Annotated in this window: 198 protein-coding genes, 3 tRNA genes, 1 pseudogene and 4 riboswitches (1 of these 206 only partly in view); of the genes and pseudogenes, 90 read left to right on the forward strand and 112 right to left on the reverse strand. The window is 67.9% G+C overall.

All coding sequences use genetic code 11. The annotated features are described in order from the left end of the window. Together ssb and ACTWJ5_RS03850 are read left to right on the forward strand one after the other, a co-directional pair. Positions 1-98, forward strand: partial view of a single-stranded DNA-binding protein gene (gene ssb / locus ACTWJ5_RS03845; RefSeq protein ID WP_249917947.1) — the 3' end only. The gene continues 400 nt to the left of window position 1, outside the view; only the last 98 of its 498 coding nucleotides appear in the window; the start codon falls outside the window, past its left edge; the stop codon is at positions 96-98. A 979-nt stretch (positions 99-1077) separates the two neighbouring features. Further along, on the forward strand, positions 1078-1275 hold the full coding sequence (locus ACTWJ5_RS03850; protein WP_043273424.1) for a hypothetical protein: 198 nt from the start codon (positions 1078-1080) through the stop codon (positions 1273-1275). A gap of 42 nt (positions 1276-1317) precedes the next feature. Here ACTWJ5_RS03850 and ACTWJ5_RS03855 read toward each other — a convergent pair whose 3' ends face one another. From ACTWJ5_RS03855 to ACTWJ5_RS03950, 20 genes and pseudogenes are all read right to left on the reverse strand, one after another. Further along, a complete protein-coding gene (locus ACTWJ5_RS03855) occupies positions 1318-2553 on the reverse strand; it encodes a hypothetical protein (RefSeq protein WP_444437483.1) in 1236 nt (411 codons plus the stop codon). A gap of 357 nt (positions 2554-2910) precedes the next feature. Further along, positions 2911-3867, reverse strand: a complete 957-nt coding sequence (locus tag ACTWJ5_RS03860; RefSeq protein WP_444437484.1) for a PDR/VanB family oxidoreductase — start codon at positions 3865-3867, stop codon at positions 2911-2913. Next, on the reverse strand, positions 3864-4301 hold the full coding sequence (locus tag ACTWJ5_RS03865) for a RidA family protein (protein ID WP_444437485.1): 438 nt from the start codon (positions 4299-4301) through the stop codon (positions 3864-3866). Before ACTWJ5_RS03865 ends, ACTWJ5_RS03860 begins: the two co-directional genes overlap by 4 nt. Further along, a complete protein-coding gene (locus ACTWJ5_RS03870; RefSeq protein ID WP_444437486.1) occupies positions 4298-5329 on the reverse strand; it encodes a Rieske 2Fe-2S domain-containing protein in 1032 nt (343 codons plus the stop codon). Before ACTWJ5_RS03870 ends, ACTWJ5_RS03865 begins: the two co-directional genes overlap by 4 nt. A 19-nt stretch (positions 5330-5348) precedes the next feature. Then, positions 5349-5570 (reverse strand): recombinase-like helix-turn-helix domain-containing protein, encoded by a 222-nt coding sequence (locus ACTWJ5_RS03875; RefSeq protein ID WP_116426063.1) that lies wholly within the window; start codon positions 5568-5570, stop codon positions 5349-5351. A 1-nt stretch (position 5571) separates the two neighbouring features. Next, the gene (locus tag ACTWJ5_RS03880) at positions 5572-5889 is read right to left on the reverse strand and encodes a hypothetical protein (protein ID WP_061560595.1); all 318 of its coding nucleotides are present in this window, start codon (positions 5887-5889) and stop codon (positions 5572-5574) included. A gap of 9 nt (positions 5890-5898) precedes the next feature. Continuing rightward, positions 5899-7041, reverse strand: a complete 1143-nt coding sequence (locus ACTWJ5_RS03885; protein WP_444437487.1) for an FAD-dependent monooxygenase — start codon at positions 7039-7041, stop codon at positions 5899-5901. A gap of 11 nt (positions 7042-7052) precedes the next feature. Beyond that, positions 7053-8021: a VOC family protein gene (locus tag ACTWJ5_RS03890; protein ID WP_444437488.1), complete on the reverse strand. Its 969-nt coding sequence runs from the start codon at positions 8019-8021 to the stop codon at positions 7053-7055. Further along, positions 8018-9505, reverse strand: coding sequence for an aldehyde dehydrogenase (locus tag ACTWJ5_RS03895; RefSeq protein WP_444437489.1), 1488 nt, complete (start codon positions 9503-9505; stop codon positions 8018-8020). Before ACTWJ5_RS03895 ends, ACTWJ5_RS03890 begins: the two co-directional genes overlap by 4 nt. Positions 9506-9515: 10 nt before the next feature. After that, on the reverse strand, positions 9516-10319 hold the full coding sequence (locus ACTWJ5_RS03900) for an aspartate dehydrogenase (protein WP_058071795.1): 804 nt from the start codon (positions 10317-10319) through the stop codon (positions 9516-9518). A gap of 10 nt (positions 10320-10329) precedes the next feature. Then, entirely contained in the window at positions 10330-12012 is a 1683-nt protein-coding gene (locus tag ACTWJ5_RS03905) for a thiamine pyrophosphate-binding protein (protein ID WP_116426058.1), read from the reverse strand. Then, a complete protein-coding gene (locus ACTWJ5_RS03910; protein WP_444437490.1) occupies positions 12005-12802 on the reverse strand; it encodes an SDR family oxidoreductase in 798 nt (265 codons plus the stop codon). The genes ACTWJ5_RS03905 and ACTWJ5_RS03910 overlap by 8 nt, the downstream gene beginning before the upstream one ends. After that, entirely contained in the window at positions 12799-13620 is an 822-nt protein-coding gene (locus ACTWJ5_RS03915) for an IclR family transcriptional regulator (RefSeq protein ID WP_058071792.1), read from the reverse strand. The genes ACTWJ5_RS03910 and ACTWJ5_RS03915 overlap by 4 nt, the downstream gene beginning before the upstream one ends. A gap of 4 nt (positions 13621-13624) precedes the next feature. After that, the gene (locus ACTWJ5_RS03920) at positions 13625-14461 is read right to left on the reverse strand and encodes an alpha/beta fold hydrolase (protein ID WP_444437491.1); all 837 of its coding nucleotides are present in this window, start codon (positions 14459-14461) and stop codon (positions 13625-13627) included. 19 nt (positions 14462-14480) lie between these two features. After that, on the reverse strand, positions 14481-15014 hold the full coding sequence (locus tag ACTWJ5_RS03925) for a cupin domain-containing protein (RefSeq protein ID WP_444437492.1): 534 nt from the start codon (positions 15012-15014) through the stop codon (positions 14481-14483). A gap of 12 nt (positions 15015-15026) precedes the next feature. Continuing rightward, complete coding sequence (locus ACTWJ5_RS03930; protein WP_444437493.1) at positions 15027-15788, reverse strand: SDR family oxidoreductase; 762 nt, start codon at positions 15786-15788, stop codon at positions 15027-15029. Between the two features lie 10 nt (positions 15789-15798). After that, positions 15799-16572 (reverse strand): ABC transporter permease, encoded by a 774-nt coding sequence (locus ACTWJ5_RS03935; protein WP_043315312.1) that lies wholly within the window; start codon positions 16570-16572, stop codon positions 15799-15801. 16 nt (positions 16573-16588) lie between these two features. Beyond that, on the reverse strand, positions 16589-17587 hold the full coding sequence (locus ACTWJ5_RS03940; protein WP_444437494.1) for an ABC transporter substrate-binding protein: 999 nt from the start codon (positions 17585-17587) through the stop codon (positions 16589-16591). Between the two features lie 20 nt (positions 17588-17607). Beyond that, positions 17608-18450: an ABC transporter ATP-binding protein gene (locus ACTWJ5_RS03945; protein ID WP_152623772.1), complete on the reverse strand. Its 843-nt coding sequence runs from the start codon at positions 18448-18450 to the stop codon at positions 17608-17610. Positions 18451-18893: 443 nt separating this feature from the next. Then, positions 18894-19025 (reverse strand): annotated as a pseudogene (locus ACTWJ5_RS03950) (hypothetical protein); the annotation flags it as partial. A 166-nt stretch (positions 19026-19191) separates the two neighbouring features. Between ACTWJ5_RS03950 and ACTWJ5_RS03955 the strand changes: the two are divergent. Genes ACTWJ5_RS03955 through ACTWJ5_RS03965 form a run of 3 tightly spaced genes read left to right on the forward strand, consistent with a single transcriptional unit; the run spans position 19192 to position 24310 of the window. Continuing rightward, positions 19192-22410 (forward strand): toxin VasX, encoded by a 3219-nt coding sequence (locus ACTWJ5_RS03955; RefSeq protein WP_444437495.1) that lies wholly within the window; start codon positions 19192-19194, stop codon positions 22408-22410. Then, on the forward strand, positions 22407-23351 hold the full coding sequence (locus ACTWJ5_RS03960; RefSeq protein ID WP_084301974.1) for a hypothetical protein: 945 nt from the start codon (positions 22407-22409) through the stop codon (positions 23349-23351). Before ACTWJ5_RS03955 ends, ACTWJ5_RS03960 begins: the two co-directional genes overlap by 4 nt. Then, the gene (locus ACTWJ5_RS03965; protein ID WP_253408753.1) at positions 23348-24310 is read left to right on the forward strand and encodes a hypothetical protein; all 963 of its coding nucleotides are present in this window, start codon (positions 23348-23350) and stop codon (positions 24308-24310) included. The genes ACTWJ5_RS03960 and ACTWJ5_RS03965 overlap by 4 nt, the downstream gene beginning before the upstream one ends. A gap of 223 nt (positions 24311-24533) precedes the next feature. Here the strand turns inward: ACTWJ5_RS03965 and ACTWJ5_RS03970 are convergent, their stop codons facing one another. From ACTWJ5_RS03970 to cobG, 7 genes are all read right to left on the reverse strand, one after another. Next, positions 24534-26975 (reverse strand): TonB-dependent siderophore receptor, encoded by a 2442-nt coding sequence (locus ACTWJ5_RS03970; protein WP_444437496.1) that lies wholly within the window; start codon positions 26973-26975, stop codon positions 24534-24536. Between the two features lie 297 nt (positions 26976-27272). Then, positions 27273-28250 (reverse strand): FecR domain-containing protein, encoded by a 978-nt coding sequence (locus ACTWJ5_RS03975; RefSeq protein WP_444437497.1) that lies wholly within the window; start codon positions 28248-28250, stop codon positions 27273-27275. Beyond that, entirely contained in the window at positions 28247-28747 is a 501-nt protein-coding gene (locus ACTWJ5_RS03980) for a sigma-70 family RNA polymerase sigma factor (RefSeq protein ID WP_249917928.1), read from the reverse strand. Before ACTWJ5_RS03980 ends, ACTWJ5_RS03975 begins: the two co-directional genes overlap by 4 nt. Positions 28748-29029: 282 nt before the next feature. Continuing rightward, a complete protein-coding gene (gene cobJ, locus ACTWJ5_RS03985) occupies positions 29030-30673 on the reverse strand; it encodes a precorrin-3B C(17)-methyltransferase (RefSeq protein ID WP_249917927.1) in 1644 nt (547 codons plus the stop codon). Then, positions 30673-31416 carry a precorrin-2 C(20)-methyltransferase gene (locus tag ACTWJ5_RS03990; RefSeq protein WP_167361003.1) on the reverse strand — a complete coding sequence of 248 codons (744 nt, stop codon included), beginning with the start codon at positions 31414-31416 and terminating at the stop codon, positions 30673-30675. Before ACTWJ5_RS03990 ends, cobJ begins: the two co-directional genes overlap by 1 nt. Continuing rightward, complete coding sequence (locus ACTWJ5_RS03995) at positions 31413-32039, reverse strand: precorrin-8X methylmutase (RefSeq protein ID WP_249917926.1); 627 nt, start codon at positions 32037-32039, stop codon at positions 31413-31415. Before ACTWJ5_RS03995 ends, ACTWJ5_RS03990 begins: the two co-directional genes overlap by 4 nt. Continuing rightward, on the reverse strand, positions 32032-33360 hold the full coding sequence (gene cobG, locus ACTWJ5_RS04000) for a precorrin-3B synthase (protein ID WP_444437498.1): 1329 nt from the start codon (positions 33358-33360) through the stop codon (positions 32032-32034). Before cobG ends, ACTWJ5_RS03995 begins: the two co-directional genes overlap by 8 nt. A 91-nt stretch (positions 33361-33451) precedes the next feature. Further along, positions 33452-33634: riboswitch (cobalamin riboswitch) on the reverse strand. A gap of 77 nt (positions 33635-33711) precedes the next feature. Here cobG and cbiE point away from each other — a divergent pair. The 3 genes from cbiE (at position 33712) to ACTWJ5_RS04015 (ending at position 36614) form a co-directional block, all read left to right on the forward strand. Continuing rightward, complete coding sequence (cbiE, locus tag ACTWJ5_RS04005; protein WP_444437499.1) at positions 33712-34914, forward strand: precorrin-6y C5,15-methyltransferase (decarboxylating) subunit CbiE; 1203 nt, start codon at positions 33712-33714, stop codon at positions 34912-34914. Further along, positions 34911-35639 (forward strand): cobalt-precorrin-6A reductase, encoded by a 729-nt coding sequence (locus ACTWJ5_RS04010; protein ID WP_444437500.1) that lies wholly within the window; start codon positions 34911-34913, stop codon positions 35637-35639. The genes cbiE and ACTWJ5_RS04010 overlap by 4 nt, the downstream gene beginning before the upstream one ends. Before the next feature lie 351 nt (positions 35640-35990). Then, positions 35991-36614: a glutathione S-transferase family protein gene (locus tag ACTWJ5_RS04015; protein WP_058071834.1), complete on the forward strand. Its 624-nt coding sequence runs from the start codon at positions 35991-35993 to the stop codon at positions 36612-36614. A gap of 7 nt (positions 36615-36621) precedes the next feature. Here the strand turns inward: ACTWJ5_RS04015 and ACTWJ5_RS04020 are convergent, their stop codons facing one another. Next, complete coding sequence (locus ACTWJ5_RS04020) at positions 36622-37305, reverse strand: vWA domain-containing protein (RefSeq protein WP_249920172.1); 684 nt, start codon at positions 37303-37305, stop codon at positions 36622-36624. Continuing rightward, positions 37287-38288 carry an ATP-binding protein gene (locus ACTWJ5_RS04025; RefSeq protein ID WP_249917922.1) on the reverse strand — a complete coding sequence of 334 codons (1002 nt, stop codon included), beginning with the start codon at positions 38286-38288 and terminating at the stop codon, positions 37287-37289. Before ACTWJ5_RS04025 ends, ACTWJ5_RS04020 begins: the two co-directional genes overlap by 19 nt. A 160-nt stretch (positions 38289-38448) precedes the next feature. On the opposite strand from ACTWJ5_RS04025, the gene ACTWJ5_RS04030 reads away from it, so the two are divergent. Beyond that, entirely contained in the window at positions 38449-38583 is a 135-nt protein-coding gene (locus ACTWJ5_RS04030; RefSeq protein ID WP_009617212.1) for a hypothetical protein, read from the forward strand. Between the two features lie 275 nt (positions 38584-38858). After that, complete coding sequence (locus ACTWJ5_RS04035) at positions 38859-39956, forward strand: 3-deoxy-7-phosphoheptulonate synthase (RefSeq protein ID WP_256514164.1); 1098 nt, start codon at positions 38859-38861, stop codon at positions 39954-39956. Between the two features lie 504 nt (positions 39957-40460). Here ACTWJ5_RS04035 and cobN read toward each other — a convergent pair. Together cobN and cobW are read right to left on the reverse strand one after the other, a co-directional pair. Then, the gene (gene cobN / locus ACTWJ5_RS04040) at positions 40461-44192 is read right to left on the reverse strand and encodes a cobaltochelatase subunit CobN (RefSeq protein ID WP_444437501.1); all 3732 of its coding nucleotides are present in this window, start codon (positions 44190-44192) and stop codon (positions 40461-40463) included. A gap of 100 nt (positions 44193-44292) precedes the next feature. Continuing rightward, on the reverse strand, positions 44293-45345 hold the full coding sequence (cobW, locus tag ACTWJ5_RS04045) for a cobalamin biosynthesis protein CobW (RefSeq protein ID WP_253389955.1): 1053 nt from the start codon (positions 45343-45345) through the stop codon (positions 44293-44295). A gap of 92 nt (positions 45346-45437) precedes the next feature. Continuing rightward, positions 45438-45628: riboswitch (cobalamin riboswitch) on the reverse strand. Between the two features lie 99 nt (positions 45629-45727). On the opposite strand from cobW, the gene ACTWJ5_RS04050 reads away from it, so the two are divergent. Together ACTWJ5_RS04050 and cobM are read left to right on the forward strand one after the other, a co-directional pair. Beyond that, a complete protein-coding gene (locus tag ACTWJ5_RS04050) occupies positions 45728-46132 on the forward strand; it encodes a cobalamin biosynthesis protein (protein WP_074982052.1) in 405 nt (134 codons plus the stop codon). Between the two features lie 45 nt (positions 46133-46177). Then, positions 46178-46927 (forward strand): precorrin-4 C(11)-methyltransferase, encoded by a 750-nt coding sequence (gene cobM, locus ACTWJ5_RS04055; RefSeq protein WP_444437502.1) that lies wholly within the window; start codon positions 46178-46180, stop codon positions 46925-46927. Between the two features lie 532 nt (positions 46928-47459). Here cobM and ACTWJ5_RS04060 read toward each other — a convergent pair. The 3 genes from ACTWJ5_RS04060 to ccoG all read right to left on the reverse strand — a co-directional run bounded on the left by ACTWJ5_RS04060 (position 47460) and on the right by ccoG (position 50575). Beyond that, a complete protein-coding gene (locus ACTWJ5_RS04060; protein WP_009617223.1) occupies positions 47460-47582 on the reverse strand; it encodes a hypothetical protein in 123 nt (40 codons plus the stop codon). Between the two features lie 95 nt (positions 47583-47677). After that, the gene (gene mapR, locus ACTWJ5_RS04065; RefSeq protein ID WP_444439524.1) at positions 47678-49087 is read right to left on the reverse strand and encodes a GntR family transcriptional regulator MpaR; all 1410 of its coding nucleotides are present in this window, start codon (positions 49085-49087) and stop codon (positions 47678-47680) included. Between the two features lie 75 nt (positions 49088-49162). Then, complete coding sequence (ccoG, locus tag ACTWJ5_RS04070) at positions 49163-50575, reverse strand: cytochrome c oxidase accessory protein CcoG (protein WP_444437503.1); 1413 nt, start codon at positions 50573-50575, stop codon at positions 49163-49165. 303 nt (positions 50576-50878) lie between these two features. Between ccoG and ACTWJ5_RS04075 the strand changes: the two genes are divergently transcribed. From ACTWJ5_RS04075 to ACTWJ5_RS04090, 4 genes are all read left to right on the forward strand, one after another. Then, positions 50879-52549, forward strand: a complete 1671-nt coding sequence (locus tag ACTWJ5_RS04075) for a nitrite/sulfite reductase (RefSeq protein WP_444437504.1) — start codon at positions 50879-50881, stop codon at positions 52547-52549. Next, complete coding sequence (locus tag ACTWJ5_RS04080; protein ID WP_444437505.1) at positions 52546-53094, forward strand: DUF934 domain-containing protein; 549 nt, start codon at positions 52546-52548, stop codon at positions 53092-53094. Before ACTWJ5_RS04075 ends, ACTWJ5_RS04080 begins: the two co-directional genes overlap by 4 nt. A gap of 140 nt (positions 53095-53234) precedes the next feature. Further along, on the forward strand, positions 53235-54119 hold the full coding sequence (locus ACTWJ5_RS04085; RefSeq protein ID WP_009617230.1) for a sugar nucleotide-binding protein: 885 nt from the start codon (positions 53235-53237) through the stop codon (positions 54117-54119). Next, positions 54112-55050: an NAD-dependent epimerase/dehydratase family protein gene (locus ACTWJ5_RS04090; RefSeq protein WP_444437506.1), complete on the forward strand. Its 939-nt coding sequence runs from the start codon at positions 54112-54114 to the stop codon at positions 55048-55050. The genes ACTWJ5_RS04085 and ACTWJ5_RS04090 overlap by 8 nt, the downstream gene beginning before the upstream one ends. On the opposite strand, the gene ACTWJ5_RS04095 is transcribed toward ACTWJ5_RS04090, so the two are convergent. The 10 genes from ACTWJ5_RS04095 to ACTWJ5_RS04140 form a co-directional block, all read right to left on the reverse strand. Beyond that, complete coding sequence (locus tag ACTWJ5_RS04095) at positions 55051-55407, reverse strand: SirB2 family protein (protein WP_009617233.1); 357 nt, start codon at positions 55405-55407, stop codon at positions 55051-55053. It abuts the gene before it with no gap. A 6-nt stretch (positions 55408-55413) separates the two neighbouring features. Continuing rightward, the gene (locus ACTWJ5_RS04100) at positions 55414-56421 is read right to left on the reverse strand and encodes a hypothetical protein (RefSeq protein ID WP_301499991.1); all 1008 of its coding nucleotides are present in this window, start codon (positions 56419-56421) and stop codon (positions 55414-55416) included. Further along, entirely contained in the window at positions 56418-58952 is a 2535-nt protein-coding gene (locus tag ACTWJ5_RS04105) for a fimbria/pilus outer membrane usher protein (protein ID WP_444437507.1), read from the reverse strand. Before ACTWJ5_RS04105 ends, ACTWJ5_RS04100 begins: the two co-directional genes overlap by 4 nt. A gap of 21 nt (positions 58953-58973) precedes the next feature. After that, positions 58974-59732, reverse strand: a complete 759-nt coding sequence (locus ACTWJ5_RS04110; RefSeq protein ID WP_444437508.1) for a fimbrial biogenesis chaperone — start codon at positions 59730-59732, stop codon at positions 58974-58976. A gap of 216 nt (positions 59733-59948) precedes the next feature. Further along, complete coding sequence (locus ACTWJ5_RS04115) at positions 59949-60476, reverse strand: fimbrial protein (RefSeq protein ID WP_444437509.1); 528 nt, start codon at positions 60474-60476, stop codon at positions 59949-59951. Between the two features lie 988 nt (positions 60477-61464). Continuing rightward, the gene (locus ACTWJ5_RS04120; protein WP_444437510.1) at positions 61465-62184 is read right to left on the reverse strand and encodes an OmpW/AlkL family protein; all 720 of its coding nucleotides are present in this window, start codon (positions 62182-62184) and stop codon (positions 61465-61467) included. A 135-nt stretch (positions 62185-62319) separates the two neighbouring features. Next, positions 62320-62847: a DUF3299 domain-containing protein gene (locus tag ACTWJ5_RS04125; RefSeq protein ID WP_444437511.1), complete on the reverse strand. Its 528-nt coding sequence runs from the start codon at positions 62845-62847 to the stop codon at positions 62320-62322. Between the two features lie 9 nt (positions 62848-62856). Next, positions 62857-64122, reverse strand: a complete 1266-nt coding sequence (locus ACTWJ5_RS04130) for an ABC transporter permease (RefSeq protein WP_444437512.1) — start codon at positions 64120-64122, stop codon at positions 62857-62859. A gap of 2 nt (positions 64123-64124) precedes the next feature. Further along, positions 64125-64832 carry an ABC transporter ATP-binding protein gene (locus ACTWJ5_RS04135; protein ID WP_444437513.1) on the reverse strand — a complete coding sequence of 236 codons (708 nt, stop codon included), beginning with the start codon at positions 64830-64832 and terminating at the stop codon, positions 64125-64127. 8 nt (positions 64833-64840) lie between these two features. Beyond that, positions 64841-65407: a DUF2796 domain-containing protein gene (locus ACTWJ5_RS04140; protein WP_444437514.1), complete on the reverse strand. Its 567-nt coding sequence runs from the start codon at positions 65405-65407 to the stop codon at positions 64841-64843. 134 nt (positions 65408-65541) lie between these two features. On the opposite strand from ACTWJ5_RS04140, the gene ACTWJ5_RS04145 reads away from it, so the two are divergent. Continuing rightward, positions 65542-65904, forward strand: coding sequence for a hypothetical protein (locus ACTWJ5_RS04145; RefSeq protein WP_058071846.1), 363 nt, complete (start codon positions 65542-65544; stop codon positions 65902-65904). Positions 65905-66233: 329 nt separating this feature from the next. Here ACTWJ5_RS04145 and trxA read toward each other — a convergent pair whose 3' ends face one another. The 3 genes from trxA to ACTWJ5_RS04160 form a co-directional block, all read right to left on the reverse strand. Then, a complete protein-coding gene (trxA, locus tag ACTWJ5_RS04150) occupies positions 66234-67103 on the reverse strand; it encodes a thioredoxin (protein ID WP_281686024.1) in 870 nt (289 codons plus the stop codon). A 218-nt stretch (positions 67104-67321) separates the two neighbouring features. Beyond that, positions 67322-67981 carry a class I SAM-dependent methyltransferase gene (locus tag ACTWJ5_RS04155; protein WP_444437515.1) on the reverse strand — a complete coding sequence of 220 codons (660 nt, stop codon included), beginning with the start codon at positions 67979-67981 and terminating at the stop codon, positions 67322-67324. Further along, entirely contained in the window at positions 67978-68424 is a 447-nt protein-coding gene (locus ACTWJ5_RS04160; protein WP_444437516.1) for a YbaY family lipoprotein, read from the reverse strand. Before ACTWJ5_RS04160 ends, ACTWJ5_RS04155 begins: the two co-directional genes overlap by 4 nt. Positions 68425-68587: 163 nt before the next feature. Between ACTWJ5_RS04160 and nrdR the strand changes: the two genes are divergently transcribed. From nrdR to ACTWJ5_RS04220, 12 genes are all read left to right on the forward strand, one after another. Next, the gene (gene nrdR / locus ACTWJ5_RS04165; protein ID WP_024128042.1) at positions 68588-69052 is read left to right on the forward strand and encodes a transcriptional regulator NrdR; all 465 of its coding nucleotides are present in this window, start codon (positions 68588-68590) and stop codon (positions 69050-69052) included. Further along, positions 69049-70149, forward strand: coding sequence for a bifunctional diaminohydroxyphosphoribosylaminopyrimidine deaminase/5-amino-6-(5-phosphoribosylamino)uracil reductase RibD (gene ribD, locus ACTWJ5_RS04170; RefSeq protein ID WP_444437517.1), 1101 nt, complete (start codon positions 69049-69051; stop codon positions 70147-70149). The genes nrdR and ribD overlap by 4 nt, the downstream gene beginning before the upstream one ends. 114 nt (positions 70150-70263) lie before the next feature. Further along, positions 70264-70429: riboswitch (FMN riboswitch) on the forward strand. 176 nt (positions 70430-70605) lie between these two features. Next, complete coding sequence (locus tag ACTWJ5_RS04175; protein WP_061560627.1) at positions 70606-71268, forward strand: riboflavin synthase; 663 nt, start codon at positions 70606-70608, stop codon at positions 71266-71268. Between the two features lie 14 nt (positions 71269-71282). Next, on the forward strand, positions 71283-72377 hold the full coding sequence (gene ribBA / locus ACTWJ5_RS04180) for a bifunctional 3,4-dihydroxy-2-butanone-4-phosphate synthase/GTP cyclohydrolase II (protein WP_256514188.1): 1095 nt from the start codon (positions 71283-71285) through the stop codon (positions 72375-72377). Between the two features lie 101 nt (positions 72378-72478). Then, positions 72479-72955 (forward strand): 6,7-dimethyl-8-ribityllumazine synthase, encoded by a 477-nt coding sequence (gene ribH, locus ACTWJ5_RS04185; protein WP_043273459.1) that lies wholly within the window; start codon positions 72479-72481, stop codon positions 72953-72955. Then, positions 72952-73431 (forward strand): transcription antitermination factor NusB, encoded by a 480-nt coding sequence (gene nusB, locus ACTWJ5_RS04190; protein ID WP_370311033.1) that lies wholly within the window; start codon positions 72952-72954, stop codon positions 73429-73431. The genes ribH and nusB overlap by 4 nt, the downstream gene beginning before the upstream one ends. Before the next feature lie 14 nt (positions 73432-73445). Beyond that, a complete protein-coding gene (gene thiL / locus ACTWJ5_RS04195; protein ID WP_253389969.1) occupies positions 73446-74405 on the forward strand; it encodes a thiamine-phosphate kinase in 960 nt (319 codons plus the stop codon). Between the two features lie 5 nt (positions 74406-74410). Further along, entirely contained in the window at positions 74411-74926 is a 516-nt protein-coding gene (locus ACTWJ5_RS04200; protein WP_074982003.1) for a phosphatidylglycerophosphatase A family protein, read from the forward strand. Between the two features lie 84 nt (positions 74927-75010). Continuing rightward, positions 75011-75658, forward strand: a complete 648-nt coding sequence (locus ACTWJ5_RS04205) for a retropepsin-like aspartic protease family protein (protein ID WP_074982000.1) — start codon at positions 75011-75013, stop codon at positions 75656-75658. 262 nt (positions 75659-75920) lie between these two features. Then, positions 75921-76544 (forward strand): GTP cyclohydrolase II, encoded by a 624-nt coding sequence (gene ribA, locus ACTWJ5_RS04210; protein WP_444437518.1) that lies wholly within the window; start codon positions 75921-75923, stop codon positions 76542-76544. Then, positions 76541-76957 carry an MFS transporter gene (locus tag ACTWJ5_RS04215; RefSeq protein WP_444437519.1) on the forward strand — a complete coding sequence of 139 codons (417 nt, stop codon included), beginning with the start codon at positions 76541-76543 and terminating at the stop codon, positions 76955-76957. Before ribA ends, ACTWJ5_RS04215 begins: the two co-directional genes overlap by 4 nt. Then, positions 76957-77757, forward strand: a complete 801-nt coding sequence (locus tag ACTWJ5_RS04220) for a cobalamin-binding protein (protein ID WP_444437520.1) — start codon at positions 76957-76959, stop codon at positions 77755-77757. Before ACTWJ5_RS04215 ends, ACTWJ5_RS04220 begins: the two co-directional genes overlap by 1 nt. Before the next feature lie 330 nt (positions 77758-78087). Here the strand turns inward: ACTWJ5_RS04220 and ACTWJ5_RS04225 are convergent, their stop codons facing one another. Next, positions 78088-79101, reverse strand: coding sequence for a zinc-binding alcohol dehydrogenase family protein (locus ACTWJ5_RS04225; protein WP_444437521.1), 1014 nt, complete (start codon positions 79099-79101; stop codon positions 78088-78090). 9 nt (positions 79102-79110) lie between these two features. Further along, on the reverse strand, positions 79111-79404 hold the full coding sequence (locus ACTWJ5_RS04230) for a putative quinol monooxygenase (RefSeq protein WP_064581873.1): 294 nt from the start codon (positions 79402-79404) through the stop codon (positions 79111-79113). Positions 79405-79506: 102 nt separating this feature from the next. Here ACTWJ5_RS04230 and ACTWJ5_RS04235 point away from each other — a divergent pair, with 102 nt between their 5' ends. Then, positions 79507-80409 (forward strand): LysR family transcriptional regulator, encoded by a 903-nt coding sequence (locus tag ACTWJ5_RS04235; RefSeq protein ID WP_444437522.1) that lies wholly within the window; start codon positions 79507-79509, stop codon positions 80407-80409. A 3-nt stretch (positions 80410-80412) separates the two neighbouring features. Here the strand turns inward: ACTWJ5_RS04235 and ACTWJ5_RS04240 are convergent, their stop codons facing one another. Then, positions 80413-81726, reverse strand: coding sequence for a bifunctional DedA family/phosphatase PAP2 family protein (locus ACTWJ5_RS04240; RefSeq protein WP_444437523.1), 1314 nt, complete (start codon positions 81724-81726; stop codon positions 80413-80415). Beyond that, the gene (locus ACTWJ5_RS04245; protein WP_253389975.1) at positions 81723-82442 is read right to left on the reverse strand and encodes a DNA-3-methyladenine glycosylase; all 720 of its coding nucleotides are present in this window, start codon (positions 82440-82442) and stop codon (positions 81723-81725) included. The genes ACTWJ5_RS04240 and ACTWJ5_RS04245 overlap by 4 nt, the downstream gene beginning before the upstream one ends. Before the next feature lie 63 nt (positions 82443-82505). On the opposite strand from ACTWJ5_RS04245, the gene ACTWJ5_RS04250 reads away from it, so the two are divergent. After that, the gene (locus ACTWJ5_RS04250; protein WP_444437524.1) at positions 82506-83360 is read left to right on the forward strand and encodes a class I SAM-dependent methyltransferase; all 855 of its coding nucleotides are present in this window, start codon (positions 82506-82508) and stop codon (positions 83358-83360) included. Between the two features lie 183 nt (positions 83361-83543). Here ACTWJ5_RS04250 and ACTWJ5_RS04255 read toward each other — a convergent pair whose 3' ends face one another. After that, on the reverse strand, positions 83544-84770 hold the full coding sequence (locus tag ACTWJ5_RS04255; RefSeq protein WP_444437525.1) for an alpha/beta fold hydrolase: 1227 nt from the start codon (positions 84768-84770) through the stop codon (positions 83544-83546). Positions 84771-85088: 318 nt separating this feature from the next. Between ACTWJ5_RS04255 and ACTWJ5_RS04260 the strand changes: the two genes are divergently transcribed. The 18 genes from ACTWJ5_RS04260 to ACTWJ5_RS04345 all read left to right on the forward strand — a co-directional run bounded on the left by ACTWJ5_RS04260 (position 85089) and on the right by ACTWJ5_RS04345 (position 103928). Further along, positions 85089-86354: a glutamate-5-semialdehyde dehydrogenase gene (locus tag ACTWJ5_RS04260; RefSeq protein WP_249917893.1), complete on the forward strand. Its 1266-nt coding sequence runs from the start codon at positions 85089-85091 to the stop codon at positions 86352-86354. Continuing rightward, complete coding sequence (gene nadD / locus ACTWJ5_RS04265) at positions 86354-87016, forward strand: nicotinate-nucleotide adenylyltransferase (RefSeq protein ID WP_249917892.1); 663 nt, start codon at positions 86354-86356, stop codon at positions 87014-87016. The genes ACTWJ5_RS04260 and nadD overlap by 1 nt, the downstream gene beginning before the upstream one ends. Positions 87017-87027: 11 nt before the next feature. After that, positions 87028-87381: a ribosome silencing factor gene (gene rsfS / locus ACTWJ5_RS04270; RefSeq protein WP_009617292.1), complete on the forward strand. Its 354-nt coding sequence runs from the start codon at positions 87028-87030 to the stop codon at positions 87379-87381. Positions 87382-87387: 6 nt separating this feature from the next. Further along, complete coding sequence (gene rlmH, locus ACTWJ5_RS04275; RefSeq protein WP_009617293.1) at positions 87388-87855, forward strand: 23S rRNA (pseudouridine(1915)-N(3))-methyltransferase RlmH; 468 nt, start codon at positions 87388-87390, stop codon at positions 87853-87855. A gap of 15 nt (positions 87856-87870) precedes the next feature. Further along, entirely contained in the window at positions 87871-89757 is a 1887-nt protein-coding gene (mrdA, locus tag ACTWJ5_RS04280) for a penicillin-binding protein 2 (protein ID WP_249917891.1), read from the forward strand. A gap of 50 nt (positions 89758-89807) precedes the next feature. Continuing rightward, positions 89808-90911: a rod shape-determining protein RodA gene (gene rodA, locus ACTWJ5_RS04285; protein WP_099049098.1), complete on the forward strand. Its 1104-nt coding sequence runs from the start codon at positions 89808-89810 to the stop codon at positions 90909-90911. A gap of 21 nt (positions 90912-90932) precedes the next feature. After that, positions 90933-91955 (forward strand): lytic murein transglycosylase B, encoded by a 1023-nt coding sequence (mltB, locus tag ACTWJ5_RS04290; RefSeq protein ID WP_099049029.1) that lies wholly within the window; start codon positions 90933-90935, stop codon positions 91953-91955. Continuing rightward, on the forward strand, positions 91952-92983 hold the full coding sequence (locus ACTWJ5_RS04295; protein WP_061560640.1) for a septal ring lytic transglycosylase RlpA family protein: 1032 nt from the start codon (positions 91952-91954) through the stop codon (positions 92981-92983). The genes mltB and ACTWJ5_RS04295 overlap by 4 nt, the downstream gene beginning before the upstream one ends. Positions 92984-93072: 89 nt before the next feature. Beyond that, positions 93073-94233 (forward strand): D-alanyl-D-alanine carboxypeptidase family protein, encoded by a 1161-nt coding sequence (locus tag ACTWJ5_RS04300; protein WP_253408805.1) that lies wholly within the window; start codon positions 93073-93075, stop codon positions 94231-94233. 196 nt (positions 94234-94429) lie between these two features. Continuing rightward, positions 94430-94720, forward strand: a complete 291-nt coding sequence (locus tag ACTWJ5_RS04305) for a DUF493 domain-containing protein (RefSeq protein ID WP_444437526.1) — start codon at positions 94430-94432, stop codon at positions 94718-94720. After that, positions 94720-95382: a lipoyl(octanoyl) transferase LipB gene (lipB, locus tag ACTWJ5_RS04310; protein WP_261746991.1), complete on the forward strand. Its 663-nt coding sequence runs from the start codon at positions 94720-94722 to the stop codon at positions 95380-95382. The genes ACTWJ5_RS04305 and lipB overlap by 1 nt, the downstream gene beginning before the upstream one ends. Then, positions 95379-96362, forward strand: coding sequence for a lipoyl synthase (lipA, locus tag ACTWJ5_RS04315; RefSeq protein ID WP_074981957.1), 984 nt, complete (start codon positions 95379-95381; stop codon positions 96360-96362). Before lipB ends, lipA begins: the two co-directional genes overlap by 4 nt. Before the next feature lie 394 nt (positions 96363-96756). Then, positions 96757-97296 carry a fimbrial protein gene (locus ACTWJ5_RS04320; RefSeq protein ID WP_074981956.1) on the forward strand — a complete coding sequence of 180 codons (540 nt, stop codon included), beginning with the start codon at positions 96757-96759 and terminating at the stop codon, positions 97294-97296. 49 nt (positions 97297-97345) lie between these two features. Beyond that, a complete protein-coding gene (locus ACTWJ5_RS04325; protein ID WP_261746990.1) occupies positions 97346-98077 on the forward strand; it encodes a fimbrial biogenesis chaperone in 732 nt (243 codons plus the stop codon). Between the two features lie 5 nt (positions 98078-98082). Further along, entirely contained in the window at positions 98083-100632 is a 2550-nt protein-coding gene (locus tag ACTWJ5_RS04330) for a fimbria/pilus outer membrane usher protein (protein WP_261746989.1), read from the forward strand. A 33-nt stretch (positions 100633-100665) separates the two neighbouring features. Then, positions 100666-101664 (forward strand): fimbrial protein, encoded by a 999-nt coding sequence (locus ACTWJ5_RS04335; RefSeq protein WP_249917884.1) that lies wholly within the window; start codon positions 100666-100668, stop codon positions 101662-101664. Positions 101665-101672: 8 nt separating this feature from the next. Further along, the gene (locus tag ACTWJ5_RS04340; protein WP_249917883.1) at positions 101673-102659 is read left to right on the forward strand and encodes a fimbrial protein; all 987 of its coding nucleotides are present in this window, start codon (positions 101673-101675) and stop codon (positions 102657-102659) included. 243 nt (positions 102660-102902) lie between these two features. Further along, positions 102903-103928 (forward strand): fimbrial protein, encoded by a 1026-nt coding sequence (locus tag ACTWJ5_RS04345; protein ID WP_249920170.1) that lies wholly within the window; start codon positions 102903-102905, stop codon positions 103926-103928. 43 nt (positions 103929-103971) lie between these two features. Here ACTWJ5_RS04345 and ACTWJ5_RS04350 read toward each other — a convergent pair whose 3' ends face one another. The 11 genes from ACTWJ5_RS04350 to leuS all read right to left on the reverse strand — a co-directional run bounded on the left by ACTWJ5_RS04350 (position 103972) and on the right by leuS (position 118412). Continuing rightward, entirely contained in the window at positions 103972-105276 is a 1305-nt protein-coding gene (locus tag ACTWJ5_RS04350) for a lytic murein transglycosylase (protein ID WP_436278230.1), read from the reverse strand. A gap of 77 nt (positions 105277-105353) precedes the next feature. Beyond that, positions 105354-105644 (reverse strand): hypothetical protein, encoded by a 291-nt coding sequence (locus ACTWJ5_RS04355; protein WP_009617320.1) that lies wholly within the window; start codon positions 105642-105644, stop codon positions 105354-105356. 134 nt (positions 105645-105778) lie between these two features. After that, complete coding sequence (locus ACTWJ5_RS04360) at positions 105779-106948, reverse strand: hypothetical protein (protein WP_444437527.1); 1170 nt, start codon at positions 106946-106948, stop codon at positions 105779-105781. Between the two features lie 62 nt (positions 106949-107010). Continuing rightward, the gene (locus ACTWJ5_RS04365; protein ID WP_444437528.1) at positions 107011-108294 is read right to left on the reverse strand and encodes a purine-cytosine permease family protein; all 1284 of its coding nucleotides are present in this window, start codon (positions 108292-108294) and stop codon (positions 107011-107013) included. A 231-nt stretch (positions 108295-108525) separates the two neighbouring features. Next, on the reverse strand, positions 108526-108678 hold the full coding sequence (gene arfA / locus ACTWJ5_RS04370) for an alternative ribosome rescue factor ArfA (protein WP_043313745.1): 153 nt from the start codon (positions 108676-108678) through the stop codon (positions 108526-108528). Between the two features lie 82 nt (positions 108679-108760). Next, positions 108761-109717, reverse strand: coding sequence for a helix-turn-helix domain-containing protein (locus ACTWJ5_RS04375; RefSeq protein ID WP_256514207.1), 957 nt, complete (start codon positions 109715-109717; stop codon positions 108761-108763). A 105-nt stretch (positions 109718-109822) separates the two neighbouring features. Continuing rightward, positions 109823-111904 (reverse strand): caprolactamase subunit alpha, encoded by a 2082-nt coding sequence (gene capA / locus ACTWJ5_RS04380; RefSeq protein WP_444437529.1) that lies wholly within the window; start codon positions 111902-111904, stop codon positions 109823-109825. A gap of 10 nt (positions 111905-111914) precedes the next feature. Then, positions 111915-113588, reverse strand: coding sequence for a caprolactamase subunit beta (gene capB, locus ACTWJ5_RS04385; protein WP_253390096.1), 1674 nt, complete (start codon positions 113586-113588; stop codon positions 111915-111917). A 449-nt stretch (positions 113589-114037) separates the two neighbouring features. Further along, a complete protein-coding gene (holA, locus tag ACTWJ5_RS04390; protein ID WP_009617330.1) occupies positions 114038-115075 on the reverse strand; it encodes a DNA polymerase III subunit delta in 1038 nt (345 codons plus the stop codon). A 39-nt stretch (positions 115076-115114) separates the two neighbouring features. Next, positions 115115-115729 carry an LPS-assembly lipoprotein LptE gene (locus ACTWJ5_RS04395; protein WP_009617331.1) on the reverse strand — a complete coding sequence of 205 codons (615 nt, stop codon included), beginning with the start codon at positions 115727-115729 and terminating at the stop codon, positions 115115-115117. A 61-nt stretch (positions 115730-115790) separates the two neighbouring features. Next, positions 115791-118412, reverse strand: coding sequence for a leucine--tRNA ligase (gene leuS, locus ACTWJ5_RS04400; RefSeq protein ID WP_261746985.1), 2622 nt, complete (start codon positions 118410-118412; stop codon positions 115791-115793). Between the two features lie 237 nt (positions 118413-118649). Here leuS and ACTWJ5_RS04405 point away from each other — a divergent pair, with 237 nt between their 5' ends. Both ACTWJ5_RS04405 and ACTWJ5_RS04410 read left to right on the forward strand, forming a co-directional pair. Continuing rightward, positions 118650-119078 (forward strand): hypothetical protein, encoded by a 429-nt coding sequence (locus ACTWJ5_RS04405; protein ID WP_444437530.1) that lies wholly within the window; start codon positions 118650-118652, stop codon positions 119076-119078. 50 nt (positions 119079-119128) lie between these two features. After that, a complete protein-coding gene (locus ACTWJ5_RS04410; RefSeq protein WP_116422758.1) occupies positions 119129-119890 on the forward strand; it encodes a YdcF family protein in 762 nt (253 codons plus the stop codon). A gap of 204 nt (positions 119891-120094) precedes the next feature. Here ACTWJ5_RS04410 and lnt read toward each other — a convergent pair whose 3' ends face one another. From lnt to miaB, 5 genes are all read right to left on the reverse strand, one after another. Next, positions 120095-121627 (reverse strand): apolipoprotein N-acyltransferase, encoded by a 1533-nt coding sequence (gene lnt / locus ACTWJ5_RS04415; protein WP_256514217.1) that lies wholly within the window; start codon positions 121625-121627, stop codon positions 120095-120097. 350 nt (positions 121628-121977) lie between these two features. Then, positions 121978-122817 (reverse strand): HlyC/CorC family transporter, encoded by an 840-nt coding sequence (locus tag ACTWJ5_RS04420; protein ID WP_253408823.1) that lies wholly within the window; start codon positions 122815-122817, stop codon positions 121978-121980. Between the two features lie 21 nt (positions 122818-122838). Beyond that, entirely contained in the window at positions 122839-123300 is a 462-nt protein-coding gene (gene ybeY, locus ACTWJ5_RS04425) for an rRNA maturation RNase YbeY (RefSeq protein WP_116422755.1), read from the reverse strand. Further along, positions 123293-124309: a PhoH family protein gene (locus ACTWJ5_RS04430; RefSeq protein ID WP_074981917.1), complete on the reverse strand. Its 1017-nt coding sequence runs from the start codon at positions 124307-124309 to the stop codon at positions 123293-123295. Before ACTWJ5_RS04430 ends, ybeY begins: the two co-directional genes overlap by 8 nt. A 90-nt stretch (positions 124310-124399) precedes the next feature. Then, positions 124400-125740, reverse strand: coding sequence for a tRNA (N6-isopentenyl adenosine(37)-C2)-methylthiotransferase MiaB (gene miaB, locus ACTWJ5_RS04435; protein ID WP_116422753.1), 1341 nt, complete (start codon positions 125738-125740; stop codon positions 124400-124402). Positions 125741-125872: 132 nt separating this feature from the next. Between miaB and ACTWJ5_RS04440 the strand changes: the two genes are divergently transcribed. Next, positions 125873-126205, forward strand: coding sequence for a DUF1820 family protein (locus ACTWJ5_RS04440; protein WP_074981912.1), 333 nt, complete (start codon positions 125873-125875; stop codon positions 126203-126205). Between the two features lie 189 nt (positions 126206-126394). Here ACTWJ5_RS04440 and ACTWJ5_RS04445 read toward each other — a convergent pair whose 3' ends face one another. From ACTWJ5_RS04445 to ACTWJ5_RS04460, 4 genes are all read right to left on the reverse strand, one after another. Next, on the reverse strand, positions 126395-126940 hold the full coding sequence (locus tag ACTWJ5_RS04445; protein ID WP_444437531.1) for a tetratricopeptide repeat protein: 546 nt from the start codon (positions 126938-126940) through the stop codon (positions 126395-126397). Between the two features lie 215 nt (positions 126941-127155). Continuing rightward, on the reverse strand, positions 127156-128439 hold the full coding sequence (gene hemL / locus ACTWJ5_RS04450) for a glutamate-1-semialdehyde 2,1-aminomutase (RefSeq protein WP_074981908.1): 1284 nt from the start codon (positions 128437-128439) through the stop codon (positions 127156-127158). A 56-nt stretch (positions 128440-128495) separates the two neighbouring features. Further along, positions 128496-129119: a thiamine phosphate synthase gene (thiE, locus tag ACTWJ5_RS04455; protein WP_249917873.1), complete on the reverse strand. Its 624-nt coding sequence runs from the start codon at positions 129117-129119 to the stop codon at positions 128496-128498. Between the two features lie 19 nt (positions 129120-129138). Beyond that, the gene (locus ACTWJ5_RS04460) at positions 129139-129936 is read right to left on the reverse strand and encodes a hydroxymethylpyrimidine/phosphomethylpyrimidine kinase (RefSeq protein WP_074981904.1); all 798 of its coding nucleotides are present in this window, start codon (positions 129934-129936) and stop codon (positions 129139-129141) included. A gap of 180 nt (positions 129937-130116) precedes the next feature. On the opposite strand from ACTWJ5_RS04460, the gene ACTWJ5_RS04465 reads away from it, so the two are divergent. The 5 genes from ACTWJ5_RS04465 (at position 130117) to deoC (ending at position 137393) form a co-directional block, all read left to right on the forward strand. Then, entirely contained in the window at positions 130117-132504 is a 2388-nt protein-coding gene (locus ACTWJ5_RS04465) for a 7TM diverse intracellular signaling domain-containing protein (protein WP_444437532.1), read from the forward strand. A 130-nt stretch (positions 132505-132634) separates the two neighbouring features. Then, complete coding sequence (locus tag ACTWJ5_RS04470) at positions 132635-133282, forward strand: TetR/AcrR family transcriptional regulator (RefSeq protein ID WP_116422748.1); 648 nt, start codon at positions 132635-132637, stop codon at positions 133280-133282. Beyond that, the gene (locus ACTWJ5_RS04475) at positions 133279-134928 is read left to right on the forward strand and encodes an acyl-CoA dehydrogenase family protein (protein WP_444437533.1); all 1650 of its coding nucleotides are present in this window, start codon (positions 133279-133281) and stop codon (positions 134926-134928) included. The genes ACTWJ5_RS04470 and ACTWJ5_RS04475 overlap by 4 nt, the downstream gene beginning before the upstream one ends. Positions 134929-135074: 146 nt before the next feature. Beyond that, on the forward strand, positions 135075-136550 hold the full coding sequence (gene amn, locus ACTWJ5_RS04480) for an AMP nucleosidase (RefSeq protein ID WP_074981895.1): 1476 nt from the start codon (positions 135075-135077) through the stop codon (positions 136548-136550). An 84-nt stretch (positions 136551-136634) separates the two neighbouring features. After that, positions 136635-137393, forward strand: a complete 759-nt coding sequence (gene deoC, locus ACTWJ5_RS04485) for a deoxyribose-phosphate aldolase (protein WP_444437534.1) — start codon at positions 136635-136637, stop codon at positions 137391-137393. Positions 137394-137803: 410 nt separating this feature from the next. On the opposite strand, the gene ACTWJ5_RS04490 is transcribed toward deoC, so the two are convergent. After that, entirely contained in the window at positions 137804-138859 is a 1056-nt protein-coding gene (locus ACTWJ5_RS04490) for an MBL fold metallo-hydrolase (RefSeq protein ID WP_444437535.1), read from the reverse strand. Between the two features lie 95 nt (positions 138860-138954). On the opposite strand from ACTWJ5_RS04490, the gene ACTWJ5_RS04495 reads away from it, so the two are divergent. Next, entirely contained in the window at positions 138955-139563 is a 609-nt protein-coding gene (locus ACTWJ5_RS04495; protein WP_116422742.1) for a pseudouridine synthase, read from the forward strand. 7 nt (positions 139564-139570) lie between these two features. Here the strand turns inward: ACTWJ5_RS04495 and ACTWJ5_RS04500 are convergent, their stop codons facing one another. Together ACTWJ5_RS04500 and ACTWJ5_RS04505 are read right to left on the reverse strand one after the other, a co-directional pair. After that, positions 139571-139774, reverse strand: a complete 204-nt coding sequence (locus tag ACTWJ5_RS04500) for a DUF2788 domain-containing protein (protein ID WP_009617380.1) — start codon at positions 139772-139774, stop codon at positions 139571-139573. A 483-nt stretch (positions 139775-140257) separates the two neighbouring features. After that, the gene (locus tag ACTWJ5_RS04505; RefSeq protein ID WP_009617381.1) at positions 140258-140737 is read right to left on the reverse strand and encodes an Lrp/AsnC family transcriptional regulator; all 480 of its coding nucleotides are present in this window, start codon (positions 140735-140737) and stop codon (positions 140258-140260) included. 443 nt (positions 140738-141180) lie between these two features. On the opposite strand from ACTWJ5_RS04505, the gene ACTWJ5_RS04510 reads away from it, so the two are divergent. Then, positions 141181-142380 (forward strand): DUF6515 family protein, encoded by a 1200-nt coding sequence (locus tag ACTWJ5_RS04510; protein ID WP_444437536.1) that lies wholly within the window; start codon positions 141181-141183, stop codon positions 142378-142380. Here ACTWJ5_RS04510 and ACTWJ5_RS04515 read toward each other — a convergent pair. The 3 genes from ACTWJ5_RS04515 to ACTWJ5_RS04525 are packed head-to-tail and all read right to left on the reverse strand — an operon-like array spanning position 142373 to position 144199. Then, positions 142373-143263, reverse strand: coding sequence for a cation diffusion facilitator family transporter (locus ACTWJ5_RS04515; protein ID WP_370311036.1), 891 nt, complete (start codon positions 143261-143263; stop codon positions 142373-142375). The genes ACTWJ5_RS04510 and ACTWJ5_RS04515 overlap by 8 nt on opposite strands. A gap of 2 nt (positions 143264-143265) precedes the next feature. Then, entirely contained in the window at positions 143266-143781 is a 516-nt protein-coding gene (locus ACTWJ5_RS04520) for a DinB family protein (protein WP_074981884.1), read from the reverse strand. Position 143782: 1 nt separating this feature from the next. Then, complete coding sequence (locus ACTWJ5_RS04525; protein WP_256514227.1) at positions 143783-144199, reverse strand: polyribonucleotide nucleotidyltransferase; 417 nt, start codon at positions 144197-144199, stop codon at positions 143783-143785. A gap of 168 nt (positions 144200-144367) precedes the next feature. On the opposite strand from ACTWJ5_RS04525, the gene hrpB reads away from it, so the two are divergent. The 4 genes from hrpB (at position 144368) to ACTWJ5_RS04545 (ending at position 150565) form a co-directional block, all read left to right on the forward strand. Next, positions 144368-146887, forward strand: a complete 2520-nt coding sequence (gene hrpB, locus ACTWJ5_RS04530) for an ATP-dependent helicase HrpB (RefSeq protein ID WP_444437537.1) — start codon at positions 144368-144370, stop codon at positions 146885-146887. Positions 146888-147005: 118 nt separating this feature from the next. After that, positions 147006-147662, forward strand: coding sequence for a paraquat-inducible protein A (locus ACTWJ5_RS04535; RefSeq protein WP_043273518.1), 657 nt, complete (start codon positions 147006-147008; stop codon positions 147660-147662). Then, complete coding sequence (locus ACTWJ5_RS04540) at positions 147649-148269, forward strand: paraquat-inducible protein A (RefSeq protein WP_009617390.1); 621 nt, start codon at positions 147649-147651, stop codon at positions 148267-148269. The genes ACTWJ5_RS04535 and ACTWJ5_RS04540 overlap by 14 nt, the downstream gene beginning before the upstream one ends. Next, positions 148262-150565 (forward strand): PqiB family protein, encoded by a 2304-nt coding sequence (locus ACTWJ5_RS04545; RefSeq protein ID WP_074981880.1) that lies wholly within the window; start codon positions 148262-148264, stop codon positions 150563-150565. The genes ACTWJ5_RS04540 and ACTWJ5_RS04545 overlap by 8 nt, the downstream gene beginning before the upstream one ends. Positions 150566-150965: 400 nt before the next feature. Here the strand turns inward: ACTWJ5_RS04545 and ACTWJ5_RS04550 are convergent, their stop codons facing one another. From ACTWJ5_RS04550 to mksB, 5 genes are all read right to left on the reverse strand, one after another. Next, positions 150966-152525, reverse strand: a complete 1560-nt coding sequence (locus ACTWJ5_RS04550; RefSeq protein ID WP_074981878.1) for an ABC transporter permease — start codon at positions 152523-152525, stop codon at positions 150966-150968. Then, complete coding sequence (locus ACTWJ5_RS04555) at positions 152525-153532, reverse strand: iron ABC transporter substrate-binding protein (RefSeq protein ID WP_043313692.1); 1008 nt, start codon at positions 153530-153532, stop codon at positions 152525-152527. Before ACTWJ5_RS04555 ends, ACTWJ5_RS04550 begins: the two co-directional genes overlap by 1 nt. A 122-nt stretch (positions 153533-153654) precedes the next feature. After that, on the reverse strand, positions 153655-156492 hold the full coding sequence (gene mksF / locus ACTWJ5_RS04560) for an Mks condensin complex protein MksF (protein ID WP_061560658.1): 2838 nt from the start codon (positions 156490-156492) through the stop codon (positions 153655-153657). Continuing rightward, entirely contained in the window at positions 156489-157208 is a 720-nt protein-coding gene (mksE, locus tag ACTWJ5_RS04565) for an Mks condensin complex protein MksE (protein ID WP_444437538.1), read from the reverse strand. Before mksE ends, mksF begins: the two co-directional genes overlap by 4 nt. Beyond that, the gene (mksB, locus tag ACTWJ5_RS04570) at positions 157198-158475 is read right to left on the reverse strand and encodes an Mks condensin complex protein MksB (protein ID WP_009617402.1); all 1278 of its coding nucleotides are present in this window, start codon (positions 158473-158475) and stop codon (positions 157198-157200) included. The genes mksE and mksB overlap by 11 nt, the downstream gene beginning before the upstream one ends. A gap of 191 nt (positions 158476-158666) precedes the next feature. On the opposite strand from mksB, the gene ACTWJ5_RS04575 reads away from it, so the two are divergent. From ACTWJ5_RS04575 to ACTWJ5_RS04615, 9 genes are all read left to right on the forward strand, one after another. Then, positions 158667-159272 carry a hypothetical protein gene (locus ACTWJ5_RS04575; RefSeq protein ID WP_009617406.1) on the forward strand — a complete coding sequence of 202 codons (606 nt, stop codon included), beginning with the start codon at positions 158667-158669 and terminating at the stop codon, positions 159270-159272. A 160-nt stretch (positions 159273-159432) separates the two neighbouring features. Beyond that, on the forward strand, positions 159433-160497 hold the full coding sequence (locus tag ACTWJ5_RS04580; protein WP_058071550.1) for a hypothetical protein: 1065 nt from the start codon (positions 159433-159435) through the stop codon (positions 160495-160497). A 14-nt stretch (positions 160498-160511) separates the two neighbouring features. Beyond that, positions 160512-161057 carry a DUF6160 family protein gene (locus ACTWJ5_RS04585; protein WP_444437539.1) on the forward strand — a complete coding sequence of 182 codons (546 nt, stop codon included), beginning with the start codon at positions 160512-160514 and terminating at the stop codon, positions 161055-161057. 43 nt (positions 161058-161100) lie between these two features. Further along, the gene (locus ACTWJ5_RS04590) at positions 161101-162120 is read left to right on the forward strand and encodes a DUF6160 family protein (RefSeq protein ID WP_074981871.1); all 1020 of its coding nucleotides are present in this window, start codon (positions 161101-161103) and stop codon (positions 162118-162120) included. A gap of 106 nt (positions 162121-162226) precedes the next feature. Next, positions 162227-163036 (forward strand): energy transducer TonB, encoded by an 810-nt coding sequence (locus ACTWJ5_RS04595; protein WP_444437540.1) that lies wholly within the window; start codon positions 162227-162229, stop codon positions 163034-163036. After that, positions 163033-163485: a ribosomal protein S18-alanine N-acetyltransferase gene (gene rimI / locus ACTWJ5_RS04600; RefSeq protein ID WP_074981865.1), complete on the forward strand. Its 453-nt coding sequence runs from the start codon at positions 163033-163035 to the stop codon at positions 163483-163485. Before ACTWJ5_RS04595 ends, rimI begins: the two co-directional genes overlap by 4 nt. 163 nt (positions 163486-163648) lie before the next feature. Next, the gene (locus ACTWJ5_RS04605) at positions 163649-164893 is read left to right on the forward strand and encodes a C69 family dipeptidase (protein WP_444437541.1); all 1245 of its coding nucleotides are present in this window, start codon (positions 163649-163651) and stop codon (positions 164891-164893) included. A gap of 66 nt (positions 164894-164959) precedes the next feature. Next, complete coding sequence (can, locus tag ACTWJ5_RS04610; RefSeq protein ID WP_256514231.1) at positions 164960-165604, forward strand: carbonate dehydratase; 645 nt, start codon at positions 164960-164962, stop codon at positions 165602-165604. An 87-nt stretch (positions 165605-165691) separates the two neighbouring features. Next, positions 165692-166687 (forward strand): isocitrate/isopropylmalate dehydrogenase family protein, encoded by a 996-nt coding sequence (locus ACTWJ5_RS04615; RefSeq protein WP_444437543.1) that lies wholly within the window; start codon positions 165692-165694, stop codon positions 166685-166687. Between the two features lie 2 nt (positions 166688-166689). Here ACTWJ5_RS04615 and ACTWJ5_RS04620 read toward each other — a convergent pair whose 3' ends face one another. Then, the gene (locus ACTWJ5_RS04620) at positions 166690-166884 is read right to left on the reverse strand and encodes a hypothetical protein (protein WP_009617424.1); all 195 of its coding nucleotides are present in this window, start codon (positions 166882-166884) and stop codon (positions 166690-166692) included. A 534-nt stretch (positions 166885-167418) separates the two neighbouring features. Between ACTWJ5_RS04620 and ACTWJ5_RS04625 the strand changes: the two genes are divergently transcribed. The 3 genes from ACTWJ5_RS04625 to ACTWJ5_RS04635 all read left to right on the forward strand — a co-directional run bounded on the left by ACTWJ5_RS04625 (position 167419) and on the right by ACTWJ5_RS04635 (position 168929). After that, the gene (locus ACTWJ5_RS04625; protein WP_444437544.1) at positions 167419-167664 is read left to right on the forward strand and encodes a FitA-like ribbon-helix-helix domain-containing protein; all 246 of its coding nucleotides are present in this window, start codon (positions 167419-167421) and stop codon (positions 167662-167664) included. An 88-nt stretch (positions 167665-167752) separates the two neighbouring features. Next, positions 167753-167983: a type II toxin-antitoxin system Phd/YefM family antitoxin gene (locus ACTWJ5_RS04630; protein WP_444437546.1), complete on the forward strand. Its 231-nt coding sequence runs from the start codon at positions 167753-167755 to the stop codon at positions 167981-167983. Positions 167984-168092: 109 nt separating this feature from the next. Continuing rightward, a complete protein-coding gene (locus ACTWJ5_RS04635; protein WP_444437548.1) occupies positions 168093-168929 on the forward strand; it encodes a hypothetical protein in 837 nt (278 codons plus the stop codon). 80 nt (positions 168930-169009) lie between these two features. On the opposite strand, the gene ACTWJ5_RS04640 is transcribed toward ACTWJ5_RS04635, so the two are convergent. Beyond that, positions 169010-169086, reverse strand: a tRNA-Met gene (locus ACTWJ5_RS04640). A 1177-nt stretch (positions 169087-170263) separates the two neighbouring features. Between ACTWJ5_RS04640 and ACTWJ5_RS04645 the strand changes: the two genes are divergently transcribed. Further along, positions 170264-171127 (forward strand): integrase domain-containing protein, encoded by an 864-nt coding sequence (locus tag ACTWJ5_RS04645; protein ID WP_444437550.1) that lies wholly within the window; start codon positions 170264-170266, stop codon positions 171125-171127. Positions 171128-171178: 51 nt separating this feature from the next. Here the strand turns inward: ACTWJ5_RS04645 and ACTWJ5_RS04650 are convergent, their stop codons facing one another. The 17 genes from ACTWJ5_RS04650 to ACTWJ5_RS04730 all read right to left on the reverse strand — a co-directional run bounded on the left by ACTWJ5_RS04650 (position 171179) and on the right by ACTWJ5_RS04730 (position 197927). Continuing rightward, a complete protein-coding gene (locus ACTWJ5_RS04650) occupies positions 171179-172894 on the reverse strand; it encodes a GmrSD restriction endonuclease domain-containing protein (RefSeq protein WP_444437551.1) in 1716 nt (571 codons plus the stop codon). 14 nt (positions 172895-172908) lie between these two features. Next, on the reverse strand, positions 172909-173688 hold the full coding sequence (locus ACTWJ5_RS04655) for an HNH endonuclease (protein WP_444437553.1): 780 nt from the start codon (positions 173686-173688) through the stop codon (positions 172909-172911). Beyond that, complete coding sequence (locus ACTWJ5_RS04660) at positions 173685-175628, reverse strand: chromosome partitioning protein ParA (RefSeq protein ID WP_444437555.1); 1944 nt, start codon at positions 175626-175628, stop codon at positions 173685-173687. Before ACTWJ5_RS04660 ends, ACTWJ5_RS04655 begins: the two co-directional genes overlap by 4 nt. Positions 175629-175634: 6 nt before the next feature. After that, positions 175635-180125, reverse strand: coding sequence for an Eco57I restriction-modification methylase domain-containing protein (locus tag ACTWJ5_RS04665; RefSeq protein WP_444437557.1), 4491 nt, complete (start codon positions 180123-180125; stop codon positions 175635-175637). Positions 180126-180149: 24 nt separating this feature from the next. Then, positions 180150-182933, reverse strand: a complete 2784-nt coding sequence (locus ACTWJ5_RS04670; RefSeq protein WP_444437558.1) for a helicase-related protein — start codon at positions 182931-182933, stop codon at positions 180150-180152. A gap of 6 nt (positions 182934-182939) precedes the next feature. Beyond that, positions 182940-188213 (reverse strand): DEAD/DEAH box helicase, encoded by a 5274-nt coding sequence (locus ACTWJ5_RS04675; protein WP_444437560.1) that lies wholly within the window; start codon positions 188211-188213, stop codon positions 182940-182942. A gap of 9 nt (positions 188214-188222) precedes the next feature. Next, the gene (locus ACTWJ5_RS04680) at positions 188223-189323 is read right to left on the reverse strand and encodes a Fic family protein (protein WP_444437562.1); all 1101 of its coding nucleotides are present in this window, start codon (positions 189321-189323) and stop codon (positions 188223-188225) included. A 260-nt stretch (positions 189324-189583) separates the two neighbouring features. Next, the gene (locus ACTWJ5_RS04685) at positions 189584-190795 is read right to left on the reverse strand and encodes a tyrosine-type recombinase/integrase (protein ID WP_444437564.1); all 1212 of its coding nucleotides are present in this window, start codon (positions 190793-190795) and stop codon (positions 189584-189586) included. A 194-nt stretch (positions 190796-190989) separates the two neighbouring features. Continuing rightward, positions 190990-192090: a redox-regulated ATPase YchF gene (gene ychF / locus ACTWJ5_RS04690; RefSeq protein WP_074977355.1), complete on the reverse strand. Its 1101-nt coding sequence runs from the start codon at positions 192088-192090 to the stop codon at positions 190990-190992. Positions 192091-192114: 24 nt separating this feature from the next. After that, positions 192115-192699 carry an aminoacyl-tRNA hydrolase gene (gene pth, locus ACTWJ5_RS04695; RefSeq protein WP_009617433.1) on the reverse strand — a complete coding sequence of 195 codons (585 nt, stop codon included), beginning with the start codon at positions 192697-192699 and terminating at the stop codon, positions 192115-192117. A gap of 40 nt (positions 192700-192739) precedes the next feature. Further along, positions 192740-193351 (reverse strand): 50S ribosomal protein L25/general stress protein Ctc, encoded by a 612-nt coding sequence (locus ACTWJ5_RS04700; RefSeq protein ID WP_116422722.1) that lies wholly within the window; start codon positions 193349-193351, stop codon positions 192740-192742. A 106-nt stretch (positions 193352-193457) separates the two neighbouring features. After that, entirely contained in the window at positions 193458-194399 is a 942-nt protein-coding gene (locus tag ACTWJ5_RS04705) for a ribose-phosphate pyrophosphokinase (RefSeq protein ID WP_024128138.1), read from the reverse strand. Positions 194400-194483: 84 nt separating this feature from the next. Then, positions 194484-194558 (reverse strand) — tRNA-Gln (locus ACTWJ5_RS04710). Between the two features lie 58 nt (positions 194559-194616). Further along, positions 194617-194691: transfer RNA gene (locus tag ACTWJ5_RS04715), tRNA-Gln, on the reverse strand. 32 nt (positions 194692-194723) lie between these two features. Continuing rightward, on the reverse strand, positions 194724-195572 hold the full coding sequence (gene ispE, locus ACTWJ5_RS04720) for a 4-(cytidine 5'-diphospho)-2-C-methyl-D-erythritol kinase (protein ID WP_253408892.1): 849 nt from the start codon (positions 195570-195572) through the stop codon (positions 194724-194726). 1 nt (position 195573) lies between these two features. Then, positions 195574-196197 carry a lipoprotein insertase outer membrane protein LolB gene (gene lolB / locus ACTWJ5_RS04725; protein ID WP_444437568.1) on the reverse strand — a complete coding sequence of 208 codons (624 nt, stop codon included), beginning with the start codon at positions 196195-196197 and terminating at the stop codon, positions 195574-195576. 8 nt (positions 196198-196205) lie between these two features. Beyond that, on the reverse strand, positions 196206-197927 hold the full coding sequence (locus ACTWJ5_RS04730; protein WP_074977361.1) for a tetratricopeptide repeat protein: 1722 nt from the start codon (positions 197925-197927) through the stop codon (positions 196206-196208). 189 nt (positions 197928-198116) lie between these two features. Between ACTWJ5_RS04730 and hemA the strand changes: the two genes are divergently transcribed. The 6 genes from hemA to ACTWJ5_RS04760 all read left to right on the forward strand — a co-directional run bounded on the left by hemA (position 198117) and on the right by ACTWJ5_RS04760 (position 203488). Further along, positions 198117-199385, forward strand: coding sequence for a glutamyl-tRNA reductase (gene hemA / locus ACTWJ5_RS04735; RefSeq protein ID WP_074977363.1), 1269 nt, complete (start codon positions 198117-198119; stop codon positions 199383-199385). Next, entirely contained in the window at positions 199382-200464 is a 1083-nt protein-coding gene (gene prfA / locus ACTWJ5_RS04740) for a peptide chain release factor 1 (protein WP_253408899.1), read from the forward strand. The genes hemA and prfA overlap by 4 nt, the downstream gene beginning before the upstream one ends. Before the next feature lie 6 nt (positions 200465-200470). Beyond that, positions 200471-201301 carry a peptide chain release factor N(5)-glutamine methyltransferase gene (prmC, locus tag ACTWJ5_RS04745; RefSeq protein ID WP_074977367.1) on the forward strand — a complete coding sequence of 277 codons (831 nt, stop codon included), beginning with the start codon at positions 200471-200473 and terminating at the stop codon, positions 201299-201301. Next, positions 201295-202050 carry a molybdopterin-synthase adenylyltransferase MoeB gene (locus ACTWJ5_RS04750; RefSeq protein WP_253408901.1) on the forward strand — a complete coding sequence of 252 codons (756 nt, stop codon included), beginning with the start codon at positions 201295-201297 and terminating at the stop codon, positions 202048-202050. Before prmC ends, ACTWJ5_RS04750 begins: the two co-directional genes overlap by 7 nt. Next, positions 202043-202837: a glutamate racemase gene (murI, locus tag ACTWJ5_RS04755; RefSeq protein WP_058071534.1), complete on the forward strand. Its 795-nt coding sequence runs from the start codon at positions 202043-202045 to the stop codon at positions 202835-202837. Before ACTWJ5_RS04750 ends, murI begins: the two co-directional genes overlap by 8 nt. Positions 202838-202963: 126 nt before the next feature. Further along, entirely contained in the window at positions 202964-203488 is a 525-nt protein-coding gene (locus ACTWJ5_RS04760) for an acyloxyacyl hydrolase (protein ID WP_074977370.1), read from the forward strand. Positions 203489-203911: 423 nt separating this feature from the next. Here the strand turns inward: ACTWJ5_RS04760 and phrB are convergent, their stop codons facing one another. The 4 genes from phrB to ACTWJ5_RS04780 form a co-directional block, all read right to left on the reverse strand. Then, the gene (gene phrB / locus ACTWJ5_RS04765) at positions 203912-205339 is read right to left on the reverse strand and encodes a deoxyribodipyrimidine photo-lyase (RefSeq protein ID WP_444437572.1); all 1428 of its coding nucleotides are present in this window, start codon (positions 205337-205339) and stop codon (positions 203912-203914) included. Then, a complete protein-coding gene (locus ACTWJ5_RS04770; RefSeq protein ID WP_444437574.1) occupies positions 205336-206286 on the reverse strand; it encodes a MerR family transcriptional regulator in 951 nt (316 codons plus the stop codon). The genes phrB and ACTWJ5_RS04770 overlap by 4 nt, the downstream gene beginning before the upstream one ends. Further along, positions 206276-207235: a YbgA family protein gene (locus tag ACTWJ5_RS04775; RefSeq protein ID WP_444437576.1), complete on the reverse strand. Its 960-nt coding sequence runs from the start codon at positions 207233-207235 to the stop codon at positions 206276-206278. The genes ACTWJ5_RS04770 and ACTWJ5_RS04775 overlap by 11 nt, the downstream gene beginning before the upstream one ends. Before the next feature lie 117 nt (positions 207236-207352). Then, on the reverse strand, positions 207353-208336 hold the full coding sequence (locus tag ACTWJ5_RS04780; protein WP_009617460.1) for an NAD(P)/FAD-dependent oxidoreductase: 984 nt from the start codon (positions 208334-208336) through the stop codon (positions 207353-207355). Positions 208337-208603: 267 nt separating this feature from the next. Here ACTWJ5_RS04780 and ACTWJ5_RS04785 point away from each other — a divergent pair, with 267 nt between their 5' ends. After that, entirely contained in the window at positions 208604-209527 is a 924-nt protein-coding gene (locus ACTWJ5_RS04785) for a TIGR01777 family oxidoreductase (protein ID WP_444437578.1), read from the forward strand. A 9-nt stretch (positions 209528-209536) separates the two neighbouring features. Beyond that, complete coding sequence (hemH, locus tag ACTWJ5_RS04790) at positions 209537-210562, forward strand: ferrochelatase (protein ID WP_444437579.1); 1026 nt, start codon at positions 209537-209539, stop codon at positions 210560-210562. A 292-nt stretch (positions 210563-210854) separates the two neighbouring features. Here hemH and ACTWJ5_RS04795 read toward each other — a convergent pair whose 3' ends face one another. Further along, a complete protein-coding gene (locus ACTWJ5_RS04795) occupies positions 210855-212996 on the reverse strand; it encodes a methyl-accepting chemotaxis protein (RefSeq protein WP_074977384.1) in 2142 nt (713 codons plus the stop codon). A gap of 192 nt (positions 212997-213188) precedes the next feature. On the opposite strand from ACTWJ5_RS04795, the gene ACTWJ5_RS04800 reads away from it, so the two are divergent. Further along, a complete protein-coding gene (locus tag ACTWJ5_RS04800) occupies positions 213189-214010 on the forward strand; it encodes a M48 family metallopeptidase (RefSeq protein ID WP_249917845.1) in 822 nt (273 codons plus the stop codon). A 79-nt stretch (positions 214011-214089) separates the two neighbouring features. Beyond that, positions 214090-215073: an NAD-dependent epimerase/dehydratase family protein gene (locus tag ACTWJ5_RS04805; RefSeq protein ID WP_074977386.1), complete on the forward strand. Its 984-nt coding sequence runs from the start codon at positions 214090-214092 to the stop codon at positions 215071-215073. Positions 215074-215541: 468 nt separating this feature from the next. Here ACTWJ5_RS04805 and ACTWJ5_RS04810 read toward each other — a convergent pair whose 3' ends face one another. The 5 genes from ACTWJ5_RS04810 to ACTWJ5_RS04830 form a co-directional block, all read right to left on the reverse strand. After that, positions 215542-215985 carry a ketosteroid isomerase-related protein gene (locus tag ACTWJ5_RS04810; protein WP_009617468.1) on the reverse strand — a complete coding sequence of 148 codons (444 nt, stop codon included), beginning with the start codon at positions 215983-215985 and terminating at the stop codon, positions 215542-215544. A gap of 86 nt (positions 215986-216071) precedes the next feature. Next, positions 216072-216653 carry a TMEM165/GDT1 family protein gene (locus tag ACTWJ5_RS04815; RefSeq protein WP_116422710.1) on the reverse strand — a complete coding sequence of 194 codons (582 nt, stop codon included), beginning with the start codon at positions 216651-216653 and terminating at the stop codon, positions 216072-216074. A gap of 67 nt (positions 216654-216720) precedes the next feature. Further along, positions 216721-216871: riboswitch (yybP-ykoY riboswitch) on the reverse strand. Between the two features lie 39 nt (positions 216872-216910). Further along, a complete protein-coding gene (locus ACTWJ5_RS04820; protein ID WP_444439528.1) occupies positions 216911-218314 on the reverse strand; it encodes an amino acid permease in 1404 nt (467 codons plus the stop codon). A gap of 187 nt (positions 218315-218501) precedes the next feature. Further along, entirely contained in the window at positions 218502-219506 is a 1005-nt protein-coding gene (locus ACTWJ5_RS04825; protein WP_444437582.1) for a methyltransferase, read from the reverse strand. 41 nt (positions 219507-219547) lie between these two features. After that, positions 219548-220510: a 2-hydroxyacid dehydrogenase gene (locus tag ACTWJ5_RS04830; protein WP_249917841.1), complete on the reverse strand. Its 963-nt coding sequence runs from the start codon at positions 220508-220510 to the stop codon at positions 219548-219550. Between the two features lie 225 nt (positions 220511-220735). Between ACTWJ5_RS04830 and ACTWJ5_RS04835 the strand changes: the two genes are divergently transcribed. The 4 genes from ACTWJ5_RS04835 (at position 220736) to ACTWJ5_RS04850 (ending at position 225353) form a co-directional block, all read left to right on the forward strand. Then, positions 220736-221365 (forward strand): LysE family translocator, encoded by a 630-nt coding sequence (locus ACTWJ5_RS04835; protein ID WP_043273604.1) that lies wholly within the window; start codon positions 220736-220738, stop codon positions 221363-221365. A gap of 231 nt (positions 221366-221596) precedes the next feature. Next, positions 221597-222313, forward strand: a complete 717-nt coding sequence (locus tag ACTWJ5_RS04840) for a gluconate 2-dehydrogenase subunit 3 family protein (protein WP_074977397.1) — start codon at positions 221597-221599, stop codon at positions 222311-222313. Next, positions 222310-224088: a GMC family oxidoreductase gene (locus tag ACTWJ5_RS04845; RefSeq protein WP_249917840.1), complete on the forward strand. Its 1779-nt coding sequence runs from the start codon at positions 222310-222312 to the stop codon at positions 224086-224088. Before ACTWJ5_RS04840 ends, ACTWJ5_RS04845 begins: the two co-directional genes overlap by 4 nt. 11 nt (positions 224089-224099) lie before the next feature. Beyond that, positions 224100-225353 carry a cytochrome c gene (locus tag ACTWJ5_RS04850; RefSeq protein WP_074977403.1) on the forward strand — a complete coding sequence of 418 codons (1254 nt, stop codon included), beginning with the start codon at positions 224100-224102 and terminating at the stop codon, positions 225351-225353. Positions 225354-225389 lie beyond the last annotated feature (36 nt).

The following is a 225389-nucleotide window of genomic DNA, read 5'->3' on the forward strand; positions in this document are numbered from 1 at the left end:
CGCAACAGGCCCCGCGCCCAGCGCCGCAACAGCAGGCCGCCCCGGCCCCGCAACCGGCCGCCGACTACGACAGCTTCGACGACGACATTCCGTTCTAAGCGTCGGACAGGTCCGAAAAAGCCCGGCATTCCCTTTGGGGATGCCGGGTTTTTTCATGCCTGCAGAGCGTCGGCTGTCTTGCCGTGCTCTTCGTAGGAGCGAGCTTGCTCGCGAACCGCTTCGGCACGGGATCTGTTCGCGAGCAAGCTCGCTCCTACGGGAAGCCGTGCCGGCTCGGCCTGCAATCCGCGCCGGGATGTCCGGCTATCGCGGACAAGGTCCGCTCGAGGAAACTCCATGCCTCACAGCAAATTGTAGGAGCGGGCCCTGCCCGCGATTTCGCGCGCAGGGCGCGCTCCTACATGGGAATGGCGTGGGTTGGGCAGCGTAGGAGCGGATCTCATCCGCGATCCGCTCCGGGACGTCCGGCTATCGCGGACAAGGTCCGCTCCTACGAGGAAACTCCATGCCTCACAGCAAATTGTAGGAGCGGGCCCTGCCCGCGATATCGCGCGCAGGGCGCGCTCCTACATGGGAATGGCGCGGGTGGGGCAGCGTAGGAGCGGATCTCATCCGCGATCCGTGCCGGGGTGTCCGGCTATCGCGGACAAGGTCCGCTCCTACGAGGAAACTCCATGCCTCACAGCAAATTGTAGGAGCGGGCCCTGCCCGCGATATCGCGCGCAGGGCGCGCTCCTACATGGGAATGGCGCGGGTGGGGCAGCGTAGGAGCGGATCTTATCCGCGAATCGTGCCGGAACCTCCGGCTATCGCGGACAAGGTCCGCTCCTACGCCCGCCGGCGAACACAACACCCGTAGGATGGGTTGAGCGAAGCGATACCCATCGCCATCGCCGCATGGGGTTCGCAGGCTCAACCCATCCTACGAAAGCGCCCCGGCGCGGTGGGCAAGACAGTTGCTCTCGCGTTCCCCGCGCTTTTCGCAAAAAACCTTTGCTGATTCGGCTGTTTCGTTAGCTGGCTAATTAAGTGATTCTGGCTCCGCCTTGATGCAAGTCAAACAACGGAGAAGAACCGATGAGCGTAGTTGTCACTGAGCGCGACGAAGACCACAAATCCCGCGAATTCCGTGCCCTCGGCCGGCGCTGCTGGGATGTGCACCAGCAGGGCCTGTTGGTCGGCGTGTTCCACAGCGAGCAGGAGGCCCACGCCTACCGCGAGAGCCTGGAGCAGGACGAGACGCGGCGCCATGCCCAGGCGGCGGAGCGCTTCTGAAGACCGACGGGGCCAGGCGCCGGCCTGGCCCCGCCGCCCGGCTCAGAAGTAGTAGCCGATGTTCAGGTTGGTGCGGAAGTACCAGTCGTTGCTGCCCGAGGAGGTGGTCGAGGTCCAGCCCGTGCCGTTCTCCGCGCCGCCCCAGGGGTTGGCGTTGCGCGCCCAGGTGAAGTCCAGCCAGGCCATCACCGGCAGGGCGAAGAACTGGATGCCGGCGGTGTACATCTGCGAGTCGTCCCAGCCGCTCTTGTCCTTCCACAGCCGGCTGTAGTCGTTGTACAGCTTCACCTTCTTCACCGGCCCCAGCCAGGGTGTGGCGAGGTCGTAGCCGACGTTGAGCCCGCCGATGCTGCCCTTGGCCGCCACCAGGAAGGCCGGGGTCAGGCCGTTGCCGCCCATGAGCACCGAATCGTCGCTGACGCCGCTGGGGTTCTTCGGGTCGTATTCGTAGCGGATCGCCTGGCTCGAGATCGTCCAGGGGCCGTTCTTGAACACCCCGTGGGCGCCGGCCGCCCAGAAGCTGCCGTTGTCGTCGGTGGTGGCGTTGTACAGCCGCGAGGCGGCCAGGGAGGCACCCAGCTCGTTGTTCCAGTCGCCGGCCTGGAAGCTGCGCGCCAGGCGCAGGTTGACCTGGTCGCGCTTCTCGTTGTCCTGGCGGCCGTGCAGCGCCGGGATGGCGTTGTCCTTGAGGTCCGCGTAGCGCCCGACTTCCGGGGCGTAGCGGATGCTCGACGGCAGCATGCGCGGGTAGTAGGCGGCCTGGAAGTCCCAGTCGCTGTCCTTGTAGCCGTACTTCAGGCCGGTGCCGGTATTCACGCCGAAGCCGAGGAAGAACGGGATGTGGTAGCTCCAGCCGAACTGCGGGTAGGGCAGCAGGCCGAAGGGCCTGGCCGGCGCGCCCACCTGCAGGTCGGAACGCTCGTCGAAGCGGTAGCCGAGGTAGGCGCGGTCCACCGCGCGCTTGTTGCGGTCCTGGAACCAGTAGCCGGCGTCGAGGCTGAACTGCTGGTAGCGGCCCTGCACGTCCAGGCGGAAGGTGTCGAACAGCCAGCGCGCCGGGCGGTTGATGCTGCTGTCCCAGTCCTCGTAGCGGTAGTTGGCGCGCAGCGCGCCGCCGACGTCCAGGCTGGCGTCGCCGTCCTCGCTGCGCCAGGAGATGTGCGGGAAGGGCTTGTTCTGCATGCCCTGGCTGATGGTCGGCGCCGGGCCGGGCTCGGTAGCGAAGAGCAGCGGAGCGTGTGCCAGCGCGAATGCGGCCAGCAGGGTGGGTCTCAACATGGAAGCGTCACCTCGGAAAAGGCAGCCTCGGAAGTGGGCCTGCAGGGCCGCACGCAGCTTCACGAAGGCTGGTCGTTTTTGTTTCTTGTATGAATCAACGTTTCAATTTCCTGCCCGAGGAGAAGAGCAGTTTCCATGCCATGGATAGGCGGCTGTTTTTCTATATATTTCCTATTTATATCAATGTGTTATGGGTGAAACGCGAGCGTTTGAACCACCCGTGAAACGCCCCCGGAGCGGTGTTACGCGGATGCCCAGGCGTGGGGGCGCGAGGGGCGAATCCGGTGCGTTGGGAAACGCCGGCAGAAACGCAAACGGCAGCCCGGGGGCTGCCGTTCTGCGCAAGGCGAGGGAAGGCTACAGGTCGAGCACCAGGCGCCGGCTGCGGCAACCGGAAACGCAGACCATCATCGACTGGTTGGCCGCGCGCTCGGCCTTGGTCAGCACGCCGTCGCGGTGGTCCACCTCGCCTTCCAGCACCTTGACCTCGCAGGAGCCGCAGACGCCCTCGCGGCAGCTGTAGTCGAGGTCGCAGCCCTGCTCCAGCAGCACGTCCAGCAGCACCATGCCGGCTTCCATGCGCAGGTGCTTGCCGCTCTTGCGCAGTTCCACCTCGTAGCTGTCCAGGGCGTCTTCCGCGGCGGCCTGTTCGACGGCGGCGAAGCGTTCGATGTGCGCGTTGGGGTAGCCCAGGGCCTCGCAGGTGCGTTCGAAGGCGTCGAGCATCGGTGTCGGGCCGCAGCAGTAGAAGTGCGCGTCGGCGGAACGGCCGGCCAGGTAGGCGGCGAGGTCCGGCGGCAGGCCTTTCTCGTCGTCGAAGTGCAGTTGCACCCGGGCGTCCAGGCCGCGCAGTTCTTCCAGCAGCGCGGCCTCGCGGCGCGAGCGCGCGCAGTAGATCAGCTCGGCGGAGCGGCCGAGGGCGAGCAACTGGCGGAACATGCAGTAGATCGGCGTGATGCCGATGCCGCCGGCCACCAGCACGCTGTGGCTGGCGCCGGCGTCCAGGGCGAAGTTGTTGCGCGGCGCGGATATCTGCAGCTGGGTGCCGACGCGCAGGTTGTCGTGCACCCAGCGCGAGCCGCCGCGGCTGTTGCGGTCGCGGAGGATGCCGACCACGTAGCGCCCCTGGTCGCTCGGCGAGTTGAGCAGCGAGTAGCTGCGCACCAGGCCGTTGGGCAGGTGCAGGTCGATGTGCGAACCGGCCTCGAACGGCGGGAACCGGGTGTCGCCCCAAGGGCGCAGTTCCACGCTCATGATGCCTTCGGCCTCGTGGCGCAGGGTGTGCACCAGCGCCGGGATGGTTGCGTTGCTCATGGCTGTACCTCGGCGGTGCGCAGGTCGACGTCCAGGCGCGCGCTGGCCTCGATCTCGACGCGCAGTTCGGGGAACACCAGGCCGCTCACTTCCACCAGGGTGGAGGTGGGGTAGCAGGCCTGGCCGGCGAAGAAGTCGCGGCGGGCGCGGCCGACTTCGTCCTTGGCGGCGATGTCGGTGACGTAGACGGTCAGCCGGTAGAGGTTGCCGATGTGCCCGCCGGCGGCCTCGACCAGCGCCCGGCACTTGCCCAGCACCAGCAGCGTCTGCTCGTAGACGCCCAGCGGCGCGCCACGCTCGGCGGCCTCGCGGGTGGCGGGATGCCCGGTCATCCCGGACATCACCACTTCGTTACCGATGCGCAGGGCGTTGGACCAGCTGGCGCCGGGCGCTTCCGCCAGCGCCTCGGCCCGTACCCGGACGACTGCGTTCATAGCTGCGTGGCCTCGATCAGTTCCAGCTGCTCCTTGGCCTTGCTCTTCAGGTAGCGGCGGATGCGCACCACGCCCAGGTCGTGCTGGTAGAGGTTCTCGCGCTGGTTGGCGTCCGGCTCCATGTGCTCCAGCAGCACCCGGTCCTGCTCCAGCACCGCCCAGTGGCGGGCTTCCAGGCGGTTCTTGTAGAGGAAGCGCCAGGTGTCGCGCTGCCAGCCGGTGAGCGGCCGGCAGCGCCAGTGGAACACCGCGCACAGCTGCGGGCTGCTGGGCGTGTAGCTGCCGACGATGGTGAAGTTGCCGCCCGGGCCGCCGGTCTTCGGGTAGGGGATTTCCAGGCGCAGCCAGTGGCAGCCGTTGTCGACGAACTCGGTCCAGTCGAAGTTCACCCCGCGCTGGCCTTCCTTCTCGAAGAAGAAGCCCTGCTCGGTGTCGCGGGTGACGAACTTGGCGCTGGCCGCGCCTTCGCTCATGGAGTGGGACATCTTGTGCAGGTAGGTGCCGTGCATCGGGTCCATGACGTTGTCGATGACGTAGCGGTAGTCGCCGCGCCACTCGGTGTAGCAGATGAAGCTGCTCCACTCGGGCGAGGTCAGCTGCTCGGGCAGCACCAGCTCCGGCGGGCTTTCCAGGTGCGCGTCGGCGGCGTTGTAGAGGAAGATCGCGCCGGCCGCCTCGCGGACGTGGAACATGCGCGTCGGGCGGCTGCCCTCGAGCTTGCAGCCGGGGCTGCCGGGGACCTTGGTGACGGTGCCGTCGCAGCGCACTTCCACGCCGTGGTAGGGGCACTGCAGGCGGTCGCCCAGCACCGGGCCGAGGGACAGCGGCGCGCCGCGGTGCGGGCAGTGGTCCTCCAGGGCGTGGACGCTGCCATCGTTGTCGCGCCAGAGGGCGATCTTGTAGCCCAGGCGGCGGATGGACAGCGGCTTGTCGCCGAGCAGTTGCGAAGGCAGGACGGGGAACCAGAGGTTCTTCAGGCCATTGGCCAGGATCTTCTCGACAGGATCGACGGTCAGTTGCGCGGTCATTTTTCTCGTTCCTCGCCCGTTATTCGCCCAGGCGGGCCATCAGGGTCTTGTAGGCGTCTTCGGTCCACTCGCCGCGGGTCAGCGGGCAGGGCGGGCCGGCCAGGTTCAGGTGCTCCAGCAGGCTCGGCAGGTCGTGCCTGCCGGCGGCGTAGGCGCGCTCGATGGAGTCGCCCAGCAGGTCTTCGAAGGGCGTGCTGGGGCGGCTGCGCGACTGGTGCGTTTCGTTGTAGGGCTCGGTCATTTCATTGGCCTCCATTGCGGACCCGTTCGCGGATGCTTTCACGCACCGGGACGAAGTCGTAGGTCGGGTAGCATTCGCTGCGGAACACGCCCCAGGCGGAGCGCTCCAGTTCGACGTTGACGCGCGGCAGCAGCGCCGGCGGCAGGCGCAGGGTGACGATCTGGCCCAGGCCCATGGCCACGGTCCAGGAGACGATCTCCACGCCTTCGCCGGGGAAGCGCTCCCACCAGTCCATCTTTTTCATGTGGGCCTGGATGTCTTCCAGGTTCTTCGACTGATCGTGGCGCAGCAGCACGGTCAACAGCAGGGTTTCGCTCATGTTCGTTCCTCAGGCCGCGTGGTCGGCGTGGACGGCCCAGGCGTCGTAGCCGTAGACCCAGTCGGCGTTGCCGCCGGCCTTGAGCCACTGGTTGCCGCGCGAGCCGATCTGGATCTGGCTGGTGCGCTCCAGGCGCGCGTCCTGGTAGGCCCTGAGCGCCGCCGGGACGCCGGCCGGGGCGCTGACGCCGGCGAGCATGCGGCCGAGCACCACGGCGTCCTCGATGGCCTGGCCGGCGCCCTGGGCCATGAACGGCATCATCGGGTGGCAGGCGTCGCCGAGCAGCACCAGGCTGTCGCGGGTCCAGTAGGGCAGCGGGTCGCGCTCGTAGAGGGCGGTCTTGAGCACCTCGTCGCAGGCCTCCAGCAGGGCGCGGGCGTGCGGGTGGTAGTGGGCGTAGCTTTCGCGCAGTTCCTCGACGCTGCCCTGGGTGGTCCAGCTTTCCAGGTGCCAGCTGTCCTGGGCGGTGGTGGCGAAGATGAAGATGTCGCGGCCGCGGTTGAGCGGGAAGGTGACGATCTGGCTCTGCGGGTTCGGCCCCCACCACTTGGTGAAAGCCTGGATGTGCGGCACCTGGGCGACCTTCACCGCCGGCACCACGGCGCGGTAGGCGACCACCCCGGTGAAGCGCGGGTGCTCCTCGCCGAACAGCGCGCTGCGCACCACCGAGTGGATGCCGTCGGCGCCGATCAGCACGTCGACGCGATCCTGGCCGCCGTCGGCGAACTCGATGTGCACGCCGTCGGCCTCCTGGCGCACGACCTGGGCGCGCCGGGCGAAGCGCACGCGCTCCAGGGGAAAGGCTTCGGCCAGGGCGGCCAGCAGGTCGGCGCGGTGGATGGTCAGCTGCGGCGCGCCGTACTTGCGCTCGGCGGCGTCGGCCATCTCCAGGCGCGAGGTTTCCTCGCCGCTGTCCCAGGTGCGGCTGATGCGGTGGGTCGGCCGCGCCGCGCTGGCGCGCACCGCCTCGCCGACGCCCAGGCCGTCGATGGCCTTGACCGCGTTGGGCGTCAGGTTGATGTCGGCGCCGACGCGCAGGAACGCCTTGGCTTGTTCGTACACCACGACGTCGTGGCCGGCGCGCAGCAGGGCGATGGCGGCGCACAGGCCGCCGATGCCGGCGCCGAGCACGCCGATCTTCAGCTTGGACATGGGCTTTCTCCTCAGCTCTTGTTCTTTTCGGTCAGGAATTTGCCTTGCGGGCCCTCGGCGCCTTTCTGCCGCCGGGTGACGCCGTCCAGGCCGCCGGCGATGGCCCATTCGGCGAACACCGTGGGGCCCGGCTCGAAGCTGCGCGGCTGCCAGTCGCCGGTCAGCTGGTCCTCGTCGGCGTAGTACTCCACCAGGGCGCCGGCGGGGTTCTTGAAGTACCAGAAGAACGCCGAGGACACCGGATGGCGGCCCGGGCCGATCTCGGTGTCCCAGCCGCAGCGGGCGATGTGCATGCCGCCGCCGAACACCTCGTTGATGTCGCGCACGGTGAAGGCGACGTGGTTCAGCCCGGCGCGCGGCGCCGGCAGCTGGAGCATGAACAGGTCGTGGTGGCCGCCTTCCTCGGCGGTGCGCAGGAAGGCGCCGCGGCCGGGGTAGCGGTCCGAGGTCTGGAAGCCGAAGGCTTCGCGGTAGAAGGCTTCGCAGGCGTCGACGTCCTTGACGAAGAACACCACGTGGCCGACTTCCACCGGGGTGGCGCGCTCGTAGACCGGGCTGGGCTTGTTGATCCGCGCCTTGCTGTTCCAGGTGTTGTGCGCGCCGCATTCCTCCAGCACCAGTTCGCGCTTGCGGGTGACCTGCAGGCGGATCGCCAGGCCGTTGGGATCGGTGCAGCCGATGCGCCCGCCGCCCTCGACGAAGCCCGGCGCCGCGGCGATGCGGCTGGCATAAAGCGCCAGGTCGTCGGCGCTTGCCACGCCCCAGACCACCTCGCGCACCGTCGAGCCGGGCTCGATGGCCGGCGGCAGGCCGGGCCTGTCCAGGGCGGCGACCACCACGCGGCAGCCGTTGAGGGTTTCGAAGACCACCTGGTCGGCTCGCTCCTCGACCAGGCTCAGGCCCCAGTCCTCGAAGAAGCGCCGGCAGCGCGGCAGGTCTTCCACGCCGTAGGTGATCTCGTCGATGCCAAGTACGCTCATGCTGTCGCTCCGGCCCAGGCGATGGGCTGCTGGTTGAGGCCCCAGTACAGGGCTTTCTGCTCCATGTACTGGAGGATGCCCAGGCGCCCCTTCTCGCGCCCCAGGCCACTGTCGTTCCAGCCACCGAAGGGGGTGGCGATGGAGAATTGCTTGTAGGTGTTGATCCACACGGTGCCGGCCTGCACGGCGCGGCCCAGGCGCCAGGCGCGCTGGAAGTCGCGGGTCCAGATGCCGGCGGCGAGGGCGTAGACGCTGTGGTTGGCCTGCTCGATCAGCTGGCGCTCGTCGTCGAAGGGCAGGGCCGCCAGCACCGGGCCGAACACCTCCTCCTGGCACAGGCGCGCGTCGTTGCGCAGGCCGTCGATGATGGTCGGGGTGTAGAACCAGCCGCGCTCGTACTGCTGCCCTTGCGGGCGGCGGCCGCCGGCGAGCAGGCGGCCGCCCTCGGACAGGCCGAGGTCGACGTAGCGCTCGACGCTCTCGCGGTGGCGCTCGCTGATCAGCGGGCCCATCTGCGTGGCCTCGTCGGCCGGGTCGCCGAGGCGCAGGCGCTCGGCGCCTTCGACCAGGCGTTGCAGGAAGCGTTCGTACAGCGGCCGGGCGACGAACAGCCGCGAGCCGGCGATGCAGGATTCCCCCGAGCTGCTGAAGATGCCGTAGAGCACCCCGGCCACGGCGTGGTCGAGGTCGGCGTCTTCCAGGACGATGGTCGGCGACTTGCCGCCCAGCTCCATGGACACCGGCATCATCTTGTCCGCGGCGATGCGCGCGATGTGCTTGCCGGTGCTGGTGCCGCCGGTGAAGGACACGCGCTTGACCAGCGGGTGGCGGGTGATGGCGTCGCCGATCAGCGAGCCCTTGCCCGGCAGCACGCTGATCAAGCCGGCCGGCACCCCGGCCTGGATGCACAGGCGCGCCAGGGCCAGGGCCGCCAGCGGGGTGATCTCCGCCGGCTTGATCAGCACCGCGTTGCCGGCGGCCAGGGCCGGCGCCAGCTTCTGCGCCTCGGAGGCGATCGGTGAGTTCCACGGGGTGATGGCGGCGACCACACCCATGGGCTCGTAGACGCTCATGCTGAGGAAGTCGCCGCGCGAGGGGCTGATGCTTTCCTCCAGGGTTTCGCAGGCCGCGGCGAAGAACTGGAAGGTGCCGGCGGCGCTGGCCACCAGGGCGCGGGTCTCGCGGATCGGCTTGCCGTTGTCCAGGCGCTGCAGTTGCGCCAGTTCCTCGGCGTGCTCGCGGATCAGCTGCGCCACGCGGTACAGCACCGTGGCGCGTTCGTGGGGCTTGCGCTGCGCCCAGCCGCTGCCGAGGAAGGCGCGCTGGGCGCCCTGGATGGCTTCTTCCACGTCGGCCAGGCCGGCGGCGTGCAGGCGGGCGATGGGCGAGCCGTCGGCCGGGTAGTGGCTGGCGTACAGGTCGCCGCCGCCCAGGCGCCACTGGCCGGCGATGCAGATGGGTTGGATTGCGTCGAGATCGAGCATGGCGCTGTCCTCAGATGGAGACGGCGTGGGCGTGGTTGCCCAGCGCGCGGACGATGCTGAGCACGGTCAGCATCGAGGTCTTGGGGTTGGCCGCCAGCGGCTTGCCGCGCAGGGTCATCTCGAATTCGCCGAAGGCGCCGCGGGCCTGGTAGTGGTGCACGTTCTCCTCGCTGGTGGGGTCGGCGATCAGGCGCACGCGGGTGGCGTCCAGGCCCAGGCCGGCCAGCGACAGGGTGGCGGCGACGTTGGCGTTCTTCGGGTAGCGCGAGGAGGCCTCGCGGGCGCTGCCCTCGAAGATCACCGTGGGCTCGGTGAGGCCGTCGAGGTCGAAGCGCTCGTCGGCCGGCGTGCCCTTCCAGGCGCGGCTCGGCTTGCGCCCGCTGTAGACCACCGAGTCCAGCCCGGCGACCTTGGCCGCGGCCAGCGCGTCGATGCCGCCGATGGCCCCGGAGAGCAGTTCGACCTGGGTGCCGCCGCGCCGCGCGGCTTCTTCCAGGCGCGCGGCCAGGCCGTCTTCGGAGAGCGCGCCGATGGACACCAGCAGGCACGGGATGCCGCGTTCCAGGGCCGGGATCACGTGCTCGGCCAGGGCCGCGTGGCCGGCGCACTCCACCAGCAGGTCGGGGCGCCGTGCATAGTCCAGGGTTTCGACGACGCGGGCCTGCGCGGCGATACCGGCCAGGCGCTGGCGCGCCTGGTCGAGGTGGCCGGCCGGGACCACCACCTGGTCGAGCGCCAGGTCGCGGTCGTCCTTGAGCATTTCCAGCACGCTGAGGCCGATGGCGCCGCAGCCGATCATGGCGATGTGCAGCATGGCGGGGTCCTCAGGCCGTGGCCTTCTGGTGGCGGGTTTCCATGTTCGGCGGGCCGGCGAACTGCTTGGCGAAGTTGCCCACCGCGCACATGTCCACTTCCAGCAGGAAGGGGCCGTCGGCGGCATAGGCGCTTTCCAGCACGCCGGCGAAATCCGCCAGGTCCTTGACCAGCGCGTGGCGCAGCCCCACCGACTCGGCCAGGCGCGCGTAGTCCGGGGTGTGCAGGTCGACGTAGCAGTGGCGGCCGCCGTACACGGCGTCCTGGATGTTGCGGATCACGCCGTAGCGCTGGTCGTTCATCAGCAGGATCACCACCTTGGCCTTCTCCTGCACCAGGGTGGCGATCTCGCCCAGGTTGAGGATGAAGCCGCCGTCGCCGCACAGCGCGAAGACCTTGCGCTGCGGCGCGTTCTCCGCTGCCGCGATGGCCGCGCCTATGCCCATGCACAGGCCCTGGCCGATGCCGCCGCCGAGGGCGTGGATGCCGGCCTGGGGGTGGAACAGGTGGATCAGGCGGTTGCCCCAGATGCTGTTGGACAGGGTCACGTCGCGCACCCAGGTGAAGTCGCGGCCGGTCATGCCTTGCAACTGCTCGACCATCGAGGCGTAGGGGCCGAGTTCTTCCAGCAGTTGCGCGCGCGACTGCTCGCGCACCTGGCGCAGTTCCTCGGCGAAGCCCGGCTCGACCTTCAGCCGGCCCTCCAGGCGCTCGGCCAGGCCGGCCAGGGCCAGCGCCGAGTCGCCGCAGATGAACAGCTCGCTGTTGTAGCAGCGGCCCTCGATGGCCGGGTTGGCGTCGATGCGGTAGGTCACCGGCGGCAGCTTCAGGGCGTACTTGAAGGTCTCGTTGCTGCGCAGCCGCGAGCCGGCCACCAGTAGGGCGTCGCAGCCTTGCAGGAAGGCTTCCACCCGCTTGTTCTGGGAGAAGGCACCGAGGCAGCGCGGGTCGTCCTCGTTGACCACGCCGCGGCCCTGGGTGGAGGTGATGACGCCCACGCCCAGGTCCATCAGGCGCTTCACTTCGCGGCCGGCGTGGCGCGCGCCGCCGCCGAGCCAGAGCATCGGCCGGCGCGCGCTGGCCAGGCGCTCGGCGACGCGGTCCAGGGCCTCGGCGGTGGGCGCGGCGACCGGCACCGGCAGCGGCGCCAGGTCTTCGGGCATGGGGATGTAGGCGGACTGGATGTCGATCGGGATTTCCACGCTGACCGGGCCGGCCGGCGCGCTCAGGGCGGTCTGCACGGCGAGCTTGAGGGTGCTCAGCGCGGTCTCGGCGCTGCGCACGCGGAAGGCCGCCTTGGACACCGCCTTGAGCATGGCCAGCTGGTCGCGGGCCTCGTGGATGTAGGCCAGGTCCTGGTCCAGGTAGGGCGTCTCGATCTGCCCGGTCAGGTGCAGCAGCGGGGTGCCGGCGGTCAGCGCCTCGACCAGGGCTCCGGCGGCGTTGCCGGCGGCGGTGCCGGTGGAGGTCAGGCACACGCCCAGGCTGCCGTTGGCGCGGGCGTAGGCGTCGGCCATGTTGGTGGCACCGGCCTCGCCGCGGGCCATGACGAAGCGGATGTTGCCGCGCACGGCGAAGGCATCGAGGATCGGCATGTTGTGGATGGAAATCACCCCGAAGGCGGCCTTGACCCCGCACTGTTCGAGGAAGGCGGCGATGGCGGCGCCCACGGTGACCGAGTTTTCGTTACGCATGGCGGGACAAGCCTCCGGATACATCGATGTGGCTGCCGGTGGTGTAGGCCGACAGCGGTGAAACGAGGAACAGCAGGGCGTTGGCGGCTTCGCGCGGCAGGCCCAGGCGCCCCAGGGGAATCTGTTTGCTGTGCGCCAGTTGCGCGGTCCATTGCGCCCAGTCCAGCTCGCGTTCCTCGCGGGCTTCGAAGCGCCGGCGCCACTGGCCGGACTCCACCAGGCCGATGAGGATGCCGTTGACGCGGATGCCCTTCGGGGCGAACTCGACGGCCAGCGAGCGCACCAGGTTCTTCAGCCCGGCGCGGGCCGCCGAGGTGCAGACCATGTGCGGCTCCGGCTGGCTGGCGAGCAGCGAGTTGGTGCAGACGATGGCGGGGTCCGCCTGGCCTTCCAGCTGTGCCAGGAAGGCGCGCACCGGGTGGATCACCGAGAAGAACTTCAGCTCCAGCTCGTCGCGCCAGGCTTCGTCGCTGGTCTGCGCGAAGGTGGAAACGCGGCCCTGGCCGGCGTTGCACACCAGCATGCTGGCGGCGCCCAGTTGCTGTTGGCAGCGCGCGGCGAAGTCGCGCACCTGGCCGGCGTCGAGCACGTCGCAGGGGGCGGCCAGCAGGCGCGCGTCGGGAAAGCGCTGGCGCAGATCGGCTTCGGCTTGCGCCAGGCGCCCGCTGTCGCGGCCGCAGAAGGCCACGGCGGCGCCGGCTTCCAGCAGCAGTTCGACGGTGGCCAGGCCGATGCCGGAGCTGCCGCCGGTGACCACGGCGACGCGGCCGCGCAGGTCGCACAGGCTCATGAATGCACCCTCTGCAGCGACAGGACGTTGGGGTTGGGCATGTGCCCGAGCAGGCCGGAGAGTTCCTCGGCGCTGTTGCGCACCTGGCGCACCAGCGGTTCCAGCAGGTGCTCGGCGATGCGCGTGGCGGGGATGGTTACGCCCATGGCGGCGCAGACCCGGCCGGTGTGGTCGCGCACCGGCGCGGCGACGGTGGAGATGCTCGCCTCGAAGAAGCCTTCGCTCAGCGCGTAGCCGCGCAGGCGGTCGTTCTGCACCAGGTCGAAGAGTTCCTCGGTGCTGCGCGGGGTGCCCTCGGAGAAGCGCTCCAGCTGCTTCTCCGGGTACAGCTCGCGCAGCGCGGCGAGGTCCAGGTCTTCCAGGAGGATACGCCCGAGCACGGTCGCGTGGGCCGGCAGGCGGGTGCCGACGTTGACCGCGCTGGTGAGGATCGACGGCGGCGAGATCTTCGCCACGTAGACGATGTTGCGGCCGTCGCGCACCACCAGGTTGCAGGAGTAGCCGATGGCGTCGCACAGGCGGCGCAGGATCGGCTGGCCCAGCTCGGTGAGTTCCAGCGAGGCCAGGTATTCGAAGCCCAGGCGCAGCACCGCCATGCCCAGGCGGTATTCGTTGCCGCTGCGGGTGACGAAGCCCAGGGCTTCCAGGGTGGCCAGCAGGCGGAAGATGGTGGTGCGCGGCAGTTGCAGGCGGCGCGCCAGTTCCGGGGCGGTGAGGGTGCGGTCGTGGCGGGTGAACTCGCCCAGCAGCGTCAGGCCGCGTTCCAGCCCCGGAACCATGTAGCGTTCCTGGTTTTCGGTGAGGGTGTCGGTACTCATGGTTTCAGTCCTTGTCGAGGAAGCGGACGAGGTGTCCGGCCAGGGCTTCGGGGCATTCGATGGGGCTGGCGTGGCCGGCGCCGGGGACGAGCTGGAAGGGCGCCGCCAGCGCCGCGGCGACTTCACGGCAGGCGGCCGGCGGGGTGATGCCGTCCTCGCTGCCGCACAGCACCTCGACGGGCATCGGCGGGCGGCCCAGGCGCAGCAGGTCGTCGCCGCACAGCAGCTCCACCGCCTGGCGGTAGCCGTGGGGCTTGAGCCGCGCCATGTTCCAGCGCACCCAGGCCAGCGCCTCGGCGCTCGGGCTGGCGCCGAGCATGGCCGGGGCGCGGCGTTCGGCGAGGCCGGCGATGCCCTCGCTGGCCAGAGCGGCCAGGCGCCGGCTGCGCACCGCTTCGCCTTCGGCCGGGCGCGCGCCGTAGCCGCGTGCCGGGCTCAGCAGCAGCAGGTGGGCAATGCGTCGCGGCTCGGCATTGGCCAGAGCGAGGGCGGTCAGTGCGCCCAGGGAATGGCCGAGCAGCACGCAGCGCTGCACATCCAGCGCGTCCAGCAGCTCGCGCAGGCGCAGCATGTAGGCTTCCGCCCGTGGCGCGGCTTCGGCCAGCGGTGTGGATTCGCCGTAGCCGGGGGCGTCCCAGGCGATGAGCCGCGCGCGCGCCTTCAGGCACTGCGCCAGCGGCAGCCAGGAGGCCGAGCCGGAGCCGATGCCGTGCAGCAGCACCAGCGCCGGGGCATCGGCCGCGCCGGCCTCGCGCCAGGCGCTGACGACCTCGCCGCGGCGCACCAGGCGCTGCGGGAAGTCGCGTTCCAGGTCGGCCTGCCAGGCGGCCGCCGTGCTCATCGCCGTCATCGTCCGGCCCTCAGCGCTTGATGCTGGCCAGCGGGTGCTCTGGCGGGTAGGTCGGGGTGATCGGCTTCTTCGCCCCGAGCATCACGCACATCAGCGCGTCCTCGTCGCCGATGTTGATTTCCTCGCGGTACACGCCCGGCGGCACCGAGATCACGTCGCGGTCGCCGAGGATGGTCTCGAAGCGCTCGCCGTCCTTTTCCAGGATCACCTTGAGCTTGCCGCGCAGGACGAAGAACACCTCCTCCACGTCGACGTGCAGGTGCGGCGGGCCTTCATGCCCGGCCGGGATGACCATGGTGGAGAAGGTGAAGTGCTCGGACGGGATGGTGTTGTTGTCGGCGTTCACGCCGGTGCCGCCGGTACCGATGTAGCGCATCTGCGCGCGGCGGTACTTGGGGTCGTAGTCGGCCTGGAACTTCAGCGCGTTCCAGTCGTACTGGCGGGTGGAGTAGCGCGCGATGCGCGAGTTGCACCACTGCTCGAAGCTGGCGTCGGCCGGGCGTTCCCAGCTCTTGGGTTGCGGTTGCAGGTTGAGATCGGTCATCGGTTTTTCTCCTCAGAGCATGACGAACCCGCCGTTGACCGGCAGAGTCTGGCCGGTGACGAAGCGGGACAGGTCGGACAGGGCGAACAGCACGGCGCCGCTCACGTCCCCGGGCAGCTGCGCGCGCTGGATGGCGCGCTGGCGGCGGTACAGTTCGTGGCGCTCGGCGGGGACGTAGGCGGTGGCCTCGACCTCCACCAGGCCGGGGGCGATGGCGTTGACGGTGATGCCGTCGGCGCCCAGCTCGCGCGCCAGGGTGCGCGTCATGGCGATCAGCGCGCCCTTGCTGGCGGTGTAGGCGAGCAGGTTGGGCGCGCCCCACAGCGGGGTGTCGGAGGCCAGGTTGACGATGGCGCCGCGGCCGCTTGCGCGCAGCGCCGGCAGGCAGGCGTTGGTCATCAGCCAGGCGCCGCGCACGTTGACCTGCATGACCAGGTCCCAGGTGGCGATATCCAGCGCCTCGCCGGGCTTGCCGCCGGAGTTGGTCACCGCGGCGTTGTTGACCAGGCCGTCGAGGCCGCCGAGCCGTTCCACGGCGGCCTCGACGCAGGCTGTGATGGAGTGCGGTTCGCGCAGGTCGAGGGCCAGGCCATCGACCGGCAGCCCCTGCTCGCGCAGGTTGGCGGCGGCCGCCTGGACCTCGTCGCCGCGCACATCGGCGATCGCCACGCGGGCCCCGGCGCGGGCCGCCGCTTCGGCGAAGGCCAGGCCCAGGCCGCCGGCGCCGCCGGTGATGAGCACGCGGCGCCCTTGCAACAGGTTGCTTGCAGTCATGGGTGCGTCCTCAGGCGGTGGCCAGGTTGGCCTTGGGCAGGTAGTGCAGGACGCGCTTCTCGGCCCAGACCACCGCGGCGTAGGCGAGCACGCCGATCAGCGTCAGCGCGACTATGGTGACGAACACCCCGGCGGTGTTGCCCTGGCCCTCGGCGTCCACCAGCAGGAAGCCCAGGCCCTTGTTGCCGCCGACCAGCTCGCCGACGGTGACGCCGATCACCGCCAGGGTGGAGGCGATGCGCAGGCCGGAGAACAGCGCGCTCATCGCCGAGGGGAACTCCACCAGGCGGAACAGCTGCCAGCGGTTGGCGCTCAGGGCGCGGACCAGGTTGATCATGTCCGGGTCGACGGTGCGGATCGCCGAGAGCACGTTGATCATCACCGGGAAGAACACGATGAGGATGGCGATGAGGATCTTCGGGTACACGGTGTAGCCCAGCCACATCACGAACAGCGGGGCGAAGGCCACCTTGGGGGCGATCTGCAGCGCCAGGATGTACGGCGAGAGCATGGCTTCGGCCGACGGCGACAGGCCCAGGGCGACGCCGATGACCACGCCCAGCAGGGCGCCCAGGGCGAAGCCGACGATGATCTCCAGGGTGGTGATCAGGCTGTGCTCCAGCAGGTTGCCGGCCTGCCACATGGCCACGGCCTCCCGGGCCACGCGGGTGAGGTTGGGCAGGACGAACTCGGGCATGCCGAGCAGGCCCGGGCCCCATTGCCAGAGGGCGAGGAAAACCACCAGCAGCGCCAGGCTGCCGGCGCTCGAACGGGAAAGCGTCATGTGCGACTCCGGGTGCTTACTGTTGCGCCAGGCGGGCGGCGTTGGCCTCGACGAAGCGGTTGGTGTAGAGCTCGGCCAGCGGGGTGGCGCGCGGCACTATCTTTTCCTCGACGTAGAAGCGCGAGACCTTGGCCAGGCGCTGCTCGTCGATGTGCCCGGGGACCGCCTGGCCCGGGTACACGTGCTCGTCGTAGAGCCGGAAGATGCGCTCCAGCGAGGCTTCCTTGCCCTTGTAGGCCGGCACGGCGGCGGCGAAGGTGGCGGCGGCGCCCTTGGGGTCGGCCATGATGTCGGCCATGCCCTTGAGGGTGGCGCTGACCACGCCCTGGACCACGTCCGGGTGGTTGGCGATGGCGTCGTCGGAAGCGAGGATGGCCTGGGCCATGCTCTCGAACACCTGGTCCTGGGGCAGCAGCTTCGCCTTCAGCCCGGCGTCCTCGGCGTTGACGAACCAGTCCGGCACCCCGGCCATGGCCTGCGCCTTGCCGGCGGAGAACAGCTGCCAGACGCCGGCCGGGCCTGCGGCCTGGATGTCCACGTCGTCGCGGCCCAGGCCGGCCTTGCGCAGCGAGGCGAGCAGGGCGTAGTAGGTGGTGTCGGAGTAGGACATCACCGTCAGGGTCTTGCCCTTGAGCGCCTTCACCGAGTCGATGCCGCTGTCGGCGCTGGCCGCCAGCAGGGTCACGCCGCCGCCGCCGAGCACGGCCACGGCCTTCACCGGCACGCCGTTGGCGCGCACCACGATGGGCGTGTCGCCGATGGCGCCGCCGACCAGGGCGTTGCCCGAGCCGATCTGCTTGGCCACGTCGACGCCGCCCTTGCCGGCGAGGAAGGTCACCTTGAGGTTCTCGGCCGCGTAGTAGCCCTTCTGCTGGGCGATGACCCAGGGCGCGAAGGCCGGCGAGCTGGGCGGCGCCGGCAGCAGGTAGGTGACCTCGGTGGGCGCGGCGCTGGCGCCGCAGGCGCACAGGGCGAGCAGCGGCCCGGCGAAGCGGGAGAGCAGGGTGTTGCGCATGAGCGGGTCCTCGTGCGGGGTCAGTGGAGAAGGTCGTCGCCGACTTTCAGCAGGTCCATCAGGCGCCCGACCAGGGGGCCGGCGCCGGGCAGCTTGCGGCGTTCCAGGGGGTTGTCGCGGTGCGGCAGGTCGACCTCGATCTCCTCGATGATGTTGCCGGGGCGGGCGCTCATGACCAGGATGCGGTCGGAGAGGGCGATGGCTTCCATGAGGTCGTGGGTGATGAACAGCGCGGTCTTCTGTTGCTCGTAGAGCATCTGCGCCAGGTCCTGCTGGAGGATCATCTTGGTCTGCGCGTCGAGGGCCGAGAACGGCTCGTCGAGGAACAGCACCTGCGGGTCGATGGCCAGGGTGCGGGCCAGGGCCGCGCGCTGGCGCATGCCGCCGGAGAGCTGGAACGGGTAGTGGTCGCCGAAGCCGGCCAGGTGGCACTTGTCGATCAGCCGCTCGGCCACCGCGCGCCGCTGCGCCGCGGCCACGCCCTGGATCTCCAGGCCCAGCTCGACGTTGCGGCGGATGCTGCGCCAGGGCATGAGCAGGTCCTTCTGCAGCATGAAGGCGACCTTGGCCACCGGCTTGACCACCCGCTCGCCGCCGACGAACACGGCGCCTTCGCTGGGGGTATAGAGGCCGCTGCCCATGTTCAGCAGGGTGCTCTTGCCGCAGCCGGAGGGGCCGATGATGGAGACCACCTCGCCCTTGCGGATGCTGAAGTTCAGCCCGCGCACGGCGAAGGGCGCATCGCGCTCGCCCTTCTTCGGGAAGCACTTGCCGACGTTCTCGAAGACGATCTCCACGTCGGCCGGCCGCGCACCTTCCTGGCGACGCATGGAGTCGGTTCCCCGTTCTACGACGGCGTACATCTCTTGGGTGGCAGCCATGTTCCTCATCTCGCTTTGTTTCATATACGGTGCGTTGATTTATGCATGAACAATGCCACGTGATTTTTCTCTCGGAGTCTTTTGTTTATTCCTTATTAATCAAATAGTTGTGCGTTTCCGCTGTGAAACGTCCGATTGTTTCACCCATGAAATGGTTTTTCGAAGGCACTGGGAAATTTCTGCACAGCGAGGTAGCAGATCGGTTGCGGGTGCTACCTATCAGTGCGCCATCAGGGGAGGCGCGGCGGGAAGGCGAGGGGGACTGTGTAGGAGCGAGCTTGCTCGCGAACAGGACCAGCCGGCTGACTGCGTGGCCCTTCGTTCTGCCCAACGGTCCCCTCTCCCTGAAGGGCGGGGGCCGTCCGTGCATGGGGGAAGAATCGAGTACGCCGGCCAGCCCGGCAGGCGTCTGGCCGGGTCTACGTTTACAAATGCGCCTTGGCGCACTCCACCAGCACCGAGCACGGCCTCCCTTGCAGGGTCATATGCACGCGGTGGGGGAAGTCCTTGAAGCGCTTGGTCAGGTAGGCCAGGCCGGAGCTGGTGGCCGACAGGTAGAGCCTCCTGCCTCTACTCACCACGTTCAAACCCGGGTCGGTACCCAGCCCAATCCACCCCGGATTTTTCACGCACCAATACGGGCTCAAGCCGACTTCACCTCCCCTATTCGAACTGCTGCCATGCCGGGTTATCCCGCCTCGGCGGTTCGTATAGGAGCGCTTCATGATCAGCAACCCCAACCGCCTGCACGGCATGAGCCATGACGACGCCCGCAACCCGATAGCCAGTTGCCCGGCGCGCCAGAACGAGCTGTACGTCGTCCCGGCGCGCTACGCCCTGGCCGAGCACCCCGCCCGCCACGCCAGCCTGCAACCGGCCGTGCGTGCCAGCAGCCACCCCATGGCCCTGCGCCGCCTGCGCGGTGGCTTCCTCTACCTCTGGCATGCGCAGGGGCCGCTGCAACGCTATGCCGTGGCCGCCGACGGGTTGCTGCAGGCGCAGCCGCTGACGGCCGACGAGAGCGTCCTGCTGCACGGCAGCCAGGCCGGCTTCGCCCTGGACAAGCGCCGCGATGCCTGGCTCCTGTACAGCGAAATCCCCCTCGGCGCAGACGCCTGCGCCCAACTGGCGGAGGCCGGCATTCGCCAGCGGCGCATGCGCCACGTCGCCCTGGGCGAGGTCGCCCTGCGCCTGCAGGCACCGCACTGCCCCCCGCTCGACGCAAGTGAAACGCTGCTGGCCGAACTGATGCCGGAGGTCCGCGAACGCGTTCTGGCCAAGGAACATGCGCAGAACCGCGAGGCGGACAAACGACGGACCCGGGAACTGGCCGAGCGGATGAACGCCGCCCCCACCCAAGAGAACGTGCGCGCCTATATCCACGCCATGGAGTGGTACAACGCCCGCTCGCAAGCCGCCATGCGCCACCCCCAGGCCGAGCGGGAAGACGCGCCGGGCGCCTGGAGCGCCCAGGTGTGGGAAGTGCCCGCCACCTCGGCGTGGCTGGACAGCGCACGCAGCGAGGCCGGGGAACTGCATGCGGTGCTCGCCGCGCTCGACGACGACCTGGGCGTGCTGCGCGACCTCAACCACGAGCAGGAACAGCTGGAAGCCCGCCACGAAGCCTGGATGGCCGACAACAACCTGCGCCAGAACGTCGGCGGCTTCATCCGCAGCCTGGTCCGCGAGGACGGTGGCGAGCTGGCCAGCCTGCTCAATTACCGTTACCGCGAACACGATATCCAGCTCACCCCCGAGCAGGGCGAGCAATTGCTCGCCGCCCAGGCGCCCCTCAAGGCCCTGCTGGACGAAGAGACCCAGGTCAACGTCCACGAGCGCCAGCGCATCGGTCACGCCGCCGCCGACGAACGCATCGCGGATATCGCCCGCCGTCGCGAACAACGCCTGGCGCCGCTGCGCGCCTTCATCCCCGCCGAGTTGCAGCAGCAGGTACAGGACATCGTGCGCGACTACCGCCAGGACAAGGCCAGCCAGCTCGCCGGCGGCCGGGCCAGCGCCAAGGTCGCCGAATACATCGACCTGGAACGCATGGATCGCTGGCTGGACGAGCAGGCCCCGGCGCATTTCCGCCAGGTCGAGGCCCGCCATGCCAGCCTCTATGCCGACCGCCAGGCCTTCCTGCCGCGCCACGACCTGGGCAGTTGGTTCGTCGAGCACGACAACCCGCAGCACCAGTGCTGGCTGGACGAACTGGCCGACGCCTGCCTCAGCGCCCAGTGCCATCGCCGCCAGGGCGTCGAGCAGTTCGGCGACTTCCTGCGCGCCAAGGACGGCGGCGTCTTCCGCTTGCTGTTCCTGGGCTGGAGCCCATCGCTGGAAGCGGCGGTGAACAACACCGCGCGCCTGGGCGAGCTACAGGCGGCGCTCGCCCAGGACAACCTGAGCGCCACCCACGAGACACTGACCCACCTGCTCGGCGCCGCGACCGTACAGGCGCTGCAGCGCCTGGCCAGCGACGTCGACGGCTACTGGAGCCTCACCGTGGCCCGCCTGGGCGCCGTGCTGCTGGCGCTGCAGCAGAAGGGCGTCCTGCCGGGGCAATGGCTGGGCACCCTGCTGGTCACCCGCCTGAGCGCCGGCGCCCCGCTGGTCCGAACCCTGAACAACGGCGTGGCCACCTGGCGCCTGCTCGGCCAGCAGGCGCAACAGCTCGGCCAGTGGGTCAACAACACCGCCCAGGCCATCGGCCAGGGCCGCGCCGCCGGCATCCTGCAAAGCCCCGCGGTGCAGAACAGCGGCGGCTTGCTGCCGCTGGCGGCGCTGCTGGTCAACGCGCTCAATGCCGAGAGCTACCTGGCGCAGGCCCATGCCCTGGAGCGGATGGATACCCAGCGCCGGGCCGAGAGCATTTCGGCCACGCTCTATGCGGGGGCGGCATTGGTGGCGGTGGTGCAGAATTGGGTGATTGTTGGGCGGGGGGTGCAGGAATTTACCTTGACCAAGGGCCAACTCTCGTTTGTTGCACCAACCCTGACGCTGTTTGGTGGATTTGTTGGCTTGTTGTCGCTTGGTGCTTCGGGGACAGAGTTTTTCAGCCTTGGCCGCCAGGTAGAGGCGGCCCAGAGCAGTATCGATCCTTGGATAGAAATCCGTCGGTTGGCTGTGGCGGGGCAGATCACCGCTTATGGCGCCCAGGCCACCCTGGGGCTCGGTTTGACTTTTCTACGCTTGGCCAAGCGCATTGATACGCCCACAGCCATCCGCCACTTCCGCCTGGGCATGGGGCCGATCAATCTGTTGCTGCTCGCATTGGGCGGAGTCTACCTTTTTGCATGGTGGCGGCAATCCACACCGCTGCAGCAGTATCTGGCCAACTGCTGCTGGTCCAAGGCTCGCGCCGGCAATACCGATCCCATTCCCGCCGAGCAGCAGCAACGGGAGTTCGACCAGTTGCTGATACTGCTTTACCAGCCACGCGTCAGCGTGGACAGCAAGTCCCAGCGGGTGCCCGGCTCCCTGGGCGACACCGTCAGCCTGGAAGCCATCCAGCGCCTGACCATCGACTTGCCGGGTGCCGAGCCGTCCAGTGTCGAACTGGAGTTGGGCCTGATCGGCAGTCCCATACCCGACCACTTCCGCATGCTCCGCAGTAACGACCAGCCCAACCTGGATATTGGCGATCTCTGGCTGGAGCGCAGCCAATGCACCTGGATACCGGCGGACCAAGGCCAGGGCCTGCGCCTGAGCGGCGCCTTCCGCCAGGCCCAGGTGCGCCTCTCGCTACGCCTGCGCTACCGCAACCCACTGGTGGATCTGGCCGGCATCACGACCATCGGCGGAAGACAGGGCGTGGCCTATGTTCTGACGGCGGAAAATGCACCTGTCACATTGCGTCCCGGCGAACCCACCCCGGAACTGGACCGTGCGCAAACCTACCGCCTGACTGGTGAGAGCCACCTGCATCCCAAGGAAACTCGATGACACTTCCCCCCGCCGGCAGCCAGAAGAAGGGCCTGTTCTCCCGCGAGGACTATCTGGCGCCACCGGCCATTCCCACCGGGCAACCCCCAAGGGATGTGCTTAATACCATCTGGCGCAAGAACGAGGTGTTTCTTGATATTGGCGAGTACAGCATTGGCTCGTTTGTGATGATTGCGTGGCCTATGATTCTCCTGTTGCTGGCTATGGGGGTGCCATTTAGGGAGTCGTTGCCCGAGTTTTCTCTGTTCATCCTGGTAGCTGGTCTGATCATTGTCGGAATTCCTTCCTCGTTCGTGCTCTATAGCCTGACCCAACCTGTCCCTCCACCTACCCGCTTCAACCGCCAACGCCGCGAAGTCTGTGTACCACAGAAGGATGGCAGCTACTGGATAGTGCCCTGGGAAACCGTGGTGGCGCAGGCCATTGCCATGGACTCGGTGGGGCGCCATGGCAAGACCACCCAAGGCATGCTGGTGGTGGGCTTCAAGAACCCGGACCCGAATGCGAAGGAAGGCGAACGGGATTGCAGTATGGGGTTCAGTTGTGGTGGCGGTACTACGGCGATGTGTCTGTGGGAGTGCATTCGCAGTTATATGGAGATCGGTCCCGAGGCGGTGCCTAAATGCCATTTCGAAGGAGAGAAAACCGGTAGAAGTCTACTGGGTTGGTTCTTGAGCATCATGGGCGATGCCATTCGTTCCCTATTGAAGGGAAACGTCAAGTCCGCGCTCAAGGACGTTTTCTTCACCTTCTTTCTAGGCGCTCCGCTAGGTTTTTATCTACAGGAGCGAAAGCTGATCCCCCCTCCCGATCTGACCGACCCCGCCATAGTCGAATGGTCCAAACCCCTGCCATCCGAACAATGGGCCAAACGCTCCCCTGAGTGGGACGAAGCCATTCGACAATGTGAGGCGGAGTTAGCAGGGAAGGCTGCGACGTGACCTTGCCACCCGCAGGCAGCCAGAAGAAGGGCCTGTTCTCCCGCGAGGACTACCTGGCGCCACCGGCCATTCCCACCGGCCAGCCCCCAAGGGATGTGCTTAATACCATCTGGCGCAAGAATGAGGTGTTTCTTGATATTGGCGAGTACAGCATTGGCTCAGCAGTAATGATGGCTTGGCCGATGGTACTTATTGGTATTTTCTTCGTTCCATTGCCTTCTTTTGACGACTCACTGGACTTACAAATTGCTCTTGGGTTCGCAATCTTTTGCCTATGTGTATTTCCTATCTTTTTGTTGATCTACGTATTGACCCAATCTCCTCCTCCTCCCACCCGCTTCAACCGCCAACGCCGCGAAGTCTGTGTACCACAGAAGGATGGCAGCTACTGGATAGTGCCCTGGGAAACCGTGGTAGCGCAGGCCATTGCCATGGACTCGGTGGGACGCCATGGTAAGACCACCCAAGGCATGCTGGTGGTGGGCTTCAAGAACCCGGACCCGAATGCGAAGGAAGGCGAACGGGATTGCAGTATGGGATTCAGTTGTGGTGGCGGCACAACGGCAATGCGCCTGTGGGAGTGCATGCGCAGCTATATGGAAATAGGGCCGGAAGCGGTGCCGCTGGAAAATGACCTGGAAGGCACACGAAAACTATTGGGAGGGCGGGGAGCCATCTGGGGAAGTATCTGGATGTTCTATGCCGGCATAAAAAAGCACTTACTCGCCAAGGAGTTCGGTAAAGCACTATGGCTGATATTTACGATTGTCGCCTTCGGGACCCCCTTGGCAGCTATGCTGCAAACCTGGAAGCTGGCGCCGCCTCCCGATTTGACCGACCCCGCCATAGTCGAATGGTCCGCCCCCCTGCCACCCGAACAATGGGCCAAGCGCTCCCCTGAGTGGGACGAAGCCATTCGACAACGTGAGGCTGAGTTGGCGGGAGAGGCTGTGACGTGATACGCCCCATTCCACCGAGCAGCAGCGGGAGTTCGACCTGTTGCTGATACTGCTTCACCAAGTTCCCTGGGCGATACCGTCAGCCTGGAATCCGCTCGCTCCTACGAGGGAATGGCCGCCCTCACCCCAGCCCTCTCCTGCGCGTCCGGTCCTGGGGAGGGAGTGCGGCGGGCGCGGAAGAGGGCTGGGGTGAAGGGCCGCCCGCTGGGCGGGCGGCTTGGGCTCAGAACTGGTAGTTGACCGTGGCGGTGACGTTGCGCTTCTCGCCGAAGTAGCAGTAGTCGAGGTTGTAGCAGGAGGCCACGTAGTCCTTGTCCAGCAGGTTGTTGGCGTTGAGGCTGACGTCCAGGCCCTTCATGCCCAGCTTGCCGAGGTCGTAGCCGATGCGGGCGTCGACCAGGGTGTAGTCGGGCACGCGCAGGGTGTTTTCCTTGTCCGCCCAGGTCTCGCCGACGTAGCGGGCGCCGCCGCCGATGCTCAGGCCGTCCAGCGGGCCGGCGTCGAAGGCGTAGTCGGCCCAGACCGAGGCCATGTGCTTGGGCGCCTGGTTCGGGGTGTGGCCCTGGTTGCCGTCCAGCGCCTTGCTGTAGGTGATGTCGGTGTAGGTGTAGCTGCCCAGCAGCTTGAGGTTCTGCGTCGCCTGGATGTGCGCTTCCAGTTCCAGGCCCTGGGAGCGGATCTCGCCGACCGAGGTGTAGAAGTTGTCCTGCGGCTCCTTGGTGGCCACGTTCTCCTGGGTGATGTGGAACAGCGAGGCGGTGTACAGGCTGGCGCTGCCCGGTGGCTGGTACTTCAGGCCCAGTTCCCACTGCTTGCCCTCGGTGGGTTCCAGCGGGGTGCCGTTCTGGTCGGAGTAGGCGTTGGGGTTGAACGACTCGGAGTAGCTGACGTAGGGCGCGATGCCGTTGTCGAACAGGTAGAGCACGCCGGCGCGGCCGGTGAATTTCTTCCAGTCGTCGTCGGCCTTGCTGCCGCTGCTGCGGTTCTTGTCTTCCACCGTCACCCAGTCCTGGCGCATGCCCAGGGAGAAGCGCCAGTTGTCCAGGTCGATCAGGTCCTGGGCGTAGACGCCGGTCTGCTCCAGGCGGCGGGTGTGGTTGTCGTCGGGGTAGTAGCTGATGGCGGCGTTGCCGTAGACCGGGTCGAAGGCGTTCAGCGGCGCCACCGAGCCGGAGGACCAGTCCACCGAGGTGTGCCGGCGCTGGTAGTCCAGGCCCATCAGCAGGGTGTGCTGTGCCGCGCCGGTGGCGAATTCGGCCTGGGCCATGTTGTCGATGATGTAGGCCTCCAGGCGCTCGCGGGCGCCGGAGAAGTAGCGCGTCAGCTCGTTGCTGTCCGGGGCGGTCCAGCCGTAGCCATAGACTTGCGCCAGGCTCACGTCGGACTCCAGGTAGCGGAAGTTCTGCCGCGCCGACCAGACGTCGTCGATGCGGTGCTCCAGCTGGTAGCCGAACATGCGCTGGGTGCGGTCGAAGTCGTCGATGCTCGGCTCGCCGTCGAAGAAGTCGCGGTCGATCTTGCGGCCGTTGTGGTGGTACAGCGCGCCGTCGGCCGGCACGCCGCTGTGGTAGCCGCCGTTGGGGTCGTGCTGCAGGTAGCCCTGGAGGGTCAGGGTGGTGTCGTCGCTGAAGTCGATGGCCAGGCTCGGGGCGATGGCGTAGCGCTCTTCCCTGGTGTGGTCGAACTGGGTGTCGGCGCCCTTGCCCAGGCCGACCACGCGGTAGGCGATGCGTTTCTCCTCGTCCAGCGGGCCGCTGAAGTCGAAGCCCAGCTCGCGCTGCTTCATGTTGCCGACGCTGGCGGTGACCTGGTGGTAGTCCTCGTACAGCGGCTTCTTGCTGGTCAGCGCCACCAGGCCGCCGGGCAGGCTGCGGCCGTAGAGCACCGAGGACGGGCCCTTGAGCACGTCGATGCGTTCGAGGAAGTACGGGTCGACCTGCATCGAGCTGAAGGTGCCGCTGTCGCCCATGGCCTTGAGGCCGTCCAGGTAGATGTTGTCCACGCTGTTGTCGGCGAAGCCGCGCATGACGATGTAGTCGTAGCGGTTGGAGGCGCCGACCTGGCCGGTGAAGATGCCGGGGGTGTAGCGGATCGCCTGCTGCACGGTCTTCGAGCCCTGGTCCTGGATCTGCTCGCGGGTCACCACCGAGACGCTCTGGCTGGTTTCCAGCAGGGCCTTGGAGGTCTTGGTGGCGATCTGGCTGTGGGTGGCCAGGTAGCCGTCCTCGCTGCCCAGCGCGTTGCCCAGGGCGAACACACTGGTGGAGGGCAGGGCCAGGGCGTCCTTGGGCCCGGCGGCGCGCAGCACGTAGCTGCCGTCGCCTTGGTCCTCGGCCTGCAGCGGGGTATCGGCGAGCAAGCGGGCCAGGCCCTGGTCCACCGAATAGGTGCCGTTGAGCCCTTCGGATTGCAGCCCGGCGGTCTGCTGCGGGGTGGCCGAAAGGGTGATGCCGGCTTCGCGGGCGAAGCTGTTGAGCACCTCGCCCAGGGGCCCGGCGGGAATGGCGTAGGCGCGGCTGCGGGTGACGCTGGCGGCGTCGGCGGCCCAGGCAGTCAGGGGCAGGGCGCTGCCCAGGGCGGCGCACAGCAGGGCGCCACGCACGGCGATGGAGAGGCGGCTGGCGGGAGAGTTCAGGGCGGATGATCGAGCCGGGACTGCACGCATGGAGAGGTATCCGTCAGGGCGGGAAATGGGAGGGTTTATCTCCATGCCGGCCGATGATGGAAAACCCGACAAAAATAATTCTCATCCGCGAAAAAGTTTCCGATGGCGCCCATGCGGCTCTTCGTAGGAGCGAGCTTGCTCGCGAACAGCCCCGGCACCGATCTCCAACCCGTCGTCCCCGCGAACGCGGGGATCCAGAGTCTCTGGGTTCCCGCGTTCGCGGGAATGACGGGGGAAGGTGCGGTGCGAAGCGAGTTCGCGAGCAAGCTCGCTCCTACAGGTACAGGGGAGTGCGGTTCAGGTGCGGGCTTCGACGGTCACCCACCAATCGCTGCGACGCATGACGCGTACCGGCAGGGTGCGCGGCAGCAGGTCGAGGAGTTTGTTGGTGTCGTCCAGGCGGAATACGCCGGACAGGCGCAGGTCGGCCACCAGCGGGTCGCAGCCGAGGTGGCCGTGGCGGTAGCGGGAGACTTCGGCGAGGAAGTCGGCCAGGCGCATGTCGCGGCTGACGATCAGGCCGTCGGCCCAGGCGCTGCTGTCCATGCTGCTGGCGGCCAGCGGGGTGGCGCCGTTGGCGTCGACCAGGTAGCGCTGGCCGGCCTCGGCCACCGTGCTGGTCTGGCCCTGGCGGCGCGGGGCGATGGCCACGGCGCCCTGCTGTACGCTGAGCAGGGTGTCGCTCGCGTTCTGGCGCAGCACGAAGCGGGTGCCCAGGGCTTCGAACAGGCCGTCGCGGTTGCGCACGCGCAGCGGCCGGGCGGGGTCCTTGGCGGTGCTGACGAGGATTTCGCCGCGCTGCAGGACCAGCAGGCGCTGCTGCGGGGCGAAGAAGACGTCGACGGCGGTGTCGGTGTTCAGTTGCAGTCTGCTGCCGTCGGCCAGGACGAAGCGCTTGCGTTCGCCGATGCCGCTGGCGTAGTCGGCGCTCCAGCGCTGCCAGGGGCCGAGGTCGCGGCTCAGCCACAGGGCGGAGCCGCCCAGGGCGACCACCGAGAGCAGTTTCAGGGCCTGGCGCCGTTGCAGGCGCTGGCTGCCTTTCTCCAGAGTTTCCAGGGCCACGCGGCTGCCCGGCACGCTCTGCAGGCCGCTGCGCAGTTCCTGGTTCAGCGACTGCACGCGTTGCCAGGCCAGTTCGTGCTCGGCGTGCTGGGCGCGCCAGTGGGCGCAGGCTTCCTGCACGGCCGGGTCGGCGCCGCCGGAGAGGCGCAGCATCCACTGGATGGCCTGCTTGACCACTCGGGCATCGGGTTGCAGTTCGGCGGTGGCGTTCATTCGGCGTAGCGCGCCTGGTAGCAGTGGAACAGCGCCTCGGCCACGTAGCGCTCCACCGAGCGCACGGAAACCCCGAGCCGTTCGGCGACCTGCCCGTGGGGCAGGCCCTCGCACTGGGCCAGCAGGAAGGCGGTGCGCACCTTGGGCTTCAGGCCGTCGAGCAGGCGGGCGATGCTTTCCAGCAGTTCCAGGAGCATTTCGCGGGTTTCCGCCGAGGGCGCTTCCGCCTCCGGCAGGTGGGCGATGGACTCCAGGTAGGCGCGCTCCAGCTCCTCGCGGCGCCAGTGGTCGATCACCAGGCCGCGGGCGATGGTGCGCAAGAAGGCGCGCGGGGTGCGCAGCTCCAGCAGCTCCTGCTTGAGCAGCACGCGCAGGAAGGTGTCCTGGGCCAGGTCGGCGGCATCCGCGGCGTTGCCCAGGCGGCTGCGCAGCCAACCGTGCAGCCAGCCGTGGTGGTCGCTGTACAGCTGGTCGATGTCGAGGGTGGAGGAGGCCATGGGCGCCGGGAAAGATGAAGAATGATAATTCGTCGCATTTTCATCAACGCACTGGCCATTTGCAAGCGGGACGCGGGCGGGTCTTCCTGTAGGAGCGAGCTTGCTCGCGAACATTCCCTGGCACCTCAACTCTCCCCTGTCATTCCCGCGAACGCGGGAACCCAGAGACTCTGGATCCCCGCGTTCGCGGGAATGACGGGGAAGGTGTGGTGTGAAGCGGGTTCGCGAGCAAGCTCGCTCCTACGAAAAGCCGAAAACCCAAAAGCCGGGAAACGGAAATCCTCAGCGATACCACCGCGGCGTATACACCCAATCACCACCACCGGCCCGGGGGAAGCGGCGGGTGAGCGACGAACCGATGATCACCAGGGTGCGCATGTCCACCATCTCCGGCTGCAGCTCGCCGAGGGTGAGCGTGCGCAGCGCCTCGGCCGGGCGGCCTATGTCGCGGCCGAGCACCACCAGGGTTTCCGGCGCGCGGTGTTGGCGGACGATTTCCAGGGCGCGGCCCAACTGCCAGGGGCGGGCCTTGGAGATGGGGTTGTAGAAGGCCATGGCCAGGTCGGCGGCGCCGGCGTGGTCCAGGCGCTTTTCGATGACTTCCCAGGGCTTGAGGTTGTCCGACAGCGAGATCAGGCAGAAGTCGTGGCCCAGCGGCGCGCCGGCCTTGGCTGCGGCGGCCAGGGCGGCGGAGACGCCGGGCAGCACTTCCAGTTCGACGTTGTGCCAGTCGGCATCGCTGCTTTCATGCAGCGCTTCGACCACTGCTGCGGCCATGGCGAACACACCCGGGTCGCCGGACGACACCACCACCACCCGCCGGCCGCTGGCGGCCAGTTCGAAGGCGTGGCGGGCGCGCTGCATCTCCTCGCGGTTGTCGCTGCAGTGGCGCACCTGGTCCGCGCGCAGCGGCTCGGCCATCTTCACGTAGGTCTCGTAGCCGAGCAGGTCCTGGGCTTCGTCCAGGGCGCGGCGCACTGCCGGAGTCATGTGCTCGGCGGCGCCGGGGCCGAGGCCGATCACGCTCAGGCGCCCGCGTGGGCGGCCGATGCCGGCGGCCTGCTCGGGGGATTCGGCGAGGCGCAGGTGGATGCCATCCTGCGCCGCCGGCAAGGCTTGCTCATCGATGAAGCGCAGCGGCACGTCGAGCGCCTTGGCGGCCTCGGCCAGGCCTGCATCGGCCATGTACCGGCGTGGGGCGAGCAGCGCGGCCAGGGCAGCTTCCGCCAGCCCGGATGCGCGCAGGGCCTGGCGGACCCGCTCGGCAAGGTTGTCCACAGGCACGGCGATTTCCGCCAGCACCCGCCGTGGGTGGATCAGCAGTTCGTCGCGCTGCGCCGGGCGTGCCTCGCAGGTCACCCGCACGCTGCGCCTGGCGTCCTCGGCCAGCGGCAGGCGCGCTGCGGCCAGCCAGGGGGCGTCGCCGTCGATGCGCAGGCTTTCGCCGCCCAGCAGGTCGGCGACGAAGCGCTTGCCCTGCTCGATGTCGGCCAGGGCATAGCCTGGCGGCGGCTCCAGCAGGCAGGTGCCGAAGCGCAGTTCGCCGCTGGTGGTGATGGCCGGTGCCACGTCCAGCGCGGCGGCGATCTCCCGGGCCAGGCGGTTGACCCCGGCCAGGCCGCCGAGCAGCGGCACCACCGCGCTGCCGTCCTCGGCCACGGCCAGCACCGGTGGCTCCGCACCTTTTTCCTGCAGCGCCGGGGCCAGGCTGCGGATGACTATGCCGGCGGCGCACAGGGCGATGATCGGCGTACCGCTGCGATAGAGCGCGCGCAGGCTGTCGCCGAAGTCCTGGTAGCTTTCCTCGGCGCCGTCGACGCGGCCCAGCAGGCCGTGGATGCGCGCCTGTGGATAAAGCGCCTGCAGGCGCCGGGCGGTGGCCAGGGCGCTGGCGCCGAGGATGACGATGGCGGGGGAGGCGTTCATCAACCGCGCCACCTCTGCCCGGGGATCACCACCATGGAGAAGTAGGGCGAAGCCATCGGGTCCACCTCGTCCAGCGGCACGATGCGCTGCTCGCGCATCGTTGCCCGTTCCACGTAGTGCGCGCCGCCGTCGCGGCCCAGTTCACGGAGCACGCGGCGGACTTTGTCGAAGTTGCGCCCGAGCTTCATCACCACCGCCGCGTCGGCGGCCGCCAGGCGCTGCTTCAGCTCGTCCTCCGGCAGCACGCCGGAGAGCACCGAGAGGCTCTGGTTGCGGTACACCAGCGGCACACCGAGCACCGCCGCGCTGCCCAGCATGGAGCACACGCCGGGCACCACTTCGGCCGGGTAGCGCTCGGCCAGGCGGTCGTGCAGGTACATGTAGGAGCCGTAGAAGAACGGGTCGCCCTCGCAGATCACCGCGACGTCGCGGCCGGCCTCCAGGTGGCCGGCGACCTGTTCGGCGGCGGTGTCGTAGAAGTCGCTGATGACGCCCTCGTAGGTCAGCGGCGGCTCCAGCTTCTCGGTGGTCACCGGGTACACCAGGGGCAGGCGCTGCTGGCTCGCCCCCAGGTGCTGCTCGATGATGCCGAAGGCGTTGCCGCCGTGGCCGGCGTGGTGCTTGGCCTTGGCCACGAAGTAGGCGACCACGGGCGCGGCTTGCAGCAGGCGCAGGGCCTTGAGGGTGATCAGCTCGGGGTCGCCGGGGCCGACGCCCAGGCCGAGCAGGCGGCCGGTCATCATTCCACCTCCGTGGCCAGGGCGTTCACCGCGGCGGCGGCCATGGCACTGCCGCCGCGGCGGCCGCGGACGATGACGTAGGGCACGCCGTGGCTGTCGGCGGCGAGCAGGTCCTTGGATTCGGCGGCGCCGACGAAGCCCACCGGGAAGCCGAGGATCAGCGCCGGTTTCGGCGCGCCGGCGTCGAGCATTTCCAGCAGGTAGAACAGCGCGGTGGGGGCGTTACCGATCACCACCACGCTGCCTTCCAGGTGTTCGCGCCAGTGCTCCAGGGCCACCGCCGAGCGGGTGTTGCCCAACTCGCGGGCCAGGGCCGGGACGTCCGCTTCGTTGAGCGTGCAGATCACCTCGTTGGCCGCCGGCAGGCGCGCACGGGTGATGCCCTCGGCGACCATGCGCGCGTCGCAGAGGATCGGCGCGCCCGCCGCCAGGGCCGCGCGGCCGATGGCGCCGGCGCCGGGGGAGAAGCGCAGGTCCTGCACCACGTCGACCATGCCGCAGGCGTGGATCACCCGCACGGCGAGCTTTTCCAGGTCGGCGGGAATGGCCGAGAGATCGGCCTCGGCGCGGATGGTGGCGAAGGACTGGCGGTAGATCGCCTGGCCGTCGCGGATGTAGTCAAGCATCGGGTAGGGCTCCGGGATCGCGCAGCCGGTCGGCCGCGGCGTCGAGGGTCAGGTCGCGCGCCAGCGGCTGGCCGAAGCCGGCGTGGCCGGGGGCGCGGCGGTAGAGGTCGTAGCGGCCGTCGGCGACGGCCAGCAGGGTCAGCGGCGCCACGTGGGCGGCGGCGCAGGAGCGCGGGCAGCCGCACAGGTGCACGCCGGCGGGCAGCGGCGCGCTCAGGCGTTCGGCCAGGCGCAGGGCGTCGGCCTTGGTGTCGGCCAGGCCGCGGGCGCAGCCGGCCGAGCCGCTGCAGGCCAGCAACCGGGACAGCGGCTGTTCGGCCGAGGCGATCAGGCCCAGGCTGTCGAGTGCGGCGAGCACGGCGCTGGCGCGCGCGGCCGGCACGTTGGGCAGCAGCAGGCCCTGCCAGGGCGTCAGGCGCAGGCTGCCGTCGCCCTCGCGTTCGGCGAGGTCGGCCAGCTCGCGCAGCAGTTCGCTGTGCAGCCGGCCGAGGACGAAGCCTGCGCCGACGCTGTACAGGCCGCCCTGGCGCTGTGGGCGGATGCCCAGGTGGGCGAAGGGCTCGACGGCGGCGCGGCGCCAGTCGGCCACGTCGTGTTGCAGCGGCAGGTCGAGGCGCGCCAGCAGGTCTTGCGCGGGAACCTTCGCCAGCAACTGACGCATGCGCGAAACGCCCTCGCCGGCCAGGTCGAGGAATAGGTTCAGCAGGGCCTCGACCAGGGCCGGCACCTGTTCGCTGGCGATGGCGGCGAGTGCGGGTCTGTCCTGCGCGCGCAGCGGCGGGCAGCCGGCCAGGCCGAAGGCGAAGCGCCCGGCGTCCATGGCCGACAGCCAGATGTCGTGGGGGTGTTCGAGCATCGCCAGGGATTCGCCGCCATCCAGTTGCAGGGCGAACTTGGGCGACAGGCCGTGGAAGCGCGGCTCGTCCTGCAGCAGGTCGAGCAAAGTGGCGGCCAGCGGCGAGATGTCCAGGGCCTGGGCCGGGTCGAGGCCGGCGGCGGGGCTGAGCAGCAGGTTGCGCACGTCGTCGGCGGCGGCGACCCGCGGGCCCTGCCCGGCCTGCAGCAGTTCGGCGGAAAGCGCTGCGCCGGCGCCTTCGTGCACGCCGCGGATCTGCAGGTTGGCGCGGTTGGTCGCCTCCAGCACGCCGTCGGCATGGCGTTCGGCGGCGCGGGCGATGGCCCTGGCGCCACTGGCGTCGAGGCGCCCGCCGGGCAGCTTGATGCGGCAGATGCCGCCATCGCCGGAAGCGACCACGCGCAGCAACCCCGGGCAGGGCGACGGGCGGATTTCGACAGGGGGGACGGGCGGCAGATTCGGCACAGGGTCACCATGGCTGGGTCGCGGTGACCTTGCGGATCGCCCCTGATTAGGAGGATCTACAACATCGATACACCCCGCTCGATGCTTGCACGCGCGACTGGTCCCGTCGGCAGGTCTCCTGGCTGGCAGGTCGTCGCCCGACGCGGCCTTCCCGGTCTCCCAGTGGCCAATGACGCGTGGACTCGCTGCTTACAGTTGCGGGGGCAGCCGCGCTGGGATGGTCCCGCGCGTTCCCTCTTCGGCCCTGATGGGCACCGACGAAGGCTGTATTATGCCCGCTTTGCCCGACCCCTTGAAAACCCTGCCCGTCGGAACGCCGGCGGCGCAGTGTCGCAACGCAGAGGAACCCCCATGACGCCCTGGCTGACCATCGTCGGCATCGGCGAGGACGGCTATGCCGGCCTCGGCAAGACCGCCCGCCGCGCCCTGCTGGCGGCCAGCGACGTGTTCGGCGGCGAGCGCCAGCTGGCCCTGCTGCCGCCGTGCATCGGCGCGCAGCGCAGGCGCTGGCCGAGCCCCTTCGACATGGCGCCGTTGCTGGCGCGGCGCGGTACTCCGACCTGCGTGCTGGCCAGCGGCGACCCGCTGTTCTTCGGCGTGGGCGCGAGCCTGGCGCGGCAGCTGCCGGCGGCGGAAATGCGCGTGCTGCCGGCGCCATCCTCGGTGAGCCTGGCGGCGGCGCGGCTGGGCTGGGCGCTGCAGGACGTGGAGCTGCTGTCGCTGGTGGGCCGCCCGCTGGCGGCGCTGAACGCGCGCCTGCATCCGGGGCGCCGCCTGCTGGTGCTGTGCGCCGATGGCCGCAGCCCCGCAGCGGTGGCCGCGCTGTTGCGCGAACGCGGTTTCGCGCCGAGCCGGCTGAGCGTGCTGGAACACCTGGGCGGCGAGCGCGAGCGGCGCATCGACGGCCTGGCCGTCGACTGGTCGCTGGACGAGGCCGCCGCGCTCAACGTACTGGCCATCGACTGCGTGGCCGGCGCCGATGCCCGGCGCCTGGCGCTGACCCCCGGCCTGCCCGACGACGCCTACCGCCACGATGGCCAGTTGACCAAGCGCGACGTGCGCGCGGTGACCCTCGCGCGCCTGGCCCCGGAGCCGGGCGAACTGCTCTGGGACGTCGGCGCCGGCTGCGGCTCCATCGGCATCGAGTGGATGCGCGCGCACCCCGCTTGCCGGGCCTTCGCCATCGAGGCCGAGGAAAGCCGTCTCGGGCACATCGCCCACAACCGCGAAGCCCTCGGCGTGCCCGGCCTGCAACTGGTGGCCGGGCGGGCGCCGGAAGCCCTGGAAGGCCTGGAGGCGCCGGATGCCATCTTCATCGGCGGCGGCGTCACCGTGCCGGGCGTGCTGGAGTACTGCTGGGATTGCCTCAAGCCCGGCGGCCGGCTGCTGGCCAACGCGGTGACCCTGCAGAGCGAGGCGGCCCTGGTCGGCTGGCGCGAACGCCACGGCGGCGAGCTGGTGCGCCTGCAGGTGGCCCAGGCGCAGCCCCTGGGTGGCTTCGACACCTGGCGCGCGTCCCTGCCGATCACCCTGCTGGCGGTGCGCAAGCCGTGAGCGGAAAACGCATCCTGCTGCTGGGCGGCATCGGCGAGGCCCTGGCCATCGCCCGCCGCCTCGGCCCCGGCCACCTGTACAGCTTGGCTGGCCTGGGCAAGGTGCCGGACGACCTCAACTGCCAGGTACGTGTCGGCGGCTATGGCGGCGCCGAGGGCCTGGCGGACTTCATCGCCGGGCAGGGCTACGACCTGCTGCTCGACGCCACCCATCCCTATGCCGCACAGATCAGCCGCAACGCCGCCTGCGCCGCGCAGCTGGCCGGCGTGCCCTGCTGGGCCCTGCGCCGACCGGGCTGGCAGCCCGGGGCCGGTGACGACTGGCGCGAGGTGGAAGGCTGGGCGCAATTGATCGCGGCGCTGGCGCCGTTCGAGCGGCCGCTGTTTACCCTGGGGCGCGAGCCGCTGGAGCACCTCGGCGAGATTCCCGAACATCAGTTCTGGACCGTGCGCTGCCTGCAAAGCCTGCCCGGAACCGAGCGCGCCGAGGTGCTGGGCGCGCGCGGGCCGTTCAGCCTGGAGGGCGAGCGCGAGCTGTTCGCGCGCCTGGGTACCGACGTGCTGGTGAGCAAGAACAGCGGCAGCCAGGCCACCGAGCCGAAGCTGCAGGTGGCGCGCGAGCGGGGCGTGCCGGTGGTGGTCCTGGCGCGGCCGGAATTGCCCGAGGTGGATCGGCGGTTCGACAGCGTCGAGGCGTTGTGGACGGCGTTGGAGCCGCTTCTGTAGGGCGTATAACCGTTCGCGGTTATACGCCGATACACCTATGTCACATCCCACGCCCAGCTCGATCCAGGCGCCGCCGGGAACCAAGGCCAGGCGGCGGATAACGCCGTAGGCGTTATGCGCCCTACGCCGAACCATGACGTAGGGCAATAAAGCGGAACGCTTTATCCGCCGATTGGCCGGGGTGCGCTCGCGCATGAGAGCCCCTCTCCCCAGCCCTCTCCCGCAAGCGGGAGAGGGGGCCGTTCGGTGTGGGCGGGGTGTCCGGCGTCAGCCGGCGCGATCGACGCGTCGGGGGGCGCCGGCGTATAACCGCGAACGGTCATACGCACGACGCGAACAGGGAGTGGCGGAATGTTGCGAATCCTCGGCAAGGCCTCATCGATCAACGTGCGCAAGGTACTGTGGACCTGCGCCGAGCTGCAGCTTCCCTACGCCAGGGAAGACTGGGGCAGCGGTTTCCGTGCCACCGACTCGGAGGAGTTCCTCGCGCTCAATCCCAATGCGCTGGTGCCGGTGCTGGTGGACGGCGATTTCGTGCTCTGGGAGAGCAATGCCATTTGCAGTTACCTCGCCAGCCAGTACCCGCGCGACGAGCTGCTGCCGTCCGCGCCTCGCGAACGGGCGCTGGTGGAGCAGTGGATGGGCTGGCAGGCCACCGAGCTGAACAACGCCTGGCGCTACGTGTTCATGGCGCGGGTGCGCAACAGCCCGGCCCATGCCGATGCCGCGGCCATCGCGGCGAGCGAGCGGGAATGGGGCCGGCTGATGGCGCTGCTCGACCGCCAGCTGGAGCGCACCGGCGCCCATGTCGCCGGCGAGCGTTTCAGCCTGGCCGACGTCGCCATCGGCCTGTCGGTGCAGCGCTGGTTCATGACGCCGATGCAGCGCCCCGAACTGCCTGCCGTGGCCGCCTATTACCAGCGGCTGGGCCAGCGTCCGGGGTTCTGCGAGCACGGTTGCAACGGCCTGCCCTGAGCCTGCTTCAGCGCAGGGGCAGGTCGCCGATGGCGCGGTATTCGGCGCCGAGGTTCGCGGCCAGTTGGCGGGCGCGGCCCAGGCGCACCGGGCCGCTCTCGATGTCCACCAGCAGGCTGGCGCAGGGCAGCGGCGCCAGGAGCGGGCAGTCGCTCAGGCGGCCATCGGTGACGATCAGCAGGCGCTGGCGTTCGCCGGGCTTGTGGCGCTGGCGCTGCTGCAGCCAGTCGGCGGCCTGGGCCAGCGCCTCGGGCAGCGGTGTGCCGCCGCCGGCGCCCAGTTCGCGTAGCCAGTCGCGCAACTGCGCCGAAGCCTTCTGCCCCTGCCACAGCCAGCGCGGCTGCCGCCCCGCGGCGTGCAGCACGGCCAGGCGTGCGCGTTGCCGATAGGCCTGCTCGAAGACCTCCGCCAGCAGGCCCTTGGCCTGGCCCAGGGCGCCGTGCCGGCGGGTGCTGGCCGAGGCGTCGACGATCACCAGCCAGAGTTCGCGGGGCTTGGCGCTGCGGGCGCGCAGCACCAGTTCGTCACGCCTCTTCGGGCGTCCGCGCAGGAAGGTGGCTGGCCAATCGACGCGCGACTGTGCGCCGTGCCGGCGGGCGCCGCTGCGGCCGCCGGCGAGTTGGCCGGGTGTGGGGCTGGCATCCGCGCCTGGGGCCGGGCGCGGGCGGATGCTCAGGGCTTTTTTGGCCAGCCCGGCAGTTCGCGGGTGGCGCCGGTGGGCACGGCGCGGGGCGGCAGTTCGCCCCACTGGCCTTCGTTTTGCGCGCCTTGTTCGGGCTGGTTGGCGGCTGGGGCCTGGGGTGCCTGCGGCTGCGCTGGTGGTGGCGGCGCATGGCGGCGGCGGTGGGCGAGGGCGAAGGGCTCCAGGGCGTCGATATCTTCCGTCTCGATGCGCTCGGCGCCGCGCCAGGCGGCATGGGCGCGGGCGCCGCGCAGCCAGACCAGGTCGGCGCGCAGGCCGTCCACCCCGGCGGCGTAGCAGCGCTCGGCGATGGCCTGCAGCGCGGCGTCGTCCAGGGGGATGCCGGGAAGACGCTGGCGGGCCTGGGCGCAGCGCTGGCGCAGGGCGTCCTGCTCGGCCTGCCAGTGGCCGAGGAAGGCCTGTGCGTCGGCGTCGAAGGCCAGGCGGCGGCGGACGATCTCGGCGCGCTCGGCCGGCGGCGGCGTGCCGCCCAGTTCGACCTTGAGGCCGAAGCGGTCCAGCAGTTGCGGGCGCAGTTCGCCTTCCTCGGGGTTCATGGTGCCGATCAGCACGAAGCGCGCCGGGTGGCTGTGGGACAGGCCGTCGCGCTCGACGTGGTTGACGCCGCTGGCGGCCACGTCCAGCAGCAGGTCCACCAGGTGGTCGGGCAGCAGGTTCACCTCGTCGACGTAGAGCACGCCGCCGTCGGCGTTGGCCAGGATGCCCGGGGAGAAGCGCACGCGGCCTTCGCCCAGGGCGGCGTCCAGGTCCAGGGTGCCGACGATGCGTTCCTCGCTGGCGCCCAGGGGCAGGGTGACGAAGCGCCCGCCGTCGAGCAGGTCGGCCACGCCGCGGGCCAGAGTCGACTTGGCCATGCCGCGCGGGCCCTCGATCAGCACCCCGCCGATGGCCGGGTCGATGGCGGCCAGGCACAGCGCCAGTTTCAGGTCGTCGGCGGCGACCACGGCGGCGAGGGGGAAGTGCGGTTGCATGGGCGTTACCTGCGGAGTGCTTGGGCGGGCTTGCTTGAAAGGCGAATGGTAGCGAAGCCGGCGCGGCCGGGCGAGGCGCCGTCGATGAAGGCGATAGGAAAGGATGATTGAAAGCCCCGCGCCGATGCGGTAGCTTGGCCGGCATCTTGTGGAGATAACCATGCCGTCCAGCCTGTCCATCCAGTCCCTCGCCCGCCCCGGTGCCCTCGGCTCCGCGGTCGTTCGCGCGCAGGTGCTGGCCGCTGCCGCCGGTTATTTCTTCTATGGGTATTGGTTTAGCCACAGGCGCGCCTGATACCCCACAGGCGCCCTAGCAAGCAGGGTCGCCAACCAGACAGTTTCACGAAACCCCGGTCGGCAACCCGACCGGGGTTTTTGTTTTTCCGGCCCACAAGGCCAAAGCCGTTCAACCAGAGGATCGAAACATGACCGCTTACACCACCTACCGCTATTACCGCACCTCCGACTGGCGATTTAGCAGCCGTACCGCTGCCACACCCGAACTACTCAGTCGAACACTCAGATAGCGCCGCGCGCGGCCATGACCGCGCCGGCCAAGGATGCCAGTCCATGAATTCCTCCGTTTCCGCCCTGATCCGCAACGACCTGCCGCAGTCCGCCGAAGTCCTCGAACTGCCGCGCCCCTCCGCCCGCCGTCGCGAACAGCCGCTGCCGAGCCCCGCCGAACTGCGCCAGCGCCTGCCGCTTTCCGCCGCCCTGGCCGAACGCGTACAGCACGACCGCCAGGCCATCCGCGCCATCCTCGACGGCCGCGACCCGCGCCTGCTGGTGGTGGTCGGCCCCTGTTCCCTGCACGACGCCGATTCCGCCCTCGACTACGCCGAACGCCTTGCCGCCCTGGCCCCCGAAGTCAGCGACCAGCTGCTGCTGGTGATGCGCGCCTACGTCGAGAAGCCGCGCACCACCGTCGGCTGGAAGGGCCTGGTGTACGACCCGCGCCTGGACGGCAGCGGCGACATGGCCGAGGGCCTGGCGCTGTCGCGCCGGCTGATGCTGGACATGCTCGAACGCGGCCTGCCGGTGGCCACCGAGCTGCTGCAGCCGCTGGTGGCCGGCTATCTCGACGACCTGCTGGGCTGGGCGGCCATCGGCGCGCGCACCAGCGAATCCCAGGTGCACCGCGAGTTGGTCAGCGGCCTGGACCTGCCGGTGGGCTTCAAGAACGGCACCGACGGCAGCCTCGGCATCGCCTGCGACGCCATGCGCTCGGCGGCGCACCCGCACCAGCACTTCGGCATCGACGGCCTGGGCCGCCCGGCGCTGGTGCAGACCCTCGGCAACCCGGACACCCACCTGGTGCTGCGCGGCGGCCACGGCGGGCCGAACTACGACGTGGCCAGCGTGCGCGCGGCCCGCGAGGGGCTGGAGAAGCAGGGCATCCCGGCACGGATCATGGTCGATTGCAGCCACGCCAACAGCGCCAAGGACCCGCTGCGCCAGCCGGCGGTGCTGGCCAGCGTGCTCGACCAGCGCCTGGGCGGCGACGCCTCGCTGCGCGGAGTGATGCTGGAGAGCCACCTGTTCGACGGCTGCCAGCCGCTGAAGGGGGAGCTGCGTTATGGGGTTTCCATTACCGATGGATGCCTGGGGTGGAACGGGACCGAGGCGTTGTTGCTGGATGCGGCGGGGCGGTTGCGGCGGGGGTAATGGGCTCGGCATAGGGCGTATAACGCTCCGCGTTATACGCCGTTTATCCGACGTTTCCGTGTGCTCCGGGGGTTGTTACGGAGCCGCTGTTTGGGGGGCGCTTCGGGGTCGACCGGGAGGCCGGGCATGAGGTGGGTGTATCGGCGTATAACCGCGAACGGTTATACGCCCTACGTTACTGGATCCGGCGGGGGTGAGGCTTGTAGGAGCGAGCTTGCTCGCGAACGGTGCCAACCGGCTGCTCTGATGCTGTGCTGGGCGCCTTTCCCTCTCCCCAGCCCTCTCCCTGAAGGGAGAGGGGGCTAGTCCGTGCCGAGAATGGATTTGGAGTCAGCCGGCGACTTCGTACTAGCCGGCTAACTCAGGAATACCCACGCACTCCGAACGGTCCCCTCTCCCTTCAGGGAGAGGGTTAGGGAGAGGGCGCTCTCATGCCAGGCACCGGCATGGTCGGAAAACTCCGTTCGCGAGCAAGCTCGCTCCTACGAAGAGCCAGCGCGCGCCTCACTGCTCCTCGCTATCCACCAGAATGTTCTCCAGCGCCTCACGATACTCACCTGGCTCCTGCCAAAGCCCACGCTGCTGCGCCTCCAGCAGGCGTTCGGCCATGTCGTGCAGGGCCTCGGGGTTGTGGCGCTGGATGAATTCGCGGGTGTCTTCGTCCAGCAGGTAGGCGTCGGCCAGTAGCTGGTACTGGTGGTCTTCCACCAGTTCGCTGGTGGCGTCGAAGGCGAACAGGTAGTCCACCGTGGCGGCCATTTCGAAGGCGCCCTTGTAGCCGTGGCGCTTCATCCCGGCGATCCATTTCGGGTTCACCGCGCGGGCGCGCAGCACGCGGCCGAGTTCTTCCTTCAGCGTGCGGATGCGCGGGTTGTCCGGCTGGCTGTGGTCGCCGTGGTAGCTGGCGACGCGACGGTCCTGGATGACCTCGGCGGCGGCGAGCATGCCGCCCTGGAACTGGTAGTAGTCGTTGGAGTCGAGGATGTCGTGCTCGCGGTTGTCCTGGTTGTGCAGCACCGCCTGCAGGCCGTCCAGGCGCTGGGCGAAGCGCTCGCGGGCCGGGGTGCCGTCGTCGCCGGCGCCGTAGGCGTAGCCGCCCCAGTTGAGGTAGGCCGCGGCGAGGTCGGAGCGGCTTTCCCAGCTGCGTTCCTCGATTACCCCTTGCACGCCCGCGCCGTAGGTCCCGGGCTGGGCGCCGAAGATGCGCCAGCCGGCCTGGCGCCGGGCTTCTTCCTCGGTCACGCCGCTGGCTTGCAGCTGCGTGCTTTCGGCGCGCACGCGGGCGGCCAGGGGGTTCATGTCTTCCGGCTCGTCCAACGCGGCCACGGCTTGCACCGCGGCGTCGAACAGGCGGATGAGGTTGGCGAAGGCGTCGCGGAAGAAGCCGGAGACGCGCAGGGTCACGTCCACCCGCGGGCGGTCGAGCAGGCTCAGTGGCAGTATCTCGAAGTCTTCCACGCGCTGGCTGCCGGCCTGCCACACCGGGCGCACGCCGAGCAGCGCCAGGGCCTGGGCGATGTCGTCGCCGCCGCTGCGCATGGTCGCCGTGCCCCACACCGAAAGGCCGAGTTGGCGCAGGTGGTCGCCGTGGTCCTGCAGGTGGCGCTCCAGCAACCGGCTGGCGGACTGGAAGCCGAGGCGGTAGGCGGTGGGCGTGGGCAGGTTGCGCACGTCCACGGTGAAGAAGTTGCGCCCGGTGGGCAGCACGTCCAGGCGCCCGCGGCTGGGCGCGCCGCTGGGGCCGGCGGGGACGAAGCGGCCGTTCAGCCCGGCGAGCAGTTGGCCGATTTCGTTGGCGCCGCAGGCATCCAGCAAGGGCGCCACGTTTTCCCGCAGTTGCCGGAGGACCAGCGCGCTGGCTTCGCCGGGGCCGTCGAGGTCCTGCTCGATCAATTGCAGGGCCAGCAGTTCCAGGCGCTCGCGGGTGTCGCCGTTGCTGCGCCAGGGTTCGTCGCTGACTTGCCGGAGCACCTCGGGGCGCGGACCATCCCAGGCTTCGGCAAAGTTGCTGTCCAGCGGGTCGCGGCCCAATTGCAGGTCCGCCGCCAGGGCGCGCAGCAGGCTGGCGTTGCCGCCCTTGCCGTCGCCACGGGGGATGCGCACCAGCGACAGCAGGGTATCGCGGCGCAGCTGGCCCGCCGGCGACTCGCCGAACACGTGCAGGCCGTCGCGGATCTGCGATTCCTTGAGGTCGCAGAGGTAGGCGTCCAGCTGCGGCAGCCAGCTGCCTTCGTCGTCGTTGAGTTGCAGGCCCAGCTCGCGGTCCAGGGCGGCGGCGCGCACCGCGTCGAGGATTTCCCCGCGCAGCTGCACGGCGCGGCGCGGGTCCAGCAGCGAGGCGTCGTAGTACTCGTCGGCCAGGCGCTCCAGGTCGCGCAGCGGGCCGTAGTTCTCGGCGCGGGTCAGCGGCGGCATCAGGTGGTCGATGATCAGCGCCTGGCTGCGGCGCTTGGCCTGGGCGCCCTCGCCGGGGTCGTTGACGATGAACGGGTAGAGGTTCGGCAGCGGGCCGAGGATCGCGTCCGGCCAGCACTCCTCGGACAGGCCCACGCCCTTGCCCGGCAGCCATTCGAGGTTGCCGTGCTTGCCGACGTGGATCACCGCATCGGCGCCGAAAGCCTCGCGCAACCAGAAGTAGAAGGCCAGGTAGCCGTGCGGCGGGACCAGCGCCGGGTCGTGGTAGATGGCCGCCGGGTCGAGCTGGTAGCCGCGCGCCGGCTGGATGCCGACGAAGGCCAGGCCCAGGCGCAGGCCGGCGACCATCATGCGCCCGTTGCGGTGCATCGGGTCCTGCTCGGGCTCGCCCCAGCGCTCGCGCACGGCGCGCTGGTTGGCCTCGGGCAGGCGCGCGAAGCAGGCCAGGTAGTCGGCCAGCGCCAGGCTCTGGGCGCAGGGGCGCAGGTCGAGGTTGTCGAGGTCGTTGCTCACCCCGCCGAGCAGGTTGTGGATAAGCGCATCGCCAGTCTCCGGCAGGCCGGCCACCGGGTAGCCCGAGGCTTCCATGGCGCGGAGGATGTTCAGCGCCGCGGCGGGCGTGTCCAGGCCGACGCCGTTGCCGATGCGCCCGTCGCGGGTCGGGTAGTTGGCCAGGATCAGCGCCACGCGCTTGTCGGCGTTGGCCTTGCGCGCCAGCAGCACCCAGCGCCGCGCCAGCTCGGCGACGAAGTCCATGCCCGGGGGGTGCGCCAGGTAGCAGACCACGTCGCTCTGGCTGCGCTCGCTGCGCCAGGCCAGGCCCTTGAAGCTGATGGGGCGGGTGATCAGGCGGCCGTCCAGCTCCGGCAGCGCCACGTGCATGGCCAGGTCGCGCGGGCCCAGGCCCTGGGCGTTGGCGCGCCAGAGTTCGAGGTTGTCCAGCGAGCAGATGGCCTGCAGCACCGGCACGTCGCGGCGGAACGGGCGGGCCTGGGGCGCGTCCGGGTTGGACTGGGCGAAGCCGGTGGTGTTGATGATCAGCTCGGCGCAGGCCTCGTCCAGCAGGGCCTCGACCTGTTCCAGGCAGGCTGCTTCCTTGAGGCTGGCCACGGCGATCGGCAGCGGGTTGAGCTGCTGCGCGCGCAGGCTGGCGCAGAAGGTGTCGATGAAGCCGGTGTTCGCCGCCTGCAGGTGGGTGCGGTAGAACAGCAGCGCCGCCACCGGCCAGCCGGGGTTCCATTCGGCCTGCCAGTGGGCGAGGGTGGCTTCAGCGTGGCCGGGATGGTGCAGGGCGACGCGGGGCAGGGCGCGCGGTTCGTTCCAGGGATAGGCGTGGTCGAGGTACTGGCTGGCCAGGTTGGCGAAGAATTGCCGGGCGTTGTCCAGGCCACCCTGGCGCAGGTACTGCCAGAGGCGTTCGGCCTCCTCGGGGGGCACGCTGCACAGCGCGCTGAGCTCGGGGTCGGGCTTGTCGTCGCCGGGCACCAGGATCAGCGTGGCGCCGCGCTCGGCCAGGGCCACCAGTTGCTCGATGCCGTAGCGCCAGTAGCCGACGCCGCCGTGCACCGAGATCAGGATGACCTTGGCGTGCTGCAGCACCTCGTCGACGTAGAGGTCCACCGAGGCGTGGTTCTGCAGCTGCATGGGGTTGGCCAGGCGCAGGCTCGGGTAGTCGTCGGGCAGCGCGCGGGCGGCCTCGGCGAGCAGCGCCAGGTGCGAGTCGCCGCTGCAGAGGATGACCAGCTCGGCGGGCGTCTGGGCCAGGTGGGCGATGCCGTCGTCGGGGACGAAGCCGCCGGGTTGGGTGCGCAGCAGGTGCATGGGGTCGCCTCGGTCTATGGCTTCTCGTAGGAGCGAGCTTGCTCGCGAACCAACCCTGCTGCGGAGCCGTTCGCGAGCAAGCTCGCTCCTACAGGGGGCGTTAGGCGAGCGCGGTGCGCAACTCGTTGGCGATGGCGGCCTGGTCCAGCTCCTGGCCGATCACCACCAGGCGGGTGGCGCGGGTTTCGTCGCTCAGCCACTTGCGGTCGAAGTGCTTGTCGAAGCGCTTGCCCACGCCTTGCACCAGCAGGCGCATGGGCTTGCCGGGGATGGCCGCGAAGCCCTTGACGCGCAGCACCGCGTGGCGCTCCACCAGTTGGCCGAGGGCAGCGAGCAGGGCCTGTTCCTGCACTTCCGGGAGGTCGACGTGGAAGGAGTCGAACTCGTCGTGGTCGTGGTCCTCATGGCCTTCGTGGTCGTGGTGGGTGGGGCGGCTGTCGATGTGCAGCTCGGCCTCGGCGTTGATCCCCAGCAGCACCGACAGCGGCAGCTGGCCGGCGCTGGCTTCGACGATCTTCACCGCCGGCGGCAGTTCTTCGGACACGTGCGCGCGCACTTGCGCGAGGGTGTCGGCGTCGAGCAGGTCGGCCTTGTTCAGCACCACCAGGTCGGCGCTGGCCAACTGGTCTTCGAAGAGTTCGTGCAGCGGCGACTCGTGGTCCAGGTTCGGGTCCTGTTTGCGCTGCTCGTCCACCTGCTCGGGATGGGCGGCGAAGGTGCCGGCGGCCACTGCCGGGCTGTCGACCACGGTGATCACCGCGTCGACCGTGCAGGCATTGCGGATTTCCGGCCACTGGAAGGCCTGCACCAGGGGTTTGGGCAGGGCCAGGCCGCTGGTCTCGATGAGGATCTGGTCCAGCTCGCCGCGGCGCGCCACCAATTCGCGCATCACCGGGAAGAATTCTTCCTGCACGGTGCAGCACAGGCAGCCGTTGGCCAGTTCGAAGACGCGCCCGACGGCTTCTTCTTCGCTGCAGCCGATGGAGCATTGCTTGAGGATTTCGCCGTCGATGCCCAGTTCGCCGAACTCGTTGACGATCACCGCGATGCGGCGGCCTTCGGCGTTGTCGAGCATGTGCCGGAGCAGGGTGGTCTTCCCGGCGCCGAGGAAGCCGGTGACGATGGTGACGGGGAGCTTGGCCAGGGTTTGCATGGTCGCCTCTGCGCTGCGATGGCGGGAGGCAGGGGCGCGCGCACGGAGGTTCCGCGCGTCGGAAGCCGCCACCGGATCACCCCGCCCGGTTGTGGTAATGCTGGTTCGAGGCAGGTCTCCTGGCTCACGATCCGGCTTGCGCCTGGCCTTCGCCTTCCCGCCCGTGGGCAGTGGCATTCGAAGGGGTTTGGATCGTTCACAGTTGCGGGGGCAGCCGTGGCCTTGACCACGTTCCCTCTTAGCTCCGGCGCCGGGCCGGAGAACCTCGAAGCGGCAAAGGCTACGCAGTGCCCGGCGGGCGGTCAATCGCCGCCGGGCCGGTTGACGCTCTGCCTGGGCCGTGCTGTGCTGCCCGGCGATTGCCCGTGGAAGGATCGCCCGCGTGATACTGGTTGCCGGACTGGGGTGCCGCCGTGGCTGCGGCGCCGACGAACTGCTCGCCCTGCTGCGCGCCTGCCTGCGCGAGGCCGGCCTCGACGAGGCGGCGCTGAATGCCCTGGCCAGCAGCGAGGCCAAGGCCCTGGAAGGCGGCCTGCGCGACCTGTCGCGGCAACTGCGCCTGCCCCTGGAACTGCTGGATGCGCAGCGCCTGGCGCCTTACGAGGAGCGGCTGACTTCCACTTCCGAGCGGGCCCGCCAGGTCACTGGCAGCGCTGGTGTCGCCGAAGCCGCGGCCCTGGCGCTGGCCGAAGCGCTGGCCGAGGGCCCGGCGCGGCTGGTGGTGCCCAAGCGGCGCAGCGCCAACGCCACCTGCGCGCTGGCGATGGCGCCGGCTCTGATGGGATAGCGGGCTGGGGTAGACTGCGCCTTTCCCGATCCGAAGCGTGCGTTCATGACGGTCTATTTCATCGGCGCCGGCCCCGGCGATCCCGAGCTCATCACGGTCAAGGGCCAGCGCCTGCTGCGCAGCTGCCCGGTGATCCTCTACGCCGGCTCGCTGGTGCCCGAGGCGGTGCTCGAAGGGCACAGCGCCGAGGTGGTGGTGAACACCGCCGAGCTGCACCTGGAGCAGATAGTCGCGCTGCTCGCCGAGGCCCACGCGAAAGGCCAGGACGTGGCCCGCGTGCATTCCGGCGACCCTTCGCTGTACGGCGCCATCGGCGAGCAGATCCAGCACCTGCGCCGGCTCGGCATTCCCTACGAGATCGTCCCCGGCGTCACTGCAACTGCCGCCTGCGCCGCGCTGCTGGGCTGCGAGCTGACGCTGCCGGAGGTGTCGCAGACGCTGATCCTCACCCGCTACGCCAGCCGCACGAAGATGCCCGAGGGGGAATCCCTGGGCGACCTGGCGCGGCACCGGGCGAGCATGGCCATCCACCTGGGCGTGGGCCAGCTGGAGAAGATCGTCGCGGAGCTGTTGCCGCACTACGGCGCGGATTGCCCGATCGCGGTGATCCACCGCGCCAGTTGGCCGGATCAGGACCAGGTCAGCGGCACCCTTGGCGACATCCTGCCCAAGGCTCGGGCCAAGGGGTTCAAGCGGACTGCGCTGATTCTGGTCGGGCGGGTGCTGGCGGCGGAGGGGGGCGGCGAGTCGTCGTTGTATAGCGCGGGGCATGCGCATCTGTATCGGCCGGACTGACGGCAGATGGCTGGGGCTTGTTTGTAGGAGCGAGCTTGCTCGCGAACGGTGCCAACCGGATGCTCTGGTGCTGGGTGTGGCGCCTTTCCCTCTCCCCAGCCCTCTCCCTGAAGGGAGAGGGGGCCAGTCCGTGCCGAGAGGAGGAATGGTTTCAACTGGAAACCGCCGAGACAGCCGGCTAACTGCAGCACATCCAACTCTGCCCAACAGTCCCCTCTCCCTTCAGGGAGAGGGTTAGGGAGAGGGCGCTCTCAAACCCAGCCCTCACAGCTCCCCGCCGTGGCGATGGGTATCGCTTCGCTCAACCCATCCTACGATGGCGTTTCTCCGAGCAACTGTCTTGCAGGCCGCGCCGGGATGCTCTTTGTAGGAGCGAGCTTGCTCGCGAACCGCATGGCACCGCGTTTGTTCGCGAGCAAGCTCGCTCCTACGAGAAGCCGTGCCCACCGATATGGTAGGAGCGGATTCATCCGCGATTCCGCCGGCAGGGCGGACGACGCCCGGGCTAACCTTGGCGCCGCCGGGGCTTGCCCTACGCCATCCAATCATCCGGCCCGCGCCCGGGCAGGCCGTGGCGGATGTACCAGCGCACGCCCAGGTGCAGGCCCAGGGCGGTGCCCACTGTCAGCAGGATCGTCAGGGTTTCCGCGTCCATGGCAGCTGTCCTTCGTCCGGGGTCTGGTCTGACAGACTATGCCTGCGGCAATCTGTCGCACAGATACAGATCGTGTCCGAATGTACGGAGCAGCGCTACAGCGACTGGATGATCCGTCCCAGGGTCTCCATGGCCTTTTCGCTGCGCGGCGTCCAGGGATGGCCGTAGTTCAGCCGCAGGCAGTGGCGGAAGCCGCGGGTGGCGGAGAAGATCGGCCCGGGGGCGATGCTGATGCCCTGGGCGTGGGCCAGCTGGAACAGTTTCAGCGCATCGACCCGTTCGGGCAGCTCCAGCCAGAGGAAGTAGCCGCCGCTGGGGCGGGTCACCCGCGTCGCTTCGGGGAAGTGCCGGGCCACCGCGGCGAGCATGGCGTGCTGCTGGCTTTCCAGGGCGTGGCGCAGCTTGCGCAGGTGGCGGTCGTAGCCGCCGTGCTGCAGGTAGTCGGCGATGGCCGCCTGGGCCGGCACCGAGGCCGACAGGCTGGTCATCAGCTTCAGGCGCTCGATCTGCTCGTGGAAGCGCCCGCCAGCCACCCAGCCGACGCGGTAGCCCGGCGCCAGGCTCTTGGAGAAGCTGCCGCAGTGCATCACCAGGCCCTCGGCGTCGTAGGCTTTCACCGGCTTGGGCGCCTGCTGGGCGAAGTACAGCTCGGCGTAGACGTCGTCCTCGATCAGCGGCACCTGGTGCCGGGCCAGCAGGCCGGCGAGGGTGCGTTTGCGGTCCTCGCCCATGCTCGCGCCCAGCGGGTTCTGGAAGTTGCTCATGAACCAGCAGGCCTTGATCGGCAGGCGCTCCAGGCTATCGGCCAGCACTTGCAGGTCGATGCCCTCGCGCGGGTGCACGGGGATTTCCACGGCCTTGAGCTTGAGCCGCTCCAGCACCTGCAGGGTGGCGTAGAAGGCCGGCGCCTCGATGGCCACCAGGTCGCCGGGCTGGGTGACCACCTGCAGGCACAGGTTCAGCGCCTCCAGCGCGCCGTTGGTCACGACCAGTTCCTCCACCGGCAGCGGCGTGCCGTTGACCATGTAGCGCAGGGCGATCTGCCGGCGCAGGGCATGGCTGCCCGGGGTCATGTCGGCCACCGCGGCGCGCGGCTCCATGTCGCGCACGGCATGGGCCATGGAGCGCGCCAGGCGCGGCAGGGGGAACAGCTCCGGGGCCGGGAAGGCCGAGCCGAAAGGTACGGTGTCCGGGTCCTTGATCGAGCTGAGCACCGAGAACACCAGCTCGCTGACGTCCACCTCGGTGGTCTGCGCCTCGTGGCGGGCGATCTCCGGTTCGGCCAGGGCGCGGCGCACGTGCTCGCGGACGAAGTAGCCGGAGCGCGCGCGGGCAACGATCAGGCCGCGGTCCTCCAGCAGGTAGTAGGCCTGGAACACGGTGGAGGCGCTGACCCCGTAGGTGCGGCTGGCGTGCCGCACCGAGGGCACCTTCTGCCCGGGGGCGAGCACCCCGTTGCGGATCAGTTCGGCGATCTCGTCGGCGAATTTCTCGTAGCGCTTCATCTTGTCCCGGGGGCCGTTGGGGAGCTCCCACTCTAGGCGTTGCGCGGCGCCGCCGCCATGCCGCGGGGCCATCGCTCAGCGCCTCGGCGCGACGAAGGTGCTGGCCGCCTCGACCTGCTCGCCGTCCTGCGCGCTCACGCGGAAGTGCAGGGGCACCGGGCCGCCGCTGCCGCTCAGTTCGAGGCGCGCCACCGAGACGGCGAAGTCGCGGATTTCGCCCGGCTCCAGGCGCTGGTCGAGGGCGCCCTGCAGGCGGTAGCCGCCGGCCTCGGCCAGGCCCAGGCGGTAGCGCTGCGCCTGCTGGGTCTTGTTGATCAGCTTGAGGTTGTAGACGTTCTCGATCTCGCCGGCCGCGTTCTCGCGGAACAGGCCGCGGTCGCGGGCCACGTCCAGGGCGATCAGCGGGCGCGCCTGCAGGGCCCAGGCGAAGGCGCCGAACATGGCCAGCAGCACCGCCGCGTAGCCGACCAGGCGCGGCCGCAGCAGGTGGGTGCGGCCGCCTTCCAGGGCGCGTTCGGAGGTGTAGCGCACCAGGCCGCGGGCGTAGCCCATGCGGTCCATCACCGAGTCGCAGGCGTCGACGCAGGCGGCGCAGCCGATGCAGGCGATCTGCAGGCCGTCGCGGATGTCGATGCCGGTGGGGCAGACCTGCACGCACTGCTGGCAGTCGATGCAGTCGCCCAGGCCGAGGGCCTTGGGCTCGGCGTCCTTGCGGCGCGCGCCGCGGGATTCGCCGCGGGCGGCATCGTAGGAAATGATCAGCGTGTCCTTGTCGAACATCACGCTCTGGAAGCGCGAGTAGGGGCACATGTGGATGCACACCTGCTCGCGCAGCCAGCCGGCGTTGGCGTAGGTGGCGGCGGCGAAGAAGGCCACCCAGAAGGCGCTTTCCAGGTCCAGCTTCAGGGTGAAGAGGTCCGCCACCAGCGGGCGCACCGGGGTGAAGTAGCCGACGAAGGTCAGCGCCGTGGCCAGGCTGACCAGCAGCCAGAGCCCGTGCTTGGCGCCCTTGCGCAGGTACTTGGCGGCGCTGGGCGGGGCCTTGTCCAGCTTCATGCGCTGATTGCGGTCGCCCTCGGTGACCTGCTCGGCCCACATGAAGATCCAGGTCCACACGCTCTGCGGGCAGGTGTAGCCGCACCACACGCGGCCGGCCAGCACGGTGATGAAGAACAGGCCGAAGGCGGCGATGATCAGCAGCGCCGAGAGCAGGATCAGGTCCTGCGGCCAGAAGGTCGCGCCGAAGATGTAGAACTTGCGCTCGGGCAGGTCCCAGAGCACCGCCTGGCGACCGTCCCACTGCAGCCACAGGGTGCCGAAGAACAGCAGGAACAGCAGCGCCCCGCCGAGCCGCCGCAGGTCGCGGAAGCGGCCGCTGAAGCGCTTGGTGTAGACCGCCGGAGTGACCGCCGAGAGCGGCTTGGGCGGCGGGGTGAAGTGTTGCGGGGCGGCGATCTCGACGATCTTCGCGGGGATTCTCTGGCTCATTGTCGTGGCCCATCAGGCTTGGGATGCGCCGCGACTATAGGAAGCGCCCTGGGCACGAAACAGATTCAGGTCTCCCGCAAAAAACCGGATCAGATGCGCCGCGCCAGGCATGGCCTGCGCTGTGGAGGCGGCGCGCGGCACGCGGTCGCAGGGCGGTCCAGCCCGCTCGGGCAAGGCGTCTGATCCGCTTTTTTGCGGCGGATCTGCCGCTGTTTCGCGGCGCGGCCGCCGGCCATAGTGGCGCCATCACCAGCGATGGCCCGACGCAGGCCGCCGCAGCAGCCTTGTGAGGTGCCCCCGGCGATGTACCGATACGACGATTACGACCATGCCCTGGTGCGCGAGCGCGTGGCGCAGTTCCGCGACCAGGTGGCGCGGCGGCTTGGCGGCGAGCTGAGCGAGGAGGAGTTCCTGCCGCTGCGTCTGCAGAACGGCCTGTACCTGCAGAAGCACGCCTACATGCTGCGCGTGGCCATTCCCTACGGCACCCTGGCCAGCGGTCAACTGCGCACCCTGGCGCGCATCGCCCGCGACTACGACCGCGGCTACGGCCACTTCACCACGCGGCAGAACATCCAGTTCAACTGGATCGAACTGGAGCAGGTGCCGGACATCCTCGAACAGCTCGCCGAAGTCGAGATGCACGCCATCCAGACCTCCGGCAACTGCGTGCGCAACATCACCACCGAGGCCTTCGCCGGCGTCGCCGCCGACGAGCTGCTGGACCCGCGGCCGCTGGCCGAGATTCTCCGCCAGTGGTCGACGGTGAACCCGGAGTTCCTGTTCCTGCCGCGCAAGTTCAAGATCGCCCTGTGCGCCGCCGAGGAAGACCGCGCGGCGGTGATGATGCACGACATCGGCTTCTACCTTTACCGCGACGCCGCCGGCGAGCTGCGCCTGCGGGTGATGGTCGGCGGCGGCCTGGGGCGCACGCCGATCCTCTCGCAGCCGATCCGCGAGGACCTGCCCTGGCAGCACCTGCTGTCCTACGTCGAGGCCATCCTGCGGGTGTACAACCGCCACGGCCGCCGCGACAACAAGTACAAGGCGCGCATCAAGATCCTGGTCAAGGCGCTGGGCGTCGAGGCCTTCGCCCGCGAGGTGGAGGAGGAGTGGCTGCACATCCGCGACGGCGAGGCGCAGCTGACCCTGGAGGAATACCAGCGCGTCGCCGCCGCCTTCGAGCCGCCGCGCTACGCGCAGGCCGCCGCCGACGAGCTGGCCTACGGCAGCGTCCTGGCCGCCGATGCCGCCTTCGCCGGCTGGGCCTCGCGCAACGTGCGCCCGCACAAGGTGCCGGGCTACGCCAGCGTGGTGCTGTCGACCAAGCCTGGCGCTGCCGCGCCGCCCGGCGACGTCACCGCCGAGCAGATGGAGCGCGTCGCCGACTGGGCCGAGCGCTACGGCTTCGGCGAAGTCCGCGTGGCCCACGAGCAGAACCTGGTGCTGCCGGACGTGCGCAAGGCCGAGCTGCACGCGCTCTGGCGCGAGGCCTGCGCGGCCGGGCTGGGCACGCCCAACCAGGGCCTGCTGACCGACGTCATCGCCTGCCCCGGCGGCGACTACTGCGCGCTGGCCAACGCCAAGTCGATCCCCATCGCCCAGGGCATCCAGCAGCGCTTCGAGGACCTGGACTACCTGCACGACCTGGGCGAGCTGAGCCTGAACATCTCCGGCTGCATGAACGCCTGCGGCCACCACCACATCGGCAACATCGGCATCCTCGGCGTCGACAAGAACGGCAGCGAGTGGTACCAGGTCACCCTCGGCGGCGCCCAGGGCAAGCGCGCCGCGCTGGGCCGGGTGATAGGCCCGTCGTTCAGCGCCGCCGAGGTGCCGGCGGTGATCGAGCGCATTGTCCATACCTACGTGGAGCGGCGCGGGGCCGGCGAGAGCTTCGTCGAGACCGTCGAGCGCATCGGCCTGGAGCCGTTCAAGACGCGGGTCTATGCACAGGCGGAGGTGCCGGCATGAACAACCTGATCCGCCTGAGCGGCGATGGCGCCTGGCACGACCGCGACGACGCCTGGACGCTGCTGCGCGAGGTGCCTGAAACACTGCCCGAAGGCGACCTCATCCTGCCGCTGAATGCCTGGCTGAGCCATGACACCCGTAGGAGCGAGCTTGCTCGCGAACAAACATCGGAGCCGGGCGCTTCGCGAGCAAGCTCGCTCCTACAGAAAAGTGGGGTGTGGCTGGGGCCGGATGACGATCCGCAGAGGCTGGTGGGCCGGCTGGACGCACTGCCGCTCATCGCCATCGACTTCCCCAGCTTCCGCGACGGCCGCGGCTACAGCCTGGCCTACCTGCTGCGCCGGCGCCTGGGCTGGCGCGGCGAGCTGCGCGCGGTGGGCGAGGTGCTGCGCGATCAGCTGGCGCACCTGCGCCAGTGCGGTTTCGACGCCTTCGCGGTGCGCGCGGACAAGTCCGTGGAGGACGCGCTCAAGGGCCTGGCCGGGCTCAGCGTGCTCTACGGGCGCTCGGCGATCGAGCCGCGGCCGCTGTTCCGCCGGCGCTGAAAACCGCCCGCTTTCAGGGGGCCGCGCCGCGCCGCGCGTGGCGCCGCGCTTGACGCTGTTCCGGTGCGCAGGAAAAATGCCGGCAAAGCGTCGGCGAAACGCCGCCGGCCGTGGCCCACGATTCGAGTGACCCCCTGAAGATGCGTATGCGCCTGATGCTGTTGGGTGGCGGTAATGCCCTGGGACAGGCGCTGATCCGCCTGGGAGCCGAGGAAGACATCGGCTTCCTCGCCCCGCGCCCGCCCGAGCAGGGCTGGGATGCCTCCAGCCTGACCCTGCTGCTGGACGAGACCCGCCCCGACGCGGTGATCAACCTCGCCTACTACCACGACTGGTTCCAGGCCGAGCAGGTCGACGACGCCCGCCTGGCTGGCCAGGAGCGCGCCGTGGAGCGCCTGGCCGAACTCTGCCAGCACTACGAAATCCTCCTGCTGCAGCCTTCCAGCTACCGCGTGTTCGACGGCGCCCGCGCCACCGCCTACAGCGAGAAGGACGAGCCGCTGCCCCTGGGCCGCCGTGGCCAGGCGCTGTGGCGCATGGAACAGTGGGTGCGCGCCACCTGCCCACGCCACGTGCTGCTGCGCTTCGGCTGGCTGCTGGACGACAGCCCGGGCGGCAGCCTGGACCGCTTCCTCAGCCGCGCCCTGGGCGAGGACGAGCTGTACCTGGCGGACGACCGCCGCGGCAACCCCACCCCGGTGGACGACGCCGCGCGGGTGATCCTCTCGGTGCTCAAGCAGCTGGACTGCCAGGCGCCGCTGTGGGGCACCTACCACTACGGCGGCCTGGAGGCCACCACCACCCTGGCCCTGGGCCAGGTGATCATCGCCGAGGCCCGCACCCTCACCGGCCAGGCCCTGCGCGACCCCGTCGCCCAGGCCCACGCGGCGCGCCCGGATGCCAGCGAGGAACCGCAGCACGCGGTGCTCGCCTGCAAGAAAATCCTCCACACCTTCGGCATCAAGCCGCGCGCCTGGCGCGCCGCGCTGCCGACCCTGCTGGACCGTTACTACCGTCATGGCTGACATCTCCCCGGCATCCGCCGCCCCCATCCTCATCACCGGCGGCGCTGGCTTCATCGGCTCGCACCTGGCCGACGCGCTGCTGGCGCGCGGCTTCAAGGTCCGCGTGCTGGACAACCTGTCCACCGGCAAGCGCGAGAACCTCGCCGCGGAGGTGGAACTGCTGGTCGGCGACGTCGCCGACGCGGCTGTGGTCCGCCGTGCCCTGCAGGGCTGCCAGGCGGTGGTGCACCTGGCCGCGGTGGCCTCGGTGCAGGCCTCGGTGGACGACCCGGTGGCCACCCACCAGAGCAACTTCATCGGCACCCTGAACCTCTGCGAAGCCCTGCGCGAAGCCGGGGTGAAGCGCGTGCTGTACGCCTCCAGCGCCGCCGTCTACGGCCACAACGGCCAGGGCGCGGCGATAGTCGAGGACCTGCCCAAGGCGCCGCTGACGCCCTACGCCGCGGACAAGCTGGCCGGCGAGTACTACTTCGACTTCTACCGCCGCCAACATGGCCTGGAGCCGGCGGTGTTCCGCTTCTTCAACGTCTACGGCCCGCGCCAGGACCCGTCCTCGCCCTATTCCGGGGTGATCAGCATCTTCACCCAGCGCGCCCTGAGCGGGCAGCCGATCACGGTGTTCGGCGATGGCGAGCAGACCCGCGACTTCATCTACGTCGCCGACCTGGTGCAACTGCTGGTGCAGGCGCTGGAGGCAGCGCAGGTGCCGGAAGGGGCGGTCAACGTCGGGCTGAACCAGGTGACCAGCCTGAACCAGCTGCTGGGCGAGATCGGCGCGCTGGTCGGCGGCTTGCCGCCGGTGAGCCACGCCGAGGCGCGCCCCGGCGACATCCGCCATTCCCGCGCCGACAACGGCCGCCTGCTGGCGCACTACCGCCTGGAACGGCCGACGCCGATCGGCGAGGGCCTGGCGCGCCTGCTCGGGCGCTGATCACCACCAGGGCTTGTTCAGCGCCAGGTAGAAGATGCCGCCCAGGCAGGCCAGGGCCAGGGCGCTGAGCAGCGCCTTGGGCCCGCGCGCGGCGCTGCGCATGGCGAAGGCGGCGAGCACGATGTAGCCCACCAGCAGCCCCAGCTTGGCCTGCAGCCACAGCGGCAGCGGCCAGGGCATGGCCAGGTGCACCAGGCCCAGGGCGCTGAGCAGCAACAGGCTGTCCACCAGGTGCGGCGCCCAGCGCTGCCAGCCGGCCAGGCGCCGGCCCCGCCAGCTCAGCCCCAGGCGCCAGAGGAAGAGCAGGCTGCTGAGGACTGCCAGGGTGATGTGCAGGTGCTTCAACCAGAGGTACATGGGCGCTCACTTGTATTCGGTGGTGTAGAGCACGACGAACTCGAAGGGCCCCGGCCGGACCTCGGCGCCCGCCAGCAGCTCGGCCTCGAAGGCGGTGTCGAAGCTCAGCGAGCGCGGCGTGCGGACCACGTGCTCGACGGGCTGGTTGAAGACTACGTACCGCTCGTTCTGCAGGTCCTTGATCTTCAGCAGCAAACCGGCGGATTCGTGGAGCAGCGCGGTGTTGCCGTCGAGGAGCTGGCCGTTGGCCGGTGACAGCGTGGTGTGGATGACCGCGCCGCCGTCGCACTGCCAATGAAAGTCGAAACGCCGCTGCAGGGGCAACTGGTTCTTGCTGAAACTGCCGAAATCGACCCGCGTCGGCGCATCGGTCATCTCGCAGGTGGTGGGCAGGAAGGTCAGGGCGACGCCCGGGAAGGGGTCGATGGGGTAGGCCGGCGGCGTGTTGTTCCAGCGCGAGCCGACGAACAGCGCCGGTTCGCGGAAGTTGATGGTATAGACCCCCGGGGTGTCGATCGGGCCGTTCTTCAGCACTTCGATGAAGCTGTTGGACAGCGAGCCGCTGACGCATTCGCTGGGGCCCAGGCTGCGGTCGCCGACGATGCCCAGCTGGATGCGCTCGGCCACCCCGCCCACCTGTTTGACGCCGACGCCGTCCTTGCCCGAGGGAATCACCCGGTAGACCAGGCCGTTGAGGTTGGTGGCGAAGTCGTTGCCCTGCATGTGGCTGGCCTCGCTGGCCACGCCCAGCACGATGTAGCGCCCGGCGTCCCCGGCCAGGTACTCCTGCAGGCGGCAGGCGTAGTCCAGGGACAGGTTCAGGGTGCCCAGCACGCTGCCCACCGGCAGGCCGGCGCTGATGTAGGTCTCGCCGTCGTAGGTGAACTGCTGGTTGGTGAAGTAGCACTGGTTCGGCTCGACCGGGCACTCGTCGGCGGCGGCCGGCAGCGCCTGCAGCAGGCAGGCGGCCAGGGCCAGGCAGTGGAACAGGGGGCGGCGGCGCGGGTGGATCATGATCTTTCCTCGCTTGGCGGGCCGCCGGCGGCGGCCTGGCAGTCGACCGGGATGGCCCGGTAGGTGTCCTGCTTGTCCTTCTTCGCCGGCATGGCGTAAGTGAAGCTGCATTGCTGCTCGTCCGCCTCGCCCCAGGATACCCGGTAGCTGTCGCGGCCCTTTTCCAGGTACAGGTAGACCAGGTTGTCCTGGCCGACGTAGGCGAGGACTTCGCCGGCGCCGCCGACCTCGGCGCCGAAGGGCACCTCCTGGCCTCCGGGGCGGCGCAGTTCGAGCAGCACCGAGATGCCGCTGCGGGTGCGGTAGGGCACCCGCACGATGGCGCCATAGCGCGGCGCGGTCTTCTGGATGTTCTCCTTGATCTCGACGTCGGCGGTGGCGCTCTTGGCGTCCAGCACTATCTCGTTGTGGCGGTAGGGCGTCAGCCCCGTGAGCAGGGCCTTGCCGTCGTCGTCGAGGCGCACGCGGCCGCGGGGCAGCAGGGCGCCCGCCGCGCCTTCGGCCTCGACTATCGCCATGGTCTCGCCCTGGCTCGGCGACAGCGCGATGCCGCCGGAATAGGCCACCAGGCTGCCGCGCGCCGACAGCGACTCGCGGCTGAAGCCGTCGCCGCGCGCCAGGCTGGCGCCCAGGGCGCTGGCGGAGGTGCGCAGGTTGAGGTTGCCGCCGTAGGACTGGGTACTGGCGCTGTCGGCCTGGCTGTGGTTGCCGTACAGGTTGTAGTTCCACTGGCCGCGCTCGCCGGCGATGCCGCTGAGGCTGGTCTGCAGCGAGCGGTTGTGCGCGTCCTGCAGCGACAGGGTGCTGCTCAGGCGCGGCGCGCCGGCATCGCGGCCCAGCGGGATGCTGATGCTCAGCAGGTACTGGTTGTCGTAGCCGTCGACGCTCTGGAAGCGCGTCGCCGACAGGCCCAAGCTGCCCCAGTTGAAGGTGCGGCTGAAGCCGCTGCTGAAGGTCAGGCTGCGCCGCTCGCCGGTCCAGTAGCTCTGCCCCACGCCGGAAAGGTACAGGCTGCCGCCGGCCAGCGCCTGGCTGAGGCTGAGCTGGACGCGGTCGCGCTCGCGGAACAGGCTGGCGTTGTCGGTGTCCAGGGCGTCGGCCGCGGCGGCCAGCCCCAGGTAGCCCTTGTCCGAGCGGCGGTAGGACAGTTGCAGGTTGGTGCCGCCGAACGACTTGTTGTAGGCCAGGCGATAGCTTTCGCCGTTGTCGGGCATGCCCTGGCCCGCGGCGTCGGCGGGCAGGGCGTCGAAGCGCGACAGGGTGGCGTCCAGGGAGAAGGCGCCGTAGGACGTGTTCAGCGCGGCGCCGATCAGCGAGGCCATGTAGCTGTCGGCGATCACGGCGCCGGAATAGGCGCTGAGGTTGTTGCTCAGGCCCCGGCGGTAGCCGCCCTGGACGAACTTCAGCGGGTTGTCGACGTCCTCGCCGCGGTAGCTGCCGGAAGCCACCTGGTAGCGCGAGGCGCCGGGCCTGAGCAGTTCGGCGGCATAGGAGTAGGGCACGCTGAAGCTCTTTTCGCGGCCGTCGGCCTCGACCACCGTGACCAGCAGGTCCTCGGTGTAGCCGGTGTTGTACAGGTCGTCGATGACGAAGGGGCCGGGCGGCACGCTGACCTGGTGGATCAGCTGCTGGCCCTGGTGGATCTTCACGGTCGCGTTGCTGTCGGCGATGCCGCGCACCACCGGGGCGAAGCCGCGCTCGCTCTCGGGCAGCATGCGCTCGTCGCTCTCCAGCTGCACGCCGGTGAAGGGGATGCTGTCGAACAGGTCGCCCGCGGTGAAGTGCTGGCCGAGGGTCAGCTGCGAGGACAGCGCGGTGAGGTCGCGCTGGGCGTAGTTGTTCAGCGTGCGGTAGTGGCTGCCCTGGCGGGTGGTGTCGCCGTGGCTGAAGGTGGCGTTGTGGCGCAGGCGCCAGTCCATCAGGTTGAGGCCGCCGTTGAGGCCGAGGAACAGGTCGTTGCGGGTGTCCTGGCTGTTGCTGGAGCGGTCGAAGTTGCTGGTGTAGCTGACGAAGCCGGCGTTGATCCCCGAGTCCCAGCTCTGCGGCGGCGCATAGTTGCGCGGGCGCTGCTTGACGTAGGCCTGGGGCAGGGTGAGGAGGATGGCCGCGCTGGCGCCGTCCAGTTCCACGCGGCTCTGCGGCACGCGTTCGAGCAGGTCGACGCAGTCGCCGCTGGCGGGCTTGGCGTCGGCGGCGGGCTCGGGCAGCAGCACGCCCCACTGTTCCAGTTGCTCCTGGGTGAAGCAGTAGACCTGGCGCTGCTCGGCGGTATGCACCACGCGCACTTCCTGCCGGCCGAAGTACACCTTGTTCAAGGTCAGGTCGAGCGAGTAGGTGCCTGGCGGCAGTGCCGAGGGGTTCTTCTCGAACCCGGAAACGTCCGTGCTCATGCCCAGCGTCTCCAGCAGGCCGCGGTCGAAATGCACCTCGCCGGTGCCTTCGGCGGCCACTGCCGGGGCCGGGAGCAGGGCGCAGAAGAGCCCTCCCAGGCACCCCAGACGCAGGATGCGGGACAGTATCGAAGGGGACACGGTGGACCTCGCGGGGGAGGGTTACTCGACGGTGGCTTCGGTTTCGATCAGGCCGCCGAAATCGTTGATCCAGGTGTAGCGGACCCGTGCGCCGGGCCTGGCCCAGGCCGCCGCGTCGCGGGGCAGGGCGATGCCGTAGCTGCCCTTGGCCGGGACCATGTCCAGGTCGTCGTTGTCGTATTGCCTGGCGCCCGAGCGCAGTTGCAGGCGGGCCAGGGACACCGAGTAGGGCAGGTCGTTGACTGCGCGCAGCACGCTCTTGCCGCCCTCGGAAACGACGCGCCACTTCAGCTGCTGCGCCGCGTCGGCGGCCACGCCCTTGAGCTTGGCCGGGCGGTAGAACAGCTTGAGCTGCGAACGGAAGGCCACCTGCAGCTTGCCCGCGCTGTTGTCGCTACTGGCTGTGTCGGCCTTGTCCGGGCTGCTCGAGGGCACCTCCAGGACGTTCAGCCAGAACACCGATTCGCGGTCCTGGGGCAGCGAGCGGTCGATGTTGGCGATGCGCAGCAGCAGGCCCTTGTCCGGGTCGACCCGCGATACCGGCGGCGTGACGATGAAGGGCGAGCGCCCCTGCTTGTCGGCGCCGGGCGTGCCCTTGCCGTTGTCCACCCAGGCCTTGATCAGCGACGGTGTCTTGCCGGTGTTGCGGATATTGACGGTGATGTCCCGCTCGGTGGCCGGGTAGACCACGCGGGTACCGGTGATGACGATACTGGCGTTGGCCTGGAACGCCAGCAGGCAAATACCGAGCAGGAAGAACAAGTGGGTAGCGGGACGCATCGGGTCAACCTCCTTCTCTGTAAAGAAGGACTTTGGGTGGAGTCTAGGCGGGGCCGGGGTACTGGCAAGTTCCCGGTCGGTGAAGTTGTCCGGATAACTCGGAAGTGCGGTTATTCATTCAACTCGTGTATGAACTTTCATCGATGTGTTCATACGCGTGATGAATATTCCGAGTGCATCCCCCGATGGGGGAGGGGGATGCATCCCGGAGCGCCGTCAGTCGTAACGGATGGAGTACAGCAGGGCGGTGTCGGCAGTACCGGCCGCTACCAGTTCCGAGGTCTGAACGTAGCGGGCGTAGTAGGCGAATTCCAGCGGGCCGGAATCCATGGGCTTGCCGAGGTTGTTCTCGTTGGTGCGCAGGTCGATGGTTTCCTGCTCCTCGTTGGCGATCTGCAGCTCGATGCCGGACATGCTCATGGCATCGCCGTTGAAGGCGAGGTTGCCGGTGCTCGGGTTGACGTTGGCCGAGGCGAAGTCGACCTTGTAGGTCTGGCCGACGGTGCAGCCGCTCAGCTCGATGGTGAAGCGCTGCTCGCCGGCGGTGGAACCCACGGTATCGAAGTCGCTGGTGGAGATCGACGGCAGGTTGATGGAAGCATCGGCGCCACCACCGTTCACGCTGACTTCGCAGGTGTCCTCCAGAACGTGGCCGGTGAAGCTGATCTGGCCGCCGGTCGCCGCTTGGGCGCCGCCAGTTGCCAGAGCGAGAAGCACGGCTGCGGGAAGAGTGAGATTTTTCATGGCGTTTTTCCTTGCAGGTTTTTCGGTAGGTGAATTCTCCCTGCTTCCTGAAATTTCGAATATTAGGAAACTTCTGATGAGCCGTAGGTGTATTCCTATGAATGAGGTAGGCAATGGAAATAAGTGGGTTATTAGGGCGGGGAAGTAAGTTGCCCGGAATAAAAAAGCCCCCGGTATTTGCCGATAATGCTGTTCACTCAAGCGATGCTTTGCGGGAACGTAGGGCGTATAACCGTTCGCGGTTATACGCCGTTGGCGGGGGCTCGGGGGCCTATTCACCTGGGCTTAAGAGCACCCTCTCCCCAGCCCTCTCCCGCAAGCGGGAGAGGGGGCTGTCCTGAGCGGCGTCGAAGTCCGGCACCATCCTTCAACCCCGTCATTCCCGCGAATGCGGGAACCTAGTGACTGCGGGGTTCGCGAGCAAGCTCGCTCCTACGAAAAGCAAAAGCAAAAGCAAAAGCAAAAGCGCGTTTGCTCTTGGATTTCCAGAGAAACATCCGCGCACTCCGAAACGCCCCTTCAGAAGGCCGAACGAAACCGGCGCTCAGGAGGTCATGCGACATGGATGTCGCGAGAGCCCCGCGGGCTACAGGGACGTACCCTCGGGGCGGGCCTCCGTGGCGGGGGAATTCGTGAGGGGAGCCCGGCTCCATCGGGCCCGTATGTTGGGGCAAGCCTTTTTGGTTCCTTTTGTGGCGTTTGACAAAAGGGACTCGCCCGAGGGGGCGAAACAAGAGACATCCAAGCACTCGGAGCGGCGCGCTACACCAAGCCCCCAAGTCTCTGGGTTCCCGCGTTCGCGGGAATGACGGGGTGGGGATCGGAGCGAGGGATCAGGATTCGCAAGCGAAACCATAGCCCCCCAAATGAAAAAATGCCGTTTCCCCCAGACAGAGAAACGGCATTCTTTCTTAAGTGAACAGCACTACCGGCATTTGCCGAAGGCTATCTCAGTTATGCCGACCCGCAACAGATCGTGGTCAGGCTCTTAGAACTTGTAGCCGAAGCCAATCATGTACACCCACGGATCGACGTCTACGTTGACCTTGGTCTTCTGGATGCCCAGGGCACCCGGGCCATTGACGCTGGCCTTGGTGTCGATGTCCATGTACCACACAGCGACGTTGAACAGGGCATGCTCGTTGAGCATGTAGTCGAAGCCCAGCTCGCCGGCCAGACCCCAGGAATCCTGCAGCTTCAGGTTGCTGAAGCCCTGGTCCTTGCGGTTGCTGGCCAGGTCCTCGTCGAAGAAGGTGGTGTAGTTCACGCCCAGGCCGCCATAGGGCTGGAAGGCGGAGTTGGTACCACCCATGGGGTAGTACTGCAGCAGCACGGTCGGCGGCAGCTGCTTGATGTCGGCCAGCTTGCCGTCCAGGCCGGTCAGGCCGGTGGCGCGGTTCAGGCCCTTGACGTCGACCTGGTGCTTGAACGGGGTGGCGGCGACCAACTCGACACCGATTTTGTCGGTGATCAGGTAGCTGAAGGTCAGGCCCAGCTGGGTGTCGCTGTCCACGGTGGCCTTGGTGCCGCCGACCTTGCCGCCGTCCAGCTTGATATCGCTGCTGTCGTCGTTGGGGGCTACGGTGGCGAAGCCGCCGCGAACGATGAAGTCACCGGCCTTGTGGCCCTGGATGTCCGCAGCCTGGGCGGCGAACGGCGTGGATACGGCGGCGGCGAGCAGGGAGGCGGTGAGCCAGGACTTGCGCATGATGGTGATGCTCCATGATTTTGGAATAAGCGTTGGTGGACATCATGGTAGACGGCGCTAAGCGATCCTTCTTGATTCAGCTCAATAAAGCCCCCCTGCCTCGTAGGGGTAATGCCTGTGGCGGATGGTCGCAGGCTATTCGCCTTCGTATTCGTACGGCGTCACCTCGTCGGCCTTGAGCTGGTAGCCGGCCTGGGCCAGGTCGCTGTCGATGTGCTTCACCTGCATGCGCCCGACCACCCAGTAGGGCTGGTACAGCTCGTCCATCTTCACGCCGTGGGCCTGGTGCACGTAGACGATCTGGTTGGACGGCGGCGGCGGCACGTGGATGCAGGCGCCGTAGTAGGGCACCAGGAGGAACTCGTTGACCTCGCCGTCCTGGCCGACGTCCAGCGGCACTATGTAGCCGGGCAGCTTCACCTGCTGGCCGTCCAGCGCCTGCACCACCGGGGCGGCCGGCGACTGCTGCTTGGCCGCCGGGCCGCTCTCGGCGTTGAGCGCGTCGCTGAGCTGGGAAATGTCGTGCAGCGGCACCGGCGGTGGGGGCGGCGGCGCGCCCTCGGGGATCAGCTGCGGCCAGGTCAGCGTCTGCGGCGTGCCGGCCCAGGCCGCGCTGGCGGCGAGCAGGAGCAGGGCGAGGAAGACGGAGGCGGTTCTTTTCATGGGGGCTACTCAGATGCGGATCGACAGGCCGTCGGCCAGCGACTGGCGATAGGCGCGCCAGGCCGGCACGCAGCCGATCAGTATGGCGGCCAGCAGTATGCCGCCTAGCAGCGACCACTCATAGGCGCTCGGCGCCGCCAGCGGCAGGAAGATGCCGTAGTTGGCTTGCACGTAGCCCTGGGCGGCGGCGATGCCGGCGTACAGCAGGCCCAGGCCGAGGGTGACGCCGGCCAGGGCCAGGGCGAAGGCCTCGGCCAGCAGCAGGCTGAACACGTGCCAGGGCCGTGCGCCCACCGAGCGCAGGATGGCCATCTCGCGGCGGCGTTCGTTGAGGCTGGTGAGGATGGCGGTGAGCATGCCGATCAGCCCGGTCAGCACCACGAACAGCGAAACCACGAACAGCGCCTTCTCCGCCGTGCCCATCAGCCCCCACAGCTCCTGCAGAGCCACGCCGGGGAGGATGGCCAGCAGCGGCTCGCCGTCGTATTCGTTGATCTGCCGTTGCAGGGCGAAGGTCGCCACCTTGCTCTTCAGGCCGAGCAGGAAGGCGGTGATGGCGGTCGGTTGCAAATCCATGTGCCGTGCCTGGTCGGCGCTGATGCGTCCGGCGCCGCGGGCCGGCACGCCGTTCTTCCAGTCGACGTGCAGCGCCTCCATGCCGGCCAGGGATATGTGCAGGGTGCGGTCCACCGGCGTGCCGGTGCGCTTGAGGATGCCGACCACGGTGAACGGCTTGTCGTCGTGCTGCACCAGGCTGATGGTGCTCACCCCGTGGCTCAGCACTATGTGGTCGCCCAGCTTGTAGTGCAGCGCCTCGGCCACCTCGGCGCCGAGCACCACGTCGAACAGGTCCTGGCCGAAGGGCCGGCCCTCGGCCAGTTGCAACTGCTGGTCGCGGCCGTAGCGGTAGTGCTCGAAGTAGCCGGTGTCGGTGCCCATCACCCGGTAGCCGCGGTGCGAGTCGCCCAGAGAAATCGGGATGGCCCACTTCACCAGCGGGCTGGCCTTGACCGTCTGGAAGCTCTCCCAGCGGATGTTGTTGGTGGCGTTGCCGATGCGGAACACCGAGTACAGCAGCAGGTTGATCGAGCCGGAGCGCGCGCCGACGATCAGGTCGGTGCCGGAAATGGTGCTGGCGAAGCTGGCGCGGGCCTCGCTGCGCACCCGCTCCACGGCCAGCAGCAGGCAGGCGGAGAGGGCGATGGCGAAGACCGTGAGCAGGGCGGTGAAGCGGCGGTTGGAAAGGCTGGCCAGGGCCAGGCGCAACAGATACATGCTCAGATCCCGGGGGCGGTGGCGGCGCGGTTGAGGTCGGCCAGCGACAGGCTGCGGTCGAACAGTGGCGCCAGGCTCTGGTCGTGGCTGACGAACAGCAGGCTGGCGCCGGCCGCGCGGCATTCGGCGAACAGCAGTTGGAGGAAGGCTTCGCGGGCGTCGGCGTCCAGCGCCGAGGTCGGCTCGTCGGCGATCACCAGTTCCGGCTGGCCGATCAGCGCGCGGGCCGCGGCGACGCGTTGCTGCTGGCCGATGGAAAGGTTGTCGGCGCGCCGCTGCAGCAGCGCCGCGTCACCCAGGCCCAGGTGCGCGAGCAGGGCGCGGGCGGCCTCGCCGACGCTGCCGTGGCGCTCGCGGGCGCGAGCCGCGCGGCTGCGCGAGAAGTGGCAGGGCAGCTCGACGTTCTCCTGCACTGAGAGGAACGGCAGCAGGTTGAACTGCTGGAAGATGTAGCCGGTGTGGTCGACGCGGAAGTGGTCGCGGCGCGCGGCGGAGAGCTGCGCCAGGTCCTCGCCGAGCAGGCGGATGCTGCCGCGCCGGGGCTTCTGCACGCCGCCCAGCAGGCCGAGCAGGGTGGTCTTGCCGCTGCCGGAGGGGCCCTTGAGGAACAGCGTCTCGCCACGGCCGAGGGAAAACTGCAGGATGTCCAGCAGCTCCGCCTGGCCGGGCCAGGCGAAACCGAGGTCGCGGAGTTCGAGCAGGGTGTCCATGGGGCGCGTCAGAACTTCAGCAGGCTGCTGGCCGGGGTCAGCTCGGCGCCCTGCTGGCCGTTCGGGCCGATCAGCTGCACCACCAGCTTCTGGGTGCCGGGGAAGCGCTTGAACAGCGGGGCGAAATCGAGGCTGGTGAGGGCTTCGGGTGCGGCGCAGGTCAGCTTGTAGTGGGCGTTGATGTCGCTGTGCTGGTGGCCTTCGTGCTCGTCGCCATCGTCGTCGTGATCGTGCTCATGGGCCTTTGCATTGCCGAACAGCGGGCTTTCCAGTTCCACTTCGGCGACGCCGCACCTGGCCGCGGCCGGTGCCTGTACCAGCTCCAGGGGCTTGCCCAGCTGGGCGCGGGCGGCGGCCACGGTGGCCTGGTCGGCGGCGCTGCTGGCCGGGTGCTCGAAGCCGACGAAGTTCATCGCCGGGCTGTCCACTTCCAGCTCCAGGGTGTTGCCGTCCAGCGCGACGTTGAGCTGGGCCACGCCGTGCTCGTGCTTGCCGAGGCTGCCATGCTCGTGTTCGTCATGGGCCTGGGCGGCGGCGAAGGGGATCAGGGCGAGGGCAAGCAGCAAGGGGCGCATGGACGGTCTCCGGGAGGGGAAAATCGAGGGTGCGTTACGTTATAACGAAATATTGCGACTGGCTAGAGGTGCCCCGGAAGATTGGCGCGGCCGGGCTGGCGTGGGAGCATGCCGGCATGCAGGAGGAAACCGACATGCGAATCCGTGGAAGCATCGGCGACTGGCCGGTGGACCTGAGCCTGGAACTGGACGAGGAAGAGTGGCAGCGCCTGGGCGCGGCACTGCGCCATGCGCCCGCAGCCCCGGTCGCCGCTCCGGCAGCGCCTGTGGATAACCCGCCGGTGGCGCCCAGCGGTACCGATCGCCTGTGGCAGGCGGCCCGCGACCTGTTGCGCCGGGCCGGCAGTTGCGAAGGCCCGCAACTGCTCGACGAACTGGCCGCCCTGGCCGGTAGTGCCGGCGCGGCCAAGGGGCTGCTGGTGCGTTTGCGGCATAGCCCGGATGTGAGGATCGAGGTGCGGGAGGGGACTCAGGTGTTTACCTGGGTGGGGGAGTAGGGGGCTTTTGGGCTTTTTGCTTTTCGTAGGAGCGAGCTTGCTCGCGAACAGAGTTTCCCGGCCATGCCGGTGCCAGGCATGAGAGCGCCCTCTCCCTAACCCTCTCCCTGAAGGGAGAGGGGACTGTTCGGAGCGCTTGGGTATTCCTGAGTTAGCCGGCTAGTCCGTTGGCTTCCAGCTGAAACCATCACCTCTCTCGGCACGGACAAGCCCCCTCTCCCTTCAGGGAGAGGGCTGGGGAGAGGGGACGGCGCCACACCCAGCACCAGAGCAGCCGGTTGGCACCGTTCGCGAGCAAGCTCGCTCCTACACGAAACGAACCCCGCCGCTCAATACAGCAGATTGGCCAACTTCCGCCGATAGGCGATCACCAGCGGATGCTCATTGCCCAGCAGGTCGAACACCTGCACCAGCGTCTTGCGCGGCAGGTCCTCGGCGTAGCCGCGGTTGCGCTGGAACAGGCGCAGCAGGCCGTCCATCGCCGCCTCGTACTGCTGCCGGGCGAGTTGCTGCACGGCCAGTTGGTAGGCGGCCTCGTCGTCGCCGGCGTCGGCCGCCAGGCGGGTTTTCAGGGTGGCGGCGTCGGGCAGGTCGGCGGCCTGGCGCAGGAAGGTCAGCTGGGCGCGGGCGGCGGCCAGGGCGGACTTGTGCTCGTCGCTCTTCACCGCGTCCAGAACCGTCTCGGCTTCGCCCAGCTCGCCGCGCTCGGCCAGGCAGCGGGCGTAGAGGATCAGGGCCGCGGCATTGGTGTTGTCTTCGCCCAGCAGGGCCTTGAGCTGGGCCTCGGCCTCGGCGAAGCGGCCTTCGGCGAAGGCGGCTTCGGCGGCGTCCAGCGGGTTGGCGGCGGGGGCTGCCGGCGGCTGTACGTGCTGCTCCAGCATCTGCCGCACCGCCGATTCCGGCTGCGCGCCGGCGAAGCCGTCGACCGGCTGGCCGTCCTTGAACAGCACCACGGTGGGCAGGCTGCGGATGCCGAAGCGCATGACGATGTCCTGCTCGACGTCGCAGTTGACCTTGGCCAGCAGTAGCTCGCCCTGGTAGGACTCGGCGACCTGCGCCAGCATCGGCATCAGCGCCTTGCAGGGCGCGCACCAGTCGGCCCAGAAGTCGACGAGCACCGGCTTGTGGAAGGAGTTCTGGATCACCAACTGGTCGAAATCGGCGCTGGTGACGTCGAAGATGTAGGGCGTGTCGCTCATGGGGGCTCTCGTCGGGCGAAAGGGGCGAAAGGGTGCTGGTCACTATAAGTGGGGGCGCGGCGGACGGAAACAAGGCAATGCCGCACCGCGCCCTACGTCCCAGGTGAGCACGGCTTCTCGTAGGAGCGAGCTTGCTCGCGAACAGATTCCGCTGCGGGGCTCATTCGCGAGCAAGCTCGCTCCTACAGAGCGCCTCGGCGCGGTCCTTACGAAGGCGGTCAGGCGCCGAGTTGCGCGTGATACAGGCTGACCTTGCGGAATTCGTGGGGCTCGGCCAGGTCCGGCCAGGTGCAGGCGTCGAGGATGTCCAGGCGCCGGTACAGCGGGTGCTGGAAGTCGCGCACCCGCGAGTCGGCCACCAGGGCCTCGCGGCCCTTGCCGAGGAAGGCGTCGAGCAACGGCAGGTTGGCGCGGTCGTAGAGCACGTCGGCGACCAGGATCAGGTCGTAGCGGTCCTCTTCGCCGAAGAAGTCTTCGGAATAGCCCAGCTGCACGCCGTTCAGCTCGGCATTGGCGCGGCTGGCGGCCAGGGCCAGCGGATCGAGGTCGCAGGCCACCACTTCGGCGGCGCCGGCCTTGGCCGCGGCGATGGCGGCGATGCCGGAGCCGGCGCCGAAGTCCAGCACGCGCTTGCCGGCCACCCATTGCGGGCGCTCGGCCAGCCAGCGCGCCAGGGCCAGGCCGCTGGCCCAGCAGAAGCACCAGTAGGGCGGTTCTTCGAGGATGCGGCGGGTTTCGTCGGGGCTGAACTGGCGGTCCATGTTCTGCGCATCGATCAGCCACAGCGCTATGTCGGTGCCGGGCAGGCGTTCGGCGCCCAGGCGGGCGTCGCCGAGCAGCTCGCCCAGGGCCTGCTGCAGGTCCTGCGGGGCCTTCACGGCGCCGGCTCCAGGCGCAGCTCGCCGAGGACCCGGGACTGCCCGGGAGCGATGGTCAGCGGGCGCAGGCGCCAGGCCAACTGGCCGTTCTGCGCGACCCGCGCATGCAGTTCGATGCGGCCGCCGCTGGGGAAGTCGCTGGGGTCGTAGCGCAGGCTGAAGGGCAGGGCGCCGCCGTTGCCCACCAGTACCAGGCTGGCCAGGGCGCGCTGCGGGCGGTCGCGTTCATCCATCAACAACAGGGCCAGTTCCACCTCGGCGCCATCGGGCAATGCGCCGCGGCTGCTGGTGAGCACCCCGGACAATTCGCGCTGGTTGGCCGGCAGGGGCGTCGCGGCGGCCTTGGCCGGGGCGCTGGCGGCGGGAGGCTGCGGAGCGGGTTGCTTGCTCGAGCAGGCGGCCAGCAGGGCCAGGGCGAGCAGGCAGAGAAGGCGGTGCGGCATGGGCGATTTCCCTCGCGGCGGTTTCCAGGGCGGCGCCTGTATAGCGTAAAGCGTGCGGCTTGTCTCGGGGAGCGCGGCGCCGGATGTTTCGTCGAACGGCCGGTCGAAGGGCCCCGGCGGATGGGGTACCATGGGCCACCATTTCGTAGGGCCATTCTCTGCCATGCATTGTCCCTTCTGCGGTGCCCACGACACCAAAGTCATCGATTCCCGCCTGGTCGCCGAGGGCGACCAGGTTCGCCGCCGCCGCGAGTGCCTGGCCTGCGGCGAGCGCTTCACCACCTTCGAGACCGCCGAGCTGGTCATGCCGCGGCTGATCAAGCAGGACGGCAGCCGCCAGCCGTTCGACGAGGACAAGCTGCGCGCCGGCATGCAGCGCGCGCTGGAGAAGCGCCCGGTCAGCGTCGAACGCCTGGAAGAGGCCATCGCCCACATCAAGCACAAGCTGCGCGCCACCGGCGAGCGCGAGGTGAAGTCGCGGGTGCTGGGCGAGCTGGTGATGGCCGAGCTGCAGAAGCTCGACGAGGTGGCCTACATCCGCTTCGCCTCGGTGTACCGGCGCTTCCAGGACCTAAACGAGTTCCGCGAGGAGATCGAGCGCCTGGCCCGGGAGCCGTCCAAGGAATGAGCGCCGTCGACCTGGCCTACATGGCCCGCGCGCTGGAACTGGCGCGCAAGGGGCTGTACTCCACCCACCCCAATCCCCGCGTCGGCTGCGTGGTGGTCAAGGACGGCGTGGTGATCGGCGAAGGCTGGCACGTCCGCGCCGGCGAGCCCCACGCCGAGGTCCACGCCCTGCGCCAGGCCGGCGACAACGCCCGCGGCGCCACCGCCTACGTCACCCTGGAGCCCTGCAGCCACTTCGGCCGCACCCCGCCCTGCGCCGATGCCCTGCTGAAGGCCGGCGTCGCCCGCGTGGTGGCGGCCATGCAGGACCCCAACCCGCAGGTCGCCGGGCAGGGGCTGCGGCGCCTGGCCGAGGCCGGTATCGAGGTGGCCTGTGGCGTGCTGGAGGCCGAGGCCCGGGAAATCAACGCCGGCTTCATCAAGCGCATGGAGACCGGCCTGCCCTTCGTCCGCGTCAAGCTGGCGATGAGCCTGGACGGGCGCACCGCCATGGCCAGCGGCGAGAGCCAGTGGATCACCGGCGCCGCCGCGCGTCGCGCCGTGCAGCGCCTGCGGGCGCGCTCCAGCGTGGTGCTTTCCGGCGCCGATACCGTGCTGCTGGACGCTGCCCGCCTGACCGTACGCCCCGACGAACTGGGCCTGGACGCCGAACAGACCGCCCTGGCCGCTGCGCGCCAGCCGCTGCGCGTGCTGGTGGATGGCCGCCTGCGGGTGCCGACCGACGCCGCCTTCTACCAGGCCGGCCCGGCGCTGGTGGCCAGTTGCGCCGAACGCGACGGTTTCGCCGCCGAGGGCCGCGAACTGCTGGTGCTGCCCGGCGTCGATGGCCACGTCGACCTGGCGAGGCTGCTCGCCGAGCTGGGTGCGCGCGGCGCCAACGAAGTGCTGGTGGAGGCCGGCCCGCGCCTGACCGGGGCCTTCGCCCGCCTGGGGCTGGTGGACGAGTACCGGATTTTCGTCGCGCCCAAGCTGCTGGGTTCCAGCGCCCGCCCGCTGCTGGAGCTACCGCTGAAGAAGATGGCCGAGGCGCGCGAGCTGAAGATCGCCGACATCCGCGCCGTGGGCGACGACTGGCTGGTCACGGCGCGGCCGGTCTGACGGAATTGTCTGCGCTACCCCCTGCGAATGCGCGGGGAGAGCAAACTGAACCTTCCGACTTGCGCCGGCCTGTGGTAAAACGCCACACGCGGCCAACGCTGTAACGGCCGCGATTGACGTTCTCAGGGCGGGGTGCAAGTCCCCACCGGCGGTGATGGCGCGCAACGCGTCGAGCCCGCGAGCGCTTGCCGCGACCGGCCCACCGCCGCAGCGGCAAGGTCAGCAGACCCGGTGCGATCCCGGGGCCGACGGTAACAGTCCGGATGAAGAGAGAACGGGATGAACCTGCGCAAGGTGCGTCTGCACGCCTGCGCGTCGTGTCCCTTCGATCGGTATGCCCTGTTTTTCCCAAAACAGGAGTTCCAACACCATGCACCACCCCTTCGTTTCCACTGCGCTGGCTCGCGCCGGCCGGCACGCCTGCGCGCAACCGCATTGCGCCGTCCGGGAGGCCCCATGTTCACCGGCATAATCGAAGCCATCGGCAGCATCCGCTCGATCACCCCCAAGGGCGGTGACGTGCGCCTCTACGTGCAGACCGGCAAGCTCGACCTCGCCGACGTCAAGCTCGGCGACAGCATCGCCGTCAACGGCATCTGCCTGACCGCCGTGGAGCTGCCCGGCGACGGCTTCTGGGCCGACGTCAGCCGCGAGACCCTGGCGCGCACCGCCTTCGCCCAGCTCAAGGTCGGCAGCCGCGTCAACCTGGAAAAGGCCCTGACCCCCACCACCCGCCTGGGCGGCCACCTGGTCAGCGGCCACGTCGACGGCGTCGGCGAGATCGTCAAGCGTGAGGATAACGCCCGCGCCATCCAGTTCACCGTGCGTGCCCCGCGCGAGCTGGCCAAGTACATCGCGCTGAAAGGCTCGATCACCGTCGACGGCACCAGCCTCACGGTCAACGCGGTGAATGGCGCCGAGTTCGAGCTGACCATAGTCCCGCACACCTTGGGCGAGACCATCATGGGCGACTACCGCCCCGGTCTTCAGGTGAACCTGGAAGTGGACCTGCTGGCGCGCTACCTGGAGCGCCTGCTGCTCGGCGACAAGGCCGCCGAGCCCGCCGCCAGCGGCATCACCGAAGCATTCCTGGCCGAAAACGGCTTCATGAAGCATTGATAGGAGCTGCCCAGATGGCACTCAACAGCATCGAAGAACTGGTCGAAGACATCCGCCAAGGCAAGATGGTCATCCTCATGGATGACGAGGACCGCGAGAACGAAGGCGACCTGATCATGGCCGCCGAGCGCGTGCGCACCGAAGACATCAACTTCATGGCCAAGTACGCCCGCGGCCTGATCTGCATGCCGATGACCCGCGAGCGCTGCGAGCGCCTGGGCCTGTCGCTGATGGTGCAGCGCAACGGCTCGGGCTTCGGCACCAAGTTCACCGTTTCCATCGAGGCCGCCGAAGGCGTCACCACCGGTATCTCCGCCGCCGACCGCGCCCGCACCGTGCAGGCCGCCGCCGCGAAGGAAGCGGTGGCCGCCGACATCGTCAGCCCCGGCCACATCTTCCCGCTGATGGCCCAGCCCGGCGGCGTGCTGGCCCGCGCCGGCCACACCGAGGCGGCCTGCGACCTGGCGCGCATGGGCGGCTTCGAGGCGTCCGGGGTGATCTGCGAGATCATGAACGACGACGGCAGCATGGCCCGCCGCCCGGAACTGGAAGCCTTCGCCGAGCAGCACGGCATCAAGATCGGCACCATCGCCGACCTGATCCACTACCGGCTGATCCACGAGCGCACCGTCGAGCGCCTCGCCGAGCAGCCGCTGGACACCGAGCTGGGCCAGTTCAACCTGATCACCTACCGCGACTCGGTGGAGGGCGAGGTGCACCTGGCGCTGACCCTGGGCGAGATCTGCGCGGAAGAGCCGACCCTGGTGCGGGTGCACAACATGGACCCGCTGCGCGACCTGCTGATGGTCAACCAGGCCGGGCGCTGGAGCCTGCGCGCGGCCATGGCCAAGGTGGCCGAGGCCGGCAGCGGCGTGGTGCTGCTGCTGGGCCACCAGATCGGCGGCGAGGACCTGCTGGCCCACGTGCGCGAGATCGCCGCCAGCACGCCGGCGCCCAAGCCCAGCACCACCTACAGCACCGTCGGCGCCGGCTCGCAGATCCTCCGCGACCTGGGCGTGCGCAAGATGCGCCTGATGTCGGCGCCGATGCGCTTCAACGCGATATCCGGTTTCGACCTGGAAGTTGTAGAATACCTGCCCGCCGAATGAACCCGCGCCGCCGTGCCCTGGCACGGCGGCGCCGTTCTTCTAGCCTAATTTCGCGGAGCGTCGCCGACGCTTCGGCTCTTTAACAGACACGAGACCTGCCCATGACCCTGAAGACCATCGAAGGTACCTTCATCGCCCCCAAAGGCCGTTTCGCCCTGGTGGTTGGCCGCTTCAACAGCTTCGTGGTGGAAAGCCTGGTGCAAGGCGCCATCGACGCGCTGGTGCGCCACGGCGTCGCCGAAGGCGACATCACCATCATCCGCGCCCCGGGTGCCTTCGAGATCCCCCTGGTAACCCAGAAAGTCGCCCAGCGCGGCGAGTTCGACGCCATCATCGCCCTCGGCGCGGTGATCCGCGGCGGCACTCCGCACTTCGAATACGTTGCCGGCGAGTGCACCAAGGGCCTGGCGCAGGTTTCCCTGCAGTTCGGCGTGCCGGTGGCCTTCGGCGTGCTGACCGTCGACTCCATCGAACAGGCCATCGAGCGCTCCGGCACCAAGGCCGGCAACAAGGGCGCCGAGGCCGCGCTGTCCGCCCTGGAAATGGTGAGCCTGCTGTCGCAGCTGGAGGCCAAGTGAGCAGCAACGACAACGGCGCTCCGTCCAAGCCGGCCAAGCCCAACAAGATCGCCATGCGCCGCAAGGCCCGCAGCCTCGCGGTGCAGGCCCTGTATTCCTGGCAGATGGCCGGCCAGCCGCTGAACGAGATCGAGGCGACCTTCCGCACCGACAACGACTTCAGCGACGTCGATGGCGCCTACTTCCACGAGATCCTCCACGGCGTGCCGCGCCTGAAGACCGAGCTGGACCAGGAATTCACCCCCTGCCTGGACCGCCCGCTGGAAGAGATCGACCCGGTCGAGCTGGCCATCCTGCGCCTGGCCACCTACGAGCTGCGCAACCGCCAGGACGTGCCCTACAAGGTGGTGATCAACGAAGGCATCGAGCTGGCCAAGACTTTCGGCGCCACCGACGGCCACAAGTTCGTCAACGGTGTGCTGGACAAGCTGGCGCCGCGTCTGCGCGCCGCCGAGCTGCGCGGCGCCAAGCGCTGAGTCCGCCGCAAGGCATGGGTGAGTTCGAACTGATCCGCCGCTATTTCGCCGCGGCCGCCTGTGCGGCCGCGGCCGATGGCGTGGCCCTGGGCATCGGCGACGACTGCGCCCTGCTGGCGCCGGCCGCCGGCCAGCAACTGGCGGTGTCCACCGACACCCTGGTGGCCGGAGTGCATTTCCCCGCGCTGTGCGATCCCTTCCTGCTCGGCCAGCGCGCCCTGGCGGTTTCCGCCAGCGACCTGGCGGCCATGGGCGCTGCGCCCCTGGCCTTCACCCTCGCCCTGACCCTGCCCGAAGCCGACCCGGCCTGGCTGGAAGCCTTCGCCCAGGGCCTGAACCGCATGGCCGCGGCCTGCGGCCTGGCGCTGATCGGCGGCGACACCACCCGCGGCCCGCTGAGCATGACCCTCACCGTATTCGGCCAGGTGCCCGTCGGCCAGGCGCTGACCCGCAGCGGCGCCCGCCCCGGCGACCTGCTCTGCGTCGGCGGCCCGGTCGGCGAGGCTGGCGGCGCCCTGGAGCTGGTGCTCGGCCGACTGGCCGCCGAACCCGAAGTGGCCGAGCCGCTATTGGCGCGCTACTGGGCGCCGCAGCCGCAACTGGCCCTCGGCCAGGCCCTGCGCGGCCGCGCCACGGCGGCGCTGGACGTGTCCGACGGCCTGCTCGCCGACTGCGGCCACATCGCCCGTGCCTCCGGCGTGGCCTTGATCATCGAAGCCGAACGCCTTCCGGCCAGCGCGCCGCTGGAAAGCCTGCTGGGCGCCGAGCGCGCGCTGCAGGCCAAGCTCGGCGCCGGCGACGACTACGTCATCGCCTTCACCCTGCCGCCTGCGCAGTTGCCGGCCCTGCAGGCGCAGTGGCCGCAGCTGGCGGCCATCGGCCGCGTCGAGGCCGGCAGCGGGGTGCGCGTGCTGGACGCCGCAGGCCACGACATCACGCCGCGCCAGGGCGGCTACCTGCATTTCACGGAGTGACCGCAGTGCCCGAACATCCCGACCAAGCCCCCGCCCAGCCCGTGCCGCCGTCGGTCTGGCGCAACCCCTGGCATTTCCTGGCCTTCGGCTTCGGCTCCGGAACCCTGCCCAAGGCGCCGGGCACCTGGGGCTCGCTGGTGGCCATCCCCTTCGTCCCGCTGTGGCAGCTGCTGCCGGACTGGGGCTACTGGCTGATGCTGGGGCTGACCATGCTGTTCGGCTTCTGGCTGTGCGGCAAGGTCGCCGACGACCTGCGCGTGCACGACCACGAAGGCATCGTCTGGGACGAGATGGTCGGCATGTGGATCACCCTCTGGCTGGTGCCCGAGGGCTGGTGGTGGCTGCTGGTGGGCTTCCTGGTGTTCCGCTTCTTCGACATCCTCAAGCCCTGGCCGATCCGCTGGGTCGACCGCCACGTGCACGGCGGCGTTGGCATCATGCTCGACGACGTCCTCGCCGGGGTCTTCGCCTGGCTGGCCATGCAGGGCCTGGTCTGGGCCTGGGCCGCCTGGCTGCTCTGACAACAGCCGACTTCATCACTGACGGCGCAGCGGCGCCGGTGTAACGTGGCGCCACCTTCGCGCCAGCCGACAAGGAGCCCCACCATGCTGCGCCTGCTGCCTGCCCTGAGCCTCGCCCTTGCCGCCAGCGCGGCCCTCGCCGCCCCGCAGGTGTGGGTGGTTGGGCTGTTCCCCAACGCCGCGGTGGTCAACATCGACGGCCAGCGCAAGTTCCTCCGCGTGGGCGAGACCGGGCCGCAGGGCGTGCAGGTGGTCAGTGCCGACGCGCACAAGGCGGTGCTGCGCGTCGAGGGCGTGGAGCGCACCTACGAACTGAGCCGCGAATACAACGCCAGCGGCTACTCGGCCCCGGCGCCGGTGCAGGAAATGAGCATCGCCCGCGGCACCGGCGGGCATTACTGGGTGTCCGGCTCGATCAACGGCCAGAACGCCCAGTTCCTGGTCGACACCGGCGCCACCACGGTGGCGATGAACGAAGCCCAGGCGCGGCGCCTGGGCATCGACTACCGGGTGGTCGGCAAGCCCATGGTCGCCTCCACCGCCAGCGGCACCGTCAAGGGCTGGCGCATCGGCCTGAACAGCGTGAAGCTCGGCGGCATCGAGGTGCTGGGCGTCGACGCCAGCGTGCTGGAGGGTGAGTTCCCCACCGAGATCCTGCTGGGCATGAGCTTCCTCAACCGCGTCGGTTGGCGGGAGGAGCAGGGGATGATGTATATCCAGTCCAAACATTGAGAGCCCCCCCACAGCCTGCTACGCGTCGGCATAACTGCGTTGGGAACAGGTTCGAAATGCTCATTTAGCGGCCTAAACTGCGCTTCCGAACCTGTTCCCGCCTTGTTCTGCTCTAGCTCGCGAGGCCGTGAAGGGACTCTGCCAGATCGCCGATCCATCGATGGCTTCGATAGCCAACTTGCGGATTTCGCAATGACGGCGGCCCCGGCACTGCTGTTACAATGCCGGCTCCTTACTACTGTCTGACTTTCAGGAGTTTCCGGTGTCCGTCGTGTTCGTCGCCGCCTCCAAGCTGCCCACTCCCTTCGGCGAATTCACCATGCATGGCTTCCTCGACGAGGAAACCGGCAAGGAGCATGTCGCCCTGACCATGGGCAAGATCGACGACGGCCAGCCGGTGCTCGGTCGCCTGCATTCCGAATGCCTGACGGGCGATGCCCTGTTCAGCCTGCGCTGCGACTGCGGCTTCCAGCTCGAAGGCGCGCTCTCGGCCATCGCCCGCGAAGGTCGCGGCGTGCTGCTGTACCTGCGCCAGGAAGGCCGTGGCATCGGCCTGCTGAACAAGATCCGCGCCTACGCCCTGCAGGACGAAGGCGCGGACACGGTCGAGGCCAACCTCAAGCTGGGCTTTGGCGCCGACCAGCGCGACTACGCCATGTGCCTGCCGATGCTGCAGCACCTGGGCGTCTGCTCGCTGAAGCTGATGACCAACAACCCGCGCAAGGTCAAGGCGCTGGAAGGCTACGGCCTCACCGTGGCCGAGCGCGTGCCCCTGCAGAAGGGCCTGAACCCGCACAACAAGCGCTACCTGGCGACCAAGGCCGGCAAGCTCGGGCACATGCTCGGCGAGCTGCACCAGGGCGAGGCGGAGATCGAGACGCAGTGAACCGCGCCGCCGAGTTCAGCCGCCTGGGGCGTCTGTGGTGGCTGCACCTGGCCCTGGCTCTCGGGCCGCTGCTGGCGCTGCTGCTGTGGGGCTTCGAGATCGACGCCCTGGCCGTGCTGGCCACCCCGCTGTACATCGCCGCGCTGGTCTCGATGTACTTCACCCTGCCGCTGTTCCGCCGCTACAAGCTCGCCCTGATCGACGCCGGCAAGGCCCGTGACACGGCCGAAGAGCCCGCCGCCTGGGCGAAGTTGGCGCGCACCTGGCGCAACGGCGTCCTCGGCGCCAGCCTGCCGGCCTGGATCGGCGTGCTGGCGTGCTTCACCGACCTGTCCGGCGTGGCGCTGATCCTTCTCGGGCTGACCAGCCTGCTGATTCTCTGGCTGTACCGCCTGCCGCGCCAGTTGCTCTGATGCGCCTGCTCGCCGCCGTCCTGCTGCTATCGCTAGGCCTGCCGGCACTGGCGGCGCAGCGGGTGGTGAGCCTGTCGCCCTCGATGACCGACAGCGTTCTGGAACTGGGCGCCGGCGCGCGCCTGGTGGGCGTGCTCGACGGCGACGAACGCCCGGCGCAACTGGCGGCCCTGCCGTCGCTGGGGCGCTATGGGCAATTGAACCTGGAGCGCCTGCTAAGCCTGCGGCCGGACCTGGTGCTGGTCTGGCCCGGCAGCATTCCCGATGCGCAGATGGCGCGGCTGAAGGGCCTGGGCCTGCAGCTCTACGTCGCCGAACCGCACCGGCTGGAGGATATCCCCAGCCAACTGGAAGAGCTGGGTGCGCTGCTTGACGCCCAGGACAAGGCCGCGGCCCTGGCCACCAGCTTCCGCCAGCGCATCGCCGAACTGCGCCAGCAGTACGCCCGCGAGCACCCGCTGCGGCTGTTCTACCAGGTATGGAACCGCCCGCTGTACACCCTGGGCGGACGCCAGGTGGTCAGCGACGCCCTGCAGGTGTGCGGCGCGCGCAACCTGTTCGACGACCTGCAGCAGCCGGCGCCGCAGGTGGGCATGGAAGCGGTGCTGGCCCGCGATCCGCAAGTGATACTGGCGCCCAATGCCGAACAGGCGGCGGAATGGCGGGCCATGAAACAACTGAGCGCAACCCGCCTGAACCAGCTGTGGGTACTGCCCGACCGCAACCTCGAGCGGCCGAGCTACGCCATGCTGGCCGCCACCGAAAAACTCTGTCGCCTGCTCGCCCAGGCCGAGCCGTAGGGCGGATAACCGTTCGCGGTTATCCGCCGGCCGGGATGCCGTACCCCCCCATAACCTGTAGGAGCGGGCCCTGCCCGCGAATCGCGCGCAGGGCGCGCTCCTACATGGGAATGGCGCGGGTGGGCGCGTAGGCGCAACTGTCTTGCAGACCGCACCGGGGTGCTCTTCGTAGGAGCGAGCTTGCTCGCGAACAGACTCCGCTTCGGGGTTCATTCGCGAGCAAGCTCGCTCCTACGAAAAGCCGTGCTCGCCTGCAGCGTAGGACCTCATTCGCGAATTGCCTCGGTATGTCCGGCTCTTACGGGAGAGAAACACCGTACCTCCCACCGCTCAGAACCCCTCCAGCACGATCTTGCCCTTGGCCTTGCCGCTCTCCAGCAGCGCGTGGGCGCGGCGCAGGTTGGCGGCGTCGATGCGGCCGAAGTGCTCGCCCAGGGTGGTGCGCAGCACGCCCTGGTCGACCAGGCTCGACACGCGCTGCAGCAGGCGGTGCTGCTCGATCATGTCGTCGGTCTGGAACATCGAGCGGGTGTACATGAACTCCCAGTGCAGCGACAGGCTCTTCTGCTTGAGCAGGCTCACGTTCAGGTTCGCCGGGTCGTCGATCAGGCCCAGGCGGCCCTGCGGGCGCAGGCTGGCGACTATCTGCTGCAGGTGCCCGTCGGTATGCGTCAGGCTGGCCACGTGGGTCACCTGGCCGATGCCGATGCGCTGCAGTTCCTCGCTCAGCGGCTTGCCGTGGTCGATGACGTGGTGGGCGCCGAGGTCGCGGACCCATTCCTGGGTTTCCGCCCGCGAGGCCGTGCCGATCACGGTCACGCCGGTCAGGTGCCGGGCCAGTTGGGTGAGGATGGAGCCCACGCCGCCGGCGGCGCCGACGATCAGCAGGCTCTGCCCGGCGCTGCCCGGGCCCTCGGCGATCTGCAGGCGTTCGAACAGCAGTTCCCAGGCGGTGATGCTGGTCAGCGGCAGGGCCGCGGCCTGGGCGAAGTCGAGGCTGGCCGGCTTGGCGCCGACGATGCGCTCGTCCACCAGCTGCAGTTCGGCGTTGCTGCCCGGGCGCGTCAGGTCGCCGGCGTAGAACACCTCGTCGCCGGGGCGGAACAGGCTGACCTCGCTGCCCACTGCGCGGACCACGCCGGCGGCGTCCCAGCCCAGCACCTTGTATTCGCCGGCCGCAGGCTCGGCGCGCTGGCGCACTTTGGTATCCACCGGGTTGACGGAAATGGCGCGGACCTCCACCAGCAGGTCGCGCGGGCCGGGCGTCGGCTCCGGCAGCTGGATGTCGAGCAGGGCGTCGTCGGCGTCGATCGGGCGGCTGTGGGTGTAACCGATGGCTTTCATGGCGGCTCCTCAGTCGATGCGGTTCATCAGGCGGATGTCGAGTTCGGCCAGATCGTCCCGGCTGGCGGCGACGAAGGCCTGGAAGTGCTCGCTGGCCTCGTGCTCGGCGAGGGCGGCCTCGTCGCGCCATTGCTCGATCATGTAGATCAGGTCGGCGTCCTTGCGGTCGCGGTGCAGGTCGTACTGGATGCAGCCGGGCTCGGCCCGCGAGGGCACGCGCAGCTCGGCCAGGCGGGCCTGCAGGGCGTCGGCGCGGCCGGGCTTGGCGCGGATGATGGCGATCAGGGTGAGGGGGCTGCTCATCGGGACTCTTCCTTGCGGCAGTGGGGATGGGCGCATCCTCCGCTCTTTCGTTGTGAAGAAAAACCGCGTAGGAAGAAAGTCTCTTTCAAAGGAAAATTGAAAATGCTGCGTTTCGACGACCTCCAGCTGTTCGTCCGCACCGCCGAGCGCGGCAGCCTGTCCGCCGCGGCCCGCGAACTGGAGGTGTCGCCGGCGGTGGCCAGCGCCGCGCTCAAGCGCCTGGAGGGCGCCCTGCAGGCGCGCCTGTTCGCCCGTTCCACCCGCAGCCTGCGGCTGACCGCCGAGGGCGAGCTGTTCCTGGCCCATGCGCGGGCCTCGCTGCAGAGCCTGGAGGAGGGCCGCCAGCTGCTGGCCGGCGGGCGCAGCGAGATCGCCGGGCCGTTGCAGGTCTCGGCGCCCTCGGACCTGGGGCGCAACGTGCTGTTGCCCTGGCTCGACGAGTTCCAGGCGCAGCACCCGCGGCTGGTTTTGCGCCTGCTGCTCAGCGACCGCCAGGCCGACCTCTACCGCCAGCCGGTGGACGTCGCCATCCGCCTCGGCCAGCCGCCGGACTCCAGCCTGGTGGCGCTGCCCCTGGCGGCGGACAACCGCCGCGTGCTGTGCGGCGCGCCGGCCTACTTCGCCCAGCATGGCCGGCCGCAGCGGCCGCAGGACCTGGCCCGGCACAACTGCCTGCTGTACATGCTCGGCGGCCGTGTGCACGAACGCTGGCGCTTCGGCGACGAGACGGTCGAGGTGGGCGGCGACCGCGTCAGCGACGACGCCGACGTGGTGCGGCGCTGGGCGGTGGCCGGGCGCGGGCTGGTCTACAAGTCCTGGCTGGACGTGGCCGCCGACGTGCGCGCCGGGCGCCTGGAAGTGGCCCTGGCCGACCAGCGGGGCGAGGCGGCGCCGCTGAACCTGTTCTGCACCCACCGCGCGCAGCTGAGCCCGTCGGTGACCCTGCTGCGCGAGTTCGTCCAGCAGCGCTGCGCCGAGCATCTGCGCGGCGCGCCCTGGCGCTGAGGCTCAGAGCGGGGTGTAGCGCGCCACGGCGTGGCTGAGGTCCCAGCCGACCGAGACCGAGAACACCAGCAGCAGGGTCGGCACCAGGCACCACCAGATGCGCTTGGGCAGGGCCGGCAGCGGCTGGCGCAGCTGGCTGGCCCAGAGCGCGGCGGCGCAGACGGCGGCGGCGAGCAGGGCGCCGGCGATCACGTCGCTGGGCCAGTGCGCGCCCAGGTACAGGCGCGAGCCGGCGATCCAGGCGGCCGGCAGCATGGCCAGCAGCAGCCAGGTCAGGCGCACCCGCGGCGAGCCCTCGCGGCTGGCCAGCACGCCGAGCACCAGGAAGCAGGCGAAGGACGCCGAGCTGTGCCCGCTGGGCATGCTGAAGGCGCTCAGCGGGTCGGCGATCACCTCCGGGCGGGCGCGGCCGAAGAAGTGCTTGAGGGTGGTGTTGAGCAGTGCCGTGGCCAGCAGGGTGCCGCCGGCGAACAGCGCATGGCGCCATTTGCCCAGGCCCAGCAGCAGGCCGCTGACGACGATGCCGACGATCACCTGGGTGCGGAAGTCGCCCAGGCGCGTCACCGCCACCATGATGTGGTTCAGCAGCGGGGTGCGTTCCTCCTGGATCAGCGTCATCAGGCCGTGGTCGAGGGCGTCCAGGTGCGGCCAGCCGATCAGGATGCCCAGCAGCAGGGCGGCGCTCAGCCCGGCGGCGATCAGTGCGGTGCCGTGGCGCCGCTTCAGGCAGGCATGGATCAAGGCGCTGCCGAGCACGGCCAGGCCGCCGGCGACCACCGCCATCTCCGGCCAGAAGCCTTCCGGCAGTGGCAGGCGCAGGGCCGCGCCGGTGGTCCAGCCGGGCAGCAGGTAGGCCACCGACCAGCCGGCGGCGGCCAGGATGGAGACCGCCAGGAAGCGCCCGAAGGGCATGTCGAGCATGCCCGCCACCAGCGGCAGGAACGGCCGCAGGGCGCCGATGAAGCGGCCCACCAGCAGGCTGGTGACGCCGTAGCGGGCGACGAAGCCTTCGGCGCCGGCCAGCCATTCCGGATGGTGGCGCAGCAGCGGCAGGCGGCGGATGTCCTGGTGGAAGCGGCGGCCGAGGAAGTACGAGCAGAGGTCGCCCAGCAGGCCGCCGGCGAAGGCCAGCAGCAGCGTCTGCCCCAGGCCCAGGGCGCCGCCGCCGGCCAGCACGGCCACGGCGAAGAGCATCACCACGCCGGGCAGCACCAGGCCGACCACCGCCGCGCATTCGAGGAAGGCGATGAGGAAGACCACCAGCCCCAGCCACTGCGGGTGGCCGGCGATCCATTGGTTGAACAGGTCCAGGCTCATGTGCGGTGCGCTTCCGAGCTATCCAGCAGGTAATAGTCGCGTCCTTCGACCTGGCCGCGGCGCAGCGGGTTTCGCGTGCAGAAGGGCGCGAAGGCGGCGTCGACGAAGCGGTACATCAGGTGCTCGTCGCGGCCGTGGGGGATGCCTAGGCGGGTGGTCTGGATGACCTGCGCCGGGGTGTCGCCGACGTCGTCGACGAACAGCCGCTGCACGTCGAACTGTTTGGCGTCCCAGTCCGGTACCTTGAGGCCCATGGCCTTGCACAGCAGAGTCTGGCCGGCGCAGAGCTTGCCCAGCGGGCGCTCGCTGCCATCGGCGGCGGGGTTGAGCTGGCGCATGCGGGCCAGGGCCTCGTCGCCGCTGACGCGATCCATCCAGGGGTGCCCGGACTTCATCAGCACGGCGTTGCCGGCGCCACCGGCGCTGAAGTTCAGCGAGTCGCCGCCACGCGCGTAGTACATGTAGATGTGCCCGCCGTCGAGGAACAGCGCCTTGCGCTTCTCGGTGTAGCCGAGCGAGGCGTGGCTGCCTTTCTCGGCCAGGTAATAGGCTTCGGTCTCGATGATCCGCGTGGACAGCCAGAGCCCGCCGACGCGGTGACGGATCACCTTGCCCAGCAGCTGGCGCGCCACCAGCAGGGCGTCGCGGTCGAAGAAGGAATGGGGCAGCGGCCGCGCTTCGGGCCAGGGCAAACCAAGGATGGGATCGGCAGGCATGGGATTGTCGTGGGTACCAGGGCGCTCTTAGGCTGGCGGATGATAACAACAAGAGACTGAATCATGGCTGAACGCATCCGCGCCGACAGCGCGCACATCACCCCCAGTGCGCACTACACCGGCTATGTCTGGTTCCGCCACAAGCTCGCCGAGCCGGCCTTCGCCACCGCCTTCGGGCGCTGGGTGCACGGCTGCATGGCGCCGATCGCCTGGGGCGCGCGCCTGGGCTTCGGGCTGAACATCGAGGACTTCCTGCTGCAGCGCCACCTGCTGATAGACGCGCGCCTGCGCCAGGCCATCGAGCAGCGCGGCGTCACCCAGGTGGTGGAGATCGCCTGCGGCCTGTCGCCGCGCGGCAGGCGCTTCCGCCAGCGTTATCCGCAGCTGGACTACCTGGAGGCGGACCTGCCGCCCATGGCCGCGCGCAAGTCGGCCCTGCTGCAAGGGCAGGGCTGGCTGGACGAAAGGCACCGGGTGCACCCCGTGGACATCCTCGCCGAGGACGGCCCGCATACCCTGGCCGCGCTCTTCGCCCAACTCGACCGCCAGCGCCCCGTGGTGGTGATCACCGAGGGCCTGGTGAACTACTTCCAGCGCCCGCTGATCGAGGGTTTCTGGACGCGCCTGGCGGCAGTCCTGGGCGACTTCCCGGCGGCCACCTACCTCACTGAACTCTACCCGGACCTGCGCGAACACCCGCGCTACCGGCAGATCCGCTGGGGCGTCGGCCTGATCGGCCGGCTCACTCGCGGCGGCTATCCGCTGCACTACCGCAGCGAGGCGGAAATAGCCGCGGCCTTCCGCGGCTGCGGTTTCGCCGGTGTGGAAGTGCTCGACCCGCAGGTGCACGGCGCCGAACTGTGCCTGCCGCGCGGGCGCATGCCGAGTCTGGTGCGCGTCATCGAAGCCCGCACCTGACCTGCCCCGACGGCTCTTCGTAGGAGCGAGCTTGCTCGCGAACCGCATCCTGCCCAAGGGTGGGTTCGGCAGGGTTCGCGAGCAAGCTCGCTCCTACAGGGGAGGGTGAACCTAGGCGGCATCGTGGTTCGCCCTTGGGTGTAGGGCGTATAACCGTTCGCGGTTATACGCCGTTCCGTTGCTTCAGGCCGCGCAGGCCCCTTGCTGCAACGGCACCACCAGCTCCGCCAGGCTGGCGCTGGCGCGGGGATCGCCGTGGGGAAAGATGAAGGCGACACCGTCTGTGGTGCGGCGCAGAGGGAGGATGTCCAGTTCTTCCACGCCGGGGATGGCCAGGCGCCAGCCGCGTTGCGGCAGTTCGGCCGGCAGGTCGGCGTGGGCCAGGCCGCCGAAGTAGCCGATCTCCATCAGTTCGGCGCGCCATTGCCCGCCATCGGCATGGCGCAGCAGGGCGTGGGGTTGCGGTGGCGCCAGGCGCGGTTCGAAGCGGCGTTCCAGGTGCGGCAGTTGCTGGCGCTGGAAGCGCGTGCTGCCGGCGGCGTTGAGCGGCAGCGGCTGGCCGTCTAGGAAGGGCGTGTACAGCCGGGCGCAGGCGCCGCGGCGTTCGAACTGGGCCAGGTGGTCGGCGTCGTGGATCAGGGCGAACTGCGCGTCGGCGCAGGCGAGGGCGAATTCGGCGTGCTCCCAGGGCTGGGTGAAGTGGTCGTATTCGCCGGCCAGCACCAGGGTCGGGCATTGCGGGTGGCGCTCGAAGCCGCCGAAGGCCAGCAGGCGCCGGCTGTTCTGCCGGTAGCGTTCGACTTCCGCCGGTGTCAGGCGCTGCAACTGGCGCAGCAGGGCCTTGCGGAACACCGGGGAGACGCCGGTATCGGCCAGGCGCAGCGGGTTGACCAGGCCGGTCAGCACGCCGTTGGCGAAGGCTTCGTGCTGGCCCAGGTCCAGGCGCGCCAGGGCTTCTTCCAGTAGCGCGCGGGCGCCGGGGCGGCCGAAGGCGGTGATGCCGGCCAGCAGCAGGCGCGCGCAGCGCCCGGGGTGGCGGGCGGCGAAGAGGGCGGCCAGGGCCGAGCCGTAGGACAGGCCGATGGGCATCAGCGGCGGCAGGCGCAGCGCCTCGGCGAAGGCGGCGATCAGGTCGGCCAGGTCTTCCAGGCTCAGTTGCGGCGCCAGTTGCAGGTTGCCGCCCTGGCTGGGCAGGTCGAGGAGGATCACCGGGTGCTCGGCGAGCAGCTCGCTGACTTCGCTGGCGAAGGAGCGGAAGCTCTGGAAGGCGCCGCCGAGCAGCAGCACCGGCGGGCGCGGGTCGTCCGCGCGGTGGGCGAAGGCCTGGTAGTGGAGTTGCCAGCCGTCCAGTTCGAGCACCGCCGGGGCGGCGGTGAGGGCCTGGGCGCTGTAGTCGGTGCGGTAGCGCATGGCGAATCTCCGGCGGTGTTCCGCCTCTTGTTGTTCTTCCCTGGCGTGCTGGATGGCGAACGGCTGGCATTGCGCGGCGGGGTGGCTCCAAGGTAGACAGAGGCCGGCCTTTTGTTTACCCAACCTTCGGGCGGGGGAAATCGCAACGCGCTGTTGCGGGTGTCACCGTTCCGCGGCCGGGGCGCGGCCCGCGGCGCCCGGGCGGCGTTACCGGCGCACTGGTGGGACGCCCTGTCTACCGGCTGGCTGCTGTGGCTGGGCGGGCGCAGGCGGGGTCGCTATAATCGCGCATTTCCCTCACGCAGACGCGTACGAACCATGACCGAGTCCGTCCTCGACTATATGAGCCGCCTGGGCCGCGCCGCCCGTGAAGCCTCGCGCGTGCTCGCGCGGGCCTCCACCGCGCAGAAGAACGCCGCCCTGCTGGCCGCCGCCGATGCCCTGGACGCTGCCCGCGAGCAGCTCGCCCACGCCAACGAGCAGGACCTGGCCGCCGGCCGGGCCAATGGCCTGGAGCCAGCCATGCTCGACCGCCTGGCGCTGACCCCGGCGCGCATCGACGACATGATCGAGGGCCTGCGCCAGGTGGCCAAGCTGCCCGACCCCATCGGCGAGATCCGCGACATGCGCTTCGTGCCCTCGGGCATCCAGATCGGCAAGATGCGCGTGCCCCTGGGCGTGGTCGGGATCATCTACGAGTCGCGGCCGAACGTGACCATCGACGCCGCCAGCCTGTGCCTGAAGTCGGGCAACGCCACCATCCTGCGCGGCGGCTCCGAGGCCATCCATTCCAACCAGGCCATCGCCCGCTGCATCCAGGCAGGCCTGGCCGCGGCCGGCCTGCCGGCGAGCGCCGTGCAGGTGGTCGAGACCACCGACCGCGCCGCCGTGGGCGCGCTGATCAGCATGCCCGAGTACGTCGACGTGATCGTCCCGCGCGGCGGCAAGGGCCTGATCGAGCGCATCAGCCGCGAGGCCAAGGTGCCGGTGATCAAGCATCTGGACGGCATCTGCCACGTGTTCATCGACGAGTCGGCCGACCTCGACAAGGCCATCCGCATCGCCGACAACGCCAAGACCCAGCGCTACGCGCCGTGCAACACCATGGAAACCCTGCTGGTGCACAAGGCCATCGCCCCGCGCGTGTTGCCGCCGCTGGCCGCCATCTACCGCGACAAGGGCGTGGAGCTGCGCGGCGACGCCGCCACCCGCGCGCTGCTGGGCAGCGACGTGCTGGAGGCGACCGAGGAAGACTGGCGCACCGAGTACAACGCGCCGATCCTGTCGATCCGCATCGTCGACGACCTGGACAGCGCCATCGAGCACATCAACACCTACGGCTCGCAGCACACCGACGCCATCGTCAGCGAGAACTTCAGCAACGCCCGGCGCTTCCTCGCCGAGGTGGACTCGGCTTCGGTCATGGTCAACGCCTCGACGCGCTTCGCCGACGGCTTTGAGTACGGCCTGGGGGCGGAGATCGGCATCTCCACCGACAAGCTGCACGCCCGCGGCCCGGTCGGCCTGGAAGGCCTGACCAGCGAGAAGTACGTGGTCTTCGGCGACGGGCACGTGCGCACCTGATGAGTAAACGGCAAGCGCGGCGGATCGGCCTCTTCGGCGGCACCTTCGATCCGGTGCACATCGGGCACCTGCGCAGTGCGCTGGAAACCGCCGAGCTGCTGGGCCTGGACGAGCTGCGCCTGCTGCCGGCGGCGCGCCCGCCGCACCGCGAGACGCCGCAGGTCTCGGCGCAGCAGCGCCTGGCCATGGTCGAGCTGGCGGTGGCCGGCGTCGCGCCCCTGACGGTGGATGCCCGCGAGCTGGCCCGCGACAAGCCGTCCTACACCATCGACACCCTGGAATCGCTGCGCGCGGAGCTGGGGAGCGAGGCGCAACTGTTCCTTATGGTCGGCTGGGACGCTTTCTGCGGCCTGCCCACCTGGCACCGCTGGGACGAACTGCTGCAGCACTGCCACGTGCTGGTGCTGCAGCGCCCGGATGCCGACGTGGAGGCGCCGGAAGCCCTGCGCGATCTGCTGGCGGCGCGTAGCATGGCCGACCCCAACGCCCTCGCCGGGCCGGCCGGGCAGGTCACTTTCATCTGGCAGACGCCCCTGGCGGTGTCGGCCACCCAGATCCGCGCCCTGCTGGCGCAGGGGCGCTCGCCGCGCTTCCTGGTGCCGGACGCGGTATTGAACTACATCGAGGCGCACGGGCTGTACCGCGCGTCCCTGGCAAACTAGAGAGTCATTCAATGCAAACCGAACAACTGGTCGAGCTGGCCGTCGCCGCTCTGGAAGACATGAAAGCGCAGGACATCACCGTCCTCGACGTGCGCGACAAGACCAGCATCACCGACGTCATGGTCATCGCCTCCGGCTCCTCCAGCCGCCAGGTCAAGTCGCTGGCCGACAACGTCCTGGAGAAGGTCAAGGAACAGGGCGTCAAGCCCATCGGCAGCGAAGGCCAGGAAGGCGGCGAGTGGGTGCTGATCGACCTGGGCAACGTCGTGGTCCACGTCATGCAGCCGGCCACCCGCCAGTTCTACGACCTGGAGCGCCTCTGGCTCGGCGCCGAACAGAGCCGCGCCCATCACAGCGGCGAGTAAGCGCCCTTGCGCCTGCGTCTGATCGCGGTCGGCTCGCGCATGCCGCGCTGGGTCGAGGAGGGCTGGCAGGAGTACGTCAAGCGCCTGCCCTCGGAGCTGTCCCTGGAACTGGTGGAGATCCCGCTGAACACGCGCGGCAAGAACGCCGACGTGGCCCGGCTGATCCGCCAGGAGGGCGAAGCCATGCTGGCCAAGGTGCAGCCCGGTGAACGGGTGGTGACCCTGGAAGTCGAAGGCAAGCCCTGGAGCACCCCGCAGCTGGCCGCCGAACTGGACCGCTGGCGCCTGGACGCGCGCACCGTCAACCTCATGGTCGGCGGCCCGGAAGGGCTGGCGCCGGAGGTCTGTGCGCGCAGCGAGCAGCGCTGGTCGCTGTCGCCGCTGACGTTGCCGCACCCGCTGGTGCGCATCCTGGTGGGCGAGCAGATCTACCGCGCCTGGACGGTGCTGTCCGGGCACCCCTACCACAAGTAGTCGTAGCCGTACCCGATGCCGCAGCCGATACAACTCAAGGACCACGAGAAGGACGCCCGCCTGGTGCGTCGCCGGGTCGTCGTCGGCGCGGTGGCGATCTTCCTCCTGGCCCTGGTGCTGGTGGCGCGCATGTACCACCTGCAGGTCACCCAGTACGAGTACCACTCGACGCTGTCGGAGAACAACCGCGTCCACGTCCAGCCGATCCCGCCGAACCGCGGCCTGATCTACGACCGCAACGGCGTGCTGATCGCCGACAACCGCCCCAGTTTCAGCCTCACGGTCACCCGCGAGCGCACCGAGAACCTGCAGCAGGAGCTGCAGGCGCTGGTGGAGATCCTCGGCCTGACCGAGGAGGACAAGGCGATCTTCGAGAAGCGCATGAAGCAGGGCCGGCGGCCGTTCGAGCCGGTGCCGATCATGTTCGAGCTGTCCGAGGAGCAGATCGCCCGCATCGCCGTGAACCAGTACCGCCTGCCGGGCATCGACGTCACCGCGCAGTTCGTCCGTCACTACCCGCTGGGCGAGCACTTCGCCCATTCGGTGGGCTACGTCGGGCGGATCAACGAGGCCGAGCTGAAGGTGCTCGACCCGGTCAACTATTCCGGCACCCACCACATCGGCAAGACCGGCGTGGAGAAGTTCTACGAGGCCGAGCTGCACGGCACCGTGGGCTACGAGGAGGTCGAGACCAACGCCCGTGGCCGCGTGCTGCGCGTGCTCAAGCGCACCGACCCGGTGCCGGGCAAGGACATCGTCCTGAGCATCGACAGCAAGCTGCAGGCCAAGGCCGAGGAGGCCCTGGGCGGGCGCCGCGGCGCTATCGTGGCGATCCAGCCGTCCACCGGCGAGGTGCTGGCGATGGTCAGCCAGCCGAGCTACGACCCCAACCTGTTCGTCACCGGCATCAGCTTCAAGGACTACTCGGCGCTGCGCGACTCCATCGACCGCCCGCTGTACAACCGCGTGCTACGCGGCCTGTACCCGCCGGGCTCGACGGTGAAGCCGGCGGTGGCCCTGGCCGGCCTGGATGCAGGAGTGGTCACGCCCAGCTCGCGGGTCTTCGACCCCGGCTACTACCAGCTGCCCAACTACGACCACAAGTACCGCAACTGGAACCGTTCCGGCGAGGGCTGGGTGAACCTGGAGACGGCGATCATGCGCTCCAACGACACCTACTTCTACGACCTCGCCCACAAGCTCGGCATCGACAGGCTGCACGACTACATGAGCCGCTTCGGCTTCGGCCAGCGCGTGTCCCTGGACATGTACGGCGAGTCTCCGGGGCTGATGCCCTCGCGCGAGTGGAAGCGCGCCACCCGCCGCCAGGTCTGGTTCCCCGGCGAGACGCTGATCCTCGGCATCGGTCAGGGCTACATGCAGTCCACGCCGCTGCAGCTGGCGCAGATGACCGCGCTGATCGCCAACCACGGCAAGTGGCTCCGCCCGCACCTGGCCAGGACCGTCGACGGCCAGCCGCCGGTCGACCCCGAGCCGATGCCCGACATCGACCTGCGCGAGCCGGGCAACTGGGAACTGATCGACTCCGACATGCAGCAAGTGGTGCACAATGCCCGCGGTACCGCGCACAAGGTCGGCGCCGCCTCGGTCTACCGCATCGCCGGCAAGTCCGGTACCGCGCAGGTGGTGGCGATCAAGCAGAACGAGCGCTACGACCGTTCCAAGCTCAACGAGCGCAACCGCGACCACGCGCTGTTCATCGGTTTCGCCCCGGCGGACAACCCGCAGATCGCGGTGGCGGTGATGGTGGAGAACGGCGAGTCCGGCTCCGGCGTCGCCGCGCCCGTGCTCAAGCAGGTGATGGATGCCTGGCTGCTGGACGAGAGCGGCAAGCTCAAGCCCGAATTCGCGCCACAGGTGGCGGAGGCGCCGAAGCCATGAGCATGAACATGAACCCCAACTTCGACCGCACGCTGTCCAACGAGGACGTGATGAAGCGGCGCGCCAGCCTGCTGCAGCGGCTGCACATCGACGGCCTGCTGCTGCTGCTGTTGCTGGTGCTGGGCGCGGCCGGCCTGTTCGTCCTCTACTCGGCCAGCGGCAAGAGCTGGGACCTGCTGCTCAAGCAGGCCTCGTCCTTCGGCCTGGGCCTGGTGATGATGTTCGTCATCGCCCAGATCGAGCCGCGCTTCCTGGCCCGCTGGGTGCCGCTGGGCTACCTGATCGGGGTGCTGCTGCTGGTGGTGGTGGACGTCATGGGCCACAACGCCATGGGCGCCACGCGCTGGATCAACATCCCCGGGGTGATCCGCTTCCAGCCCGCCGAGTTCATGAAGCTGTTCATGCCCATGACGCTGGCCTGGTACATGTCCAAGCGCAACCTGCCGCCGAATCTCAAGCACCTGGCGATCAGCCTGGCGCTGATCGGCGTGCCCTTCGTGCTGATCCTCAAGCAGCCGGACCTGGGCACCGCCATGCTGGTGCTGGCCTCCGGCGCCTTCGTGCTGTTCGTCGGCGGCCTGCAGTGGCGCTGGATCCTCGGCGCGGTGACCGCGGCGGTGCCGGTGGCGGTGGCCATGTGGTTCTTCGTCATGCACGATTACCAGAAGCAGCGCGTGCTGACCTTCCTCGACCCGGAAAGCGATCCGCTGGGCACCGGCTGGAACATCATCCAGTCAAAAGCGGCCATCGGTTCCGGCGGCGTATTCGGCAAGGGCTGGCTGCTGGGCACCCAGTCGCACCTGGATTTTTTGCCGGAAAGCCATACGGACTTTATCATTGCCGTGCTCGGCGAAGAGTTCGGCCTGGTGGGGGTATGCCTGCTGCTGGCCCTGTACCTGATGGTGATCTACCGCGGGCTGGTGATCACCGCGCAGGCGCAGACGCTGTATGGCAAGCTGCTGGCCGGCAGCATCACCATGACCTTCTTCGTGTACGTGTTCGTCAACATTGGTATGGTCAGCGGGTTGCTGCCGGTCGTGGGGGTTCCGCTTCCCTTCATCAGCTACGGCGGAACTTCGCTGGTGACGCTGATGTCAGGGTTCGGGGTTTTGATGTCGATTCATACGCACCGGAAATGGATCGCCCAGGTTTGAAGAAGAAACGTTGAGACCAGAGTGAAGAAAGGAATGCAGATACTGCGCGAGTGGGCAGTCAGGGGTGTCCATTGGGTGGGGCTGGCAGGGGCCATCGGCTTCGGCGGCGCCGCCCAGGCGGGCGACTACGACGGCTCGCCCCAGGTCGCCCAGTTCGTCGGCGAGATGACCCGCGACTACGGCTTCGCCGACGAGCAGCTGCTTTCGCTGTTCCAGGACGTCGAACGCAAGCAGTCGATCCTCGACGCCATTTCCCGGCCCGCCGAGCGCGTCAAGCCGTGGAAGGACTACCGGCCGATCTTCCTCACCGACGCGCGCATCAAGCGCGGCGTGGAGTTCTGGAACCAGAACGCCGAGGCCCTGGCCCGCGCGGAAAAGGACTACGGCGTGCCGGCCCAGTACATAGTGGCGATCATCGGCGTCGAGACCTTCTTCGGCCGCAACACCGGCAACTACCGGGTGATGGACGCGCTGTCCACCCTGGCCTTCGACTACCCGCCGCGCGCCGACTTCTTCCGCAAGGAGCTCAAGCAGTTCCTCCTGCTGGCCCGCGAGCAGCAGGTCGACCCGCTCGGCCTGAACGGCTCCTACGCCGGCGCCATGGGCCTGCCGCAGTTCATGCCCAGCAGCTTCCGCGCCTACGCCGTGGACTTCGACGGCGACGGCCACATCAACATCTGGACCGACCCGACCGACGCCATCGGCAGCGTCGCCAGCTACTTCAAGCAGCATGGCTGGCAGGCCGGCGAGCCGGTGGTGTCGCAGGCCGAGCTGAGCATGGACAGCGCCCAGGACGCCATCACCCAGGGCCTGGAGCCGCAGATGAGCCTCGGCCAGCTGCGCGCCGCGGGCTGGCGCACCCATGACGTGCTGCGCGACGACCTCAAGGTCACCGCCATCCGCTTCGAAGGCGCCGACGGCCCCGAATACTGGGTCGGGCTGCCCAACTTCTACGTGATCACCCGCTACAACCGCAGCGCCATGTACGCCATGGCGGTCCATCAGCTGGCCGGCGAGATCGTCCGGGCGCGAGGTGTCCAGTGAACCAGCGACTGAAGCGACCGGGCTTCTGGTCGGCGGCGGCGTGTTTCGGCCTGAGCGCCGTGCTGCTCGCCAGCTGCACCAGCTCCCGGGCTCCGCAACCGGCGAAAAGCGGCGGCCTTTCCGGGCCGATGGACTACAACCGGCCGCACCGCGACGGCGCCCCCTGGTGGGACGTCGACGTGTCGCGCATCCCCGATGCCGTGCCGATGCCGCACAACGGCCCGTTCAAGAACAACCCCTACACCGTGCTGGGCAAGACCTACTACCCGCTGAACGACGCGCGCGCCTACAGCGTGACCGGCACGGCGTCCTGGTACGGCACCAAGTTCCACGGCCAGGCCACCGCCAACGGCGAGATGTACGACCTCTACGGCATGACCGCGGCGCACAAGACGCTGCCGCTGCCCAGCTACGTGCGGGTGACCAACCTGGACAATGGCAAGAGCGTCATCGTCCGCGTCAACGACCGCGGCCCGTTCTATTCCGACCGCGTCATCGACCTGTCCTTCGCCGCGGCCAAGAAGCTCGGCTATGCCGAGACCGGCACCGCGCGGGTCAAGGTCGAGGGCATCGACCCGCAGCGCTGGTGGGCCGCCCAGGGGCGCCCGGTGCCGATGGTCCTGGCGCAGCCGAAGATGGCGCCGGTGCAGAGCGCCCCGGCGGCCGGCGCACAGCCCCAGGCGGTGGCCATGGCCCAGCCGATCGAGGTCTACACCCCGCCGCCGGCGCAGCACGCCGCGCCCGTGGCGCCGGTGCAGGTCGACTCAAAAAAAAACGCTTCATTACCAGCCGCTGGCCTGTATCTCCAGGTGGGTGCCTTCGCCAACCCGGACGCTGCGGAACTGCTCAGGGACAAGATCAGCGGCATGACCTCGGCCCAGGTCTTTATCAGCTCGGTCGTGGTCAACAAGCAGACCCTGCACCGGGTACGCCTGGGGCCGATCGGAACGCAGGATGAAGCGGCGCGGATGCAGGACAGCATCCGCCTGGCCAACCTCGGCCAACCCAAGCTGGTGCGCCCGGACTGAACGCGGCGCACCGATGAAGCGGCACGCCAGAGGCCGCCCGGGAATTCCCCCAAGGGATTGTTTGACCATTAGTGAACCCAGAGAGACGGATGAACATCATCACCATCGCCAAACGCCTGTCCATGCTCGTGTTGCTCAGCGCCCCCGTGGCCGGCTGGGCGGCTGAATCCGTTGTCCCCGCCGCGCCGCAGCTGGCAGCCAAGGCCTGGGTGCTGATGGATGGCGCCAGCGGCCAGGTCCTGGTGGAGAACAACGCCGACGAGCGCCTGCCCCCGGCCAGCCTGACCAAGCTGATGACCGCCTACATCGCCACCAAGGAGATCGAGGGCGGGCGCATCGCCGAGAGCGACCAGGTCACCGTCAGCGAGCACGCCTGGCGCACCGGCGGCTCGCGCATGTTCATCAAGCTGGGCTCGCAGGTGTCGGTCAGCGACCTGCTGCACGGCATCATCATCCAGTCGGGCAACGACGCCTCCGTCGCCCTCGCCGAGCACATCGCCGGCAGCGAGGACGCCTTCGCCGATATGATGAACAACACCGCGCAGAAGCTGGGCATGACCAACTCCCACTTCATGGACGCCACCGGCCTGCCGAACCCGGAGCACTACTCCTCGGCCCACGACATGGCGCTGCTGGCTCGCGCCATCATCTATGGCGAGCCGACCCACTACGCCATCTACGCCCAGAAGGAATTCCTCTGGAACAACATCAAGCAGCCCAACCGCAACCTGCTGCTGTGGCGAGACAAGACCGTCGACGGTCTGAAGACCGGCCACACTGAGGAAGCCGGCTACTGCCTGGTGGCCTCCGCCGTGCGTGACGGCCAGCGCATGATCGCCGTGGTGTTCGGCACCAACAGCGAGCAGGCCCGCGCCGCCGAGACGCAGAAGCTGCTGACCTACGGCTTCCGCTTCTTCGAATCGCAGACCTTCTACAAGAAGGGTGCCGAGCTGACCAAGGCCCTGGTCTGGAAGGGCTCCGAGCACGAGGTCAAGGCCGGCCTGTCCGAAGACCTGACCATGACCGTGCCGCGCGGCCAGCTCAAGCAGCTGCAGGCCAACATGGTGCTGCAGCCGCAGCTGATGGCCCCGATCCAGCAGGGCCAGGTGATCGGCAAGGTGGAAGTGAAGCTGGGCGACAAGGTCGTGCGCACCTCCGATCTGGTGGCTCTGAACGCCGTGGAGGAGGGGGGTATCTTCCGCCGCCTGTGGGATAGCATCCGCCTGTTCTTCTACGGCCTGTTCAACTGACCGACGGTCCCCCGGGCTCGTACTTTTGTATACAAGCCCGGGAATTTCTACGCATGCGCGCGCCCGACTCAGGTAAAATGCGCGCCTGCGCCTGATCGACCTCCCCCGTGGCGTCGGCAGCCGTCAGGTCCGATCCATCCGGAACCTCCCGACCCGGGAGCTTCGTACGGAGGCGGGCTACCCGCCCGCGACAGCCATGACTGAAACCACTGATACCAGCACTCCCCCCGCGCCCAAGATCGAGTTCCCCTGCGAACGCTACCCGATCAAGGTGATCGGTGACGCCGGCGACGGCTTCGCCGACCTGATCGTGGAGATCATCCAGCGCCACGCGCCGGACCTGGACGTCGCCACCCTGGTGAGCCGCGACAGCCGCAACGGTCGCTTCCTCTCGGTGCAGGTGCTGATCACCGCCACCGGCGTCGACCAGCTGCAGAACATCCATAGCGACCTGCGCGCCAGCGGCCGCGTGCACATGGTGCTGTGATGCCCGAGGCCGGTCCTTCCCTGGGCTTCCGCGAGCTCGGCGTGTTGCCCTACGAGCCGACCTGGCACGCCATGCAGCGCTTCACCGCCGAGCGTGACGAGAGCACGCCCGACGAAGTCTGGCTGCTGGAGCACCAGCGGGTATTCACCCAGGGCCAGGCCGGCAAGGCCGAACACGTGCTGATGCCCGGCGACATCCCGGTGGTCAAGGTGGACCGCGGCGGCCAGGTGACCTACCACGGCCCCGGCCAACTGGTGGCCTACCTGCTGCTCGACGTGCGCCGCTCGCACCTGGGCGTGCGCGAGCTGGTCACGCGCATCGAACAGAGCCTGATCGGCCTGCTCGAGGGCTTCGGCGTCAGCGCCGTGTCCAAACCCGACGCCCCGGGCGTCTACGTGGACGGCGCGAAGATCGCCTCCCTCGGCCTGCGCATCCGCAACGGCCGGTCCTTCCATGGCCTGGCGCTGAACGTCGACATGGACCTGGAGCCTTTCCGTCGTATCAATCCCTGCGGCTACGCAGGCATGGCCATGACCCAGCTGCGCGAGCTGGCCGGCCCCATCACCCTGGCCGAGGTGCGCGAACGCCTGCGCGGCGAACTCACCGAGCGTCTTGGCTACGCTGAACAGAAGACCCTAACGGGCGGGATCGAACTGAGATGAGCACTGTTGTGGAGACCCCGGGCCAAGGCAAGCCGGGCAAGGTGGAAGTCGGCGTGAAACTGCGCGGCGCCGAGAAGGTGGCGCGCATTCCGGTGAAGATCATCCCCACCGAGGAACTGCCGAAGAAACCCGACTGGATCCGCGTGCGCATCCCGGTCTCGCCCGAGGTGGACCGCATCAAGCAACTGCTGCGCAAGCACAAGCTGCACAGCGTGTGCGAAGAGGCCTCCTGCCCGAACCTGGGCGAGTGCTTCTCCGGCGGCACCGCCACTTTCATGATCATGGGCGACATCTGCACCCGCCGCTGCCCGTTCTGCGACGTCGGCCACGGCCGGCCGAAGCCGCTGGACGTGGACGAGCCGACCAACCTGGCCATCGCCATCGCCGACCTGCGCCTGAAGTACGTGGTGATCACCTCGGTGGACCGCGACGACCTGCGCGACGGCGGCGCCCAGCACTTCGCCGACTGCCTGCGCGAGATCCGCAAGCTGTCCCCCGGCATCCAGCTGGAGACCCTGGTCCCGGACTACCGCGGACGCATGGACATCGCCCTGGAAATCACCGCCGCCGAGCCGCCGGACGTGTTCAACCACAACCTGGAAACCGTGCCGCGGCTGTACAAGTCCTCGCGCCCGGGCTCGGACTTCGAGTGGTCGCTGGACCTGCTGCAGAAGTTCAAGCAACTGGTGCCCCACGTGCCGACCAAGTCCGGCCTGATGCTCGGCCTGGGCGAGACCGACGACGAGGTCATCGAGGTCATGCAGCGCATGCGCGAGCACGAGATCGACATGCTCACCCTCGGCCAGTACCTGCAGCCCTCGCGCAACCACCTGCCGGTGCAGCGCTTCGTCCATCCGGACACCTTCGCCTGGTTCGCCGAGGAAGGCGCGAAGATGGGCTTCAAGAACGTCGCTTCCGGCCCGCTGGTGCGCTCCTCGTACCACGCCGACCAGCAGGCCCACGGCGGCAAGATCGGCTGACCGGCGCCCGATACCCCGGCCGGCCCGCAAGGGGCCGGCCGTTCATCCTGCGAATTTTCCCCTCCCTGCGGCACCTCTCTTTCCCCTCCGCGCCATACCCACGGACCGCGCTTGCTCCGGGCCTCTGTGCGGCCGGTCACAGATATGGCTTACGGGAGTAGTGGCACATTGCCAGGAAATAAGTGGGGCTGAAGGCGCCTTTCCCTGACTGTATAGGGGAAAAGTTCGATTGGGCGTATAGGGCGTTTCCTACGTTTTTTGGGGGTTCCCTTACCTTAATTCATTTCCGAGTTTGTTCGACCATTTGTCCGGGCCTTTGAAGACGCCCTGACAACCAACGAGTCAGTGCCAGCCAAGCGCTGCCTGACGCCGTATCGACCTGGAGTTCGAACAAATGAGCAAGAAGCTAATCGCCGCCCTGGCGTGTCTTTCCGTGGCCGGCTTGTCCGGCGCGGCAACGGCTGCCGACGGTACCCTGACCTTCGAGGGCCTGGTCAACGCCAAGACCTGCACCCTCGAGCCCTCCAGCGCCAGCCAGCTCGTCACCCTGCAGCCGGTGAACGCCGACCTGCTGCAGGGCGCCGGCACGGTCGCCGGCTCGCAGACCTTCACCCTCAAGGCGACCAACTGCGAGGCCGATGCCATGGTCGCCGCGGTGTTCGCCAGCGGCGGCAACGTCGACCCCGCCACCGGCAACCTGAACAACACCATCCCTTCCGCGAACGGCGGCACCAATGCGCAGATCGCCCTGTTCCGCGCCGACGGCACCACCAAGATCGACCTGAACGACATCTCCAGCTCCGGTGGCTACCAGGCGCAGGCCGTTGGTGGCGAGGCCACGCTGGGGTTCGTCGCCAAGTATGCCGCGAGCAGTGCCACCACCACCCCTGGCGTACTGAAGACCAACCTGCAGTACACCATGAGCTACCAGTAAGTCCCGCTTCCCCCGGGAGGCGACTCCCGGGGCATCCACCGAGGTTTCCATGAGCATGCTGATTCGTGCTGTCGCAATGACGGCAGGGCTCGCCTTTGCCGCGTGCCTGAGCACTTCCGCCTGGGCCGCCGTCACCGTCCAGGGTACCCGCCTGGTCTACCCCGCCGGCGAGCGGGAAATCACCGTCCGCCTGAGCAACGACGGCAAGGTCCCGGCGCTGATGCAGATCTGGGTCGACGAAGGCGACATCCAGACGCAACCCCAGGATGCCGACGCGCCCTTCGTCATCACCCCGCCGATCTTCCGCCTCGACCCCGCCAAGGGCCAGTCGGTGCGCGTGGCCTTCAGCGGCGAGACGCTGCCGGACGACCGCGAGTCGCTGTTCTGGTTCAACGCCCTGGAGATCCCGCCGCTGCCGGACGCCAGCGAGCGCAGCTACATGCAGATCGCCGTGCGTTCGCGGCTGAAGCTCTTCTACCGCCCCTCGGGCCTGCCCGGCAGCGCCGCGGAGGCGGTGCGCAAGGTGCGCTGGCAGGTGCTGGAGCAGGCGGGCAAGCGCGTACTGCGCGGGGAAAATCCCACGCCTTACCACGTGTCCTACGCCAGCCTGGGGCTGAAGCAGGGCGGGCGCGGCCACGATCTCGGCCCGGGCATGCTCAAGCCGTTCTCCCACGAGGACTTCGCCCTGCCCGCCTCCCTGAAGGCCGCCGGCGGCACCCTGGAGTACAGCTGGATGAGCGACTACGGCGTCGCCACCGACGACAAGGTCAAGCTGCCGTGACCGGCATGGGCTCCTGCACAGGCTTCATCCGGCGCTGGAGCGGGCGGCGCAGGACCACCGCCGCCCTGGGCTCGCTCGCCGCCGCCCTGGCCGGCCTGCCGAGCCTCGCCGGCTGGGCGGACGACCAGCCGGTGCGCTTCGACACCGACTTCCTGCGCAACGCGCCGGGCCAGACGGTCGACCTGACGCGCTTCGAGCAGGGCAGCCCGGTGCAGCCCGGCAGCTACACGCTGGACCTGTACCTCAACGACAACTGGCAGGGGCGGCAGCGCGTCGAGGTGCGCGAGGACGCCCGCGTGTGCTGGGCGCGCGAGCAACTGCCGCTGCTGGGGCTGGCCATCGACCGCCTGCCGGCCGAGGCCCGCGAGGCGCTGCAGGCCGCCGACCCGGCGTGCATCGACCTCCAGCGCCTGATCCCGGATAGCCGGGTTACGCCCGACCTGGCCGACATGCGCCTGGAGCTGAGCATTCCCCAGGCCTACCTGCGCCGCACCCGCGCCGACCACGTCGACCCGCGCGACTGGGACCGCGGCATCACCGCGGCCTTCGTCGACTACAACGCCAACGCCTACCACAGCGACGTCGGCGGCAGCAGTTCCAGCCAGTACTACGCCGGGCTCAACAGCGGGGTGAACCTCGGCGACTGGCGCCTGCGCCACAACGGCAGCTATAGCCGCTCCGACGGCGTTTCCGAGTACGACGCCATCAGCAGCTACGCCCAGCGCGACATCACCGCGCTGAAGTCGCAGCTGACCCTGGGCGAGTACTACACCCCCGCCGACCTGTTCGACAGCGTGCCCTTCACCGGCGTCCAGTTGGCCTCGGACGAGCGCATGCTGCCCGACTCGCAGCGCGGCTTCGCCCCGGCCATCCGCGGCACCGCCGAGACCAACGCCAAGGTCACGGTGCGCCAGGGCGGCAACATCCTCTACGAAACCACGGTGGCGCCCGGCCCCTTCATCATCGACGAGCTCTACGGCACCGGCTATGCCGGCGACCTGGAAGTCACCGTGACCGAGGCCGACGGCCGCGAACGGCGCTTCACCGTGCCCTTCGCCAGCGTGGCGCAACTGCTGCGCCCGGGCGTGTCGCGCTACAGCCTCAGCGCCGGCGAGTACCGCGACGAGCGCCTGGACGACGCGCCTAAGTTCCTCCAGGGCACCTACCAGCGCGGCCTGTCGAACCTGTGGACCGGCTATACCGGCGGCATCGTCGCCGAGAACTACCTGGCGCTGCAGGGCGGGGTAGCGCTGAGTACGCCGGTGGGCGCCTTCGCCTTCGACGTCACCCGCTCCAGCGCCTCCGGCCTGGACCCCGTCCACGGCCTGGGCGGCGATGCCAGCGGGGAGAGCTACCGGCTGAGCTACAGCAAGCTGGTGGAATCGACGCGCACCAACTTCGCGGTCGCCGCCTACCGCTTTTCCAGCGAAGGCTACCTGGGGCTGGGCGAGTTCGCCGAACTGAGCGACGGCTCCGGCGGCACCGGGCGCTTCCGCCAGCGCAACCGCCTGCAGGCCAACATCAGCCAGCCCCTGGCGGACGGCTGGGGCAGCTTCTACCTCAGCGGCTCGGCGCAGAACTACTGGAACATCGACGCCGGCAGCGACCTCAGCTACCAGGCCGGCTACAGCAACGGCTGGCGCTGGGGCAGCCTGAACCTGTCGGCCAGCCGCACCCGCTCGCAGTCCGGGCAGAGCCAGAACCAGTACATGCTCAGCCTGTCGCTGCCCCTGGGCCGCGCGCCCAGCTCGCCCTACCTGAGCAGTTCCTACAGCCGCACCGACAACGGCGCCAGCGATGCCCAGCTCGGCCTGTCCGGCTCCCTCGGCGAGCGCAGCGCCTTCAGCTACGGCGTCTATGCATCGCGCAGCCGCAACGACGGCGGCAACAGCACCAGCAGCGGCGCCAACGCCCAGTATCGCGCCTCGGCCGCCTCGCTGTCGGCCAGCGTCAGCGATGGCGACGGCTACCGGCAACTGGGCGTGGGTCTGTCCGGCAGCCTGCTGGCCCATGCCGGCGGCATCAACTTCAGCCCCGACCAGGGCGAGACCAAGGTACTGGTCGAGGCCCGCGGCGCCAGCGGCGCCGGCCTGGTCAACAGCATCGGCGCGCAGGTCGCCGGCAACGGCTTCGCCTTCACCAGCGGCCTCACCCCCTACCGGCGCAATCGCGTGGGGCTGGACCCCAAGGGCCTGGGCGAGGACGTCGAACTGCAACTGACCGAGCAGACGGTGGCCCCGCGCTTCGGCTCGGTGGCCCTGCTCAAGTACCCGACGCGCAACGGCCAGCCGCTGCTGCTGACGCTGCGGGACGAGGACGGCGGCAAGTTGCCGGTGGGCGCCGAGGTGCTGGATGCCGAGGGCACCAGCCTGACCCTGGTGGGGCAGGGCAGCCGCGTGTTCCTGCGCGCCGAGCAGGCGCAGGGCGAACTGCTGGTGCGCTGGGGAACCAGCCCCGACCGCCAGTGCGGGGCCGCCTACCAACTGCCGGAAACGAAGGCCGAAGGCCAGCCGTTCTTCCGCCTCGAGGCGCTCTGCCGCCGATCCGCCAACTGACAGGTGGGCGCCCGGCGCCCACGGAGAGTCCCCATGCTGAGAACAACCCTGCCGCTCTGCCTGCTGCTGTTCGCCGCACCTTCGGCCTGGGCCTCCTGCGCCTTCGTGCCGGGCTACATGACTTCGGTCTTCAGCGTGCCCATCGATAACGTCCTGGCCGTTCCGCGGGACGTGCCGGTCGGCACCGCGCTGTTCGACAGCGGCTGGCAGCGCGCGACCGGCGTGACCATCCGCTGCGACAGCAGCGGCCACGCCCGGGGCCTGCTGGGCGGCGGCTTCGGTGCGCCGCTGCAGGGCATTCCCGGCTTCGGCAGTGGCGAGGTGCTGGACACCGAGATTCCGGGCGTGGGCATCCAGGTGTTCTGGTGCAACTACGATTCCGAGTGCGGCAACCCTCCCGTGCCGAATCGGAGCGTGTCGCTGGTACAGAAGCTGGACTGGCGGGTGCCTGCCGATACCTATGCGCCCAGGAACAACTGGTGGGTGCGGCTGGTGAAGACCGGGCCGCTCCAGGCCGGGCTGCACGGTTTCAGCGGCACGGCGACGGTGCGCTACCTCGACCTGGACGTCGCCACGCTCAGCGTCCACGGCGCGCTGAGCACCAGCGCGCCGACCTGCCGGCTGGACACGCCCAACCTGGTGGTGCAGATGCCCACCGCGCCCCTGGATGCCTTCCAGGGCCCGGGGGTATTGCCGGAGCCCTGGCAGAAGCGCTTCGACATCAACCTGCAGTGCGACGCCGGCATCCGCCTCAGCTACCGGGTCGACCCGCTGTCGCTGTCGGCCGCGGCGGTGGGCGTCATGGCCAACCGCGAGGGGCCGCACATGGCCAGGAACGTCGGCATCCAGCTGTTCCACGGCGATGGCGAGGACGCGCAACCGCTGCCCATCATGACCAAGCTGCTGCACACCCCCTCGACCGCGGCCGGCCTGGTGCGCATCCCGCTGCTGGCCAGGTACTACCAGATCACCCCGAAGGTCACCTCGGGGCTGGTGACCACTTCGGCCACGCTGACCCTGACCTACGAGTGAGGCCTCCCATGTTCAACAGAACCCTGGGTTGTGCCCTGTGCCTGCTGCTGTGCCTCGCCGCACCGGCGGCCTGGGCGAAATGCAGTTTCAAGCCGGGCTATATGAAGTCCGTCTACAACGTCGAGCTGCCGGCGGACCTGGACTTCCCCCAGGACCTGGCGCCAGGCCGGATGCTGTATTCCAGCGCCTGGCGGAGCGCCACCGGCGTGCGCATCGCCTGCAACGCCTCGGGCAGGGTGTCTGGGCGGGTGGCGGGGCACATCGGCCCGCTGCTCGAGGTGCCGGGCTGGTACAACGGCGGCGTGCATTCCACCAACGTGCCGGGCGTGGGCATCGCCGTGTACTGGTGCAACCGGGGCAACAGCTGCGAGCCCTCGCCGCCGGTGACCAGCCTGAACTGGGAGGTCGGGCCCTGGGACTACGATCCGGAGAACAACTGGCTGGTGCTGCTGGTCAAGACCGGGCCGATCGCCTCGGGCGTGCACGACTTCCTCGGCACCGCGACGGTGCGCTACGACAACCTGGACGTCGGCGAGCTGAGCATCCACGGGCGCTTGAAGGTGACCGCCCGGGGCTGCCGGCTCGACCCCGCCAGCAGCACCCAGACCATACGCCTGCCGACGGTCCCGGTGGATGCCTTCCAGGAGGGCGGCGTGTTGCCCGACCCCTGGCTGGGGCGGCCCTTCGACCTGCGCATGGAGTGCGATCCGGACATCCGCCTGAGCTACCGCATCGATCCGCTGTACCCCAGCAACTTCCCCGACGTCCTGGCCAACCGGCAGGGCGACGGCCTGGCGCGCAACGTCGGTATCCAGCTGTTCCGCGAGCTTGGCGGCAAGAGCGTGGTGCTGCCGCTGCGGATGACGGTGTTCGAGGGCTGGACCCAGGGCGGCGCGCAGCGTATCTCGCTGTTCGCCCGCTACTACCAGACCGGCGCGCGGGTCACGCCCGGCGCCCTCAACACCGCTGCGACCTTCAGCATGATCTACGAGTGACGCATTCGACATCCTGAGCCCTGGCGGCGGAACCCGTTTGCATTTGCGCGGACGGGCCGTTGAGCCAGGGCGGCGGCCCCACGATCATGGTCCGACCCGGCAGGCGCCTGCCGCCGAGCCGGGGCATATTGCCACGGAGCGGGGGAGTCGTGTGCGGAGGTTCCGGGCACCGTTCGTCTGCCACTGGATGGAGGACGAAAAGTGTCACGGAAATGCTTGCGTGTCGGATCCTTGTCATTGCTCATGAAATCCCTGGGGTTGTCGATCGCCTCGGGCCTGGCGCTGCTGTCGTCGGCGCCGGCCCTGGCCGACTGCTACTGGAGCAACGGTGGCTCGGGGTATGCCGGCCCCGGCAAAGTCGATTGGCCTCTACCTGCCACGCTGTCGGTTCCGCGGGATAAACCGGTAGGCGCGGTGCTCTGGCGTTCGGGTTGGAAATGGGGGGCCACCGGCATGCTCAACCGCTGTTCGGCGGGACGTATCAGCGGCCGCCTGACCAGCGACATCGGCCAGCCCACCAGCAATCCTGCGGTCCATGCCACGAACGTTCCCGGTATCGGCATCGCGGTGTTCTGGTGCAACGTGGGCCAGTCTTCCTGCGCGTCCGATCCGTTTCCGCTCGGGGTGACCGACAACCGCACCTGGTCGGAAGTCTCGGCGCTGAACTGGAGCTACCGGGCCGGCACCTACGATCCTTTCACGCACTTCATCGTGTATCTGGTGAAGACCGGCGACGTCAGCCCCGGAGTGATACGGATCGGTGGCCTGTCACAGGTGTTCTACAACGCCATCGAGGTCTCCCAGCTGACCCTGTCGGGGCAGACCATCGTCAGTTCGCCCGCCTGCCAGATCACCTCGGGCACCGACGTGCGCGTGCGGATGCCCCAGGTGACGGTCACCGACTTCCCGCCGAGCATCGGGGTGATGGCCGACGACAGCAAGGCCGCCCCGTTCAATATCGGCCTGCTGTGCAGCGGCAGCATGAAGGTCAGTTACAGGATCGATCCGCTGAACGCCGCGACCGTCGCCAACGTCATCGACAATGCGAAGGGTGCAGACTACGCGGCGGGCGTCGGTATCCAGCTGTTCCAGGGCGACACGTCCAGTTCCACGGTGCTGCCGCTGTCCACCCGCCTGACCCAGGCGAACGTCTCGGGCTCCAACCTGCCGCTGTCGATCCCGCTGGTGGCCAGGTACTACAAGACTTCCAACCGCATCAGCGGCGGCGCGGTGCGGGCTTCGGCGATGTTCACGCTGTTCTACGAATGAGGCGGTCGGTGCGGGCCGGCATTGCCGGTCCGCACGGAGCCTTTCAGTCGCCTTGCTGCAGGCGTGCCAGCAGCGCCGGGGTGGGGTAGCCGTCGGCCGGCAGGCCCTGGCTCTGCTGGTAGGCGCGGATGGCCGTGCGGGTGTTGGCGCCGATGATGCCGTCCGGGTTGCCCGGCTGGTAGCCGCGGGCGGCCAGGCCTTGCTGCAGGGCGATGCGCTCGCTGCGGCTCAGCGGGCGGTCTTCCACCGGCCAGCCGGCCTCGATGCGGCCCAGGCCCTTGAAGCTGTCCGACAGCAGCCCGACGGCCAGGGCGTAGTTGGTGGAGTTGTTGTACCTGAGGATGGCGCGGAAGTTGTCCAGCACCAGGAACGCCGGGCCACGGTAGCCGGCCGGCAGCAACAGCGAGGCCGTGGCCTGGGGGTTGCCCGGCAGGCGCCCGCCCACCGGCTGCACGCCCAGGCGCAGCCATTCGCTGATCGGCTTGCGGATGCTCATGTCGGCCTGGGCGTAGTCGAAGCCCTGGGCCAGGCGCACCTCGAAACCCCAGCTCTGGCCGGGCTTCCAGCCGGAGGCCTGGAGGTAGTTGGCGGTGGAGGCCAGGGCGTCGTCGGCCGAGCGCCAGATGTCGCGGCGACCGTCGCCGTCGAAGTCCACCGCGTACTGGTCGTAGGTGGTGGGAATGAACTGCGTCTGGCCCATGGCGCCGGCCCAGGAGCCGACCATGGCGCTGGCCGGCACGTCGCCGTGCTGGATGATCCGCAGGGCGCTCAGCAACTGGCCGTGGGCGTACTCCGGGCGGCGCCCTTCGTAGGCCAGGGTGGCCAGGGAGCGGATCACGCTGCGCTCGCCCATGTTGTTGCCGAAGTTGCTTTCCATGCCCCAGATCGCCACCACGGCCTCGGCATCCACCGCGTAGCGGCTGTCGATGCGCTGCAGCACGGCGGCGTTCTGCGTCAGCTTGCCCTGGCCATTGCGGATGCGCGTCGGCGACACGGCGCCGGCCAGGTATTCCCACACCGGCCGGGTGAACTCCGGCTGGCTGCGGTCGGCGGTGACCACCGCCGGGTCGGGCTCCAGGCCGGCGAAGGCCTGGTCGAAGGTTTGCGCGCTGATGCCGGCGGCCAGGGCCTGCTGGCGGAAGCCCTCGCGCCAGGTCTCGAAGCTGATGGACGGCAACGGCTGGCCATCGGCGTCGAGCAGCACGCTGGCCGTGGACGGCTGCGAATTCGCCGCCGGCGCGTCGGCGCAGGCGGAGAGCACGCAGGCACTGAGAAGGGTCAGGCAGAGGGGAAACAGACGGAAGGGTGAAGCGGGTGTGCGCATTGCGCTCCTCGGCGGGTTCTTCAGGCAGCGGCCACCTTAGCACGCGGACGCCGGAGCGTCTGCCGCCGGGCCGGGCGCCGCGATGACAGGTTGTTGCAGGTTCAGGGGGCGGGCTTGGCCTTGGCGGCGCTCTGGTCCAGCTCCTTGAGCATCTGGTCGTAGGCCGCGCAGTCGTCCGGGCGCTCCTTGCTGGAACGGCTCTTCTTCATGGCGGCGAGCTGGGCGTTGAGGCGCTTGGCGGTTTCCGGGTCGCGCTGGGTGATGGCGGCGACCTTGTCCGCGACCTGGCGGCCCTTGGCCAGGGCCTGCTGGTCGGAACAGAAGGCCCAGGCCGAGCCGGCCATGGGCAGCAGGGCCAGCACCAGGCCGGCGGCGAGTGTCCTGGTGTTCATCGTGCTTCTCCGGGTGTTGTGCCTATTCCATGGAGGGCGCACGGTGGGCCGGAGTTCCATCGATCTTGGCCTCGGGCTCAGGATCCCTTCGCGGCGGGGAAGCCTCCGCGCTCCCCCGGCGCGTGGGCCGGGCCTCAGAAGTAGTAGCCGATGTTGCTGTACAGCTGGTTTTCCCAGTGGCCGGTGCCGCCGGCGCCCAGGCTCTGGGTGTAGTCGCTGCCGCCGATGTACGGATCGTTCCTGCCGTGCAGCCATTCCAGGGCTATCCACAGCGGGCCGAGGCTGAAGGAGCTGCCGAGGATCAGGCGCTGGGAGTCGCTGAAGGCGCTTTCGTCCTTGTCGAACAGGCTGTAGTTGCCATAGACCTTGATGCCGGAGAGCCAGCCGTAGCGGCCGGGGATGTCGTAGCTGAGGTCGGCGACGTAGAGGTTGCCCTTGGCCGCGACGTTGAAGGTGCCGTCGAAGCTGCCGAAGCTGACCAGCCTGTCGCTGCCCGGGTTCTTCGCATTCATCTGCTGGCGCGTGGCCTGGGCCTGTATGCCCCAGGGGCCGCGCTTGCCGCTGTAGTGCAGGGCGAAGGCATAGCGGCTGCCGTTGTCGTCGGTGTCCCGGTTGTCCAGGGTCGAGCCCAGGACGGAGGCGCCGATCTCCGAGTTCCAGCCGCCGCCTTCGAACTTGCGGGCCAGCCGGCCGACCAGGATGTTGCGTTCATGGTTGTCGCTGCCGTCGACCACGTAGTCGTCGGCCGTCGCCACGCTGGTGCCGTAGGTGCGCCCGCCGCGGCTGGTGCCGCGCCCCTGTTCCGCCGGGATGGGGTAGTAGGCGGCCTGCAGGTCCCAGCCGGCGCTGTTCTGCAGGTATTTCACGCCGATGTCCTGGGTGTCTTCCAGGCCGATCACGTTGCCCAGGGTTTCGAAGAAGGTGCTGCCGAAATACGGCAGCAGGCCGAAGGGGATGGGCGTCTGGCCGACCTGCACCTGGCGCTGCGCGGAGAATTTGTAGCCGACCCAGGCGTACTCGGCGAAGGCGATGTCGCCGACCCGGTCGGTGTATTCGTAGGGATAGGCGTCGCCGTAGAAGCGGTACTTGGCCGCGGCTATCCAGGTGTCGGAATGGTAGTCGGCGGTGAGGAAGAAGGTGTCGAAGCTGAACTTGGAAATATCCCGGTCCGGGTCGTAGTCCAGGCGGCCGCGCAGGGCGCCGCCGAGGTCGAGATCGTCGGTGATGGATACCGCGTGGGCGCCGGTGGCCAGCAGGGCCAGCGGCAAAAGGCAGGCGATGAGCCGCAGATGCAGGTGCAGCATGGAGTGCTCCAGTGTTTGTCGGTTCTTGTTGTCGGGAGCGAGCGGCGCCGGGCCGCTCGGGATCAGCCGATATCGCTTTCAGCGAGCGGGCGGCGGGCCAGGGAGGGCGCCCACAGGTAGCCGAGGAAGGCCAGGCAGAAGGAAGCCGGCGCGGAGAAGGTGGACAGCTCGGCGTGGCCGAGCAGGGCGATGCCCACCGCGGCGGAAAGGAACCAGGTCAGCAGGCCGCGGGCGTTGAAGGCGGGCAGTTGCGCGGGATGGCGACTCGGCTGGCTGCGTGTCCTGCGTATTTCCGCGAGGGCGATCGCCACCCAGGAGACGATGAAGATGCTCTGGTAGGACAGCGCCTGGAGGATGTAGCCGAAGACGTCCAGCAGCATCAGCAGGTAGACCTGCGCCCCGGTGAGCAGCGCCCAGGCCGCGTAGGGCACCCGGCGCAGGCCCAGGCGTCCGAAGAAGGCCTGCATGTTGGTCGCGGCGAGGAAGAAGTTGCCAGTGTTGATGCGCGTCTGGGTGATCCAGACGAACAGCAGGCCGCCCAGTCCCATCAGCTTGAGGATCGCCAGGACCACCGAGACCTCGCTCAGGCCGCCGTCGCTGGGGATGGTCGCGGCAAGGAAGATGCCGACCGTGCCGTTGAGCAGGAAGGTGACCATGTAGAAGGGAATGCCGAAGTTCACCCGCGCGTGATAGTCGCTGTCCTCGGGGCGGCCGTAGCGGGCGTAGTCCCAGGTGTACATCATCAGCACCCAGACGCCCATGAAGTAGGTGAAGCAGTTCCACCAGCCGTGCGCCACCGGGCCGCCCGGCGGCGCCAGCTCCAGCCAGGCCGTGGAGTAGCCGTATTCGGCGATGCTCATGCCGACCAGGGCGAACAGGCCGATGAGGTAGAGCGGCAGCAGCAGGCCGTTGAGCTTGTCCAGCCGGCGCATGGCGTTGCCGAAGATCATCAGCACGCTGTAGACCACTACCACCAGCGCCGAGGCGTGCGTGCCCAACGCGGGAAAGCTGTGCTGCAGCGCCACGGCCATCACCGAGCCCTCGAACACGCTGTAGTAGACCGCCGTGGCGCAGAAGATCAGCGTGGCCAGGGCCGCGCCGGCCTTGCCGAACAGCACCTGGGAGAACAGCGCCACCGACAGCCCGCTGGCGATGGCATAGCGGCTGATGACCGCGTTGATCGCCCCGTAGCTGAGCACCGATAGCAACAGGCCGATGAGTGCGTTGAGGGTGCCGTAGCCCATTGCCAGCGCCGCGGCGACCACCAGGTAGAACATCGCGCTGCAGATGCCCCACCAGGCCATCGTCAGCGAGCCGCGGCCGAGCCGCTGGGCCTCGGGAATCACTCCCGCGGCGAGTTCCGTGGATGAAGCCGAATTCGAGATTGCTCCTGCCATGACCGTCCCCTTTGTTGTTGTTGAAATGAGCGGTCGCACGACATTAGGGGAACGGCTTCGCCGGGTATTTGCCGACAGCGCAGGAAGTTTTGTCGGCCAGCGCAAGCGGGTTCAGGGCGGGGGGATCGCTGGGAGGGGGATGGTGCGGGCGGTTGCGGGAGGGGGCTTTCGCGGGGATTTTCAGGCTGCCAGAAAGAACGAAGCCTCCCAGTTGTGGGAGGCTTCGCGGCGGTAGCTGCCTTTGCCTTTCTGCGGTTTTTCCTGGCGGCTGCGGAACAGCGGTTGGGCTACCAGGGACTTGGCCTTGTTCGGCCGCTTGGCTTTCTTCGCCATGGTCTTCTCCTCGGGATGAACGCCCGCCCATTGCGGGCGACAGCATCATCGGCGCTTTCTCCGGGGATGTCCAGGCCGCAGGTCAGTTGACCCGCGCAGCCCTGCGCAGCTCGCCGGGCGCGATGCCGTAGCGGGCCTTGAAGGCGCGGTTGAAGTGGGCCTGGTCGGCGAAGCCCCAGCGGTAGGCCAGCTCGCCGATGGACGGCGGTGGCGGCATGGCCAGCAGGGCATCGTGGCAGGCCTGCAGGCGCAGTTCGCGGACCCATTCCTGCACGCTGCGGCCGCTGCCCTGGAACAGCCGGTGCAGGTAGCGCACCGAAATGCCGCAGGCCTGGGCGATGCCGGCGGGGTTCAGGGCGCTGTCGTCGAGGTGGCGGTGGATGTGCTGCTCGACGCGGCGCAGGTGGGCCGCGGCGACGGCGCTGGACTGGCTTTCGCCGGGGTGCTGGCGCTCCAGGGCCATGCCCAGCAGTTCGAGCAGTTGGCGGCTCAGGCGTTGCCCGTCGCCGGGTTCGAGCTCGCCCAGGCGGCGCGCGCTGAGGGCCAGGTAGTCGGCGAACAGCGCGCCGGCGCCGCGGGTGGCGTCGAAATTCAGCGCGCAACGTTGGTCGGGCGTGGCGACGTGGCGGCGCAGGGTGCGTTCGGGCAACTTCAGCACCCACAGGGCGTTGCTCTGGGCGTAGAGGAATTCGTAGGGTTCGCCGCTGCGCTCCAGCACGAAGCTGCCGGGCTGGCAGACGGTGCGGCGGCCGCGCTGGGTAAATTCGAAACAGCTGCGCAGGGGCAGGGAGAGCAGAAACGACTCGTCCTCGCTCTGGCCGAGATGGTGGTTCTGGCGACGGTAGCGCAGGGGCGAGGAGTCGAGGTAGGACAGGCTCAGGTCGCCCAGGCTGAACAGCTCCAGCCGGCCTTGGAAGCGCTCGCCCGCCATGTAGTCCAGTTCCAGCGGGAAATAGGTGTCGCTGACGCAGCGCTTCCAGTAGTCCTGGCGCCGCTCGCTGGCGATATCGGTGGTGTCGAAGCAGGCTTGCTTGGTCATGGCGGCGGCGGTTGCAGCGTATTCGGGGTGGAATATCCATGCAGCTCTTGTGCCTTGCCAGGCGCAGGGGCGCCGGACCTCCGCGGGAGGCCCGGCGCTCCCGGCTCAGCGCTGGCGCGTCAGGCGGTAGCAGCTGGACTCGTGCAGCTCGACGACCCAGCCGGGGCGGATGAGGATGTTGGTGGTGGCTTCCTCGATCACTGCCGGGCCGTGCAGGCGGTCGCCGGCCAGCAGCAGGGCGCCCTGGTAGACCGGCGTGTCGGTGCGGATGCCGTCCTCGCCGAAAAGCATCGGCCGGCTGCCGGCCAGGGCCCGCTGGGCATGGCCGTCGCTGGCCGCCAGGCTGGGGAAGGGCGGGCGCGAGACGCGGCCGATCACCTGGCTTTCCAGGTTGACGATCTCCACCGGGTTGTCCGCCTCGGCGTAGGTGTAGAGCGCCTCGTGGCGGCGGTGGAAGGCTTCGACTATGGCCGGCAGGGTGTCGGCGTTGACCTGCAGGTCGCCGATTTCCACCGTGCATTCGTGGATCTGCCCGACGTAGCGCATCTCCAGGCTGCGCACCACGGCGATGTCCTCGTCGCGGAAGCCGTCGCCGCGCAGGGTGGCGCGGCCCTGCTGCTCCAGTTCGGCGAAGGCCGCTTCCAGGCCGGCCAGGTCGGCGTCCTCGCGGGCGAGGATGGGGTAGGTGGCCAGGTAGTTGTGCTTCACGTCGGAGAGGATCTGCCCGAGCGCGCACAGGCCGGAGGCGACCTTGGGGATCAGCACGGTGTCGATGCCCATGTCCTCGGCCAGCGCGGTCATGTGCACGCCCGCCGCGCCGCCGGCGCCGATCAGGGCGAAGTCGCGCGGGTCGTAGCCGCGCTCGATGGACACGCGGCGGATGCCGTTGACCATGTTGGCGTTGACGATGGCGTGGATGCCCCAGGCCGCCTTGTCCACGTCCATGCCCAGGGGCTCGGCGATCTTCCCGCGGATGGCCGCCAGCGCCGCCTCGCGGTCCAGGCTGATGCGCCCGCCCAGGCGCGCCTCGGGGTTGAGGTAGCCCAGGGCGAGGTTGGCGTCGGTCACCGTCGGCTGCTCGCCGCCCTGGCCGTAGGCCACCGGACCGGGGCTGGAGCCGGCGCTCTGCGGACCGACTTCGAGCATGCCGTAGGGGTTGATGTGGGCGATGGAGCCGCCGCCGGCGCCGAGGGTCTCGACCTGGATCATCGGCACGCCGATGCGCTGGCGCAGGAAGTCGGCGTCGCGGCTGAGGTTGGTCTTGCCTTCGCGGGTCAGGGTAATGTCGAAGGAGGTGCCGCCCATGTCCACGGTGATGACGTTGCGGATGCCGAACGGCTGGGCCACGAACAGCCCGGCCTGGGGCGCCGAGGCCGGGCCGGAGTTGATCGCGTTCACCGCGCGGCCGCGCATGTGCTCGCCGGTGGCCAGGCCGCCGTTGGACTGGAAGTAGCGCACCGGGCGCTGCGCGCCGAGCTGGCGGAAGTAGTCGTCGATCTTCGCCACGTAGCGCGCCATCACCGGGCTCAGGTAGGCGTTGACCAGGGTGGTGGAGGTGCGGGTGTATTCGCGGATCTGCGGGAACACCTCGGTGCCGCTGCAGACGAACACCCCCGGCAGCATCTCGCGGAGGATGGCCACGGCGCGCTGCTCGTGGGCCGGGTTGCGCACCGACCAGAGGAAGGACACGGCGACCGCCTCCACGCCCTGCTCGGCGAACAGCCGCGCGGCCTCGCGCACGTCGTCCTCGTTCAGCGGCGTGTGCTCGCGGCCGTCGGCGAGGATACGCCCGCGCACCGGGCGGCGCAGGAAGCGCCGGGCCAGCTGCGGCGCCGGCGGGTAGTCGGGGTCGTAGCGGTAGCCTTCTTCCTTGTGGCCCAGGCGGATCTCGATGCTGTCCTCATGGCCGGCGGTGGCCAGCAGGCCGACCTTCACGCCCTTGAGTTCGATCAGTGCATTGAGCGCCACCGTGGTGCCGTTGATGCAGAGGTCGCAGTTGGCGACGACCTCTTCCACCGGGCGGCCCAGCGCCTGGCTGATCTGGCGCAGGCCGTCGGCGATGGCCAGGGTGCCGTCCTGCGGGGTGGAAAGGGCCTTGAACAGGTGAACGCGGCCTTCGCGCTCGGCCAGGATGAAGTCGGTGAAGGTGCCGCCGGCGTCGACACCGAGGCGGTATTGGCTGTGCATGTCGGTTTCCTCAGGCGGTTTGGCGGCGTTGGGCGGTGGCGTCGTGGTCGACTTCGCCGGCGGGGCTCAGCACCACGCCGTAGTCGAGTTCGGCGCCCCGCGGCGAAACCAGGCCGTCGCGCACGTCGCGGGCGACCGCCTCGGGCAGGCGGCGGAAGGCCGGGCCGTAGCCGCCGCCACCCGGGGTGCGGTTGACCAGGCGTTCGCCGGGCTTGAGCACGGTCATGACGTTGCGGGTGTGCTTCTCGTGCTCGCCGGCGCGGACGATCTCCACGCCGCCCAGCTTGGGTGCGTCCAGGCCGTTGGCCGCGCCGGCGGCGCCCATGGTGGTGCGCTGGCGGCCTTCGCCGAAGGAGATCACGGTCATCTCGTGGTCCAGCGGCTCCACTTCCAGGCAGGTGCCCGAGCCGCCGCGCAACTGGCCGGCGCCGGCGCTGTCGGCCATCAGGCCGTAGCGGTGGATGAGGATCGGGTAGCTGTACTCCAGCAGCTCGATGTCCCCGGAGTAGAGCGCGCCGAAGCAGCACAGCGGGCCGCAGGCGTGCCAGCCGTCCAGCTCCGAGGTGGCGCCGGCGCCGGAGATGATCGAGGCCAGCACCATGGTCACGTATTCCTCGCCGGTGCGCGGGTCGACGCCGGCGATGTTCACCCCGCTGGTGTGCCCCCAGGAGGCGGTGACGCGTTCCGGCGCGGCCTGTTCGAAGGCCTGGCGCACGGCGTCGGTGAGGGTTTCCATGGGCGTGGTGGTGCAGTTGACGTGGGGCGCCGGTTCCTCGGCGTTGCACAGGGTGCCTTTCGGCCCCAGGTCCACGGTCACGCAGCGGTACAGCCCGGCGTTATAGGGCGGCGGCACCTGGGCGAACATCATCAGCCCGAGGTAGATGCCCGACATCGAGTTGCCGGCGTAGGAGTTGATGAAGTAGGGCACCTGCGGCGGGCTCTGTACGGCGATGTGGCAGCTGTCGTCCTTGATGGTGACGGTGGCACGGATGGCCAGCTCGCCCAGGCCGTGGCCGGAGTCCTCCAGCACCGCGTGGCCGGTGTAGCTGCCGTCGGGCACCGAGCGGATCAGCTCGCGCATCTGCCGGTCGGCCATGTCCTTCAGCTCGGCGATGCACTCGCGCACCGTGGCTACGCCGTACTTGTCGAGCAGGGCGACCAGGTTGCGCTCGCCGACGCGGCAGGCGCCGTACTGGGCGTTGAGGTCGCCTTCCTGGTTGCGCCGGGCGCGCATGTTGGTGAGCAGCAGGTTGATCACGTCCTCGCGGCGGCGGCCCTTTTCCCACAGCTTCACCGGCGGGATGCGCAGGCCTTCGGCGTAGATTTCCTTCGCATCGGGGTTGTAGCCGGCCGGCACCGGGCCGCCGATGTCGGTGAGGTGGCCCTTGCACACGGTCCAGAACACCAACTCGCCCTGGTAGAACACCGGCTTGTACATGCAGCAGTCGATGATGTGGCTGCCGGCGTAGGTGGGGTCGTTGTGGTAGATCACGTCACCTTCGGCGATGTCGTCGCCGAAGTAGCCGGACACAGCCTTCATCGCCGGGATCAGCGAGCCCAGGTGGATGGGGATGTCCTGGCCCTGCAGGATCATTTCCGAGTGGTGGTCGAAGAGGGCGTTGGAATAGTCGTGGGCGAGGTTGAAGACGCTGGAACGGCTGGTTTTTTCCAGCGTCAGGGTCATCTCGCGCTGGGTCATTTCCAGCGCGCCGCGCACCACGGCCAGGGTAATCGGATCGGCCGGCATCGCTTTGTTCTCCTTATCGGCGGGTCGATGGGGCGACGATAGGGAGGCGCCGGCCGGGCGTATTGCGCGGCAGCGCAGTGGTTCTTGTCGTGCAGTGCACAGGTGCCGAACGGCGGTTGTCCGGCATCAACCTGTAGGAGCGGGCCCTGCCCGCGATTCGCGCGCAGGGCGCGCTCCTACATGGGAATGGCGCGGGTGGAGCAGCGTAGGAGCGGATCTCATCCGCGAATCGCGCCGGGACGTCCGGCCATCGCGGACAAGGTCCGCTCCTACGGCTCCGGCAAACCCGACACCCCGTAGGATGGGTTGAGCGAAGCGATACCCATCACCTGGGTCTGTAGGAGCGGATTTATCCGCGATTCGCGCGCAGGGAGACGGCAGGGGGATCAACCCGGCGGCAACGGCAGGCGTTGGCCGGCCAGCAGCAGCGCCAGGCGTGCCAGGCCGTTCCAGGCGTCGCCCTGGGCCTGGCCCTTGATCTGCGCGTCGATCAGCTGGGCGTCCTGCAGCAGCTGGTTCCAGCGGTTGCCGCTGTGGCGCTGCAGGGCGCGGGTGAGCAGGGGGCGGCGTTTGTCCCACACCGGCGGGCGGCATTGGGCGAAGGCCTTGTCCAGGGGCACGCCCTGGCCGAACTGCTGGGCGATGCCTGCCAACTGGCGGATTTCCCGGGCCAGGGCCCAGAGGATCACCGGCGGCTCCACGCCCTCGCCGCGCAGGCCTTCGAGCATGCGCAGGCTGTGCGCGGCTTCGCCGGCCAGGGCCGCGTCGATCAGGCCGAACACGTCGAAGCGCGCGCTGTCGGCCACCGCCGCCTGCACGGTGGCGGCGTCGAGCTGGTTGCCGTCGGCCAGCAGCTTGAGTTTCTCGATCTCCTGCGCGGCGGCCAGCAGGTTGCCTTCCACCCGCGCGGCGATCAGGTCCACCGCGTCCTGGCTGGCGGCGAGGCCGGCCTGGGACAGGCGCTGGCGGATCCACTGCGGCAGCTGGTGCACGTCCACCGGCCAGATCTGGATGAACTGCGCGGCCTCGCCGTCGATCAGCGCCTTGGCCCACTTGGTCTTCTGGGTGGCGCCGTCGAGCTTGGGCAGGGTGACCAGCAGCACCGTGTCTTCCGGCGGACGCTGCAGGTATTCCTGGAGGGCGGCGGCGCCCTTGTCGCCGGGCTTGCCGGAGGGCAGGCGCAGCTCCAGCAGGCGCTTCTCGGCGAACAGCGAGAGGCTGGCGCCGGCTTCCAGCAGCAGGCCCCAGTCGAAGTTGGCTTCGGCGTTGAACACCTGGCGTTCGCTGAAATCACGCTGGCGGCAGGCGGCGCGGATGGCGTCGCAGGCTTCCTGGCAGAGCAGCGGTTCGTCGCCGCTGACCACGTAGACGGGGGCCAGGCTGCCCTGCAGGTGCTTGGCGAGTTGGGCGGGATTGAGCTTCATGAAAGTACTGGGGCCGGCATGGCCGGCCCCTGGGTCCTCTTACTGCGCCTTCGGCAGTTCGATCGGCGACTGCTGCGGCTGCTGCCTGGCCGCCTCGTCCGCGGCCTTGAGCGCGTCGGCTTCGGCCTTGGCCTTGGCTTCGGCCTGCTGCTGCAGGTATTCCAGGCGGGCCGGGGTGAGCATCTGCAGGCGCAGGGAGAGCTGCTGCACCAGGTCGCGGCGCATTTCCTTGCGCAGCTGGGCGGCTTCCTGGTCGGAGCCGATCAGGTTGTTCTCGTCGTGCAGGTAGACCTTCTGCACCTCGACCTTGTCGGTCATCAGCAGCAGGTTGTCGGCGCCGCGCACTTCGTAGTCGACCGTGGTGGTCAGCTCGTACTCGGCACTGCGCGCCGAGCTGCTGTAGCTGGCGGTGCGCTGGGTCTCGGCCTCGCGGGCGAGGAACAGGTGGTAGGGCGCGCCCTTGGTCACTTTCACGCCGCTGTTCTCCAGCAGGCGCTGCAGGTCCTTGACGGTGTCGCCATAGGCGTTGCGCGCGCTCAGGTCGACTTCCTTGAGCGCGAAGTTCGTATCGCCCAGGCCGCGCAGGTGGAAACCGCAGGCGGCCAGCACGGTGGTCAGGCCGATCAGCGCGATGCCGGTCAGGATACGTTTCATCAAGCTTCCCTCACTCCTGTTGATCCGGGTTGCCCGCGGCAAGCGCCGCGGGCGAATGCCATCAGTTGGCGACGATGTTGACCAGCTTGCCGGGGACCACGATCACCTTGCGGATGGTCAGGCCGTCGGTGAAGCGCAGCACGTTCTCGTTGGCGCGGGCGGTGGCCTCGACGTCTTCGCGGCTGGCCTCGGCCGGCACCTCGATGTGCCCGCGCAGCTTGCCGTTGACCTGCACCACCAGTTGCAGGGTGTCCTGCACCAGGGCGCTCTCGTCGACCTGCGGCCAGGGCGCGTCGATCACCGCGCCGGTGTGGCCCAGCTCGTGCCAGAGCACGTGGCTGATATGCGGGGTGATCGGCGCCAGCAGCAGGGCGACGGTCTCCAGGCCTTCCTGCAGCAGGGCGCGGTTGCCGGCGCCTTCCTGCGGGACCTTCTCCAGCACGTTCATCAGCGTCATCACCGCGGCGATGGCGGTGTTGAACTTGTGGTTCTGGCCGATATCCTGGCTGGCCTGCTTGATGGCCAGGTGGATGGCGCGGCGGATTTCCTTCTGCGCGTCGTCCAGCGTGTCCTGCGCCACGGCGGCGGCGAAGCCGGCGTTGACGTGGGCCTGGGCCAGGCGCCAGACGCGGCGCAGGAAGCGGCTCGCGCCCTCGACGCCGGAGTCGGACCATTCCAGGCTCATGTCCGGCGGCGAGGCGAACATCATGAACAGGCGGCAGGTGTCGGCGCCGTAGGCGTCGATCATGGCCTGCGGGTCCACGCCGTTGTTCTTCGACTTGGACATCTTCTCGGTGCCGCCGATCTCCACCGGCAGGCCGTCGGTCTTCAGGCGCGCGCCTATGACCTTGGCCTTGGCGTCACGCTCGACTTCCACGTCGGCCGGGTTGAACCAGTCCTTGCCGCCATTGGCGGTGGTGCGGTAGTAGGTCTCGGCGACCACCATGCCCTGGGTCAGCAGGTCCTTGAACGGCTCGTCGGAGTCGATCAGGCCCTCGTCGCGCATCAGCTTGTGGAAGAAGCGCGCGTACAGCAGGTGCAGGATGGCGTGCTCGATGCCGCCGATGTACTGGTCCACCGGCAGCCAGTAGTTGGCGGCCTTCTTGTCCAGCATGCCGTCCTCGAACTGCGGGCAGGCGTAGCGGGCGAAGTACCAGGACGACTCGACGAAGGTGTCCATGGTGTCGGTTTCGCGCTTGGCCGGCTGGCCGCATTTCGGGCAGCTGCACTCGTAGAATTCCGGCATTTTCGCCAGGGGCGAACCGGCGCCGTCCGGCACCACGTCCTCCGGCAGCACCACCGGCAACTGGTCGGCCGGCACCGGCACGTCGCCGCAGGCTTCGCAGTGGATGATCGGGATCGGGCAGCCCCAGTAGCGCTGGCGGCTGATGCCCCAGTCACGCAGGCGGAACTGGGTGCGCGCCTGGCCCAGGCCCTTGGCGGCCAGGTCGGCGCCGATGGCGTCGAAGGCGGCCTGGTAGCCGAGGCCGTCGTACTTGCCGGAGTTGACGGTGCGGACGCTGTCGTCCTTGGCGCCGTACCACTCCTGCCAGGCGCTGGCGTCGTAGCCGTCGTCGCCGGCGGCCAGGGTGATCACCTGCCTGATCGGCAACTGGTACTTGTTGGCGAATTCGAAGTCGCGCTCGTCATGGGCCGGCACGGCCATCACCGCGCCTTCGCCGTAGGTCATCAGCACGTAGTTGGCGATCCACAGCGGCAGCTTCTCGCCGGTCAGCGGGTGCTCGACGAACAGGGAAGTGGCGACGCCTTTCTTCTCCTGGGTGGCGATGTCCGCTTCGGCGACGCCGCCGCGCTTGCACTCGTCGATGAATGCCTGCAGGGCCGGCTCGCGCTGGGCGGCCAGGGTGGCCAGCGGATGCTCGGCGGCCACGGCGACGTAGGTGGCGCCCATCAGGGTGTCCGGACGGGTGGTGAAGACCTTCAGCTGGCCGGCCTCGCCGATGGAGGCCTGGTCATAGGGGAAGGCGATCTCCATGCCGCGGGACTTGCCGATCCAGTTGCGCTGCATGGTCTTGACCTGTTCCGGCCAGCCCGGCAGGTGGTCGAGGCTTTCCAGCAGCTCTTCGGCGTAGGCGGTGATCTTGAAGTAGTACATCGGGATTTCGCGCTTCTCGATCAGCGCGCCCGAGCGCCAGCCGCGGCCGTCGATGACCTGCTCGTTGGCCAGCACGGTCTGGTCCACCGGGTCCCAGTTGACGGTGCCGTTCTTGCGGTAGATCACGCCCTTCTCGAACAGGCGGGTGAACAGCCACTGCTCCCAGCGGTAGTAGTCCGGCTTGCAGGTGGTGACTTCGCGCGACCAGTCGATGGCCAGGCCCAGGCTGTTCAGCTGGGCCTTCATGTAGGCGATGTTGTCGTAGGTCCAGGCGGCGGGGGCGACGTTGTTCTTCATCGCGGCGTTTTCCGCCGGCATGCCGAAGGCGTCCCAGCCCATCGGCTGCAGGACGTTCTTGCCGCGCATGCGCTGGTAGCGGCTGATCACGTCGCCGATGGTGTAGTTGCGCACGTGGCCCATGTGCAGCTTGCCGCTCGGATACGGGAACATCGACAGGCAGTAGAACTTCTCCTTGCCGGGGACTTCCTCGACGCGGAAGGAGTTGTGTTCGTTCCAGTACTTCTGGGCCTGGGATTCGATCTCGAGAGGCTGGTATTGCTCGTGCATGGCGCGACTTGGACCTGTACGGAATAGACGGCGCGGCCGTGGGAGCGGAGCGGGCGCTCCCGTCTTGCCGGGGCACCGCGGCGGCCGGTCGGCAAGGGGCTGCATAAAGCCTCGTAGCATACATGAGCCCTCCCTGAGCCGGTAGCCCGCGCCGTTTGTCGCGCGCTCGGTGGCCCGGGGGCCGGGACGCTAAGCTTGGCCTGAGGGCGGGAGGTTTCCGCCTGCTTGAGGTGACTGATGGCTGAGCTGCATCGTGCAAGTTTGTCGGGTTCCGGTCTTTATGAGCGGTTGTTGCATCGACTTGAACTGGCCCTGGACGAGGCCGAGACCGCGGAACGCCTGCGCGATGAGCATCCCGAGGAGTTGGAGCTGCGCGGCCTGAGCAGCGCCGAGATGCAGCTGATCCGCGCCTACCTCGACCAGGACGTCAACTGGCTGCGCGGCTGGCACGCCGCCGCCGAGGAGCTGGCGCTGATCGAGCACGCTCCCGCCCGCTCCACGCGGGCGCGCCTGGGCGGCAGCGCCGGCAAGACGCGTCCGTCCCATCGCCACCTGCAATTGCTCTGCGCGCTGTGCGGCACGCCGGTGGTGTACAACCGCCAGCACGGGGTGATGCCCTGCGCTTCCTGTGGTTCGCAGTTGTTCCGCGGCTCCCGCGGGCGTTGATTCCACGCGTTCATCCGCTAGGCTGTGGCGCTCCATGAAAGGAGCCGCCGATGCCGCTGCGCTATCTCATCAAGCAGATCCTGATGCCGCCGGGCATCCTGCTCATCCTCCTGTTGCTGGGTTTCGTCCTGCGCCGCCGCCGGCCGAGGCTGGCGCTGGCCTGCTTCGTCGCCGGGTTCGCCGGCTTCTGGCTGCTCAGCCTGCCGCTGACGGTGGAGTGGGGCGCGCGCCTGCTGGAGCGCCAGCCGGCCCTGGCGCGTTCGGAGTGGGCGGGGCTGGCGCAGCGCGCCGAGGCCATCGTCATCCTCGGCGCGGGCCGCGAGCGCGGCGACCCGGCCTGGGGCGACGACCAGCCCGGCCTGATGGCCCGCGAGCGGCTGCGCTACGCCGCGCGCCTGGCCAAGGCCAGCGGCCTGCCGCTGCTGACTTCCGGCGGCCTGCACTACGGCACGCCGCCCAGCGAGGCGCAGATCATGGCCACCAGCCTGGCGGATGACTACGGCGTGAGCGTGCGCTGGCAGGAAGGGCGCAGCCGCACCACCTGGGAGAATGCTGTGATGAGCGCGGAAATCCTCCGCCAGGCCGGCGTACGCCGCGTGGTGCTGGTCACCCAGGCGCAGCACATGCTGCGTGCGGTCTGGAGTTTCGAGGCCAACGGCCTGGAGGTGGTGCCGGCGCCGATGGGCTTCATTGGCGTGGACAACGCCCGCCCGTTCGGCGGCTGGCTGCCGGAGGCCAAGGCGTTCTGGCAGAGCAACCAGTTGCTCAACGAGGCGCTGGGGTTGTTGGGATACCGGTTGTTCTATCGCTGAAGGGATGCATCGCGGACCTTGTCCGCGATTCGCGCGCAGGGCGCGCTCCTACAGGGGAACGATGTGGGTGGGGCAACGTAGGGCGGATAACCGTTCGCGGTTATCCGCCGCCTGACCTTGGCTGCATTCCGCTCGGTGTCGAGCACGGAGCCGCTGTTGAACTCAACCTCGGCGTACAACCGCGAACGGTTGTACGCCCCACACTCAGCCGAACATCCGGCGCTGCTCGGGCGCGGCCTGGCGGCGCACCACGGCCCAGAGCGACAGGATTACCGCCAGGGCGCCCAGCGGCCACAGGCGCCATTTCAGGTAGGGCGTCAGGCCCTGCATCGGGGTGACCTCGCCGCGCAGCACGCCCTGCTGGAACTGGGGGATCTCGTGGGCGATGCGGCCCTGCGGATCGATCAGCGCGGTGACGCCGTTGTTGGTGCCGCGGATCATCCAGCGTCCGGCCTCCAGGGCGCGCATCTGCGCCATCTGCAGGTGCTGCAGCGGGCCGATGGAGGTGCCGAACCAGGCGTCGTTGCTGATGGTCAGCAGCAGCTGGCTCTGCGCCGCCAGGCCGGCGGCGAATTCCGGATAGACCACTTCGTAGCAGATGTACGGCGCGATGGCGTAGCCCTTGGCCTTGAGCAGCGCCTGGTCGGCGGGGCCGCGGGCGAAGTCGGACATGGGCAGGTCGAAGAAGGTGATCAGGCCGCGCAGCAGGTCCTGCAGCGGCACGTACTCGCCGAAGGGCACCAGCTTCTGCTTGAGGTAGTCGCCACTGCCGTCGCCGACCACGGTGATGCCGTTGTAGTAGTGCACGCCGTCGGCGTCGCGCTGGCGCATGGGCACGCCGGTGATGAGCGCGGCACGCTTCTGCTTGGCCATCTCGTCGAGCATGCCCAGGTAGCCGCCGGCCTGATCCTTGAGCAGCGGCACGGCGGTTTCCGGCAGGACGATCAGGTCGACGTCATGCTGTTCGGCGCTGAGGTCGCGGTACAGCTCAAGTTGCGCGGTGACGTGCTTGGGGTCCCACTTCATTTCCTGGGCGATGTTGCCCTGGATGGCGGCGACGGTCAGCGGCGCGCCGGCGGGGGCGGTCCAGGCGTGGCCCTTGAGGACGAGGCCGGCGATCCACGGCGCCAGCAGCAGGACCAGGCCGACGACCAGTTGCGCCGGGCGGAAGGTCAGCTGCGGCAGGTTGACCAGCAGCGCGGCGCACAGGGCGATGCTGAAGGAGATCAGCCATACGCCGCCGATCGGGGCCAGGCCGGCCAGGGGGCCCTGCAACTGGCTGTAGCCGGTGAAGAGCCAGGGGAAGCCGGTGAGGAACCAACTGCGGAACACTTCCAGGCCCAGCCACAGCGCGGCGAAAGCCAGGGAATCGCTGACCGGCGCGTTGTTGCGCCGCAGCAGGCGCGCCCAGGCCCAGGCCGGCAGGCCGAAGAAGAACGCCACCCCGGCGCTGAAGCCGACCACCAGGAAACCGGCCAGGGCCGGCGAGGCGCCGCCGAAGTCGTGGATGCTGTAGTAGATCCAGCCGGTGCCGGCGAGGAAGGCGCCGAAGCCGTACCACCAGCCGCGCCACAGCGCCGAGCCCGGGGTGACGCCACGCAGCCCGAGGTAGAACAGGGCGACGGAAAGCAGCGCCAGCGGCCAGATGCCGTAGGGGGCCAGGGCCAGTGGGGTGATGGCGCCGGCGGCGAGGGCCAGCAGATGGCCCGGCCAGCCGGGACGGGTGATCCAGCGCATCGGTATTCCTTGGAAGCGGTTTGGCGATGCGCAAGAGTAATGGAGAGACGAACGGTCGGCTATGGGGGCGAGGGCGAAAAGCCATGAGGCGTCTGCGACGCTGTGTTGCAGGATGTCAGAACGGCCCGTAGGCGCGGAGCTTGTCCGCGGCGGGAGGCGCTCTTCGTAGGATGGGTTGAGCCTGCGAAACCCATCGGGCCATGGTGATGGGTATCGCTTCGCTCAACCCATCCTACGATGGCTGTCTATTGGGTTCCCGCGTTCGCGGGAATGACGTCGGAAGACACGACTCTCACCCCGTCATTCCCGCGAACGCGGGAGCCCAGAAAACAACGTAGGAGCGGCCCGCCTCAGTCGCGCAGTGGCGTCAGGCGCAGCAGGTGCAGGCGGCGGCTGTCGGCGTTGAGCACGCGGAAGCGGAAACCGCCCAGCTCGGTGGTCTCGTTGCGCTTGGGCAGGTGGCCGAAGGCGCTCATCACCAGGCCGCCGACGGTGTCGAATTCCTCGTCGGAGAATTCCGCGCCGAAGAAATCGTTGAAGGCTTCCACCGGGGTCAGCGCCTTGACGATGAAGTCGCCGCTGGGCAGCGGCTTGATGTAGCTGTCTTCCTCGACGTCGTGCTCGTCCTCGATGTCGCCGACGATCTGCTCCAGCACGTCCTCGATGGTCACCAGGCCCGCCACGCCGCCGTACTCGTCGATGACGATGGCCATGTGGTTGTGGTTGGCGCGGAATTCGCGCAGCAGCACGTTGAGGCGCTTGGACTCGGGCACGAAGGTGGCCGGGCGCAGCAGGTCCTTGATGTTGAAGGCGTGGTTGCCGTCGTGGAGGATCAGCGGCAGCAGGTCCTTGGCCAGCAGCACGCCCATCACGTCGTCGAGGCTCTCGCCCACCACCGGGTAGCGCGAGTGCGCCGCGTCGATGATCGCCGGGAGGAACTCGCGCGGGCTCTGGCTGGCCTTGATGCTGATCATCTGCGAGCGCGGCACCATGATGTCGCGCACCTGCAGGTCGGCGACCTGGATGGCGCCTTCGACGATGGACAGCGCCTCGCTGTCCAGCAGCTTGTTGTCGTGGGCGTCGCGCAGCAGCTCGAGGAGCTCCTGGCGGTTTCTCGGCTCATGGGCAAAAGCCTGGGTGATCTTGTCCAGCCAGGACTTATGCCCGTTGCTCGATCGGTCTTCGCTCATCTTTCCTTTGCTCGTTGGCTTTTATTCTTCATCCGCCGCGTACGGGTCGGGGTAGCCCAGTTCGGCCAGCAATTGCCGTTCCAGGGCCTCCATTTCCTCGGCCTCGGCGTCTTCGATATGGTCGTAGCCCAGCAGGTGCAGGCAACCGTGGATCACCAGGTGCGCCCAGTGCGCCGCCGGTTCCTTGCCCTGTTCGGCGGCTTCGCGCTCGACCACCGGCACACAGATCACCAGGTCGCCCAGCAGCGGTATGTCCAGCAGTTCGTCGGGTACGTCGGCGGGGAAGGACAGCACGTTGGTGGCGTAGTCCTTGTGCCGCCAGGTGCGGTTCAGCTCGCGGCCCTCGGCCTCGTCCACCAGGCGGATGGTCAGCTCGGAGTCGGCCTGGCGCTGGCGCAGGGCCAACTCGCACCAGCGGCGCAGCTGCGCTTCGCTGGGCAGGTCGGCGGCTTGGCTGGCGACCTGCAGGTCGAGTTCAAGCATCGCGGGTTTCCCTGGGCGCGCGTTCGCCGTCCAGGCGCACCGGCTGGCGTGCCTCGAAGCGTTCGTAGGCTTCGACGATGCGTTGCACCAGCGGGTGGCGCACCACGTCCTTGGGCTTGAAGTGGGTGAAGCTGATGCCCGGTACGTCGTGCAGCACTTCCATCACGTGCTTGAGGCCCGAGCGGGTGCCGCGCGGCAGGTCGACCTGGGTGATGTCGCCGGTGATCACCGCGGTGGAGCCGAAGCCGATGCGGGTGAGGAACATCTTCATCTGCTCGATGGTGGTGTTCTGGCTTTCGTCGAGAATGATGAAGCTGTTGTTCAGCGTGCGCCCGCGCATGTAGGCCAGCGGCGCGACCTCGATCACCTGGCGCTCGATCAGCTTGGCCACGGTCTCGAAGCCGAGCATCTCGTACAGGGCGTCGTACAGCGGGCGCAGGTAGGGGTCGATCTTCTGCGACAGGTCGCCGGGGAGGAAGCCGAGCTTCTCGCCGGCCTCCACCGCCGGGCGCACCAGCAGGATGCGGCGGATCTGCTCGCGCTCCAGGGCGTCCACGGCGCAGGCCACCGCCAGGTAGGTCTTGCCGGTGCCGGCCGGGCCGATGCCGAAGTTGATGTCGTGGTCGAGGATGGCCTTGACGTAGCGCTGCTGGTTGGCGCCGCGCGGGCGGATGTGCGCCTTGCGCGTCTTCAGCGTGATGTTGGGCACGTCGCTGGCGCTGGCCAGGTCTTCCAGGCCGGATTCCTGGAGGAACAGGTGGACCATGTCCGGGGTCAGCTCGGTGCCGCTCTGCGCCTCGCGGTACAGGCGCTGCAGCAGGTGCTCGGCGGCCTGGGTACGCGCGGCCTCGCCAACCAGTTCGAACTGGTTGCCGCGGTTGCGGATCTCGATGTCCAGGCGTTTCTCGATCTGGTGCAGGTGCTCGTCGAACTGCCCGCAGAGATTGGCGAAGCTGCGTGCGTCGAAGGGTTCCAGGGTGAAGCGGTGAAGATCCAGGGGGGCGTTCAAGGTGCTGTCGGTATGACCGTTGGGAAATTAGGGATGACCGAAGAATAACCCCGGCGGCCCCTGTGGGAAAGTCGGGCGCCGGGATGGACTTCAGTGACGGGTGGGCTCGATGAGGCGGCCGCGCAGCGAGTTGGGCAGCGCCTCGTAGATTTCCACCTCGGCGAACTGGCCGATCAGGCGCGGGTTGTCGCAGGCGAAGTTGACCACGCGGTTGTTCGCCGTGCGGCCCTGCAGCTGGCCCGGGTCGCGCTTGGAGTAGTCGGTGACGAGGATGCGCTGCACGCTGCCGACCATGCGTCGGCTGATCTCGAAGCCCTGCTGCTGCAGGCGCGTGTTGAGAATCATCAGGCGCTGCTTCTTCACCTCGTCCGGGGTGTCGTCGACCAGGTCCGACGCCGGGGTACCCGGGCGCTGGCTGTAGATGAAGACGAAGGAGTAGTCGAAACCGACTTCTTCCACCAGCTTCATGGTCTGTTCGAAGTCCTTGTCGGTCTCGCCGGGGAAGCCGACGATGAAGTCCGAGCTGATGCAGATGTCCGGCACCGCGGCCTTGAGCTTGCGGATGCGCGACTTGTATTCCAGCGCGGTGTGGTTGCGCTTCATGGCGGCCAGCACGCGGTCCGAGCCGGACTGCACCGGCAGGTGGACGAAGGGCACCAGCTGCGGCAGCTCGGCGTGGGCGGCGATCAGCGCATCGCTGAACTCCAGCGGGTGCGAGGTGGTGTAGCGGATGCGCTCGATGCCGTCGACCTCGGCGACCACCCGCAGCAGCTCGGCGAAGTCGGCGATGCGCCCGTCGTGGGTGGCGCCGCGGAAGCCGTTGACGTTCTGCCCCAGCAGGGTGACTTCCTTGACGCCGTTCTCGGCCAGGTGGATGACCTCGGCGAGCACGTCGTCGAACGGCCGGCTGACTTCCTCGCCGCGGGTGTAGGGCACCACGCAGAAGCTGCAGTACTTGCTGCAGCCTTCCATCACCGAGACGAAGGCGGTGGGGCCGTCGACGCGCGGTTCGGGCAGGCGGTCGAACTTCTCGATCTCCGGGAAGGACACGTCCACCTGCGGTTTGCGGGTGGTGCGCGCGGCGTCGATCATTTCTGGCAGGCGGTGCAGGGTCTGCGGGCCGAACACCACGTCGACGAACGGCGCGCGCTCGCGGATGGCGGCGCCTTCCTGGCTGGCCACGCAGCCGCCGACGCCGATCACCAGCTCCGGCTTCTGCTGCTTCAGGGTCCGCCAGGCGCCCAGTTCGGAGAACACCTTCTCCTGGGCCTTTTCGCGGATCGAGCAGGTATTGAGGAGGATCACGTCGGCTTCTTCGGCCTTCTCGGTCAGCTCCAGGGCATGTTCCTCGCCCAGCAGGTCGGCCATGCGCGAGCTGTCGTACTCGTTCATCTGGCAGCCGTGGGTCTGAATGAAAAGCTTCTTGGCCATGCGCGCTTCGTCGGGGAAATCCAAAATGACCGGGCATTATAGTGGCGCGCCGGGCCCGTTCCTAGGGTTGCGCGCCAGGCGGCTGTGCTATGCTTCGCGCCCCCCTTTTCGCAGAGCTGTCATCCGTCGTTCATGAACAAGCGCGAGAACCCGATCTACAAAGTCGTCTTCCTCAACCAGGGCCAGGTGTTCGAGATGTACGCCAAGCAGATCTACCAGAGCGAACTGTGGGGCTTTCTGGAGATCGAGGAGTTCGTCTTCGGCGAGCGCACCCAGGTGGTCGTGGATCCCAGCGAAGAGAAGCTCAAGGCCCAGTTCGAGGGCGTGATCCGCAGCTTCGTGCCGCTGCACGCGATCATCCGCATCGACGAAGTGGAGCGCCTGGGCACGCCGAAGATCAGCGAGGCCAAGGGCGGCGGCAACGTGATGCCGTTTCCGATGCCGATGCCGGACAAGAGCAGCTGAAGGCTATAGGCTAGAGGCTATAGGCAAGAGCGAAGAGCACGCTGGAGTCGCTCCTACGAAAAGCCCGTATGCTCTTCGCCTCTAGCCTCTAGCCTCTAGCCTCTAGCCTCTAGCCTCTAGCCTCTAGCCTCTAGCCTCTAGCCTCTAGCCTCTAGCCTCTAGCCTCTAGCCTCTAGCCTCTAGCCGCTTTTAGGGCAGCGGCGAAAACGGCGTATTGCCCGCGGTCTGCAGCTCGATCAGGTAGTTGCGGAAGATCTGCCCCAGCACCTTGCTGGCGATGTCCAGTTCGTCCTTGCTCATCTGCTCGGCGACCAGGTCGGCGCTGTCCATGGCGTCTTCGGCGCCGTTCACCGCGGCCATCTTCAGCACTATGTAGGCCTGGATGTTGTTGGCCTTGACCCCTTCGCCGCGGAAGAACATGGTCCCCAGGCGCCATTGGGCCTGGGCGTGGCCCAGCAGCGAGGCTTTTTCGTACCAGCGCAGCGCGGCCGGGAAGTCGCGCGGGGCGCGTTCGCCGGTGTAGTAGTACTCGCCCAGTTCGAATTGCGCTTCGGCGTCGCCGCTATTGGCGATCTGCTGACAGCTGGCCAGGGCCTGCTGCAGTTGCTCGGGGACGGTGTTCAGGGTGCAACGGCCGGTCGCCGGGACCAGCAGCGAGTTGCCTCCCGCCTGCGCGAGCAGGGGCGAGATGAACAACAGGCTGCCCAGCAGCAGGGCGCGACCAGAACGGTACATGGGGAGAAACGGCCTCCGGCAACGGGGCGGGCGCAATGCCCGGCCGGCGAAAACGTGCCGGCCTGCACATTATGAAATAAGCCGACGCTTCCTTACAAAGTCTTTACGGTGTTTTTCGCGGTTTCCGTCCGAATGGCCAAGAAACCGGCGTAGGACTCGCCTGGAAAGCGTAACGACGGAAAATTGGCCGCGGCGGGCGCCGCGGCCGGAGGGGATCACTTGAGGGCGGCGAAGGCGCGCTCGGCGGCGTCCAGGGTCAGCTTCAGCTCGGTGTCGCCGTGGGCGATGGAGGTGAAGCCGGCCTCGTAGGCGCTGGGCGCCAGGTACACGCCGCCGTCCAGCATCAGGTGGAAGAAGCGCTTGAAGCGCTCGGCGTCGCTGGCCATCACGTCGGCGAAGGTGATGATGTCGTCTGCGCCGCTGAAGTACAGGCCGAACATGGCGCCGGCCTGGGTGGTGACGAACGGGATGCCGGCGGCATCGGCGCGCTCCTGCAGGCCCTGCAGCATGCGGCTGGTGTAGTCGGTCAGCTCGTCGTGGAAGCCCGGGCGGCTGATCAGCTTCAGGGTGGTCAGGCCGGCGGCCATGGCCAGCGGGTTGCCCGACAGGGTGCCGGCCTGGTAGACCGGGCCCAGCGGGGAAATCTGCTGCATGATCGCGCGCTTGCCGCCGAAGGCGCCCACCGGCATGCCGCCGCCGATGATCTTGCCGAAGGTCGACAGGTCCGGGGTCACGCCGTACAGCGCCTGGGCGCTGCCGAGGTGGACGCGGAAGCCGGTCATCACCTCGTCGAAGATCAGCACCACGCCGTGCTTGTCGCAGGCCTTGCGCAGGCCCTGGAGGAAGCCCGGGGCGGGCGGCACGCAGTTCATGTTGCCGGCCACCGGCTCGACGATGATGCAGGCGACGTTCTGGCCGCACTCGTCCAGGGCCTTCTCCACCGCTTCCAGGTCGTTGAACGGCAGCGTCAGGGTGTGCTTGGCGAAGTCCGCCGGCACGCCCGGGGAGTTCGGCACGCCGAAGGTCAGGGCGCCGGAGCCGGCCTTCACCAGCAGGCTGTCGGAGTGGCCGTGGTAGCAGCCCTCGAACTTGATGATGTCGTCGCGGCCGGTGTAGCCGCGGGCCAGGCGGATGGCGCTCATGGTCGCCTCGGTGCCGGAGCTGACCATGCGCACCATGTCCATGGACGGCACCAGCGAGCAGACCAGGTCGGCCATTTCCACTTCCAGCGCAGTCGGCGCGCCGTAGGACAGGCCGTGCTGCAGCTGGCGGCGCACCGCGTCGAGCACTTCCGGGTGGGCGTGGCCGAGGATCATCGGGCCCCAGGAGCCGACGTAGTCGACGTAGCGCTTGTCGTCTTCGTCCACCACGTAGGCGCCTTCCGCGTGCTTGAAGAACAGCGGGGTGCCGCCGACGCTCTTGAAGGCGCGCACCGGCGAGTTGACGCCGCCGGGGATGTGCTTCTGGGCGTTGGCGAAGAGGAGTTCGGAACGGGACATGGCGACCTCTCGTTGGGATCCGTGAAAGCGGCGCGCAGCGGCGCCGCGGGAAAGGGTTAGAACAGCGCGGCGAAGGCGCGGGCGCGGCGCTCCACTTCGGCCGGGGTGTCGGCGGCGAAGAGCGCGTTGATCACCGCCAGCAGGTCGGCGCCGCGGCCGATCAGCTCGGGGGCGTTGTCCAGGCTCACGCCGCCGATGGCCACCAGCGGTACGTTGGCGAAGCGCGCGCGGGCCTGCTCCAGCAGCTCGGGGCTGGCCTCGGAGGCGCCGGGCTTGGTCAGCGACTGGAAGAAGCGGCCGAAGGCCACGTAGTCGGCGCCCTCGGCGACGGCCTGGTCGGCCAGTTGCAGGCTGCCGTGGCAGGTGGCGCCGATGATCGCCTGGCGGCCCAGCAGGGCGCGGGCGGCGGCCAGGGAGCCGTCGGTCTGGCCCAGGTGCACGCTCACGCCCAGGCGCGCGGCCAGCTCGGCGTCGTCGTTGATGATCAGGGTGGCGCCGTGGCGCTCGCAGAGTTCGCGCAGGGCCTCGGCCTCGCGCAGGCGGCGCGACTCGTCGCTGGACTTGTCGCGGTACTGCAGCAGGCGCGCGCCACCGCGCAGCGCGGCCTCGACGTAGGGCAGCAGGCGGCCGTCGGCGAGCAGCTTGCTATCGGTGATGGCGTAGAGTCCGCGGAGTTTCATGAAGGCCTCGGCAGGTGAATCAGGAGCAGAAGTCCAGCGGCAGCCGGCGCGGGACGTACTGGCCGTGGCCGGGGGCCTCGGCGTCGCGCAGGGTGCGCCAGGTGTAGTCGAGGGCGCTGCGCACGGCGCTGGCCAACTCCTCGCCCAGGGCCAGGCGGCCGGACAGGGCGCTGGCCAGGGTGCAGCCGGAGCCGTGGTAGCTGCCCGGCAGGCGCTGGCAGGTGAAGCTATGCTGGCTGCCGTCGCGGCTGTACAGGCGGTTGTGCACCTCGGATTCGTCGCCGTGGCCGCCGGTGATCAGCAGGTTGCGGATGTACGGCAGCAGCTTCTCGGCGCATTCGTCAGCGCTGCCTTCGGGCAGCTCGGCGAGGATGCGCGCCTCCGGCAGGTTCGGCGTGGCGATGGCGGCCACCGGGAACAGCCGCTCGCGGATCGCGTAGCCCACCTCGTCCTTGCCCAGGGCGCCGCCGCCGCCGGCGCGCAGCACCGGGTCGCAGACCAGTGGCACGCCGGGCAGCGACTGCATGATCTCGACCACGGTGTCGACCATCTCCACCGAGCCGAGCATGCCCAGCTTGACCGCGGCCACCGGCAGGTCGGCGATCACGGCGTTGGCCTGGGCCAGCACCCACTCGCGGTCGAGCACGCGGAAGTCGGCAACGTTGACGGTGTCCTGAACGGTCAGCGCGGTGACGGCGGGCGCCGCATGGCAGCCTTGGGCGATCAGGGCTTCGATGTCGGCCTGCAGGCCGGCGCCGCCACTGGGATCGTGGCCGGACAGGCAGAGCACTACGGGACGGGAGGTTGGCGTTTTCATGGCGCGGGAGCTTACCACTAAACCCGGCAGGCGTCGTTTGCCCCGCCCCCCGGCCCGGCGCTGCTTGATCGTCATGCCGGCGTGCTAAAGTTGGCCGATTCGAAAATCACGCCCACAGGGCGCGCCGATCGCGGGGGATGGGGCCCCTGGGCGTCGTCCGGAGGGGCACTGCGGGGTAGCATGCAGCGCTGGCTGATCCTCTTCCTTCTCCTTCTTTCGCCGCTGGCCGGCGCGGTCAGCTTCGACGAGCACACCAGCCGCCTGCCGCTGGGCCACTCGATCGACGTCTTCGAGGATGTGCGCGGCACCGCCGACATCGCCGACATCACCTCCGCGGCCCTGGCCGACAGCTTCCGCCGCCACGACCGCGACGTGCTCAACGCCGGCTACTCGCGCTCGGTGTTCTGGATCCGCCTGGACCTGGACTACCGCCCGCAGGAGTCCCAGGACCCGGCGCCCTGGCTGCTGGAACTGGCCTACCCGCCGCTGGACCGCCTGGACCTCTACCTGCCCGACGCCGACGGCAAGTACCGCCTGGCCCAGCGCACCGGCGACACCCTGCCGTTCGCCAGCCGGCCGATCAGCCTGACCAACTACCTGTTCGACCTCAAGCTCGCGCCCGGCAAGCCGCTGCGGGTGTACCTGCGCCTGGAGAGCCAGGGCTCGATCCAGGCGCCGCTGACGCTCTGGTCGCCCAAGGCCTACATGGAAAACCTGCCGGGCAACGTCTACGTGCTCGGCATCATCTACGGCGTGCTGCTGGTGATGCTGGTGTACAACCTGTTCATCTTCGTCAGCGTGCGCGACACCAGCTACCTCTATTACATCCTCTACATCGCCTCCTTCGGCCTCTACCAGGTCTCGGTCAACGGCGCCGGCATCGAGTACTTCTGGCCCGACAGCCCCTGGTGGGCCAACGCCGCCACGCCCTTCCTGATCGGCTCCGCCGGCCTGTTCGGCTGCCAGTTCGCCCGCAGCTTCCTGCACACCCGCGAGCACAGTCCATGGGTCGACCGCACCCTGCTGGCGCTGATGGCCGTGGGCGCGCTGGTGATGCTGCTGGCGTTGTCGGCCAGCTACGCGCTGTCGCTGCGCCTGGCCACCTACCTGGCGCTGGCGTTCGTGGTGGTCATCTTCAGCGCCGGCATCCTCGCCTGGCTGCGCGGCATGCGCGTGGCGCGCTACTTCATCTTCGCCTGGACCGCCTTCCTCCTCGGCGGGACCATCAACACCCTGATGGTGCTGGGCTTCCTGCCCAACGTGTTCTTCACCATGTACTCCGGGCAGATCGGCTCGGCCCTGGAAGTGGGCCTGCTGTCCCTGGCCCTGGCCGACCGCATCAACGCCATGAAGGAAGAGCGCACGCGTATTCTCCAGGAATCCAGTCGCAAGCTGGAGCAACTGAACCTCGAACTGGCCAACAGCAACCGCCTGAAGGACGAGTTCCTGGCCACCGTCACCCATGAGCTGCGCACTCCCATGAGCGGGGTGATCGGTTCGCTGGAGCTGATGCAGACGGTGCCCATGGACGTGGAGCTGGCGCAGTATCAGAAGACCGCCACCGGCTCGGCGCGCGACATGATGCGCATGGTCAACGACATCCTCGCGCTGATCGAGCTGCAGGCCGGCAAGCTCTACCCGCGGCGCGAGCCCTTCAGCCTGCGCGGCCTGTTCGACAGCTTGCGCGCCCAGTACGCGCCGCGCGCCGAGGCCAAGGGCCTGCGCTTCGACCTGCAACTGGACGAGAACCTGCCGGACACCCTGGAAGGCGACGCCGGCAAGCTGGCCCAGACCCTCGGCTACCTGCTGGACAACGCCATCAAGTTCACCCATCAGGGCGGCGTGAGCCTGCGCGTGGACGGCCAGCGGCAGAGCGACGGCGTCGCCCTGCGGGTGACGGTGCAGGACTCCGGCATCGGCTTCGAGACGCCGGCCGACGATGCGCTGTACCAGCGCTTCCACCAGCTCGACGGCTCGCTGACCCGCGAGTACGGCGGCCTGGGCATCGGCCTGGCGCTGTGCCGCCAGCTCACCGAGCTGCTCGGCGGGCAGCTGCAGCACCATTCCAGCCCCGGGCGCGGCAGCCGCTTCGTCCTTGAACTGAACCTCGGCCAGCCGGCGCAGAGCTTCAGCGTGCCGCCGCGCCGCGCCGGCGGTCAGGCCCTGCGCCGCCCGGACCAGTGCACGGTGCTGGTGGTGGAGGACAACGCCATCAACCAACTGGTGATCCGCGGCATGCTGCTCAAGCTGGGCTACCGGGTGCGCACCGCCGACAACGGCTCGGAAGCCATCGACCTGCTGCGCCGCGAGAGCGTCGATGCCGTGCTGCTGGACTGCCAGATGCCGATCATGGACGGCTTCGCCACCTGCCGGGCGATCCGCACACTGCCCCAGGGCGGCGAGCTGCCGGTGCTGGCCATCACCGCCCACAGCCACAGCGGCGACCGCGAGCGCTGCCTGGCGGCGGGCATGAGCGACTACCTGGCCAAGCCGGTGAAGTTCGAGGAACTGCAGACCCTGCTGCACGACTGGCTGCTGTGCCAGCCGGCGCTGCCCAGCCACGCCTGATCCGCCACGCCCGTTGCGTCACGCGGCGCGATCCGCTGGCCGGAACGCCCGCACCGCTGGCGCAATTCCCCCTATGGCCAAGTCCTGAACCGTGATTCACTGCTTGAAACAGTGAATCCGGATTCAGAGCATGGTCTACCGTCTCACCGAAGCCCGCCTGCAGAAAGATGTGGAGCTGCGCGAACGCATCCTCCAGCTGGCCCTGGCGCGGGTCGCCGAGGGCGGTTTTGCGGCGCTGACCATGCAGGGCCTGGCCGAAGAGGTGGGCATCGCCACCGGCAGCCTGTACCGGCATTTCCGCGGCAAGGGCGAACTGGCCGCCGAAGTCTTCGCCCGCGCCAGCCAGCGTGAGGTGGACGCCCTGGCCGTCGTCCTGCGCGGCAGCGGCGGGCCCGCCGGGCGCCTGGCCCGTGGCCTGCGCCAGTTCGCCCGGCGCGCCTGGGAGAGCCGGCGCCTGGCCTTCGCGCTGATCGCCGAACCGGTCGACCCCGAGGTGGACGAGCAGCGCCTGCTCTACCGCGAGGCCTACGCCGAGCTGTTCATCGAACTGCTGGAAGAGGGCGTGCGCAGCGGCCACTTCCATTGCGGCCCCACGCCGCTGATCGCTGCCTGCCTGGTGGGGGCGATCGCCGAATCCCTGGTCGGCCCGCTGTCGCCGCCGGCCCGAGCCGCCCGCGATGCCGGGCAAGCCAGCCCTGGCCTGGAGCAAGTCAGCCAGGCCCTCGTCGATTTCTGCCTGCGCGCCGTCGGCGCGCCCCAGCCGGAGGAACAGCGATGAACCTGCACGAGTACGCCGAGACCCACGAAGTGACCAACCAGGTGCCGCCGCTGGATGGCGCCAACCTCTACCGCATCGACCTGCCGCTGCAAGAGTGGGTGCGCCGCTACGACGGCGGCTGGGCCGAGCAGCGCCTGGGAGCATACGGCGCCCTGGCCGGCGGGCCGCTGATGGCCGCCGGCTTCCTCGCCAACGAGAACAAGCCGGTGTTCAAGAGCCACGACCGCTACGGCCACCGCATCGACCTGGTGGAGTTCCACCCGGCCTACCATGAGCTGATGCGCACGGCCATCGAGCACGGCATCCCGTCCATGCCCTGGACCGACCCGCGCGCCGGCGCCCACGTCGCCCGCGCCGGCCTGAGCTACCTGCACAGCCAGGCCGAGGCCGGCACCGGCTGCCCGCTGACCATGACCTTCGCCAGCGTCCCGGCGATCCGCCTGCAGCCGGACATCGCCGAGAAATGGCTGCCGAAGATCCTCGCCAGCGAATACGACCCGCGCAACCTGCCGATCGAGCAGAAGGCCGGCGCCACCATCGGCATGGCCATGACCGAGAAGCAGGGCGGCACCGACGTGCGCGCCAACACCACGCGCGCCTACCCGGTGGGCATCCCCGGCCCAGGCCAGGCCTACGAGCTGGTCGGGCACAAGTGGTTCTGCTCGGCGCCGATGTGCGACGCCTTCCTCACCCTGGCCTATACCGACAAGGGCCTGACCTGCTTCCTGCTGCCGCGCCACCGCCCGGACGGCACGCGCAACGAGTTCTACGTGCAGCGCCTGAAGAACAAGCTGGGCAACTGGTCCAACGCCTCCAGCGAGGTGGAGTACCGCGGCGCCCTGGCCTGGATGGTGGGTGAGGAGGGCCGCGGCGTGCCGACCATCATCGAGATGGTGGCCATGACCCGCTTCGACTGCATGGTCGGCTCCAGCGCGCTGATGCGCCAGGCGCTGACCCAGGCCGCGCACCACTGCGCCTACCGCCAGGTTGGCGGCCGCGTGCTGGCCGAGCAGCCGCTGATGCAGAACGTGCTGGCCGACCTGGCCCTGGAAAGCGAGGCCGCGCTGGCCCTGACCATGCGCATGGGCCGCGCCCTGGACCACCTGCACGACGATGCAGAGGACAAGTTCGCCCGCCTGGTCACGGCGGTGGGCAAGTACTGGATCTGCAAACGCGCCCCGGCGATGATCAACGAAGCCGCCGAATGCCTGGGCGGCGCCGGCTACGTCGAAGACACCATCCTCCCGCGCCTGTACCGCGAGGCCCCGGTGAACTCCACCTGGGAAGGCTCGGGCAACGTCCAGTGCCTGGACGTGCTGCGCGCCCTGTCGAAGGAGCCGGGCGTGCTCGACGCGCTGTTCCACGAACTCGGCGACGGCCACGGCGACGCCCGCCTGGCAGCCTTCATCGGCAACCTCAAGGCCTCCTTCGCCGACACCGCCGACATCCAGTTCCGCGCCCGCCAGCTCACCGAGGACGTGGCCGTGGCCCTGCAGGCCAAGCTGCTGCTGGAAGCCGGCAACGCCACCGTCTCCGACGCCTACATCGGCAGCCGCCTGGGCGGCGGCGGCCGCGTCTACGGCACCCTGCCGCGCGGCACGGACGTCGAGGAGCTGGTGGCGCGGGCGACGCCGCATCTGGCCTGATGCCGCTGGCCGGGAGCCGCGAGGTTCCCGGCCTAGCCCGTAGGCACCTGTCTGTCGGCTGGCATCGCCAAGGACATGATTCAGTCATCCCCTTCCTGCAAATAAGCAGGCAAGATGGAGCTGATCGCTCAGACAGGAAGCCCACCATGAATGCCGAGCTCGGCGACGCTTTCGTCGTCGCCCATACCGCAGAAGAAGCGGTCGACCGCCTTGCCGCCTTGCACCAGCGCGCCACCGGGGCGCTCAGCCAGGCCTTGCGGCGCTACCTGAAGACCCGCGAGCAGCCGGGCGCCGAGGAGCGCGCGCTGTTCCGCTACCCGCAGCTGCGCCTGACCTACCTGTGCCAGGGCGAGGTGCCCTCGACCACCCGCGCCTACGCCAAGGTGCAGACGCCCGGCACCTATGCCGTGACCATCACCCACCCCGCGGCCTTTCGCAAATACCTGCTGGAGCAGCTGCGCCCGCTGATGGAAGACTTCACCGTGCGCATCGAGGTCGGCCCCAGCGAGCAGAACATTCCCTATCCCTACGTGGTGGAGCAGGGCGACGAACTGGCCGGCTCGGGCGTGACCGCCGCCGAGTTGGCGCGGGTGTTCCCTAGCACCGATCTGTCGGCCACTTCCGACGGCATCGCCGATGGCCTGTACCAGTGGGAAGGCGCCGACCCCATGCCGCTGGCGCTGTTCGACGCCGCGCGCACCGACTTCTCGCTGCGCCGCCTGGTGCACTACACCGGCAGCGACTGGCGCTGCGTGCAGCCGTGGATCCTGCTGACCAACTACCACCGCTACGTCGACCAGTTCATCCACATGGGCCTGGAGCGCCTGCACGAGGACCCGCGCTTCGTACGCATGGTGCTGCCGGGCAACGTGGTGATCGAGCGCGACATGGATCGGGGCGAGGCCAACGCCATCATCGCCGGCGTCGAGTGGCACCGCTTCCAGATGCCGGCCTACCACCTGATCGCCAACGACGGCGACGGTGTCACCCTGATCAACATCGGCGTCGGCCCGTCCAACGCCAAGAACATCACCGACCACCTGGCCGTGCTGCGCCCGCACTGCTGGCTGATGATCGGCCACTGCGGCGGCCTGCGGCAGTCGCAGACCATCGGCGACTACGTGCTGGCCCACGCCTACATGCGCCGCGACGGCATCCTCGACCGGGTGCTGCCGCCGCACATCCCGATCCCGGCGCTGGCCGAGGTGCAGGTGGCGCTGCAGGAGGCCGCGGCGCTGGTCACCGGCGAGCGCGGCGAGGCGCTGAAGCGGCGTCTGCGCACTGGCACCGTGCTGACCTACGACGACCGCAACTGGGAATTGCACTGGGCCCAGGAGCGCCCGCTGATCAACCTGGCGCGGGCCGTGGCGGTGGACATGGAGAGCGGCACCATCGCCGCCCAGGGCTACCGCCTGCGGGTGCCTTACGGCACGCTGCTGTGCGTCTCGGACAAGCCGCTGCACAGCGAGATCAAGCTGCCCGGCGCCGCCAGCGCCTTCTACCAGCGCGCGGTGAGCCAGCACCTGGCGATCGGCATCGCCGCCGTCGACCTGCTGCGTACCCAGCTCAACTCGCTGCACTCGCGCAAGTTGCGCAGTTTCGACGAGCCGCCGTTCCGTTGATCCGGCGCATGGCCACGGCCCTTTCCCGCCCGCGCGGGGAGGGCCCGTGGCAGGATGGCGCAAAGGCCGCAACCGGAGGACGCCATGGCTGAACCCCTGCAACCGACCCGCGCCGAACGCGCCGCGCGGGTACTGTCGCTGCTCGACCTGACCTCGCTGAATGCCGACGACGATATGCCGCGCATCGTCCAGCTCTGCCGTCGGGCGCTGACGCCCTATGGCGAGGTGGCGGCGGTGTGTGTCTACCCGCGTTTCGTGCATGTGGCGCGGCGTACGCTCAATGGCTTTGGTGCGCGCTCGGTGAAGGTCGCCAGTGTGTGCAACTTCCCCACTGGCGATGCGCCTTGGGCGGAGGTGGTGGAAGAAGTGCGGCGTACCCTCGCCGAGGGTGCTGATGAGATCGATCTGGTCTATCCCTGGCAGGCGCTCAAGGCTGGACGGGCAGATGGGGCGGTGGAACTGATTCGTGCCTGCAAGGCGCTTTGCGGGCCCTACCATCGGCTCAAGGTGATTATCGAAAGTGGCGAGTTGGGCGAGCCTGAGTTGATTCGTACGGCTTGTCGCGAGGCTATTGCCGGTGGCGCCGATTTTCTCAAGACCAGTACTGGCAAGGTGGCCGTGAATGCTACGCCGGAGGCTGCGCGGGTGATGCTTGAATGCATCGTGGAGGCGGGTGGCAAGATGGGCTTCAAGGCTGCTGGTGGCATTCGTAGTCTGGACGATGCCGAGGTCTACCTGGCTATCGCGCAGGAGATGCTTGGGGATGACTGGATTACATCCGAGCACCTGCGCTTCGGGGCTTCGGCGTTGCTCGATGAGCTGTTGCGCGAAATGGAGGCGTGACTTGTGTAGGAGCGAGCTTGCTCGCGAATGGTGCCTCTCTGCGATGCCTGGTGTTTATCCCGAAGAGCACCCTCTCACCAGCCCTCTCCCTGAAGGGAGAGGGAGCCGTTCGGCGTGCGCTGGCACTTCAGCACTCCCTGATGCCTCGCATAGCGCCTGATATTTCCATGAGGCACGTCTTCCACGCCGACACGGACTAGCCCCCTCGCCCTGACGGGAGAGGGAGCTGTTCGGCGTGCGCCGGTGCTTTAGCTCTCCCTGGTGCCTCGCATAGCGCCTGATTCTTCATGAGGCACGTCCTCAACGCTGGCACGGACTAGCCCCCTCTCCCTTCAGGGAGAGGGTTGGGGAGAGGGGCGGCGTTCAGGTCGGCACCAATGGTTCCGGGAGACTCCCCTCGCGAACAAGCATTAGGCCCCTTCACCACCCATCCGCCCCACCAACCACTGCTCCCCCGGCTTGGGCGCGCGGAACGCCTGGCTTTCCACGCCCTGTTCATCCCGCGCCCGGGCCAGGTCGTGGACGGGGGCGAACTGGCCTTCGTCGCTCAGGCGGAAGGTGCCGAAGTGGATGGCCATGCTGCACTGTGATTCCAGCGTGCGGTGGGCCTGCACGGCGTCGTCCGGGTTCATGTGGTGGTGGCGCATGAACCAGCGCGGTTCGTAGGCGCCGATGGGCAGCGCGGCGAAGCGCATCGGCCCGAAGCGTTCGCGGATCAGCGCGAATTCCGGGCCCAGGCCGGTGTCGCCGGGGAACAGCACGGGGCCGTCCGCCGATTCCAGCACGAAGCCCAGCCACAGGGTGCGGTTGGTGTCGTAGCGTGAGCGCGCCGACCAGTGCTGCGCCGGCACGCCGGTGAGCAGCATGCCCTCGTGCAGCGGCAGGCTCTGCCACCAGTCCAGCTCGTGCACGTCGACGAAGCCGCAGGCGCGGATCAGCTCGGCGTTGCCCAGGCCGGTCACCACCTTCGCTTGCGGGAAGCGCCGGGCCAGTTCGCCCAGGCTGCCGACGTCCAGGTGGTCGTAGTGGTTGTGGCTGACCAGGATCAGGTTGATCGGCGGCAGTTCGTCCAGGGCCAGGCCCGGCGGATGGTGGCGCTTGGGGCCGACGAAGCTGAAGGGGCTGGTGCGCTCGCACCACAGCGGGTCGGTGAGGATGTTCAGGCCGCGGTGCTGGATCAGCAGGGTGGCGTGGTTGATGTAGGTGACGCGCAGTTCCTCGCCGCTGACCTGCGCCGGGGTTTCCGGACGGCGTTCGGCGCCGGGCTGTTCGATCCAGGCCAGTTGCCTGTCGCGCTCCAGCTGCCACTTGAGGAACTCACGGAAGCCGTGGTGCGGCTTGGCGTCCAGATTGCGGAAGCGCAGGCCGTCGAAGTTCGTGCTTTGCGGACCGCTGTAGCCACCACCGAGGCGGCCGGCGAGGTTGAGCAGGGTGATCAGCCAGGGGGAGCGACGGGCCTTGGGCATGGTGGGATGCTCTGCGTGCTCTTGCGGGGGAACGGTGGCACAACCTAGCATGCCGGCCCATCCTTGTGCTGCGCCGACTCGTTGCCTTTTCACCCATGCCCCGTCCGCCTCGTCCCACTGCTCGCCGTCCCGCTCCCCGCCGCGTCGCCAAGGCGCCGCCGGAGCAGCCGCGGCTGATCCTGCTGAACAAGCCGTTCGACGTGCTGACGCAGTTCAGCGATGGCGAGGGCAGGGCGACGCTCAAGGACTACGTGCCGGTGCCTGGCGTCTATCCCGCCGGGCGCCTGGACCGCGACAGCGAGGGCCTGCTGCTGCTGACCAACGACGGCCGCCTGCAGGCGCGCATCGCCGACCCCAAGCACAAGCTGCCGAAGACCTATTGGGTGCAGGTGGAGGGTGAGCCGGACGAGGCGCAGTTGCAGCGCCTGCGCGAAGGCGTGCAGCTCAACGACGGCCCGACGTTGCCGGCCGAGGCGCGGCGCATCGACGAGCCGCAATTGTGGGAGCGGGTGCCGCCGGTGCGTTTCCGCAAGTCGGTGCCCACTGCCTGGCTGGAGCTGGTGATCCGCGAGGGACGCAACCGCCAGGTGCGGCGTATGACGGCGGCCGTCGGCCTGCCGACCCTGCGCCTGGTGCGGGTGCGCATCGGCCCTTGGGGCCTGGACGGGCTGCAGCCGGGGGAGTGGCGCGAGGTGCAGCCCTAGGGCTGGATCAGAAACCGCCTTCCAGGCCGGCGACCACGAAGGATTTGACCAGGAAGCCGAAGACGCCGAGGCCGAGGGCGAAGAACAGCACCATGGTGCCCATGCGTCCGGCCTTGGACTTCTTGGCCAGGTCCCAGACGATGAAGGCCATGAACAGGACCAGGGCGCTGACCAGCCCGTACATCATCCAGTCTTCGAAACTCTCGTTCATTGCTGCTCCTGCCCGGCGCGGGCGCTTGAGTGGGGGCCGGAAGGTCCGGCGGTCGCGAGGACGGGCGGCATTATAAGGGCTTGGTCGCCGGTTGATCAGCGCTGTTCAGAAAGTGAGCAGAATGTCCCGCGCGGGGCCGGCGACGGCCGAAGAAGTCCCGCCGCAGCGGCACTGGCGGGAAATACTCAAGCGCCGGGCGGCCCCGGCAGGACGCGGGGTGCGCGCATTTGTCGCAGCTTGCGGCCGGGGCGGCTCTTCGTAGGAGCGAGCTTGCTCGCGAATGAGCCCCGCGGCGGAGTCTGTTCGCGAGCAAGCTCGCTCCTACGAGAAGCCGTGCCTGCCCATGCGGCCGTGGTGATGGGTATCGCTTCGCTCAACCCATCCTACGAGAAGCCATGCCCGCCGCCCCATCCACGCCATTCCCCTGTAGGAGCGGGCCCTGCCCGCGATTCGCGCGCAGGGCGCGCTCCTACATTTGCCGGGTCAGCTGCGCAGGTGCTCCAGCGGCAGCTCGGTGCTGGCCATGATGTTGCGCAGCACGAAGCTCGACCGCACGCTGGTCACGCCCTCGATGCGCGTCAGGGTGCCGAGCAGGAAGTGCTGGTAGTGCTCCATGTCCGGCACCATCACCTTCAGCTGGTAGTCCGCATCCATCCCGGTGACCAGGCTGCACTCCAGCACCTCCGGGCACTGGGCGATGATCGACTGGAAGTGCTCGAAGCGCTCCGGGGTGTGCCTGTCCATGCCGATCAGGACGAAGGCGGTGAGGCTCAGGCCGAGCTTCTTGCTGTCCAGCAGGGCCACCTGGCGCAGAATGTAGCCGTCGTCTTCCAGTTGCTTGACGCGCCGCGAGCAGGGCGAGGGCGACAGGCCGATGCGTTCGGCCAGCTCCTGGTTGGAGATGCGCGCGTCGCGCTGCAATTCGGCGAGGATTCGCAGGTCGTAGCGGTCCAGTTTGTTCATTGTGGCCTCAAAAATTTATCGACTTGCATGTTTTTATACATTCTTGGTGATTTATTGCGCAATCGATAGTTTGGTGCGCAATCTTCGCAATCCGCTGTCGCTTCGCTCCCCGTAACATGGCTCCAGAAATCACGGCCCGGACCCATACGTCCACGGCGATCCGCCCAATCAGGCGAATCGCGGCCTGCCGACCCGATCGGGTCGCCCAGGCCACCGGGCTACGCACCGCCCAGAAGGTGGAGCGAGGTGAGCCGGCGCCAGAAGCGACGAGCCAGGACGAATTCCCCGAGGGGAGGTCACCGACCTCCCTTTTTTCTTGCCTGCGATTTGCCCGCCGACCTTTACCTTGACTTTACCCTGGCCCCGGGGATGCGCTGCCTGCGCGGTTGTCTATCTGTCATGCAAACGAGCGAGGTCGGCCGGCAGGCCGCTGTGAGGCATTCATGAAGTCGGGCATCTGGCGTCTGGCATCCGCTGGGCTGCTGTCACTGGCCATCGCCGGCCAGGCCTTCGCCGAAGGCCAGGGGCCCGGGCAGGACGGCCATGGCGGACAGGGTGGGCATGGTGGCGGCAATGGGGGTGGCCAGTGGCAAGGTCGCCCGCAAGGCAATCAGGGGGGCCAGTTGCAGGGCCGACCGCAAGGCAACCAGGGTGGCCAGTGGCAGGGCCGACCGCAAGGTAACCAGGGCGGCCAATGGCAGGGCCGTCCGCAAGGCAACCAGGGCGGCCAATGGCAGGGCCGACCGCAGGGCAACCAGGGCGGCCAGTGGCAAGGCCGTCCGCAGGGCAACCAGGCCAGCCAGGGGCAAGGCCGACCCCAGAACAACTGGAACGGCCAATCGCAGGGCCGTCCCGCCACCGGTCATGACGACCGCGGCTCCGACCACCGTCCGGGGAACTGGACCACCCAGTGGTCCAGCCCCAACCAGGGCGGCGGCAATGGCCGTGGGCCCGACCGTCGCCCCGGTGACTGGACCACCCAATGGCCGAGCCTCAACCATGGCGACCGTGACGACCACGGCCCCGGCCGGCCTTCCGCCGGGGGCGGCTCCTGGCAGGGCCGGCCGCCGTCCGCGCCCGGCAATGCCTGGCATGGTCGCCCGGGCGGCAACTGGGGGCCGCATCCGTCGAATTGGCGGCCGGGCTATGTGGTGGACCGCGTGCCTTCGGGCTACTACCGGGTGCCCTGGCGCGGCAGCGACTATTTCTTCAACGACGGCTACTGGTACCGCCCCCATGGCGCGCGCTATGTGGTGGTGGCGCCGCCCTATGGCGTGCGGGTGAGCTACCTGCCGTCCTACGCCGAGCAGCTGTGGTTCGGCAGCATGCTGTACTTCCTCGCCGCCGGTACCTACTACCTGTTCGACAATTCCTCGCAGACCTACGAGGTGGTGCCGCCCCCGCCGCAGGTAGCGCAGGCCCCGCTGCCGACGAGCAACCCCTACGACGTGATCGCCTACCCGATGTACGGACAGAGCCCGCAGCAGCAGGCCCAGGACCACTACGAGTGCCATACTTGGGCGGTCGGGCAGAGCGGTTTCGACCCGGCCATGGCCGGTTACGCGCCGTCGCAGCAGGCCGTGGATACCTATCGCGGCGCGCTGGGCAGTTGCCTGCAGGGGCGTGGCTACAGCATCAACTGATGGTTTCCCGGCCCACCACTTCCAGCGGGTCGGCGTGCACCAGCACCTCGGCCCGGGGGAACTCGGCGCGGATCGCCAGCACGGCCTGGTCGCACAGGGTGTGGGCCTGGGACAGGCGCATGTCGCCGGGCAGTTCCAGGTGTAGCTGGACGAACCAGCGATCGCCGGAAATCCGCGTGCGCAGGTCGTGGGCGCCGACCACCCCGGGCACCTGGCGCACCAGTTCGAGCATGCGCTCGCTGACGTCCGCCGGCAGCTCCTCGTCCATCAGCACCGCCACCGATTCGCGGGCGATGCGCACGGCGCTCCAGAGGATGTAGGCGGCGATGCCCAGGCCGAAGACCGCGTCCATCCGCGGGAAGCCGTAGTGCGCCAGCAACAGGGCGACCAGGATGCTGCCGTTGAGCAGCAGGTCGGAGCGGTAGTGCAGCGAGTCGGCCTGCACCGCCAGCGAGCCGGTGCGCTTGATGACGTAGCGCTGCACGCCCAGCAGCCCGGCGGTCAGGGCCAGCGACAGCAGCATCACCAGGATGCCCCAGCCGGTGGCGCCCAGCGGTTCGGGGTGCTGCAGGCGGTCCAGCGCCTGGGAGCCGATGAGCACCGCGCTGACCGAGATGAACAGCGCCTGGCCCATGCCCGATAGCGACTCCGCCTTGCCGTGGCCGTAGCGGTGGTCGTCGTCCGCCGGGCGCAGCGAATAGCGCACCGCCAGCAGGTTGAGCAGCGAGGCGGCGCCGTCGAGCAGGGAGTCGGTCAGGCCGGCCAGCAGGCTCACCGAGCCGCTGTGCCACCATGCCAAGGCCTTGGCCACCACCAGGGTGACTGCCACCGCCAGCGAGGCTCTGGTGGCCAGGTGCAGCAGGCGGGCGCGCTGGTTGTCCAAGTTCAGCGGGTGTCCTGGCGTTGCGGCAGGAAATAGATGTAGTCGAGTAGCGGCGCTGGCTGGCCGAGGGTGGTGAGCGCGGCGCTCATCTGCCCGCGGTGGTGGGTGCCGTGGTTGACCAGGTGCTGGACGATGTCGGCCAGGCTCTGGCGGTGGTCCTGGCCGGCCATGTTGCGGTATTCCAGCAGCTTGCCGAGGTCGCGCTCGTCCTGCCGGGCCAGCCACTGTTTCCAGCCCTGTACGCCCTCGCGGAGGAAGTCGGCCAGGGCGGCGCGGTCCGGCGCGGCCTCGCTGTCCAGGCGGGTGAACTGCCAGGTGCGGCCCTCGACGCGGTCGAGCCAGATGCGGTCGACCACCGCGAGGTGGTTGAGGGTGCCGTGCAGGCTGCCGAAGAACAGCCCGCGCGGTTCGCGGTAGGCGGCCTCGTCCAGGGGCGCGACGGCCTCGAGGATGCGTTCGTGGGCCCACAGGTGGTAGTCGAGGAGTTTTTCCAGGTGGCGCCCCAGTGCCGCGTGCATGTCAGCCCTCCAGCTTGAGCCCCAGGCTGGCCAGCTGCTGCGGGTTGCCGACGCGCTGGATCAGGCGTGGGTCGTCCAGCGGCAGGGCGCGGCCGGTCTCGCGTTCGATGATTGCCTTGAGTTTAGTCCGGTCCACCTGGCCGTCGGCGCCGACCGCCTCGTGCAGTTTCTCGGGGGCGACGGAGTATTTTTCGTCCGGCAGATAGATGGCTCCGGTGGCGAAGTCTACGCCGAAGGCGATCAGCCCCGGGATGATGTAGAACAACAGTCCGATGGCGTCGAACACGGCGATGGCCGGGTCGATGCGGCCGTCGATCTGCCCGCGGCGGTCGGGGTAGAACAGGGTGCCGCAGGCGGCCAGCTGGCTCAGCAGGGTTGCGCTGAGAACCGCGCAGGAAACTCGGGTGGCAAGACGCATCTAGGACCTCCGGAATGGGCTTCGAGCAACTATATCAATGCGGCGCAGGGGCCTCTATCGTCGGCCGCTGTTCCTTGTTGCATAGGACTGCGGCGGGCCGGCCGTGGTTCGCCGTTATAATCGCCGGTTCGTTGTTTCCGTGTGCTTAAGGGTGGATGAAATATAGCCATGAATGCCCTTCCCATCGATGCCATTCTGCCATCCCTGCGCCAGGCCCTGGGCGAGCGCCACGAGGCCGTGCTGGAAGCGCCGCCCGGCGCCGGCAAGACCACCCGGGTGCCGCTGGCGCTGCTCGACGAGCCCTGGCTGGCCGGGCAGGGCATCCTCATGCTCGAACCGCGCCGCCTGGCCGCCCGCGCCGCGGCCGAGCGCCTGGCCGCGGAGCTGGGGGAAAAGGTCGGCGAGACGGTCGGCTACCGCATCCGCCTGGACAGCAAGGTGGGGCCGAAGACGCGCATCGAGGTGGTCACCGAGGGCATCCTCACCCGCCGCCTGCAGGACGACCCGGCGCTGGAAGGCGTGGGCCTGGTGATCTTCGACGAATTCCACGAGCGCAGCCTGGACGCCGACCTGGCCCTGGCGCTGACCTTGAATGGCCGCGAGCTGCTGCGCGACACCCCGCTGAAGGTGCTGGTGATGTCCGCCACCCTGGAGGGCGAGCGGCTGTCCGCCTTGCTCGGCGGGGCGCCGGTGGTGCGCAGCGAGGGGCGTATGTTCCCGGTGGAGCTGCGTTGGGGCCGGCCCTGGCAGGTCGGCGAGTTCGTCGAGCCGCGGGTGGTGCAGACGGTGCTCCAGGCCTTGGCCGACGAGCCCGGCAGCCTGCTGGTGTTCCTCCCCGGGCAGGCCGAGATCCGCCGCGTCGCCGAGCAACTGGGCGAGGCCCTGGCCGGGCGCGACGAGGTGCTGCTGTGCCCGTTGCACGGCGAACTGGAACTGTCCGCCCAGCGCGCCGCCATCGAGCCGGCGCCGGCCGGCAAGCGCAAGGTGGTGTTGGCCACCAACATCGCCGAGACCAGCCTGACCATCGACGGCGTGCGCGTGGTGGTCGACGCCGGGCTGGCGCGGGTGCCGCGCTTCGACCCGGGCAGCGGCATGACGCGCCTGGAGACCCAGCGCATCTCCCGCGCCTCGGCCACCCAGCGCGCCGGCCGCGCCGGGCGCCTGGAGCCGGGCGTGTGCTACCGCCTGTGGTCCGAGGCGCAGCATGAGCAACTGCCGGCCTACGGAACGGCGGAAATCCTCCAGGCCGACCTCGCCGGCCTGGCGCTGCAACTGGGCCGCTGGGGCGTGGCGCCGGAGGAGCTGGCCTGGCTCGACGTGCCACCGGTGGCGGCCTACGCCCAGGCCCGCGAGCTGCTCGCGCGTCTCGGCGCACTGAACGACAGCGGCGCGCTGAACGCCCATGGCCAGGCCATGGCCGAACTGCCGGCGCATCCGCGCATCGCCCACCTGCTGCTGCGTGGCCAGGCGCTGGGCCTGGGCAGCCTGGCCTGCGACGTTGCCGCCTTGCTGGGCGAGCGCGACATCCTGCGCGGCGCCGGTGCCGACCTGCACGAGCGCACGGCGCTGCTCGCCGGAGAGTCGGCCGGCAACCGCGCCAGTCGCGGCGCAGTACAACGGGCCAAGCAACTGGCCCGGCAGTTCCGCGGCTACCTGCGTGGCAAGCCGAGCGAAGCGGTGGCCGACCCCGACCATCCACGCTGGCTGGGCGCGCTGCTGGCCTTCGCCTATCCCGACCGCGTGGCTCGCCAGCGTCGCGAGGGCGGCGGCGAATACCGCCTGGCCAACGGCCGCGCCGCGCAGTTCGGCGAGCCTGATGCCTTGATGAAGGAACCCTGGCTGGTGGTCGCCGACCTCGGCAGCCGCCAGGGCCAGCGCGAAGAACGCATCTACCTGGCCGCCGCCCTGGATGCGGCGCTGTTCGACTCGGTGCTGGCCGAGCAGGTGAGGGTGCACGACGAACTGGACTGGGACGAGCGCGAAGGCGTGCTGCGCGCCGAACGCCAGCGCAAGGTCGGCGAACTGGTGCTCAGCCGCGAGGCGCTGCCCGGCTTGGATGCCGAGGCCCGCAGCCGCGCGCTGCTCGGCCTGGTGCGGCGCAAGGGCCTGGAACTGCTGCCCTGGACCCCGGAACTGCGCCAGTGGCAGGCGCGGGTGAACCTGCTGCGCCGCCTCGATCTGGAAGGCAAGGGCGAAAGCGAGTGGCCGGACGTTAGCGATGCGGCCCTGCTGGCCTCCCTGGAGGACTGGCTGCTGCCGTACCTGGGCAAGGTCTCGCGCCTGGCCCACTTCGCCAACCTGGAGCTGCCCGGCATCCTCCACGGCCTGCTGCCCTGGCCGCTGCCGCAACGCCTGGACGAACTGGCGCCACGCACCCTGCAGGTGCCGTCCGGCTCGAGCATCCGCCTGGACTACAGCGAATTCCCGCCGGTATTGGCGGTGCGCCTGCAGGAACTGTTCGGCCTGGCCGACACCCCGCGCATCGCCGGCGGCCGCCTGGCGGTGAAACTGCACCTGCTGTCGCCAGCGCAGCGCCCGGTGCAGGTGACCCAGGACCTGGCCAATTTCTGGCGCAGCACCTACGCCGAGGTGAAGAAGGACCTCAAGGGCCGCTACCCCAAGCACTACTGGCCGGACGATCCGCTGATCGCCGAACCCACCGCACGGGCCAAGCCGCGCAAGACTTGAAAATGCCGTCTACGGCAAGCCCCGCGGGCGGTTTTCCGGCTGATTTCGAGGCGCTACGGGCGCAGCGCCGCGCAGGCCGCCTCGTCTACAATAGGCACAAACCATCCAGAGTCCCCCCATGTCCGAAACCGACAGCCGTGCGCTGCAAGACCTGCCGCTGGAGCAGCTGATCGCCTGCCATGAATGCGACCTGCTGATGCGCCGCGAGCCGGTCCCCACGGGCAACCGCTCGGTCTGCCCGCGCTGCGGCTACGAGCTGGAAATCCACCGGCCGCACATGGTGCGCCGCGCCATGGCGCTGGTGCTCACCGCGCTTTTCCTCTACATCCCGGCCAACTTCCTGCCGATCATGAAGATCGACATCCTCGGCCAGGTCGGTATCGACACCGTCTGGGGCGGGGTGCTTGGCCTGTACGCTTCGGGCATGCACGGAGTGGCCGTGCTGGTGTTCCTGTGCAGCATGGTGATTCCCCTGGCCAAGCTGCTGTGCCAGCTGTTCGTCCTCTGCAGCCTGCGCTTCGACGTGGCGCGCGCGCAGGCCATGCAACTGCTGCGCTGGTACCAGCACCTGCGCGAGTGGGGCATGCTGGAGGTCTACCTGATGGGCATTCTGGTGGCCATCGTCAAACTGATCGATATGGCCGAGCTGCACATCGGCGTGGGCCTGGCCTGCTTCATCGGCCTGCTGCTCAGCCAGATATGGCTGGAGGTGACCATGTCGCGCCACCAGGTGTGGGAATCGCTGGCCGGGGAGTTCGACGATGAGGGCCATTGACGCCGGCATCCTGACCTGCGGCGAATGCCACCAGCTCAACCGCGCCACCGACGAGGAGCCGCAGCACTGTTCGCGCTGTGGCTCGGTGCTGCACGCGCGGAGGCCGAACAGCCTCACCCGCACCTGGGCGCTGCTGATCACCGCGGCCATCCTCTATATCCCGGCGAACCTGCTACCGATCATGACCGTCAACTTCCTTGGCAGCGGCACCCCGGCGACCATCATGGAAGGGGTGGTGGAGCTGATCCACGCAGACATGATCCCGGTGGCCGCGGTGGTGTTCGTCGCCAGCATCCTGGTGCCGACCTTCAAGCTGGTCGGCATCGCCCTGCTGCTTTATTCGGTGCAGCGCCACCAGCCGATGTCGGCGCGGCAACGCATCCTGATGTACCGCTTCATCGAGTGGATAGGTCGCTGGTCGATGCTCGATATCTTCGTCATCGCCATCCTCGTGACCCTGGTGAACTTCGGCAACCTGGCCAGCATCGAGGCGAACCTCGGTGCAGCCGCCTTCGCCACTGTGGTGGTGCTGACCATGCTGGCGGCAGTGACTTTCGATCCCAGGCTGATCTGGGATAACACGGACGCGGAAAACGACGATGAGTGAACTCCCCACCCCGAAACTGCGCAAGACCACCAACTGGTCGGCGATCTGGATCCTGCCGCTGATCGCCCTGGCCATCGGCGCCTGGCTGGCCTGGCGCGCCTACGACCAGGCCGGGGTGACCATCAACATCCAGTTCGAGAGCGGCGATGGCATCCAGCCGAACAAGACCGAGGTGATCTTCAAGGGCATCGCCGTGGGCAAGGTCATCGACCTGCACGTGAACAAGCCTACCCTGGGCGTCACCGCGGTGGTCGAGATGCGCAAGGAAAGCATCGAGTACCTGAGCAAGCGCACGCGCTTCTGGCTGGTCAAGCCGCGCGTGTCCCTGGCCGGGGTGACCGGGCTGGAGACCCTGGTGTCGGGCAACTACATCGCCGTCGACCCGGTGAAGGGCGAGCTCAACCACGACTTCGTCGCGCTCAAGGAGCCGCCGCCGCTGTCCGACAGCCTGCCCGGCCTGCACCTGATGCTCAAGGCCGAGCGCCTGGGTTCGCTGGAGCAGGGCAGCCCCATCTACTACCGGCAGATCCAGGTCGGCCAGGTGAAGAGCTACCAGCTGGCCGACGACCAGAAGACCATCGAGGTGAAGATCCACATCGAGCCGGCCTACGCCAACCTGGTGCGCAAGCACACGCGCTTCTGGAACGCCAGCGGCATCACCCTGTCCGGCAGCCTCAGCGGCCTGAAGCTGCGCACCGAGTCGCTGGCCAGCATCGCCGCCGGCGGCATCGCCTTCGCCACCCCGGACAGCTACCCGGACAGCCCGCCCACCGACCCGACCAAGCCCTTCCGCCTCTACGAGGACTACGACGCCGCCCAGGCGGGCCTGGCGGTGCGCCTGAAGGTGGACGACGTCAGCGGCCTTTCCGCCGGCAGCACCCCGGTGATGTACAACGGCGTGCAGGTGGGCACGGTGAAGGCCATCGACATGAACAAGGACTTCAACGGCGCCACCGCCACCCTGTCCATGGACCCGCGCACCGAGGACTTCCTCAACGGCAAGACCGAGTTCTGGCTGGTCAAGCCGAGCATCTCGCTGGCCGGCATCACCGGGCTGGAGGCGCTGGTGAAGGGCAACTACATCGCCGTGCGCTTCTCCAAGGAGGGCGAGCCGACCCGCGAGTTCACCGTGCGCCCGAAGGCGCCGCCGCTGAACCTGGACGCGCCCGGCCTGCACCTGGTGCTGACCAGCGACCGCCTGGGTTCGCTGGAGGTGGGCACGCCCATCCTCTACCGGCAGATGAAGGTCGGCACCGTACAGAGCTACCAGCTGTCCCGTGATCGCCAGCGGGTGGTGGTGGGCGTGCACATCGAGCCCGAATACGCGGCCCTGGTGAACACCTCGACGCGCTTCTGGAACGTCAGCGGCGTGACCCTGAGCGGCGACCTCAACGGCATCAAGTTCAAGAGCGAATCGCTGCAGACGCTGATCAGCGGCGGCATCGCCTTCGACACCCCCGATCCCAAGGCCGCGCCCATCACCAAGGTGCGCCGCTTCGCCCTCTACGACAGCGAGGACAGCGCCCACGCCAAGGGCCAACTGATCGAGCTGCGCGCCGACTCGGCCGACGGCCTGCGCGAGGGCACGGTGATCCGCTACCGCGGCCTGGACGTGGGCCGTGTGGAGCAGGTGGACCTCAGCCGCGACCTCGGCGGCGTGGTGCTCAAGGCGCGCCTGACCCGCGCCCAGGACAGCATCGCCCGCCAGGGCAGCCGCTTCTGGGTGGTCTCGGCGCAGTTGGGCCTGGGCGGCGCGGAGAACCTCGGCACCCTGGTCAGCGGCCCGTACATCGAAGTGCTGCCGGCGGCCAAGCCGGGCCCGGCGCAGACCGGCTTCAAGCTGCTGGGCCAGGAACCCAACCGCCTGCTCGACGCCGACGGCCTGCGCCTGACCCTCAGCGCCGCCCGCCGCGGCTCGCTGAAGCCGGGTGTGCCGGTGACCTACCGCGAGGTGCAGGTGGGCAAGGTGACTTCCTTCGAACTGGGCGAGCAGGGCGACCGGGTGCTGATCCACATCCTCATCGAGCCGCGCTACGCGCCTCTGGTGCGCACCGGCAGCCGCTTCTGGAACACCAGCGGGGTAGGGGTGGATGCCGGCCTGTTCAAGGGGGTGAAGGTGCGTACCGAGTCCTTCGAGACCATCCTTGCCGGCGGTGTGGCCTTCGCTACGCCGGACAATGCGCAGATGGGCGCCGCGGCGCGGCCGGGGCAGACCTTTGCGCTGTTCGACGAGTACCAGGATGAGTGGCTGCAGTGGGCGCCGAAGATTCCGCTGGGGAAGGCGGTGGGCGAGTAGGGCGTATAACCGTTCGCGGTTATACGCCGCTTATCCGAGACCAAGCGCCCCGCCGGGAGACCGGCGGGGCGTTTTTGCTTGGGACGTTCGGGGGCTTTTGATTTTCGTAGGAGCGAGCTTGCTCGCGAATGGTCCCAGTCCGAAGAGCACCCTCTCCCCAGCCCTCGGCTGCGCGCCCCGCCCTGAAGGGAGAGGGGGCTTGTCCGTGCCGAGAGAGAGTATGGGTTCTACTGGAAACTACCGTGCTGACCGGCTGACTCGGGAAAGCCAGGCCGCGCCGAACGGTCCCCTCTCCCTTCAGGGAGAGGGTTAGGGAGAGGGGGCGGAGTGTCCCACCGCACCTATGTCACAAGGAGCTTGGTTCGCGAGCAAGCTCGCTCCTACGAAAAGCGCTTCCGCCTCAGCGCCCACCCCGCGCTGCCCGCGTCGTCAGCAGGTACACCGGCACCCCGGAAATCAGGATCAGCAACGCCGCATACGGCGCCGCCGCCGCATATTCCAGCGTCGACGTATGCACCCACACCGCCGTAGCCAAGGTCGTCAGCCCCGTAGGCCCGAGCACCAGGGTGGCGGTCAGTTCCTTCATGCTATCCAGGAACACCAGCACGAACCCCGCCCCCATGGCCGGCGAGATGATCGGCAGGGTGATGCGCAGGAAGGCGCGCAGCGGTGTCTGGCCCAGCGTGCGGGCGGCTTCTTCCAGTTGCGGCGAGGCCTTTTCCAGAGCCACGCGGATAGGCGCCTGGGCCAGGGGCAGGAACAGCAGGGCGTAGGCGATCAGCAGCAGCGCGCTGGTCTGGTACAGGTCCGGCACGTAGTGCAGGGCGAAGTACACCAGCGACAGGGCGATCACCAGCCCCGGCAGGGCCTGCAGCAGGTAGGGCAGGCGTTGCGCCCAGCGCGCCAGCGGGCCCGGGTAGCGCACCACCAGGATGCTCACCGGCAGCGCCAGCAGGCAGCCGAGCAGGGCGCCGCCGAAGGACAGCGACAGCGACGACAGCAGCGCCTGGCCGATCTCCAGCAGCGGGAAGGCCGCCGAGGCGCCGGTGAGCAGCCAGTAGCCGAGCATGGCCATGGGGATGCCGGTGCCGATCACCACCAGCGCCACCAGCAGCAGTTGCAGCGGCCATTTCCAGGCGTGCAGGTGAACGCGCTCGGCCTGTCGCGCGCTGCCCTGGCCGGTGCGCACCAGGCGGCCGCGGCCGCGCATGCGCAGTTCCAGCCACAGCAGCAGGAAGCACAGCGCCAGCAGCACCGAGGAGAGCATGGCCGCGGTGGCGTTGCTGAACTCCAGTTCGAACTCCTGGTAGATCGCCGTGGTGAAGGTCTGGAAGCGCAGGATCGACAGCGCGCCGAACTCCACCAGCATGTGCAGCGCCACCAGCAGGCTGGTGGCGGCCAGGGTCGGGCGCAGCAGCGGCAGGGTCACCCGCCAGAACACCTGGCGGCGCGACACGCCGAGCATGCGCGCGCTTTCCTCCAGCGACGGGTCGAGGTTGCGCAGGGTGGCGGCCAGCGGCAGGTACACCAGCGGGTACTTGGACATCGCCATGACCAGCACCGCGCCGCCCAGGCCCTCGTAGGCCGGGCTCAGCGACACCCAGGTGAAGCTGCTGACGAAGGAGGGGATGGCGAACGGCAGGCACAGCAGCACGTTCCAGTAGCGCCGCCCGGGCAGGTCGCTGCGCTCCACCAGCCAGGCACAGGCCAGGCCGAGCAGGGCGCTGAGCACGGTGACCAGCACCAGCAGCTTGAGGGTGTTGCCGAACAGGCGGAACACGTAGGGCCGCCAGAGCAGTTCCCAGGCCACGTGCCAGCCCGAGTCCCAGGCCTTGGCCGCGACGTAGAACAGCGGCAGCGCCGCCAGCAGGGCGAGCAGGAGCACCGGCGGCAGCAGCCACAGCGGCGCCTTGCGCCCGTGGCCGCCGCGGGACTGGACCACGGGCGCGGCGATGGACATCAGTTCAGGCCGACGTCGCGTTCGAGGTCCAGCGCGTCCTTGGCCTCACCCATGTCGGCGGGGCTGAGTTGCGGCGGGTTCAGCTCGGCGAACGGCTTGAGCTGTGGGTCGGCCTGCATGCCCTTGCGCAGCGGGTACTCGGCGGACTGGCTGAGGATGGCCTTCTGGCCCTCTTCGCTGAGCATGAAGGCGACGAACTGCTGGGCTTCCTGCGGGTGCTGGCTGGACTTGAGCACGGCGGCGCCGGAGACGGTGACCAGCGCGCCCGGGTCCTGGTTGCCGAAGAAGTACAGGCGCGAGTTCAGCTCGCCCTTCTCCTTCTTCAGGGTGTACCAGTAGTAGTTGTTGATCAGCGCCATGTCGACCTCGCCGTTCTCCACGGCTTTCATGGCGGTGACGTTGTTGGTGTAGATGCCGCCGAAGGCCTTCAGGCCGGTGAGCCAGTCCTCGGCGGCGTCGCGGCCCTTGAGCTTGATCACCGCGGAAACCTGTTCGAGGAAGGCGCCGCTGGTGGGGACGAAGCCGAAGCGCCCGGACCACTGCGGGTCGGACAGGTCCATCAGGCTCTTGGGCAGGTCCTTCTCGTCGATCTTCTTCGGGTTGTAGGCCAGCACCCGGGCGCGGGCGGTGATGCCCACCCAGTCGCCCTTGCCGCCGGCGTTCTGCGCCTCGACCAGGGCCAGGGTGCCGGCGTCCAGCGGGGCCAGCAGGCCGGCGCCGGACAGGCGCATCAGCGGCGGCGATTCCTCGGTGTAGATGACGTCGGCCGGCGAGCGAGCGCCTTCCTCGGTGATCTGGCTGGCCAACTGGCCGTCGCCGCCCTTGCGGATCTTGACCTGGATGCCGGTCTTGTCGGTGAAGGCCTTGGCGATGGCGATGCCGGTGGCGGCGTGCTGGCCGTTGTACAGGGTGAGGGTGACCGGATCGGCAGCGGCGTGCAGAGACAGGCCGCCGAGCAGGCAGGCCAGGACAGCGCCCTTGACGCCGGCGAGCAGACGAACAGACATGGAAACTCCCGTGGTGTCGCCAATGAGAATGCAAGCCATTATATGTAACCTGGCCTTTCCGGCCAAACTCCATAGCTTGCTCATGAATGCCGCCGCCGGCTGCGCGCCGGCGGCGGGGGCGCTCAGGCCGGTTCCGCGGCCTCCTCGGCCGTGGCGGCGGGGTGGTCGACGGCCAGTTCGCGGCGGCGGATGAACTTCCAGTCGGCCTCGTCGATGTAGATGCCGTTGGGCCCGCTGCCGCCTTCCAGGTCGATGGCTACCTGCGCCGAGACCTGCGGCTTGACGCTCGCCAGGATCGGCACGAAGCCCAGTTGCAGGCTGGTTTCCAGCAGCGCGGCCTGGTTGCGTTCGTCGATGTCGGCGGCCTCGTCGAGGTAGTAGGGCAGGCGGATGCGCCCGGCCTGCTCGCGGTCCATCAGGTGCAGCAACAGGTACATGTTGGTCAGCGCCTTGATGGTCATGGTGGTGCCGTTGGAGGCGGCGCCGTCGATGTCGGTGTGGACGATCGGCTGGCCGCCGACCTTGGTGATCTCGAACGCCAGCTCGAACAGGTCCTTCAGGCCCAGCTGGTTGTTGTTCGCCGCCACCAGGCGCGACAGATAGTCCTTGGCTTCCTCGTTCTTCGCATCCTGCTCGGCGCTCTGCGTCAGGTCGAACACCGAGAGGTTCTCGCCTTCCTCGTACTGGCCGGCGCTGTGGATGATCTGGTCGATGTGCTTGAGCGCTTCCTTGTTCGGTGCCAGCACGATGCGGAAGCTCTGCAGGTTCGACACCTGGCGCTTGTTGATCTCGCGGTTGAACAGCGCCAACTGGTGTTCGAGGTTGTCGTAATCGCTGCGGATGTTGCGCAGCGTTCGGGCGATGTCGGTCACCGCTGCGCGGCGCGCCTTGGCCAGGGTCAGGGCTTCGTCGGTGCGGTGCGCGTAGGCGTTGATCAGCAGTTGCAGGCGACGCTCGGGGTCGTCCTCGCTGTCGAACTTGGCCACGCCCTTCAGGCGCACCTGGGCGTACAGCGCCTCGATCTGGCCGTCGATGCGCTGCAGTTGCTGCCAGGTGTCCTGGTAGTCGTTGAGCAGCGGCAGCAGATTGTCCAGGGAGTCGTCCACCGGCTCCATGAACGGCGTGCCGAAGGGCAGGTCGGCGGGCAGCAGCTGGCGGCGGCGCAGGGCGTCGTCGAGGGTGCGCTGCTTGGCTTCCAGGTCGGCCAGCTGGCGGCCCACCAGCTGCAGCTTGGCGGAGAGCTGCTGGACGCGCTCGGTGAAGGCGTCGGCCGAGCGCTTGAGTTCGTCCTGGGTGGCTTCCAGTTGCGCGAGTTTTTCCAGCTTGGCCGGTTCCTCGGCGCTCAGCGTCTCGCTGCGGCGGAAGTCTTCCAGGGCCTTCTGCGCGTCGAGCACGTCCTGGTACAGCTTGTCGGCCTGGGCCTTGCTGGCGTTGCGGTCGGCGGCCACGGCCTGCTGCGTCTTGAGCTGCTTGAGCTCCTTCTCCAGGCGCTCCTTCTGGTCGCGCAGGGCGGCGCGGTCGGCCAGGGCCTGCAGCGCCGGCGGCTCGATGTGCGACAGGTCGATGGCAAGGCCCGGCACTTCGAAGCGCTCGCCCTTGAAGGCGTCGAGGATCTTCTCGACGCTGCCCACCCACTGGCCTTCCTCGTCCAGGCTCACGCCCTTGTCGCCCAGCGGCAGGCTGAACAGCGCGCCGTTGAACAGGCGCATCAGGCGCTCCACGTCCTGCTGCGAGAACTCCTCGCGCAGGCGCGCATAGCTGTTGTTGTCGGCGTGTTCGAGCTGCTGGCGCACGCTCTTCACGCGCTTCTCCAGGTCGCGCACGCGCTCGTCGAGGTCTTCGCTGGAGAACTGCCGCGAGTGGGCCAGGGCGCCGGCCAGTTCGTCGTGGGCGTCCTTGGCGGCGAGCAGCTGCTGCTCCAGGACCTTGGCGTCTTCGACCAGGGCGAAGCGGTTCTTCAATACCGCCAGCTCGCCCATCCAGCGCTGGATCTCGCTGATCTCGCGCTCCAGGCGCATCAGCTCGGCGGTGCCGCCGCGCTGTTCGTTCTGCAGGCCGTCCTGCTCGCTGCGGTAGTGCTCGGCCTGGATCACCAGCTCTTCCTTGCGCGCCCCGGCGTAGTCTTCCCAGGTGCCCAGCAGGTTGTCGAGCAGCGGCGAGAGGCGGTGCATCTTGCCGCGCAGGAATTCGCGCTGCTGCACGCCGTTGGCCAGCGCCTCGACCAGCGGGCCGGCGGCGACCAGGGCCTGGTAGTCGCCCTCCATGCGGCGCACGTCGCGGAAGGCTTCCTCGCAGGCGGCGATGTAGTCGACGCTGCCCGAGCGCAGGCTGTGCTCGAAGGCGTCGAGGAACAGCTGCTTGAGCTTGGCCGCGGTGATTTCGCGCATGTGCAGCAGGTTGATGAACAGCGAGCGGAAGGTCTTCAGGCTCTGCTCGCTGGTGGAGCGCAGCGGGATCAGCGTCAGGTCCAGCGGCACCGAGGTGTGGCCGCCGACCAGCAGCCGGCGCAGCTCGTCGGGCTTGAGTTCGTAGGCCTTCAGGCCGGCGCGCTCCAGGCTGGCGTACAGTTCGCGCAGGCGCAGGCAGGTGCCGTTCTTCTGGTAGTGCTCCAGGTCCAGCTCGCCCTGGTAGGCGAAGAACTGGTGGCCGAAGCCGCCGCCCGGGCCGCGCCCGCCGCAGCCGATGACGTGGCGGCCGTGGGGCAGTTCCAGCTCGATGAGGATGTAGCTGGTGTCGGTGGCGAAGTAGAACTTGCGCGAGGCTTCCAGGCTGTACTTGCCGAAGCTCATGTCCGACATGCGCGCCAGGATCGGGAACTGCAGCGCGTTGATCGAGGCGGACTTGCCGAGGTTGTTGGCGCCGTAGACCGACAGCGGCTGCTCCAGGGGGAACACGCCGAGGCTGTAGCCGGCGGTGTTGAGCAGGGCGAAGCGGCGAATGCCGTAGCGTTCCTGGGTCATGCCTGGGCCTCCATGTCGGCTTGTTCTTCGGCGATGGCGCGGACGAGGGCGTCTTCCTCGCTTTCCACTTCTTCAATGAGCGGCGCGGCCGGCTCGGCGGGTTCTTCCAGGCTGACGATCGGCTCCTCGTCTTCCTCGGCCAGGGCCGGGGCGACGTAGGCCAGGTCCTTGGCGTGCAGGCTGGCGGCCAGGTCACGGTCCTGCTGCACCGACAGGCAGACGTCGAGGAAGCGGTGCATCGGCGGCAGGAAGCGGTACACGCCGTTGTCCTCGGCGGCGAAGCCGAGCTGGGTCATCCGGCGCATGACCTTCTCTTCCAGTTCTTCCTGGGTGGTCACCTCGGCCTGCAGGAACAGGTCGCGGTACTTCTCCAGCAGCGGCGGCAGCTCGTCGCGGCCGATGCTGCCGCCGTCGAGCACGGCCAGCGGGTCGCGGCCCTGGTCGGCCAGGTGCTCCACCAGGATGAAGGTGAACAGCGCCAGGCGCTGGGCGGTCTTGTTGACCTGGGCGCCGATCTGCTCGGGAACGAAGTAGTAGAAGCCACGGGTGTCGCAGACCAGCTCGAAGCCCAGCGAGCGGAACAGCGCGCGGTACTGGTCCTGCTGGTTGGACAACTGGCTGTACAGCTCGGGGTCGCGGCGGCTGATGTGGAAGCCCTTGAACAGCTCGCGGAAGATCGGCCCGAGCTGGGTCAGTTCGGAAAGATTAATTTGCATGGGGTTCGCTCGCTTTGTCGGCCTTGCCGCTCGGGGCGGCGAGCAGGGCGAAGGAGCACAGGCTGACGCTGTGCTGGGCGGTATCGTAGTCGCGGCGCTCCAGGCGCTCGCGCTGGAAGCGGCCGTCGCGCGACAGGCGCGAGAACCAGTAGAGCAGCTCGTCGGTGGCGCCCTCGGGCTCCTGCTCCAGCAACCAGACCATCAGGTCCGGCAGCGGCAGGGCGGCCTGGCAGCGCTCGAGCATCTCTCGCGCGGTGCGTGGCGCGTTGCGCGGGCCGTCGCCGCCGCGCTTGCCGGTGGCCTTGGGGAAATGCGCCGGCTTGGGTTCGAAGCGGGCCAGGGCGAAGACGTAGCTTTCCACCTGCGAGGCGCTGCCGAGGAAGGTGCTCTGCGGCCGGGTGAACAGCGGCAGGGAGGCCTGGGGCACGGCGTCGATGCCCTTGCGGCGGATCACCGACAGGGCCAGCGCGGCGCCGCGGGTGATCGCGTTGTGCCGGCGCGCCTCCTCGCGCAGCGGCAGCAGTAATTCGCGGGCGCGGCGCAGGGTGAGCTGGGCGGTGGTCTGCATCTCCAGGATGCGCGCGTGGGTGCGCAGCAGCTGGTCGTCGTCCACCAACTGGCCGAGGCGCTGCTGTTCGCCCAGCAGGCGCAGCAGCACCTGCTCGACGCGGCGCACGCCCTGCTCGAAGGCGCCGTCGGCGGAGACCAGCTGGATCATCGGCTCGACGTACTCGTCCCAGGTCGCCAGGACCTCGGCGTAGCGCTGGCGCAGGGGAATCTGCCGGTCGCTGGTCTTGGCCCGCTCGGCCACGGCGATCAGCGCCTGTTCGTCGTTGGCCAGCTTCTTCAGCACGTCGCGCACGCGCATGTCGAGCAGGCGCAACTGGCGCGCCAGGTCGTTGCCGTCGCGCACTTCGAAGGCGTCGCGGATGTAGCCGGCCAGGCGCTCCAGGTGGCGCAGGTAGGCCTCGATCTCCAGGCACAGGCCCAGGCGGTGCTCGTGGCGCAGGTAGGCGAGGAAGTCGTGGATCTGGGCGTTCAGCTCGAAGCGGTTGGGGCTCTTGGCCACCGGCACCAGGATGTCCAGGCGGATCCACTGGTCGAGCAGGGCGGTGACGTCCGCCGGGCTGCCTTCGGGCAGCTGCGCCGTGAGTTGCAGGCGCAGCTCCGCCAGGGCCAGGGTGCCGCTGTCGAAGCGCTCGCAGAGCGGTTCGAGCAGGGCCCAGTGTTCGGCGAGGGCGCGCAGTACGCGTCGGGGGTCGATCATCGGGTAGCCGCTGTTGACGGGTAAAGGGGGCGATTGTACTGCAAAGGTCCGCCCGCGGCGGAAGGGGTGACGAAACGCGGCAGTTTACGCCGTGCGGGATGTCGCCAAGGTCCTGAAAAGCGGCGTTAACCCCCTGAAATTCCTGGCATGTTTTCTGCCAGTTGACTAACAGCCACTAGCCAATTGCCGCCATGACATACGACGCCGCACTCGCCAAGGCCCGCTGGGCCGAACTGGAGCGCCAGGACGACCTGGACTGGGACCTGGACGCCATCACCGACCGCAGCGAGGCCATCGACTTCCTCAGGCGCTTCGAGAACCGCCTGTGCATCTATTCCTCCTACGTGGAGAAGCTCTACAGCAACTACAGCTTCGTGATCCCGGAGAGCCAGGAGGGCGGCATCACCATCCTGCCCAACGAGCAGGCCTGGTTCGACACCTTCCACGACATCCCCGCCGACGCCGTGGAACCCACCGGTATCCACATCCTGCCCGGCGAGACCATGGGCCACAGCGGCCTGTACCTGAAGATCCCCGGCGAGCACCGCCTGGTGGGCTCCGCCGAGCTGCCGTTCCAGGACGGCCTGAAGCTGCTGATCCGCCGCTATCGCATGCGCGACGAGCCCTTCCTGCCGGTGCTGGTCAAGGGCGACCTGCGCGAGTACGAGGCGCGTATGCCCTCGCTGCACCTGCACCGGCTGAACAGCGCGAAGCTGCAGGCGCAGTCGCGGCTGAACCTGGAGGCCATCAAGGGCGCCATCGCCGAGCACCTGATCGGGCTGTTCCGCCACGGCTGACGCGGCTGTTACGCCGGTGTGACCTTGGGTAACACGGCGGCCAGCTGCCAGCAGGCGATTCTCGACTATGGGTCGGGCCGCAAGGGCCGGCGACTCCCTATAGTGGCAGACAGGGCTTTTGCCCCTTGGTCGGCGAACGAGAAAAGAACAAGAGGTGGCCATGGCCAGCAGCCGTATCAGCCTTCCGCGCCCCGCCCGCATTGCGCTGGCGACCGGCGCCTGCCTTGCCTGGATGGCCCTGGCGGCGCGCGCCGACATGGTCGCCCTGGACGACGAGCAGCTGTCCGACGTGCAGGGCGCCGGCATCGGCTTCGTGGTGGACAACGCCATGATCGACGGCAGCAAGGCCACCACCAACATCACCGGGCTGAAAGACCCCAACGGCAAGGACGTCTCCATCGCGGTGCGCAATCTCTACCTGGGCGCCACCGGCAGCAACCACGGCAGCAACCTGCAGCCGGTGACCATCGGCCGCCTGACCTATCCCTTCAAGCTCAACCTGGCCAAGGGCTCGGTGCTCACCACCCAACTCGCCGACGGCCGCGTGGTCAACACCCTGCCCAGCGACGCCGACGTACTCGAACTGGCCTTCCCGCCACTGATCGCCAACAACGCCGGGCAGCCCTGCATCAGCGGCTACGCCGGCGCCGGCAGCGGCTGTTCGAGCCGCGCCAGCGAGAAGGTCGACCTGGGCGCGCGCTTCGACTTCACCGTGCCGGTCAGCGGCGGCACCCGCACCGACGTGCTGGCCCTGGACTTCCAGGACCTGGCGATGGACGGCAGCTACCTGCGCCTGTGGGGCTCCAGCGCGCGCAGCCAACTGGTCGGCGAACTGCGCCTGAACCTCTACGCCAAGACCCTCGACATCCTCTCCTGCGCCGCGGGCAACACCAACTGCGCCAGCGCGGCGGAGAAGGCCGCGCGCAGCGTCTACCTGACCAACGCCTACGCCAGCGTCGCCCTGGGCTACGGCAAGTCCCAGCCGCTGCTGCTGTCGGTGACCGCCGACGGCAACTTCACCTTCGAGCTGCCCATGCTGACCGCGGCCAACGCCGCGGACTTCTACGCCAACGCGCCGCGCACCAGCCTGGTGATCGACAACCTGAACATCGGCGGCACCCGGGCCTCCTACGGCGCGGTGCCGACCGGCGGGGTCAACCTGGGGCGCAGCGAGCTGTCCGGGTTGAGCTTCAACTACCTCAAAGTCACTTCCCACAACCTCTGACGGAGCACGGCACGATGAGCTTTCCACCGCTGCTTCCGCCCCGCCGCCGGCTCCGGACCGCCGCCGTCGCCCTGCTGGCGATGCTGGCCGGCTCGCTCGCCCAGGCGGAACTGCGCACCCTGCCGGACGACGACCTCGGCCAGGTGGTCGGCCAGGACGGCCTGAGCCTGGGCGTCACGGTCAACATCCAGAAGACCCCCAGCATCACCCGCTGCCCGGGTGGCTGCGGCGCACGGGTGGCGATCCAGCCGGCGGGCAGCGGCAACAACTTCCTGGTGCTGGACAACATCAGCGGGACCTTCAGTTTCGACGAGGTCACCGTGGACATCCTCTCCATCAACAGCGGCTTCGGCGGCGACGGCGCGGCCTTCAACCGCCAGGTCCTGCGGGTCGGCCTGAAGGACGTCAACTTCAACGGCGTCAGCCTGACCCTGGCCGGCGCCAACAAGGCCCGCAGCACCGATGCCGGCCTGGTGCAGACCGACCTGCTCAGCGCCCGCGTCGACGGCGTGCTGCACGTGCAGGGCAACCTCAACCTGTTCCAGGTCCCGGCCCGATGAGGGGAGCGCGCATGGCCGGGACCAAGCTCCAGGGGGAAAACCCATGACCTTCCTTTCCGTACGGCGCCTGCTGCTGGCCGGCGTGCTGCTGTGCCTGGCCGGCGGCGCGAACGCCGAGCTGCGGGCGCTGAGCGACAGCCAGCTGTCCGACGTCACCGGCCAGGCCTTCATCAACCTGGCCACCGACGCCGCCGCGGGCATCAACTACACCCGGCTGAACATCGGCGCCACGGTGGAAACGCAGCTGAACATGAACAAGCTGCAGCTCGGCCTCTACGACCGCGCCGGCGAAGCCGCCAACAGCGCGGACATCTCCATCAACAACTTCGCCTTGGGCACGGTCAACAACCAGACCGGGCAGATCAACCCCTTCACCATCGTCGATCCGTACGTCGAGTTCGCCTACGACGGCAACAAGATGGTCGGCGTGCGCATCGGCTTCAACCAGGCCAAGGGCGTGCTTTCCGGCGACATCCAGTCGCTGACCGGGAACATTCCGGTGCACATCAAGGGCACTGCCGACGCCATCTACAACAAGGCCACGGTAGGGCAACAGCTGCTGCTCGGCCTGGCGGGCATCTACCGCAGCAGCACGGTGGAGGCGGATGCCGGCCTGGTCACCTCCGGCGGCGCCAGCGACCCGGTGCGCGGCACCTACGCCGGCATGACCAACGGCTCGCAACTGGACTGCACCAATGGCTGCGTGCCGCTGTGGACGGACATCGTCACCGGGCTGTTCACCTCCAACAACTGCGCCATCCTCGGCATCACCACCTGCTTCAAGCTCAGCCAGTTCCAGTCGCTGCCGGTGGGCGACCTGAGCCAGGCCGGCCTGGCCGGCGCCGCCAAGGGCTTCTTCATCTCCCTGCAGAGCCAGGACGTGCAGTGGCGCGACATGGACACCGGGCAGATGATCACCGCGCTCAAGGGCGCCTTCATGAACATGCCCAAGTACCGCGACGCCAACGGCAACCTGGTTTCGCCGATCAACATCGACTTCAACCAGGCCTTCAACGGCATCCCCCGCCAGGACACCTGCGTCGGCATGAACAAGGGCTGCTGAGCGGCCCATCCGCCGGCCGGCCTTTCCGTCGGGCGCATTTCACGCGACAATTCCGCTCCGTTGCGTTTAGCCCTGCGCCCGCAGGATGCCCACAGGTACAGGACTCTTGATCGAAGAAGCCCGCCGTCGCGCCTATCTTGGCGCCATGCAGGTCGCCTCCTGGCTGCCCCGCGTGGTGCTGCCCTTCGCCGCGCCTTCGCGCCCGCAGTTGCTGGAAGCGCCGGAGCCCGTCCAGGCCCCGGCGCCGAGCGCCGCGCCCGAAACCGCCAGCACGCCGGCCGCCGCGCCGGAGAAGCCGGCGCCGACGGCCGAGGCCCGGCCAGCGATCCCGGTGGTGGTGCCGCGCCCCGCCGCCCAGGCCCGCACGCCGGTGGCCGCCGAGGCGCCTGCCGAAGCCGAGGCGCCTGCGCCACGCGCGCCGGTCGAGCCGCCGCCGCGCTTCAGCCTGCAATTGCTGCGCGCCGGCGCCTGTGCGCTGCTGGTCGAGCTGCCCACCGGCGAACCCCTGGCCAGCCGCGACCCGGCCTACCTGCTGCTCAAGGACCTGCTGCGCGCCGCCGGCCTGCCGGACAGCCCGCAACTGCTCGGCGAGCCGGTGCGCTGGCCGCTGCTTTCCGGCGGCAACATGGACCAGGGCCCGCAGGCGGCCCGCGAGTTCGTCCAGGGCTTCGTCGCCGCGCGCCTGGAAGACAGCGGCCCGTGCCGCTGCCTGTGGCTGGTCGGCCGGCCCGCCGTGCGCTTCGCCGGCGAGGCGGACGACGAGGCGATGCTGCGCGAGCTGCAGATCGAGGAACTGGGTGTGGCCTGGGCCATCCCCGGCCTGGAGCGGCTGAGCGACGAACCCGCCCTCAAGGGCGAACTGTGGCGCGCCATGCGCCGGGTGCGCCAACGCTGGCTGGACCAGGACGCAGAATGACCGACGCCATTTCCTTCCGCCCGATGACCGAGGCGGATCTCGACGCCGTGCTCAAGATCGAATACGCCGCCTTCAGCCACCCCTGGACCCGCGGCATCTTCACCGACGGCCTGAAGAGCTACGACTGCTGGCTGATGTTCGAAGGCACCCAGCAGGTCGGCCACGGCGTCATCCAGATCATCCTCGACGAGGCGCACCTGCTGAACATCACGGTGAAGCCGGAAAGCCAGGGCCGCGGCCTCGGCCTGCGCCTGCTCGAACACCTGATGGCGCGGGCCGGCGAGCTGGGCGCGCAGGAATGCTTCCTGGAAGTGCGCGAGACCAACCAGAGCGCCTACCGCCTGTACGAGCGCTTCGGCTTCAACGAGATCGGCCGCCGGCGCGGCTACTACCCGGCGGTGGGCGGGCGCGAGGACGCCCTGGTGATGGCCTGCACGCTGCTCGACTGACCGTCATCCAGGCCATATCCGGCCGCCGCGCACAGGCGTAGGCTGGGCGATCAATAACAAGAACAAGGTCGCGACATGAAGCCAACCGCTGCAGCGGCGGCGCCTGCCCGTCGTCATCCGCTTCCCGCCTCACATGCCGCCGGCGCGCGGCAGGAGGGCGTCCATGTGTGACACCCTCGTCCTGCGCGCCGACGGCTGCACCTGGTTCGCCAAGAACAGCGACCGCGAGCCCTCCGAACCCCAGCGCCTGCTGCGCCTGTCCGCTGTGCGTGGCGATACGGCCAGGCAGATGCGCGCCACCTACCTGGAAATTCCCCAGGTCGCCGACCGCCATGCCGTCATCCTCAGCCAGCCCGCTTGGCTGTGGGGCGCGGAAATGGGCGTGAACGAGCATGGCGTGGCCATCGGCAACGAAGCGGTCTTCACCCGCCTGCTGGACCAGACCGGCGAGGCGCTGCTGGGCATGGACCTGGTGCGCCTGGGCCTGGAACGCGGCGCCAGCGCGCGCGAAGCCCTGGAGGTGATCACCGGCCTGCTGGAGCGCCACGGCCAGGGCGGGCCGGCGGGCTTTCGCAACAAGCGCCTGCGCTACGACAACAGCTTCGTCATCGCCGATGCCGGCGAGGCCTGGGTGCTGGAAACCGCCGGCCGCCTGTGGGCGGCGCGGCGGGTGGAGCGCTGCGCCATCTCCAACGCCCTGAGCATCGGCCACGAATACGACCTGTGCAGCCACGATCTGCCGGCCCACGCCCGGCGCCTGGGCTGCTGGAACGGCCGCGGCGACTTCCACTTCGCCCGCGCCTTCGACGGCCGCCTGCTGCCCTGGGTAGCTGGGGCGCACCAGCGCCGGCGGATGAACCAGGAGTTCCTCGCCAGTTGCCCGCGCCAGCCCGGCTGGGAGGCCCTGGTGGTCGCCCTGCGCAACCATGGCCGGCGCGACCACAACTTCACCCGCCACGACAACCGCCAGGTGTGCATGCACGCCGGCAGCTTCTGGCGTCCCTCGCAGACCACCGCCAGCCTCATCGCCCGCCTTGGCCCGGAGGGCCCGCGCCTGGCCGCCACCGGCACCTCGGCGCCGTGCCTGTCGCTGTTCCAGCCGCTGGGCTTCGAGGCGGCGGCCGGCGCCAGCCTGCTCAGCAAGGCCGATGAGCCGCTGGAGCAGTCCCTCTGGTGCCGTTTCGAAGCGGTGCACCGCCGTGCGCTTGTGGACGCCGAATTCGCCGCCGCCCTGCGCGCCGGGCACGCCTGGCTGGAGGCCGAGCAACTCGCCGCGCTGGACCGTCGCAACCCCGACTGGGCGCGCCTGGCCGCCGAAGCCGAGGCCTGGCACGCGGCCTGGCAGCAACTCGCCGGGCAACTGGAGCCGCGCCTGCCGCGCTGGTGGCGGCAGCACGCCACGCCTTGAGCCATAGTGCTTGTCAAAGGCCGCCAGCGTTACGTAAGGTGCGCCAGCCGCAGAGGAGGAGCCACCATGAGCGACCTGGAACAACTGTTCGAGAACAACGCCCGCTGGGCCGAAGCAATCAATCGCGAGGACCCTGACTTCTTCGCCAAGCTGGCCCGCCAGCAGGCACCGGAATACCTGTGGATCGGCTGCTCCGATGCGCGGGTGCCGGCCAACGAGATCGTCGGCATGCTGCCCGGCGACCTGTTCGTCCACCGCAACGTCGCCAACGTCGTGCTGCACACCGACCTCAACTGCCTGTCGGTGATCCAGTACGCGGTGGACGTGCTCAAGGTGAAACACATCCTGGTCACCGGCCACTACGGCTGCGGCGGCGTGCGCGCCTCGCTGCAGGACCAGCAGTTCGGCCTGATCGACGGCTGGCTGCGGACCATCCGCGACCTCGCCTACGAGTACCGCGAGCACCTGTCCCAGTTCGCCAGCGAGGAAGAGCGCGTCGACCGCCTGTGCGAGCTGAACGTCATCCAGCAGGTGGCCAACGTCAGCCACACCACCATCGTGCAGAACGCCTGGCATCGCGGCCAACCGCTGTCGGTGCACGGCTGCATCTACGGCATCAAGGACGGCCGCTGGAAGAACCTCAACGTCACTGTCAGCGGCCTCGACCAGCTGCCGCCGCAATACCGCCTGCGCCCCATGGGCGAAGCCTGAGCCGCCCCGTGCCGGTCGTCCGGCCCGCCTCGCCGGGCGCGCCGGGCAGACCGAAGATAGGGGAAGGTCACTGACGAAGAGGCGAGCATGCGCGAGCTCTGCGTGATCCCCGGCGACGGCATCGGCCGTGAAGTCGTGCCGCCGGCTGTGGCTGTGCTGCAGAAACTGCTGCCCGACCTGCGCCTGCGCGAAGCGGAGGCGGGTTGGGACTGCTTCCAGCGCCACGGCACCTCGGTGCCCGAGGCGACCCTGGAGGCGCTGCGGGCATGTGGAGCCGGGCTATTCGGCGCAGTGTCCTCGCCCAGCCACAAGGTGGAAGGCTACCGCAGCGCCATCCTGCGCCTGCGCCAGGAACTGGGCCTGTACCTCAACCTGCGCCCGGTGCGCACCTGGCCGGTGGTGTCGCCCCACGCCGGCGTCGACCTGCTTATCCTGCGCGAGAACAGCGAAGGCCTGTACAGCGGCCGCGAGCACTGGGAGGCCGACGGCGTGGCCATCGCCGAGCGGGTGATCAGCCGCGCCGCCTGCACGCGCCTGGCCCAGGCCGCATCACGCATCGCCCGGCAACGCCAGGCGCGGCGCATCACCCTGGTGCACAAGGCCAACGTCCTGCCGCTGACCTGCGGCCTGTTCCGTGACACCTGCCGCGACCTGCTGGCCACCGAAGGCTGGGGCGACGTGCTCGACGAGCGCCTGGTGGACGTGGCGGCCCTGCAACTGGTGGAGCGCCCGGAAGCCTTCGACCTGATCGTCACCAGCAACCTGTTCGGCGACATCCTCTCCGACCTCGCCAGCCACTGGGGCGGCGGCCTGGCCCTGGCGCCCTCGCTCAACCTGGGCGAGCAACTGGCCCTGGCCGAGCCGGTCCACGGCAGCGCCCCCGACATCGCCGGCAGCGGCCGCGCCAACCCACTGGCTGCCATCCTCAGCGCGGCCATGCTGCTGCGCTTCCACTGGCACGACGAAACCGGCGCCACGCGCATCGAGCGTGCGGTGGAAAGCTTCCTGCGCGAAGAAGGTCACCTCGACCACGGCCTGGAAACCACCCGCGTGGTGGGCGAGGGCGTCCTGCAGCGGCTCTAGGGCTAGCCCAGCTCGGGATGGTCGGCCAGCCAGGCCGCGCAGCCGCTGCCCACGGCCAACAAGGGCAGCACCGTCAGCATCGCGCGCAAACCTCCGCCCATGGGCAACCCCTGGACGAACAGCGTCCATTCCTGGGCCGCCAGCCCGAGCAGCAGGGAAAGACAGACCACGATCAGCGTGCGGACGAGATAACGCATACAAACGCCCTGAAAAGCGGGAAAAAAGAAGCCATCGCCCGCTCGGAGCGGGGGCGGGCAATGGCTATGGGAGGGCAGGGAAATGGAAGAACCTGCGAAGGCAAAGGTAGCGTCCGGGGATAACATTAGCTAGCTAACGAATGCGCGAAGGAGTTTTTCCCGGGGTGAAACAATTCGGGTATCTGGAGTGGGAGCCGATGGGCGGGGCTGCGTCCTACGGCATGCCTTCGCCTGTCATTACAGGAGTGGGGGAGGGGGCATACCGCCGTTGCGGCGAATTCCGGGGCACTCTTCGATCATCATGGATGCGCTATTGACCCGGAACACTTGGAGTCCACCATGCATCCTTTCTCCTTACCGCCCAGCCAGGCGCCTGAGGCCGCCGATGCCCCTGAAGCGGCCGATGACGAAGACATGGAGCTACGCCAGCTAGTGGAGGAGCGTCGCGACGGGCCTTCCAGGGAGCTTTCGCTGGATGAGCTGTGAGTTCCGTCAGTGGACACCGGTATTTGAATGATCGCACTGGAGGCAGCCATGGCCAGCATCACCATCAGAAACCTGGACGACGACCTGGAGATCCGGCTCCGTGCGCGCGCCGACAGTCATGGTCGCTCTATGGAAGAGGAGGCCAGGGAGATCCTGGTGCGTGCACTCTTCAAGGATGAAAAGCGGGAAGGCTTGGGGAGCCGGATTCATGCCCGCTTCGCATCTGTAGGTGGAGCTGACATCGAGCTTCCAGTTCGCAGGAGCAAGGCTCGAGCGGTGGCCTTTGGAGAATGATCCTGTTCGGCACCGGTCTGCTTTCGGAGCTGAAATTCGAGGTTTTTTAGCGCTCGACCTGTCCGTGAAATACCCATGAGGTGCTGTTATGCGCGTAGTCAGTTTCTCCTATGCCTGCGACAACCTGAAGCAAGTCATCGACGATGTTGTCGGTGACGTGGATTTCACCGTGATTTCTCGTCGAGATGCGCCGGATGCCGTGCTGCTTTCGCTCGATAGCTTCAACAGCCTGATGGAAACTGTTCATCTGCTTAAGTCGCCGGCCAACGCGGCTCATTTAGCGCGGTCCTTGGCTCAAATGAAATCTGGTGCTTCCTGAATAGGATGGGCCGTATTTGCTAGTGTTGATGAATAACGCCCAACACAATTAGTGACGTCAGTTGGTTTCGAATATCATCATGTCATCAATCGCTTGAAGGGATACGAGCGTGGATATTCTGGGAAACCTACTTAGCGCTGCAAAGCTGCTGCGCTCCGGTCTGGACTTCGCACTTGAGCGTCGTGACTCATTTCGCCAGGAAGCTGCGAGAGTAATTGCTGCCTTCAAAGCCCATGACCTTACGCCTAACGTAGCTGCCGACCTGATGGATGACGGGCTGATTGAAGATCCATCGGTCTTCGAGCGTCCGAAGGATCTCAAGCCCTATCTCAGGAAGATCACCCCTTGGGCGGCTGAATTGCTCCAACTCGATCCCGCGTGGTTCAAAGGCCGAACCTCTAGGGCACACAAAAATATCGATGACTTGCAAGAGTTCCTTCTGTCGAAGTCCTTCGATGAGTCCGCGACTGTGCGCTTCGACATCTATGTGTTCAAAACGGATGACACCCCTATCCACCGGAGCAGGGGGCGCTTTTGCGTCATTTTAGAGGAGTGCTTCACCTATCTAGATGAGGAGCAGTGCGATGGTGTTTACCGTTACTACTACCTCACGCAAGGGGCTTTTTTCGAGCACTACAAATGGCTTCTGCAACTCATGAGTCTTGCTGCAATCGCACATATGCATTCCATCCCGATCCGTGGGGCTGTCATGTCGGCTGACCGGTTGGCAAAGCTTGATCAGGGGTATGGTCTGGTCCCCGATCTATTGCGAGAGAAGCTCGGAAAAAGCTGGTACGTAGAGGATGCGATTTGGACTAGCCTGGGAGCGCCTGCAGACTGGGTGCTGCAGCGGCGGCCGGATTTTGATGATTATCTGGTAAGGATTGGTCGAAAAGATGTGCTCGAGAATCTGGTCGAAAGCAGAGCTCGGCTTGAGGATGGCTAACGTAGACAGGGTGTAGTCACTTCGTAGTCACTACCCCAGAAAGCACAAAGGGCTAGCTTTCGCTAACCCTTTGTTTTGTATGGTGGCTACACCGGGACTTGAACCTGGGACATCAGCATTATGAATGCTGCGCTCTAACCGACTGAGCTATGTAGCCGAGTGGCGCGCATTTTCCGTATCTTTTGGGGGGCTGTCAACCCCCTTTGGTTAGATATTTTTCTGTTCTTTCAAGCGTTTAGCGGGACGAGCGGTAGAGCGGGAACGAAAAAAGGCCCCGCGCGGTGCGCGGGGCCTTTTCGGCTTGCTGGCGGGCGCCCTGGGGCGCTGCCGGGGGCTTAGACGTTAAACGTTGATCGGTCGGCAAGGGCCCGGGAGCACTAGATTTCGCAGGGAAATCATGTCGCGGCCTTTGCGGGAATCGTTGGAAGTACCCCCAGTTGTATCCCAATGGGGTGCCGGGATCATAGATCAGTCCTGATAGTGATACCAGCATAGCGCGCTCTGTCTTCGCGGCCTGCGGCCTTGACCAAGAGGCGCGGCCTCTTGGAACTCCGTTCTCGCCGAAGGGCAGGGTGCAGGGGGCTGCTGCGCTGCATGGGCGTCAATGGTGCGCTGCGCCGGGTGCTCACCCGTTCGGTGCTCGCCTGCGGCCGACAAGGCCATAGGCCGCATCAGCAGAGTAGGCAGGGAATATGTACGCGTCTGCCGCAGCGCCCTTACCCATTGCACGGCTCGGATGCCATGAGATAGGCCGTCACTGCGCGCCGCAGTGACGGCCCTGCCCACGCCGCCAACAATATGGGCGAAAGCCAGATCCTATTGCGTGTGGCATACATGATGATGCCCGCCCTACACTGACCGGGCAGTTGCCAAGACCGATGGGCTTCGTACATCGGCACCCCAACAGCACAGGTTCCTGCAAGTGCTGGCCCATCAGGGCGGAACCCACCCAGGTATGCCCAGGCTCCTGCTGCATACCGGCCCCTATCCATGGGCGGAGCCATCTTCATCTGCTTGTACTTATCCCTTCCTGCGCCCTCGGCGCACTGTCCCTCGCAGCTATGGCCTGTGCGCAACGTACAGGACTGCCGCCGCTTTCCTTATCCCACTCACTTCATAGGAGGACTCATCGACGTTAATAGCCTGTTCATCCTGCACGACCTCCGCCCGGCCTTCCAGCAGGAAGCAAGACGGACGCCTCATCCGAGGCTCTGGTGTCTCCTGAATACCATGCCCTTGCCCTCACGGGATCTCGCCTAGCGAGCTGGCACCAACACTAACCATTGAGTTTCAGGACAACGCAGCACCGACGACGCTTTCTGGGAGACCGGAAGATGGATGACTTGACCTATACCCTGCGGCAGCTTTGCCACCGCAACCGCGACGGCAGCCACAACACACAGGCCGACCGCATGCGCTCTCTGACGTTGGCTGCACGGCAACTGCGCGAGTCCGGCTATCGGCAGATGAAGGCATCGTCGCTCAAGGGCAAGCACGTGCAGACGCTGCTGGATCGTTGGCAAGGCGAAGGCCTGTCATCTGGCACCATCAAGAATCGGCTCTCCCATCTGCGCTGGTGGGCCGAGAAAATCGGCAAGTCTGGCATCCTGCCAGCGGACAACACGCAGCTTGGCGTGGCCGAGCGCCGCTATGTGACCAACGTCAGCAAGGCCCGGGAACTGGGCTGGGGGCTTGACCTAGTCACCGATGCCCACGTGCGCATGAGCCTTCAGCTACAGGCCGTCTTCGGGTTGCGTCGGGAAGAGGCGATCAAGTTCCAGCCCAGCTATGCCGACCGTGGCGATCATCTCGCCCTGAAAGGCTCGTGGACGAAAGGAGGGCGAGAGCGAACCGTGCCGATCACGACGCCAGAACAACGCGAAGTGCTTCAGGCGGCGCACCATCTGGCGGGGGGCGGGTCATTGATCCCCGCCCACAAAACCTACATCCAGCAGCGTCATGTCTACGATGGCCAATGCAAGACGGCGGGGCTGAGCCACATGCATGGGCTACGTCATCAGTACGCCCAGAGCCGCTATGAGACTTTGACGGGGTGGCCGGCGCCAGCGGCAGGTGGACAGTCAGTCAAGGTGCTGAGTCCAGCGCAGCGCGTAGAAGACAGCCGTGCTCGCCAGACCATCAGTCGTGAATTGGGACACGAGCGGGTTCAAATCACCGCCACCTATCTCGGCAGCTAGTCCAGATAGTCCGGGGAGTACCTAGCCTACAAACGGAGCCAGCCCACGGGTTTAGTCTGCTGGCCCAACAAACGTATTCAATGTCGCTGCAATCCGCTTGCGCCGCTCCAGCAAAAATGTCTTGTAGCTTTCCACTTCCAGCAGCGATGCCTCTACCGGAATGCATTGTGCTGCAAACGCCGCCTCGCCAAGCTGATCAACCAGTGGAGGCAGATACATGGCCGGGGCCTTGTCGCTAATCGCACGATTCGTCTTGCCGCCGATAAAAGCCAGGTTGGCAATGTCGTCTGCCTCGCGGGCCGTAAAGCTGGCCTTCAATACGGCCTTGGGAAAGATGTGATGGAACTGCAAGCGATGCTGGGTGCCGGAGTGGTCCAGGGCGATGATCAGGTGGCTGCGCCAATCCTTGGCATCGGCGGCGCGGAAAGCCAGGAACATGGTCTTAAACAGCGCGCTACGCTGGTTGCGGCCTTCCAGTTCTTCCGCCGTGATGTCCAGACGGCCGAACTGCAGGCGCAGCCGGTCGATCAGCTCGCTCACGGGGCCACCCTGGCGAATGCTTGCCAAGTCCTGATCTAGAATGGTTTCGCTGGAGCCCCGGGAGAAGCGGCCCTTGGCATTGGCCATCAGCGCCCAATAGCGCAATTGGCGGGCTTCATCGTTGTTCAGCGCATAGTTGCGACTGTGTCCGAAATAAGCCAGCACCACCAGCAGGAAGGGCGACGACAGCAGCGCGGGGCTATCGATCCCCAGATTGCTACGCAGAAAGTTGAGTGCGAACTCCATGCCTTCGCAGGCTTCCTTCCAGGCTTTCTGCAACACATCCACTGTCAGGCTACCAACTGTCAGGAAGCGCGATTGGCCCGTGGCAAAAGCCATCAGGTTCTTCAGGTGCAGACCGAGATCGAGATCGAAACCCGTCTTGGCACATTCCTTCTGGAAATTCTGGAACGTCTGTAGCGAGTGTCGCCACTTGGCAGTGATCTGCGCCAGCGCCAAATCGGAGCTACGCAGCTTTGCCCCCAGCGAGTTGACCCGGACGAAGATTTCCGTGACCTCATCGTAGGAAAGCGTCCGCTCCAGCACATCCATGCGATAAACGTACTTGCGGATGCCACGCAGCCGGGCCAAACGCTGGCTGTATTTCTCGTAACGCGGATCGTCGAAACCAGTGATGCCGGCACGCTTGAGGAAAGGCGCATCGTTGTCGATCTTGAACACTTCCGACACCTTTACCCAATGCGGCAACTGCTCCAGCTTCCTGGTGGCCACCACGAAGGTCATCTTATTGAAGCGCTTGAGTAGTTCGTCCTCGGTTGAATCTGTCTCGTCGTCAATCAGCTCGCCATCGTCTTCGATGTCATCCTCGTCGCCACCGTTCTCTTCCACTTCGGTCACGACAGCCAACTGGTCGGGATGCTCCAGGTTGAACAGCAGTTCGATGGGGCGACGGCGACCGCGTACCGACACCGGCTCGCCGCGAATGACGGCAGAAAGCGATGTCAGACGCTGCTGCCCATCCAGCAGGAGCCGAGTGCTCTGGTAGGGATTCGTGCTCTGGCTGACGGCGAAATCCTGCAAGGGCACGGCTTCATCCGTTTCCCAAAGCAGGATTGCGCCTGATGGATAGCCGCGGTACAACGAGTCCAGCAGATCGCGCACTCGCGTAGAACGCCACACATACTGGCGCTGCATTTCCGGCAAGCGCAGTTCGCCGCGCTCGATCATGGATACCAGCTCTTCGACGCTTGCTTCGGCCTTGGCCATGTCTCTTCCCTTGTTCAGGCACCGAGCAGGAAGCGCTCGCGGTGCCACTGCAAATAATGCCGGTGTTCGCTGGCCAGCCAGCGCAGCGTCATCTCCGGGTGAATGCCAAGCCCGTGCAGATCGTCCGGGGATAGGCGGGCGCTGATCAGCAGATGCCCGGCATCGTCAAAGCTGATTAGAAAACGGTCGAACAGCGCATCGAGGTTGGCCACTAGCAGAAAGCCATTGAAGGCATCCAGCCGTTCGGTATCGTCTGTGCATTCCGCCCAGGGCTTGGCATGACTGGCGCGAAGTGCCTCGGTCACGGCGACGCCGGTCACCGCACAGGCACCGCCCCAGTAGTTCAGCAAGGCATCGCGATAATGATCCTGCCCCACGCGCTGGCGCACCAGACGTTCGACCTCTGTGCCCCGGTTTTCGGCAGGCAAGTCCGCCAGTACCTGCGCGACGGCTGTGTGGTAATCCCGCACCGCCTGATTTGGCAGCGCTTGTGACAGGCTGGCCGCACGGCGCAGCAATAACGCCAGATCAGCCAGGACGGGCACACGAAACATTCCATCTGTTCCTGACCAGGGCTTGAAACTACGCAACAATTCCGGTACCAGAGCGAGCGTGCCCGGTTGAAAGCACACATCGAAGCCGTTATCTGATGACGTCACCATCGCCTGGCTCCGGTGGCGGGCTGAGGCCAATGTCACCGTATCGCCAGCGGATAGCAGCACGTGCTCGAAGCCATTGTCGTGGCCAGTTTTCTCGACCAACGCGCGCTGTAGTGGGTTTACCGCAACACTCATGTTAACGATGCTTGTTCTGCACCCACGCGCTGACGAAGCAGAAGACCGTCCTCGCTATCGGATGAAAGTCTGAGGCGCTCAAAAGGCTTGAAAGCCGCCGTGGGTTCAGTCGATGTGGTGACGATGTATTGGAAGGAATCACTTCCACTCGATGCGACATGCCCAAGCAGTGACCATAATATGGTCTCGCTCATTTCTGCCTCGCGGGGCGAGTCATGAAGAAGGAATCCGGGATGAAAGCTTTCCTCGTTCGTACTGTCGAGCAAGCAGGCGATATCTCCAGCCAGAATCTCCAGAACTTTGAAGGTCGTTGAGTGCATTGGCCCCATCTGAAAAGGATGGTTGCGGTGTTTGTCTTCATCGTTGAATACGCCCCACCCAAACGAAGGTAACGACTTGGCAACATCCCGCATGGACTCGCTGATGGCTCGACGACGTCCTTTTACGGTTTCCCGCTCTGTCTCAAGCTGTATTTGCAATTGTTCGTGATGGTGCTGAATCAAGATCAGATTTCTCTCTGCTTCTTCGACCTCCGCAGATTGTGACTTGCCGGTTACGAAACTCTCGTAGGCTTCGTAGTCCTCAATGGACTCATTGAGAAGCTCCTGCGTAGACAGGGATTGAGCGTATCTTTCGTCCAACTCGATATTGCGGTTGTTGATTTCTGTCAGTCGTGTGTCGATAGGCTTAGCCTCAGCCTCCAACTCATTCAGTCGGTGGCGCAGGGGCGACAATTCACCTTCAAGAGACTCTTTGGAGCGCTGATGCACGGCTATTCGTTGCTTCCGATTAATCTGCGTCTGCTCGACTCGCTCGATGACGTAGCTGCAATCCTTGAGCAGGCGATTCCCGGCGTCGCAACGTGTTGGTAGTCGTTGCTGTAATGACGATGCCTCGTTTTGCAGTTCTTCCACTCGCTGGATATCGCCAGCGATTAACGCTTCTATCTGTTTTTTCTCGTTGGCGAGAATATCCATCAGTCTTTTCAGTGGTGCTCGCTGCTCCACCAGCATCTGGTGCTCTGCTGCAAGCGCCAGCCGTTCCGCTTCGATTTCCCGCAACTCTTGCTGATAGCCGTCATGCCGTTGCTTGGCGAGGGCCAACAGGTTTGGATGATCAAACAGGCCATCCTGCCGGAAGGGCGTAGTGACGGGGGTATTGAGGCGACGAGTCAGTTGGCGACGTACATGTTTCAGTAGGCGGGCGGGTTCTTCGCGCAGTGTTTGCAACTGTGATTTTTGACTTTCCAGCTTTTGGGCGGTGTTATGCAGGTCGCGCAGTGTCGCCGCATCGTGCAACAGGCCCAGCACGATTTGCATGAGTGCTGCAGGGGACTTCGCTGGCAGGCTGAATCCAACCCCATCAGCGCGCCACTGGTAATAGTTGTGGTAGCGAGCGTTTTGGTCGCGGGAACACCAGGCCAGAATATGATGCCACTCGATGGATTGCTTCGACGTTGGCAATTCCTGAATGGGTAGGATTTCGACCAGATGCTGGCGTAGCGCGGCTTGGTAGGCGCTGAATTCATTTTCGGCATCACCTGTTGCCAATTGCCGCCAATTGGCTGTGCGTGATGCCCGATAGTGTTTCTGATACAGCCATGGCTTCAGAACAGTCCAGGCTTCACCGCCGACATGAACGCGAGCGGCTACCGCACCTTCCTTCAACCCACGGCTGTTCAACAATTCATCGCGCAAGGTTGAACCATTCGACCAGAGCGGGTCATCCAGTACAAAGCGCAGCAGTTGGCAGAACGCGGTCTTGCCGACACCGTGTCCTGAACTGCCTGACCCCGGTGGTGAGACGATCAGGTTCAGCCCACGCTGCAATGAAATTTCGCGCAATGGCTGCTGAGCTGTCAGCGAGTCCAGAAGCCACAGAGTTTCCACCCACAAGCGCGGTTTGGCAGGGTTTGTCGGCAAATTTGCAGCGTCGGCCATATCCATTTATCCCCGTTTACGTAGCTCGTCGGTCTGTGTAGTCGATTCCGAGCCTGCCAGCGCTTCTGTCAAGGCAGCTTCTTTCTGGCGACGTGCTTCGATCAAGGCGTGAGCCAGCGATTCGGTGCGATGGTCACCAATGATGTTGTGCAGTGCTTCTGGGGTGCGAATGGACAGCGATGCAGTCACGGCTACGCCCAATAGATCGCGAAGCCAACCGCAAATGTGCGTCCAACGCTCCGTGTTTACCGATAGCAGCCAATCATGCAACAACTCGGCATGAAGGGTGCCTTCTGGCAACTGCGCTCCAAGAATTCGTCGCAAACGATTGTCGTCACACGCTCCGGTTTGCAGGAGTACGTCGCATATCAGGCCAGCCAGCCAATCCTCGGCCTCGGAAGCAGGCGTACCGCCTTCGGCATAAATTGGAAGCGGCGTGGTACGTCGCGCCGGTTTGATTGTGGGTATGGTGATCGGCTGCTGTTGTTCCAACGCATCCCACGCCTCCAGCACCAGCCTTTGGGTGCGGTATTCGCCGAATCCCTTCAGCTCCTTGTTCTTGAGCACGCGGAAGGTTTCGCTGGGATAGTCTTCGCCCATGACGTCAGCGGGGTCGAGGATGTAGCGCAGTTCGTCGCGGGTGAGGCCGTAGAGTTTGGCGTAGTAGGCGTCGAGTTCGGCGCGCAGGGTGGCGCGGCGATCGGGGTCGAAGGCGAAGGGTGGGCTTTCGTAGCCCAGTTCCTTGGCCCATGCTGCCAGGTCGTGGGAGGTGTAGGTCAGCTCCAACACGCGCGGGATGATGAAAGCGAGATCGCCTTCGGTGTAGTGGTTGGGGGGCGGCAACGCTACCTGCTCAAAAGTACCTTGCGGAATGCTTGGCTGACTCAAGGCCGTGCGAAGCAGATAATCGAACACTAGCGAGTTATAGGCACCACACAAAATGGCTATACGCTGCGCATCAACACCCAACGAAAGAATCCAGCCATATGTAGCTGGAATCCAAGGATAAATGCATGCAATTACCGTGCGCTCGTCGGTGTTTCTCGATACACGGCGAAATCCGAGGAAGGCGGTTTTACATTTGGCAAGTTCGTTGAGCTTCATCGACTCGCACTTCTTTCTGAAGTCCGCGTCTAGGATCGACCACTCAGTGACTGGAAAGTAAGAGGGATCGCTGAGCTGTTCGAGCATAGATTCTTGTTCAATACCATCTCGAAATTCAGCGTATCGACAGTTGAATTGATGCCCCAGCCCTCCCTCATATAGCGGCAGGAGATCGTGGGTCTCGGCCTTGGTTGTTTCAATAAACAGTTCGGAGTCGCCGGACTTGTGGAACATCGTACGGAGCACCACATTCCAGCTTTCGTCCGGCGTAGGAGTACGCTCGGCAATACGCAAGACTACGTTGTTACGGTAGAGCTTCTTGGTTAGTTCTGCGTCACGCTCGCTGCGGAAGACCGGACAGGTGAGCGTGTTGGGGTTGATGAGGTGGAATTCATCGGGCGTGAGGGTGAAGCGGCGGCGGGGGTCGGCCAACTGGCTGACCTGGGTGGCGAAGCAGACGAACTCGGTCTGCTCAGTCGCCCCCAGAGTTAGCAGGCAGAACTTCATGCGGCTATCTACCGCGGGGAACAGCTTGTCACGGTTCTCGATGTCATACAGGCTGACCAACTGTCGGCTCTGCGTGATGTGTCCGAAGTACGCCTTGGTGCTGTCGTCGGTGGCGATGCCGGTGGGTACGATGAAGCCGGCGCGGCCGCTGTCGGCATGGATTTGCAGGATGGTTTCGGCAAACAGCGCATAGGTGTTCACGTCGCCCACGCCTGTCAGCGGATAGCGGCCACCATTGACGCCTTTCACATGGGCGAACAAGCTGGCCGCCTCTGCCGTGCGGCGGGCGGAGATGAATTCGCGGTAGAGGCGTTTTTCGGCTTCGTCCCCGTGCGTTTCGTGGGCCAGGTCGGGGTGCAGGTGGCGCGCTAGCATGCCTTCGCTGAGCCACTGGATTCGCTGGGCACGTTCGGCCTTGTTGCGGGCTTTGGCCACGTCGCGGTGGCGGGTAGCGAAGAACTCTTCCTCTTGCAGCTTGATGCGTTCCCACGGCGGATTGCCCAGCACGCAATCGAAACCGCCTTGTGCGAACACCTGCGGAAAAGTCAGTGGCCAGTGGAGCACGCGGGCTTCTTCGCAGGCTTTCTGGGCAGCCGCCAGTGCGGGCTGCTGGTCGGCAGGCAGGGCACTGCCCAGCAGTGTGAGGTAGAGGGTGGCCGTGGTGGGGATGGCCTGGATGTCGCCTTCGGTTTTGGGCAGCAGGTAGGCACCCAGCAGCAGATCGGCGGCCTGCGCCAGCCGACCGGTGCGGGCGCTGTGCAGGTAGTGCTCGTAGGCTTGCGCCTTGGCGGCGATCTGTTCGGTGCTATCTTCGGGCAGGGCTTCCAGCGCGCGCAATGCGGCGAGGCCATTGTCGTGGCGCTGCACCAGTTCGGTCTGGCCAAAAGCGCGCGCGGTGCGCTTTTTCTCCAGGTCCTTGAGGGCGGCGGCATTGGTCTTGGCCAGTGCCTTGCACACGTCTTTGTCGTCGCCGCTGAGGGGCTTGTAGGCATCCTTAGCGATGCCTTTTTCCAGCACTTGCAGATCAGTCAGGCCCAGCAGGGCGTCGCCGACTTGCAGGTGGTGGTCGAGAAAACCCAGCGGTCGGCCTTCCTCGTAGCCTTCCAGCCACAGGGCCATGCGCGCCAGTTCGATGGCCATGGGGTTGCGGTCCACGCCGTAGATGCAGTGGGTCACGACCTCGCGCAGGGCATGGCGGTAGTCCTGCGGCTTGATGGCGCCTTCCTGCCCGCCTTCGAGGCTGCGCAACTGGGCCAGTTTCTCCGCCAGACGGCGGGCGGCGGCGAGCAGGAAGTGGCCGCTGCCGCAGGCAGGGTCGATGACGCGGATAGCCAGCAGTGCTGCGGCGGGGTTTCCCGGGTTGGCGGCCAGGCACTGTTCGATGACCGGCTCCAGCGCGCTCTTGATCAGCTCCTGCACCAGGCTGTCGGGGGTGTAGTAGCTGCCGGTGAGCTTGCGCGCGTTGCCAGCGGTGCTTCCTTCCTCGGTGCGGCCGACAAAGCCAAACGTGCGGGCTGGCAGGTCGATGGTGGGCACCAGTTCCAGCAGGCTTTCGTATACGCTGCCCAGCTCTTCCGGCCCCATGTTGCGGTAGTCCACCGGGGTCAGGCTGCTGCCTTTTCCCTGGGCCACCACCGCCCAGCGCAGGTGTTGCAGGGCGGCGAGCAGGTGGGCGTTGTCCAGGCTGGCGGTATCCAGCTCGAGGCATTGCTCGGGTGCAAACAGGCCGCCCAGCGCAGGCAGTGCCAGGCGTGGTTCGCCCTGCGCCAGGCCGCGAAAGACGATGCGGATGGCCTGCCATTGATCGTCGTGCCGGGTGCGGGTGCGGCGCTTGAGGCACAGCTCGCGCAGGCGGGCCAGGGAGTAGCCTTCGGCATAGGCACGGCGGGCGGCCAGGGCATCCGGGCTGTCGTCCTGCGGGTGCAGCACGCCACGCTCTTCGACGGTGAAGACGAAGATTAGCCGGTAGATCAGGCGCAACAGTTGTTGGAAGTAGGCGTCCTTGCTCAGCGTGCCATTGTCCAGCGCTGTGCGCAGGGACTGGTTGGCGGGGTGTTGCAGGAAGCCTGTGCCGAAGGTCAGCAGGGCTTGTTCGACGCCATTGCGCAGGCCATCGCGCACGCGGGTGCCCTCGATCTGGCCTTCGTTACGCCATTGTTCCCAGATGCAGGTGCCCTCACTCCCGGCCCCTCTCCCGGTGGGTGGGGGGAGTAACTGCGGCGCGCGGCTGGCGTGCAGCAGGCGCCAAACGTTGGCGAATTCGGCATAGCGCTGGCCGCCGAGCAAGTCGGCCAGATCCACTTCGAGAAAGCTGGGACGGGTGAGCGAGGCGGCGTCGCGCAGCAGGCGCAGTTGTTTGCCGTTGCTGACGATGCCCCATTGCAATAGTTCGCTGGCGTTGAGCAATTCCTGCATGGCCTGGAACGGCGCTTTCTTGCGGCTGCCGCCGCCCTGCACGGCGAACTGCGCGTCGGCATCGTCCAGCCCCAGGGTGTGCGGGGCGACCAGCACGGGGACGTGGTCGGTCATAAGGCTGATCGGGTAGCGTAATTCGCCTACCTGCTGCGTTTGCGCAGCATGTAGGGTGGTGTAGCCGAAGGCGTGACGCAGTAGTTCGTCAATGAAAGCGGTGGTGAGCTGCGTGGCATCGAGGTCGGCGCGTTCCATCTGCGCGGCAAAGTGCTGCCACTGGGCGCAGGCGATCTGGAAGGCGCGGCTGTATTCGTCCTTGAGCTTGACGCCCTTGGGGGTGCGGTAGTCGGCCTCAAGCTGGGCGCTGGCACGGCCCAGGGCGGCTTTTTCCAGTTGGTCGGGCAGGAACAGCCCGCCTTCGAGCTTGAGGGTAGGCAGGTTCAGCGTGGCCTGGGTTTTGCGGATGCGTTTCATGGTTGTTCTTCTCTAGGCCCAGGCTTATAGCGAGTCAGGCAGCAGTACGTACACACCCATCACATCGACAGGCAGGCAGGGGCTGACGCTGTACTGGCCTACGTCGCGGGTGGCCTCGCGCACGCGCTGGTGGTCGGCCAGCAGCGCATCGGCCCGCTGCTGGGCCAGCGCTTGCAGTTGCTGTGGGTGCGCGGCGAGGAAGTCGAGCGCGATGCGCACTTCGCGTTGCACGGCTTCCGTAGGCAAGTTGCCGCTGGGCGTGCATTCGAGCAGGCGGCTCACGCTGTCGTCGGCCAGCCACTGCGGAGCGTTGCGGCCCTGCACGGCCAGGGCCACGGTTTCCTCGGCCATCATCTGGAAGGGTTCGCGGCGGCGCACGTAGCTGAGCTGGTGGCGTAGGCGCAGCAGGTAGAGGGTGGTGACGACTTCGACGTCTTCGGTCAGGGTGGCGGCGCAGCGGGCGGCTAGCGGAGTTTCGCCCCCGAGCGCACCTTCCAGCAGGTGCTGGGCCAGCAGACCCACCAGTGGGTGGCTACGGTGCAGTTCACTAAAGTCGATGGGCTGGGGCGCGGTGATGCCTTCATCGGCCAGGCGTTGGCGCAGGGCTTCGGGCAGGTGCTGCGGCAGGAAGCGTGCGGTCTGCTTGCGGCCCGCTTCCAGCGGCGCGCCCAGACGCACGCAGGCGCTTTGCAGGAAGCGCTGCACGTCGGCCTGGGTGCCCAGGGCTTGTTGTTGTTTGTGCCACTCGGGCAACACTTCGTCGGGTTTGATGCGGCGCTGGGCGAACACGGTGCGGTTGGCCTTGGCTTTTTCCAGGGCGTCTTGCCATTGCGCTTGCAGTGGCTGTAGTTCGACGTTGGCTTCGGCAAATAGATCAGGCGTGTAGGGTGCTGCCATTCGCTCACGGCCCATCAGGGCGGCCTTGACTAGCGCCTGGTTGATGCGGGCCTCGTCTTCGGGTAGCGGAACCAGCACGCCCAGCTCCTTCTGGATGGCTTCGCCCTTCTTGAGGATGACGTTGAGCACGAAGCCATCCACCGGGTTGTCCTGGCCGTAGAGCATGGTGCAGCGCACCTCTTCGGCATGCTGGCCGAAACGATCGACACGGCCTTCCCGTTGCTCGTGACGGGTAGGGTTCCAGGCCAGGTCGTAGTGGACGACGGCGGTGAACAGGTGCTGCAGGTTGATGCCTTCGGAGAGGCAGTCGGTGGCGACCAGGATGCGCTGCTCGGCATCTTCCATATCATCCACACGCTCGCGGCGTTCTTCGGGCGTGAGCTCGCCGGTCACGGCCTCGATGGAGGCCTTGGGAAAGGCGGCCTTGAGATGCTCGGCTACGTAATGGGCGGTGGCGACGTAGCGACAGAACACCACGGGGTGGTAACCATCTTTTACCAGCGGGCCGATATGCTGAATGAGCGCGGCCAGCTTGGGATCGCCGGCCTTGCCGGACAGGCGTTGCGCTTCAGCGATCAGGGTTTGCAGGCGCGGCGCGGTGTCCTGCACCTGGGCGGGCGGCTCCAGATCGTTGCTGGAGAGGTCGTCCGCCTCGCCGTCGTGCAGGCGTTCGTCGCCAAGGAGGTTGTCGTCGGGCAGCGTGCCTTCCAGCCGCGTGGTCAGGGCTTTGACCGCGGCGGCGGGAGACGAGGCCACGCAGCGCAGCAAGGCGAGGGTGGCGTACCAGATGAGGCGGGCGCCGCCCTGCTGTTGCTGCTGTTCGATGGTTTCGGCCAGCTCGCGGCAGTAATCCTGCACCGCGTCGAAGAACGTGCCCCATTCGCCGCTGAGCTGGTAGGTAAGCTCGGTTTTCATTCGACGGGGAAAACCGCGTCCGTCGTTGGTTTCGGCCTGCCATTCGGCGATGTCCTTGCGGCGGCGCTGGACGAAGTGGCGGGCCAGTTCCTGACGCAACGGGTCGGCTGTGGTCATGCGGCCTTGCAAGGCGGCAAAGCGCGGGTCGAGCAGCGACAGCAGGTTGTAGAAGGCGGCTTCGTCGCCAGAGTGCGGCGTGGCGGTGAGCAGTATCAGGTGGCGTTGCTCATCTTTCGCCAAGCGTTGCAGCAGTTCGAAGCGCAGTTGCTTGCCAGCACCGCTACTGGTGCAGGTGTGCGCCTCGTCGACGATGATGCACTCAGGAGCGGCTGCCAGGAATTGTTCGCGGTGGCTCTCGCTCTTGATGTAATCCAGGCTGACGACGACCACGGGGTGGTAGTCGAACAGGCGCATGCCATGCGGCAGCTCGCGCTCGATACGGGAGGCGGAAGCCGAAGTCAACGCCACAGCCTGAAGGTTGAAGCGGGTTTCCAGCTCGCTTTGCCATTGTTCGACCAGGTGCGGCGGGCAGAGGATGGCCAGGCGGGTGATTTCACCGCGATCCATCAGTTCGCGGGCGATCAGGCCGGCCTCGATGGTTTTGCCGATACCCACGTCGTCGGCGATCAGCAGGCGCACGGTGGACAGGCGCAGCGCCATCAGCAGCGGCACGAGCTGGTAGCCGCGCGGCTCCACGGCAATGTTGCCGAAGGAGCGGAACGGGCCAGCTCCGGCGCGCAGGGTCAGGCGCAGGGCGTCGCGCAGCAACAGCGCGGCGGCGTGGTTGCCTGCACGCACGGGGTCGGGCCAGGCAAAGGTGGCAGGCTCGACCGGGTACAGTTCCAGCTCGGGAACCAGGGCAATGCTTTCGTCATCAGCGCCACTCAATGGACGCAGGCGCAGCCAGTCGCGGTGGGAATCGCTTTGCACCACCCATTCGCGGCCACGGGCGCGCACCAGGTTGCCGGGCAGGAAGTCGTGTTCGAGGGTTGTCATGCGCCTTTATTCCTTGGAACCGAACACATCGGCGTGCGCGGCGAATTGTTGTGACCAGCGTGAAGCATCCGAAAAATCGAGCACCTGCCAGCCTTTGTCCCGCAATACGCTGGTGGTCTGCTCATCCACCTTGGACAGGAATACCAGGGCACGAGATGCCTTGTATTGGGCGGCGGCGATGGCTGCGCCGTTGTTGACGGGCACGCTGAGTACATCAGGTTGTATTGCGCCTGCCTGCCGGAGCGCGGTCAGCCAGGCATCGAGCGGCTCGTCGGCTGACGCACCGGAGGCAGCAGCGGTCGGGCTTTCCACCGTGGGCTGCACCTGGGCGTTGGCTAGCGCCACCAGCAACTTGAGCACATCGGGGTTGCGGCGGTTGATGTGCTCGTGGTCGGGCTGGTTGAAGTAGGACAGCAGGCACTGGTAGCAGCCGGCTTCGCACTGATGATTGCCAAACTCATCGCTGCGTTCCAGTGACGGCAGGTCGTCCAGAGCCCAGACGCCGTTAAGCGGGGCGCGATAGTGGATCAGTTGCAGGGCCTTGTCTGCCACAAGGGCCAGATCGGCGGGGTTGTTTGCCAGGCGGGTGAGGACGCCGGCACCGCCTTCGGCGGCTTCATAGAACAGCAGGGCGCGACGCTCGTCGGATTTCGGCAGAGGCTCGGCCACCAGTTCGGATTCCTCGATCTGGAAGGTCATTTCGATGCCGCGCTTGAGCGCTGCCTGCAGCGTGGCCATGGCCTCTAGCGATAACGCTTGCAGAGGCGCGAGGATCAACAAATTACGGTGATCCTCGACGAAGGGAACAATGCGCTGATTGGGCACTTTCTCCATCAAGGCATCGTCGCTGCCCTTGTCGTCTTCCGCATCCGGGGCATCCTGCTTGCTCCAGGTACCGGTGATGGGGTTGATATAGAAGCCCAGTTGCTCCTTGTCCTTGCGCCTGCGCCAGCCACGGTTGATACGCCAGATTTGTGCGGCGGGGGCATAGGTGAGTTCGCCCAGCAGTTCGTCGCTCTGCCGGATCACGGCTTTCTGCTGCTGAATCCGGCCATCGGGGCCGGGCAGGAAACGGTAGGTGGTTTGCAGCTCGAAGCCCTGACGCTGGCGTTCCTCGTCGTTAATGGAGATGCGCTCGGTGGCCACGGTCTCCACGGTTTCGATGCGATAGAGCTCGCGTACCCAATCGTGCTCGGTGAGCAAGGCGTCGCAGTTTTCACAACGGTTGACCAGTGGCTGTTCGCCGCCAGGTTCACCGAGATGACCGTAGCCACACTGGCTGCATACCAGCGAGGCGATAGTGGCCAGTTGGCTGTTACCGGAAATGTGGTCGGTATTGCCGACGTTGAGCTTGGCGCGCACCACGCGGTACATACGGCCCTGGTGGTAGATGAGGCTGCGTGGGCCAAACTCGGACAGGGCCAGAAAGCGCGGCCGACTGACCATGCTGCCTTCGTCGTCTTTGCCATTGGCAGTCTGACCGCCACGGGCGGGAATCCAGGCCATCAGCGGCAGGCGCGGGAAGTTGTAGCCGGGTAGGAACCCCTGGCTGGCCAGGTAGCGATAGGTGTAGAAGTCATTGTTCTGCCCGTTGCCGGACTTGAGCAACACGGCGTACTGGCGCGCGGCATCGCCATAGCGGCGCTGGGCATTTTGACGCTCCGTGTGCGAGGCGGTGTGGCTCTTGACGATACGGTCGGCCATGTCCATCTGCTGGCGGGTGGCATCGAACAGCACGCGCCAGCGCTCTAGTGCCCCGGAGAATGCCTGTGCGGCGTTGTCGATGACCTGGCGCACATAGTCTTGGGTGAACCAGGAGCAGCCTACGAGCTCGCCCGCGAGCTGGTCGATGACCCGCCCGGCACTTACCAATGCCCGCTGCTGGACGGCAGGTGAGCGTAGCGCTTCGTGCAAGGGCTGTTTCAGTGGTTTGCCGGGCTGATCGAGATCCAGCATGGGCGCGATGCTGTCGTCCAGTGGCACCTGGGTACTGGCCAGCCAGACTGCTTGCAGATGGCTGTCGATCAGATCGCGATTAGTCAGGTCTAGGGTCGGCGCACGCACCACGCCGTGCACCATCTGCTCGGCATTGTGGAAGAACCACTGGTCATGCGGACTGAGCGCCGCGCAATAGGTGATGACCAGCGCCTGCTGGCCAGAGCGACCGGCTCGGCCGCTACGCTGGGCGTAGTTGGCGGGAGTCGGCGGCACGTTGCGCAGGTACACAGTGTTGAGCGCGGAGATGTCCACGCCCAGCTCCATGGTAGGCGAACAGAACATCACCGGCAGACGCTCCAGAGGCGCTTCGTGAGCCGGGTTCTGCGCCCAGTCCTGCCTATCCTTTTCGGTGTAGCGGAAGCGCTGTTCCAGCAGTTGCCGGCGTGGCGCATCCACCTGGGCCGTGTGTTCCTGGGCCTCGAAGTCGAACAGAGGATGCGAGGGCTGTTGCAGCAGGTCGGCAATGCCGAGGTACAGGGCGCGGAAATACTGATTGATGCGGCTGCTGTCAGTTTGCGGCTGATCGGCAATCAGGCACCAGTCCAGGGCTGCTGCGTTCAAGCGCCAACCGGCGAGTTGGGCATCGATAGGGTGGCGCTGCACGTAGCCGTAGTGCTTGGCGGACTCCAGCAGTGCTTCGATCAACTCGGCCCATTCGGCATCCTTCCAGTGCGCGACTTCGCTGGCGCAGGTGCTGTCGCGCCAGAAGGCGGCGGTCTTGATTTGCCGCAGCAGACGGGAGCGCGGGCCGCCCGTCACCAGATCAGTACGCGGCTTGCCCCGGTATTCCGGACGCTTACCGAGGATGAGGTAGCGGCCGGTATCGAGCTTCTCGTCGGGGGCGAAGGCCCAACGTTCATTCAGGTAGGTGTGGGCGCTAGTGCGTGCCTTGTCCTGCTCGACTGGATCGAGGTAACGACTTTCCAGGCACAGGTGGCGGCGCAGGGTGTCGAACAGCAATTCGTACAGACCTGTCCGTTGCGCGGTCGTCAATCCGGCCAGGATGCCATTGGCAGCAAAGATGCTGGCGTCAGCGCAGAAGGTATCCAGGTCGCGATAACGAATCTGCAACAGGCCGAGCTGATCCAAATTGGGATTGTTGTAGCGCCAGCCCCGGCGCAAATCACGCAATAGACGGTAGGCGATGATGAAGCGCAAAGTACGTTGCGCTTCCTGCCGGGCTAGTCCCATGAGCCTGGGTGTGCGCAGATACTCCACCAGGGTCGCTTCATCGACCCCTTGAAAACCGAGAGCTTTGAATACGTTTTCGGCCAGGTGTTCTTCATCGAGCTGACCGCCGCTGCCCTGCAGGGCCGCGACCAAGCCGGCGCGCAGCGTCAGCAGGAAAATAAAGTCGTTGAAATGTCCCGCCTGCAGGGCGGCATCCTGGCGGTTGTCGGTGAAGCCGAGCAGCTTGCGCGGATCGGGCTGGCCTGGCGCAGGTACGGGAAGCACGAACAATTGCTGCAAGGCCGCCAGGGCAATCATGGTGGTGGCCGAGGAGCGGCCTTCGCCGGACAGGCTGGAGAGGCGGTTGGCATCCTTGCCGTGGGCTTCGTGTGTCGTGCCGCAGTTCAGGCAGAAGCGGAACTTGCCGGGGATGAACCAGAACTCTGTCTCCGAGCCCGTTTGCCCTTTGGCATCGACAGTGACCATATAGGGAACGGCATTTTTATAAGCGGGCTTGACCTTGGGTTCGCTGCGACTGAGGTCGATCCAGGTTTCCGGCAAGTCTTCGAGCAGGCCGCCGTATTGTTGTCCGGGCACTAGAGGGCACAAAAAGCCATAGCTGGCGTCGTCCTCTGCTGCGATGTCGTCGATTTCACGTGAGCTGAAACTGACAGAATGCTGGGAGTGCCAGACAGGCAGGTATTCCTGGCCGCAATCGCGGCAGAAATGCGTGGGATAAAGCAGTACATTCTCTTGCTGGCGCCCCGGCGCGAAACGCTGGGCATCGAGCGTGATATGGCGCTTGCCGCGCGCTTCCAGGGTGGTAAGCACCTTGCCGGGGCCGCTAATGAACTGGTGCAGCTTGAACGCGAAAGGCGGCTTGCCCTGGGGCGTGCGCACGTCATGGGCAGCCACAAGAAAGCGCTGTAAAGCGGCTCGGGCAGCTTCAGGCAGGCAACCCGCGTCTTCGGCAAGATGGCGGCTGGCCTCTTCCAACATCATGGGCCGCGCGCGGCGGGGAGGCTCGTCGGCCGGCAGTTCGATACCTAGGTTCAATTCCACCCAGATGGATAGCGGATCGTTGCGGAAGGCGTCGAAGTCGCCCCAGGCATCCTGATCGCGCGTAATGGCAGCCGGTAGTTCAGCGCGGATGGCGTTGATGTCCTTGAGCGGATTGGTGACCCGCTCCAAGGTCTCGCCGATGACATCCTGCTCGCTGATTGTCGTGCCAAAGAGCTTGCTGGCTACCTCGGCCACCACGCGGTTGCGGTCGGCCTGACTACCTGAACTGGACATGGTGGCCGAAGTGCCGATGCAGACCAGTTGCCCGGCCTTCAGACGCTCGCGCAGGCGGCGCACCAGCAAGGCAACGTCTGCACCCTGACGGCCACGATAGGTGTGGAGTTCGTCCAGCACCAGGAACTCAAGCCCCTCGCAGTGCTCCACCACGCGCCGGTCCACTTCGTCGAAGCGCGTGAGGATGTACTCCAGCATCATGAAGTTGGTCAGCAGGATATCGGGCGGGGCATCCGCGATGGCACTGCGTTCCGCCTTGCTTTCCTGGCCGGTGTAGCGCTTCACGGTGAAGGGGCGAAGCTCTGGCGCATAGCCATGCAGAAATTTGTCGAGCTCTTCCAGTTGGCTGTTGGCCAGGGCGTTCATCGGATAGATGACGATGGCCCTGGTGCGTGCTTTGCCGTCGGATTTCCTGGCCTTGAGAATGCGGTCAATGATCGGGATGAAGAAGGACAGGGACTTCCCCGACCCCGTGCCGGTCGTGACGACATAGCTTTGACGTCCCTGGCCTTTGGCCAAGGCTTCCATCTGATGTTTGTAAAGATGCAGAGGTTGTGGCGAACCTTCAGTTTTCCCGACCTGGAAAATGTCTGCGCAGGCAGAATCCAAGATGCCCTGCTCCACCAGTTGCTGCACTGTCCCCTGACGTTGGTAGTTCGGGTTGATCTGCACCAGCGGCTCAGGCCAGTAGCGGCCCTGCGCGTACTGATGTTCTACCTCGGCCTGGATATCGGGTGCGGCGATACGAACGAAACTGCGGGAAAAGCTGCCATAGCGTTCGATGAGCTGGTCGCGGAATTGGAAAACGTTATCCATAAAGACTCCTCACTGATCCATCTTGCGGCTAGTCGCCAGAACCGCCGTACTACCGGAGGTGCCTGCCGTGATGCGCTTCCATTTCGCCCCACGCCCTTTGCCGGTCGACTCGATCAAACCCTCTGATTTCATCGCCCGCAGTACCAGTCGTACCATGTCCCGACTCACGCCCGGGCAAGCTTCTTCAATCTCGGAGATGGAAAACGGCAGGGTGCGCCCCAGGACTTCCGTGCGCACCCGGTCGCCTTTGCTGCCGCGGCCACGCTCGATGGTACCGACACGTTCCTCGAACTCGCGGTAGGCCCGTAACAGAGCTCCCCAGAAGTAGTCGAGCCAGGGTTTGACGTTGTGTTGCCCTTGATGCCAGCCCTGTGAGCTGGCTTCCAGCGTCTCGTAATAGCCTTCCTTGGTTTCCTCGAAGATGCGCTCCAGGCTGATGTAGCGGCCCACGGCGTAGTCGAAGTGGTAGAGCAGCAACAGGGTTAGCAAGCGCGACATGCGACCGTTGCCGTCGGGGAAGGGGTGGATGCATAGGAAGTCGAGCATCGCCAGGGGTACCAGCACCAGCGGATCGGCCAGATGTTGGTCCAGTGCGGTGGCGTAGTGCCGGGTCATATCGGCCATGGCCATCGGCGTCAGATGCGCAGCGACCGGTTGGAAGCGCAGTCGTGACGTGCCGTCCGGATGGCGTTCGATGATGTCGTTGTTGGTGGCTTTCCAGCGTCCGCCGGCCTGCGGCATGTAGCGATACAGCATGGTGTGCAATTGCAGCACCACGCCTTCGTTGAATGTCATATGTGCGGCCGATTCGTGGATCAACGCCAGGGCATCGCGGTAGCCGGCGATCTCCTGTTCGGAGCGACTCTTCGGTGCTGCATTGCGGATGACCAGGGACTTCAGCCGCGAGGGCGCGACGACGACACCTTCCAATCGGTTGGATGATTCGGTGGATTCGACCACTGCGATCTGGCGCAGGCCCTTGAGGGCTTCCGGAGACTGGGCGGCGTAGAGCTGTTGCTTGCCCTGATACTCGCCCAATGCGCGCAGTGTGGCGGCCTGGGTACCATCGAAGCGAAGCGCGGTGAGGTACTCGGGGGTAAGCGAGTGCATGGAAATGTAAGCTCAGGCTGTCTAAATGGGGCAATCATAGTCGTTAAATGGGGTATTGTCTTTTGTAATGCCTCATTAAAGTCGTTTGGTTACCCTGTTTTCACTGCCATGGGCCTTGCGGAGAGGGAGGTCACCCTGTCTGGCAGGGGGCGACCACGTGAATCACGGTCTATAAAGGGGCATTAGCGGCCTAAATTACCCTTTTTAATCATTGGATTGCCCCGTTTATAGGCTCCAGTCCTCTGCAAAGGCGAACAGCATTATTCGGTGCCGCTGTGCTCTGTCGCACTCAGGTAGCCCGTCCAAGCCTGTAGTAGCGACCTTCTCTGATCCAGCAGCAGCACCTTGTTGTAGGTCGCCCGAACCTTGTTGCTTTCCACATGAGCAAGCTGCCGCTCGATGGCGTCGGGTCGGAACCCGTTTTCATTCGCCCAGGTCGAAAAGGTGGTGCGCCAGCAATGGGGCGTCGTTCCCCGGCCCAGGTTCATATCACGCATGGCGTAGGTAAGCCGGTTGGGCGTGCTGAAGCCTTTGCCGCTCCGATGAGGGAACAAGTAGCGTCCGCCACTCGTGATGCGCTGCAAGTCCTTCAGCACTGCAATGGCCTGCGTGGACAGCGGGCTGATGTGGTCACGGCGTGCCTTCATCTTGGCCGCAGGTCGACGCCACACGGCATCCTCAAAATCGAACTCTTCCCATTCGGCATCGGCAGCCTCCCCGGGATGGCAAGCGGTCAGCGCAATCAACCGCAGGCACAGGGCAGTTTCCGGATAGCCCCTGTAGCCGCGCAATGCCTGATAAAACCTCTGGATCTGCTCGCGCGTCATCGCCGCCTTGCTTTCGCTGGCAGGCACGCGTAGCAGCCCGCGCAGGCTCGGGATCAGGTTGGCCTCAACCAGGCCACGCACGACCGCGAATTCGAAGATGGCCGAAAGATCGCCTTTGACATGGATCGCAGCCCACGCGCCATGAGTCTTACACTCTTCTAGCAGTGGGCGGATCTGCTTGACGCCAATGTCGCTCATCGGCATTCCGTCGAACTTGGGAGACAGGTACTTCCTGATGTGGGACTCTTTCGTGCGATAGGAGCTGTGCGCGAAGACAGGCTTGATCTCGGCCAGGTAGGCTTGCGCCACCTTGGCAAACGAGCTTTCCCGGGCGCGTTTGCGTTCTGCTAGCGCCTCAAGATTGCGCTGCTTAACCTGCTGCCGCTCATGGGCGGGGTGGATACCTTGCTTGACCAGGGCGCGCGCTTTTTCTCGGGCAGTACGCGCCTCTGCAAGGCTTACTTGCGGAAAGCTGCCGATGGCAAAGAGGTTTTCCTTGCCTTGCAGGCGATACTTCCACCGCCAGAGCTTGCCGCCGGTAGGCTTGACCAGCAGGAACAAGCCGCCGCCGTCTGAAAGTTTCCAGTCTCGATCAGTGGGTTTGACCGACTTGATCTTGGTGTCGGTGAGTAGATTCTCGGGCATCGTTGGACTCCACTGCGGGGAAAAATACCCCCACGGTTGAACACGAGTACCCCCAACGCTACCCCCGAATTTTCTGGACCTCGATGAACAATAGGAACGCTCAGCAGACCGTATTGTTTTGCAAGCCCTTGATTTCAAAAGGCCTACCCAATCCACCAAGCGCTACTGAACGCTCCTGAGTTCCGAAAAAATCGTCAGACGTTGAAGCGGAAGTGCATCACGTCGCCGTCCTTGACGATGTAGTCCTTGCCTTCCAGGCGCCATTTGCCGGCTTCCTTGGCGCCGGCTTCGCCCTTGTACTGGATGAAGTCGTCGTAGGAGATGACTTCGGCGCGGATGAAGCCTTTTTCGAAGTCGGTGTGGATCACCGCGGCGGCCTGCGGGGCGGTGGCGCCGATGCGCACGGTCCAGGCGCGGACTTCCTTCACCCCGGCGGTGAAGTAGGTCTGCAGGTTGAGCAGTTCGTAGCCGGCGCGGATCACGCGGTTCAGGCCCGGCTCTTCCATGCCCATGGACTCGAGGAACATCTGCTTCTCCTCGTCGTCGTCCAGTTCGGCGATTTCCGCTTCGATCTTGTTGCACACCGGCACCACGACCGCGCCTTCTTCTTCGGCGATGGCGCGCACGGCGTCCAGGTGCGGGTTGTTCTCGAAGCCTTCCTCGGCGACGTTGGCGATGTACATCACCGGCTTGCTGGTCAGCAGGTGGAAGCCGCGCACCAGGCGCTTCTCTTCGTCACCCATGTCCTTGACCAGGCTGCGCGCGGGCTTGCCGGCGGTGAAGTGGGCGATGAGCTTTTCCAGCAGGGCCTTCTGCGCGATGGCTTCCTTGTCGCCGCCCTTGGCGTTGCGGGCGACCTTCTGCAGTTGCTTCTCGCAGCTGTCGAGGTCGGCGAAGATCAGTTCGAGGTCGATGATCTCGATGTCGCGCTTGGGGTCGACGCTGTTGCTGACGTGGATGACGTTGTCGTCCTCGAAGCAGCGCACCACGTGGGCGATGGCGTCGGTCTCGCGGATGTTGGCGAGGAACTTGTTGCCCAGGCCTTCACCCTTGGAGGCGCCCGCCACCAGGCCGGCGATGTCGACGAATTCCATGGTGGTGGGGAGCACCCGCTCGGGCTTGACGATTGCCGCCAGGGCGTCGAGGCGCGCGTCGGGCATGGGCACGATGCCGCTGTTCGGCTCGATGGTGCAGAAGGGGAAGTTCTCTGCCGCGATACCCGATTTGGTCAGGGCGTTGAACAGGGTGGATTTGCCGACGTTGGGCAAGCCGACGATGCCGCAGTTGAAGCCCATGCTGTGTACCTCTGGCGAGACGGGTCAGGCCTTCGGGCTGTGCAGCTTCTGCATCGCGCGGGTCCAGTCGCCTGCGAGCATTTCCGGCAGCACGCCGAGGGCGGAATCGATGCTGGCGTCCAGCAGCTCCTGCTCGCTGCGCGGGGCGCGGCCGAGGACGAAGCCGGAGACCAGGCTGCTGTGCCCCGGATGGCCGATGCCAAGCCGCAGGCGATGGAAGCCGTTCTGGTTGCCGAGCTGGGCGATGATGTCGCGCAGCCCGTTGTGCCCGCCATGGCCGCCGCCCTTCTTGAGCTTGGCGGTGCCGGGGGGCATGTCGAGTTCGTCGTGGGCCACCAGGATGGCTTCGACCGGGATGCGGAAGAACCCGGCGAGCGCCGCCACGGCCTGGCCGCTGCGGTTCATGTAGGTGGTGGGGATGAGCAGACGAACGTCGCGGCCCTGGTGGCTGAACTTGCCGACCAAGCCGAAATACTTCTTGTCGGGGCTCAGGCTGACGCGTTCGCGGTCGGCCAGGCGCTCGACGAAAAGGGCCCCCGCGTTATGCCGGGTCTGTTCGTATTCCGGGCCTGGGTTGCCCAGGCCAACGATCAGTTGCACGGCGGTCACGACGGGGGCCCTTTCCTTGAGGCGGGAGGCTAGCGAGCGATTACTCGGCCGCGCCTTCCTCGCCTTCTTCCTTGACTACGCGGGAAGCGTGGATGTTGGCCACGGCCAGGTCGTTGCCATGGGCCAGCTGAACCAGTTCCACGCCTTTCGGCAGCTTGAGGTCGGACAGGTGAACGATCTGACCGACTTCGACTTTCGCCAGGTCGACTTCGATGAATTCCGGCAGGTCTTTCGGCAGGCAGGAAACTTCGACTTCGGAAACGACGTGGGAAACTTCACCGCCGCCTTGCTTGACGCCAACTGCGGTTTCCTCGTTGAGGAAGTGCAGCGGAACGTGAGCGGTCAGCTTGTGGTCGGCAACGACGCGCAGGAAGTCGGCGTGCATGACGAAGCCTTTGGCCGGATGGCGCTGCAGGGCCTTGATCAGCACGGTTTCCTTGGCGCCATCGACGTCCAGGGCGATGACGTGGCTGAAGGCAGCCTCGTTTTCCAGCAGTTTGGCGATTTCACGCAGTTCCAGGGTCACGGAAACTGGGGCTTTCTCGCCACCGTAGATGACCGCGGGAACCAGACCGGCATTACGACGCAGGCGGCGGCTCGCACCTTTCCCCAGGTCGGAACGCGCTTGGGCATTCAGAATAAAGTCAACCATTACACTTTCTCCACAATGACAAGATCGCCCGAGCGCTTGCGACCAGCGTTCGGGCGACTCTTCAAATGCCCCGCCGTGGCGGGGCGCTTTCGTCAGGCCCTGTTCCTCAGCGGAACATGGCGCTGATCGATTCTTCGTTGCTGATCCGGCGCATGGCTTCGGCGACGACCGGCGCGATGTCCAGCTGGCGGATGCGGCCACAGGCCTGGGCAGCGGCGGACAGCGGGATGGTGTTGGTCACCACCAGCTCGTCCAGTACGGAACCCTCGATGTTCTCGATGGCACGGCCCGACAGCACCGGGTGGGTGCAGTAGGCGATGACCTTGGCGGCGCCGTGCTCTTTCAGAGCCTTGGCGGCGTGGCCGAGGGTGCCGGCGGTATCGACCATGTCGTCGACCAGTACGCAGGTACGGCCTTCGACATCGCCGATGATGTGCATGACTTCGGACTGGTTGGCCTTCGGACGACGCTTGTCGATGATGGCCAGGTCGACGCCCAGGGACTTGGCGACGGCGCGAGCGCGCACCACGCCACCGATGTCCGGGGAGACGATCATCAGGTTCTCGAAGCGCTGGTCCTCGATGTCGTCGACCAGTACGGGCGAGCCGTAGATGTTGTCGACGGGGATATCGAAGAAGCCCTGGATCTGGTCGGCGTGCAGGTCGACGGTGAGGACGCGGTTGACGCCCACCACGGTCAGCATGTCGGCGACGACCTTCGCGCTGATGGCCACGCGGGCGGAACGCGGACGGCGATCCTGGCGGGCATAGCCGAAGTAGGGGATGACCGCGGTGATACGAGTCGCCGAGGAGCGGCGGAAGGCATCGGCCATCACCACCAGTTCCATCAGGTTGTCGTTGGTCGGAGCACAGGTCGGCTGGATCAGGAAGACGTCCTTGCCGCGGACGTTTTCGTTGATTTCGACACTGATTTCGCCATCGGAGAACTTGCCGACGGAAACATCACCGAGGGGAATGTGCAGTTGACGCACGACTCGGCGTGCCAGGTCGGGGTTGGCGTTCCCCGTGAAGACCATCATCTTGGACACGCGCAGTACCTGCCGGCTGAGGGTGGGCCTGATGAACCAAAAAGCTGTTCAAAGGCCGTGGCTTTTGAACAGCTTTTTTGTATATGGCAGGGGCGGCTGGATTCGAACCAACGCATGGCAGGATCAAAACCTGCTGCCTTACCGCTTGGCGACGCCCCTATGAATTTTGCTGTGCAGCGCTTCGGTTACCGTCGTACGCAAACCCCTGAGGGGTTAATGGCAGGGGCGGCTGGATTCGAACCAACGCATGGCAGGATCAAAACCTGCTGCCTTACCGCTTGGCGACGCCCCTGTATCGTACAACCGAATGCTCTGCATCCCTTCTCAGGTCAGCTCTTGAAGCTTGCGATGCAACAGGGAGATGTTGCGACCCCGTGCGACGAAGCTTGGCAGAGTGGCCGGAAGTTGGCGGCGAACTTTATCAGCATCGCCCTGGTTTGGGAAGCTCCCAAACACACAAGCTCCGGTTCCGGTCAGTCTGGCCGATGTGAATTTGTTCAACAACATCAGCGCGTTACGTACAGCTGGGTAACGTTTCTCGACGACCGTCTGACAGTCGTTTCGACCGTCCACCCCGAGAAGGCTGCGAACTTTAATGGGCGCGGTATCCCGTGTCAACTCGGGATCGGAGAAAACTTCTGCTGTGCTGACAAAGACTTGCGGCACGGCGACGAGGAACCAGGGCTCCTCCAGCTCGACCGGCGTGAGCTTCTCGCCGACCCCTTCGGCGAAGGCCGCGCGGCCGCGCACGAACACCGGCACGTCGGCGCCCAGGCCCAGGCCCAGGGCCGCCAGGCGGTCTTCGTCCCAGCCCAGTTGCCAGAGGTGGTTGAGGCCGACCAGGGTGGTGGCCGCATCCGAGCTGCCGCCGCCGATGCCGCCGCCCATGGGCAGGTGCTTGTCCAGCCAGATGTCGGCGCCCAGTCGGCAGCCGGACTGTTCCTGCAGCTGGCGTGCGGCGCGGACGATCAGGTTGCTGTCGTGGGGCACGCCGGGGATCTCGGTGTGCAGGTGGATCTGCCCGTCCTCGCGGGGGGCAAAGTGCAGCTCGTCGGCGTGGTCGAGGAACTGGAACAGCGTCTGCAGCTCGTGGTAGCCGTCGGCGCGGCGCCCGAGGATGTGCAGGAACAGGTTGAGCTTGGCCGGGGCCGGCAGGGTCAGGCGTTCGCGCATGTCAGCGGGCCTGGCCGAGCAGGCGCGGTTGCCAGCTCTTGATCACCAGGGTGACGTCGAGGTTCTCGCCGTGCAGCTTCAGGCGCTCGGGCAACCAGTAGCCGTCCTGCTGGGCGTAGCTGCTGTATTCCACGTCCCAGCCGTCCTGCTCCAGGCGCGCCAGGCGGCTGTCGCTGTCGAGGGTCAGGCGGCTCTTGCTGTCCGGGGCCGGCAGGCCGCGGATCCACCAGAGCAGGTGGGACACCGGCAGGCGCCAGCCCATCTGCTGTTCCAGCAGGGTCTCAGGGGACTCGGCCTGGTAGCGGCCCTGCCCGGCGACTTCGAGGGTCACCGCGCCTTCGCGCCCGGTCAGGCGCGCCGCGCCGCGGCCCAGCGGGCCGGACAGGCGGATGTCGTAATAGCCCTGGCGCTGCAGCCAGAACAGGGTGCCGCTGCCGGAGTCCCGGGGGGCGCGGATGCCGACCTTGCCGTCGATCTGCCAGCCGTCGAGGGCGGCGACGCGTTCCTTGTGGGTCTTCCAGCTGTTGGCGTTGCCCTGGCCTTGCAGGGCTTCCTGGGTGGTGAAGCCGGCGCAGCCGCTGAGCAGGAGCAGGGCGGCGGCGCCAAGGACGTGAATCAGACGCATGGGAAATCTCAGGGGGTCTTGGACCCGGTCAGGCGCAGCAGGGTGTCGCGCAGCACCGGGCTGTCGGGCTGGTTCTGCAGGGCGGTGCTCCAGACTTCGCGGGCCTCGCGCTGCTTGCCGCGGGCCCAGAGCACTTCACCCAGGTGGGCGGCCACTTCGTGGTCGGGAAACTTCTCCAGGGCCTGGCGCAGGTAGGTTTCGGCCTGGTCGAGGTTGCCCAGGCGGTAGTTGACCCAGCCCAGGCTGTCGAGGATGGCCGGGTCGTCGGGGTTCAACTGGTGGGCCTTCTGGATCAGTTCGCGGGCCTCGTCGTAGCGCGTGGTGCGGTCGGCCAGGGTGTAGCCCAGGGCGTTGAGCGCCATGGCGTTGTCCGGCTCGCGCTGGATGATCAGGCGCAGGTCCTTCTCCATCTGCACCAGGTCGTCGCGCTTCTCCGCCAGCATGGAGCGGGTGTAGAGCAGGTTGAGGTCGTCAGGGAACTGCTTGGTGCCCTGTTCGATGACCTGCCAGGCGCGGTCGGTCTGGTTGCGGTTGGACAGGCCCTCGGCCTCGATCAGGTACAGCTGGATGGCGTAGTCGGGCTGGCGCTCGCGGGCCTCGGCGAGGCGCCGCGAGGCTTCGGCGCTGCGCCCGGAGTCCATGAGGATTTCGCTCTGGCGCAGCTGCGCCGGGAGGAAGTCGTTGCCCGGGCCGACCTGGGCGTATTCCTTGAGCGCGGTTTCCGGGTCCTTCTGCTCCTCGGCGAGGCGGCCGAGGTTGAAGTGCGCGGCGTCGGTGTGGCTGTCGCGCTCGACCAGTTCCTGCAGGTAGACCTTGGCTTCGTTCCAGGCCTGGGCCTCCAGGCACACCAGGGCCAGGGAGAAGCGCAGGTCGTCGTCGTCGGGGAACTGCTGCACCAGGGCGGAGAACTCGGCCTTGGCGTCGTCCAGGCGGTTCTGCTCCACCAGCAGGCGGGCGTAGGCCAGGCGTACGCGCTTGTCGTCCGGGTGTTCCTTGATGCCGGCCTTGAGCAGCGGCAGGGCCTCGTCGCTGCGCTTCATGCTCTGCAGCAGGCGCGCGCGCAGCAGCATCGGCGCCACATCATGGCGGCTGGCCGGCTTGCTCTCCAGCAGGCTCAGGGCCTCCTGCGGGCGGCCGTCCTGCTGCAGCAGCAGGGCCTTGCCGAACAGCAACTGGCCGTTGTCGGGGTACTTCTTCAGCAGGCGGTCGAAGCTCTGCAGCAGGCCGGCGCGGGTGTCCGCGTCGGTTTCCGCGGCGGACAGGGCGAGGAAGTCGAAATGGGTGTCGCCCTGGCCGTTTAGGACCTTCTCCATGTACACCATGGATTCGTCGTACTGGCCGGTGCGCGCCAGCTGCAGGGCGGCGGCGCGCTGTGCGTCGAGGTCGTCGGGGGCGGCCTTGGCCCAGATCAGCGAGGTGTCCAGGGCTTCCTGGTCGGCGCCCAGGTACTCGGCGATGCGGAAGGCGCGTTCGGCCACGCCCGGGTCCTGGGTCTGCTTGGCCTGGTCGACGTAGTTGGCCAAGGCGATGTCGAAGCGGTTGCGCTGGCCGGCGATCTCCGCCACCAGCAGGGAGTACAGGGTGTCCTCGCTGAAGGAGCCGTACTTGCGGCCCTTCTCCGCGCTGGCCGCACTGTCCTTGGCCGGTTTCGGCGCCGGTTCCTTGTGCAGCATGGATTGGCAGCCACCGAGCAGCAGCAGGGCGGTCAGCAGCGCTAGGGATTTGTTCATAGACGAAAGAGAGGGACCTGGACGGCGGGTTGTGCCCCATCATGACATAAGCCATTCGGCAAGCCCATGGGGTGGGGACTGCCAAACCCAGCATAGACGCACAGATCGGCTGCTTGTATTGCAGTGGTTGTCCTCCACCGGTCGACGTAGGACAATTGCGGGCTTCCCGAATTACCTCAGCGATCCCGCATGGCCTTCATCGCCCTTGGCATCAACCACAAGACAGCTTCCGTGGCCGTCCGTGAGCGCGTGGCGTTCACCCCCGGGCAGATGGTCGAGGCCCTGCAGCTGCTCTGCCGGCTGACCGCCAGCCGCGAGGCGGCGATCCTCTCCACCTGCAACCGCAGCGAGCTGTACCTGGAGATCGAGCATCCGGAAGCCGAGGACGTGCTGGCCTGGCTCGCCGACTACCACCGCCTGAGCCTGGACGAGCTGCGCAACTGCGCCTACGTGCACCAGGACGAGGACGCGGTGCGCCACATGATGCGCGTGGCCGCCGGCCTGGACTCCATGGTGCTCGGCGAGCCGCAGATCCTCGGCCAGATGAAGTCCGCCTACGCCGTGGCCCGCGAGGCCGGCACCATAGGCCCGATGCTCGGCCGCCTGTTCCAGGCCACCTTCAGCACCGCCAAGACCGTGCGCACCGACACCGCCATCGGCGAGAACCCGGTGTCGGTGGCCTTCGCCGCGGTCAGCCTGGCGCGGCAGATCTTCAGCGACCTGCACCGCAGCCAGGCGCTGCTGATCGGCGCCGGCGAGACCATCACCCTGGTCGCCCGCCACCTGCACGAGCAGGGCGTGAAGCGCATCGTGGTGGCCAACCGCACCCTCGAACGCGCCAGCCTGCTGGCCCAGGAGCTGGGCGCCGAGGCGATCCTGCTGGCGGACATGCCCGAGCACCTGGCGCACAGCGACATCGTCATCAGTTCCACCGCCAGCCAGTTGCCGATCCTCGGCAAGGGCGCGGTGGAGCGGGCGCTCAAGCAGCGCCGGCACAAGCCGATGTTCATGGTCGACATCGCCGTGCCGCGCGACATCGAGCCGGAAGTCGGCGAGCTGGACGACGTCTACCTCTATAGCGTCGACGACCTCCACGAAGTGGTCGCGGAAAACCTCAAGAGTCGCCAGGGCGCCGCCCAGGCCGCCGAGGAACTGGTCGGCGACGGCGTCCACGAATTCATGCAGCGCCTGCGCGAGCTGGCTGCGGTGGACGTGCTGCGCGCCTACCGCCAGCAGGCCGAGCGCCTGCGCGACGAGGAGCTGCAGAAGGCCCAGCGCCTGCTGGCCAACGGTGGCGACCCGACCGACATCCTCGCCCAGCTGGCCCGCGGTCTGACCAACAAGCTGCTGCACGCGCCCAGCGTGCAGATGAAGAAACTCTCCGCCGAGGGCCGCATCGATGCGCTGGCCCTGGCCCAGGAACTGTTTGCCCTCGACGAGGGCCCTGAGAAGCGATGAAAGCCTCCCTGTTGACCAAGCTGGACACCCTCAGCGACCGCTACGAGGAGCTCACCGCTCTGCTCGGCGACGCCGAGGTGATCAGCGACCAGACCAAGTTCCGCGCCTATTCCCGCGAGTTCGCCGAAGTCGAACCGGTGATCCTGGCGTTCCGCGACTTCCGCAAGACCCAGGCCGACCTGGAGGGCGCCCAGGCGCTGCTCAAGGACAGCGACCCGGACCTGCGCGAGATGGCCGAGGAAGAGGTCGCCAGCGCCAAGGACTTCCTGGTCGAGCTGGAAGATCGCCTGCAGCGCATGCTGCTGCCCAAGGACCCGAACGACGGGCGCAACGTGTTCCTGGAAATCCGCGCCGGCACCGGCGGCGACGAGGCGGCGATCTTCTCCGGCGACCTGTTCCGCATGTATTCGCGCTATGCCGAGCGCCAGGGCTGGCGCGTCGAAGTCCTCTCGGAGAACGAGGGCGAACACGGCGGCTATAAAGAGGTGATCGCCCGCGTCGAGGGCGACAACGTCTACGCCAAGCTCAAGTTCGAATCCGGCGCGCACCGCGTGCAGCGCGTGCCGGCCACCGAATCCCAGGGGCGCATCCACACCTCCGCCTGCACCGTGGCGGTGCTGCCGGAGCCCGACGAGCAGGCGGCCATCGAGATCAATCCGGCCGACCTGCGGGTGGACACCTACCGCTCCTCCGGCGCCGGCGGCCAGCACGTGAACAAGACCGACTCGGCCGTGCGCATCACCCACATCCCCTCGGGCATCGTGGTCGAATGCCAGGAAGAGCGTTCGCAGCACAAGAACCGCGCCAAGGCCATGGCCTGGCTCGCGGCCAAGCTCAACGACCAGCAGCAGGCCGCGGCGCAGCAGGCCATCGCCAGCACCCGCAAGCTGCTGGTGGGCTCGGGCGACCGCTCCGAGCGCATCCGCACCTACAATTTCCCCCAGGGGCGGGTCACCGACCACCGCATCAACCTTACCCTGTACTCCCTGGGCGAGGTGATGGAGGGCGAAGTGGAGCAGGTGATCGAACCGCTGCTGCAGGAATACCAGGCCGACCAGTTGGCCGCCCTGGGGGATTGAGGCGCCATGGCCACCATCATGACTCTGCTCGCCGAAGCGCAACTGCCGGATTCGCCCAGCGCGCGCCTGGACGCCGAGCTGCTGCTGGCCGCTGCCCTGGGCAAGCCGCGCAGTTTCCTGCGCACCTGGCCGGAGCGGGTGGTCGACCGCGAGGTGCGTGAACGCTTCGAAGGCTGGCTGGCGCGCCGCCGTGCCGGCGAGCCAGTGGCCTACATCCTCGGCCGCCAGGGCTTCTGGAGCCTGGACCTGGAAGTGGCGCCGCACACCTTGATCCCGCGCCCGGACACCGAGCTGCTGGTGGAAACCGCCCTGCAGCTGGTGCCGGCCAGCCCGGCGCGGGTGCTCGACCTGGGCACCGGTACCGGCGCCATCGCCCTGGCCCTGGCCTGCGAGCGCCTGAGCTGGCAGGTCAGCGGCGTCGACCGCATTCCCGAGGCCGTGGCCCTGGCCGAACGCAACCGCGAGCGCCTGCGCCTGGCCAACGTCGGCTTCCGCCAGAGCCACTGGTTCTCCGCCCTGGAGGGCGAGCGCTTCGCCCTGATCGTCGGCAACCCGCCGTACATCCCCGGCAGCGACCCGCATCTGCAGCAGGGCGACGTGCGCTTCGAACCGAAGAGCGCGCTGGTGGCCGGCCACGACGGCCTCGACGACATCCGCCTGATCGTCGCCCAGGCCCCGCGCTTCCTCGAACCGGGTGGCTGGCTGCTGCTGGAGCACGGCTACGACCAGGCCGCGGCGGTGCGCGACCTGCTGCTGGGCAACGGTTTCAGCGAAGTGGAGAGCCGCCGCGACCTCGGTGGCCACGAACGCATCAGCCTGGGGCGCCTGCCATGTTGAACGACGAAGAACTGCTGCGGTACAGCCGGCAGATCCTCCTGCCGCAGATCGACATCGACGGCCAGCTGCGCCTGAAACAGGCCCGCGTGCTGATCGTCGGCCTCGGCGGGCTGGGCTCGCCGGTGGCGCTGTACCTGGCCGCGGCCGGCGTCGGCGAGCTGCACCTGGCCGACTTCGACAGCGTCGACGTGACCAACCTGCAGCGCCAGGTGCTGCACGACAGCACCCAGGTCGGGCGCAGCAAGGTGGACTCGGCCATGGCCCGCCTGGCCGCCATCAACCCGCAGGTGAAGCTGGTGCCGCACCGCCAGGCGCTGGACGAGGATTCCCTGGCCGCGGTGCTGGCCCAGGTCGACCTGGTGCTGGATTGCTGCGACAACTTCTCCACCCGTGAGGCGGTCAACGCTGCCTGCGTCGCCGCCGGCAAGCCGCTGGTCAGCGGCGCGGCCATCCGCTTGGAAGGCCAGCTCTCGGTATTCGACCCGCGCCGCGACGACAGCCCCTGCTACCACTGCCTCTACGGCCACGGCAGCGAAGCCGAGCTGACCTGCAGCGAAGCCGGCGTGGCCGGGCCGCTGGTGGGCCTGGTCGGCAGCCTGCAGGCGCTGGAGGCGCTGAAGCTGCTGGCCGGCTTCGGCGAGCCGCTGGTGGGCCGCCTGCTGCTGGTGGATGCCCTGGGCACGCGCTTCCGCGAGCTGCGCGTCAAGCGCGACCCGCAGTGCGCGGTCTGCGGTTCACGGCATGGCTGACGAGCGGCCGATAGGGGTCTTCGACTCCGGCGTCGGCGGCCTTTCGGTGCTGCGCGAGATCCGCGCGCGCCTGCCGGACGAATCGCTGGTGTACCTGGCCGACTGCGGCCACGTGCCCTACGGCGAGAAAACCCCGGAATACATCCGCGAGCGCTGCCGGCGCATCGCCGAATTCCTCATCGCCCGCGACTGCAAGGCCCTGGTGCTGGCCTGCAACACCGCCACCGCGGCGGCGGCCTCCGACCTGCGTGAGCGTTATCCACAGCTGCCGATCCTGGCCATGGAGCCGGCGGTGAAACCGGCCGCCGCTGCAACCCGCAGCGGCGTGGTCGGCGTGCTGGCCACCACCGGCACCTTGAAGAGCGCACGCTTCGCCGCGCTGCTCGACCGCTTCGCCAGCGACGTGCGGGTGATCACCCAGCCCTGCCCGGGGCTGGTCGAGCGCATCGAGGCCGGCGACCTGGACGGGCCGCAGACCCGCGAGCTGCTCCAGGGCTTCGTCGAGCCGCTGCTGGCCGAAGGCTGCGACACCCTGATCCTCGGCTGCACCCATTACCCCTTCCTGCGCCCGCTGCTGGGCCGGATGCTGCCGCCCGGCGTATCGCTGATCGACACCGGCGCCGCAGTGGCCCGTCACCTGCAGGCGTCGCTGGCCAGCCGTGGCCTGGAGGCGCGGGGGCCGGCAAAAAAAACGCACTTCTTCACCAGCGGGGCAGTCGAGATGTTCGAGAGGGTGTTGCCGGTGCTGTGGGGCCTTGATGAATCGGTCAGTTTTTTTGCCGATTGAGCAAGGAAGTTTCCGCGCATACGTAACAATGCGCTGACATTTCGCAGGCCATATCTGGCAAATCGCCTTATAATCATTAGCTATTCGCGGGGATTTTTCATTCAGCTTATCCATAAGGATCTTTCGATGAAGAAGCTACTCTCGCTGGCCGCCTTGGCCGCAATCATGATGGTGGGCGCAGCCGGCGCAGCGCAGGCCGCGAATCTGACCGCCGCGGCAGGTGCCACCGGCCAGGGCGACATGACCCTGCGCCTGGGCGCGAGTTTCGACTGGGACAAGACCTGGTGGGAAAGCAGTACCGGCCACCTGACCGGCTACTGGGACACCGGCGTCACCTACTGGGGGGCCGGCGACCGCGCGGGCGCCCGTTATTCGCTGTCCGTCGCGCCGGTGTTCGTCTACCAGTTCAACGGCGACAGCGTGAAGCCCTTCATCGAGGCGGGCATCGGCATCGCCGGCTTCAGCGGCTCCGAGGTCGGCGACCATGACCTGGGCAGCGCCTTCGCCTTCGAAGACCGCCTGGGCTTCGGCCTGAAGTTCGCCGGCGGCCAGTCGGTGGGCATCCGCGCCATCCACTACTCGAATGCCGGGCTCTCGATGCCCAACGACGGCATCGAGTCCTACAGCCTGTTCTACAGTCATCCGCTGTAAGTTCTAGCTGTGCGAAAAAACCGGTCCTGGTGGCCGGTTTTTTTATGCCCGTATGAGCTTGCCGAATACGCCGAAGGGCTTTTCGTAGGATGGGTTGAGCTTGCGAAACCCATGCGGTCATGGCGATGGGTATCGCAAGCTCAACCCATCCTACGGGGTGTTTCTTCCGGACCATGTCACACCCCGGCGCGATTCGCGGATGAGATCTGCTCCTACGCCGCCCCACCCACACCATTCCATGTAGGAGCGCGCCCTGCGCGCGAAATCGCGGGCAGGGCCCGCTCCTACAGGTCATCGGGTAGCACCGCATCCGGGGTGCTCTTCGTAGGAGCGAGCTTGCTCGCGAATGAGCCCCGCAGCGGAGTCTGTTCGCGAGCAAGCTCGCTCCTACGAGAAGCCATGTTCGCCTGCAACGTAGGCGGACTAGGCAGCCCCCGGCAGGTTGCGGAAGGCCTCCAGCACCCGTTCGCGGCTCGCCGCCAGGTCGAGCATCGGCGCCGGGTAGCCGGGCGCGCCGAACAGCCCCAGGCGCGATGGCTCGTGCAGGCTTTCGTTGTCCAGGCCGGCCAGCTCCGGCAGCCACTGGCGCAGGAAACGCCCGTGGGGATCGAAGCGGCGCGATTGCGCCAGCGGGTTGAACAGGCGGAAGTAGGGCGCGGCGTCGGTGCCGGTGGAGGCGCTCCATTGCCAGCCGCCGTTGTTCGCCGCCAGATCGCCGTCCACCAGGTGGCGCATGAACCAGCGCTCGCCTTCGCGCCAGTCGATCAGCAGGTTCTTGCTGAGGAACATGGCGGTGAGCATGCGCAGGCGGTTGTGCATCCAGCCGGTGGCCAGCAACTGGCGCATCGCCGCGTCGATGATCGGGAAACCGGTGCGGCCCTGCTGCCAGGCTTCCAGTTCCGCCGGCGAACGGCGCCAGGGCAGGGCCTCTGTTTGCGCGCGGAAGGCGCGGCCGCGGCTGACCTGCGGGAAGCCGACCAGGATGTGCTTGTAGAACTCGCGCCAGAGCAGCTCGTTGATCCAGGCTACGGGGCCCGGGCCGCCGCTCTCGAATTCGCCCCGGTTGTTCGCCAGCGCCGCGTGCAGGCACTGGCGCGGCGAGAGCACGCCGGCGGCCAGGTAGGCGGAGAGTTGGCTGGTGCCGTCGAGGTCCGGGCGGTCGCGTCGCTCGTGGTAGTGCGTCAGGCCATCCTCGGCAAAGCCGGCCAGGCGTTCGTCGGCGGCCTTTTCCCCGGCGGGCCAGAGCTCCCGCGCCAGGGCTGCGCTGGGCATGAAGCCGGGAAGTTTCCGGGGCACGGGGTCGCTGCTCACCCCCAGCGGCGCCTGCGCTGGCGGCGTCGGCAGGCGGGCGGGCAGCGCGGTGGCCAGGCGCTGGTAGCAGAGCTTGCGGAACTGGCTGAAGACCTGGAAGTAGCTGCCGCCGCGGGTGAGCAGGCTGCCGGGGGCGAACAGCAACTGGTCCAGGTGGCTGTGGAAAACCACGCCGGCTTCGGCCAGGCGCAGTTTCACCGCCTCGTCGCGGCGGCTTTCGTGGATGCCGTACTCCTCGTTCACCCGTACCGCGGCGATGCCCAGGCTGCGGCACAGCTGCAGCAGCACTTCCGGCGCCTGGCTCCAAGTGTCCGCCTCGCGCAGCAGCAGCGGGATGTTCAGCCGCGCCAGGTCGCGCTGCAACGCGTGCAGGTTGCGCAGCCAGAAGTCGACCTTGTTCGGCGAATCGTCATGGGCGCGCCACTGACCGGGGCTGAGCAGGTAGCAGGCGACGACCGGGCCGGCCTGCGCGGCGGCGGCCAGGGCAGTGTTGTCGCGCACGCGCAGGTCGCTGCGCAGCCAGAACAGCTGGCGCTTCATTCGCCACCCCCGCCGTTGAGCAGGCCCAGGGCGTGCAGGGTGGCGCGCGCTTGCAGCGGGTCCTGCGCCAGGTGCAGGCCCGGGTGGCTTTCACGTTGCAGGTCGGCCAGCTCCTGGGCATGGATGTCCACGCTGGCGCCCACCAGCAGGGTGGGGCAGATGCAGCCGGCGAGCAGGCGCGACAGTTGCGTCGGGCTCAGGCTCTGGTCGGAATAGAGGAGCAGGGCGCGTGGGTTCAGGCGCTGCTCGACCAGGGCGATCTCGGCGCAGGACAGCGGGCCGTCGAACACCTGCACCGGGCAGCCGGCGGAACTGGCCAGCCAGGCGCACAGCCAGTGGCCGGTTTCCCGCGGGTGTTCCGACTGGTTCACCAGCAGCAAGGGGCGGCCCTGGTGCTGGCGGTTGTAGTGATACAGGCGGCCGCCCAGCTTGCTGCGCAGCCAGGAGTGGTAGAGCAGGCGCTCCAGGCCGCTGCCGAACTGGCCCTGCCAGCGTAGCTGGAGGTCGCGCTGCAATGGCAGCATCAGGTGCTCGCACAGTGTCTGCGCCGGGTAGATCGACAGCGCGCCGTTGAACAGCTCGTCCAGGCGTTGCTCGTCGAGCCGGGCGATGGCGCTCAACGCCTGCTGGCGCAGGTCGTCCCAGGGCGAGTGGGTATCGGCTGCCGTCCGTGGCGGTTCGTCGAGCAGGTCGCGCACCTTGCCCACCGCCACGCCGCGCTCCAGCCAGGTGAGCACGCGGCGGATCCGCTCCAACTGCTCGGCGGAGTACAGGCGGTGGCCCTTGGCGGTGCGCTGGGGGACCACCAGCCCATAGCGGCGTTCCCAGGCGCGCAGCGTCACCGGGTTCACCCCGGTGCGCCGCGCCACTTCGCTGATCGGCAACCAGCCGGCGGCCAGCGCCTGGCGATAATCGTCGGGAAGGGTGTTGCTTCGTTCAGATGGCATTGCGTAGACCCAGGGCCTCGGGGTGGGGTTGCAGGTACGCCTGGCGGGCGATGTACGGGTGCGGGTGGCGGCGGAAGTGGTGCTTGAGCAGCGCCAGGGGCACCACCAGCGGTACCTCGCCGTGGCGGTATTGCTCGATCAGCAACTGCAGTTCGGCGCGGTCGTCCGCCGCCAGGGCGCGCTTGAGGTAGCCGGCCAGGTGCTGCAGCACGTTGCTGTGGTTGCCTCTACTGGCGCAGTGGCCCAGCGCCTGGCTGAAGGCCCGGTAGTAACGCGGGCCGAACTGTGCTGCCGGGTAGCGGCCGATGTCCGCCAGCAGGCGGCCCAGCTCGGCGTACTGGCGCGGATTGTGGGCGAGCAGCTGGTACTTGTGGCGTGAGTGGAAGTCGAGGATCGCCTTGTGTGTCAGCCCGGCGCGGCACAGGGCGAGCCAATCGAGGTGGGCGTAGACGCGGGTGACGAAGTTCTCGCGCAGGCGGGGATCGTGCAGGCGGCCTTCCTCTTCCACCGGCAGCTCGGGGCGGGCGGCGCAGAAGGCTTCGGCGAACAGGCCGCGGGCGCCGGCCATGGGCGGCTGGCCATCCTCCGCGTAGAGCTTGACGCGGTGCAGGCCGCAGGAGGGCGACTTCTGCATGAAGATGAAGCCACCCAGTTCGTCCAGCTGGCCGGCCTGTTCAGCGCCATGGCGACGCAATGCCGCACTGTGGTCCAGGGTCGCATCGCGGCTGTCCACGGCGCGTGGCTGCGTGGCGTCGCCGACCAGCCGCAGGGTGGGGCGCGGCACGCCCAGGCCGATGGCGACTTCCGGGCACAGCGGGACGAAATCGAAGTGCCGGGCGAGGTCCTCCAGGCACAGGCGCGAAGCCTTGTGCCCGCCGTTGTAACGGACGTTCGCGCCGAGCAGGCAGGCGCTGATGCCGAGCTTGGGCCGGGAAGGGGAGGTGGACATGGTCGGACCCTGTACAAGTAGGCTTCGCGTGTACAACTATTTTTCAGCATAGGCCGAACGTTGTACAGCCGCAAATTACTTGTACAGGGTGCGGCGCCCAGGCGGGTGCCGTGGGGCTCAGAGGTGTTGCAGCAGCCGGCGCGCCGCTTCCAGGCCGCTCAGCCAGGCGCCTTCGACACGGCCGGAGAGGCACCAGTCGCCGCAGGCGTAGATGCCAAGGTCGGCATCGGCCAGCGCGCCCAGCTGGTGCGCTTCTAGCGGCCGGGCATAGAGCCAGCGGTGGGCCAGGGCGAACACCGGTTCGGGCACCGCGCAGCCGATCATCTCGGCGAAGGTGCCCAGCAGGTGCTCGATGACGGTTTCCTTGGGCTTGTCGATGTTCTGCCGGCTCCAGCTGCTGCTGGCGTGCAGCACCCAGGTGTCCATGTGTTCGTCGCGGCCGGGCTTGCAGCGGTTGCTGGCCATCCAGGTCAGCGGGCCTTCCTGGACGAAGCAGCCTTGCACCGGTGTCTGCAGGGGTTCGGCGAAGCCCAGGGCCACGGCCCAGGTCGGCTCCATGGCGATGCTCGCCGCCGCCGCCGCCAGCTTGGGCGCGCCGGCCAGCAGCGCCGCGGCCTGCGGCGCCGGGGTGGCGACCAGGACGTGGCTGAACGGGCCGTGGTTGCAGCCTTCGGAGTCCTGCAGGTGCCAGTGCTGTTGGCCGCGGAAGACTTCGGTGATGCGGCAGGAGAAGGTGACCTGCAGCCCCTGCAGCAGCGCGCGGGTGATGGCGCTCATGCGCGGGGTGCCGACCCAGCGCGGCTGCTCGTCCGGCGATGGGCTGAGCATGCCGTCGCGGTACTGGTACAGGGCCGGGTCCCACTCGGCGACCCAGCCGGCGTCGCGCCAGTGCTGGATGGCGTCGAGGAAGCGGCGGTCGCGGGCGGTGAAGTACTGGGCGCCGAGGTCGAGCGCGCCAGCATCGCTGCGCTTGCTCGCCATGCGGCCGCCGCTGCCGTGGCCCTTGTCGAAGAGCTGGACTTCCTGTCCCGCGTCGAGCAGGGCGTGGGCGGCTGAGAGTCCGGCGATTCCGGTGCCAATGATGGCAATGGGGGCGCTCATGACATGCCTCGTAGGTTGTTGTGTTCAGGTTAGCGAGTCGAACAACCTTGTACAATCGGTTTTATTTGTATAGTTGTTCGGTCGCCGTTCGAACGGTCGAGCGGAATTTCGTCCACGCTTCGCGGCCATTCCTTCGGGGGCGTCGCGTATCGGTTCCGGCATTTACAGCGTAGACGTTCGCCACACTCGGACGGGAGCAGTAATGCAAGCGCCGTTCCCTCGTCCAGACTGATGGTAGGTGTGGGAGTTCAGCGCAAGGAGGTTCAGATGCACATCTTCATTACCGGCGGTACCGGCCTGATCGGCCGCCGCCTGTGCCGCCACTGGAGCGCCGCCGGTCATCGGCTGACGGTGCTGAGCCGCCGTCCGGAGCGTGTCGCCGAGCTTTGCGGCAGTGAAGTGCGGGGCGTTTCCAGCTTCGAGGCGGTGGGCGAGGAGCACATCGACGCGGTGCTCAACCTGGCCGGCGAGCCCATCGCCGAGCGGCCCTGGACGGCGCGGCGCAAGGCGCTGCTGTGGGACAGCCGGGTGCGCCTCACCGAGCGTCTGGTGGAGTGGCTGGAGGGCCGCAGCCAGCGGCCCTCGGTGCTGATCAGCGGCTCGGCGGTCGGCTGGTACGGCGACGCCGGCGAGCGCCCGCTGGACGAGAGCAGCGCGGCGGCCGGCGAGGATTTCGCCAGCGAGCTGTGCCTGGCCTGGGAACAGATCGCCATGCAGGCCGAGGGCCTGGGCATCCGCGTGGTGCGCCTGCGCACCGGGCTGGTGCTGGCGCCGGAGGGCGGCTTCCTCGCGCGCCTGTTGCCGGCCTTCCGCTTCGGCCTGGGCGGCCAGTTGGGCAACGGCCGGCAATGGATGTCCTGGGTGCACATCGAGGACATGATCGGCCTGATCGATTTTCTCTTGCAGCTAAGCGACGCCAGCGGTCCGTATAATGCGTGCGCGCCGCAGCCGGTGCGCAACCGCGACTTCACCCGGGCCCTGGGCCAGGCGCTGCACCGCCCGACCCTGCTGGGCGTGCCGGCCTTCGCCCTGCGCACCCTGCTCGGCGAGCTGTCGCTGCTGTTGCTCGGCGGCCAGCGCGTGGAGCCCCGGCGCCTGCTGGAAGCCGGCTTCGTGTTCCGCTACAACGATCTGCCGGCCGCCCTCGCCGATGTCCTCGCGCATCGTCCGGTGGCCGCCCACCGTCACTAAGGATGCTGCATGACCCTCAACGCCCTGCTGCTGGTCAACCTGGGCTCGCCGGCCTCGACGGAGGTGGCCGATGTGCGCCGTTACCTGGACCAGTTCCTCATGGACCCGTACGTCGTCGACCTGCCCTGGCCGGCGCGGCGCCTGCTGGTGTCGCTGATCCTGCGCAAGCGCCCGGAGGAGTCGGCGCACGCCTATGCCTCCATCTGGTGGGACCAGGGTTCGCCGCTGGTGGTGATCAGCCGCCGCCTGCAGCAGGTCATGCGCAAGTACTGGCCGCACGGCCCGGTGGCGCTGGCCATGCGCTACGGCCAGCCGTCCATCGAGAACGCCCTGCTGGACCTCTACGAGCAGGGTGTGCGCCAGGTGACCCTGGCGCCGCTGTACCCGCAGTTCGCCGACAGCACCACCACCACCGTCATCGAGGAGGCCCGCCGGCTGATCCGCCAGCTCGGCCTGCACGGCATGCACTTGATGGTGCTGCCGCCGTTCTACGCCGAGCCGGAATACCAGCAGGCCCTGCTGACCAGCGTGCAGCCCTACCTGGAGCAGCCCTACGACCACCTGCTGCTGAGCTTCCACGGTCTGCCCGAGCGACACATCCGCAAGCTGGTGGGCGACCGCAACCACGACCTCGACGCCGCCGACAGCCGCCACGTGCGCCCGGAGGTCCTGGCGCTGTGCTACCGCAGCCAGTGCCTGCGCACCGCGGAGCTGTTCGCCGAGAACGCCGCCCTGGAGAAGGGCCGCTGGTCGGTGTCGTTCCAGTCGCGCCTGGGCCGCGCCAAGTGGATCGGCCCCTATACCGACGCGCAGTTGGACGTCCTGGCGAAGCAGGGGGTGAAGCGTTTGCTGGTGATGTGCCCGGCTTTCGTCGCCGACTGCATCGAGACCCTGGAGGAGATCGGCCAGCGCGGCCGCGAGCAGTTCATCGCCGCCGGCGGCGAGGAGCTGGTGCTGATTCCCTGCCTGAACGACCAGCAGGCCTGGGCGCTGGCGCTGGCGCGGCTGTGCGAGCGGCTGCCGGAGCCGCTCTGACGGCCGTTTTCGTGCCGCCGGGCAAGCCGACGTAACCTGCGGGTCCAATCGCGGACGGAGTCCGCTCCTACCATACGGGCGGGCAAGGCTTCTCGTAGGAGCGAGCTTGCTCGCGAACCAGCCCCGCTGCGGAATCTGTTCGCGAGCAAGCTCGCTCCTACAGGGGAATACGGTGCCTCCAGGCTGACTGTAGGAGCAGGCCCTGCCTGCGATTCGCGCGCAGGGCGCGCTCCTACATGGGAATGGCGTGGTGGGGCAACCGTAGGAGCGGGTTCAGGGCGGCAGCCAGGCCCTACACCTTGAACTGATTCACCAACCGCCGCTGCTGCTCCGCTAGCCGCGTCAGCTCGGCGCTGGCCTGGGAGGCTTCGTCGGCGCCGCCGGCCACCTGGTTGGCGACCAGGCCGATGTTGGCGACGTTGCGGTTGATGTCCTCGGCCACCGCGCTCTGTTCCTCGGCGGCGCTGGCGATCTGGGTGTTCATGTCGTTGATCACCGACACCGCCTGGGTGATCGACTCCAGCGCCTGGGCCGCTTCGTGGGCGTGGCGCACGCTGTCGTCGGTCTTCTCCTGGCTCTGCTGCATCACCTGCACCACTTCGCGGGTGCCGTTCTGCAGCTGCTGGATCATGCTCTGGATTTCCTCGGTGGCCTGCTGCGTCTTCTGCGCCAGGTTGCGCACTTCGTCGGCCACCACGGCGAAGCCGCGGCCCTGCTCGCCGGCCCGCGCCGCCTCGATGGCGGCGTTGAGCGCCAGCAGGTTGGTCTGCTCGGCGATGCCGCGGATGGCCACCAGGATGGCGTTGATGTTCTCGCTGTCGCGGGCCAGCGACTGCACCACGCCGACCGCGCGGCCGATCTCGGTGGCCAGGGCCTGGATCGCCGTCGAGCTGCTCTCGACGATCTGCTTGCCCTGGTGCGCGGCCTGGTCGGCGTGGCTGGCCGCTTCCGCCGCGTGGGTGGCGTTGCGCGCCACGTCCTGGGCAGTGGCGGTCATCTCGTGGACGGCGGTGGCCACCAGTTCGATCTCCGCCAGTTGCTTCTGCACGCCCTGGTTGGTGCGGATGGCGATGTCCGCGGTGTGTTCGGAGGAGTCGCTGACGTGCTGCACCGAGGTCACCACCTGGCCGATCATGCCCTGCAGCTTGCCGAGGAAGGTGTTGAAGCCGCGGGCGATGGAGCCCAGTTCGTCGGCGCGCTCGCTGGACAGGCGGCGGGTGAGGTCGCCTTCGCCCTGGGCGATGTCGTCGAGCATGCCGACCAGCTGGCGCAGCGGCCGGGCGATGCCGTGGCCCACCAGCCAGATCACCAGCAGGCCGCCGGCGGCGATGAGCAGGCCGACCAGGGTCATGCCCAGGGTGTCGGAATCGCTCTGCGCCTTGAGCGCGCCCTGCAGTTGCTTGAGTTCGCCGAACACCGCCTGGCGCGGGATCTCCAGCATCAGCGTCCAGTGCGTGCCGGTGTCGCCGATGGCGAAGGGCAGGAATACGGCGATGGTGTCGCGGGCTTCGTCCTGCTGGTACAGCGGCTCGTCGCCCTGCAGCTTGCCGAGGCTGGCGGCCTGGCTCGCGTCCAGCACCTTGTCGGCCGGTTCGCCGAGCTTGCCGGCGTCCTTGGTGTAGGCCACCAGGCGGCCGTTGGCGGAGATCAGCGCCAGCTCGCCGGCGCCGTCGTAGAGGGTGGCGTCGGCGGCCTTGAGCAGGTCCTGGATGAAGTCCAGGGACAGGTCGGCGCCCACCGCGCCGCGGAACTGGCCGTCGACCAGGATGGGCGCGTTGAAGGACGACATCAGCACCATCCTGCCGCCCATTTCATAGGGCGCGGGGTCGATCACGCAGGGCTTGTGGCGTTCCTTCGGGCACAGGTAGTACTCGCCCTCGCGCACGCCGGTGGGCAGCACCTTCTGGCTTTCCAGGGTGTCGCCCATGGCTTCCACGGTGAGGCTGCCGTCGGCCTTGCGGTACCACCAGGGCATGAAGCGCCCGCTGGCGTCGTAGCCGGCGCCGGTCTGCCCGGCGTAGAGGCTGTCGGGGCCGGCGAAGGCGCCGGGCTCCCAGCCGGCGAAGGCGTCCAGCAGCTTGGGGTTCTGCTGCACGGTCTGGCGCAGCAGGTTGGACATCTCGCCGCGGCTGATGCCCAGCAGCGGTTTGCCTTCGGCATCCTTGCCATCCATCAGCATGTTGGCCTGGGCCAGGCCCTTGACCACCGTCAGCGGGTATTCCAGCTCGCGCTGGATCTGGCTGGCCTGGGCACGCGCCAGGGCTACCAGGCGTTCGTTGATGACCTTCTCCAGCAGCGCCTGGGTGCGCTCCTGTACCAGCGTCTGGGTGCGCCCGCCGGCGAACAGGGCATAGAGTACCAACGCCGCCACCACAGCCAGGACACTGGCCCCGGCCAGCGCCACCACGGAAAACTGGATCGACTTGAACTTCATGACGAAATACTCGCGTACCAGGGACAGCCTGTTCCGCTGTATCGGCAGGACTTCAGAGTTTCCTTAGGAAATGCCTGTAATGGGTTGTAACGCCCTTGTGTCGTCTCCTTTGCGGAGCGGTTGCCGGCCATCGGGGGGCGGCCTACCATTGCGCGCTGTCCAAGGGAGATTGCATTGCTTCAGGAGAGCATCATGCCCAGCCTATTCCGCTTCACCGGCCTGGCCGCCGCCCTGCTCCTGGCCGGGTGCCAGCAGGTCAACACCACCAGCGGCGGTGCCGTCGGCGTCGAGCGCAAGCAGTACATGTTCAGCATGCTGTCGAGCCAGCAGGTCGACCAGATGTACTCGCAGTCGTACCAGAAGACCCTCACTGACGCGACGTCGGCGGGCAAGCTGGACAACGACAGCAGCGACGCCAAGCGCGTCAAGGCCGTGGCCGCGCGGCTGATCCCGCAGACCGGCTCGTTCCGCCAGGACGCCCCGGGCTGGGACTGGCAGGTCAACGTGATCAAGAGCGACGAGCTCAACGCCAACTGCGGCCCCGGCGGCAAGATCATCTTCTACAGCGGCCTGATCGATCAGCTGAAGCTCAGCGACGACGAGATCGCCGCGGTGATGGGCCACGAGATCGCCCACGCCCTGCGCGAGCACGGCCGCGAGCAGATGTCCCGCGCCTACGCCGTGCAGATGGGCGAGAACCTCGGCGGCGCGCTGCTGGGCCTGGGCGAGACCAGCAAGCAGCTGGCCGACCAGGTGGTGCAGTACAGCCTGACCCTGCCCAACAGCCGGCAGAACGAGACCGAGGCCGACCTCATCGGCCTGGAGCTGGCCGCCCGCGCCGGCTACAACCCCCAGGCCGCGCTGACGCTGTGGCAGAAGATGGGCCAGGCCGGTGGCGACGCGCCGCCGGAAATCCTCAGCACCCACCCGGCGGACAGCACGCGCATGGCCAACCTGCAGGCCGCCATTCCCAAGGTGATGCCGCTGTACGAGCAGGCCAAGGGCCGCAATTGACGAGCGGGGGGATCGACGCCGTCGATCCGTTGCAGCCGGCCGCCGACGCGGCCGGTTCGACCATCACCAGGGAGCGCCAGTGAAAATCGCAGTACTCGGAGCCACCGGGCTCCTCGGCCACCATGCCGCGCGCGCCATCAAGGCCGCCGGCCACCAGTTGGTGCTGGTCCATCGCCCGTCCTCGCAGATCCAGCGCCTGGCCTACCTGGAGCCGGAGTGCCGGGTCGCCGAACTGTTCGACTACAAGGGGCTGGAGCGCGCCCTGAGCGGGCTCGACGCGGTGATCTTCAGCGCCGGCTACTACCCGCAGCGGCCGCGCCGCTGGCAGGAGGAAGTGGCCAGCGCCCTGGACCAGACCAATCATTTCTACGCGGCCTGCCTGCACAACAAGGTGCCGCGCATCCTCTACGTCGGCTCGGCCTTCGCCATGCCCCCGCACCCCCAGGGCCTGCCCGGCCACGAGGGGCTGTTCTACGAGAGCCTGCCCACCGGCAAGAGCGCCTACGTGATGTGCAAGTGGGCGCTGGACGAACAGGCCCGCGAGCAGGCCCGCGGCGGCCTGCCGGTGGTGATCGGGATTCCCGGCATGGTGCTGGGCGAGCTGGACATGGGCCCGACCACCGGGCGCCTGATCACCGCCATCGGCCGCGGCGAGATGTCCCACTACGTGCCGGGGCGGCGCAACGTGATCGATGCCGGCGAGGCGGGGCGCGGCCTGCTGATGACCCTGGAACGCGGGCGCATCGGCGAGCGCTACCTGCTCACCGGGCACAACGTGGAGATGGCCGAGCTCACCGCCACCATCGCCCACCTGCTGGGCCGCCCGGCACCGCAGCCGATGCCGCTGCACCGCGCCCGCGCCCTGGCCACCCTGGGCCGCTGGCGCTACCGCCTGACCGGCAAGCTGCCGCTGCTGGACGAAACCGCCATCGAGGTGATGGCCGGCGGGCAGTTCCTCGACGGACGCAAGGCCCGCGAGGAGCTGGGCTTCGAAAGCCACGTGCCGCTGGAAGACACCCTGCAGCGGGCCATCGACTGGTTCCGCGCCAACGGGTACCTGTAGGCGCAACAGTCTTGCCGACTGCGAAGAGCCATGTCTGCACGGGGAATGCCGTGCTTCACCGCAAACTGTAGGAGCGGGCCCTGCCCGCGATTCGCGCGCAGGGCGCGCTCCTACATTGGAATGGCGTGGATGGGGCGGTGTAGGAGCGGATCCTATCCGCGAATCGCGCCGATACGTCCGGCTATCGCGGACAAGGTCCGCTCCTACGGGGAAACTCCGTGCCTCACCGACAACTGTAGGAGTGGGCCCTGCCCGCGAATCGCGCGCAGGGCGCGCTCCTACATTGGAATGGCGTGGGTGGGGTGGCGTAGGAGCGGATCCTATCCGCGAATCGCGCCGATACGTCTGGCTATCGCGGACAAGGTCCGCTCCTACGGGGAAACTCCGTGCCTTACCGCAAACTGTAGGAGCGGGCCTTGCCCGCGATTTCGCGCGCAGGTCGCGCTCCTACAAGAGAAGGCTGCCGCCTCAGGGCAGCGCCTGCTCCGCCAGCGGGCGGTTCTGCAGGCCCATCTGGCTGCGGAAGCTTTCCATGTCGATCAGCGTGCACAGCTCCTGCAGCTTGCCCTGGCTGTTGAACAGCCACAGGGCCATGCCGGGGATGCTGACCACCTTGTCGCTGGCCGGGTAGCCGAAGGCGGGGCGGCTGATGGTGCCCACCAGGGTGCTCCAGGTGAACACCTTGTGGCCCTCGCTTATGCATTCCTCGACCACCACTTCCAGGTCGTCCATGGACGCGCGGATGCCCTCGATCAGCTGCCGGTAGCCGGCGCTGTCCAGGGGCTGGGCGGAGAAGCTGCTCTTGTAGAGGAAGTCGGGGCTGTGCAGCTGGGTGGCCAGGGCCAGGCGGCCCTTGTTCCAGCTCAGGTCGATGTGCTGGCGGGCGAGGCGTTTCAGGTCCTTGTCGGTCATGGCTGTTTCCTTCAGCGAAGGGACGACAGCTACAACTGTAGGACGAAGGCGTGGCGGCAACATTGGCCGCCACGCCGGAGCGCCTGTCAGAACAGCCCTGACAGCTTGGCCGCGTGCCAGGCCGCGGCCAGGCCCAGGACCGCGAAGGCGCAGGCGGCCAGGCGGCGGATCAGCGCCAGCGGCAGGCGTTCGGCGGCGAAGTTGCCGGCCAGCACCACCGGCACGTTGGCCAGCAGCATGCCGATGGTGGTGCCCAGCACCACCAGCCAGAAGTGCGGGTACTGCGCGGCCAGCATCACGGTGGCGACCTGGGTCTTGTCGCCCATCTCGGCGAGGAAGAAGGCGATCAGCGTGGTTAGGAAGGGACCGAATTTCTTCAGGCCGCCCTCTTCGTCGTCATCCAGCTTGTCCGGCACCAGGGTCCAGGCCGCCACGGCGAGGAAGGATGCGGCCAGCAGCCAGCTCAGGGCGGCTTCGGAGAAGAAGGTGGAGACCCATTTGCCTACGGCGCCGGCGGCGAAGTGGTTGACCAGGGTAGCGGCGATGATGCCGGCGATGATCGGCCAGGGCTTGCGGAAGCGTGCGGCGAGGACGAGGGCGAGCAGTTGCGTCTTGTCGCCGATTTCGGCGAGGGCAACCACCAGGATGGGGACGAACAGGGATTCCATCAGGCTTTCCTAAGGGGGCGGGTCGACTAATCACCAATGACACGTGCCATCCGCCCACCCCGGGTCGGATCGCTCGTGTCATAGGTCTTGTCAAACCCGGGCCCGACTGCTGCGGGCCTTGGGGCCGCACGCGCCATGGTCTGCGGACCAAGTGTGTTGACGCGTGCCGGGCGAGGGCGGGAACCGCTCGCGGGAGACTACTCCCCTAGGACGGGGCGCATTCTGCCCAAGTCGTCCGGCTTGGGCAAGCCCGGCGTTCAGTCGACGTCGCGGCCGGAGGTGACGTCCATCTCCTCGTAGCGGACGAAGCGGCTGCCGTTCTTCAGCCGGTAGCCCCACCAGATGACGAGGAACAGCGGCAGGCTGACGTAGGTGGCGACCAGCCCGGTCCAGTCGATCGTCTCGCCGACGAACGCCTGGTAGTTCTGCCCGAGGGTGATCGCCAGGCACAGGGCGAAGGCGAACAACGGGCCGAAGGGGAACCACTTGGCGCGGTAGGGCAGCTCCTCCAGCTTGCCGCCCTGCAGCAGGTAGCCCTTGCGGAAGCGGTAGTGGGAGATGGCGATGCCCAGCCAGACGATGAAGCCGCACATGCCCGAAGTGTTGAGCAGCCAGGTGTAGACGGTCTTGTCGCCGATGAAGCTGGTGAGGAAGCACAGGCCGCCGACCAGCGTGGTGGCGTAGAGCGCGTAGCGTGGCACGCCGCTCTGGGATATCTGTTGGAACAGGCGCGGCGCCTGGCCATGCAGGGCCATGGTGTAGAGCATGCGGGTGGAGGCGTACATCCCCGAGTTGCCGGCGGAGAGGATCGCCGAGAGGATCACCGCGTTCATCACCCCGGCCGCCGCGGCCAGGCCGGCGCGCTCGAAGAGCAGGGTGAAGGGCGAGGTGCTGATGTCGCTGCTGTCGGTCTTGAGCAGGTTCGGATCGGTGTAGGGGATGAGCATGCCGATGACGAAGATCGACAGGATGTAGAACATCAGGATCCGCCAGAACACCTGGCGGATGGCGATGGGGATCGACTTGTGCGGGTGCTCCGACTCGCCGGCGGCGACGCCGATCAGCTCGGTGCCCTGGAACGAGAAACCGGCGATCATCGCCACCCCGACCATGGCCTGCAGGCCGCCGACGAAGGGCGCGTCGCCGGTGGTGAAGTTGCTGAAGCCGGGGGAGTCGATGCCGTGCATGATGCCGATGATGCTGGCCAGGCCGATGCCGATGAAGATCACCACGGCCACCACCTTGATCAGCGCGAACCAGAACTCGCTCTCGCCGAAGCCCTTCACCGAGAAGAAGTTGAGGCCGAACATGATGGCCAGGAAGATCGCGCTCCAGTACAGGCCGGGCACGTCGGGGAGCCAGAAGTTCATCACCAGCTGCGCGGCCACCAGTTCCGCGGCGATGGTCACCGCCCAGTTGTACCAGTAGTTCCAGCCCATGGCGAAGCCGAAGCCTTCGTCGATGAAGCGGCTGCCGTAGGTGGAGAAGGAACCGGAGTCGGGGATGTAGGCGGCCATCTCGCCCAGGCTGGTCATCAGGAAGAACACCATCAGGCCGATCAGCGCGTAGGCCAGCAGCGCGCCGCCGGGGCCGGCGGTGGCGACGGTGCTGCCGGAGGCGACGAACAGCCCGGTGCCGATCGAGCCGCCGATGGCGATCATGTTCAGGTGCCTGGGCTTGAGCGAACGCTTCAGGTGCGCTGGGGTCGTTTCCGGCGACTTCACGAAGGTCAGCTCGGCTTCTTTCACGGTGCTTTTCACGGCGATCCTCGGCTCGTGAGGCGCGCCGGCCCGGCGCGCCCTTTCGGTCTGGGTGGAGTGTAGTGGGGCTGCGGCGAGGCGCCCGGACTCAGGGGCGGCGGGCGCTGTAGATGCGGAAACCGTCGCCCACGGCGAGGCTGCGGCAGGGGCCCAGGTGCTGTTCGATCAGCGGCGGGTACTTGAGGAAGCTGTTGGCCACCAGGCGCAGTTCGCCGCCCGGGCGCAGGTGCTGCGCGGCTTCGCGCAGCAGGCGTTCGCTGGCCTGGTAGTCGGTGTGCACGCCCTGGTGGAAGGGCGGGTTGCTGACGATGGCGGCCAGGCCCAGGGGCGCCGCGTCGATGCCGTCGCCGCCGATCACCTCGCCTTCCAGGCCATTGGCGGCGAGAGTCAGGCGGCTGCTCTCCAGGGCGAAGGCGTCGACGTCGAGCAGGCTCAGGCGGCTGCCCGGGTAGCGGCGCTTGAGCACCGCGCCGAGCACGCCGGCGCCGCAGCCGAAGTCCAGCACGTGGCCTTCGGGCAGGCCGTCCAGGTGGTCCAGCAGCAGGGCGCTGCCGCGGTCCAGGCGGCCATGGCTGAACACGCCGGGCAGGGTGACCACCTGCAGTTCGCCGTCGGCCAGGGCCAGCGTGTAGCGCTGGGCCAAGGAATGCAGGTCGGGGCAGGGCAGGGCGCCGTCGATAGCGGCGTGCCACAGCTGGCAGTGCCGCGCGCTGTCGAGCTTGGCGGCCTTGGCCAGGGCGCCGAGCTGCTTGGCGGCGCGTTCGACGCCGGCGCGCTTCTCGCCCACCAGGTACAGCTGGCCGCCGGGCACGCGGCTGGCCAGGGCGGCCAGCAGGTAGTCGGTCAGCTCGCGGGACTTGGGCAGGAACAGCACGGCGGCGTCGAACTCACCCTCCGGCGGCGTCACGCCGAAATGGCAGCGTCCCGGGTAGCGGCCGTCCAGCTGCCGCTGCTCGCCGGCGTGCCAGCTCCAGCCCAGAGCCTGGGGCAGCTCGCCGAGCAGGCCGTCGGCGGGCAGGCCTGCCAGCAGCACGCGGCCGGCGAAACGTTCGATCTGGCGCAGCAGCACCTCGCTGGTGGGGGCGTTGGACATGCGGCCTCCTGAAAAAGGGCGCGAGTTTAGCACTTCGCGCTTCAGTCGACCCGCCGCAGCTTGTCGCCGCGGAAGAAGGCCGCGGCGTTGTCCGTCACCTGGCCGACGATGCGCTGCCGCGCCTCGCGGCTGCCCCAGGCGTTGTGCGGGGTGACGATCAGCCGCGGGATGTCGCCGGCCAGCAGCGGGTTGCCGTCCTTCGGCGGCTCGACGCTGAGCACGTCGGTGGCGGCGCCGCCCAGGTGGCCGCGGCGCAGGGTGTCGGCCAGGGCCTGCTCGTCGATCAGGCCGCCGCGGGCGGTGTTGACGATGAAGGCGCCGGGCTTCATCAGGTCCAGTTCGCGCTGGCCGATCATCCCGCGGGTCTGCTCGGTCAGCGGGCAGTGCAGGCTGATGGCGTCGACCTGCGGCAGCAGCTCGTCCAGCGCCAGGCGGTCGGCGCGCGGCGGGCGGCCAGGAAGTTGGCCGAGCAGCACGCGCATGCCGAAGGCTTCGGCCAGGCGGGCCACCGCGCCGCCCAGCTCGCCATGGCCGAGCAGGCCGAGGGTCTTGCCTTCCAGCTCGACGATGGGGAAGTCCAGCAGGCAGAACTGGGTGGACTGCTGCCAGCGCCCGGCGCGGACCGCCGCCTGGTAGTCGGGCAGCCGGGTGGCCAGGGCGAGCAGCAGCAGGATGGCGTGCTGGGCCACCGAAGCGGTGCCGTAGCCCTGGCAGTTGGCCACGGCGATGCCACGTTCGCGGGCGGCGGCCAGGTCGATGTTGTTGGTGCCGGTGGCTGTGACCAGGATCAGCCTGAGGTCCGGGCACTGGGCCAGGGTTTCGGCGCTGATGGGCGCCTTGTTGCTGATGGCCACGTTGGCCTCGTGCAGGCGCCCGGCGATCTCGTCCGGGGCGCTGGCGGGGTGCAGGACCAGCTCGCCGAAGGCCTGGCGCAGGGGCTGCAGGTCGAGGTCGCCGAGGTCGAGGGAGGCGGTGTCGAGAAAGACGGCGCGAGTGCTGTTCATCGCTGGCTGTACCTTTTGCGGGAAGCGGGGCTGGCGTGAGAACCTGCTCACGATCTGCTGCGCGTCGGCATAACTGCGTTAAAAACAGGCGAGTAATGCTCATTTAGCGGACTAAACTGCGCTTCCTCGCCTGTTTTCGCCTTGTTCTGCTCTAGCTCGCGAGATCGTGAGCAGGCTCTTAAAGTTGCCAGCCTAACGGTTTTTTCCCACCCCTGCGGAGGTTGCATGTACTGGACGGAATTTCTCACCGTGGCGCTGATCCACCTGCTGGCGGTGGCCAGCCCGGGCCCGGACTTCGCCGTGGTGGTGCGCGAGAGCGTCACCCACGGCCGCCGCGCCGGCACCTGGACGGCGCTGGGCGTGGGCTGCGCCATTTCCATCCATGTGACCTACTCGCTGCTGGGCATCGGCCTGATCGTTTCGCAGTCGATCATGCTGTTCAACACCCTCAAGTGGCTGGCCGCGGCCTACCTGTTCTACATCGGCATCAAGGCCCTGCGCGCCAAACCCAGCGGTGGCGACGGCAGCGTGGCGGCCGCCGCGCCCAGCGAACGCACCCCGCGCGGCGCCTTCGTCGCCGGCTTCGTCACCAACGGCCTGAACCCCAAGGCCACGCTGTTCTTCCTCTCGCTGTTCACCGTGGTCATCAACCCGCACACCCCGGTGCTGGTGCAGGCCGGCTACGGCGTCTACCTGGCCTGCGCCACCGCAGCCTGGTTCAGCTTCGTGGCGCTGCTGTTCAGCCAGCAGCGCGTGCGCGCCGGCTTCGCCCGCATGGGGCACTGGTTCGACCGGATGATGGGGGTGGTGCTGGTGGGGTTGGGGGTCAAGCTGGCTTTCACCGAGTTGCGCTGAGGGTTGGGGACTCGCGCTTTTCGTAGGAGCGAGCTTGCTCGCGAACCGCATGGCACCGCGTTTGTTCGCGAGCAAGCTCGCTCCTACGAAAAGCAAAGCGGGTTTTTGATCTTGGATTGCGCGGGGATTTTTGCGGAATCGACAGAGCGTTATTGCAATAATTAGCCTGCTAACTGTGTGGTCTCTATGGCTAGTATCGAAGCGTTTCCTCTTCGAGAAGGTCAACAAACCATGCCAAGGAATGCCTCTGCTGCAGGCCCATCCCGTCGCCGTTTCCTCAAGGGCTCGCTGAGCCTCATTCCCGCCGTGGCGGTGATGGGGACTGGCGTTGTTCGCGCCGAGAGCGCACCGGAGCCGGGCCAGGCCTATCAGCCACGCTTTTTCAACTCCGAGGAGTGGCTGTTCCTGCTGGCCGCCTGCGACTGCCTGATCCCCGATGACGACAACGGCCCCGGCGCAGTGGCCGAAGGGGTGCCCGAGTTCATCGACCGGCAGATGGAGACCGCCTATGGCCATGGCGGCATCTGGTACCTGCAGGGGCCGTTCTTCGAGGCGCCCGCCGAACTGGGCCACCAGAGCCGCCTGAGCCCCAGGGAAATCTACCGCCTGGGTATCGCCGCGCTGCAGCGCCACTGTCGGCAGCAGTTCGCCGGCAAGCGCTTCCAGGAACTGCCGCGCGGCCGCCAGGAGGAATTGCTGACGCAGATGGAGGGCGGCCGGATAGCCTTCGAGGCCTGCCCGGAGTCGATGTTCTTCGAACAGCTCTGGCAGAACACCCGGGAGGGCTACCTGGCCGATCCCATCCATGGCGGCAACCGCAGCATGGCGTCCTGGCGGATGATCGGCTTCCCCGGTGCGCGCGCCGATTTCACCGACTGGGTGGACCAGCCGAACAAGGCCTACCCGCAAGGGCCGGTCAGCATCTCCGGCCAGCGGGGTGAGCTATGAGCGCCACGCGCAGGGAGGCGGTGGACGTGGTGGTGGTCGGCCTCGGCTGGACCGGCTCGATCATGTCCAAGGAACTGGTCGATGCCGGGCTGCGAGTGGTCGCCCTGGAGCGCGGGGAGCAGCGCGACACCTACCCGGACTTCGCCTACCCGAGGATCGCCGACGAGCTGACCTATGGCATCCGCTACAAGCTGTTCCAGAACCTCGCCCGGGAAACCGTGACCCTGCGCCATGGCCTGGCCGACCGGGCGGTGCCCTACCGACGCCTGGGCGCCTTCCTGCCCGGCAACGGCGTGGGCGGCGCCGGCGTGCACTGGAATGGCATGCACTGGCGCATGCAGCCTTACGACCTGAAACTGCGCAGCAATACCCTGGAGCGGCATGGCAAGGCGGCCATCCCCGAGGGCATGACCATCCAGGACTGGGGCGTGAGCTATGAGGAACTGGAGCCCTGCTTCGATCGCTTCGAGAAGGTCTGCGGCACCGCCGGCCAGGCCGGCAACCTGCAGGGGCGGATACTGCCGGGCGGCAACCCGTTCGAGGCGCCCCGGCATGCACCCTATCCGACCGCGGCGCTGAAGACCTTCTACTCCGGCGAACTGCTGAAGGCCGGCGCGCTGGAACTGGGGCTGCACCCGTTCGCCTCCCCCGCGGCCAACTGCAGCGAGGCCTACACCAACCCCTATGGCCTGCAGTTGGGGCCATGCAACTACTGCGGCTTCTGTGAGCGCTTCGGCTGCTACCTGTATTCCAAGGCATCGCCGCAGTCGACCATCCTGCCGGCGTTGTACCGGCAGGCGAACTTCGAACTGCGCACCCAGGCCCAGGTCATCCGCATCAACACCGACTCCAGCGGCCGCAAGGCGACCGGGGTCACCTACATCGACAGCCAGGGCCGGGAGGTGGAGCAACCTGCGGAACTGGTGATCCTCAGCGCCTACCAGTTGCACAACGTGCGCCTGCTGCTGCTCTCGAAGATCGGCAAGCCCTACGATCCGCGCACGGGCGAAGGCGTCGTGGGGAAGAACTATGCGTACCAGATGAATGCCGGGGTTTCGCTGTTCTTCGACAAGGACACCCACTTCAATCCCTTCATCGGGGCGGGTGGCGGCACCGTGGCGCTGGACGACTTCAACAGCGAGGCGTTCAAGGCCGGGCAGCGGGACTTCATCGGTGGCGCCTATCTGTCGGTAGGCAGTTCGGGCGGGCGTCCGATCCAGCAGGCGCTCCTGCCGGACGATGCGCCGACCTGGGGCAGCGGCTGGAAACAGGCGCTGCGCGACAGCTACGGGCACAGCATGTCGCTGGGCGCCGAAGGTTCGAACATGGCCTACCGCGACTGCTACCTGGACCTGGACCCGAACTACCGCGACGTGCACGGCCTGCCGCTGCTGCGCATGACCTTCGACTGGAAGGCCAACGACATCCGCCAGGGGCGTTTCATGGCCGAGCGGCTGAGCGAGATCGCCCGGGTGCTCGGCCCGCGGAAGATAGTGGTGCACGCGCCGGCCTTCGGCGAGCACTTCAACGCCATCAGCTACCAGAGCACCCACAACACCGGCGGCGCGATCATGGGCGAGGACCCCAGGCAGAGCGTGCTGAACAAGTACCTGCAGTGCTGGGACGTGCCCAACCTGTTCGTCCTCGGCGCCAGCGCCTTCCCGCAGAACATGGCCTACAACCCCACCGGCATGGTCGGGGCGCTGGCCTACTGGGCCGCCCAGGCGATCCGCGAACGCTACCTGCGCGATCCTGGCCCGCTGGTGGACGCATGAGGAGGCCGGCCATGAACATTTCAGCAAGGCTGCTCGCACCACTGCTCCTGGCGTTGTCGGTGGCAGGTACGGCCCGCGCCGACGAGGCGTCGTCCATCGCCCGCGGCGAATACCTCGCCCGCCTGGGGGACTGCGCCGCCTGCCACACCACCGACCCCGCGCGCCCATTCGCCGGGGGCCTGAAGATGGGGACGCCGATCGGCGCCATCTACTCCACCAACATCACGCCCGATGCGCACACCGGGATCGGTACCTACACCCTGGGGAATTTCTCCCGGGCCGTGCGCGGGGGCGTGGCAGCGGACGGTCACCGCCTGTACCCGGCCATGCCCTATCCCTCCTTCGCCAGGATCAGCGACCAGGACATCGCTGACCTGTACCTGTACTTCCGCCAGGGTGTGCACCCGGTGGAACAGGCCAACCGGGCCGCGGAGATTCCCTGGCCGTTGAACATGCGCTGGCCGTTGCAGGCGTGGGACAGCCTGTTCGCCGACAGCGGGCCCTACCAGGACGACCCGCGGCGTTCGCCCGAGTGGAACCGGGGGGCCTACCTGGTGCAGGGGTTGGGGCACTGCGGCAGTTGCCACAGCCCGCGCGGGCTGGCCTTCCAGGAGCAGGCCGTGGATCAGCGCGACCCCCGCTACCTCAGCGGCGGCACCCTGGAGGGCTGGCATGCGCCGGACCTGACCGGCGCCACGCCGGCCAGCCTGCAGAATTGGAGCGAGTCCGAGCTGATGACCTTTCTCCGGACCGGGCATACGGAGCGTACAGCGGCCTTCGGTGCCATGGCCGCGGCGGTGCAGGACAGTACCCAGTACTTCGACGAGAAAGATCTGCGGGCCGTGGCTGTCTATCTGAAATCGCTGGGCGAAGGCCACTCCGCGGCGATGTTGCTGCACGACGATGGCTCCACCTACCAGGCGCTGGCTTCGGGGCAGCCAGCCAGCGAGGGCGCGGCCCTGTACCTCGACAACTGCGCGGCTTGCCATCGCTCGGATGGTGCCGGGTATCGCAATACCTTCCCGCAATTGAAGGGCAACTCGGCGGTGCTCGGTGACGATCCTTCCTCGCTGATCAGCATCATCCTCGAGGGTTCGCGCATGGCGGTCACCGAGGCGGCGCCGAGCGGGCTGCGCATGCCGGACTTCGGCTGGCGGCTGGACGACCGGCAGGTGGCCGCGCTGGCGACCTTCCTGCGCCAGGCCTGGGGGCACGAGGCGCCGACGGTGAGCGCGCGGCAGGTAGCGGCTCTGCGCCGACGCTGAGGTGGAGCGCGCCGCCCGGTGGGGCGGCGCGAAGGG

Origin of the sequence: Pseudomonas sp. A6 (genome assembly GCF_052367875.1) — a bacterium.
GTDB classification, from domain to species: domain Bacteria; phylum Pseudomonadota; class Gammaproteobacteria; order Pseudomonadales; family Pseudomonadaceae; genus Pseudomonas; species Pseudomonas citronellolis.

Bases quoted from the DNA above. Each gene is read 5' to 3' on its own strand.
- mksE (WP_444437538.1), bottom strand. From the start codon at position 157,208: ATGCAAATTAATCTTTCCGAACTGACCCAGCTCGGGCCGATCTTCCGC.
- nrdR (WP_024128042.1), top strand. From the start codon at position 68,588: ATGCATTGTCCCTTCTGCGGTGCCCACGACACCAAAGTCATCGATTCC.
- ACTWJ5_RS04320 (WP_074981956.1), top strand. From the start codon at position 96,757: ATGAGCAAGAAGCTAATCGCCGCCCTGGCGTGTCTTTCCGTGGCCGGC.
- ACTWJ5_RS03970 (WP_444437496.1), bottom strand. From the start codon at position 26,975: ATGCGTGCAGTCCCGGCTCGATCATCCGCCCTGAACTCTCCCGCCAGC.
- ACTWJ5_RS04460 (WP_074981904.1), bottom strand. From the start codon at position 129,936: ATGAAAACGCCAACCTCCCGTCCCGTAGTGCTCTGCCTGTCCGGCCAC.
- ACTWJ5_RS03895 (WP_444437489.1), bottom strand. From the start codon at position 9,505: ATGCTCGATCTCGACGCAATCCAACCCATCTGCATCGCCGGCCAGTGG.
- ispE (WP_253408892.1), bottom strand. From the start codon at position 195,572: ATGCGCGAACGCCTGACCCTGCCGGCCCCGGCCAAGCTCAACCTGTTC.
- ACTWJ5_RS04830 (WP_249917841.1), bottom strand. From the start codon at position 220,510: ATGAACAGCACTCGCGCCGTCTTTCTCGACACCGCCTCCCTCGACCTC.
- ACTWJ5_RS04340 (WP_249917883.1), top strand. From the start codon at position 101,673: ATGTTCAACAGAACCCTGGGTTGTGCCCTGTGCCTGCTGCTGTGCCTC.
- ACTWJ5_RS04355 (WP_009617320.1), bottom strand. From the start codon at position 105,644: ATGAACACCAGGACACTCGCCGCCGGCCTGGTGCTGGCCCTGCTGCCC.
- ACTWJ5_RS03885 (WP_444437487.1), bottom strand. From the start codon at position 7,041: ATGTCCAAGCTGAAGATCGGCGTGCTCGGCGCCGGCATCGGCGGCCTG.
- ACTWJ5_RS03870 (WP_444437486.1), bottom strand. From the start codon at position 5,329: ATGACCGCGCAACTGACCGTCGATCCTGTCGAGAAGATCCTGGCCAAT.
- hemA (WP_074977363.1), top strand. From the start codon at position 198,117: ATGGCCTTCATCGCCCTTGGCATCAACCACAAGACAGCTTCCGTGGCC.
- cobJ (WP_249917927.1), bottom strand. From the start codon at position 30,673: ATGAACGCCTCCCCCGCCATCGTCATCCTCGGCGCCAGCGCCCTGGCC.
- ACTWJ5_RS03880 (WP_061560595.1), bottom strand. From the start codon at position 5,889: ATGAGCGAAACCCTGCTGTTGACCGTGCTGCTGCGCCACGATCAGTCG.
- ACTWJ5_RS04495 (WP_116422742.1), top strand. From the start codon at position 138,955: ATGCCCCGTCCGCCTCGTCCCACTGCTCGCCGTCCCGCTCCCCGCCGC.
- mksF (WP_061560658.1), bottom strand. From the start codon at position 156,492: ATGACCCAGGAACGCTACGGCATTCGCCGCTTCGCCCTGCTCAACACC.
- ACTWJ5_RS04785 (WP_444437578.1), top strand. From the start codon at position 208,604: ATGCACATCTTCATTACCGGCGGTACCGGCCTGATCGGCCGCCGCCTG.
- ACTWJ5_RS04085 (WP_009617230.1), top strand. From the start codon at position 53,235: ATGCGTATGCGCCTGATGCTGTTGGGTGGCGGTAATGCCCTGGGACAG.
- lolB (WP_444437568.1), bottom strand. From the start codon at position 196,197: ATGCGTCTGATTCACGTCCTTGGCGCCGCCGCCCTGCTCCTGCTCAGC.
- ACTWJ5_RS04655 (WP_444437553.1), bottom strand. From the start codon at position 173,688: ATGAGTGTTGCGGTAAACCCACTACAGCGCGCGTTGGTCGAGAAAACT.
- ACTWJ5_RS03875 (WP_116426063.1), bottom strand. From the start codon at position 5,570: ATGACCGAGCCCTACAACGAAACGCACCAGTCGCGCAGCCGCCCCAGC.
- ACTWJ5_RS03905 (WP_116426058.1), bottom strand. From the start codon at position 12,012: ATGCGTAACGAAAACTCGGTCACCGTGGGCGCCGCCATCGCCGCCTTC.
- trxA (WP_281686024.1), bottom strand. From the start codon at position 67,103: ATGAGCGACACGCCCTACATCTTCGACGTCACCAGCGCCGATTTCGAC.
- nadD (WP_249917892.1), top strand. From the start codon at position 86,354: ATGAGTAAACGGCAAGCGCGGCGGATCGGCCTCTTCGGCGGCACCTTC.
- ACTWJ5_RS04630 (WP_444437546.1), top strand. From the start codon at position 167,753: ATGCGCGTAGTCAGTTTCTCCTATGCCTGCGACAACCTGAAGCAAGTC.
- ACTWJ5_RS03960 (WP_084301974.1), top strand. From the start codon at position 22,407: ATGACACTTCCCCCCGCCGGCAGCCAGAAGAAGGGCCTGTTCTCCCGC.
- prfA (WP_253408899.1), top strand. From the start codon at position 199,382: ATGAAAGCCTCCCTGTTGACCAAGCTGGACACCCTCAGCGACCGCTAC.
- ACTWJ5_RS03910 (WP_444437490.1), bottom strand. From the start codon at position 12,802: ATGAGCCTGTGCGACCTGCGCGGCCGCGTCGCCGTGGTCACCGGCGGC.
- cobW (WP_253389955.1), bottom strand. From the start codon at position 45,345: ATGCAAACCCTGGCCAAGCTCCCCGTCACCATCGTCACCGGCTTCCTC.
- lipB (WP_261746991.1), top strand. From the start codon at position 94,720: ATGCCCGAGGCCGGTCCTTCCCTGGGCTTCCGCGAGCTCGGCGTGTTG.
- deoC (WP_444437534.1), top strand. From the start codon at position 136,635: ATGGCTGAACCCCTGCAACCGACCCGCGCCGAACGCGCCGCGCGGGTA.
- miaB (WP_116422753.1), bottom strand. From the start codon at position 125,740: ATGGCCAAGAAGCTTTTCATTCAGACCCACGGCTGCCAGATGAACGAG.
- ACTWJ5_RS04575 (WP_009617406.1), top strand. From the start codon at position 158,667: ATGACATACGACGCCGCACTCGCCAAGGCCCGCTGGGCCGAACTGGAG.
- ACTWJ5_RS04080 (WP_444437505.1), top strand. From the start codon at position 52,546: ATGAACAACCTGATCCGCCTGAGCGGCGATGGCGCCTGGCACGACCGC.
- hemL (WP_074981908.1), bottom strand. From the start codon at position 128,439: ATGTCCCGTTCCGAACTCCTCTTCGCCAACGCCCAGAAGCACATCCCC.
- ACTWJ5_RS04330 (WP_261746989.1), top strand. From the start codon at position 98,083: ATGGGCTCCTGCACAGGCTTCATCCGGCGCTGGAGCGGGCGGCGCAGG.
- ACTWJ5_RS04825 (WP_444437582.1), bottom strand. From the start codon at position 219,506: ATGTCCAACGCCCCCACCAGCGAGGTGCTGCTGCGCCAGATCGAACGT.
- ACTWJ5_RS04730 (WP_074977361.1), bottom strand. From the start codon at position 197,927: ATGAACAAATCCCTAGCGCTGCTGACCGCCCTGCTGCTGCTCGGTGGC.
- ccoG (WP_444437503.1), bottom strand. From the start codon at position 50,575: ATGAGCCAGAGAATCCCCGCGAAGATCGTCGAGATCGCCGCCCCGCAA.
- ACTWJ5_RS04100 (WP_301499991.1), bottom strand. From the start codon at position 56,421: ATGATCCACCCGCGCCGCCGCCCCCTGTTCCACTGCCTGGCCCTGGCC.
- ACTWJ5_RS04395 (WP_009617331.1), bottom strand. From the start codon at position 115,729: ATGAAACGTATCCTGACCGGCATCGCGCTGATCGGCCTGACCACCGTG.
- ACTWJ5_RS04800 (WP_249917845.1), top strand. From the start codon at position 213,189: ATGCCCAGCCTATTCCGCTTCACCGGCCTGGCCGCCGCCCTGCTCCTG.
- amn (WP_074981895.1), top strand. From the start codon at position 135,075: ATGAATGCCGAGCTCGGCGACGCTTTCGTCGTCGCCCATACCGCAGAA.
- ACTWJ5_RS04475 (WP_444437533.1), top strand. From the start codon at position 133,279: ATGAACCTGCACGAGTACGCCGAGACCCACGAAGTGACCAACCAGGTG.
- ACTWJ5_RS04680 (WP_444437562.1), bottom strand. From the start codon at position 189,323: ATGCACTCGCTTACCCCCGAGTACCTCACCGCGCTTCGCTTCGATGGT.
- ACTWJ5_RS04090 (WP_444437506.1), top strand. From the start codon at position 54,112: ATGGCTGACATCTCCCCGGCATCCGCCGCCCCCATCCTCATCACCGGC.
- ACTWJ5_RS03940 (WP_444437494.1), bottom strand. From the start codon at position 17,587: ATGCGCAACACCCTGCTCTCCCGCTTCGCCGGGCCGCTGCTCGCCCTG.
- ACTWJ5_RS03980 (WP_249917928.1), bottom strand. From the start codon at position 28,747: ATGGCCTCCTCCACCCTCGACATCGACCAGCTGTACAGCGACCACCAC.
- ACTWJ5_RS04225 (WP_444437521.1), bottom strand. From the start codon at position 79,101: ATGAAAGCCATCGGTTACACCCACAGCCGCCCGATCGACGCCGACGAC.
- ACTWJ5_RS04410 (WP_116422758.1), top strand. From the start codon at position 119,129: ATGCCGCTGCGCTATCTCATCAAGCAGATCCTGATGCCGCCGGGCATC.
- ACTWJ5_RS04095 (WP_009617233.1), bottom strand. From the start codon at position 55,407: ATGTACCTCTGGTTGAAGCACCTGCACATCACCCTGGCAGTCCTCAGC.
- ACTWJ5_RS04030 (WP_009617212.1), top strand. From the start codon at position 38,449: ATGCCGTCCAGCCTGTCCATCCAGTCCCTCGCCCGCCCCGGTGCCCTC.
- prmC (WP_074977367.1), top strand. From the start codon at position 200,471: ATGGCCACCATCATGACTCTGCTCGCCGAAGCGCAACTGCCGGATTCG.
- ACTWJ5_RS03935 (WP_043315312.1), bottom strand. From the start codon at position 16,572: ATGACGCTTTCCCGTTCGAGCGCCGGCAGCCTGGCGCTGCTGGTGGTT.
- ACTWJ5_RS04840 (WP_074977397.1), top strand. From the start codon at position 221,597: ATGCCAAGGAATGCCTCTGCTGCAGGCCCATCCCGTCGCCGTTTCCTC.
- ACTWJ5_RS04675 (WP_444437560.1), bottom strand. From the start codon at position 188,213: ATGGATAACGTTTTCCAATTCCGCGACCAGCTCATCGAACGCTATGGC.
- ACTWJ5_RS03860 (WP_444437484.1), bottom strand. From the start codon at position 3,867: ATGAGCAACGCAACCATCCCGGCGCTGGTGCACACCCTGCGCCACGAG.
- ACTWJ5_RS04470 (WP_116422748.1), top strand. From the start codon at position 132,635: ATGGTCTACCGTCTCACCGAAGCCCGCCTGCAGAAAGATGTGGAGCTG.
- ACTWJ5_RS04115 (WP_444437509.1), bottom strand. From the start codon at position 60,476: ATGAAAAATCTCACTCTTCCCGCAGCCGTGCTTCTCGCTCTGGCAACT.
- ACTWJ5_RS04645 (WP_444437550.1), top strand. From the start codon at position 170,264: ATGGATGACTTGACCTATACCCTGCGGCAGCTTTGCCACCGCAACCGC.
- ACTWJ5_RS03955 (WP_444437495.1), top strand. From the start codon at position 19,192: ATGATCAGCAACCCCAACCGCCTGCACGGCATGAGCCATGACGACGCC.
- ACTWJ5_RS04360 (WP_444437527.1), bottom strand. From the start codon at position 106,948: ATGCTGCACCTGCATCTGCGGCTCATCGCCTGCCTTTTGCCGCTGGCC.
- ACTWJ5_RS04795 (WP_074977384.1), bottom strand. From the start codon at position 212,996: ATGAAGTTCAAGTCGATCCAGTTTTCCGTGGTGGCGCTGGCCGGGGCC.
- ACTWJ5_RS03990 (WP_167361003.1), bottom strand. From the start codon at position 31,416: ATGATGACCGGCCGCCTGCTCGGCCTGGGCGTCGGCCCCGGCGACCCC.
- ACTWJ5_RS04145 (WP_058071846.1), top strand. From the start codon at position 65,542: ATGCGAATCCGTGGAAGCATCGGCGACTGGCCGGTGGACCTGAGCCTG.
- ACTWJ5_RS03945 (WP_152623772.1), bottom strand. From the start codon at position 18,450: ATGTACGCCGTCGTAGAACGGGGAACCGACTCCATGCGTCGCCAGGAA.
- ACTWJ5_RS04405 (WP_444437530.1), top strand. From the start codon at position 118,650: ATGGCTGAGCTGCATCGTGCAAGTTTGTCGGGTTCCGGTCTTTATGAG.
- lipA (WP_074981957.1), top strand. From the start codon at position 95,379: ATGAGCACTGTTGTGGAGACCCCGGGCCAAGGCAAGCCGGGCAAGGTG.
- lnt (WP_256514217.1), bottom strand. From the start codon at position 121,627: ATGCGCTGGATCACCCGTCCCGGCTGGCCGGGCCATCTGCTGGCCCTC.
- rimI (WP_074981865.1), top strand. From the start codon at position 163,033: ATGACCGACGCCATTTCCTTCCGCCCGATGACCGAGGCGGATCTCGAC.
- ACTWJ5_RS04520 (WP_074981884.1), bottom strand. From the start codon at position 143,781: ATGCACGCGGCACTGGGGCGCCACCTGGAAAAACTCCTCGACTACCAC.
- ACTWJ5_RS04590 (WP_074981871.1), top strand. From the start codon at position 161,101: ATGACCTTCCTTTCCGTACGGCGCCTGCTGCTGGCCGGCGTGCTGCTG.
- ACTWJ5_RS04130 (WP_444437512.1), bottom strand. From the start codon at position 64,122: ATGTATCTGTTGCGCCTGGCCCTGGCCAGCCTTTCCAACCGCCGCTTC.
- capB (WP_253390096.1), bottom strand. From the start codon at position 113,588: ATGACCCTGACGCTGGAAAAAACCAGCCGTTCCAGCGTCTTCAACCTC.
- ACTWJ5_RS04255 (WP_444437525.1), bottom strand. From the start codon at position 84,770: ATGCGCTACCGCACCGACTACAGCGCCCAGGCCCTCACCGCCGCCCCG.
- ACTWJ5_RS03855 (WP_444437483.1), bottom strand. From the start codon at position 2,553: ATGTTGAGACCCACCCTGCTGGCCGCATTCGCGCTGGCACACGCTCCG.
- ACTWJ5_RS04250 (WP_444437524.1), top strand. From the start codon at position 82,506: ATGGCTGAACGCATCCGCGCCGACAGCGCGCACATCACCCCCAGTGCG.
- arfA (WP_043313745.1), bottom strand. From the start codon at position 108,678: ATGGCGAAGAAAGCCAAGCGGCCGAACAAGGCCAAGTCCCTGGTAGCC.
- rodA (WP_099049098.1), top strand. From the start codon at position 89,808: ATGAAGCGGCGCGCCAGCCTGCTGCAGCGGCTGCACATCGACGGCCTG.
- ACTWJ5_RS04770 (WP_444437574.1), bottom strand. From the start codon at position 206,286: ATGCCATCTGAACGAAGCAACACCCTTCCCGACGATTATCGCCAGGCG.
- ACTWJ5_RS04525 (WP_256514227.1), bottom strand. From the start codon at position 144,199: ATGCGTCTTGCCACCCGAGTTTCCTGCGCGGTTCTCAGCGCAACCCTG.
- ACTWJ5_RS03975 (WP_444437497.1), bottom strand. From the start codon at position 28,250: ATGAACGCCACCGCCGAACTGCAACCCGATGCCCGAGTGGTCAAGCAG.
- ACTWJ5_RS04670 (WP_444437558.1), bottom strand. From the start codon at position 182,933: ATGACAACCCTCGAACACGACTTCCTGCCCGGCAACCTGGTGCGCGCC.
- ribD (WP_444437517.1), top strand. From the start codon at position 69,049: ATGAGCGCCGTCGACCTGGCCTACATGGCCCGCGCGCTGGAACTGGCG.
- ACTWJ5_RS04545 (WP_074981880.1), top strand. From the start codon at position 148,262: ATGAGTGAACTCCCCACCCCGAAACTGCGCAAGACCACCAACTGGTCG.
- ACTWJ5_RS04230 (WP_064581873.1), bottom strand. From the start codon at position 79,404: ATGAGCAGCCCCCTCACCCTGATCGCCATCATCCGCGCCAAGCCCGGC.
- ACTWJ5_RS04650 (WP_444437551.1), bottom strand. From the start codon at position 172,894: ATGGCCAAGGCCGAAGCAAGCGTCGAAGAGCTGGTATCCATGATCGAG.
- ACTWJ5_RS04305 (WP_444437526.1), top strand. From the start codon at position 94,430: ATGACTGAAACCACTGATACCAGCACTCCCCCCGCGCCCAAGATCGAG.
- ACTWJ5_RS04245 (WP_253389975.1), bottom strand. From the start codon at position 82,442: ATGCCTGCCGATCCCATCCTTGGTTTGCCCTGGCCCGAAGCGCGGCCG.
- ACTWJ5_RS04750 (WP_253408901.1), top strand. From the start codon at position 201,295: ATGTTGAACGACGAAGAACTGCTGCGGTACAGCCGGCAGATCCTCCTG.
- ACTWJ5_RS04625 (WP_444437544.1), top strand. From the start codon at position 167,419: ATGGCCAGCATCACCATCAGAAACCTGGACGACGACCTGGAGATCCGG.
- ACTWJ5_RS04300 (WP_253408805.1), top strand. From the start codon at position 93,073: ATGAACATCATCACCATCGCCAAACGCCTGTCCATGCTCGTGTTGCTC.
- leuS (WP_261746985.1), bottom strand. From the start codon at position 118,412: ATGCACGAGCAATACCAGCCTCTCGAGATCGAATCCCAGGCCCAGAAG.
- ACTWJ5_RS04540 (WP_009617390.1), top strand. From the start codon at position 147,649: ATGAGGGCCATTGACGCCGGCATCCTGACCTGCGGCGAATGCCACCAG.
- ACTWJ5_RS04505 (WP_009617381.1), bottom strand. From the start codon at position 140,737: ATGAACAAACTGGACCGCTACGACCTGCGAATCCTCGCCGAATTGCAG.
- ribBA (WP_256514188.1), top strand. From the start codon at position 71,283: ATGGCACTCAACAGCATCGAAGAACTGGTCGAAGACATCCGCCAAGGC.
- ACTWJ5_RS03925 (WP_444437492.1), bottom strand. From the start codon at position 15,014: ATGACCGATCTCAACCTGCAACCGCAACCCAAGAGCTGGGAACGCCCG.
- ACTWJ5_RS04110 (WP_444437508.1), bottom strand. From the start codon at position 59,732: ATGCGTCCCGCTACCCACTTGTTCTTCCTGCTCGGTATTTGCCTGCTG.
- cbiE (WP_444437499.1), top strand. From the start codon at position 33,712: ATGACGCCCTGGCTGACCATCGTCGGCATCGGCGAGGACGGCTATGCC.
- ACTWJ5_RS04585 (WP_444437539.1), top strand. From the start codon at position 160,512: ATGAGCTTTCCACCGCTGCTTCCGCCCCGCCGCCGGCTCCGGACCGCC.
- ribH (WP_043273459.1), top strand. From the start codon at position 72,479: ATGACCCTGAAGACCATCGAAGGTACCTTCATCGCCCCCAAAGGCCGT.
- ychF (WP_074977355.1), bottom strand. From the start codon at position 192,090: ATGGGCTTCAACTGCGGCATCGTCGGCTTGCCCAACGTCGGCAAATCC.
- ACTWJ5_RS03890 (WP_444437488.1), bottom strand. From the start codon at position 8,021: ATGAGCGTACTTGGCATCGACGAGATCACCTACGGCGTGGAAGACCTG.
- ACTWJ5_RS04850 (WP_074977403.1), top strand. From the start codon at position 224,100: ATGAACATTTCAGCAAGGCTGCTCGCACCACTGCTCCTGGCGTTGTCG.
- thiL (WP_253389969.1), top strand. From the start codon at position 73,446: ATGGGTGAGTTCGAACTGATCCGCCGCTATTTCGCCGCGGCCGCCTGT.
- ACTWJ5_RS04260 (WP_249917893.1), top strand. From the start codon at position 85,089: ATGACCGAGTCCGTCCTCGACTATATGAGCCGCCTGGGCCGCGCCGCC.
- can (WP_256514231.1), top strand. From the start codon at position 164,960: ATGAGCGACCTGGAACAACTGTTCGAGAACAACGCCCGCTGGGCCGAA.
- mrdA (WP_249917891.1), top strand. From the start codon at position 87,871: ATGCCGCAGCCGATACAACTCAAGGACCACGAGAAGGACGCCCGCCTG.
- ACTWJ5_RS04240 (WP_444437523.1), bottom strand. From the start codon at position 81,726: ATGAGCCTGGACCTGTTCAACCAATGGATCGCCGGCCACCCGCAGTGG.
- ACTWJ5_RS04075 (WP_444437504.1), top strand. From the start codon at position 50,879: ATGTACCGATACGACGATTACGACCATGCCCTGGTGCGCGAGCGCGTG.
- murI (WP_058071534.1), top strand. From the start codon at position 202,043: ATGGCTGACGAGCGGCCGATAGGGGTCTTCGACTCCGGCGTCGGCGGC.
- ACTWJ5_RS04160 (WP_444437516.1), bottom strand. From the start codon at position 68,424: ATGCCGCACCGCCTTCTCTGCCTGCTCGCCCTGGCCCTGCTGGCCGCC.
- ACTWJ5_RS04665 (WP_444437557.1), bottom strand. From the start codon at position 180,125: ATGAAACGCATCCGCAAAACCCAGGCCACGCTGAACCTGCCTACCCTC.
- ACTWJ5_RS04135 (WP_444437513.1), bottom strand. From the start codon at position 64,832: ATGGACACCCTGCTCGAACTCCGCGACCTCGGTTTCGCCTGGCCCGGC.
- ybeY (WP_116422755.1), bottom strand. From the start codon at position 123,300: ATGCTTGAACTCGACCTGCAGGTCGCCAGCCAAGCCGCCGACCTGCCC.
- ACTWJ5_RS04490 (WP_444437535.1), bottom strand. From the start codon at position 138,859: ATGCCCAAGGCCCGTCGCTCCCCCTGGCTGATCACCCTGCTCAACCTC.
- phrB (WP_444437572.1), bottom strand. From the start codon at position 205,339: ATGAAGCGCCAGCTGTTCTGGCTGCGCAGCGACCTGCGCGTGCGCGAC.
- ACTWJ5_RS04700 (WP_116422722.1), bottom strand. From the start codon at position 193,351: ATGGTTGACTTTATTCTGAATGCCCAAGCGCGTTCCGACCTGGGGAAA.
- ACTWJ5_RS04810 (WP_009617468.1), bottom strand. From the start codon at position 215,985: ATGACCGACAAGGACCTGAAACGCCTCGCCCGCCAGCACATCGACCTG.
- ACTWJ5_RS03865 (WP_444437485.1), bottom strand. From the start codon at position 4,301: ATGAACGCAGTCGTCCGGGTACGGGCCGAGGCGCTGGCGGAAGCGCCC.
- ACTWJ5_RS04175 (WP_061560627.1), top strand. From the start codon at position 70,606: ATGTTCACCGGCATAATCGAAGCCATCGGCAGCATCCGCTCGATCACC.
- ACTWJ5_RS04325 (WP_261746990.1), top strand. From the start codon at position 97,346: ATGAGCATGCTGATTCGTGCTGTCGCAATGACGGCAGGGCTCGCCTTT.
- ACTWJ5_RS04550 (WP_074981878.1), bottom strand. From the start codon at position 152,525: ATGTCCATCGCCGCGCCCGTGGTCCAGTCCCGCGGCGGCCACGGGCGC.
- ACTWJ5_RS04815 (WP_116422710.1), bottom strand. From the start codon at position 216,653: ATGGAATCCCTGTTCGTCCCCATCCTGGTGGTTGCCCTCGCCGAAATC.
- ACTWJ5_RS04125 (WP_444437511.1), bottom strand. From the start codon at position 62,847: ATGAAAAGAACCGCCTCCGTCTTCCTCGCCCTGCTCCTGCTCGCCGCC.
- ACTWJ5_RS04060 (WP_009617223.1), bottom strand. From the start codon at position 47,582: ATGGACGCGGAAACCCTGACGATCCTGCTGACAGTGGGCACCGCCCTG.
- ACTWJ5_RS04685 (WP_444437564.1), bottom strand. From the start codon at position 190,795: ATGCCCGAGAATCTACTCACCGACACCAAGATCAAGTCGGTCAAACCC.
- ACTWJ5_RS04445 (WP_444437531.1), bottom strand. From the start codon at position 126,940: ATGTACCGTTCTGGTCGCGCCCTGCTGCTGGGCAGCCTGTTGTTCATC.
- ACTWJ5_RS04420 (WP_253408823.1), bottom strand. From the start codon at position 122,817: ATGAGCGAAGACCGATCGAGCAACGGGCATAAGTCCTGGCTGGACAAG.
- thiE (WP_249917873.1), bottom strand. From the start codon at position 129,119: ATGAAACTCCGCGGACTCTACGCCATCACCGATAGCAAGCTGCTCGCC.
- rsfS (WP_009617292.1), top strand. From the start codon at position 87,028: ATGCAAACCGAACAACTGGTCGAGCTGGCCGTCGCCGCTCTGGAAGAC.
- ACTWJ5_RS04620 (WP_009617424.1), bottom strand. From the start codon at position 166,884: ATGCGTTATCTCGTCCGCACGCTGATCGTGGTCTGTCTTTCCCTGCTG.
- ACTWJ5_RS04205 (WP_074982000.1), top strand. From the start codon at position 75,011: ATGCTGCGCCTGCTGCCTGCCCTGAGCCTCGCCCTTGCCGCCAGCGCG.
- ACTWJ5_RS04140 (WP_444437514.1), bottom strand. From the start codon at position 65,407: ATGCGCCCCTTGCTGCTTGCCCTCGCCCTGATCCCCTTCGCCGCCGCC.
- ACTWJ5_RS04660 (WP_444437555.1), bottom strand. From the start codon at position 175,628: ATGGCCGACGCTGCAAATTTGCCGACAAACCCTGCCAAACCGCGCTTG.
- hrpB (WP_444437537.1), top strand. From the start codon at position 144,368: ATGAATGCCCTTCCCATCGATGCCATTCTGCCATCCCTGCGCCAGGCC.
- ACTWJ5_RS04845 (WP_249917840.1), top strand. From the start codon at position 222,310: ATGAGCGCCACGCGCAGGGAGGCGGTGGACGTGGTGGTGGTCGGCCTC.
- ACTWJ5_RS04220 (WP_444437520.1), top strand. From the start codon at position 76,957: ATGCGCCTGCTCGCCGCCGTCCTGCTGCTATCGCTAGGCCTGCCGGCA.
- ACTWJ5_RS04605 (WP_444437541.1), top strand. From the start codon at position 163,649: ATGTGTGACACCCTCGTCCTGCGCGCCGACGGCTGCACCTGGTTCGCC.
- ACTWJ5_RS04500 (WP_009617380.1), bottom strand. From the start codon at position 139,774: ATGAACGAGAGTTTCGAAGACTGGATGATGTACGGGCTGGTCAGCGCC.
- capA (WP_444437529.1), bottom strand. From the start codon at position 111,904: ATGCACAGCCAATACCGCCTCGGTGTCGACGCCGGCGGCACCTTCACC.
- ACTWJ5_RS04335 (WP_249917884.1), top strand. From the start codon at position 100,666: ATGCTGAGAACAACCCTGCCGCTCTGCCTGCTGCTGTTCGCCGCACCT.
- ACTWJ5_RS04345 (WP_249920170.1), top strand. From the start codon at position 102,903: ATGAAATCCCTGGGGTTGTCGATCGCCTCGGGCCTGGCGCTGCTGTCG.
- cobM (WP_444437502.1), top strand. From the start codon at position 46,178: ATGACGGTCTATTTCATCGGCGCCGGCCCCGGCGATCCCGAGCTCATC.
- ACTWJ5_RS04775 (WP_444437576.1), bottom strand. From the start codon at position 207,235: ATGTCCACCTCCCCTTCCCGGCCCAAGCTCGGCATCAGCGCCTGCCTG.
- ACTWJ5_RS04615 (WP_444437543.1), top strand. From the start codon at position 165,692: ATGCGCGAGCTCTGCGTGATCCCCGGCGACGGCATCGGCCGTGAAGTC.
- ACTWJ5_RS04375 (WP_256514207.1), bottom strand. From the start codon at position 109,717: ATGACCAAGCAAGCCTGCTTCGACACCACCGATATCGCCAGCGAGCGG.
- ACTWJ5_RS03995 (WP_249917926.1), bottom strand. From the start codon at position 32,039: ATGCTTGACTACATCCGCGACGGCCAGGCGATCTACCGCCAGTCCTTC.
- ACTWJ5_RS04760 (WP_074977370.1), top strand. From the start codon at position 202,964: ATGAAGAAGCTACTCTCGCTGGCCGCCTTGGCCGCAATCATGATGGTG.
- ACTWJ5_RS04555 (WP_043313692.1), bottom strand. From the start codon at position 153,532: ATGTCTGTTCGTCTGCTCGCCGGCGTCAAGGGCGCTGTCCTGGCCTGC.
- ACTWJ5_RS04025 (WP_249917922.1), bottom strand. From the start codon at position 38,288: ATGCAACCGCACTTCCCCCTCGCCGCCGTGGTCGCCGCCGACGACCTG.
- ACTWJ5_RS04235 (WP_444437522.1), top strand. From the start codon at position 79,507: ATGCTGCGTTTCGACGACCTCCAGCTGTTCGTCCGCACCGCCGAGCGC.
- cobN (WP_444437501.1), bottom strand. From the start codon at position 44,192: ATGCACCTGCTGCGCACCCAACCCGGCGGCTTCGTCCCCGACGACGGC.
- ACTWJ5_RS04780 (WP_009617460.1), bottom strand. From the start codon at position 208,336: ATGAGCGCCCCCATTGCCATCATTGGCACCGGAATCGCCGGACTCTCA.
- ACTWJ5_RS04835 (WP_043273604.1), top strand. From the start codon at position 220,736: ATGTACTGGACGGAATTTCTCACCGTGGCGCTGATCCACCTGCTGGCG.
- hemH (WP_444437579.1), top strand. From the start codon at position 209,537: ATGACCCTCAACGCCCTGCTGCTGGTCAACCTGGGCTCGCCGGCCTCG.
- mapR (WP_444439524.1), bottom strand. From the start codon at position 49,087: ATGAAGCGCTACGAGAAATTCGCCGACGAGATCGCCGAACTGATCCGC.
- mksB (WP_009617402.1), bottom strand. From the start codon at position 158,475: ATGATCGACCCCCGACGCGTACTGCGCGCCCTCGCCGAACACTGGGCC.
- ACTWJ5_RS03850 (WP_043273424.1), top strand. From the start codon at position 1,078: ATGAGCGTAGTTGTCACTGAGCGCGACGAAGACCACAAATCCCGCGAA.
- ACTWJ5_RS03930 (WP_444437493.1), bottom strand. From the start codon at position 15,788: ATGACTGCAAGCAACCTGTTGCAAGGGCGCCGCGTGCTCATCACCGGC.
- ACTWJ5_RS04015 (WP_058071834.1), top strand. From the start codon at position 35,991: ATGTTGCGAATCCTCGGCAAGGCCTCATCGATCAACGTGCGCAAGGTA.
- ACTWJ5_RS04580 (WP_058071550.1), top strand. From the start codon at position 159,433: ATGGCCAGCAGCCGTATCAGCCTTCCGCGCCCCGCCCGCATTGCGCTG.
- ACTWJ5_RS03920 (WP_444437491.1), bottom strand. From the start codon at position 14,461: ATGAGCACGGCGGCCGCCTGGCAGGCCGACCTGGAACGCGACTTCCCG.
- ACTWJ5_RS04510 (WP_444437536.1), top strand. From the start codon at position 141,181: ATGAAGTCGGGCATCTGGCGTCTGGCATCCGCTGGGCTGCTGTCACTG.
- ACTWJ5_RS03915 (WP_058071792.1), bottom strand. From the start codon at position 13,620: ATGAGTACCGACACCCTCACCGAAAACCAGGAACGCTACATGGTTCCG.
- ACTWJ5_RS04120 (WP_444437510.1), bottom strand. From the start codon at position 62,184: ATGCGCAAGTCCTGGCTCACCGCCTCCCTGCTCGCCGCCGCCGTATCC.
- ACTWJ5_RS03900 (WP_058071795.1), bottom strand. From the start codon at position 10,319: ATGCTGCACATCGCCATGATCGGCTGCGGCGCCATCGGCCTCAGCGTG.
- holA (WP_009617330.1), bottom strand. From the start codon at position 115,075: ATGAAGCTCAATCCCGCCCAACTCGCCAAGCACCTGCAGGGCAGCCTG.
- ACTWJ5_RS04535 (WP_043273518.1), top strand. From the start codon at position 147,006: ATGTCCGAAACCGACAGCCGTGCGCTGCAAGACCTGCCGCTGGAGCAG.
- ACTWJ5_RS04035 (WP_256514164.1), top strand. From the start codon at position 38,859: ATGAATTCCTCCGTTTCCGCCCTGATCCGCAACGACCTGCCGCAGTCC.
- ACTWJ5_RS04465 (WP_444437532.1), top strand. From the start codon at position 130,117: ATGCAGCGCTGGCTGATCCTCTTCCTTCTCCTTCTTTCGCCGCTGGCC.
- ACTWJ5_RS04440 (WP_074981912.1), top strand. From the start codon at position 125,873: ATGAACAAGCGCGAGAACCCGATCTACAAAGTCGTCTTCCTCAACCAG.
- ACTWJ5_RS04820 (WP_444439528.1), bottom strand. From the start codon at position 218,314: ATGATCGCCATCGGCGGCTCGATCGGCACCGGGCTGTTCGTCGCCTCC.